184 protein-coding genes, 2 tRNA genes, 1 other RNA gene and 1 pseudogene are annotated in these 175,349 nt (G+C 66.6%); 95 read left to right on the forward strand and 93 right to left on the reverse strand.

Annotation, left to right across the window (positions count from 1 at the left end; genetic code table 11):
* Nucleotides 1–442 precede the first annotated feature (442 nt).
* From TX76_RS06000 to TX76_RS18280, 3 genes are all read right to left on the reverse strand, one after another.
* Complete coding sequence (locus TX76_RS06000; protein ID WP_049900355.1) at nt 443–2,248, reverse strand: ABC transporter ATP-binding protein; 1,806 nt, start codon at nt 2,246–2,248, stop codon at nt 443–445.
* A gap of 265 nt (nt 2,249–2,513) precedes the next feature.
* The gene (locus tag TX76_RS06005) at nt 2,514–5,258 is read right to left on the reverse strand and encodes a hypothetical protein (RefSeq protein WP_049900358.1); all 2,745 of its coding nucleotides are present in this window, start codon (nt 5,256–5,258) and stop codon (nt 2,514–2,516) included.
* Between the two features lie 250 nt (nt 5,259–5,508).
* Nucleotides 5,509–6,312 carry an RNA-guided endonuclease InsQ/TnpB family protein gene (locus TX76_RS18280; protein WP_228842320.1) on the reverse strand — a complete coding sequence of 268 codons (804 nt, stop codon included), beginning with the start codon at nt 6,310–6,312 and terminating at the stop codon, nt 5,509–5,511.
* Between the two features lie 690 nt (nt 6,313–7,002).
* Here TX76_RS18280 and TX76_RS06015 point away from each other — a divergent pair.
* Nucleotides 7,003–8,625: a potassium channel family protein gene (locus tag TX76_RS06015; protein WP_049900817.1), complete on the forward strand. Its 1,623-nt coding sequence runs from the start codon at nt 7,003–7,005 to the stop codon at nt 8,623–8,625.
* Between the two features lie 52 nt (nt 8,626–8,677).
* Here TX76_RS06015 and TX76_RS06020 read toward each other — a convergent pair whose 3' ends face one another.
* Nucleotides 8,678–9,865, reverse strand: coding sequence for a DUF3179 domain-containing protein (locus TX76_RS06020; protein WP_049900361.1), 1,188 nt, complete (start codon nt 9,863–9,865; stop codon nt 8,678–8,680).
* A gap of 99 nt (nt 9,866–9,964) precedes the next feature.
* Between TX76_RS06020 and TX76_RS06025 the strand changes: the two genes are divergently transcribed.
* From TX76_RS06025 to TX76_RS06050, 6 genes are all read left to right on the forward strand, one after another.
* Nucleotides 9,965–10,486, forward strand: coding sequence for a TlpA family protein disulfide reductase (locus tag TX76_RS06025; RefSeq protein ID WP_049900364.1), 522 nt, complete (start codon nt 9,965–9,967; stop codon nt 10,484–10,486).
* Nucleotides 10,483–11,223, forward strand: coding sequence for a cytochrome c biogenesis CcdA family protein (locus tag TX76_RS06030; RefSeq protein WP_049900367.1), 741 nt, complete (start codon nt 10,483–10,485; stop codon nt 11,221–11,223). The genes TX76_RS06025 and TX76_RS06030 overlap by 4 nt, the downstream gene beginning before the upstream one ends.
* Nucleotides 11,224–11,262: 39 nt before the next feature.
* Nucleotides 11,263–11,613, forward strand: coding sequence for a glyoxalase/bleomycin resistance/dioxygenase family protein (locus tag TX76_RS06035; protein WP_049900370.1), 351 nt, complete (start codon nt 11,263–11,265; stop codon nt 11,611–11,613).
* Between the two features lie 110 nt (nt 11,614–11,723).
* Complete coding sequence (locus tag TX76_RS06040) at nt 11,724–12,647, forward strand: DUF4349 domain-containing protein (RefSeq protein ID WP_049900373.1); 924 nt, start codon at nt 11,724–11,726, stop codon at nt 12,645–12,647.
* A 60-nt stretch (nt 12,648–12,707) separates the two neighbouring features.
* Complete coding sequence (locus tag TX76_RS06045; RefSeq protein WP_049900377.1) at nt 12,708–13,217, forward strand: macro domain-containing protein; 510 nt, start codon at nt 12,708–12,710, stop codon at nt 13,215–13,217.
* Nucleotides 13,207–13,509 (forward strand): hypothetical protein, encoded by a 303-nt coding sequence (locus TX76_RS06050; protein WP_049900381.1) that lies wholly within the window; start codon nt 13,207–13,209, stop codon nt 13,507–13,509. The genes TX76_RS06045 and TX76_RS06050 overlap by 11 nt, the downstream gene beginning before the upstream one ends.
* A 27-nt stretch (nt 13,510–13,536) precedes the next feature.
* Here TX76_RS06050 and TX76_RS06055 read toward each other — a convergent pair whose 3' ends face one another.
* Nucleotides 13,537–14,514 (reverse strand): aldo/keto reductase, encoded by a 978-nt coding sequence (locus TX76_RS06055; RefSeq protein WP_049900383.1) that lies wholly within the window; start codon nt 14,512–14,514, stop codon nt 13,537–13,539.
* A gap of 161 nt (nt 14,515–14,675) precedes the next feature.
* Between TX76_RS06055 and TX76_RS06060 the strand changes: the two genes are divergently transcribed.
* Genes TX76_RS06060 through TX76_RS06070 form a run of 3 tightly spaced genes read left to right on the forward strand, consistent with a single transcriptional unit; the run spans nt 14,676 to nt 16,197 of the window.
* Complete coding sequence (locus TX76_RS06060) at nt 14,676–14,918, forward strand: hypothetical protein (protein ID WP_049900385.1); 243 nt, start codon at nt 14,676–14,678, stop codon at nt 14,916–14,918.
* Nucleotides 14,908–15,750, forward strand: a complete 843-nt coding sequence (locus TX76_RS06065) for a BKACE family enzyme (protein ID WP_049900389.1) — start codon at nt 14,908–14,910, stop codon at nt 15,748–15,750. Before TX76_RS06060 ends, TX76_RS06065 begins: the two co-directional genes overlap by 11 nt.
* Nucleotides 15,751–15,762: 12 nt before the next feature.
* A complete protein-coding gene (locus TX76_RS06070) occupies nt 15,763–16,197 on the forward strand; it encodes an SRPBCC family protein (RefSeq protein WP_049900393.1) in 435 nt (144 codons plus the stop codon).
* Between the two features lie 33 nt (nt 16,198–16,230).
* On the opposite strand, the gene TX76_RS06075 is transcribed toward TX76_RS06070, so the two are convergent.
* Nucleotides 16,231–16,467, reverse strand: coding sequence for a hypothetical protein (locus tag TX76_RS06075; protein WP_049900395.1), 237 nt, complete (start codon nt 16,465–16,467; stop codon nt 16,231–16,233).
* A 138-nt stretch (nt 16,468–16,605) separates the two neighbouring features.
* On the opposite strand from TX76_RS06075, the gene TX76_RS06080 reads away from it, so the two are divergent.
* The 5 genes from TX76_RS06080 (at nt 16,606) to TX76_RS06100 (ending at nt 20,549) form a co-directional block, all read left to right on the forward strand.
* Nucleotides 16,606–17,085, forward strand: a complete 480-nt coding sequence (locus tag TX76_RS06080; RefSeq protein WP_049900398.1) for an SRPBCC family protein — start codon at nt 16,606–16,608, stop codon at nt 17,083–17,085.
* A gap of 366 nt (nt 17,086–17,451) precedes the next feature.
* Complete coding sequence (gene thyX, locus TX76_RS06085) at nt 17,452–18,195, forward strand: FAD-dependent thymidylate synthase (protein ID WP_049900401.1); 744 nt, start codon at nt 17,452–17,454, stop codon at nt 18,193–18,195.
* A 134-nt stretch (nt 18,196–18,329) separates the two neighbouring features.
* A complete protein-coding gene (locus TX76_RS06090) occupies nt 18,330–19,484 on the forward strand; it encodes a helix-turn-helix transcriptional regulator (protein WP_049900404.1) in 1,155 nt (384 codons plus the stop codon).
* 74 nt (nt 19,485–19,558) lie between these two features.
* A tRNA-Glu gene (locus TX76_RS06095) sits at nt 19,559–19,633 on the forward strand.
* A gap of 121 nt (nt 19,634–19,754) precedes the next feature.
* Nucleotides 19,755–20,549 (forward strand): BtpA/SgcQ family protein, encoded by a 795-nt coding sequence (locus TX76_RS06100; RefSeq protein ID WP_049900406.1) that lies wholly within the window; start codon nt 19,755–19,757, stop codon nt 20,547–20,549.
* Here the strand turns inward: TX76_RS06100 and TX76_RS06105 are convergent.
* Complete coding sequence (locus TX76_RS06105; RefSeq protein WP_049900409.1) at nt 20,546–21,472, reverse strand: carbohydrate kinase family protein; 927 nt, start codon at nt 21,470–21,472, stop codon at nt 20,546–20,548. The genes TX76_RS06100 and TX76_RS06105 overlap by 4 nt on opposite strands.
* 103 nt (nt 21,473–21,575) lie before the next feature.
* Here TX76_RS06105 and TX76_RS06110 point away from each other — a divergent pair, with 103 nt between their 5' ends.
* Nucleotides 21,576–21,878 carry a hypothetical protein gene (locus TX76_RS06110; protein ID WP_049900412.1) on the forward strand — a complete coding sequence of 101 codons (303 nt, stop codon included), beginning with the start codon at nt 21,576–21,578 and terminating at the stop codon, nt 21,876–21,878.
* 224 nt (nt 21,879–22,102) lie between these two features.
* Here the strand turns inward: TX76_RS06110 and TX76_RS06115 are convergent, their stop codons facing one another.
* The 7 genes from TX76_RS06115 to TX76_RS06145 all read right to left on the reverse strand — a co-directional run bounded on the left by TX76_RS06115 (nt 22,103) and on the right by TX76_RS06145 (nt 36,590).
* The gene (locus TX76_RS06115) at nt 22,103–24,046 is read right to left on the reverse strand and encodes an Ig-like domain-containing protein (RefSeq protein ID WP_049900415.1); all 1,944 of its coding nucleotides are present in this window, start codon (nt 24,044–24,046) and stop codon (nt 22,103–22,105) included.
* 4 nt (nt 24,047–24,050) lie between these two features.
* Nucleotides 24,051–26,096, reverse strand: coding sequence for a type II secretion system F family protein (locus TX76_RS06120; protein WP_049900417.1), 2,046 nt, complete (start codon nt 26,094–26,096; stop codon nt 24,051–24,053).
* The gene (locus TX76_RS06125; protein WP_228842321.1) at nt 26,093–28,309 is read right to left on the reverse strand and encodes a type II/IV secretion system ATPase subunit; all 2,217 of its coding nucleotides are present in this window, start codon (nt 28,307–28,309) and stop codon (nt 26,093–26,095) included. Before TX76_RS06125 ends, TX76_RS06120 begins: the two co-directional genes overlap by 4 nt.
* A gap of 126 nt (nt 28,310–28,435) precedes the next feature.
* Nucleotides 28,436–29,575 carry a pyridoxal phosphate-dependent aminotransferase gene (locus TX76_RS06130; RefSeq protein WP_049900823.1) on the reverse strand — a complete coding sequence of 380 codons (1,140 nt, stop codon included), beginning with the start codon at nt 29,573–29,575 and terminating at the stop codon, nt 28,436–28,438.
* A 55-nt stretch (nt 29,576–29,630) separates the two neighbouring features.
* Nucleotides 29,631–30,122 carry an Lrp/AsnC family transcriptional regulator gene (locus tag TX76_RS06135; protein ID WP_049900420.1) on the reverse strand — a complete coding sequence of 164 codons (492 nt, stop codon included), beginning with the start codon at nt 30,120–30,122 and terminating at the stop codon, nt 29,631–29,633.
* A 64-nt stretch (nt 30,123–30,186) separates the two neighbouring features.
* Entirely contained in the window at nt 30,187–31,842 is a 1,656-nt protein-coding gene (locus tag TX76_RS06140) for a bacterio-opsin activator domain-containing protein (RefSeq protein ID WP_049900422.1), read from the reverse strand.
* A 215-nt stretch (nt 31,843–32,057) separates the two neighbouring features.
* The gene (locus tag TX76_RS06145) at nt 32,058–36,590 is read right to left on the reverse strand and encodes a PAS domain S-box protein (protein WP_049900425.1); all 4,533 of its coding nucleotides are present in this window, start codon (nt 36,588–36,590) and stop codon (nt 32,058–32,060) included.
* Nucleotides 36,591–36,714: 124 nt separating this feature from the next.
* Here TX76_RS06145 and TX76_RS06150 point away from each other — a divergent pair, with 124 nt between their 5' ends.
* Nucleotides 36,715–37,281, forward strand: coding sequence for a thioredoxin family protein (locus tag TX76_RS06150; protein ID WP_049900427.1), 567 nt, complete (start codon nt 36,715–36,717; stop codon nt 37,279–37,281).
* A gap of 298 nt (nt 37,282–37,579) precedes the next feature.
* On the opposite strand, the gene ahbB is transcribed toward TX76_RS06150, so the two are convergent.
* Nucleotides 37,580–38,620: a siroheme decarboxylase subunit beta gene (ahbB, locus tag TX76_RS06155; protein ID WP_049900430.1), complete on the reverse strand. Its 1,041-nt coding sequence runs from the start codon at nt 38,618–38,620 to the stop codon at nt 37,580–37,582.
* Nucleotides 38,621–38,696: 76 nt separating this feature from the next.
* On the opposite strand from ahbB, the gene TX76_RS06160 reads away from it, so the two are divergent.
* Nucleotides 38,697–39,572 (forward strand): SDR family oxidoreductase, encoded by an 876-nt coding sequence (locus TX76_RS06160; protein WP_049900434.1) that lies wholly within the window; start codon nt 38,697–38,699, stop codon nt 39,570–39,572.
* Between the two features lie 121 nt (nt 39,573–39,693).
* Here the strand turns inward: TX76_RS06160 and TX76_RS06165 are convergent, their stop codons facing one another.
* Nucleotides 39,694–41,193 carry a sodium:solute symporter family protein gene (locus TX76_RS06165; protein WP_049900436.1) on the reverse strand — a complete coding sequence of 500 codons (1,500 nt, stop codon included), beginning with the start codon at nt 41,191–41,193 and terminating at the stop codon, nt 39,694–39,696.
* A 290-nt stretch (nt 41,194–41,483) separates the two neighbouring features.
* Here TX76_RS06165 and TX76_RS06170 point away from each other — a divergent pair, with 290 nt between their 5' ends.
* Complete coding sequence (locus TX76_RS06170) at nt 41,484–42,548, forward strand: anthranilate phosphoribosyltransferase (protein WP_049900438.1); 1,065 nt, start codon at nt 41,484–41,486, stop codon at nt 42,546–42,548.
* Between the two features lie 77 nt (nt 42,549–42,625).
* Here TX76_RS06170 and TX76_RS06175 read toward each other — a convergent pair whose 3' ends face one another.
* On the reverse strand, nt 42,626–43,597 hold the full coding sequence (locus tag TX76_RS06175; protein WP_049900440.1) for an ornithine cyclodeaminase family protein: 972 nt from the start codon (nt 43,595–43,597) through the stop codon (nt 42,626–42,628).
* A 303-nt stretch (nt 43,598–43,900) separates the two neighbouring features.
* On the opposite strand from TX76_RS06175, the gene TX76_RS06180 reads away from it, so the two are divergent.
* From TX76_RS06180 to TX76_RS06220, 10 genes are all read left to right on the forward strand, one after another.
* Complete coding sequence (locus tag TX76_RS06180) at nt 43,901–44,143, forward strand: hypothetical protein (protein ID WP_049900443.1); 243 nt, start codon at nt 43,901–43,903, stop codon at nt 44,141–44,143.
* Nucleotides 44,144–44,151: 8 nt separating this feature from the next.
* Nucleotides 44,152–45,864, forward strand: a complete 1,713-nt coding sequence (dgt, locus tag TX76_RS16995; RefSeq protein WP_079890764.1) for a dGTP triphosphohydrolase — start codon at nt 44,152–44,154, stop codon at nt 45,862–45,864.
* Between the two features lie 205 nt (nt 45,865–46,069).
* A complete protein-coding gene (locus TX76_RS06190) occupies nt 46,070–47,218 on the forward strand; it encodes an NAD(P)/FAD-dependent oxidoreductase (protein ID WP_049900448.1) in 1,149 nt (382 codons plus the stop codon).
* A gap of 115 nt (nt 47,219–47,333) precedes the next feature.
* Nucleotides 47,334–47,834 carry a peptidylprolyl isomerase gene (locus TX76_RS06195; RefSeq protein ID WP_049900450.1) on the forward strand — a complete coding sequence of 167 codons (501 nt, stop codon included), beginning with the start codon at nt 47,334–47,336 and terminating at the stop codon, nt 47,832–47,834.
* A gap of 57 nt (nt 47,835–47,891) precedes the next feature.
* Nucleotides 47,892–48,038 carry a hypothetical protein gene (locus TX76_RS18010; RefSeq protein ID WP_195156006.1) on the forward strand — a complete coding sequence of 49 codons (147 nt, stop codon included), beginning with the start codon at nt 47,892–47,894 and terminating at the stop codon, nt 48,036–48,038.
* Nucleotides 48,039–48,129: 91 nt separating this feature from the next.
* Nucleotides 48,130–48,465 carry a ferredoxin gene (locus tag TX76_RS06200; protein ID WP_049900453.1) on the forward strand — a complete coding sequence of 112 codons (336 nt, stop codon included), beginning with the start codon at nt 48,130–48,132 and terminating at the stop codon, nt 48,463–48,465.
* Nucleotides 48,466–48,660: 195 nt separating this feature from the next.
* Nucleotides 48,661–49,041, forward strand: coding sequence for a hypothetical protein (locus TX76_RS06205; RefSeq protein ID WP_049900454.1), 381 nt, complete (start codon nt 48,661–48,663; stop codon nt 49,039–49,041).
* A gap of 202 nt (nt 49,042–49,243) precedes the next feature.
* A tRNA-Leu gene (locus tag TX76_RS06210) sits at nt 49,244–49,328 on the forward strand.
* 60 nt (nt 49,329–49,388) lie between these two features.
* Nucleotides 49,389–49,775 carry a DUF7522 family protein gene (locus tag TX76_RS06215; protein ID WP_228842322.1) on the forward strand — a complete coding sequence of 129 codons (387 nt, stop codon included), beginning with the start codon at nt 49,389–49,391 and terminating at the stop codon, nt 49,773–49,775.
* Nucleotides 49,776–49,825: 50 nt separating this feature from the next.
* Nucleotides 49,826–50,326: a DUF5813 family protein gene (locus TX76_RS06220; RefSeq protein ID WP_049900459.1), complete on the forward strand. Its 501-nt coding sequence runs from the start codon at nt 49,826–49,828 to the stop codon at nt 50,324–50,326.
* Nucleotides 50,327–50,360: 34 nt separating this feature from the next.
* Here the strand turns inward: TX76_RS06220 and TX76_RS06225 are convergent, their stop codons facing one another.
* Together TX76_RS06225 and TX76_RS06230 are read right to left on the reverse strand one after the other, a co-directional pair.
* A complete protein-coding gene (locus tag TX76_RS06225; protein WP_049900462.1) occupies nt 50,361–51,050 on the reverse strand; it encodes a potassium channel family protein in 690 nt (229 codons plus the stop codon).
* Nucleotides 51,051–51,109: 59 nt separating this feature from the next.
* Nucleotides 51,110–52,126 (reverse strand): thiamine pyrophosphate-dependent enzyme, encoded by a 1,017-nt coding sequence (locus TX76_RS06230; RefSeq protein ID WP_049900464.1) that lies wholly within the window; start codon nt 52,124–52,126, stop codon nt 51,110–51,112.
* A 71-nt stretch (nt 52,127–52,197) separates the two neighbouring features.
* On the opposite strand from TX76_RS06230, the gene TX76_RS06235 reads away from it, so the two are divergent.
* The 3 genes from TX76_RS06235 to TX76_RS06245 all read left to right on the forward strand — a co-directional run bounded on the left by TX76_RS06235 (nt 52,198) and on the right by TX76_RS06245 (nt 53,702).
* Nucleotides 52,198–52,524 (forward strand): hypothetical protein, encoded by a 327-nt coding sequence (locus TX76_RS06235; RefSeq protein ID WP_049900468.1) that lies wholly within the window; start codon nt 52,198–52,200, stop codon nt 52,522–52,524.
* Nucleotides 52,525–52,650: 126 nt separating this feature from the next.
* Complete coding sequence (locus TX76_RS06240) at nt 52,651–53,322, forward strand: helix-turn-helix domain-containing protein (RefSeq protein WP_049900471.1); 672 nt, start codon at nt 52,651–52,653, stop codon at nt 53,320–53,322.
* A gap of 98 nt (nt 53,323–53,420) precedes the next feature.
* Complete coding sequence (locus tag TX76_RS06245) at nt 53,421–53,702, forward strand: hypothetical protein (RefSeq protein WP_049900475.1); 282 nt, start codon at nt 53,421–53,423, stop codon at nt 53,700–53,702.
* A 57-nt stretch (nt 53,703–53,759) separates the two neighbouring features.
* Here the strand turns inward: TX76_RS06245 and tmk are convergent, their stop codons facing one another.
* Nucleotides 53,760–54,350: a dTMP kinase gene (gene tmk, locus TX76_RS06250; protein ID WP_049900477.1), complete on the reverse strand. Its 591-nt coding sequence runs from the start codon at nt 54,348–54,350 to the stop codon at nt 53,760–53,762.
* Between the two features lie 102 nt (nt 54,351–54,452).
* Entirely contained in the window at nt 54,453–54,641 is a 189-nt protein-coding gene (locus TX76_RS18015) for a hypothetical protein (RefSeq protein ID WP_195156007.1), read from the reverse strand.
* 103 nt (nt 54,642–54,744) lie between these two features.
* On the opposite strand from TX76_RS18015, the gene TX76_RS06260 reads away from it, so the two are divergent.
* From TX76_RS06260 to cofG, 3 genes are all read left to right on the forward strand, one after another.
* Nucleotides 54,745–55,632 (forward strand): complex I NDUFA9 subunit family protein, encoded by an 888-nt coding sequence (locus tag TX76_RS06260; RefSeq protein ID WP_049900480.1) that lies wholly within the window; start codon nt 54,745–54,747, stop codon nt 55,630–55,632.
* Nucleotides 55,633–55,720: 88 nt separating this feature from the next.
* Nucleotides 55,721–56,374 carry a 2-phospho-L-lactate guanylyltransferase gene (gene cofC, locus TX76_RS06265; protein ID WP_049900482.1) on the forward strand — a complete coding sequence of 218 codons (654 nt, stop codon included), beginning with the start codon at nt 55,721–55,723 and terminating at the stop codon, nt 56,372–56,374.
* A 201-nt stretch (nt 56,375–56,575) separates the two neighbouring features.
* Nucleotides 56,576–57,694 (forward strand): 7,8-didemethyl-8-hydroxy-5-deazariboflavin synthase subunit CofG, encoded by a 1,119-nt coding sequence (cofG, locus tag TX76_RS06270; protein ID WP_049900485.1) that lies wholly within the window; start codon nt 56,576–56,578, stop codon nt 57,692–57,694.
* Nucleotides 57,695–57,716: 22 nt separating this feature from the next.
* On the opposite strand, the gene TX76_RS06275 is transcribed toward cofG, so the two are convergent.
* Nucleotides 57,717–58,490: an MFS transporter gene (locus tag TX76_RS06275; protein WP_049900488.1), complete on the reverse strand. Its 774-nt coding sequence runs from the start codon at nt 58,488–58,490 to the stop codon at nt 57,717–57,719.
* Nucleotides 58,491–58,672: 182 nt separating this feature from the next.
* Between TX76_RS06275 and TX76_RS06280 the strand changes: the two genes are divergently transcribed.
* Nucleotides 58,673–59,740: a hypothetical protein gene (locus TX76_RS06280; protein ID WP_195156008.1), complete on the forward strand. Its 1,068-nt coding sequence runs from the start codon at nt 58,673–58,675 to the stop codon at nt 59,738–59,740.
* A 15-nt stretch (nt 59,741–59,755) separates the two neighbouring features.
* Here the strand turns inward: TX76_RS06280 and TX76_RS06285 are convergent, their stop codons facing one another.
* Entirely contained in the window at nt 59,756–60,007 is a 252-nt protein-coding gene (locus tag TX76_RS06285) for a hypothetical protein (protein WP_049900495.1), read from the reverse strand.
* Between the two features lie 3 nt (nt 60,008–60,010).
* The gene (locus tag TX76_RS17525; RefSeq protein WP_154019021.1) at nt 60,011–60,157 is read right to left on the reverse strand and encodes a hypothetical protein; all 147 of its coding nucleotides are present in this window, start codon (nt 60,155–60,157) and stop codon (nt 60,011–60,013) included.
* A 109-nt stretch (nt 60,158–60,266) separates the two neighbouring features.
* On the opposite strand from TX76_RS17525, the gene TX76_RS06290 reads away from it, so the two are divergent.
* Nucleotides 60,267–61,316, forward strand: coding sequence for a phosphoribosylaminoimidazolesuccinocarboxamide synthase (locus TX76_RS06290; protein WP_049900497.1), 1,050 nt, complete (start codon nt 60,267–60,269; stop codon nt 61,314–61,316).
* Nucleotides 61,317–61,326: 10 nt separating this feature from the next.
* On the opposite strand, the gene TX76_RS06295 is transcribed toward TX76_RS06290, so the two are convergent.
* Nucleotides 61,327–62,289, reverse strand: a complete 963-nt coding sequence (locus tag TX76_RS06295) for a formyltetrahydrofolate deformylase (protein ID WP_049900826.1) — start codon at nt 62,287–62,289, stop codon at nt 61,327–61,329.
* Nucleotides 62,290–62,422: 133 nt separating this feature from the next.
* Between TX76_RS06295 and purS the strand changes: the two genes are divergently transcribed.
* The 4 genes from purS (at nt 62,423) to TX76_RS06310 (ending at nt 64,226) form a co-directional block, all read left to right on the forward strand.
* Nucleotides 62,423–62,674 carry a phosphoribosylformylglycinamidine synthase subunit PurS gene (gene purS / locus TX76_RS06300; protein WP_049900500.1) on the forward strand — a complete coding sequence of 84 codons (252 nt, stop codon included), beginning with the start codon at nt 62,423–62,425 and terminating at the stop codon, nt 62,672–62,674.
* Nucleotides 62,671–63,348 carry a phosphoribosylformylglycinamidine synthase I gene (gene purQ, locus TX76_RS06305; protein ID WP_049900503.1) on the forward strand — a complete coding sequence of 226 codons (678 nt, stop codon included), beginning with the start codon at nt 62,671–62,673 and terminating at the stop codon, nt 63,346–63,348. The genes purS and purQ overlap by 4 nt, the downstream gene beginning before the upstream one ends.
* Before the next feature lie 425 nt (nt 63,349–63,773).
* Complete coding sequence (locus TX76_RS18020; RefSeq protein WP_195156009.1) at nt 63,774–63,920, forward strand: hypothetical protein; 147 nt, start codon at nt 63,774–63,776, stop codon at nt 63,918–63,920.
* 27 nt (nt 63,921–63,947) lie between these two features.
* Nucleotides 63,948–64,226, forward strand: a complete 279-nt coding sequence (locus tag TX76_RS06310) for a hypothetical protein (RefSeq protein WP_049900506.1) — start codon at nt 63,948–63,950, stop codon at nt 64,224–64,226.
* A gap of 17 nt (nt 64,227–64,243) precedes the next feature.
* Here the strand turns inward: TX76_RS06310 and TX76_RS06315 are convergent, their stop codons facing one another.
* Entirely contained in the window at nt 64,244–65,317 is a 1,074-nt protein-coding gene (locus TX76_RS06315; protein ID WP_049900508.1) for an archaeosine biosynthesis radical SAM protein RaSEA, read from the reverse strand.
* 120 nt (nt 65,318–65,437) lie between these two features.
* Here TX76_RS06315 and TX76_RS06320 point away from each other — a divergent pair, with 120 nt between their 5' ends.
* Together TX76_RS06320 and TX76_RS06325 are read left to right on the forward strand one after the other, a co-directional pair.
* Nucleotides 65,438–66,370: a helix-turn-helix domain-containing protein gene (locus tag TX76_RS06320; protein ID WP_228842323.1), complete on the forward strand. Its 933-nt coding sequence runs from the start codon at nt 65,438–65,440 to the stop codon at nt 66,368–66,370.
* Nucleotides 66,371–66,453: 83 nt separating this feature from the next.
* Nucleotides 66,454–67,332: a DUF5694 domain-containing protein gene (locus TX76_RS06325; protein WP_049900511.1), complete on the forward strand. Its 879-nt coding sequence runs from the start codon at nt 66,454–66,456 to the stop codon at nt 67,330–67,332.
* A 54-nt stretch (nt 67,333–67,386) separates the two neighbouring features.
* Here TX76_RS06325 and arcS read toward each other — a convergent pair whose 3' ends face one another.
* The 4 genes from arcS to TX76_RS06345 all read right to left on the reverse strand — a co-directional run bounded on the left by arcS (nt 67,387) and on the right by TX76_RS06345 (nt 72,670).
* Nucleotides 67,387–69,135, reverse strand: coding sequence for an archaeosine synthase subunit alpha (gene arcS, locus TX76_RS06330; protein ID WP_049900515.1), 1,749 nt, complete (start codon nt 69,133–69,135; stop codon nt 67,387–67,389).
* Nucleotides 69,132–70,634, reverse strand: a complete 1,503-nt coding sequence (tgtA, locus tag TX76_RS06335) for a tRNA guanosine(15) transglycosylase TgtA (RefSeq protein WP_049900519.1) — start codon at nt 70,632–70,634, stop codon at nt 69,132–69,134. The genes arcS and tgtA overlap by 4 nt, the downstream gene beginning before the upstream one ends.
* A 345-nt stretch (nt 70,635–70,979) precedes the next feature.
* Nucleotides 70,980–71,528, reverse strand: coding sequence for an NUDIX domain-containing protein (locus TX76_RS06340; RefSeq protein ID WP_049900523.1), 549 nt, complete (start codon nt 71,526–71,528; stop codon nt 70,980–70,982).
* A 47-nt stretch (nt 71,529–71,575) separates the two neighbouring features.
* Nucleotides 71,576–72,670, reverse strand: a complete 1,095-nt coding sequence (locus tag TX76_RS06345; protein WP_049900527.1) for a saccharopine dehydrogenase family protein — start codon at nt 72,668–72,670, stop codon at nt 71,576–71,578.
* A 618-nt stretch (nt 72,671–73,288) separates the two neighbouring features.
* Between TX76_RS06345 and TX76_RS06350 the strand changes: the two genes are divergently transcribed.
* A complete protein-coding gene (locus TX76_RS06350) occupies nt 73,289–74,266 on the forward strand; it encodes a replication factor C small subunit (RefSeq protein ID WP_049900529.1) in 978 nt (325 codons plus the stop codon).
* A gap of 59 nt (nt 74,267–74,325) precedes the next feature.
* Entirely contained in the window at nt 74,326–76,155 is a 1,830-nt protein-coding gene (locus TX76_RS06355; RefSeq protein ID WP_228842324.1) for an SLC13 family permease, read from the forward strand.
* A 37-nt stretch (nt 76,156–76,192) separates the two neighbouring features.
* Here TX76_RS06355 and TX76_RS06360 read toward each other — a convergent pair whose 3' ends face one another.
* On the reverse strand, nt 76,193–76,702 hold the full coding sequence (locus TX76_RS06360) for a TspO/MBR family protein (protein WP_049900532.1): 510 nt from the start codon (nt 76,700–76,702) through the stop codon (nt 76,193–76,195).
* Nucleotides 76,703–76,847: 145 nt separating this feature from the next.
* On the opposite strand from TX76_RS06360, the gene alaS reads away from it, so the two are divergent.
* From alaS to TX76_RS06375, 3 genes are read left to right on the forward strand one after another with little or no spacing between them, the layout of a single operon-like run.
* Nucleotides 76,848–79,628, forward strand: a complete 2,781-nt coding sequence (alaS, locus tag TX76_RS06365) for an alanine--tRNA ligase (protein WP_049900535.1) — start codon at nt 76,848–76,850, stop codon at nt 79,626–79,628.
* A gap of 2 nt (nt 79,629–79,630) precedes the next feature.
* A complete protein-coding gene (locus tag TX76_RS06370; RefSeq protein ID WP_049900550.1) occupies nt 79,631–80,224 on the forward strand; it encodes a hypothetical protein in 594 nt (197 codons plus the stop codon).
* The gene (locus TX76_RS06375; RefSeq protein WP_049900553.1) at nt 80,221–80,859 is read left to right on the forward strand and encodes a hypothetical protein; all 639 of its coding nucleotides are present in this window, start codon (nt 80,221–80,223) and stop codon (nt 80,857–80,859) included. The genes TX76_RS06370 and TX76_RS06375 overlap by 4 nt, the downstream gene beginning before the upstream one ends.
* A gap of 50 nt (nt 80,860–80,909) precedes the next feature.
* On the opposite strand, the pseudogene TX76_RS18025 reads toward TX76_RS06375, so the two are convergent.
* The 3 genes and pseudogenes from TX76_RS18025 to larB all read right to left on the reverse strand — a co-directional run bounded on the left by TX76_RS18025 (nt 80,910) and on the right by larB (nt 82,271).
* Nucleotides 80,910–81,208: pseudogene (locus TX76_RS18025) on the reverse strand (GIY-YIG nuclease family protein).
* A gap of 23 nt (nt 81,209–81,231) precedes the next feature.
* Entirely contained in the window at nt 81,232–81,381 is a 150-nt protein-coding gene (locus TX76_RS18030) for a DUF7563 family protein (RefSeq protein ID WP_195156010.1), read from the reverse strand.
* Nucleotides 81,382–81,503: 122 nt separating this feature from the next.
* The gene (larB, locus tag TX76_RS06385; protein ID WP_049900556.1) at nt 81,504–82,271 is read right to left on the reverse strand and encodes a nickel pincer cofactor biosynthesis protein LarB; all 768 of its coding nucleotides are present in this window, start codon (nt 82,269–82,271) and stop codon (nt 81,504–81,506) included.
* 123 nt (nt 82,272–82,394) lie between these two features.
* On the opposite strand from larB, the gene TX76_RS06390 reads away from it, so the two are divergent.
* The 4 genes from TX76_RS06390 to TX76_RS06405 all read left to right on the forward strand — a co-directional run bounded on the left by TX76_RS06390 (nt 82,395) and on the right by TX76_RS06405 (nt 83,774).
* Entirely contained in the window at nt 82,395–82,562 is a 168-nt protein-coding gene (locus tag TX76_RS06390; RefSeq protein ID WP_049900559.1) for a DNA-binding protein, read from the forward strand.
* A gap of 94 nt (nt 82,563–82,656) precedes the next feature.
* Nucleotides 82,657–82,848, forward strand: a complete 192-nt coding sequence (gene samp2, locus TX76_RS06395) for a ubiquitin-like small modifier protein SAMP2 (RefSeq protein WP_049900562.1) — start codon at nt 82,657–82,659, stop codon at nt 82,846–82,848.
* A gap of 54 nt (nt 82,849–82,902) precedes the next feature.
* Nucleotides 82,903–83,397, forward strand: a complete 495-nt coding sequence (locus TX76_RS06400; RefSeq protein ID WP_049900565.1) for a peroxiredoxin family protein — start codon at nt 82,903–82,905, stop codon at nt 83,395–83,397.
* A 41-nt stretch (nt 83,398–83,438) separates the two neighbouring features.
* Complete coding sequence (locus TX76_RS06405) at nt 83,439–83,774, forward strand: GNAT family N-acetyltransferase (RefSeq protein WP_049900568.1); 336 nt, start codon at nt 83,439–83,441, stop codon at nt 83,772–83,774.
* Nucleotides 83,775–83,806: 32 nt separating this feature from the next.
* Here the strand turns inward: TX76_RS06405 and TX76_RS06410 are convergent, their stop codons facing one another.
* The 6 genes from TX76_RS06410 to TX76_RS06435 form a co-directional block, all read right to left on the reverse strand.
* Nucleotides 83,807–84,673 carry an SDR family oxidoreductase gene (locus tag TX76_RS06410; protein WP_049900570.1) on the reverse strand — a complete coding sequence of 289 codons (867 nt, stop codon included), beginning with the start codon at nt 84,671–84,673 and terminating at the stop codon, nt 83,807–83,809.
* A gap of 142 nt (nt 84,674–84,815) precedes the next feature.
* Complete coding sequence (locus TX76_RS06415; protein ID WP_049900836.1) at nt 84,816–86,009, reverse strand: branched-chain amino acid ABC transporter permease; 1,194 nt, start codon at nt 86,007–86,009, stop codon at nt 84,816–84,818.
* An 88-nt stretch (nt 86,010–86,097) separates the two neighbouring features.
* Nucleotides 86,098–87,126, reverse strand: a complete 1,029-nt coding sequence (locus tag TX76_RS06420; RefSeq protein ID WP_049900572.1) for a branched-chain amino acid ABC transporter permease — start codon at nt 87,124–87,126, stop codon at nt 86,098–86,100.
* A complete protein-coding gene (locus TX76_RS06425) occupies nt 87,123–87,920 on the reverse strand; it encodes an ABC transporter ATP-binding protein (protein ID WP_228842325.1) in 798 nt (265 codons plus the stop codon). Before TX76_RS06425 ends, TX76_RS06420 begins: the two co-directional genes overlap by 4 nt.
* Complete coding sequence (locus TX76_RS06430; RefSeq protein ID WP_049900575.1) at nt 87,917–88,732, reverse strand: ABC transporter ATP-binding protein; 816 nt, start codon at nt 88,730–88,732, stop codon at nt 87,917–87,919. Before TX76_RS06430 ends, TX76_RS06425 begins: the two co-directional genes overlap by 4 nt.
* A 3-nt stretch (nt 88,733–88,735) precedes the next feature.
* The gene (locus TX76_RS06435) at nt 88,736–90,289 is read right to left on the reverse strand and encodes an ABC transporter substrate-binding protein (RefSeq protein WP_049900578.1); all 1,554 of its coding nucleotides are present in this window, start codon (nt 90,287–90,289) and stop codon (nt 88,736–88,738) included.
* A gap of 140 nt (nt 90,290–90,429) precedes the next feature.
* On the opposite strand from TX76_RS06435, the gene TX76_RS06440 reads away from it, so the two are divergent.
* A complete protein-coding gene (locus TX76_RS06440) occupies nt 90,430–91,341 on the forward strand; it encodes an alpha/beta hydrolase (protein WP_049900581.1) in 912 nt (303 codons plus the stop codon).
* A 108-nt stretch (nt 91,342–91,449) separates the two neighbouring features.
* Nucleotides 91,450–91,830: a hypothetical protein gene (locus TX76_RS06445; protein WP_049900583.1), complete on the forward strand. Its 381-nt coding sequence runs from the start codon at nt 91,450–91,452 to the stop codon at nt 91,828–91,830.
* Between the two features lie 45 nt (nt 91,831–91,875).
* Here TX76_RS06445 and TX76_RS06450 read toward each other — a convergent pair whose 3' ends face one another.
* The 3 genes from TX76_RS06450 to TX76_RS06460 form a co-directional block, all read right to left on the reverse strand.
* The gene (locus tag TX76_RS06450) at nt 91,876–92,610 is read right to left on the reverse strand and encodes a helix-turn-helix domain-containing protein (RefSeq protein ID WP_049900589.1); all 735 of its coding nucleotides are present in this window, start codon (nt 92,608–92,610) and stop codon (nt 91,876–91,878) included.
* A gap of 91 nt (nt 92,611–92,701) precedes the next feature.
* Nucleotides 92,702–93,385 carry a carbonic anhydrase gene (locus TX76_RS06455; RefSeq protein WP_049900592.1) on the reverse strand — a complete coding sequence of 228 codons (684 nt, stop codon included), beginning with the start codon at nt 93,383–93,385 and terminating at the stop codon, nt 92,702–92,704.
* Between the two features lie 40 nt (nt 93,386–93,425).
* Complete coding sequence (locus tag TX76_RS06460) at nt 93,426–94,826, reverse strand: phosphoglucomutase/phosphomannomutase family protein (RefSeq protein ID WP_049900595.1); 1,401 nt, start codon at nt 94,824–94,826, stop codon at nt 93,426–93,428.
* Between the two features lie 126 nt (nt 94,827–94,952).
* On the opposite strand from TX76_RS06460, the gene TX76_RS18290 reads away from it, so the two are divergent.
* On the forward strand, nt 94,953–95,399 hold the full coding sequence (locus tag TX76_RS18290; RefSeq protein ID WP_049900597.1) for a hypothetical protein: 447 nt from the start codon (nt 94,953–94,955) through the stop codon (nt 95,397–95,399).
* Nucleotides 95,400–95,513: 114 nt separating this feature from the next.
* Nucleotides 95,514–96,833 (forward strand): phosphoglucosamine mutase, encoded by a 1,320-nt coding sequence (glmM, locus tag TX76_RS06470; RefSeq protein WP_049900600.1) that lies wholly within the window; start codon nt 95,514–95,516, stop codon nt 96,831–96,833.
* Here glmM and TX76_RS18035 read toward each other — a convergent pair.
* The gene (locus TX76_RS18035; protein WP_195156011.1) at nt 96,830–96,988 is read right to left on the reverse strand and encodes a DUF7563 family protein; all 159 of its coding nucleotides are present in this window, start codon (nt 96,986–96,988) and stop codon (nt 96,830–96,832) included. The two genes, glmM and TX76_RS18035, sit on opposite strands and share 4 nt — an antisense overlap.
* A gap of 159 nt (nt 96,989–97,147) precedes the next feature.
* Between TX76_RS18035 and TX76_RS06475 the strand changes: the two genes are divergently transcribed.
* A complete protein-coding gene (locus TX76_RS06475; RefSeq protein ID WP_049900603.1) occupies nt 97,148–97,768 on the forward strand; it encodes a histidine phosphatase family protein in 621 nt (206 codons plus the stop codon).
* Nucleotides 97,769–97,786: 18 nt separating this feature from the next.
* Here the strand turns inward: TX76_RS06475 and larE are convergent, their stop codons facing one another.
* Nucleotides 97,787–98,692 (reverse strand): ATP-dependent sacrificial sulfur transferase LarE, encoded by a 906-nt coding sequence (larE, locus tag TX76_RS06480; protein ID WP_049900606.1) that lies wholly within the window; start codon nt 98,690–98,692, stop codon nt 97,787–97,789.
* 108 nt (nt 98,693–98,800) lie between these two features.
* Here larE and TX76_RS06485 point away from each other — a divergent pair, with 108 nt between their 5' ends.
* Together TX76_RS06485 and TX76_RS17005 are read left to right on the forward strand one after the other, a co-directional pair.
* Nucleotides 98,801–100,792 carry a helix-hairpin-helix domain-containing protein gene (locus tag TX76_RS06485; protein WP_049900609.1) on the forward strand — a complete coding sequence of 664 codons (1,992 nt, stop codon included), beginning with the start codon at nt 98,801–98,803 and terminating at the stop codon, nt 100,790–100,792.
* A gap of 177 nt (nt 100,793–100,969) precedes the next feature.
* Nucleotides 100,970–101,794, forward strand: a complete 825-nt coding sequence (locus tag TX76_RS17005; RefSeq protein ID WP_079890766.1) for a helix-turn-helix transcriptional regulator — start codon at nt 100,970–100,972, stop codon at nt 101,792–101,794.
* 10 nt (nt 101,795–101,804) lie between these two features.
* Here TX76_RS17005 and TX76_RS06490 read toward each other — a convergent pair whose 3' ends face one another.
* Nucleotides 101,805–102,656, reverse strand: coding sequence for a hypothetical protein (locus TX76_RS06490; RefSeq protein ID WP_049900613.1), 852 nt, complete (start codon nt 102,654–102,656; stop codon nt 101,805–101,807).
* A 171-nt stretch (nt 102,657–102,827) separates the two neighbouring features.
* On the opposite strand from TX76_RS06490, the gene TX76_RS17530 reads away from it, so the two are divergent.
* On the forward strand, nt 102,828–103,523 hold the full coding sequence (locus TX76_RS17530; RefSeq protein WP_154019023.1) for a hypothetical protein: 696 nt from the start codon (nt 102,828–102,830) through the stop codon (nt 103,521–103,523).
* A 172-nt stretch (nt 103,524–103,695) separates the two neighbouring features.
* Here the strand turns inward: TX76_RS17530 and TX76_RS18040 are convergent, their stop codons facing one another.
* From TX76_RS18040 to TX76_RS06510, 4 genes are all read right to left on the reverse strand, one after another.
* Nucleotides 103,696–104,139: a hypothetical protein gene (locus TX76_RS18040; RefSeq protein WP_195156012.1), complete on the reverse strand. Its 444-nt coding sequence runs from the start codon at nt 104,137–104,139 to the stop codon at nt 103,696–103,698.
* A 195-nt stretch (nt 104,140–104,334) separates the two neighbouring features.
* Nucleotides 104,335–104,652 carry a DUF7521 family protein gene (locus TX76_RS06500; protein WP_228842326.1) on the reverse strand — a complete coding sequence of 106 codons (318 nt, stop codon included), beginning with the start codon at nt 104,650–104,652 and terminating at the stop codon, nt 104,335–104,337.
* Nucleotides 104,653–104,732: 80 nt separating this feature from the next.
* On the reverse strand, nt 104,733–105,041 hold the full coding sequence (locus tag TX76_RS06505; protein ID WP_154019024.1) for a hypothetical protein: 309 nt from the start codon (nt 105,039–105,041) through the stop codon (nt 104,733–104,735).
* A gap of 10 nt (nt 105,042–105,051) precedes the next feature.
* Nucleotides 105,052–105,399, reverse strand: coding sequence for a winged helix-turn-helix domain-containing protein (locus TX76_RS06510; protein WP_049900624.1), 348 nt, complete (start codon nt 105,397–105,399; stop codon nt 105,052–105,054).
* 349 nt (nt 105,400–105,748) lie between these two features.
* Between TX76_RS06510 and TX76_RS06520 the strand changes: the two genes are divergently transcribed.
* The 4 genes from TX76_RS06520 (at nt 105,749) to TX76_RS06535 (ending at nt 110,798) form a co-directional block, all read left to right on the forward strand.
* Nucleotides 105,749–106,669 (forward strand): ABC transporter ATP-binding protein, encoded by a 921-nt coding sequence (locus TX76_RS06520; protein WP_049900629.1) that lies wholly within the window; start codon nt 105,749–105,751, stop codon nt 106,667–106,669.
* A complete protein-coding gene (locus tag TX76_RS06525; protein WP_049900631.1) occupies nt 106,666–107,493 on the forward strand; it encodes an ABC transporter permease subunit in 828 nt (275 codons plus the stop codon). Before TX76_RS06520 ends, TX76_RS06525 begins: the two co-directional genes overlap by 4 nt.
* 1,030 nt (nt 107,494–108,523) lie before the next feature.
* Nucleotides 108,524–109,207 (forward strand): halocin C8-like domain-containing protein, encoded by a 684-nt coding sequence (locus TX76_RS17010; RefSeq protein ID WP_195156013.1) that lies wholly within the window; start codon nt 108,524–108,526, stop codon nt 109,205–109,207.
* Between the two features lie 472 nt (nt 109,208–109,679).
* Nucleotides 109,680–110,798, forward strand: a complete 1,119-nt coding sequence (locus tag TX76_RS06535) for an ORC1-type DNA replication protein (RefSeq protein WP_049900842.1) — start codon at nt 109,680–109,682, stop codon at nt 110,796–110,798.
* Between the two features lie 25 nt (nt 110,799–110,823).
* On the opposite strand, the gene tatC is transcribed toward TX76_RS06535, so the two are convergent.
* Nucleotides 110,824–111,630, reverse strand: coding sequence for a twin-arginine translocase subunit TatC (tatC, locus tag TX76_RS06540; protein ID WP_049900637.1), 807 nt, complete (start codon nt 111,628–111,630; stop codon nt 110,824–110,826).
* A gap of 116 nt (nt 111,631–111,746) precedes the next feature.
* Here tatC and TX76_RS06545 point away from each other — a divergent pair, with 116 nt between their 5' ends.
* Both TX76_RS06545 and TX76_RS06550 read left to right on the forward strand, forming a co-directional pair.
* Nucleotides 111,747–113,993 carry a twin-arginine translocase subunit TatC gene (locus tag TX76_RS06545; protein ID WP_049900640.1) on the forward strand — a complete coding sequence of 749 codons (2,247 nt, stop codon included), beginning with the start codon at nt 111,747–111,749 and terminating at the stop codon, nt 113,991–113,993.
* Between the two features lie 81 nt (nt 113,994–114,074).
* Nucleotides 114,075–114,788, forward strand: a complete 714-nt coding sequence (locus TX76_RS06550) for a queuosine precursor transporter (protein WP_049900644.1) — start codon at nt 114,075–114,077, stop codon at nt 114,786–114,788.
* Nucleotides 114,789–115,003: 215 nt separating this feature from the next.
* Here the strand turns inward: TX76_RS06550 and TX76_RS06555 are convergent, their stop codons facing one another.
* Nucleotides 115,004–115,759, reverse strand: a complete 756-nt coding sequence (locus TX76_RS06555; protein WP_049900645.1) for a 23S rRNA (uridine(2552)-2'-O)-methyltransferase — start codon at nt 115,757–115,759, stop codon at nt 115,004–115,006.
* A 218-nt stretch (nt 115,760–115,977) separates the two neighbouring features.
* On the opposite strand from TX76_RS06555, the gene TX76_RS06560 reads away from it, so the two are divergent.
* From TX76_RS06560 to TX76_RS06580, 5 genes are all read left to right on the forward strand, one after another.
* A complete protein-coding gene (locus tag TX76_RS06560; RefSeq protein ID WP_049900647.1) occupies nt 115,978–117,225 on the forward strand; it encodes a PstS family phosphate ABC transporter substrate-binding protein in 1,248 nt (415 codons plus the stop codon).
* Between the two features lie 63 nt (nt 117,226–117,288).
* Nucleotides 117,289–118,380, forward strand: a complete 1,092-nt coding sequence (pstC, locus tag TX76_RS06565; RefSeq protein ID WP_049900649.1) for a phosphate ABC transporter permease subunit PstC — start codon at nt 117,289–117,291, stop codon at nt 118,378–118,380.
* Nucleotides 118,377–119,945, forward strand: a complete 1,569-nt coding sequence (gene pstA, locus TX76_RS06570) for a phosphate ABC transporter permease PstA (protein ID WP_049900651.1) — start codon at nt 118,377–118,379, stop codon at nt 119,943–119,945. Before pstC ends, pstA begins: the two co-directional genes overlap by 4 nt.
* Entirely contained in the window at nt 119,938–120,918 is a 981-nt protein-coding gene (gene pstB / locus TX76_RS06575; protein WP_049900654.1) for a phosphate ABC transporter ATP-binding protein PstB, read from the forward strand. Before pstA ends, pstB begins: the two co-directional genes overlap by 8 nt.
* A gap of 66 nt (nt 120,919–120,984) precedes the next feature.
* A complete protein-coding gene (locus TX76_RS06580) occupies nt 120,985–121,728 on the forward strand; it encodes a DNA polymerase sliding clamp (RefSeq protein ID WP_049900656.1) in 744 nt (247 codons plus the stop codon).
* A gap of 158 nt (nt 121,729–121,886) precedes the next feature.
* Here the strand turns inward: TX76_RS06580 and TX76_RS06585 are convergent, their stop codons facing one another.
* Nucleotides 121,887–122,522, reverse strand: a complete 636-nt coding sequence (locus TX76_RS06585; RefSeq protein WP_049900659.1) for a protein sorting system archaetidylserine decarboxylase — start codon at nt 122,520–122,522, stop codon at nt 121,887–121,889.
* A 139-nt stretch (nt 122,523–122,661) separates the two neighbouring features.
* Between TX76_RS06585 and priL the strand changes: the two genes are divergently transcribed.
* A complete protein-coding gene (gene priL, locus TX76_RS06590; RefSeq protein WP_049900661.1) occupies nt 122,662–123,774 on the forward strand; it encodes a DNA primase regulatory subunit PriL in 1,113 nt (370 codons plus the stop codon).
* A 44-nt stretch (nt 123,775–123,818) separates the two neighbouring features.
* Here the strand turns inward: priL and TX76_RS06595 are convergent, their stop codons facing one another.
* A complete protein-coding gene (locus TX76_RS06595; RefSeq protein WP_049900664.1) occupies nt 123,819–124,007 on the reverse strand; it encodes a DUF7472 family protein in 189 nt (62 codons plus the stop codon).
* Between the two features lie 128 nt (nt 124,008–124,135).
* Between TX76_RS06595 and TX76_RS06600 the strand changes: the two genes are divergently transcribed.
* Nucleotides 124,136–124,774 (forward strand): hypothetical protein, encoded by a 639-nt coding sequence (locus TX76_RS06600; RefSeq protein WP_049900666.1) that lies wholly within the window; start codon nt 124,136–124,138, stop codon nt 124,772–124,774.
* Nucleotides 124,775–124,923: 149 nt separating this feature from the next.
* A complete protein-coding gene (locus TX76_RS06605) occupies nt 124,924–125,394 on the forward strand; it encodes a DUF7384 family protein (protein WP_049900671.1) in 471 nt (156 codons plus the stop codon).
* A gap of 3 nt (nt 125,395–125,397) precedes the next feature.
* On the opposite strand, the gene TX76_RS06610 is transcribed toward TX76_RS06605, so the two are convergent.
* The 13 genes from TX76_RS06610 to TX76_RS06670 form a co-directional block, all read right to left on the reverse strand.
* Nucleotides 125,398–125,592, reverse strand: coding sequence for a hypothetical protein (locus tag TX76_RS06610; protein WP_049900674.1), 195 nt, complete (start codon nt 125,590–125,592; stop codon nt 125,398–125,400).
* A gap of 81 nt (nt 125,593–125,673) precedes the next feature.
* A complete protein-coding gene (locus tag TX76_RS06615; RefSeq protein ID WP_049900678.1) occupies nt 125,674–126,132 on the reverse strand; it encodes a GNAT family N-acetyltransferase in 459 nt (152 codons plus the stop codon).
* Nucleotides 126,133–126,526: 394 nt separating this feature from the next.
* On the reverse strand, nt 126,527–127,198 hold the full coding sequence (locus TX76_RS06620; RefSeq protein WP_049900682.1) for a non-canonical purine NTP pyrophosphatase: 672 nt from the start codon (nt 127,196–127,198) through the stop codon (nt 126,527–126,529).
* Nucleotides 127,199–127,236: 38 nt separating this feature from the next.
* Entirely contained in the window at nt 127,237–127,506 is a 270-nt protein-coding gene (locus TX76_RS06625) for a DUF5808 domain-containing protein (RefSeq protein ID WP_049900684.1), read from the reverse strand.
* 31 nt (nt 127,507–127,537) lie between these two features.
* Nucleotides 127,538–129,229 (reverse strand): bifunctional N(6)-L-threonylcarbamoyladenine synthase/serine/threonine protein kinase, encoded by a 1,692-nt coding sequence (locus TX76_RS06630; protein ID WP_049900688.1) that lies wholly within the window; start codon nt 129,227–129,229, stop codon nt 127,538–127,540.
* Between the two features lie 26 nt (nt 129,230–129,255).
* Nucleotides 129,256–129,390, reverse strand: a complete 135-nt coding sequence (locus TX76_RS06635) for a 30S ribosomal protein S27ae (RefSeq protein ID WP_049900691.1) — start codon at nt 129,388–129,390, stop codon at nt 129,256–129,258.
* Complete coding sequence (locus tag TX76_RS06640; RefSeq protein ID WP_049900693.1) at nt 129,391–129,714, reverse strand: 30S ribosomal protein S24e; 324 nt, start codon at nt 129,712–129,714, stop codon at nt 129,391–129,393. It lies immediately after the preceding gene.
* 378 nt (nt 129,715–130,092) lie between these two features.
* Nucleotides 130,093–130,455: a hypothetical protein gene (locus TX76_RS06645; RefSeq protein ID WP_228842327.1), complete on the reverse strand. Its 363-nt coding sequence runs from the start codon at nt 130,453–130,455 to the stop codon at nt 130,093–130,095.
* Between the two features lie 100 nt (nt 130,456–130,555).
* Entirely contained in the window at nt 130,556–131,050 is a 495-nt protein-coding gene (locus TX76_RS06650) for a GTP-dependent dephospho-CoA kinase family protein (RefSeq protein ID WP_079890771.1), read from the reverse strand.
* Nucleotides 131,051–131,189: 139 nt separating this feature from the next.
* Complete coding sequence (gene spt4, locus TX76_RS06655; protein WP_049900696.1) at nt 131,190–131,387, reverse strand: transcription elongation factor subunit Spt4; 198 nt, start codon at nt 131,385–131,387, stop codon at nt 131,190–131,192.
* A 2-nt stretch (nt 131,388–131,389) separates the two neighbouring features.
* A complete protein-coding gene (locus tag TX76_RS06660) occupies nt 131,390–131,962 on the reverse strand; it encodes a DNA-directed RNA polymerase (RefSeq protein WP_049900699.1) in 573 nt (190 codons plus the stop codon).
* Complete coding sequence (locus tag TX76_RS06665) at nt 131,963–132,331, reverse strand: twitching motility protein PilT (protein WP_195156014.1); 369 nt, start codon at nt 132,329–132,331, stop codon at nt 131,963–131,965.
* Nucleotides 132,332–132,345: 14 nt separating this feature from the next.
* Entirely contained in the window at nt 132,346–133,575 is a 1,230-nt protein-coding gene (locus TX76_RS06670) for a translation initiation factor IF-2 subunit gamma (RefSeq protein WP_049900705.1), read from the reverse strand.
* Nucleotides 133,576–133,725: 150 nt separating this feature from the next.
* Between TX76_RS06670 and TX76_RS06675 the strand changes: the two genes are divergently transcribed.
* The 3 genes from TX76_RS06675 to thsA all read left to right on the forward strand — a co-directional run bounded on the left by TX76_RS06675 (nt 133,726) and on the right by thsA (nt 137,301).
* Nucleotides 133,726–134,409 carry a haloacid dehalogenase type II gene (locus TX76_RS06675; RefSeq protein ID WP_049900707.1) on the forward strand — a complete coding sequence of 228 codons (684 nt, stop codon included), beginning with the start codon at nt 133,726–133,728 and terminating at the stop codon, nt 134,407–134,409.
* 96 nt (nt 134,410–134,505) lie between these two features.
* Nucleotides 134,506–135,474 carry a DUF5787 family protein gene (locus tag TX76_RS06680; RefSeq protein WP_049900709.1) on the forward strand — a complete coding sequence of 323 codons (969 nt, stop codon included), beginning with the start codon at nt 134,506–134,508 and terminating at the stop codon, nt 135,472–135,474.
* A 141-nt stretch (nt 135,475–135,615) separates the two neighbouring features.
* Nucleotides 135,616–137,301: a thermosome subunit alpha gene (gene thsA, locus TX76_RS06685; protein WP_049900847.1), complete on the forward strand. Its 1,686-nt coding sequence runs from the start codon at nt 135,616–135,618 to the stop codon at nt 137,299–137,301.
* 156 nt (nt 137,302–137,457) lie between these two features.
* Here the strand turns inward: thsA and TX76_RS18045 are convergent, their stop codons facing one another.
* Both TX76_RS18045 and TX76_RS06695 read right to left on the reverse strand, forming a co-directional pair.
* Nucleotides 137,458–139,095 carry a hypothetical protein gene (locus tag TX76_RS18045; RefSeq protein WP_195156015.1) on the reverse strand — a complete coding sequence of 546 codons (1,638 nt, stop codon included), beginning with the start codon at nt 139,093–139,095 and terminating at the stop codon, nt 137,458–137,460.
* A 36-nt stretch (nt 139,096–139,131) separates the two neighbouring features.
* A complete protein-coding gene (locus TX76_RS06695; protein WP_195156016.1) occupies nt 139,132–140,136 on the reverse strand; it encodes a hypothetical protein in 1,005 nt (334 codons plus the stop codon).
* Between the two features lie 97 nt (nt 140,137–140,233).
* Here TX76_RS06695 and TX76_RS06700 point away from each other — a divergent pair, with 97 nt between their 5' ends.
* The gene (locus TX76_RS06700) at nt 140,234–141,220 is read left to right on the forward strand and encodes an ornithine cyclodeaminase family protein (protein WP_049900713.1); all 987 of its coding nucleotides are present in this window, start codon (nt 140,234–140,236) and stop codon (nt 141,218–141,220) included.
* On the opposite strand, the gene TX76_RS06705 is transcribed toward TX76_RS06700, so the two are convergent.
* The 3 genes from TX76_RS06705 to TX76_RS06715 all read right to left on the reverse strand — a co-directional run bounded on the left by TX76_RS06705 (nt 141,210) and on the right by TX76_RS06715 (nt 142,116).
* Entirely contained in the window at nt 141,210–141,428 is a 219-nt protein-coding gene (locus TX76_RS06705; RefSeq protein ID WP_006076406.1) for a DUF7535 family protein, read from the reverse strand. The two genes, TX76_RS06700 and TX76_RS06705, sit on opposite strands and share 11 nt — an antisense overlap.
* 63 nt (nt 141,429–141,491) lie before the next feature.
* Nucleotides 141,492–141,884 (reverse strand): type II toxin-antitoxin system VapC family toxin, encoded by a 393-nt coding sequence (locus tag TX76_RS06710; protein ID WP_049900716.1) that lies wholly within the window; start codon nt 141,882–141,884, stop codon nt 141,492–141,494.
* Nucleotide 141,885: 1 nt separating this feature from the next.
* On the reverse strand, nt 141,886–142,116 hold the full coding sequence (locus TX76_RS06715; RefSeq protein WP_049900721.1) for an antitoxin VapB family protein: 231 nt from the start codon (nt 142,114–142,116) through the stop codon (nt 141,886–141,888).
* Nucleotides 142,117–142,242: 126 nt separating this feature from the next.
* On the opposite strand from TX76_RS06715, the gene leuS reads away from it, so the two are divergent.
* Nucleotides 142,243–144,933, forward strand: coding sequence for a leucine--tRNA ligase (leuS, locus tag TX76_RS06720; protein ID WP_049900724.1), 2,691 nt, complete (start codon nt 142,243–142,245; stop codon nt 144,931–144,933).
* 215 nt (nt 144,934–145,148) lie between these two features.
* Here leuS and TX76_RS06725 read toward each other — a convergent pair whose 3' ends face one another.
* The 3 genes from TX76_RS06725 to pheA form a co-directional block, all read right to left on the reverse strand.
* On the reverse strand, nt 145,149–145,604 hold the full coding sequence (locus tag TX76_RS06725) for a peroxiredoxin (RefSeq protein WP_049900727.1): 456 nt from the start codon (nt 145,602–145,604) through the stop codon (nt 145,149–145,151).
* Between the two features lie 57 nt (nt 145,605–145,661).
* Nucleotides 145,662–146,081: an Hsp20/alpha crystallin family protein gene (locus tag TX76_RS06730; protein ID WP_049900729.1), complete on the reverse strand. Its 420-nt coding sequence runs from the start codon at nt 146,079–146,081 to the stop codon at nt 145,662–145,664.
* 102 nt (nt 146,082–146,183) lie between these two features.
* Nucleotides 146,184–146,990 (reverse strand): prephenate dehydratase, encoded by an 807-nt coding sequence (gene pheA, locus TX76_RS06735; protein ID WP_049900733.1) that lies wholly within the window; start codon nt 146,988–146,990, stop codon nt 146,184–146,186.
* A 75-nt stretch (nt 146,991–147,065) separates the two neighbouring features.
* Between pheA and TX76_RS06740 the strand changes: the two genes are divergently transcribed.
* Entirely contained in the window at nt 147,066–147,536 is a 471-nt protein-coding gene (locus TX76_RS06740; protein ID WP_049900736.1) for a hypothetical protein, read from the forward strand.
* Between the two features lie 407 nt (nt 147,537–147,943).
* Here TX76_RS06740 and xacF read toward each other — a convergent pair whose 3' ends face one another.
* Nucleotides 147,944–149,407, reverse strand: a complete 1,464-nt coding sequence (gene xacF, locus TX76_RS06745) for a 2,5-dioxovalerate dehydrogenase (RefSeq protein WP_049900738.1) — start codon at nt 149,405–149,407, stop codon at nt 147,944–147,946.
* Between the two features lie 113 nt (nt 149,408–149,520).
* On the opposite strand from xacF, the gene TX76_RS06750 reads away from it, so the two are divergent.
* Together TX76_RS06750 and TX76_RS06755 are read left to right on the forward strand one after the other, a co-directional pair.
* Nucleotides 149,521–150,387 carry a fumarylacetoacetate hydrolase family protein gene (locus tag TX76_RS06750; protein ID WP_049900741.1) on the forward strand — a complete coding sequence of 289 codons (867 nt, stop codon included), beginning with the start codon at nt 149,521–149,523 and terminating at the stop codon, nt 150,385–150,387.
* A gap of 118 nt (nt 150,388–150,505) precedes the next feature.
* On the forward strand, nt 150,506–150,922 hold the full coding sequence (locus TX76_RS06755; protein ID WP_154019025.1) for a DUF7577 domain-containing protein: 417 nt from the start codon (nt 150,506–150,508) through the stop codon (nt 150,920–150,922).
* Nucleotides 150,923–151,047: 125 nt separating this feature from the next.
* On the opposite strand, the gene TX76_RS18050 is transcribed toward TX76_RS06755, so the two are convergent.
* The 6 genes from TX76_RS18050 to TX76_RS06775 form a co-directional block, all read right to left on the reverse strand.
* Nucleotides 151,048–151,221 carry a hypothetical protein gene (locus tag TX76_RS18050; protein WP_195156017.1) on the reverse strand — a complete coding sequence of 58 codons (174 nt, stop codon included), beginning with the start codon at nt 151,219–151,221 and terminating at the stop codon, nt 151,048–151,050.
* Between the two features lie 155 nt (nt 151,222–151,376).
* A complete protein-coding gene (gene rpiA / locus TX76_RS06760) occupies nt 151,377–152,252 on the reverse strand; it encodes a ribose-5-phosphate isomerase RpiA (protein WP_049900746.1) in 876 nt (291 codons plus the stop codon).
* Between the two features lie 15 nt (nt 152,253–152,267).
* A complete protein-coding gene (locus TX76_RS06765; RefSeq protein WP_049900749.1) occupies nt 152,268–153,308 on the reverse strand; it encodes an NADP-dependent phosphogluconate dehydrogenase in 1,041 nt (346 codons plus the stop codon).
* A gap of 219 nt (nt 153,309–153,527) precedes the next feature.
* Nucleotides 153,528–154,003, reverse strand: an RNA gene (gene rnpB, locus TX76_RS06895) — RNase P RNA component.
* Nucleotides 154,004–154,044: 41 nt separating this feature from the next.
* Nucleotides 154,045–155,199 carry a nicotinate phosphoribosyltransferase gene (locus TX76_RS06770; RefSeq protein ID WP_049900751.1) on the reverse strand — a complete coding sequence of 385 codons (1,155 nt, stop codon included), beginning with the start codon at nt 155,197–155,199 and terminating at the stop codon, nt 154,045–154,047.
* Between the two features lie 80 nt (nt 155,200–155,279).
* The gene (locus TX76_RS06775; protein ID WP_049900755.1) at nt 155,280–156,878 is read right to left on the reverse strand and encodes an Hvo_1808 family surface protein; all 1,599 of its coding nucleotides are present in this window, start codon (nt 156,876–156,878) and stop codon (nt 155,280–155,282) included.
* A gap of 77 nt (nt 156,879–156,955) precedes the next feature.
* Here TX76_RS06775 and TX76_RS06780 point away from each other — a divergent pair, with 77 nt between their 5' ends.
* Entirely contained in the window at nt 156,956–157,528 is a 573-nt protein-coding gene (locus tag TX76_RS06780; protein WP_049900758.1) for a cysteine hydrolase family protein, read from the forward strand.
* Complete coding sequence (locus tag TX76_RS06785; RefSeq protein WP_049900762.1) at nt 157,525–158,049, forward strand: GNAT family N-acetyltransferase; 525 nt, start codon at nt 157,525–157,527, stop codon at nt 158,047–158,049. Before TX76_RS06780 ends, TX76_RS06785 begins: the two co-directional genes overlap by 4 nt.
* Here the strand turns inward: TX76_RS06785 and TX76_RS06790 are convergent.
* Nucleotides 158,039–158,497, reverse strand: coding sequence for a PaaI family thioesterase (locus TX76_RS06790; protein ID WP_049900764.1), 459 nt, complete (start codon nt 158,495–158,497; stop codon nt 158,039–158,041). The two genes, TX76_RS06785 and TX76_RS06790, sit on opposite strands and share 11 nt — an antisense overlap.
* A 94-nt stretch (nt 158,498–158,591) precedes the next feature.
* Between TX76_RS06790 and TX76_RS18295 the strand changes: the two genes are divergently transcribed.
* Both TX76_RS18295 and TX76_RS06800 read left to right on the forward strand, forming a co-directional pair.
* Nucleotides 158,592–158,831 carry a hypothetical protein gene (locus tag TX76_RS18295; RefSeq protein ID WP_228842328.1) on the forward strand — a complete coding sequence of 80 codons (240 nt, stop codon included), beginning with the start codon at nt 158,592–158,594 and terminating at the stop codon, nt 158,829–158,831.
* Nucleotides 158,828–159,319, forward strand: a complete 492-nt coding sequence (locus TX76_RS06800; RefSeq protein ID WP_049900850.1) for a DUF4385 family protein — start codon at nt 158,828–158,830, stop codon at nt 159,317–159,319. Before TX76_RS18295 ends, TX76_RS06800 begins: the two co-directional genes overlap by 4 nt.
* A 22-nt stretch (nt 159,320–159,341) precedes the next feature.
* Here TX76_RS06800 and TX76_RS06805 read toward each other — a convergent pair whose 3' ends face one another.
* The 3 genes from TX76_RS06805 to TX76_RS06815 are packed head-to-tail and all read right to left on the reverse strand — an operon-like array spanning nt 159,342 to nt 160,913.
* Entirely contained in the window at nt 159,342–159,671 is a 330-nt protein-coding gene (locus TX76_RS06805; protein ID WP_267462361.1) for a DUF5615 family PIN-like protein, read from the reverse strand.
* An 18-nt stretch (nt 159,672–159,689) separates the two neighbouring features.
* The gene (locus TX76_RS06810; protein ID WP_049900775.1) at nt 159,690–159,983 is read right to left on the reverse strand and encodes a DUF433 domain-containing protein; all 294 of its coding nucleotides are present in this window, start codon (nt 159,981–159,983) and stop codon (nt 159,690–159,692) included.
* A gap of 42 nt (nt 159,984–160,025) precedes the next feature.
* A complete protein-coding gene (locus TX76_RS06815; protein ID WP_049900780.1) occupies nt 160,026–160,913 on the reverse strand; it encodes a hypothetical protein in 888 nt (295 codons plus the stop codon).
* Nucleotides 160,914–160,965: 52 nt separating this feature from the next.
* Between TX76_RS06815 and TX76_RS06820 the strand changes: the two genes are divergently transcribed.
* Nucleotides 160,966–161,664 carry a lipoate--protein ligase family protein gene (locus tag TX76_RS06820; protein ID WP_049900784.1) on the forward strand — a complete coding sequence of 233 codons (699 nt, stop codon included), beginning with the start codon at nt 160,966–160,968 and terminating at the stop codon, nt 161,662–161,664.
* Nucleotides 161,665–161,688: 24 nt separating this feature from the next.
* On the forward strand, nt 161,689–162,975 hold the full coding sequence (locus TX76_RS06825; RefSeq protein ID WP_049900786.1) for a dihydroorotase: 1,287 nt from the start codon (nt 161,689–161,691) through the stop codon (nt 162,973–162,975).
* Here TX76_RS06825 and TX76_RS06830 read toward each other — a convergent pair.
* The 5 genes from TX76_RS06830 to TX76_RS06850 form a co-directional block, all read right to left on the reverse strand.
* On the reverse strand, nt 162,964–163,308 hold the full coding sequence (locus tag TX76_RS06830; protein WP_049900788.1) for a DUF7268 family protein: 345 nt from the start codon (nt 163,306–163,308) through the stop codon (nt 162,964–162,966). The genes TX76_RS06825 and TX76_RS06830 overlap by 12 nt on opposite strands.
* Before the next feature lie 3 nt (nt 163,309–163,311).
* Nucleotides 163,312–164,283, reverse strand: coding sequence for an ABC transporter permease (locus TX76_RS06835; RefSeq protein WP_049900791.1), 972 nt, complete (start codon nt 164,281–164,283; stop codon nt 163,312–163,314).
* 22 nt (nt 164,284–164,305) lie between these two features.
* The gene (locus tag TX76_RS06840) at nt 164,306–165,358 is read right to left on the reverse strand and encodes an ABC transporter permease (protein WP_049900794.1); all 1,053 of its coding nucleotides are present in this window, start codon (nt 165,356–165,358) and stop codon (nt 164,306–164,308) included.
* Between the two features lie 134 nt (nt 165,359–165,492).
* Nucleotides 165,493–167,304, reverse strand: a complete 1,812-nt coding sequence (locus TX76_RS06845; RefSeq protein WP_049900796.1) for an ABC transporter substrate-binding protein — start codon at nt 167,302–167,304, stop codon at nt 165,493–165,495.
* A gap of 60 nt (nt 167,305–167,364) precedes the next feature.
* Complete coding sequence (locus TX76_RS06850) at nt 167,365–169,851, reverse strand: dipeptide ABC transporter ATP-binding protein (protein WP_049900799.1); 2,487 nt, start codon at nt 169,849–169,851, stop codon at nt 167,365–167,367.
* Nucleotides 169,852–169,932: 81 nt separating this feature from the next.
* On the opposite strand from TX76_RS06850, the gene TX76_RS06855 reads away from it, so the two are divergent.
* Nucleotides 169,933–170,394 (forward strand): DUF7529 family protein, encoded by a 462-nt coding sequence (locus tag TX76_RS06855; RefSeq protein WP_049900802.1) that lies wholly within the window; start codon nt 169,933–169,935, stop codon nt 170,392–170,394.
* 4 nt (nt 170,395–170,398) lie between these two features.
* Here the strand turns inward: TX76_RS06855 and TX76_RS18635 are convergent, their stop codons facing one another.
* The gene (locus TX76_RS18635) at nt 170,399–171,358 is read right to left on the reverse strand and encodes a DUF5806 family protein (protein WP_079890768.1); all 960 of its coding nucleotides are present in this window, start codon (nt 171,356–171,358) and stop codon (nt 170,399–170,401) included.
* Nucleotides 171,359–171,457: 99 nt separating this feature from the next.
* On the opposite strand from TX76_RS18635, the gene TX76_RS06865 reads away from it, so the two are divergent.
* The 3 genes from TX76_RS06865 to TX76_RS17540 all read left to right on the forward strand — a co-directional run bounded on the left by TX76_RS06865 (nt 171,458) and on the right by TX76_RS17540 (nt 172,542).
* Complete coding sequence (locus TX76_RS06865) at nt 171,458–171,820, forward strand: universal stress protein (protein ID WP_049900804.1); 363 nt, start codon at nt 171,458–171,460, stop codon at nt 171,818–171,820.
* Nucleotides 171,817–172,335, forward strand: a complete 519-nt coding sequence (locus TX76_RS06870; RefSeq protein WP_049900807.1) for a GNAT family N-acetyltransferase — start codon at nt 171,817–171,819, stop codon at nt 172,333–172,335. The genes TX76_RS06865 and TX76_RS06870 overlap by 4 nt, the downstream gene beginning before the upstream one ends.
* 69 nt (nt 172,336–172,404) lie before the next feature.
* On the forward strand, nt 172,405–172,542 hold the full coding sequence (locus TX76_RS17540) for a hypothetical protein (RefSeq protein ID WP_154019026.1): 138 nt from the start codon (nt 172,405–172,407) through the stop codon (nt 172,540–172,542).
* A gap of 209 nt (nt 172,543–172,751) precedes the next feature.
* On the opposite strand, the gene TX76_RS06875 is transcribed toward TX76_RS17540, so the two are convergent.
* Nucleotides 172,752–173,258: a universal stress protein gene (locus TX76_RS06875; protein WP_079890769.1), complete on the reverse strand. Its 507-nt coding sequence runs from the start codon at nt 173,256–173,258 to the stop codon at nt 172,752–172,754.
* 159 nt (nt 173,259–173,417) lie between these two features.
* On the opposite strand from TX76_RS06875, the gene TX76_RS06880 reads away from it, so the two are divergent.
* From TX76_RS06880 to TX76_RS06890, 3 genes are all read left to right on the forward strand, one after another.
* A complete protein-coding gene (locus tag TX76_RS06880) occupies nt 173,418–173,864 on the forward strand; it encodes a universal stress protein (protein ID WP_049900810.1) in 447 nt (148 codons plus the stop codon).
* Between the two features lie 24 nt (nt 173,865–173,888).
* Nucleotides 173,889–174,317, forward strand: a complete 429-nt coding sequence (locus TX76_RS06885) for a universal stress protein (protein ID WP_049900812.1) — start codon at nt 173,889–173,891, stop codon at nt 174,315–174,317.
* A gap of 77 nt (nt 174,318–174,394) precedes the next feature.
* Nucleotides 174,395–175,349: DHH family phosphoesterase (locus TX76_RS06890; RefSeq protein WP_049900815.1), on the forward strand; the 955-nt coding region annotated here is incomplete at its 3' end.

Genomic DNA, 175,349 nt, shown 5'->3' on the forward strand with positions numbered 1-175,349 from the left:
CAGCAGCTCCAGCACGACCGAGAGTCGCCAGCGCACCCAGTCCACTCACGCTCGTCGCTCCGGTAGCTCGGAGATAATTTCGACGGGTGATGCTGTCTGACTGATGGTTGGTTTTGATAATACCAGCCTCTTTTTCCACGGGCTTATCCTGATTCATCCCTTACATATCTGGCTACAGCAGATTCTGTAATAAGTTTTGTGTGGGCTGCTCTCAGCTCGAAGATCAGCGGCTAATTGTCGAAAAAGGCAGAGAGACTCTAACATCAAGCGCGTCAGAAACGAACTATTTCACCGTCGTGTAACCGAGCGCCCGGCGGTGTTCTGAACGCTCGGTACTACGACGGAAACACGCTGCCCTCGAAACGTGTAGTGGCGACACTACCGGGCGCGTGAAAACAGGACTCACTTAGACAGCGCCACCGGAGATAATTCGTCGTTGTGGTTACCCCTGCGCCTGGATCGCGTACAGTTCCGCGTACTTCCCCTCGTTGCTGACCAGTTCGCCGTGTTTCCCAGCCTCCGAGATCCGTCCGTTCTCAACGGTGTAGATCCGGTCGGCGTTCTTCACCGTCGAGAGACGGTGAGCGATGGTGACGATGATGTACTCGCGCTCCATCGTCTCGATCGCGCTCTGGACCTCCTTTTCCAGGTTCGAGTCAAGGTCGCTCGTCGCCTCGTCCAGAATCAGGAGGTCAGCGTCTTCAAGGAGCGCGCGCGCGAGCGCGACACGTTGTTTCTGCCCGCCTGAAAGCCGAACGCCGTCATCACCAAGGAGCGAGTCATAGCCGTTCGGCAGGTCGTCAAGGAACTCGTCGACCTTCGCGATCTCACAGACGCGTTCGATCTCCGCTTGAGACGCGTCTCGGTCGGCAATCGTGAGATTGTACCTGAGCGTGTCGGCGAAAATGAAGGGGTCCTGACGCACGACTGCGACGTGCTCGCGCCAGTCGTGGATATCCATCTCGCCGACGGGAGCACCGTTCGCGCGGATGTGACCGTCGGTTGGCTCGTACATCCGCGAGAGCAGCGAAACGATCGTAGATTTCCCGGCACCCGACTGGCCCACGAACGCCACGAACTCACCCTCGTCCGCCTCGAAATCGATCCCTCGGAGGACGTCCTCCTTGCCGTCGTAGGAGAACCACACATCGTCGAATTCGATCGAGTCCACGCTCTCGGGTGCGCTCCGACTGGACTCGTTCGGCTCCTCGTGCCGGCCTAACTCTTCGATGAAGGCCTCCGTCCGCACCAGGTGGGGGAGCTGATTCTCGACCTGATACACCAGTTGGTTGGCCGTACTCGCCTTTGGCCCGAGTCGAAACATGGCGAACAGGAACAGTCCGAGCGAACTGAGAGCGAGATTCGCGAAGGTCAATGAGAGATAGATCAGCACGAAAACCGACACCGAAACCGCCATGTTGTAGAAGTTACTGAGTGCGGCTTCGTTGCGTCGCAGCGTGATTCGGGATCGTGTGTACTGTTCGACTGCATCACGAAAGTCAGAGAGGAGTTCCTCGGCAACCCCGAAGATACGGATGTCTCGAATACCCTGTGTTCCAGCCTGTGCCGCCTCCTGCCGCCGCTCGTTCGCATCTGCCACTTCTTCCCCGATATCGTATCCCGGTTCAACGACACTGCGCAGTAAGAACGTCACGCCGCCAAGAACGACCGCTGTGAAAACTGTGAGTGCAGGCGAAACCACGAACGCAAGGAGCACATACGTTAGTGCCAGAAACCCCTGTTCAACAAGCCTGACACTCTTGTTGATGACTTGTCCAGCATAGTACGTCTGCGTGATAATCGCGTTCAGGATGTCGTCGGAGCCCTCCTGATCGAAATACGATACCCGTGCATTGAGTGCGTTGTCGAACGCTCGTATCTGCAAATCTCGGGTGTAATACGTTCTGAGAGCTTCTCGAAACCATGCAACGAGAAAGCTCGACGTGTACCGAACGACCATGACGGCCCCCACGCCGGCTACCGCGGTCCCAAGGGTGAGCGGAACACCGAAGAACTGGTACGCCGACGCGAACGCGCCTGCGAGGCCGCCTTGAGAAGCGGCCCCTCCATCGGATTGAACGAGTTCGACGATCGGGAGAATGAAGCTCAGTCCGATGCCCTCCAGCACAGCGGCAAAGATCCCGAGGCCGATGATCCCGACCGTGAGTTTCGGGTCGTACTTCGCAACGCTAACTATCGCCTGTATTTTCTCCTTTCTCGAAACGTCTGGAGGATCGTCATCAGTCATAGTGGTTAGAGCGAGGCTACAGTTGGAAAATCCATACTAGCCGAGAGGTATAAGTCCACCCATTTTGGACCTGTTCGGTAGACGTCACCGGCCGGACGATGCCTCCCTCGATTACTTCCCGACTGTACCATGAGAGATTCCGTGGAATAGCGTTTCAACACCTTTCGAACATGTGGTAGTCGGTGTAATCGCTTGTTTTGCACGGGCCTCGAGGCTATGCTATCGGTATTAGCGGTGGCTGCGTGGCAGATCAAAGGCGACTGTTCTACGGATTCACTCGGTTACCGTTCCGGTAGACAGTGAGACCGTCGTCCAAACTCACGTCGGTGAGCTCGCCCGCGATGTAGTAACTGTCGGAACCGCTCGCGACCCCACCAGCAACGTGGTCTGTACTGGCATCGATTTCGTCGGCATCGCCGATGTACTTCCGCGGAGCGACACCACCGGTTGCGGTAAACTCGTAGGTGCTCCACGACCCGCTTCCCTCGACGGTGAGGACGTCCGGCAGGTACTCCTCCACATTCAGAGCTTCGCCGTCGAGGTACACCGTGGCGTCGCCGCTCAGGCTGAGGCTCGTGATCTCGCCGGTGATGGTGTACCCATCGGAGCCGTCGATCACCCCGCCGGTCGCGCGCTGCCCATCGGCGCTGATCTCGTCCGCCCCGCCGATGTTGTTCCGCGGGCTGATGCTCCCGTTCACCGAGAACCCGTAGGTGGTCCACGCGCCGTCGTTCTCCGCGATCGTGAGCGAGTGCTTCTCGGCTCCACCTCCACCAACGTCGAGTCGCTCGCCGTTTCGATAGACGTCGGCAGTCCCCTCGACGCTGACGTCGGTGAGCTCGCCCGCGATGTGATAGCTGTCCGAGCCGCCCGCGACTCCCCCGGTCACGTGTCCAGTCTCGGTGTCGATCTCGTCGGCACCACCCAGGCCAGCACGTGGTGCGACGCCACCGCTGGCAGTAAACTCGTAAGTGCTCCACGACCCGCTTCCCTCGATCGTCAGTACGTCGGGCAGGTACTGCTCGGCAGTAGTTACTTCGTTGTTGAGATGAAGAGTGGCGTCACCACTCAGAGCGATGTTACTGATATCGCCGGAGAAGTAGTAACTGTCGTAGCCACTTCTCACTCCTCCCGTCGCACGTCCCCTGTCGGCACTTATCTCATCGGCTCCGCCGACGTTTCGTCTCGGAACGATGTCGCCGCTAACCGAGAACCCGTAGGTGATCCAGGAGCCGCCGTTTTCTTTTATCGTCAGTACGTTACCGAAGTTTCCCGGATCTACTTCTTCGCCATCGAGATAGACCGTTGCATCACCATCGAAGTCGAATGCGACGATGTCGCCCGAGAAGCCGTAACTATCGATACCGCCACCGCCTCCTTGCCCAGTTGCGGTGTTACCGGAAACCACGTCTTTGTCGTCGATCGTCGCATTGTTTGCGGTGCTCTTTCCGAGATCACCGCTCACTATAAACTCATACGAGAACCGTCCACCGTTGCTCTCGATCGACAACTTGTGGGGGAGATAGTCGCCAGCGCCGTACACCGGTGCTGGACAGGATCCGCCCGTGTCGATACTGGAAACCGACACGCCCTCTGTTCCATCTCGGACGACCGGCTCTCCGGTGACGTCGATCGTGGAGTCTCGCACCGTGCAGTTGTCGGATCCATCGAGGTGTACTCCGTTACGACTGTCGCCCTCATGATGAATACAACAAGTGTCAACCACGGATTTGGGCCGGTTCTCGAGCTCGATCGCCGCGTTCCCGTTCGCACTCCCGGTCACGCTCGTGTTCCGGATGGTCGCAGTGTGCGGTTCCGCCGGCGGGGAGTAGTTGCCACCGCCGTCGGGTTCCTTCCCGAGGATCCCGCGGACGCCGTCGGCCTCGATCCCGATCCGCGTGTTCTCCACCCGGAACTCGCTCGCGGTCGACTCCGCCACCACCCCGCCGCCGGAGTGTGGCGTCGACCGGATCGAAATGTTACAGTCCCGAATCGCAACATCGGTCCGATCGTTCATTCGACCCATCTCGATCCGTGCCCCCCGATAGTTCAATGCCTCGTAGGGGTTCGGTGAACCGCTTTCGTCCGCGTCCACACTGAGGATCATTCCTTCGGCGTAGCTGCCGGGACTTCCGATCCGGAGCTGGTTGTTGTCGTTGTTGCGGTGAACGCCGTCCTCGAACTGCACCACCCCGTTCGTTCGGCTGGTGTACGTCCCGTTCGAGCCGAACTCCTCGATCCGACACCGTCGGAACGTGATCGTTCCCTTGTGCTGGATGCCGACCCAGATCCCGCTCCGGCCGTTGCCCGCGTTGTACGTCCCCATCAGCCCGTGGTTGTTCGCTACCACATCCGTCACCAACCCGGTGCCGTCCGCCGAGCGCACGATCGGATAGAAGAAATCCAGCGCGTGGGGGTTGCCGTTCTCGGCTCCCGGCCCCGGCGAGTACCCCGGCTCACCCTTCGGGATCGATTTCGGGTGAATGCCCTGGCCCAGCAGCTCCACGTCGTGCACCCGGAGGTCGTCGTCCGTCCCCAGATGGAGGGCGGGCGTCGCCCCGTCCGCTCGCTGGTCGATGTCGATCCCCTCGAACAGCAGCCCCGTCCCGTCGTCGACCACCAGCGCCTTCTCGTTGAAGTTCGTCGGCACCCTGAATCGTGCATCCCCCTCCCCCAGGAAGCCGAGGTTCGTTTTGTTCTCGATGTAAGTGGTTTTAGTGACCAGGTACTCGCCGGGCGGGAACTTCAGCAGGGTGTAGTCGTCCGCGGCCGCCCGGATCTTCGCGCCGCACGGCTCCTCGCCCGTCGGGTCACACCCCGCGTCCGCCACCATGTCCACCGTCCGCTTGAACCTGATCCCCCGGCGCTCGAACGCCGCTGCCGTCCCCGAAAACAGGCCGGCCGCTCCGGCGGCGGTACCGGCGAGTTTGAGATACGATCGTCGATCGACTGAAAGAGAACCGCGATGCTGTCCGCTGTCACCGGTACTGTCCCCATCGTTGCGCTGCATCGATACATTGGTTTATCCATCACTCCAAAAATCTTGTGGCCGGTATCGGACATGTTCTCCTCTTGTCTTCGGCCTGGTTTTGTCTCAGTAGCTGAACTGGTTACGGGTCATGTGACAGCTTCAAACAATTTTGCCGGCGTGACGTTCGCGTTCGGCGAGCACCGATCGCTGTCGGCGTCGTGATTATATCGGGGGCGTGTCGTGGCCCGACGGAACCGAACCCTCTGTCAACTACTCCACCCTACTTCGCTCAGTCTGACGACTTCGCTCGTGGAGGGTGGGACTTGTCCGTGAACTCGGCCTCGAACCCATTGGGGTAGGCGGTAAATCCGCGCTTCGGCGTCACTGTTCCAGACTTTAGGGCAAGCTGACTGTTGCCCGTCCGCCGAGACGACTGTTGGCCTCGACGGATGTACCGCATACCGATGTTCTTCGCGGCGTTGTAGTCCGCGTTCGCTTCCGATTCACACTTTACGCACCGGAAGTCGTTACGCGACGGGCGATTCTCGTCCGCCGTGAATCCACACTCGGCACATCGTTGGGAGGTGTACGCCGAGCCGACTTGTTCCACTGAGACACTGACGGCTTCAGCCTTGTACTCCACCTGTTCGTACAGCGTCCGAAACGCCCACTTGTGACCCCACGACGCGCCGGTTCGGTCACGGATATGAGTCAGGTTCTCGAACGCGATAACGTCGCAGTCGTAGCGGAGTGCTTCGTCGATCAGTGCGTTCGACGCCCGGTGGAGAACGTCGCGGACGTGGCGAAGCTCCCGACCGCTCGACTGTACGAGCGTCCGGTGGGCGCTTCGCGTTCCGGTCTGTTGCAACCCGGCGCGTACTTTCTCGAACTCTTGGAGACGGTGCGTTAGCTCCCGCCCGCTGAAGAAGTAGGCGGTGCTGGTAACGGCGAGGTTTTCGATACCGAGGTCAACCCCGAGAACCGTTCGTCCTCGGCGGTGTTCCGTTCGGCATCGTTCTTGGGTCGGCGGAAGCCGATATGCAAGAAGAACTCGCCATCGCGGGTGGTGAGTGTACTTTCCGTAACATTCCACTCGTCCGAGTCGAGATACTGGCGCTGGTAGCCGTCATCGGCGTCGGGAAGGGCAAGCGGACACCGGACCCGGCTCTCCGTTGTGGAGAGCGAGACGGTATCGTCATCGAACAGCGTCATCGTCCGCGTGTCGTACTTCACGGTCGGAGCGGTGAACGTCGGCTTGCTCACCGTCTTTCCGTTCGATCGGCGTTCGATACAGCCGGTGATGGCTTGTGCGGCTTGGTGGGTGGCGAGAATCGCGTGCTGACTACCGAGGTCAGTTTGTTCGCGCACAGAGTCATAGGCGAGAGGTTGTACGTCGCTCTTAGCATTGCACCGTCCCCACGCAAGGTCCGTGGCGATTTGGCAACCCCGTTTCCACTCAGAGATGGTGTCTTCGAGCAAGTCGCGTTGCTCGCCGTCAACCGAGAGGCGGGTGATTGCCGTCCGACGCACGTAGCCGTCTGCCACGTGTTCAATGTGAATATGAGGCAATTTATCTGTATTGGAGATACCCAGCTATACGAACGCGCTCCTCCCTTCCCTACCGCTCGCTTCGCTCACGCTTGAGGAAAGGAACTCCGCGCTATCGCTTAGTTGAAACCCAACCGGGAGGAGGGGACGATATGATTCGGCATTGTGGATCGCTCGTCGGCGGACGATCGAGCGGTTCGGGACGACGTCGCCGTTTCGTACGGGGGAGGCGACGATGAACACGTGGCAGCGCCGGACCGTTCATTCCCTCATCGGGCTCGCGGTGTTGATGCTTCTCTACTCGCTCGTCTACGACTACGGGATGAGTGCCTTCGAGAACGAGCCCGAGACGTTTCTCCACTCGCTGCAGGTCGTCGTCGAGACGTTCACCACGACCGGGTTCGGCTCGGACGCGGGGTGGGAGAGCCCGGTGATGAACGTGCTCGTGATCGTGATGGATCTCACCGGCGTGGCGCTGATCTTCCTCGCACTCCCGGTCGTCGTGTTCCCGCTGCTCGACGAGACGCTCTCTCGGAGCGCCCCGACGACGATCGAGGACACCGATCACGTCGTCATCTGTGCGTACACTCCCCGTGGAGCGACCCTGATCGAGGAACTCGACAGTCGGGACGTCTCCTACGTCGTGATCGAACCCGATCGCGACCGCGCGGACGACCTCCACGAGGACGGAGTACGCGTGGTTCACGGCGATCCCGAGTCGCCCGAAGCGCTCGCCGGAGTCGACCTCGGGGCGGCGCGGGCGCTGGTCGCGGACGCCTCCGACGAACAGAACGCCTCGATCGCGCTCGCGGCCGCCGACACCGCCGACACCCGGATCATCACGTTCGTCGAGGACGCCACGGTCGCGGACTATCACCGATATGCGGGTGCGGACGAGGTGTTCTCGCCGCGCCGGCTCGTCGGCGAGAGCCTCGCCGACACGGTCACGACCGCGATCTCCACCGAACTGGGCGACGTGATCGAGATCGACGGCGACTTCGAGATCGCCGAACTCCCGATCCAGGCGGGGAGCGATCTCGACGGAGTCAGGATCGAGGAGAGCGAGATCACCGAACGGACCGGCGCGAACGTCGTCGGTGCGTGGCTCCGCGGCGAGTTCGTCAGCCCACCCGACCCGAACGATCGGATCGACGAGCACTCGATCCTGCTCGTCGCGGGCCACGAGTCACAGCTCGAAGCGTTGAAAGAACTGACCCTCTCGGACACCCGATCACGTCGGCGCGGTCGCGTCGTCGTCGTCGGGCTCGGCGAAGTCGGCACCACGGTGTACGAGGCGGTCTCGCGGGAGGGGATCGAGACGGTCGTGATCGACCACGTGGATGGGCCGGGCGTCGATATCGTCGGTGACGCCACCGAGGAAGCCACGCTCCGCGAGGCGGGGCTCGACGGGGCGAACGCGGTGGTGCTCGCGCTGCCGAACGACACGCTCACCGTGTTCGCCACGCTCGTGATCAGAGAACTCGCGCCCGACGTCGAGATCCTCGCCCGCGCGAAGGAGCCCGCGGGCATCCGGAAGCTCTACCGGGCGGGTGCGGACTACGTGCTCGCACTCGCCACCGTCAGCGGCCGAATGCTGGCGTCGACGATCCTCGACGAGGAGGTGATGAGCTTCGACAAGCAGATCGAGGTCGTCCGAACCCAGTGTCCCAAACTCGCGGGCCAGAGCCTCCGCGAGGCCGACGTCCGTGCGCGCACCGGCTGTACCGTGATCGCGGTCGAGCGCAACGGCGACGTCCGGACCGAGATCGGCCCCGAGTTCGAGCTCCGCGCCGACGACGACCTCGTTCTCGTCGGCACCGACGAGGACGTCAACCGGTTCGCCTCGCTCTACGAGTGATCGATCGGCCTGGCGACCGCGCGGCGAACCCGACGCTTGGGCCGAGCGCGATTCAGGTTCCGTACACATCGGTGTCGGGGTTGAAATCGCGCCACGCGAAGAAGAACATGGGCGAGGCGTCGTTGGCCCGCGGGAGCTGCGTTCCCTCGTGGGGACCGTCGAGGGCCTCGCCGGTGGCGCGCCGCCACCGCGAGCCGCCGGCGCGCATCGCGTCCGCGCCCGCGGGCTCGAACGTCAGTTCGTCTCCATCGACGCGGCGCTCGTAGGCGACGAGCGCGTCGCCCGCATCGACCGTGACGACCACCGGGAGGTCGCCGACGCGGTCGTTGATCACGCCCTCACTCGTGACCGTATCGAACGGGTAGGCGCTCGCCGTCCCGTCGCGAGCGACCCCGATGACCTCGGCCTTCGGGTGGAGCTCCCCCTCGAACTCCTCGCCGCCGATGCCGATGCGCCGCGATTCGTCGTAGCCGGCGTAGGGGTCGCGGGCGTAGTCCCGCGGTCTCGCCCCGCCGATCGCCTCGGAGGCCGGCGGCGGGAGCAGGACCTCCGTGTCGGGGTGCGTCTCGCGCCACGCACTCCACGCCGTCAGCGTCGAGGGGACCAACGAGAGCGTCTCGCCCGTGCTCGGCCCGCGGATGGCGGTCGCGAGGATCTGACTCCAGAGGCTGTCGGTCGCACGGTCGTACATCACGAGATCGCTGTTCCAGAGCAGGCCCGAGACGCCGAACGTTGTCTCCTCACCATCGACCCGGCGTTCGGCGGTGAGCCCGCTACCACACAGCGGACAGTACGTCACCAGAAGAGGGCCGTCGAACTCGTCGTTCACGATCTCGTGCCAGTTCAGGACCGCGAGCGGGTACGCCCGCGCCTCGCCGCCGCGTTCGACGCCGATCACGCGCTCGTTCGGGTCGAGTTCGACCCCGAACTCGCTCCAGTCGGCTCCGAACGCGGGGTCGGTGATCGCCGGGATCGCGTCCTCCGATGCGCCACGGTCGAGCTCGCTTCTGGGGACGGGTAGCTCGACGTCGCCAGCGGACTGGGGCACGCCGGCCGCCGTTCCGCCGGCGGTGGTCGCGTTCCCCGGTTCGCCGGTGGCCGCCGAAGCGTCGGTGGCTGCCGAGGTGCCGGTCTCTCCGTTCGCTCCACGGGAATCGGAGCGGCCGGCGAGGCCCGAACAGCCCGCGAGCCAGACGGCCGTGCCGCCGGCGAGTCCGGACAGATAGCGGCGGCGATCCATACCCACCTTCACTGGTCGGTGGGGTTAACGGACGCGGGGTCGTGCGCCCCGCTCTCACACGCGCTATACGGCTATGTGGCCGTCGCTCCAAGAGGAGGTATGGAGCGGCACACTCGTCGGGCGGTCCTCGGTGCAGGTGGGGCCGGGCTCGCGAGCGCGTTCGCCGGCTGTGCGGGCGTCCTCGGCGGTACGGGCGGGGCGGACGGAACGGACACCCGGGAGATCGACACCGTCGCGGTCGCCGGCTCACCGGGCGAGTCGGTGGCGATCCGTCCCCAGGGACGGGTCGCGCTGCTCGATTTCTTCGGGACGTGGTGTGCGCCCTGCAAACCCCAGATGGCCCACCTCCGGACCGTCGACGAGCGATTCCCCGACCTCCATCTGCTCTCGATCACGTGGGAGGAGGACGAAACGGCAGTGACCGACTTCTGGCGGGAGTACGAGGGGTCGTGGCCGGTCGCGCTCGATCCCGAAGTCCGCACGGGCGAGCGCTACGGCGTCCGGCGGATCCCGACGCTGCTCGTCCTTGCCCCTGACGGCACCGAGACGTGGCGACACGTCGGCCTCGCCGCTGCCGACACGATCGTCACGGAAGTCGAACGCGCGATCGAGACGGGATGATCGACGTCTCGGGGCTGCGCCTCGGCTTCGCGTTCACCGCCGGCGCGGCAACCTTCTTCGCGCCGTGTGCGTACCCGCTGTTGCCTGGCTACGTCGCTTACTACCTCGGCAGCGACGCCGGGAGCGGGAAAAGCGAGGGCGAAAGCGGAGCGTCGGGCGAGTCGGACGGCGTCGGGACGGGAGCGCGGCTGCGTCGTGCGGCGACGGTGGGCGTGCTCGTGAGTGTCGGGTTCGTGCTGGTGTACGGCGTGCTCGCCGGGATCGTGGCGACAGTCGGGACGCGAGTGCTCGCGGACATCGTTCTGCTGGAACTCGTCGTCGGCGCGTTGCTCGTCGTCCTCGGGACCGCGATGGCGCTCGGTCGCGGACCGACCCGCCACGTCACGTTCCCGGAGCGACGGCGCTCGCCCGTCGCGTTCGTGGGGTTCGGGATCGTCTACGCCGCCGCGGCCGCCGGCTGCACCGCACCGGTGTTCGTCGCGGTCGCGCTGACGGCGCTGTCGAGCGGCCCGGCCACCGCGTTCGTCACGCTCGGCGCGTACGCCGCCGGGATGAGCGCCCTGATGATCGCGATTACGGCGCTGTCGGCACTCGGACGCGAGGCCATCCTTCGTCGGTTGCCACGGCCACAGACGGTCTCGCGGGTCGCGGGCGTGCTCCTCGTGGCGGCCGGCCTCGCCCAGGTCTACCTCTTTTCGTTCCGGTTCGGCGGGCTCACGCTGCTCGGCCTGGAGTGAAGCCAGAACGAGTTTGTCGATGGCGCGCGAGGCGGTGACATGGCCGGGATCGTCTTCTTCGAGACGGCGGCGCTCGATCGGATGGTCGAGTTCTATACCGAGCGACTGGACGCGTCGGTGTGGCTCGAACAGGCCGGCTGTACGATCCTCCGCAACGAGAACCTCCTGCTCGGGTTCTGTGGCGGCGATCGCGCCGAAACCGACGGCACGATCACGCTCTTTTTCGACGACCGATCCGCGGTCGACGGGATGTACGACCGGCTCGACGATCGTGCCCACGGGAGTCCGGAACTGAACGAGGAGTACGACATCTACCAGTTCTTCGCCGACGATCCGGAGGGACGAACGCTCGAGTTCCAGACGTTCCTCCATCCGATCGATCCGTACTGAGCGCAGCACTCGACCGACGACACACCGCAACGCCGGCAGTACCGTTACGGCCGATTCGTTCGCTGTGCTTCCCCACAAAACATATGCCACCCGTCGTATCAGGGGTTGGTATGCCCTCCCACACGCGTTCGGTCGCCGCGGTCGCGCTCGCCCTCCTCGTCGTGCTCGCCGGCTGTGGCGGTTTTAGCGCCGGCGGCGGCAGCGATGGCGGCGAGGCCGCGAGCGCCGGCGGCGGTGGCGGCGATCAGAGCGCCGGCAGCAGTGGCGGTGCCGATAGCCTCGCCAACACCGCCGGTGGATCGGCCGCCGACACGGGAGGAAACAACGGCCAGGCGCTCCAGGCGAACCGGGCGATCGTCAAGACCGCCCACGTCCGTCTCGAGGTCGAGAACTTCAGTACGGCACGGGGGAACATCACGAGCGCGACGCGTCGGCTGGGCGGGTACGTGGGCGCGTCGAGCGAGTCGACCCGGGGCGAGAACGGCAACCGGACCGCCGGTCAGGTCGTTCTCCGCGTCCCGAGCCGGAACTTCTCCGCGCTCTACGATCGGGTGCAGGCGACCGGCACGGTGCTGAGTGCGAACACGAACACGAGCGACGTCACCGAACAGTTGGTCGACCTCGAAGCACGCCTCGAAAACCTCCGGGCGCAGCGCCAACGCCTGCGGAACCTCTACGAGAACGCGAGCGACACCGAGGCAGTCCTCAAGGTCCAGGAACGCCTCTCGAACACCCAGTCTGAGATCGAGCGCCTGGAGGCCCAGCTCCAGTCGCTCGAAAACCGGATCACGCTCTCGACGATCACGGTCGAGCTCACCGAACCCGCCGACGATCCGGTCGTCGCGGGAGCGTGGTACGACGTCGGCGTGCTCGACGCCTTCCTCGACTCGATCGGCGGCGTCGTCACGACGCTCCGGGCGGCGGTCGTCGCGGTCGCGTATCTCGCGCCGTACCTCCTCGTCTTCGGCGTGCCCATCCTGCTCGGCTATCTCGCCTACCGGCGGCGGACGGCGGCATCCGCGAGCGCCGAGTGAACCCGGTTCGGGGCAGTGCGGCTCAGTGGCGTTTTTGATCGTGGCGCTCCGCGGTGGGGTATGGAGTTCGAGGTGATTCAGGGCGACATCGCCGCCCAGCAAGCCGACGCGCTCGTGAACGCCGCCGGCACGAGTCTCGAAATGGGCTCCGGCGTGGCGGGGGCGCTCCGGCGCGGCGCGGGCGGCGAGATCAACCGCGAGGCGGTCTCGCAGGGACCGATCGATCTCGGAACGGTGGCGGTCACCGACGCCCACGATCTCGACGCCGAGTACGTGATCCACGCCGCCGCGATGCCCCATTACGGGGACGGCGAGGCCACGGCGGAGAGCATTCGGAACGCGACCCACAACGCGCTCGAACGCGCCGACGAACTGGGGTGTGAATCGCTCGTGCTCCCCGCGTTGGGATGTGGCGTCGCCGGGTTCGCCCTTCGAGAAGGCGCAACGATCATCGCCGATGCCGTTGCCGACTACGCTCCCGAGTCGCTCACGGACGTGCGTTTGATCGGGTACAGCGACGACGAGGTCGCCGTTATCCGTGAGGCCGCGAGCGAGACCCGTGACGGATGAGAGCGATCCGGTCGCCGCGCCGCCTGGCGACCGCGATCGCACGGCGGGTGATTCCGGAGCCTCTCGATCCGGACCACCGCCCGCTCCGGAAGCAGCCGCCGATCCCGAGGTATGTCCGGTCTGTGACGTCGCGTACGACTCGGTGTCGGTCCACGACGCGGGGCTCCTCGTGAACCTGCTCGACAACGAGCGCTACCGGCGAGTGTGTTTCGAGCCGGTCGCCGCGGCCGACGGGACGTCCCTTATTCGGTTCTACCACCACACGCACGACCAGGCGGCGCTCGACGGCTGAGCGCGTCGCCGCGGCCGGCGGATGTCGCTACGTGTGGCCCGAGACTCGCACCGGCTCGTAGGGTTCTTCGAGATACTCGATGTCGCTCTCGGCGAGCGAGATGTCGAGCGCCGCGACCGCCTGTTCGAGGTGTTCGACGCTCGTCGTCCCGACGATCGGTGCGTCGACCCAGTCCTTGTGGAGGAGCCACGAGAGGGCGATCTGGGCCATCGTGGCGTCCTCCTCGGCGGCGAGCTCCGCGACGCGCTCGTTGATCTCCCGACCGCCACCCTCGCGGTAGGGGTGTTCGTAGAGGTACTCCTCGCTCGCGCCGCGTGCGGTGGCGTCGATCTCCTCGTGTGGCCTGGCGAGATAGCCGCGTGCGAGCGGGCTCCACGGCAACACGCCGACGTCTTCCCGCTGGCAGAGCGGCAGCATCTCGCGCTCCTCCTCGCGGTAGACGAGGTTGTAGTGGTTCTGCATCGTGACGAATCGTTCGAGACCCAGAGAGCGGCTGGTGTGGAGCGCGTCGGCGAACTGGTGAGCCCACATCGAGGAGCCACCGATGTAGCGCACCTTCCCGCGGCGCACGGCGTCGTCGAGCGCCCGGAGCGTCCCCTCGATCGGCGCGTCGTCGTCCCAGCGATGAGTCTGGTAGAGGTCGATCGTCTCCATTCCCAACCGGTCGAGGCTGTTTTCGAGCTCCTGTTCGATGGCCTTGCGCGAGAGGCCCCGGGCGTTCGGATTGTCGTCGTCCATCGGGTTGTAGACCTTGGTGGCGACCACCGGCCAGTCGCGGTCGTAGCCTTCGAGGGCGTTGCCGAGCACCCGCTCGCTCTCGCCGCGCGAGTACATGTTCGCGGTGTCGAAGAAGTTGATCCCGAGATCGATCGCGCACTCGATGATCTCCTCGCTTTGCTCCTCGTCGAGCACCCAGTCGCGCCACTCGGGGCTCCCGAAGCTCATGCAGCCGAGACAGATCCGGCTCACCTCCATCCCCGTCGAGCCGAGGGTCGTGTACTCCATGCGACGGAGAGACACCCACTCAGTAAAAATCCCCCCACAACCGGCAGCGATCGCCCCCGAGTCGACCGTGCCGTGCAAAACGGCCGTTCGAGGTCGTGCCAGCGACGCCGGGCGATCGGTCCCGGCCGACAGTATAACACGCGCCAGCGGCAACGGTGTCCATGACCTGTCCACATCTGGAGTACCGAAGGGAAACCGACGAGCACCACGGCGACGAGCGCTTCGCTGAGCCACGGGGGTACTGTACGGTGGCCGAACGGTTCGTCGAGGCGCTGCGCGCGGACGTCTGCAACGACCGCTACGACCTCGATCACGAGCGCCACTGCGAGATCTACCGCGAGCACGCCGGGACGGACGAACGGGCTGGGAACGGCGCGCGCGGAGTGACGACCAATGACCTATGAGGCGTTTCTCGCCGGCGAGCCGGTGATCGTCACCGCGGCGCTGACCGGTGGCGTCCACGGCAAGGAGGCGAACCCGAACCTCCCCGAGACGCCCGCGGAGATCGGTCGCGCGGCGGCCGCGGCGGAGGCAGCGGGCGCGGCGGTCGTCCACCTCCACGCCCGCCAAGACAACGGTGAGCGCTCGTTTGCGACCGAGCGGTTTCAGGAGATCGACGACGCCGTTCGGGAGCACACAGAGAACGTGATCGTCCAGCACTCGACCGGCGGGACGGCCGCCCCGACGGCCGATCGTCACCAACCGCTCCGGACCGATCCACCGCCCGAGATGGCCTCTCTCGACATGGGACCGCTGAATCGCTACGATCACCTGACGAGCGAGAACACCCGCGGGACGGTCGACGCGCTCCACGCGGAGATGGTCGAGCGCGGGATCAAACCCGAACTGGAGGTGTTCAACGACGGCCACCGCAACGAGGTCCACAGTTTGGTGGAGCGCCGCGACCTCGCGGAGCCGGTGTACGCCACGCTCGTCTTCGGTTCGGGCACGCTCACCCGGCCGCGACCGCGGAACTTCCTGACCGCCATCGAGGGTCTCCCCGAGGGCGCGCTGTTCAACACGCTCGGCTTCGGTCGGCACCAGCTGCCGTTCGCGACGATGGGCATCCTCTTCGGCGGGCACGTTCGCGTCGGGCTGGAGGACAACGTCCACTACCGGCGGGGCGAGCTCGCCGAGAGCAACGCCCAGCTCGTCGAGCGCGTCGCCCGGATCGCCGAGGCGCTCGGCCGCGAGGTCGCCACGCCCGACCGGGCGAGGACGATCCTCGGCCTCTGAACCTCAGCACCCGTGAACTGTCCCACGAAGCTCGCCGCCGGTCTTTCGTTCGAGCGCACGCCCGACGGGCCGCGGCTCGTCGTCTCGCGCGAGATCGGCGCGGCCCCCGCCGTCGCCTGGCGGCTGCTCACCGACACCCACCGGTGGCCAGTGTGGGGTCCGTCGGTCGTCGGCGTCGCGTGCGAGGGTCGGTTCGTACAGGCCGGAACGTGCGGTCACGTCCGCACCGTCGGCGGGCTCGAACTCCCCTTCCGGGTGACCGAGTGTGCCGATCGCCGCTGGACGTGGCGGGTCGCGGGCGTGCCGGCGACCGGCCACCGGGTCGAGCCCCTGGAAAGCGGCTGCCGCGTCGCGTTCGAGATCCCGCCCCTCGCGGCCCCGTACGCACTCGTCTGTCGGCGCGGGCTCGCGACCATCGAGCGACTCGCCCGGGACGCGACGGAGTGAGCCACTTCCGGCGAGGACGGCGGGCGTGCGTGACTACTGCTCGACGAGAAGGAGGTCGCTCACCGAGTGGAGGTCCTCCTCCAGTCCCTCGCCGTCGCAGTCGTCGTTCGGGCACGAGAATCGCCACCCGTCCGTGGTCGCCGTTCGTTCCGGAAAGCGCTCGCCGCAGACCTCGCAGAACAGCTGCTCGTCCGAGCAGCCGTCCCGATGGAGTTCGAGTTCGAGCTCGCTCGTGAACGTCCGCTTGCAGTTCCGGCAAGTGTAGGTCATACTTGCCGAATCATCGGCCAGGGATATATCACCACCGCTTTTGGACGATTGGTCGACACGACGGGCGGGACGGCGCGGGGCAACGAGACGGCGTGTGCCGACCATGGGGTTTTGGACCCCGCGGCCCTCGGTGGACGTATGCCGACCTTCGAGCGCGAGACCTACGTGCGCGCACCGTTCGACGAAGTCTGGCGGTTTCACTCGACGCTCGACGGCCTCGAAGCGCTGACGCCTCGCTTCATGAACCTCCGGGTGGAGTCCTCGCGCGGGCCGAACGGCGAGCCCGGTCCCGACGTGCTGGAGGCGGGCGCGGAGGCCGACCTCACCGTGCGGCCAGGCGGCGTCGGTCCGCGCCAAGGCTGGACGACCAGGATCATCGAACGCAGGGAGGAAGAGGGGGCCGGCCTGTTCCGCGACGAGATGATCGACGGGCCGTTCCGGCGCTGGGTCCACACCCACAGTTTCTACGCCGACGGCGGCGGGACGCACGTCCGCGATCGGGTGGAGTACCAACTCCCGTTCGGCGATCTCGGGCGGCTGGCCGGCCCGTTCGCGGTCGTCGGCTTCGAGCCGATGTTCCGGTATCGCCACCGCGAGACAAAACGTCGGCTTGAATGAGATCGGAGACGGCCCCGGCACGTGGTGTCAGTCGGAACCGTCCGAGCAGTTCCGTCACAAAATCCAGTAACGGACGGTCGATCCACCTGAGACGAATCCCGACGCAAATGAGAGACCGCAGCCACACACCTCCCCAGCCGATTCCTTCACTCGGGCTTCGCCCTCGCTCAGTCATCCCTCGCGCGAGTCGCGCTTCGCGCTCACGGGTCGTCCCTCCCCGTTCGCTTAGCGGTGCTCGCTTCGCTCGCACCGCCCACGCGCTCCCGCGCGCCACAGCCCCCAGCAACGGATGGACCGCTGACCGCCCAGCAACGGGTGGACCGCTGACCGACAGGATATTTACGGTGTGCTCGTCTCGGCTTCAGCATGGATGTCCGCCTGCTCGAAGCCACCGACGACCCCGAGCGCGTGATCTGCACAGGGGCGCGAAACGACTACTCCGAACCGTTCGTCGGGAGTCAGTCCTTCGCCGAGACGATGGCGACGATCGACGGCGAGACGATCGAGGCGAAAAAGCGCACCCTGATCGGTCGGCTCCTCGATCACGGTCACTTCGGCCCGTTCGAACACCCACAGGCCACGTTCGCGGTCGAGGGCGTGAGCCGATCGTGCATGGCCCAGCTCACCCGCCATCGCCACGTCTCCTTCGACGTCCAGTCGATGCGCTACGTCGCCTTCGACGAGGTCGATCCCGACGAGGTCCGCGAGGGTGCAATGGTCGTGACGCCACCCTCGGCCACCGACCCCGACTGGGTGGGGCGCAACCAGCGCGGCGGCGGGGTCGACGAGGCGACCGTCGAAAAGCGCGAGACAGTGTTTCGAGAGTCGGTCACGAGCTCGGTCGAGTCCTATCAGGAGCTCCTCGATCTCGGGATGGCTCCCGAGGACGCCCGGTTCGTCCTGCCGATCGGCACGGAGGTCAACATCGTGATGTCGATGAACGCCCGGATGTTGATGCATGTGAGCGATATGCGAGCGGCGGCGGACAGCCAGTGGGAGATCCGCGACCTCACCGAGCGGGTCCTCGATCTCGCCGCCGAGTGGTGTCCGATCACCTTTGCCCACTACGAGGAGCACATGAAGGGCCGGAAGAACCGGCTCGCACCGTGACCGGCGCGGAGGCATTTATGGCTCTTGTGGCCGCTGTCGCCGTCGGTGGGCTCGCGCCCGACGGACGCCGGATTCCGGCGGCCGGCCGTCGGCGGTCGCAGCCTTTTTATTCTCCCTGTGGTCACGTACCATAGATGAGGTGGCTGTCGGCGCTCGGTCTCGCTGTAGTGGTGTTGGCGGGGGCGATGGTCGTCCCCCTCCCAGCGGTGGCCAGCGCGCAGACGGTCAACGGGACGGGACCGTCGGGACCCACGGACGGCCAGAACGCGTTCAACGACACCCAGTTCGTGGTCACGGTGTACGAGAACGGGTCGGCGCGCTGGACCCATCGCTACAAGCAGCCCCTGCAAAACCAAACCGAAGTCGAGCGATTCCGGGCCTACGCCAACCGGTTCACGAGCGAGGAGACGCCGCTGTACGCCGACTTTCGCGATCGGGCGACGGCGTTGACCGAGGTGGGCACGAACGCGACCGGGCGCTCGATGACGGCACGCGGGTTCTCCCGCAGCGCGCGAGTCGTTCCCCAGCCGGCGTCGACGGGCGTCGTGGAGACGTCCTTCCTCTGGACCAACTTCTCGGCCACGACGGGCGGCGAGATCGCCATCGGCGACGTCTTCGAAGGGGGGATTTACCTCTCGTCGGGGGCGTCGGTCGAGATCCGGGCGGGCCCCGATCTGTCGATCGCGTGGGATTCGGTCGAACCAGCGCCCGACGCCTCGACCAACGGCTCGGCCGACGGGAACGACTCGGCAACGTGGTTCGGCGAGCGGCAGTTCGCCACCGGTCAGCCACGGGTCGTGTTCGTCGAGCAGTCGGGCGTCGGGATGAACGGCCCGCCGATGCTCGACGGATCGATGGTGTGGCTCGCGGCCGCGCTCGCGGTCGCCGTGATCCTCGGCACGGTGGTCGTCCAACGGTCCGATCGGTCCCCGTTCGGCGGGTCACAGGCCACGGCCGCCGACGAGCGACCGGCCGAGACCGCCACCGAAGACGCGCCCGAGACGTCCGACGGGCCATCGTCGGCAGCGGCCACCGAACCCACGGTCCCCGACGAGGAACTCGTGAGCGACGAGGAGGTGGTGCGCTCGCTGCTCGACGAGAACGGCGGGCGGATGCGCCAGAGCGAGATCGTCGCCGAAACCGACTGGTCGAAGTCGAAAGTCAGCATGCTGCTCTCGGAGATGGCCGAGACGGGCGACCTCAGCAAACTCCGGGTCGGTCGCGAGAACATCGTGAGCCTCGACGGGCACGAACCCGAGGCTGCGGGATCGCCGTTCGACGAGGAGTGAGTCCGAAAGCGGAACTGTTAAACGCGATTCTGCGCTACCTGAGTTCGCCTGCCGACGAGCGGTTGGCGACCCGCGCTCCGGTGGTGTAGTCCGGCCAATCATATTGCCCTCTCACGGCAATGACCAGGGTTCGAATCCCTGCCGGAGCATTCTGCGACGGTTTCACTCGTGAAGCCTCGTGACGAGCGAAGCGAGAGCACGGAACTCGACGGAGGAACGATGCGCATCACCCACTCGTGGGATTAAGTTCGTCGACGGCCACATCGGTACATGGACATCTTCGATACGGAGACCGCGATCATCGGCATGGTCCACCTCCCGCCGTTGCCTGGCGCGCCCGACTTTGCGGGAGATCGAGGTGCGATCCGCGAGCGAGTGCGGCGGGACGCTGCGGCGCTCGAAGCCGGCGGCGTCGACGGCATCATGCTCGAGAACTTCGGCGACGCCCCCTTCTACCCCGACCGGGTGCCCCGTCACACCGTCGCCGATGTCGCGGCGCTCGCCGCGACTCTCGGAGAATGCGTCTCGATCCCGTTCGGCGTGAACGTCCTCAGAAACGACGTGCGGAGCGCGCTGGGGATCGCGGCCGCCACAGGAGGAACGTTCGTCCGCGTGAACGTCCACACCGGGGCACGGGTGACCGACCAGGGACTGATCGAAGGGACGGCACACGAGACGCTGCGACTCCGCGAGCGACTCGACGCCGACGTCGCCGTTCTTGCGGATCTCGACGTGAAACACTCCGCGCCGCTCGCCGAACGCCCGCTCGAAGAATCGTTGGGAGACCTCGTCGAACGCGGCGGTGCCGACGGCGTCGTCGTGAGCGGGGCAGGGACGGGCGAGAGCGTCGATACCGATCTCCTCGCTCGGGTGGTCGACTGCCGCGACGATCGAGGGTTCGACGTCCCGGTCCTGATCGGGAGCGGCGTCACGCCCGCGACGGCCTCCGACCTCCTTGAACTCGCCGACGGGGCGATCGTCGGCACGGCGCTGAAACAGGGTGAGGAAACGACTTCTCCCGTCGACGAAGCGGCGGTCGAGCGGCTTGTCCGGGCAGTTCCCTAGCGCTCGTCGAGAAACGCCCGAACGTCGGTTTCGGTCGGGAGACGACCGCGTGCGCCCCCGGCGGTGCAGCTGAGCGCAGCCCCGGCAGCCGCAAAGCGTCCCGCTGCCGTCGGCGAGGAGTCGTCGAGCAACCACGCGTGGACCAGCCCCGCGGTGAAGACGTCGCCTGCGCCCGTCGTGTCCTCGACGGCCACCTCGAAGGCGGGAACGTCGATCGTCGTCCCGTCGTCGAGGAGGAGTGCTCCCTCGTCGCCACGGGTCACGGCGGCGCGAGGAACGTCCCGGGCTGCGAGGGCATCGAGGGCCGCTTCGGCCCCACCGCCGAAGTACGAGCGTGCGGCGACCTCGCCGACCACGAACAGGTCCGCGACGGCGAGCACCCGATCGATGGTCGCGGGTGACGTCCCCCGGTGTTCGAGTTCGGCGAGCGGCCCGGCGAGATCGAAGACGAGCGTCGTGATCGCCCCGCGCTCGCGGGCCGCCACGAGGTCGGCGACGACCGGATCGGGGGCGTAGGCGCTCGTGAACACCACCTCGCCGCCGGCGTACGCGAGGTCGGCGTCGTCGAGCCGGAGGTTCGGCACGCTCTGCCCGCCGGCGACCACCATCCGCTCGCCGTCCGGCCCGCGGAGGATCAGCGTGTACGAGGACTCCTCGGGGCCGGTGCGGACCCGCGTGCAGTCGATTCCGCGTTCCCGCAGGTCGGCCTCGATCCGGTCGGCGGCATCCCGCCCGAGCCTGGTGACGATTCCGGTCTCTCGGCCGAGCGCGGCGAGTCCCGACGCGACGTTCGCGGCGACGCCGCCGACGGCGGTGGTGTGCTCGCGGACGAACGCGCCGCCGTCGGGTTCGGGGAGGTTCGAGAGCGTATAGCAGCGGTCGAGAACCGCACTGCCGACCGTGACGACTGCGGGCGACGACATCGACTCGATGGAGGACCGTGTGACCCTTGAACGTGCGGTCCGCGATCGGTGTCAGACGAGCGTCTGACTGAGACTTTTATTGTATCGCCCGGAGTGGCGGATAATGGCTAGCTCCGCCGTCGGGTCGACGAACACGAGGGCGTTCGTGGAGGCACTCTCCTACGAACACTCGCCCCTCGACAAGACACGCGCTCGCGACGACGCCGTGCTCGCGGCGTACAAGTACCTCATCACCTACCGGACCGCCTCGCGGCTGAGCCTCGTGGCGAACGTCTATCCGCAACGCGGCGCGGGGCTCGATCCCGACGACTGGTACGAGGAGCTCGTCGCGCCGCTGTTGGGTGAGCTTCCGGGTGTCTCGCCGCCCGGGCCAGGCACGGCGACGTGGCGGTACGCGCCCGAGTGAGCAGCGACGACGAGGCGATCGCTATGACATATAGTGGAAGTGACCAAACGCTTACTCAACCACCACCGCTACCGCCGAGTATGAGCGCCGAGCAGTGCCGGATCACGCGCACCCGCGAAGACGAGTGGTGGGGTCGCGAAAGACGAAACCGTCGGCGAGCACGAAGACTTGCAAATATATGAATAGTATGTGTGTGCAGCGTTCGGCTAGCGGCACATTTCTTTTTAGCCTCTACCCGGCGGCCCTGTGGTAGCATCGAAGTAGACCGGACGAATGGTCCCATCTGTGAGGATGAACCAGTAGACGATGTCGGCCTCGGAGTACGAACCGACAGCCCCTTCGAGGCGAACACCTCCTTGTGAGTCGAACCGTTCGAGTTGCACACGTGAATCAGTCACCGCTCCTTCTGAGGTGAAGTTGTACACCGTGCCATCCAACTGAAGAGGAGTCTCGGATTCCTTTGAGAGGCCCGTCTGATAGATGAAGAAGTTGTGTGTTTTATCGCTGTGAGGTCTTTCTGTTTCCGTCACTCCCGAGAGAGCCCCCTTTGTCTCAATAGCGAAGGCAGTAATCTCGATCGGGTTGGGGCCGGAATCGGAGTCCGGATCGTTCGGTACCCCTATTTTGAACGATGGATGGGTTCTACTCCGTGCAATTGCGGATGTATTAAGCGATGCCCCATCAACTTCACCAGGGTCGATCTTTTCGCCTTCCCGAGGTCCTTCATCGCTGGGGAACTCTAGATTGTATTCAACGGGGCCGTTTTCCGACCCGTTCGGAAGCGAGATTTCGACTGTTACCGTGCTCCCGCTGTCGGTATCTTCGGGAACATAGGTAAATGAAGTCTCCCCAGACTCGTTCGTAGAACTGCTGGTGAAGTTCAAGCTCCCAGCACCGTCTTCGCTAGCTTCGACATCAACCTTAGAGAGTGGGTTGTCCCCTTCATCTTGCACGCTTACAGCCAGTGTTTCTGGTTCATCGACAGACACCGAGGGAGATTCCGGCGATTCTCTGTAGATGTACCGTTCCGGGTATTCCAACCCGAACGTGACGGAACTGTTCTCACCAGTCACGTTGGGGAGACTCGCAGTGACCCCGACCGTGCTTCCGATATCGCCGGCGTTCGGGTTATAGGAAACTGTCGTGTTGCCGTTCCCGTTCGATGTGGTGCTGGCCGTCGATAATCCTCCAGAACCGTTCGTACTCCACTCCACGTCGACATCGCCGAGATCGCTGCCGAATATGTCCGTCGTGTGGGCAGTGAGTTCGGTATTGCTCTGGATGGACCCCACATCAGGATGGGTCGGGCTGGCGTTCGTGATGCGAGGGTCCAGTCCGAGGTCGTCGTCATCCGGGTCCGGATCGCCGACCGATGCCTTATCGACAGCGAGTTGGGTGCCGTTTTTCAACTCAATCGTGACCTGATTGACGCCGGAGCCGGAGTTCGAATACATCCACCCGTCGACCTGGCTCTTATCCGTGAGTATCTCGTCCCAGCCCGCCTCGGGGAGCGTCGTCGGGAGGGTGAGCTCCCCGTCGCCCGACGTAATGTCGATGGTATGATTGTCGACGTTCGCCGGCGTAATTACCGTCGACATCTCGCTCGCCTGAAGATCGCCGGTCACCAACGGGAGATAGATGCGATCGGAACCCGAGAAGAGGACGCCTGACGAATCGAGGCGGGAGTCGCCCGGTCCCGAGTAATCCCGTATCAACATGCCGTGCTCGATGGAGTACGCCGTTTCTTCGTTCAGGCGGTTGTAGTTCGGCCGGTAGTTGATGAACGAAGTGTTGAGCGTCTCGGACCCATCCTCGCCCGAGATCTCGATGGTGCGTGTTTCGGATGTTTGTATCGTTCCGACCGGCGTTCCTGGATTGATCGCGAGAGCACGGTCGGGATACTGGACGCCGAGCTGGACCGGCACCCCTTGTGGAACGGTATCTGGACCGGTAGAGCCGACCGCAGCACTCAACTGCTCCATATCGCCCGCGACCTCCTGGCTGTGCTTGAACTCGACCTCAGCGTTCTGTGCCGGCACCACGTCGGCCTGGTAGAGCGTGAACACCAGCATGATCAGCGCGAAGATCAACACGAACCCCACGACCGGTGAGACGCCGCGCTCGTCCTCGTGCAGCCGTTCCAACCGCTGTGTGATTTTTTCGAACATTGGCTTAGATCACCGCAAACACCAGCAGCGAGACCGTCGGGAGGACCACCGCGAACTTCGTCCCGGTCAGCAAGTCGCCGCTCCGGATGTAGCCCGCGATGAACCCCGACATGATCCCCTGGATCGTCACCGCGTGGAAAAAGAGCATGCCCATCAGGTCCACGTCGACGTTGCTCCCGAAGCTCGCCGGGCCACCCGCACCTCCGCTCGCCGACCCGCTGCTCGCGCTCGCCTCCTGGCCCGTGCTCGCCATCGCGCCGAGGAAGTTGACCTCCAGCATCGCCATCACCCCGAGCAGCGTGAAAAAGGTCATCACGATGATCGCGACCTGCATCCGGGCGCGCGACCGGCGCTCGCGTTCGAGGTCGTCCTGGTTCTCGCTCGCGCGCGCCGCCGTGGTGAGCACCTCCGTGATCTGGCTGGAGGCCTCCTGGGCGTGACTGATCACGTTGACCGTCCGGGCGAGCCGCGGGATGTGATACTTGTTGTTGAACTCGACCAGCGCCGTGGTCAGGTTCGTCCCGTAGTTCACCTTCGCGTGCATCGTCCGGAACTCGTCGGCGAGCCGACCCGAGGAGGTGTCCGAGACCAATCGAAGGGACTCCAGCAGCGTGAGTCCGGTGCTGTTCGCGCTCGACAGTTTCCGCAGGCTCTCGGAGAGCTTGCCGGTGATCCGCCGGCGCGACCGGACGTTCCACTCGTAGAACACCGCGAGCGGCAGGAGGTTCAGATACAGCGGCACGTACATCCACACGACGGTGGCACTGATCGGTCTCGCGATGAACCCCTCGACCGAGGTCGGCGCGGCACCCGAGGCGAACGCGAACCCGAGCAGCACGATCGTCGCCGGGATCGTGAGCGCGAGCACCGCGAGCGGGTGATCCCGGAAGAACAGGTGGGGTCGTTCGAGCAGCTTCGCCGTCTGATAGGTCCCCTCACGATCCCGGATCCGATCGAACACGGCGTGCGTACCGGCGTAACGCTCGACGACACCGAGATCCGTGATCCGCCCGAGTCCCGATTTCCCGGCCCACTCGCCCTCGACGCCGTCCGGGCGGAGGTAGCCGTCGCCGACCTCGTCCTGCTGGACCGTCGAGACCAGGATCATGAACCCGATCGCGATCAGCGGGATCAGCGCGTAGACGGTGACGTACAGCAGCGTGGTCTGGGAGCCACCGATCATGCTCATCACCACGAGGATGATGATGAGCAGGAGCGGAAACACCGAGAGCGTGATGTACATTTCGCCAAAGAGCTCGAGCGTTTCGAGCACGAGGGACTGCTCCTGTTTGGTGGTCCGGAGATGCTTGTCCTTCTTGTCCTTCAGGAAGTCGGTCATGTCGCCGCCGGAGTCGATGATCGAGAGCATGTCCGTGAGGAACTGCCCCAGCTCCTCGCTCGGCGTCCGCGCGGTCTGCTTTCTGATCGCCGTCCGATAGTCGGTGTCGAAGTACTCGGTTTCGAGATAGATGCTCTCGAACTCCTTTGCGACCTCGCCGTAGGTGTCGTCGGCCTCGGCCATCGCCTCGAAGATCTCGAGCTGGTTCAGCCCGCCGATCGAGAGCGCGTACATAAAGGAGACCGAGTCCGCGAGCAGCATGTTGATCTCGCGTTTCCGAGAGCTCGCCCGGAAGTACGGGATCGCGATCAGCGCGCCGAACCCGAACGCGAAGCCGACGAGTCCGAAGACGAGACCCGAGACCGCGACGAGCAGCGGGATCTTGATCGCCTCGAACACGTCGAGCGCCGTGCCGTAGAAGATCCGGAGATCGGTCAGCTTCGGCGTCTCGGTGACGAACAGCTCCACGACGGCGTAGCCGGCGAGGGTGGCGACGAACCACAGCAGCGCGCCGGTGATGACACCGATCGCGAGCGCGCGCGAGAGGTACATCTCGACGGTGTCGCCCATCCGCGCCTCCGCGATCTTCCGCTCCATGTCGTCGACGAAGTCGCCGTCCTCGTTGAACAGCCGGCGGTAGAGCGGGTAGAACCGATCGCCGAGCGTGCTCGATCCACCCTCGTACCCCGCGTTCGCGGCCTCGTGGCTCACTCCCCGCCCTCCGCGCCGTCGTCGGTTCCGGCGGGTTCGCCGCTCTCGACGCCAGCGCCCGGCTCACGGTCGCCGTCCCGAGTCTCCGACCCTCCGTCGGCGAGCGCGGCGGTGAGCTGCGGCGTCGCCTGCTGTCGGTACTCGTCGAACAGCCGGTCGTCGGCCTCATCCAGGATCGCGCCCGTCAGGCTCCGGAGCTCCTCGTTGGGGTCGGGCCGTGGCACCATCGCCTCCGCAGCCGGATCGGTGTCGATCAGCACGCTCTCCATCCCGCGGAGGTCGTCGAGGCTCTCCTCCAACCGATCGTTCGCGATCAGCCCGAGGATCGTGTCGGGATCGTTGATGAACGCCTGGAGCGTCGCTGCGGCCTCGGTGTAGGTGTTGAGTCCGTTGTCGATCAGGTAGGCGAGGACGACCTTCCGCTGGAACAGTTCAGAGGAGAGGCGCTCCTGATCCCAGCCGCGATCGAACTTGATCTCCTCCAAGGTGGTCGAGCTCCCCATCCGGAGGAACTCGTCGGTCTCGGCCTGCCACTGGAACACGTCCTGGACGTTGATCTCGTCGTTCTCGGCGTCGTAGTAGTTGATCTCGGTCAGTCCCTTGTTCCGGCGGACCTTCTGCCCCCGCACGCGAGTCGCGGTCTGGATGCTCACGAGGTCGAGGGCGGTGAACAGCGTCTTCGAGACGTTGATCGGGTCGGTGGTGAAGCGCTTGATGACCTCGCCGACGTTGTCGGCGTGGAAGGTGGTGAGCGTGGTGTGGCCCGTCGACATGACCTGAAAGAGCGTCCGGCCCTCCTCGCCCCGGACCTCGCCCATCAGGATGTAGTCCGGGCGCTGGCGCAGGCCCGCCTCCAGCAGCTTGAACTCGTCGACGTCGCCCGCGTCGTCCGCGCTGAACGACGGCCGCGTGACCGAGGCGACCCAGTTGCGCTGGGGGATCTCGAGCTCTCTCGTGTCCTCGATCGAGACGATCTTCGCCTTGCTCGGGATGAAGAGTGACACCGCGTTCAGGCTGGTGGTCTTCCCTGACGCCGTGCCGCCCGCAAAGAGCATCGACTTGTTGTTCTCGATGCAGAGCCAGACGTACGCCATCTCCTCCAGACTGAAGGTGCCCCAGTTGATGAGGTCGATCGGCGTAAACGGGACGTCCTTGAACTGTCGGATGGTGTAGTTCGTGCCGTGATCGGAGACCTCGTAGCCGAGCGTGAGCTGGGCGCGCGACCCGTCCGGCAGGGTAGCGTCGACCTGGGGCTGGCGCTTCGAGATCCCCTTGCCCGAGCGCTGGGCGAGCTTGACGACGAAATCGTCCAGCTCGTCCTCGCCGTGGTAGACGTTGGTGATCAGCTGTTCGCGGTCGGAGTGATAGGCGAAGACGGGGCTGTTGTACCCGTCACACGAGATGTCCTCGACGTTGACGTCGTGTTTGATCCCGTCGATCCGGCCGTAGCCGATGAAGTCGCGTTTGAGCCGGTAGAGCAGCTTCTCGACCTGGTACTCCGTGAGCTCCGTCGCGTCCTCTTCGAGCACTACGGCCTCGGGGCGTGCCGCGATCCCGTCGAAATCGCCGACCCGCTCTTCGTCGTCGGTGTCGTCCGCCCCCATCCCGAGCGCGCGCTTCAGCCTGGCGATCACTCCCGACTCGCCAGCGCCGGCGATCGAGCCGTCGTACAGGCCGTAGCGATCGAGCAGCCTGGCGGTCTCGGTCTCGATGACTCCCCCGCGGTCGGCGTCGCTCCCCTCGACGGCGACCTCGTCGCTCGAATACTTGATCGCGGTCTTCAGCTTCCGGGTCAGGAACTCCTCGAGGTCGGCCTCGATTTCCGTGACGTGGGGCTCGACGAGGTAGTACTTCTCCTCGTTCTCCTTCGTGGAGTGGAAGATCACCACGAACGCGTAGGGCTTGTTGACCCAGTAGCGCGTCACTTCCCGAAAGTGCGCGCGCTTTTCGACCGGGACCGCCTTCGCGAGATCGTAGCGGTTGGCGACCGTGGTCCGCCCGTCCGCGGTCGCGAAAAAGGTGTCCTCGTCGACCGCCGGATCGGTGTCCACGGTTCGGGTGTCGACGACCCGAGCGAGCGTGCTCGCGATCTCCACCGCGGCCTCGATCCGCTCGGTCGCCCCCGCCCCACCGCCCCAGCTCTCGACCGGTTTCCCTCGGGCCGCCCCGCCCTCGGTTTCGTCCCCGGAGTCGGTTAACTCACCGCTTCCCATTACTAATGCTTGATCGCTACAGCACAAAAACGTTGTCCCGAGGTGTTCGCACCAGTCAGACCGTCGCGTTCGACCGTCGGCCCGATCTTCGGTCCGTTCACCACTCGCTACGGCCGGAGGCGTGGCCTACTCCAGAAACGCCTCGATCCGGGCCATCGCCTCGCGGAGGTCGTCGAGACCGGTGGCGTACGACACCCGGAGGTGGCCCTCGCCGCCCGCACCGAAGACGTCGCCTGGCACGACCGCCACGCCCGTCTCGTCGAGCAGCGCCTCCGCGAACGCCTCGGCGTCCGGCCACGGGCTCTCGGGGAAGACGTAAAAGGCCCCTTCGGCCTCGAAACACTCGATCCCCAGCTCGGCGAAGCGCGAGAGCACGAACCGGCGGCGGCGGTCGTACTGGGTGCGCATCTCCGTCACCGCGCTGTCCCCGTGTTCGAGCGCGTCAAGCGCGGCGTACTGGGCGGTCGTCGGGGCCGAAAGCAAGGAGTACTGGTGGATCCGGTTCATCGCCCGGATCGTCTCGGGCGGGGCGAGCGCGTAACCGAGCCGGAGGCCGGTCATCGCGTAGGCCTTCGAGAACCCGTTGAACACGACCGTGCGCTCGCGCATGCCCGGCAACGTCGCGATCGAGGTGTGATCGGTCCCATAGGTGAGCTCGGCGTAGATCTCGTCCGAGAGAACGGTGAGGTCGTGCTCGCGGGCGAAGTCGGCGATCGGCGCGAGCTCCTCGCGGGTCATGATCGCGCCGGTCGGGTTGTTCGGGTAACAGAGCACCAGCGCGTCGGCCGCCCCCGCATCGTGTGCGTCGAGAACCTCGGGGGTGAGTTTGAAGTCGTCGGCCTCACGGGTCGGCACGCGAAGCGGCTCGCCGCCGGCGAAGATCACGCCCGGCACGTACGAGATGTACGACGGCTGGGCGACCGCGACGCGATCGCCGGGATCGACCAGCGCGCGAAAGGCGACGTCGATCGCCTCCGACGCGCCCGCGGTCACGACGATCTCCTCGTCGGGGTCGTAATCGAGGGCGTACCGTTCCTCGACGTTCGCGGCGATCGCGTCCCTGAGATCGCTCATCCCGCGGTTCGCGGTGTAGGAGGTCTTCCCGCGCTCCAGGGAGTCGATGGCGGCCTCGCGCGCGCTCCACGGCGCGGTGAAGTCGGGCTCGCCCACCCCGAGCGAGATCACGTCCTCGATCTCCTCGGCGAGTTCGAAAAAGCGCCGGATCCCCGAGGGGGGAACGCGCTGGGTGCGCTCCGACGGTTTCACGTGAGCCACCTCCGGTGGCGAGGGTGAGCTCGAAACGGCTCTGCCGTTTCGGCGATCATGGGGAGACCGACAGCCGGTCGTCGTCGTCGTGGCCGTCGCGGAACTCGACCCCGTTCTCCTTGTAGGTCGCCATCAGGTAGTGGGTCACGGTCTGGGTGATCTCGGGCACCGGCGCGACCTTCTCGGAGACGAACCGCGAGACCTCGCCCATCGAGTCGGCGCGCACCCCCATCGAGAAGTCGTAGTCGCCGCTGACCAGCCGGAGCGACTCGACCTCCGGAAATCTCGCGAGTCGGTCGGCGATGTCGTCGTAGCCCGTCTCGCGATCGAGCGTGACGTTGCACTCGACGAGCGCGCGCACCGGCTCGTCGTCGGTCCGTCGCCAGTCGACGACCGCTCCGTACCCCCGGATCACGCCCTCGGCCTCGAGCTCCTCGATCGCCGTTTCGACCTCGCTCTCGTCGGCGTCGGTCAGTCGCGCGAGGTCGGCGGTCGAGTGGCGGGCGTTCTCACAGAGCAGCGAGAGCACCTCGTCACGAACGCTCATACTACCGAGGCGACCACCCCAACGCAAAAGCGTTCCGCCACGGGTGGCCCACGACCGCCGCGCGCTACGCGTCGGGATCGTCTTCGAGGAACGTCCGCGCGAGCTCGCGCTGGGCCTTCCGGAGGTGGTTGTGGAGGGTCGGCGAGGTGATCCCCATCGAGCTCGCGACCTGCTCGGCGGTCGACCCGCGGGGCCAGTCGTAGTAGCCCGCGAAGTACGCCGCCCGCAGCGCGGAGCGCTGCTTCTGGGTGAGGCGCTCGTCGAGCGCCTGGCGAAAGGTGCCCTCGGTTCGGAGCGGGAGCTCGACGGTCCGTTTCGACAGCAGCACCGAATCCGGATACGCCCGCTCGAACGCGTCGATCACGGTGCGGACGTCGGTGTCGGCCGCGATCTCCGCCACCACCTGCGCCTCGCCGTTCTCGGCCGTGAACTCCCGGACCGTGCTGCCGACCTCGATCAGCGCGCTCACGGGCGAGTCGGTGATGGCGAGTTCGAAGACGCCACCCGCCTCGCGCTCGGTGACGAGTCGCGCCTCGGCGACGAGCGCCGACTCGTCGGCGACTTCGAGCACGCGCTCCGGCGCTGCGCCCTCGACGACGACGTACTGGAGGACCGTCCCCTCGGCACCGGGAACGACGCCGTCGAGGCGATAGCGACAGTCGAGGCGTTCGGTGAGGAGGGTGGCGAACGCCGGGCCGTCGGTCACGCGGATCTCGAGCGCGACCGCGGTGTCCGAGAGCAGGAGCTGGGCGTTCTGGGTGGCGTTGATCGCGAACCCGGCGATCTCGCCGAGCACCGCGAACCCGGACTGCTCGCGCTCACTGAAGGCGTTCCGGCGGTCGGCGTACACCGCGAGCACGCCGTACACCAGGCTCTCGTGGGTCAGCGGGATGGCCGCGACCGATCGATGCTCGTGATCGGTCGCGGCGTGACACCCCTCGGCGAGCGGTTCGTGGGTGGCGTCGAGCACCTCGACACGCCCCGTTTCGAGGGCGCGTTCGGCCGGTGCCGTGGCGGCTCCGCCGTCGGCCGCGACACCCAACTCGTCGAGGTCCGTGTCGCCGACACCGGCCCCGGTCCGCACCGCGAGATCGCCGCCCGCGCCGCGCTCGGCGATCCACGCGAACCCGTAGAGCGTCGAGGCGGCGAGGCGCTCACAGATCGTGCGTTCGATCTCCGCGCGCGTCGCCGCGGCGGCGAGGTCGCCGATGATCCCCTCGATGACCGCGTTGATCCGATCGAGCGTCGCGAGCTCGTCGCGCTGGGCGGCGAGGCGGCGCTCGCGCTCGGCCAGCGCCTGCTCCGCCCGGCGCTGGGCCACCGCGTTCTCGATCCGGTTCGCGAGCACTGCGTACTGGTCGGTGCCGGTGTCCTTCCGGAGGTAGTCGGTGACGCCCGCCGAGATCGCTTCGCTCGCCACCGCCTCCGACCCTTTCCCCGTCGAGAGGACGAACGGAACGTTCGAGTGCTCCTCGCGGACCGCTTCGAGGAACTCCAGCCCATCGATCCTCGGCATCCGGTAGTCGCTCACGATGCAGTCGGGCGGTCCTTCGCGGTCGAGTCTGTCGAGGGCGTCGGCGGCGCTGGTTTCGGTATCGACGACGAACGCCTCCCGGAGGTCCTCGAGGTATCGGGCGGCGAACTCGACGAGGCGCTCCTCGTCGTCCACGAACAGTACGCGGATCGGGTCGGTCACCCCCTCCTCGGCGTCCGATGACATCCAGTCAAATATATTTCGCTCGACGTATTAATATATCGCCTGTCAGCTCGCACCCAGTTCACCGGCGTCGGCCGCCGGCCGGCCGCCGAAACTCCGCCCCTCCGCTCGTCGATGTTTTCGACATCGCCGGGTCGGCGTCGTGGTTGGTCGAGTTCGCGGAGCGCACCCCGCCGACGGGCGTGTGAAAGCCGATGAGACCGCCGGCGTCGGTCGAGTCACGAGTCGCTCTCCTCGGGCGTCCCCGTCCGGATCTCGAAGCGCGCGCCGCCCGCGTCGCTCTCCGTGGCGGTCACCGTCCAGTCGTGGGCCTCGGCGATCGAGCGCACGATCGAGAGCCCCAGCCCGGTGCCGTCGTCGGTCGTGGAGTAGCCGCCCTCGAACACGCTCTCGCGCTCGTCTTCGGGGATGCCCGGTCCGTCGTCCGCGACGAAGAACCCGTCGACGCGGTCGGTCGACGAGACCCGCGTCGACGGGTGCTCCGTCTCGATCGGACCGACCCGCACCGCCACGTCATCGGAGCGGTCGGCGGCGTCGCCGGCCTCGGGCCGACTGCTCGTCGGACCGTGTTCGACGGCGTCCCCCTGGGCTTGCGAAGGGGGGTACGTGGAGCCATGCTCCACGCAATTCCGGAACAGGTTCTCGAACAGCCGGGCGAGCCGGTCGGGGTCGGCGTCGATCTCGCCGAGATCGCCGAGCGTGAGGCTCGCGGCCTCGGTGCCCACGGTGTGCCACGCCGCCTCGGCGATCGGCCCGAGCGAGACGGGCTCGGTTGCGCCGATCACCCGGCCCTGGCGCGCGAGCGTGAGCACGTCCTCGATCAGGTCGTTCATCCGCGTGAGGGCGGCGTCGATCCCGTCGTGGTGCTCGGAGGAGTGCTCCTCGCGGGCGAGTTCGAGCCGGCCGCGCGCGACGCTCAGCGGGTTCCGGAGGTCGTGGCTGATGACGCTCGCGAACTCCTCCAGCAGCTCGTTCTGGCGTTCGAGCTCGCGCTGGCGGCGCTGCTGGTCGGTGATGTCGGTGTAGATCGAGTACCCCTCGGCGTTGCGCTCGTCGAGCTTTATCGGCACCACGTGCAACAGGAAATCACGCACCCCGTCGGCCGTTTGACGGCGTGCAGTCGTCCGGAGGCGCTCGCCGGCCAGCAGTCGCCCGTTGAGGTCGTCGGCCTCGGCGTCGTGCTCGGCCGGGACGATGAACTCGTCGATGTTCTCGCCGGCCACCGTGTCGGCCGCGTACCCGAAGACCTCCTCGAACGCCGTGTTGACGTCCCGAACGATCGGTTCGCCGTCGATCAGGTCGTAGCGGATCGCGGCGTCGGGAACGTTCTCGAACAGCGCCGCGAGCCGGTCGTGCTCGGCGACGAGCTGTCGCTCGCGGTCCGCGCGCGAGAGCGCCGCCTCGGTGTTGGTGGCGAGGAGCTTCGCGAGCGAGACGTCGTCGTCGTCGAACGCCGCCTCCTCGGTCGAACCGATGTTCAACACGCCGTACTCGCCGAGCGGGACGACGATCTCGCTCCGGATCGGCGTCTCGGGATCGTAGACGTCCGTCTCGCGGTCGACGTGGTCGTATCGACGGGTCTCGCCGTCCTCGAACGCCTGCCACGACAGACTCCCGCCACCGGTGTACGTCGGGGCCGATCCGAACAGCTCCTCGCCGTGCTTGGAGATCGCTGCCGGGCGGAGCACTCCCTCGGCTTGCTCGTGGAGCCAGACGCCGCACATCGGCATGTCGAGCACGCGCTCGACCGTCGCGACGGCGATCTCGGCGATCCCGTCGCGGTCGGCCGCGTCGATCATCTCCCGGGTCGCGTCGTGGAGCGTTCCGATCGCCGCCTCGTGGCGCTTCCGGTCGGTGATGTCCCTGATCGTGGCGGTGAAGCGGTGCTCGCCATCGGCGACGTGCTCGCCGAAGGAGACGCCGAGTTCGATCTCGTGGCCGTCCCGGTGTCGGCCGGGCAGCTCGATCCACTCCCAGTCGAGATGCTTGGATCGCTCCCGGAGATACCGGCTGAGCCCCTCGAAGTGGCGATCGTGGAGTCGCTCGGGCATGACCGTCGTGAGCGACTCGCCCTCGAGTTCGGCGGCGTCGTACCCGAACACGTCCTCGACGGCGTCGTTCGCGTACCGCACCGTGCTGTCGGCGTCGATGGTGACGACCGCGAGCGTGGTGTTCTCCGCCAACGCCCGGAAGCGCGACCGTGCCGTCTCGATCTCGCGCTCGCGCTGCTTGCGCTCGGTGACGTCCTCACAGATCATGACGGACCCCTCGAACGCCGTGTCGTAGGGAAGCAACGAGACCCGGATCCGGAGCGTGCGCCGCTCCCCGTCGGGCGGAGTGACGGGGAGTTCGTACGTCCCGGTCGTGTGCTCCGCGTCCGCCGAGAGCAGGTCCCGGACCGTCGCAGTGTACTTCTCGATGCTCTCCGGCGGAACGATCCCGTCCTCGACGAGCGTCCGGAACGGCTTTCCGCGGAGCTCCGTCATGGGGTAGCCCGCCATCGACCCCGCCCGATCGTTCCCCCCGACGACCGTCCCCTCGGCGTCGACCACGAACATCCCGACGGGTGCGGTCTCGACCATCGTCTCGTAGCGCTCCAGCTCCCGCTCGCGCTCCTTGCGCTCGGTGACGTCGCGGATCACGCCGACGGTGCCCCGGAACTCGTCGTCGGGCCTCGGCAGCAGCGTGATCTGGAACTCACACGGGAAGGTGTCGCCGTCGGCGGTGTGGACGGTGGCCCCGAACGAATCGCTGACGTCACCGGACGAGTCACGTGAGAGCAGATCGCGGATCAGCGTCCGGCCGTGCTCGACGTCGCGCTCGTCGAGGAACGTCGAGACGTGCTCGCCGAGCAGCTCCTCGCGCGCGTAGCCGGTCTTCGCGACGATCGTGTCGTTGACGGTGGTGAACCGACCGTCGGTGTCGAGCGCGTAGATGCCGTCGCCGGCGGCGTCGAGCATCCGCTCGTGGCGTCGCAGCTCCGCCTCGCGGCCGACCCGATCGAACGCGACCGCCGCGTTCGCCGCGAGCACCTCGGCGAGCCTGACGTCGACGTCGTCGAACTCGCCGTCGAGCGAGCCGATGCTCAGCGTGCCGTGGTCGCCGATCGGGACGTACATCGCACTCCGGAGCGGGAGGTCGTTCGCGCCGTGCTCGGCGACGCTGCCGGCGGTCAGCACGGGTTCGCTCGATTCGAGCGCGCGCCACGGCAGTGCCTCGCCGCGGTCGAGGGTGGGCCGTTCGCCGAGCACCCGCTTCGTCGCGTCGGGCACCGCCACGGGTTCGAGCGCGTCGGTCTCCGGATCGCGCAGCCGCACCGCCGTGATCGAGAAGTCGAGCACCTCCGCCGCGGCCTCGATGGTGGCCGCCGCGACGCCCGCCTCGTCGTCCCGGCGAACGAGCTCGCGCGTCGACTCGTGGAGCGCCGCGACCGCCGCCTCGCGGCGTCTGCGCTCGGCGATGTCGCGACCGGAACCGATCACCCCGTACACCGATTCGCCGTCGGTGAGCGGCGCGCCGCTGAACTCGTGGGGGATCGCCTCGCCCTCGGCAGTGACGAACGCCGACTCGACAGTGACGGCCTCGCCGCGCTCGACGACCGTCTCGATCTGCTCTTCGATCAGGTCGCGGTCGGCCTCGGGAACGAACTCCAGGGCGTTCATCCCCGCGATCGTCTCGTCGTCGTACCCGACCGTCGCGGCGAACGCGTCGTTCCACCGGAGCATCCGACCGCCGGCGTCGAACGCGTAGATCGCGTCGGGGATCGCGTCGAACACGCCCTCCGCGACCGCGCGCTCCTCGCGGAGTTCGCGCTCCCGGCGTTCGAGTTCGGCACGGGTCTCGGCCGCGTGGATCGCCTGGCCGATCGTGCCCGCGAGCTCCGCGAGCGCGGTCCGCTCCTCCTCGCCGAACGCGTACCGCCGGCTCGAATAGACGGCGAGAACGCCGTACTCGACCTCGTCGTACGAGAGCGGCAGCGCGATCACCGACTCGTGGCCGTGGCGGTCGGCGGTTTCGGCCCACGGCTCGAATGTCTCGTCCTCGGCGAGGTTCCGCGTGGTTTGAACGTCCCCGGAACGGAGCGCCAGCCCGGCGGGACCGCGACCACGAGGCGTGTCGTCGGCCCGGACGGCGATCTCGTCGAGATACGCCGTCCCGGACCCCGCGCGTTCGTGGATCTCGACCCGACTCTCGTCGTTCGGCTCGCCGATCCACGCGAGCGTGTACGGTGTCGACTGAGCCAGACGCGCACAGACCTGCTCCTCGATCGCCTCGCGGGTCGACTCGCGGACGAGTTCGCGCTGGACGTCGCTGATCACGCCGTTGATGCGGGCGAGTTCGTCCGCCCGGCGCTCCGCGCGGTGGGCCTCGACCGCGTTCTCGATCCGGTTGGCGAGCAGCTCGTACCGTTCCGGACCGGTCCCCTTCTGGAGGTAGTCGGTGACGCCCGCCGAGACCGCCTCGCTCGCGATCTCCTCGCTTCCCTTCCCGGTGAACAGCACGAACGGCCGGTCGGCGTCGATCTCGCGCACCGCGGCGAGGAGTTCGAGCCCGTCCAGACCCGGCATCGTGTAGTCGCTCACGATGCAGTCGAACGCCGCCGGGTCGCGCTCGAACGTCGAGAGCGCGACCTCGCCGCGCTCGACGACCGTCACCTCGAATCCGTCGCGCAGCCGTTCGAGATGCGTCGCCGCGAGTTCCGCGATCGCCGGCTCGTCGTCGACCAACAACACCGCGATCCCTTCGTCCATGCTCGTTACTGCCGGGTGCGCCGCCGGTGACAAAAACCTATCTGCGCCGTTCGACGACACGAAACGATGCGATACCCCCGGTCGGTGTCGAGCCATCTTTGGGCCTCGGGCACGTGGGACGGCCGTGACCCTCGAACAGTCCGAACGCGAACTCGAACGTGGCGACGCGGCCCCCGACTTCGAACTCCCCGACACCGATGGTGACACCCGTTCGCTCGCCGACTTCGCCGACCACAAGGCGCTGCTCGTCGTCTTCACCTGCAACCACTGTCCCTACGCCCAGGCGAAGTTCGACACCCTCGATCGGCTCGCCGACGACTACGACGACGTCGCGGTCGTCGGGATCAACCCCAACGACGCCGACGAGTACCCCGACGACTCCTTCGAGACGATGCAGGAACTCGTCGAGAAGGGCACCATCGATTATGACGCCTACCTCCGCGACGAATCCCAGGACGTCGCGCGGGCCTACGGCGCGGTCTGCACCCCTGACCCGTTCCTATTCAAAAGTACCGACGACGGGTTCGAACTCGCCTACCACGGCCGGCTCGACGACGCCCACGGCCCCGACGAACAGCCCTCCGGCGAGCCGGGCTTCGAGATGGCGGGCGCGATCGAGTCGGTGCTCGCGGGCGTCCCGGTCGACCACGAGTTCCGGCCGTCGCGGGGCTGTTCGATCAAGTGGCACTAGAGACACCCACTTTTTTACAAGGGGTCCTCCCTCGCTCCCTGCGGTCGCTCGGTCGAACCCCTTCCAAAAACCTGGACCAAAAACACCCGCTCGTTCGCCTTCGGCTCACTCGCGGTGAACCGCGCTCGCTTCGCTCGCACGGACGCTACACTTCCCGCGGCCGCAACCGCCCCCGCACCGGCCGCCGAAGCCCTCGGCGCGCTTCGCGCACCTCGCCCTTCATCCGCCAGGACCGCACCGACGGCCGCCACTGCACCGCCGACCGCCGCCGCACCGCAACCGCGCCGCAGCCGCAAACTCACCCCTCGCCAACGAGGTCGTCGTAGCGCGCGCCGGTCTGCTTCAGCGTCTCCGTGGAGTACAGCCGCTCGTGGCCGTACGGCAGATACTCGGCGGCGAGTTCGTCGACCTTCGCATCGACCGCGCTGGCCTCGCGGCCGTGGATCATCGTGAAGAGGTTGTACGGCCAGTCCTGATCGGGCCGGCGCGGCCGGTGATAGCACAGGGTGACGTACGGCAGCGCGCCCGCCGCCGTCCCGCGCTCGTCGAGCGCGTCGTCGGGCACGTCCCAGACCACCATGCAGTTCGCGTCGAACCCGGTGACGACGTGGTTCACGATGCAGCCGATCCGCTTGATACAGCCCACCTCGCGCAGTCGGCGGATGGCGTCGAGCACGTCCTCGATCGGGGCGTCGATCTCGCTGGCGATGTCACGGTACGGCGTCGCGGTCAGCGGAAGGCCATCCTGAATCGCGAGCAGTAGGTGTGCGTCGAGCGCAGTGAGATCGCCCGCCGCGTCCTCACCGATCCGAGTGGGAGAGACGTCGGTCTCGTCGATCCCCTCCCGGGCGAACCGATCCGTGTTGACCACCGGGAATTCGAGATCGATGTAGAAATCGGTCAGCATCGGGAGCCGGAGCACCGAAGACCCAGTCCGCGACTCGATCTCGTCGAGGATCGTGTCGCGGGTCTCGCGCGAGCCCGCAGTGACCACGAACCACATGTTCCAGTCGTGATCCCGCCGGTAGTTGTGGTTGACCTGGCGATAGCCGTTGACGATCGCGGCGATCTCCGCGAAGCGCTCTTCGGGGGCCCGGACTGCAGCGAGCGCCGACGACCCGATGACGGGTGGGTTGAGGACCGCACCGAACCGCCGGAAGACGCCTGCCTCTCGCAGCCGCTCGACCCGAGCGAGCGCCTCGGCCTCGCCGATGCCGAGCTCGTCGCCGACGACCTCGAAGGGACGTTCGCGAACCGGGAACCCGCTCTGATAGCCGTCGATGAGCGCGGCGTCGACATCATCGAGATCGGCGCGCCAGTCCTCCGCCAGCGAACTCATTGAGAAGGGGAGGAGTCGTCGACACAACCGTCTATCGGTTCGGCGGAACTATCCCACTCACCCACCCAGTCAGGCCATGACCAACGGCGAGGACATGACGAACCGAGTCGTGCTCGTGACCGGCGCAACCGGCGGCATCGGGCGCGTCGCGGCCAGACGGCTCGGCGGCCGCGGCGCGACCGTCGTCGTGACCGGGCGCTCGCGTGAGCGCGGCCGGGCAGCCGTCGACGAGATCGAGCACGCGGGCGGCGAGGGCGCGTTCGTCCGTGCGGACCTCGCCACGATGGACGCCGTCCGCGGGCTCGCCGACGCGTTCCACGAGCGCTACGACCGCCTCGACGTCCTGCTCCACAACGCCGCCTGCTCGCACGACGAGCGCCGGATCACCGACGACGGGTGCGAGAAAACGCTCGCGGTCAACCATCTCGCTCCGTATCTCCTCGCCCACGAACTGCTCGACGCGCTCCGCACGTCCGCACCAGCCCGTGTCGTCAGCACCTCCTCGACGGTACATCGTCGTGGCGCGATCGATCTCGACGATCTCCAGCTCGAAACGGACTACGACGCGCTCGACGCCTACGCGCGCTCGAAGCTCGCGAACCTGCTGTTCATCCTCGAACTCGCCGCGCGCCTCGACGGGACGGACGTGACCGCGAACGCCGTTCATCCCGGGTTCGTTCCCGGCAGCGGGCTCTACCGCGACGCCTCGCTGCCCGTCCGCGCCGCCACGGCCGTCGCCGCACGGCTCCCGTTCGTTGGGGTCACGACGGAAGACGCCGCCGACGGCCTCGTTCGGCTCGCCGCCGCGTCCGAGGTGTCTGAAACCAACGGCGCGTACTTCGAAGGACGCGAGCGCGTCGATCCCGATCCCCGCACCCACGACAAGCAACTCCGCGAACGTCTCTGGGAGGTGAGTGCCGATCTCGTCGGTGTCGATCCAGCGTGGCCGTGATCGGGGACAGTCGTTCCGTGCTGCCGATCCAGCACACCGTCATAGGGACTGTTGTGAGTCATTCCGGTAGTTCGCCGTCACGGGGTCGGCGAATACCGGTACACAGTCACAACAGTCCTTATCAATCGTCGTCGGTGGCGGGACCCTCCTCACCCAGACCGGTCGCGTCGCCCACCGAGAACCGTTCCATGTCCCGTGCCGCGGTCCGACGGATCTCCTCGATCGAGAAGGACGTGCCGTCGCTCAGGTAACTGACTCCGACGATGGTGACGAGCGCGCTCGCCGTGGCCGGAACCGCGGATTCGAGCGGGCCCTGCCCGAACAGCGCCGGCTCCCCGAGCGCGAAGTGCCAGATAGCAAAGACGACCCCGCCGACGACGAACCCGGGGAGCCCCGCCTCGCGCTTGGTGCCGTCCCAGAACAGCGCGACGACGCCGGCGAACAGCACTGACATGATCCCGAGGCCGATGCTCTCGACGGCGATGATCCTGATCCCGCTGAGCGCGATCGCCGCCGCCCCGATGCCGAAGACGAGGATCGCCGCACGCGTCATCCGCACCAGGTGTGCCGCCGAGACGTTCCCGGTGCCGCCCCGGTACGGCAGGTACAGATCGTTCACGAAGGTGGTCGCTCCCGCGAGGAGGAACGAGTCCGCCCCGCTCATCACCCCGCCGATGGCGGCCGCGAGGAGCAGCCCGGCGAGAACGGGCGGGAGCGTGTTTTCGAGCGTCCACGCGAACGCCAGCGACGAGTCGATGGCCGCACCCTGGGCGTTGGCGATGAGTCCCGCCGTGGCGGTGAGGACGCCGTAGCCGGTGATGACGAGGCCCGAGAGGAAGATCCCGAACCGCGCGACGCGGGCGTTCTTCGCGGCCCAGGTCCGCTGGAGGAGGTGCTGTTGTGCGCCGGCGACGGTGAGATAGAGCAGATACCAGCTCCCGATCTGGACGAGGCCGACGCCGAACCAGTTCGTGCCCGCCGCCGGGAGCTGACTCGTGACCGCCCCCACGCCACCCACGTTCAAGAGAGCGACCGGGATGGCGATGGCCATGCCGACGATGATGATGATGCCGTGGAGGGTGTCCGCCCACGCGACCGAACTCATCCCGCCCCAGACGGTGACGCCGACGAACACGAGAGTGCTCAGCCAAAAGCCGACCTCCAGGGACACGTCGGTCACCGTGGTGATGATCGACGCCATCCCGATGGTCTGGGCCGCGGTCAGCGAGATCTGGCCGATCAGCGTGAAGAGCGCCGCGAAGTACCTGGTTCGGTCGCCGAACGCGCGCCCGAGGAGGTCGGGGACGCTGACGACGTCGAACGAGTAGAGCGCGCCGATGAACAGCGAGATCGTCATCCACGCGAGCCCCTGGGTCATCGCGTACCACTGCGCGCTGATTCCGTCGATGAACGCCTTCTGGGCGATCCCCATCGTGAGCCCGCCGCCGACGAACGTCGCGAAGTACGTCATCGTGAACGGGAGCAAATCGAGGTTCTTCCCCGCGAGGGTGAACTCGACGTATCCCGACCCGGCCCCTCTGCCGAACCACCACGCGATGAGAACGGTCCCCACGAAGTACGCCCCCATCGTGAGGACGATCGGGTCAGCGAGCCGTACCATCGTGTCTGCTCCCGGGATTCGACCACACTATCCGATCCTGGTGCCACGAATCGGTGTTCTCTCCCACGACCACTGGCCGGAAACCGGCTTCGTCTACCCTCATCCGTCCGGAGCGCCTCGTCGCGGGGCGTCGACGGAATCGTATCACACTGTATGATAGATAGTATCTCTCAAAAGCGTTGAGCCGGCACACGCTATCGCTCGACCGATCCGTGTGCGATGGAGCGCAACTCGAAGCCGCGTCCGTCGGAGACCGGACGCTTTTGCCTGCGCATCCGCTATCGACCGCTATGGCTCAAACCACCGAACGACACGGCGAGTGGCCGCTGAAGCGGCTGATGACCGAGGTCGTCGGCTCGGGACACAAGTCCGCCGACGACATGACGCGCGAGCAGGCCAGCGAGGCGATGGCGCGGATTCTCGACCGCGAACCTGACGACACCACCCTCGGCGCGTTCTGGCTCGCCAACCGCTGGAAACGCAACACGCCCGACGAACTCGCGGCGTACATCGACGTGATGGCCGACGAGTCGGTGGAGTTCGCCGCCCCCGACTGTGATCCCGTCGACTGCGGCGCGAACTACGACGGCAAGGGACGCTCCGCGATCCTCGGGGTCGGGGCAGGCGTGGTCGCTGCCGCGGCCGGCACCTCGGTCGTCGCCCACTCGGGCGATCGCGTCCCCACGCAGAAACAGGACGCCTACAAGCACGTGCTCGACGCCTTGGAGATCCGGACCGAGATCGAACCAACGGAGAGCGCCGCGATGGTCGACGAGACCGGGTTCGGATTCTACTACCAGCCGGCGTTCAATCCGGGTATCGACGCGCTCGCCGAGCGCCGGGGCATGATGGGTGTCCGGACGTTCGTCAACACTATCGAAACGCTCGCCAATCCGTCGGGAGCCGACGTCCACCTCGGCAGTTTCTACCATCTTCCCTACGCGAAGCGCATCATCGACACCTTCGAAACGAGCGAGCGCTACGACGTTCCCCGTGTCGTGATGTTCCAGGGGATGGAGGGGTACGACGATATCCGGCCGGGATCGACGACGGTCGCGGTGGGCGAGGACGGCGACCTCGACGATTTCACAATCGAGACTCCCGAGTACGGGATGGACTTCGAAAGCGACGATCTCGGGGTCGACGACGTTGCGAGCGATTCCGCACGGATCACGGAGGCGGTGCTCGCGGGCGAGCGTGATGGAGCGTTCGCCGACGCGATCGCGCTCAACGGCGCGTTCCGGATCTACGCCCGCGAGGACTGTGATTCGCTCGACGAGGGGCTTGCGATGGCCCGCGACGCCATCGCCGACGGGAGCGCCGCAGCGGTCCTCGACGAACTGCGCGCATTCTGAGTCCGTCGAGACGGCGAACGGAACCCGTTCGGCCGACCAGTTCTTCGCCGGTCGACTGCCAGCCTCCTCTGGGTCGATCAGAGCGCAAGGTCCGTGCCGAGCCCCGTTTCCTGCGCCGCCTCGTAAATCGCCGTGGCCGCGGCGACGTCGAACACCGCCGACCCGACGCTCTCGACCACGACGATCTCCTCGGCGGACTCCCGACCCACACCCTCCTCGAACAGCGCCGCCATCGGGACGAAATCGGCAGCGGTCAGCGACGTTGCGGCGATGTCGCCGGTCGTCGCCGCCTCCTCGGGGACATCCCCGAACACGCGCGCCGCGCGATCGAACACCGCGGGTTCGAGCTCCTGCATCCCCGACTCGTACGCTCCGATCGCCACCACGAGCGTGCCGGGTCCGAGCGCGTCGGCCGGGAACACCGGGTCGGTGTTCGTGGTCGCCGTCACGACCACGTCCTTGTCGCGGACGGCGTCGACGGCGGATTCGGCGGCTTTCGCCGGGATTCCTTCCTCGTCGAGAACGTCGACACACTCGTGTTTCGAGTCGCTCGGCGAGTAGACGGCGACGCTCTCGACGTCGCACAGCGCGGCAATGGCCCTGGTCTGCCACCGCGCCTGCGCGCCCGCCCCGACGACGCCGATTCGAACTGGGTCGGTCGCGAGTTCGCGGGCCGCGAGGCCGCCGATGCAGCCGGTTCGCGCGTTGGTGATCCGCGTCCCATCGAGGAAGGCGACGGGCTCGCCGGTGCGTGCGTCGGCGAGCACGATCTGGGCGTGGAGCGTCGACAGCCCGCGCTCGGCGTTGCCCTCGTGGATGCTGGCGAGTTTCGTCGCGAAGTAGTCCTCACCGTGGACGTACGCGGGCATTACGAGGCCCGTTCCGAGGGGGTCGTCGGAGTCGAGTCCTTCGCCGACCGGGTAGTGGGGGCGTTCCGGGCGTTCGACCTCCCCCGCGGCCTGCTTGACGAGCGCGTGCTCGACCTCGCTGGCGAGCGATTCGAGGGCGAGCACCTCGTCGATCTCGGCGTCGGTGAGCACCAGGACCATGCGTTCGCCTCGCCAGCGACCGGGTTATGGGTTTCCCCGTTCTGGTGGGTAGTGTTCAGATAATCCTAAGAAGAATGCCCCGTCTGGAGCGACTAAAATAGTAATTCTTCGCGGGGAAAGTGGCTTCTTCGGTCCGTTTCAACGACGGTGATAATCACATGCTTGTCGACTCATTCGGCCTGCAAAACTCTCGAAAGCCGAATGAACATGAGTTACCGTCACAGTGCCGCCAAAATTGTTATTTAAAGGTCATTTCATTGCGAGCGTGGTTTTATGTCGGAGGAGTATTTAGTGAGTCATGTAATGGCCCCGTCGTTCATGCGTCACAGGGAAAGTGTAGGTGAGCTAGACGAAGACATAGCGGCGGAGCTCATGGATCTGATAGAGGAAAACCCAGCAAAACCCTGGACAATCGTTTCAAGAGTTTCTAATCAGTTAGACCAGAATCCGGACCAAGTTCGCGAAACGCTCCGGCAGCTAACGCTCCAAGGAGAAGTCACTCCCACGGCGGATGGCGACCTCCGAAAAGCTCTCGTCGAAGCGTAGGCCGGTCTATGAATTCTGAGCGCCGATACGGAACACGAATACTGGGTGTTGGAGATAACGACGACTCTGAGAATGAGGATCCGGTTGTAGAAATCGAGAAACCGAATACTACGAGCGACAAGCCACAGTCAGAGGATCAGAGCGGTCGATCACCATTTCAGCGAGACTTAGATCGGATTAAGTATACCAAGGAATTTCGCCGGTTGAAAGATGTCACTCAAGTAGCGCGTGCAGGTGAGTCGTACTTATACCATGATCGACTAAGCCACTCATTAAAAGTAGCTCAGGTTGGTCGCCGATTTGCAGAGTATGTTATCCAACAGGAGGAGGGGACGCATACAATTTCTCGTGAACTTGACCCAGATATGATTGAAGCGGCTTGCATGGCCCATGACCTTGGTCACCCACCATTCGGGCACCTAGCGGAATCAACACTTGATAAGTTGCTTCAAGAGAAAACGAATCCTTATCGGAAAGAGAACGATCTTGACCCTACGCTTGGGGAACTCCCCGAGAATCTTGATGCGACCGATGCTGATAACATCGATGCATATCTACAAGTGAATTCTGACGAACTTGCAGGTATCCGATTTGAAGGAAATGCACAATCATTGCGTATCCTCACCCGACTCGCGACCCATCGCGATGCGTATACAGGACTTGCGCTCACTGTTGGCGTCTTGCTGGGTGTTGGAAAGTACCCATACGGACGTGGAGAATGGTTCAACCCAGACGCTCACAAGAGTCTGGACCCATGGCCAGACGAACCAAAATCGGTTGAGGGATTCTCTAAAGGGAAATTTGGATTCTACGAAGATGATGAGAACATCAACAAGGCGGTAAGGTATGCTGCAGTCGAAGGGGATGAATCGATTTCCGGTCGAGCAGCCGCAGCAGGAATCATGGATTATGCGGATGACCTCACATATGCTATCCACGATCTAACAGATTTCTATATGGACGGGCGACTTCCATTGGACCGGTTGCTCAGGGAAGCGTTCGCAGAACTAGATGAGAAAGATCAGGAAGGCCTTGAAGAAGCAGATTACGAGCAGGCCCCTCGACGTGAACTTGAAGAACTACACAGAGAACTTGAATACGATGAGGAGATCACGACGCCAACCGAAGTCATAACATCACTAGCCACCTCAGCGATAATAACCGGAGAGAATGTATCTCTGCTTAATCCATTTGACGGAACTCCCCAGCAACGGAACGAACTTGAAGCATTCACCTCGTTCCTAATCGAGTATTACCTCAACCGAATCTACTATGATGATGAATCCGATCACGAGCTGGTAGATACAGATGATGCGTATATCTCGCTCCGATTTGGTGAGCAAGAGTGTGAACTCTATCTTTCCGACCGACTCGAGGAACAACTGAGTATCCTCCAACAGATCACAAAGTACTATGTAATTCGCCAGCCCTCATTGATAGCCCAGCAACGCGGGCAGCAGCGAGTTGTCCGTGAAACATTCGAAGCGCTATACGACGAGGCTAGCAAGGATGACCTCAGCTGGTCAGCGGTTCCTACACCTTACCGTAACTGGCTGGAAACCGAACATAGCCATGTAGGTAATCTAGGCAACGATGCGGAGAAGAGAGCACGTGTAGTCGCCGATTTCATTACGTCGATGACCGAACCACAGGTTGTGGCACTCCACAAACGGCTTACTGGGGACAACCCGGGATCACTCCAGAACGAAATTATTCGGTGATCGCACTTTGATAAAGTAGCTGGTCGTTAGCAGGTTCTGGTGACCATATCGGAAATGGTCTCTGTGATCAGCACGCCACTCCTGACAACTGCTGAGGGTTTCGGCGGAACCAACCGGACAACTACCTCGGCAGGGGACTCCCGACGAACACCGTTTCCGGTGTCGCCAGTAGACTTATTCGGTCACGCGGCCCAAATTCGCCAGCATGAACGTGGTCGTCGTCGGGGGCGGTATCGTGGGACTCTCGTCCGCGTACGCACTCGCCGAGGCCGGTGCGGACGTGACCCTCTGTGAGAGCGGCTCGCTCGGAACGGGGAGCACCGCCCGCTCGGCGGGCGGGATCAGAACCCAGTTCTCGACGCCGGTCAACGTCCGTCTCTCGATCGAGAGCCTGCGGGTCTGGGAGGAGTTCGAGACGGAGTTCGGCGTCGACATCGCCCACCGACGGTCAGGCTACCTCTTCCTCGCGCGCACCCCCGAGACGGCCGATCGGTTCCGCGAGAACGTGGCGATGCAGCACGACCTCGGCGTGGACAGCCAGTTCCTCTCGCCCAGCGAGGCCGTCGAGCGCTGTCCGGGCCTCGATCCCGACGAGTTCGTCGGAGCGACCTACAACGCTGCCGACGGGTTCGCCGACCCGAACCTCGCCGTCCAGGGGTACGCGACGAGCGCTCGGGAGGCCGGCGTCGACATCCGAACGGGGACGCCCGTCGTCGATCTCGTCACCGACGGCGACGGGGTCACGGGCGTCGAAACCGACGCCGAACGGATCGACGCCGATTTCGTGGTCAACGCCGCGGGCGCGTGGGCGGCGACCGTCGCCGACCTGGCGGGGGTCGATCTCCCGATCCACCCGCGCCGCCGCCAGGTCGCGGTCGTCGATCCCAGCCGCCCGGTGGCGGCGGACGTGCCCCTGACGATCGATCTCGAACGGGGGTCGTACTTCCGCCCCGAACGGGACGGGGCCGCGCTCGTCGGAGGCCACTTCGCCGAGACCGAGTCCGACGTCGATCCGGACGCCTACTCGGACTCGATGGATCTCGACTGGGCGGCCACGGCGGTCGAACGCGCGGCGGCCTACACGAGCTATTTCGACGGCGACTCGCGCATCCGCCGCGGGTGGGCCGGGCTGTACGCCGTGACGCCGGATCACCACCCGATCGTCGAGGAAACGATGCCCGGCCTGATCACCGCGGCCGGATTCTCGGGCCACGGGTTCCAGCACGCACCAGCCACCGGCCGCCTGGTGGCCGAGCTCTGCACCGACGGCGAGGCGTCGCTGGTCGACATCGAGCCGCTGTCGAGCCGTCGGTTCGAGGACGGCGACGAACCCGTCGAGCGAAACGTCGCGTGACGCCACCGACGGTGCGTCGATCGTCGTTCGGGCTCCGGCGGTCGCACGGCTGCACGAACGGACGGGAGCGGTCGATCACCAGCACCCTTTTCCGCCGGCTCGTCGTTCGAGCGGTATGACGAACGCGACCCTTCATACCAACCGGGGCGATATCGAGGTCGAACTCCACGACGAGCGCGCGCCGCGAACAGTTGAAAACTTCGTCGGGCTCGCCACCGGCGAGCAGGAGTGGGAGGACGACGGCGACACAGTCGAAAAACCGCTGTACGACGACGTGGCCTTCCACCGCGTGATCGAGGGGTTCATGATCCAGGGCGGCGACCCCGACGAATCGGGTCGCGGCGGACCCGGGTACACCTTCGACGACGAGTTCCACGACGAGCTGCGCCACGACTCGGCGGGCACGCTCTCGATGGCGAACTCCGGGCCCGATACGAATGGCTCGCAGTTCTTCATCACGCTCGACTCCCAGTCCCATCTCGACGACCGCCACGCGGTGTTCGGCGAGGTCACCGACGGGATGGATGTCGTCCGCGAGATCGGCTCGGTCCCGACCGACGCGAACGACCAGCCTCAGGAGGAGGTCGTGCTCGAATCGGTCGAGATCCACGACTGAGACCGGAAAGCGAGACGAGCGAAACACTGATACCGAGTCGGGCAGGTACGCGTGCGTATGGTCGACGATACCACGTCGCGCTGTCTGAGCTGTGGGTTCGAAGCCGCGAGCAGGGACAGCTGGGATGCGGTCGACGCACCGCCGCTCGGGACGGTCACGCAGTGTCCGGACTGTGGAAGCACGGACGTCTACACGCGCGGATAGCGCCGGGGCGGCCGGAGTGTGGCGCTACCGGCAGTGCCGACGGTCGCTACGCGAACGGTAAACGGAAAGCGATCGAGGCCGATTTCGGAGTATGGCCGACGAACCCGTCGACCCGAGCGATATCGGCGAGCGCGACGCGCCGCCGATCGCGGAGAAGCCCTACAAGATCGTCTTCGAGGCGAACAAGTGTATCGCGGCGGGCAAGTGCGCCGAGGTATCCGAAAACTGGACGATGAACCTCACGAGCGGGATCGCCCAGCCAGAGTCGTACTTCATCGACGAGGACGACCTCGACGCGAACGTCGAGGCGGCCGAGGTCTGTCCAGCGAAGAAGGACCGCGGCGTGATCCACGTGGTCGATCGCCGGACCGACGAGGAGATCGCACCCGACCCCGAGGGCGACGGCACGCTCTCGGTCGACTGGTAGGTGGAGCGAGGCCAACACGAATCGATCGGCGCGTTCCGTTGCGAGGCGCAGCGACGACATCGGAGGTCCCGTGTTCCGACGATTGCGTCGGACGATCGATCTCCGGAGCCGTACGAAGGAGGACGTTCCTTCGTTGATAGAGACGACCGAAGGATAAGTTTATTCTACGCGGGAGCTCGGTTTTTCGACGCGGCGATGAGGAAAGGACAGCGGTTCGCGTCGGTCGCACTGGGGTTCGCCGTAGTGCTGACTGCCGGCTCGGCAGTCGTGACCGACGTCGCTGCCTCGCGGGACCCGCAGGCGGAACACGCCGGTGGTCATCCGGGTCCACGCTCGCTCGGAGTGACGGTCTCCGCGGACGGTGAGGCGCTCGACAACGTCCCCATCACGGTCGTCAACGACAAGACCAACAACCAGGTCTTCAGCGGCTACACGGACAGCGCCGGACAGATCGACGTCACCCTGCCACAGGGCAAGTACACCGCCGTTGCTCAGGGTCAGTCGAAGAAGGTCAACCTGAACAAGGACCAGAACGTCTCCTTCGAACTCAGCTCCGACGAGCGGCCCAATGGATGACCACCGCCGTTCTCTTCCACCCCCCTCGATCGCTTTTCGAACCCGACTGTCCTGCCGACTCACGGACGCCGGGCGTTTCCTCGAGGACCGACCGCGTCGGGATCGCGACGCCAGGGAGCGACCGGCTCGGACCCGTCGCTAATCAGTGTGCTCTCCCCGTGGATCGAAACCGACTTTTCGGCGAGCGCGTAGGAGCGAACGCGCGAGGGTGGCCGAGTCTGGCCAAAGGCGTCGGGCTTAAGACCCGATCTCTCAGGAGTTCGTGCGTTCAAATCGCATCCCTCGCATTCCACGGCCGATCGCCCCAAGCGACGATTTTATCACGATTCCCCATGAGCACCCGCACGATGGACTCAGACCTCCTCGCCGACGGGCCGGCCGACCGCCTCGTCCGGGTCGCCCGCACCGCGACCGGCGACAGCCTCCGCTCGGTCACCTACTTCACTCGAAGCGACTACGACCAGCTCTACCTCCGGGACGATCTCGAACAGGACGCCGACCTGATGAGCTTCATCGGCCACGAGTGGCACGACTTCAAGAACACTCGCAATGCCTACCAGAACTCCGAGCTCGGCGCGTACCGCCACACGATCCGGGTGTTCGAGAACGGCTATCTCCTCCGGATCACCACCGAGCGAAACGGCGTGTTCGTGACCACCGACGGGCTGACGATGCAGGACTTCGAGGCGGTGGCGAACGCGGTCACCACCGTTCTAGAGGACCGCAGCGAGTGATCGGGCACGGGTGACGACGTGCTTTTGCACGCGAGGGGCGAACCGACCGCATGACCGACCCATCCACCGACGGGTTCGACAGTCATGGGGCGTTCGAGTCACAGGGCGACGGGTTCTCACTCACCACCGTCCCGTTCGACAGTCACGCCGAGGCCACGGACGCCGAGTACCGGATCGTCGTTCGGGTGCCGACGCTCGACGCCACCACCGAAGAATCGGTCGCCGAGGCGGTGCGGGAGGGCTGGTTCGAGACGTTCGAGCGGCGGGTCGCCGACGCGCCTGGCGTGACGCGCGCGGCGATCGACGTGCCGGCACCGACCGTCGAGCGCGACGCCGACACCGTGCGGGTCGCGTTCGCGTTCGAGCACGACGACCCGGCGAGGGCGGCCGACGCCGCGAAGGCGCTCGCGGAGTACGTCGAGGGCACCTACGTCGAGGGGATCGTGCCCGGTTACACCTACGAGCCGCCGGTCGCCGACCTGCTCACGCGGGCGCGTCGACACGGCGACGAGGGCGACGGAGAGGGATCGAGCGGTGCGATGCCGCTTTGAGAGCGAGGAAGGACGAGTCGGACGTCGAACCGAGTCAGGCGTCGCCGGCCGCGCGACTCGCATCGCCCGCGATGATCCGGCGGACGTCGCCGAGCACGCCGAAGTCCGCGAGCGCCACCACCCGGTCGCCCTCCTCCAGGGAATCGTCGGCGTGGGGCAGCCCGAGGGGCGAGCCCTCCTTCCCGAACGCGAGGAGTCGCGCGTCGCCGGGCAGTTCGAGCTCGCTCAGGGTGTACCCGCGGGTCGGCGAGTCGCGCGTGATGGTGAACTCCACGAGCTGGAGATGGTGGGCGATGTCGGCGATCGCGCGGATCGTTCCCCCCAGGAGCGCGTTCTTCGCGCCGATCGCGCCGAGGCGCTCGGGGTAGACCACCTCGTCGACCTCCGCGGCGTACTTCCGGTAGACACCCTCGTACTCGTCGTTGTCGATGCGCATCACGGTGCGACACCCCCGTGATTTGCCGATCAGACACGCCATGACGTTGGTGATCACGTCGCCGGACAGCGCGCCCACCGCGTCGGCCTCCTCGATCCCGGCGTCGACGAGGTCCTCCTCGTTCGCCCCGTCGCCGTCGAGGATGTCGACGATCTCGAGGCGGTCGCCCCAGAGCCGTTCGAGCTGGTCGGGGTCGTTCTCGATCACGGTCGCCTCGTGGCCCTCCTCGGCGAGCACCCGCGCGGTCCGCAGCCCGACCCGGCCGGCACCCACGATGACGAATCGCATACCACCCGTACACCGAGGACCCCCAATAACCTTACTCCGCTCCGGGATCGGCCCGCCGGTCAGTCCTCGCCCGCGAGCGACGCGCGCTGACGGTCGAGTTCGGGCGTCGGCTCGGCATAGACGTGGGCGAACAGCTCGTCACTTCCGGGTTCGGGAACCCCCTCGGCAGTCTCGACAGCGTCGTCGAGTTCGTCGTTCGCCGCCGTCTCGCACTCCTCGACGAACGCCTCGTCGACGACCCCCTGATCGGTGAGGTACTCGACGAAGCGCTCGACCGGATCGTGAGTTCGCCACGCGGGGAGGTCGGGGCCGTCGTCGCGATACCGGCTCGGATCGTCGCTGGTGGTGTGTGCGCCCCGGCGGTAGGTCAGGCTCTCGACGAGCACCGGCTCGCCGTCGCGGGCGCGGTCGAGCGCTTCCTCGATCGCGCCGCGCACCGCGAGCGGGTCCATCCCGTCGACCTGCGCGCCCTCGAACCCGTAGGCCGATGCCTTCTCCGCAATCGTGGGACTCGCGGTCTGGCGCTCCCGCGGGAGGGAGATCGCCCAGCCGTTGTTCTCACACAGGAAGACCACCGGCGCGTCGAACACGCCGGCGAAATTGAGGGCCTCGTGGAAGTCGCCCTCGCTGGTCGCGCCGTCGCCGAAATCACACAGGATCGCGTGGTCGTTTTCCATGTGATCGGCGGCCATCCCCGCGCCGACGGCGTGGGGGAGCTGGGTCGCGATCGGCACCGCTTGCGGGAAGATCGGGAGGTCGTGATCGGAGGTGAACTCCGGATGCCCGCGACGGAAGGCGAGCAGGTCGCTCATCGGCACGCCGCGGGCGAGCTGCATCGCGTTCGAGCGGTAGGTGGGGAACAGCCAGTCGTCGGCCGCGAGGGCGTGGGCCGCCCCGACCTGGGTGGCCTCCTGGCCCGCGAAGGGCGGATAGCCGCTCATCCAGCCGCGGCGCTGGAGCGCCACGGCGCGCTCGTCGAAGCGCCGTGCGCGGATCATGTCTTCGAGAAGGGCGCGTGCGTCGTCGGCGTCGAACGGGGTCGCGTCGAGGGCGCGCTCGCCGATGACCCGGTGCATACCACCTCACGTGCGGGCGCACCCGAAAGCCGTTCCGATACGCGGAAGGCCCGCGAGCCCCGGGACACGATATGGTCTCGATCGCCGACCTCGTCGGGCTCGTCGTGGTCGTCGGCGTCAACGCCACCGTCGCCGCGCTCGCCACGCGCTTCATCCGCGTCCGGCTCGACACCCAGTGGGGCGTCGCGCTCTACGTCGCCCTGCTCGTGCCGACGACGCTGTTCGTGCTGACGCTCGTCACGACCGGCCCCGTCGGGCTGGGACCGGACCTCGGTGGGGCGATCGCGGTGCTCGGAGTCGCGGTCCTCCTGCCGCTCGCGCTCGGCGTCGCGTTCGATTTCTTCTGGATGCCCGCCCCCGAGGAGGTCGAGCTCCCCGACACGCTCCGGGAGTCCTGAACTCGCCCCGCGTCCGCCGGCCGATCGTCAGCGGCGACGAGTCGGCGGTTTCGAGTCGAAACGGACGGGTCGAACGGCGACGGCCCGAAGCGAGTTTTTAACCGATGGCGTCGTTTGGGGACGGGCATGGGGAGTGCTTGCGTCATCAGGGGAGAGATCCCGGCCGAGGAGTTCGCGCTCTACGAGGGGTTGTCGTCGTTGCCAGGCGTCGAGTTCGAGGTCGAACGGATCGTCGAGACCGGGGAGGAGGCCGCGATGCCGCTCGTGTGGGTTCGGGGCGGCGATCACGAGACCGTCGCGGACGCCTTCGAGAACGATCCGAGCGTGCGGGAGATCGAACTCCTCTCGGCGTTCGACGACGAACAGCTCTACCGGATGGAGTGGGTCGCCGACGTCGATCTCGTCCTCCAGATGCTCACCAACTCGGAGGCGACCATCACCGACGCGTACGGCACCGACGGCCGGTGGCATCTCCGGGTGCTCTACCCCGACCGCGAGTCGCTGTCGAAGACGACCGAGTTCCGCGACGAGGAGGGGCTGACCTTCGACATCACCGCGATCCGCGAACTTGAGGGCGAACCGGCGGGTCGGTACGGCCTGACCAAAGAGCAGTTCGAGGCGCTCGAAGCCGCGCTCGAAGCGGGCTACTACGAGGTCCCACGCGACGTCGATCAGAACGAGCTCGCCGAGGAGCTGGGGATCTCCCACCAGGCGCTCTCCGAACGCCTCCGACGGGCGACCGGCGCGCTCGTCGAGGACGCGCTGCTGGTCGGGGCCGTCCCGGACCACGACGCATAATCACCGCCGCTTCGGCCGCTCGCGACGAACGTGCGATGAAACAGAGCTTTCGTCCGCAACCTCAACGACTACAACCGATCACACGAACAGCGACGACAATGAGCCTCGATGGTGCGCTGCCGCCCTCCCCCCTGCACCGAGCGGACGCCGAGGCGATACGGGCCCGCGACGACGTGGACGCGCTCATCGTTCTCGGGGCCACCTCGATGCACGCTCGCCGGAGCCACCGCGACGGCCCCGCGACCGAGGCCGTCGCGCTCGTCGACGGCACCGTCTGCGGACTCTCGTACGACGGAACCGACTGGTCACACGAGGTGTTGCAGCGTGACGCCGACCGTCACGAACACCTCGAAGCCGCGCTCCAGTGGTCGTCGGGCTGACCGCCGAGAAACGGTGTCGGCGCGCTGGAACCGGACGACGAGCGCTCGGCCCGGGAGTCACTCGATGGCCCCGTCGAGCAGGCGCTCGATCGCTGACTCGGCCGCCTCGATCACCGTCTCGGGCGACTGGCTCGCGTCGATCCGCACGAACCGCTCGGGCTCGTACGCGACGAGCTGCTCGTAGTTTTCTCGGACCCTGTCGAGGTAGTCCGCCTGTTCGAACTTGTTCGTCGCACCGCTGCGCGCCGCGCCGCGCTCGGGAGCGAGATCGAGGTAGATCGTCGCGTCGGGCGGGCGCGTCCAGGGCTGGTGGACGCCGCGAACGTACTCCATCGGGCGCTTCACCCGACCGTCGAGCGCCGCGCCCTGGTAGGCGTACCGCGAGTCCGAATACCGATCCGAGATCACGACCTCGCCGGCGTCGAGCGCGGGGCGAACGGTGTTGGAGAGGTGGGCAGCGTGGTCGGCCGTATACAGGAAGAGTTCGGCGAGCGGGTCGGCGTCGGGGTCGGCGATCGAGCGCGCGACCGCCTCGCCGTACCACGAGTCGGTCGGCTCGCGGGTGAAGGTGGCGTCGACGGTGTCGTGCAGCGCCTCCCAGACGGTGGTCTTCCCGCTGCCGTCGATGCCTTCGAGCGTGACGAGCATACCGCGAGTTCGCCCGCCGACGGGTAAGTGTTGAGTTCGGCTGATCTCACTGCTCAGCGGACGAGCCGGCGGGCAGCGCGACTGCGTCGGCCGTGTGCGTCACTACTGATCGCTCTCCGCGTAGTTGTCGTCACGGCGTCGTTGGACCGATTCACCGAGCTCGTCGGCGATTTCCTCGCGTTTCGCGTCGGATGTCGCTTCCGGAACGAGTATTCCGCGGGTCTGGGTCATCGCCACGAACGGCAGTATCAGTCGTACTGTTGTAGTGCTTGCGACGCTTCGCTCCAGCATCGGCGTTCTCCGGCCACCGAACGACCGTGCCTTCATCCGTCGATGGGGACGTATCTCCTGCCGGTGACGGTGGTTTTAGGTCAGTTCCCCGAATAGTCAGGACATGGACGTGCTCGTGACCGGCGGCGACGGCTTCGTTGGACGGAATCTCTGTGACGAACTGGCGGAACGCGGCCACGACGTGACGGCGCTCTCGCGCGATCCCGACCCATCGGTGTTCGAGGCGGACGTCGACACCGCGATCGGCGACGTGACCGCCTACGACTCGATGAAAGAGGCGTTCGCGGGCCGTGATGCGGTCTTCAATCTCGTCGCGCTTTCGGCGCTCTATCAGCCCTCGGGCGGCGAGGAACGTCACTTCGAGGTTCACCTCGGCGGCACCGAGAACGCGGTTCGGGCGGCCGAGGAACACGGTGTGGAACGGTTCGTCCAGATGAGCGCACTCGGAGCCGATCCCCAGGGGCCGACGGCGTACATCCGGGCGAAGGGCGAGGCCGAGGGAGTCGTCAGGGACTCCGCGCTCGACTGGACGATCTTCCGTCCCTCGGTGGTGTTCGGCGACGGCGACGAGTTCGCCTCGTTCACCAAGATGCTCACGACGCCGTACGTGACGGGGCTGCCTGGTGCCGACACGGTGCGATTTCAGCCCATCTGGATCGGCGACTTCGCCCCGATGCTCGTCGACAGCATCGAGGACGGCGGACACGTCGGCGAGACCTACGAGATCGGTGGCCCGGCCGTCCTGACGCTCGGGGACGTGACGAAACTGGTCTACCGCGCCGAGGGGAAGTCGGTGTCGGTGATCCACATCCCGACGTCGCTGGCGAAAGTCGGGGGGACGCTCATCGGTCCCATCCCGCTGATCCCCTTCGGCCCGAATCAGGCGCGCTCGCTCGAAATCGACAACACGGTCGCCGACAACGACGCCACCGTGTTCGGCCGCACCCCGGCCGACCTCCGATCGTTCGCCGACTACCTCGGCGTGACGTGAGTTCCCGGACCGTCGAGAGCATCGCCGATGGCAGCCACCCTTCCCGCCGACCGGCACCCATTTGGCGTCGAGCGGCCGAGCATGGCGTATGCGTGTCGTCGTCCCGTTCGCGGCCGAGCAGCCGAAGACGCGGCTCGCGGACGTGTTCGCACCCGCCGAGCGCCGCGAGCTCGCCCGCGTCATGCTGGACGACGTCCTCCGTGCGCTCCGCGAGACCGGCCACGCACCCGAGGTGCTCGCGACGACCGGGATCGACGTCGATGTACCCACGATCGTCGACGAGCGCCCGCTGAACGCGGCGGTCGATGCGGTGCTGGAGGGCCAGGAGCCGCCGGTCGCGGTGGTGATGGCGGACCTCCCGCTCGCGACCCCCGACGCGCTCGCGCGGCTGTTCGCGCCGGAGGCCGACGTGGTGCTCGCGCCCAGCCGGGGTGGCGGAACGAACGCGTTCGTGACGCGCCACCCCGACTTTCGAGTCGATTACCACGGCGCGTCGTACCGGGATCACCGCGAGCGCGCCCGCGAGGTCGGTGCGAGCGTCGCGACGGTCGACTCCCACCGGCTCGCGACCGACGTCGACGAGCGTGCCGACCTCGCGGAGGTGTTGCTCCACGGGACCGGCGCGACGCGTCGGTGGCTCGAAGAGAGCGGGGTTCGACTCGACACGAGCGGGGACGGGCGGGCGACCGTGCGTCGGGACGATCCGGCCGCACGGCGGGGTGACGGACCCAAAACGAGGTGATTCGGGTGAGAGTTGGGACAATCGTTTAGGAGAAGGGTTCCCGAGTTCCGACTGCGCGAACCCCCTTCCCCGGTTCGCGCACGGGAACGTCGGCTGCGGTATCCCGCTCCCGACCCGGCATCCGTCCCTCCCCTTCCCTGGATGCCGGGTGCGCCCCGCCGAGTGACAGCCTTTTAGCCGCCCGAGTGCCTCGCCGGGGTCATGCAACGGCCCGACGACCGCGGCCGTGACGCGCTCGACGATTTCGACATCACGACGGGTGACGTCGACCGGCTGTGCGCCGTCACCCCCGACGACGTCGCTCCCGCCCCCCACCTCTCGTTCGCGCGCAACGTCTTCCTCCCGCTGACGACGGCATGTCGGTACACCTGCACCTACTGCACGTACTTCGACCCGCCTGGCGAAGCCAGCCTGATGGATCGTGAAGACGTCCGGAACGTGCTCGAAACCGGAGCCGACGCCGGCTGCACCGAGGCGCTGTTCACCTTCGGCGACAAGCCCGACGACCGCTACGAAGCGATCCACGATCAGCTCGACGCGTGGGGTCACGACTCGATCCACGAGTACCTCTACGAGATGTGCGAACTCGCGCTCGACGTCGGGCTTCTCCCCCACAGCAACCCCGGCGACCTCGAACGGGAGGAGATGGCGATGCTCGCCGAGGTGAACGCCTCGATGGGCGTGATGCTCGAAACCACCGCCGATGTCGACGCCCACGCCGGCCCTCGAAAGAAGACCCCCGAGCAGCGTCTCGACACCATCCGTGCGGCCGGCGAGGTCGGGATCCCGTTCACCACCGGCATTCTGGTGGGAATCGGCGAGGACTGGGAGGATCGGGCCGAATCGCTGCTGGCGATCCGCGAACTCGACGAGCGCTACGGCCACATCCAGGAGGTGCTCGTCCAGCCCGTCGTCGAAAACGAGCGGTGGAACAGCCCGACGCCCGACGCGGAGACGCTCCGGCGTGCGGTCGCGATGGCTCGCTCCGCGCTCCCCGAGGAGGTCTCGATCCAGGTGCCGCCGAACCTCGCGCCCGTCCGCGAGGTGCTCGACTGCGGCGTCGACGACCTCGGCGGAGTGTCGCCCGTGACCGACGACCACATCAACCCCGACTACGCGTGGCCGGGCCTCGACGAACTCGAAGCCATCGCGGGAGAGGCCGGCGTCCCGCTCGGCGAGCGCCTGCCGGTGTACGAGCGGTTCGTCGACGACGGCGGCTGGATCGACGAGCGCATCGAGGCGGCGCTCGCCGCCGACACCGTCCACGGCGAGCGCTTCCGATCGGTGCTCGAACACGGCGAGAACCCCGCCGAAGTGTAGCAGTCGGAGCGGACGACGCTCGCTACCGACGTCCTGTCGGCTCGCGTTCGCGCTCCCGATCGGCGTCCGAGTGCGACCGCGAATCGACTGGCTCCGGTGCCGGGCTGTACCGATCGGTCCCGTCGTCGGCCGTCGGTTCGTCGTCGAACTCGATGGTGAGCGGCCGTGCGAGTCGAGCGGCGGCGGTCGTGGCCAGGCCTCGCGCTCGCGCCAGCGTGCTTGGCTCCGGCGGTGATCGAACCCGGAGTTCGCTTCCCTCGCGAACGAGCAGGTCGCGGTCGTCGAGCTCCGCAACCGCACGATCGAGCGCCGCGTCGTCGGGGTCGAGCGCGTCGGACAGCTCTCGACGGGTGAGGGGCTGCTCGCGGAGCGTCCGGTCGACCTTCCTCGTGACGTAGTCGTGGTAGACGTCCCGGCCGTCGGGGTCCTCGTCGCCCTCGTCGATGAAGAGCCCCTCGTGACGCAGCGTCTGGACGGCGTCGAGGGCGAGCCACCCGCCGAGGGCCGCGAAAACCACCGGCAGCCACCACGTACCAGTGCCACCGAGCACGAACAGGGCAACGCCGGAGAGCAGCGCCATGAGACCGAAACCGAGGGTTCTGACGATCTCCCGGAGATCGTACACCTCCGTCAGGAGCTCCGAAAGACCGAAAATCCCCGTCGCCGTGAGACTCGTCGCAGTCTGTGTCACCGATCCGTCGAAAAACCACACTGAGAACGCGACGAGTCCTAACCACGCCAGTATCGCCCGTGGACTCACCCGCTCTCGAACCGCGACACGGACGGAGTCGGCCATCGATCGTCGGTTCCCCCTCGATACAATTAACTCCTCGCCTCGCCGACCGTTTCGGACTGGCGAGCGGATAACGGCTCGCCGGTAGCGCGGATCGGAACACTCCGTGCGAATCGATCGTTCTTCCGGAATATCTCGGTTATTCAACACGCTTCGTCGCGGACGGGAGCGTGGTGAGGACACGAATGCCAGAACACACGCGGCGCGAACTGCTGAAGTTGACCGGCGCGACGGCGGCGGCCGCGGTCGGCGTCCCGAGCGTCGGCCTCGCCCAAGACGACACGCCCGATTCCGAGTGGACGGAGGCGGAGTCGCCGACGAAGAAGACCCTGAATGGTGCGGTCGACACCGCCGAGGGGCCGTTCGCGGTCGGGGCCGGCGGCGACGTGCTCGCCCGACGGAAAGACGGCTGGCAGAAGGTCGTCGAGTACGGTCCCCAGGCGCGGAGTCGGCCGCTGACGGGTGTCGACGTCACCGACGACGGCAAGGCGCTCTGGTTCGTCGGCGGCTCGGGCGTGATCGGCGAGTACCGCGTCGACACCGAGACGCTCACGAACTACTCCGCGCCGAAGGAGAAGACCAGCACGTGGGAGGGCTGTGCGGTGCGGGGCAGCGCGGGCGAGAACGAGCGCCTCTACTTCGTCAACGGCTCGGGCGAACTCCTGATCGGCGTCCGCCAGGAGAGCGGCGCGGTCAAGTACGCGGACGTGACCAAACCCGGCGGCGGGTCGACGATCCCGGCGATCGACTTCCACGCGCGGAAGGAGGGCCACGTCGTCTCGACCAGCCAGTTCGTCGCTGCGACGGGCGACGGCGGCGAGAAGTGGAAGAAGATCGGGATCGACTTCGCCGGCGGGGCCTTCTTCGACGTCGCGAGCGTCGGCCCGAAGGACGTCAACGTGGCTGCCGGCGGCGGGATCGTCTACCGCTACGACGGGTTCCGGTGGACGCCCCACGTGATCGACGACGGTCGCCAGGCGATCCGCGCGATCGACCGCGACGGCACGGCGGGGCTCGCAGCCGGAGCGGGCGGGAAGGTCTACGAACGCCAGTCGGCCGGCCAGTGGCGACGGTTCCAGACGCCGGTCGCGACGAAGTTCAACGGCGTCGCGCGGACCGACACCTACGACGTGGCGGTGGGCGCTGGCGGGGTTATCGTCGAACGGTCGGTCGATCGCGACGCCGAGCCCCCGAGCAGCAACAAGTCGGTGGTTCGGTACGCGGAGGGCGCTGTCGAGACCGCGTGGGACTGAGGAAAGGAGGGGCGGCTACGCCGAGTGGGTCGATCGAGAATCGGACGGCTCGCCGAGTTCGTCGTCGAGCCCCGACCAGCAGTCCTCGCAGACCATCCGGATCGTCTCCTCCTCGGTACCGGAACCGCTCTCGTCGATCAGGACTGCCCGACAGTCGGCGTACTCCCGGGGGCTGAGGTCGGTTCCACAGAGCGCACACTCCGTGCCGGCGGGGGTCGAGTCGGCGGACGTCGCGTCGGCCGTCGTCGGTTCTGGATCGTCGGTCATCGATCAGCCTCCCTCGCCGAACCGGCCGTTGAGTTCGTCCCAGCAGCCCCGACAGAGCCGATACGACTGTTCGTTCGCGTCGCGTTCGAGCCGGATCCGCCACTGCGACTCGGCCTCGGTGTGACACTTCCCGCAGGTGTGTTCGGTCATTGAGAGTGAATCGGTAGCTCGAACGTTCGGGCTGGACCGGTGTTATACCTTTGCTCGGCTCGCGGCGTGAGATGGCAACCGCTTAGTTCCACCGACGGAACGCCCACCCATGACCAGCGTCAAGGAGTTCCGGACCGAGGAGCCCGCCACCGCCGACGCGCCAGGCAGCGGGCGATTCGTCTTCACCGACGCCTACTCGGTGTTCGACTGGGGGCAGATGCCCGATTCCATCCCCGAGAAGGGCCGCTCCCTCTGTGCGATGGGCGCGTACAACTTCGAACTGCTCGAAGCCGAGGGGGTTCCGACCCACTACCGGGGCGTTGTCGATCCGACCGTCGACGAAGCGGGCGGGGAGCCCGAGGCGGTCGAGCTGGACGCCGTCGCGGAACCGCCCCGTGAGATGGCGATCGATCTCGTCCAGGTGCCGGACCTCCCCGCCGAGGACGGAAGCTACGACTACGAGACGTTCCACGCTGCGGCGGGCGAGAACTACCTGATCCCGCTCGAAATCGTCTTCCGGAACAGCGTACCGGTGGGATCGAGCCTGCGCTCGCGCCGCGATCCCGGTGCGGTGGGTCTCGACGCGGCCGAGTGGCCCGACGACCCGGTCAACCTTCCGGAACCGGTCGTCGAGTTCTCGACGAAGTTCGAGGAGCAGGACCGGTATCTCACGCGCGAGGAGGCCGACCGGATCGCAGGACGGGCGACGCTCGACGATCTCGCGGCGGTCGCGCGCGAGGTCAACCGGGTCGTGACCGATCGAGCCGAATCGGTCGGGATGGCCCACGAGGACGGCAAGATCGAGTGCTGTTACGTCGACGGCGAGATCCGGGTCGCGGACGTGGTCGGGACGTTCGACGAGAACCGGTTTTCCTACGACGCACAGGAAATTTCGAAGGAGGTGCTCAGACAGTACCACAAGCGCACCCAACCAGAGTGGGTCGCGGCAGTCGACGCCGCGAAGACCGCAGCCGACGAGCAGGGCGAAACCGACTGGCGCGCGCTGTGCGAGCGCGAACCCGAACCGCTCGGCGCGGGCGTGATCGACGCCGCGAGCGATCTCTACACCGCAGGCACGAACGCCTACCTCGATCGAGAGCTGTTCGACGCACCGACACTCGACGACGCGGTTGCAGCCGTGCGCTCGCTCGGCGACTGACGACAGATCGTCAGTCGTCGCTCGTGCTAGCCGCCTCGCCAGCGGGTGGCGTCGCGTCGTCGACCGGCTGATCCGGGTTCAGTCGCTCGATCTCGTCGGGAAGTCCGAGATCGGCGTTCTCGCCGTTGCGGAGGTGGGTTCGGCCTCGACCGACGACGAGATCGTCTTCGAGGTGGAGGCGCACTGCCTCGACGAGCGCCTCGGCTTCGAGGGGCTGGCCGCGGCGTTCGAGGTCTTCGACGGTGGCGTCGTCGGGCACATTGAACGCGCGCTGGGCGATGATCGGCCCCTGGTCGAGGTCGGTCGTGACGTAGTGGGCGGTGACACCGGCGATCCGGACTCCGGCGTCGAGCGCCTGGCGGTACGGCTCCGCACCGGGGAAGGCAGGCAGCAGCGAGGGATGGATGTTGATGATGCGACTCTCGTAGCGAAACACCACGTTGGGACTCAGGATGCGCATGTAGCGCGCGAGCACCACGAGGTCGATGTCGTGCTCGTCGAGGATGTCGAGCAGCCACTCCTCGTCGGGGACGCCGCCCGCGTCGCCGACGTTATAGAACGGTACGTCGTGGGCCTCGGCGATCGGCGCGAGATCGTCGTGGTTCGCGACCACGACCCCGATCTCGGCGTCGGGATCGCCCGTCTCCCACGCGTCGAACAGCGCGTCGAGGCAGTGCGATTCCTTCGTTGCGAGCACCGCGACCTGCCTGGTCTCGCGGTCCGCAGGAAAACGGACCTGGACGTCCATTTCCAGCTCCTCACAGAGCTCGTCGAGCGCCCGTCGGAGATCGTCCTTCGAGCCGTCCATCTCGCCCGTGTCGACTCGCATCGTCATCCGGAACAGATCCTCTCGAACCGCCTGATCGAGATCTTCGATGTTGACTCCACGCTCGAAGAGAAGGGAGGTGATCCGGGCGATCAGGCCGGTGTCGTCGTCGCCGATCACCGTGATCTCGGTGAGTCGCGGGTTCATCGCCACCACCGCGTGTCGGTCGCGTCCATTGAGAGCGATTCGTCCAACGAGAGCGAAAACCCTTCGTTTGCAGCAGCACTCGCGGCCGAACCGATGCAGAAGGGTTTTCGCCGACGGCTCCTTTCCGCCGCCGATGACCGCCTACACCGCCGTCGTCACCGTTCGATTAAAGCGGGGCGTGCTCGACCCCGAGGCCGAGACCACCGCCCGCGCGCTCGAACGTCTCGGATTCGAGCTGGACGAGCTCCGCGCGGCCGACCGCTTCGAGGTCGATCTCGACGCCGAAAGCGAGGAGGCGGCCGCAGAGCGCGCGGACGCGATGGCCGAACGCCTGCTCGCCAACCCGACCATCCACGACTACACCGTGACGGTCGAACCCCGATGACAGTCTCGGTCATCCAGTTCGGCGGCTCGAACTGCGATCGCGACGCGGTTCGTGCGCTTCGGGATGTGGGGGTCGACGCCGAGCGGACGTGGCACGAGGACGGACTCCCCGAGGACCCTTCGGGAATCGTCCTGCCTGGCGGCTTCTCCTATGGCGACTACCTCCGGGCTGGCGCGATGGCCGGGCGCGCGCCGATCCTCCAGGACGTTCGCGACGCCGTGAACGAAGGCGTGCCGGTGCTCGGGATCTGTAACGGCGCGCAGGTCGGCTGCGAGGCGGGCCTCACGCCTGGCGCGTTCACCACCAACGCGAGCGCGCGCTTCCAGTGCGAGCACGTCCACCTCCGTGTCGAGAACGCCGACACGCCGTGGACGCGATCGTTCGAGCCAGGCGACGTGATCGAACTCCCGATCGCCCACGGCGAGGGCCGGTTCGAGATCGACGAGGAGCGCCTCGCCGACCTCGACGCCGACGATCGAGTGCTCTTTCGGTACTGCGACGCCGACGGGAACGTGCGGCCGGCGGCGAACCCGAACGGCTCGACGGGCGCGGTGGCGGGCGTGTGCGGCGAGCGCGAGCACGTCGCCGTGTTGATGCCCCATCCCGAGCGGGCGACCCTGCCGGAACTCGGCGGGACCGACGGCCGCGGTATCCTGCGCGGGTTCGCGGAGTAGTCCCGACCGCAACCTCCTGACTCGAATACCCGTGACTGGTGGGAGGTTCTGGATCAGAGGGGGAATCGCAGGCCACACCTCACCGATCGATTCGTTCGTCGGAGTCACCTTGATGTGGAGTGAAATGCGGTGTGAGCCACGGATACCGATGCATGTGGGAGACCGCTACCGCTCCGCAGACCGCACTGTGCCACACACCTCCCCAGCCGATTCCTTCGCTTCGCTCAGTCATCCCTCGCACGAGTCGCACGCCTACGGCGTCTGCTCGCGGGTGCTTCGCACCCGCTCGCACGGCCAGCGGGACCGGAGGTCCCGCTCGGCGCTCCCGCGCGCCACCGCTACCAAATAGGCGAGGACTCACGAAATAGGTCCCCGCACTGCCGTGGACCCGCGCTCTTTTGTTCGTCGGTGCGGTACGGACCCACATGGGAGAGCGCGTGTGCTATCTCGCGGCCTGTCCGAACTGCGATCTCCGGGTGTCGATCGCCGACGAGACCTGTCCGGACTGTGGGGCGGCGCTCGATACCGACGAGACGGGGCAGGCCCGAACGCGCGACGACAGACAGAGCTAACACTCGACAGACCGTAGCTTCGCCGGAATGACCGACGACACGGTTCGAGTCTGGCTGGTCGAGCGAACGTATTCGGATGACGAACAGAACCTCATCATCCTGACCTACGCGACGCCCGACGGCGAGCACGACTTCCGGAAGGAGCGCGCCCTGCCCAGCTTTTCGGGGTCGGGCCGCGAGACGACCGCCGCACTCGACGTCGATCCGGGAAACCTCGGCGACGTCGACGACCCCGACGTCCGGGAGCGCTACGCACGCGAGGCGAGTCGGATGGCCGACGAACACGAGCCAGGCGACGCGATCTGATCCGTGTCGCGGGTGAACTACCGCGTCAGTGGCATCCCGTAGCTCTTCTCGCGCTCCACGACCGCCTCCCACGTGGCCTCGCACTCGCAGGACACCTGCTCGAACACCGAAGGGTCCTGTCGCCTGTCGAAGTCCTTGATCGCGGTCTGGACCCGGTCGTCGCACTCGCCGCAGTTGTGGGGGCCGCGATCCGAGCCGTGGCCCACCGGGTCCGAGACCACGATCGCGTCGGCGTCGGCGGTCGATTCGAGCACGTCGGCCACCGACCAGAGCCACGGCGGACGATACCCGCCGTCGTGATACAGGTCCTCGACCATCGTGTGGCGCTGGACGTTACAGGGGTTCATCGAGACGGTGTGGGCGTGCTCGGCACACCGCCGGATCGAGGATTCCATGTCCGCGATCGCCTCGCTCTCGGTGAGGAACGGCGGTTTCATCAGGAGGTAGGCTTTGATCCCCGCGCCCGCCGCGTCGGCCGCCTCGCTCGCCGTGACGAACTCGGCGAAGTCGAAGTATTTGTTCACACAGTCGTGGCGCACCCGGTCGGTGGCGGTTTCGAGACCGACCGCGATGTCGATCGCAAGGCCGCGGTCGGTGAAGTCGACCAGGCGGTCGCGCTCGACGAAATCGGGGAGGGACTCGACCACGATCCGCTCGCGGTCGGCGAACGTCTCGGCGATCGCTTCGCGGGTCTCGGGGGGGATCTCGCGTTCGTCGAGGAAGCTCCCCGAGGTGTAGATCTTGACGAGCGGGCAGGGCTCGTCGGCGTTCTCTGCTTCGTGATCGAGGCAGACGTCGAGCTGGTCCATGAGCGCGTCGTGGGGGACCGTACCGCCCTCGACCGATTCCGCGACGTAGCCACACATGGTGCAGCCGCCGGCCCGCGCCCACCGACAGCCGCCAGCGTTCAGGATGATCGTGAGACTCCGGCGGACGCCGTCGGGGGTGTTGTCCTCGTCGAGCCAGACCCGAGTGGGTTCGTGAGGATCGTAGGTCTGGTCGTTGCGCGCACGGATCCGGCGCATCGCCGCGTTGTGGGCGTCCATGCCCTTGCCCTGCTCGTAGACCTCGGGATCGGGCGTACTGCTCATTGGCAGGCCTACCCGGCCGAACGGTAAATCCCCACCGGCTTCGGACCCAAGAGGGGTCGAAATGGCGGGATCCGGCCAGCGGTCCGTGGAACTATGGATCGTTCGCACCGACGGGCGGACATGGCCGACGACACCAGTTTCTCGGCGGACGAGGACGAACCCGACGCCCCCGGCGAGGTCGTCGTCGAGCGGCTGTCGCCAGGCGAGGCGTTCGGAGTGGTGGCCCACGAGACCCGACTCCGGGTCCTCGAAGTCCTGAACGAGGCCGACGAGCCGCTCGCGTTCGCCGACCTCCGCCGACGGGTCGGTGCGGCCGACCCCGGCGGGTTCAACTACCACCTCGGGGAACTCGCGGGTCGGTTCGTCCGGAACACCGACGATGGCTACGAACTCACCGACCCCGGTCGCCGGATCGTCGGCGCGGTCCTCTCGGGCGGGTACACGAAGGCCCTCGACGCCGATCCCGTCCCGGTCGACGGTACTTGTACCGAATGCGATGGATCGCTAGAAGCACGATTTCACGAGAAGGGCGTCCGGATCGTCTGTACCGACTGTGGGTTCGAGTTCACCGATCCGGAAATCCCGGCCGGCGCACTGGAGGGGGTCGCGCGCGAACAGGTCCCGATGGTCGTCGATCGGTGGCTCAAGCGCGTCCACGCGGCGGCCGAGCACGGGTTCTGTCCGAACTGCGACGGCCGGCTCGACAGGAAGGTGACGCTGCCGTCCGACGACGGCTCCCCCGAGTGGCTCACCGGCGAGAATCTCGACGTGACCGTGATCTACGACTGCCGGCGGTGTGGGACTGCGTGGCAGTCGATCGTCCCGTACGCTGTTCTGACCCATCCAGCGATCGTCGCCTTCCACTACGAGCACGGTATCGACCTTCGGGAGACGCCGGACTGGCATCTCGACTGGCCGAAAGCGGGCGTGGCGACCGTCACGAGCGCGGACCCGCTCCGGATCGAGCTACCGATCACGCTGGACGGCGAGACGCGCGTGTTCACCTTCGACGAGAATCTCGACACCGTGACGGACGGCAGAACTGACACGTAGCGAATAGAAGCGTGGTTCTGCGACCGACGCTACAGAAATGGAGTTCTACAAACAGTTATTCGGGAGGTGAGGGTGGGTCGTCCGTGGAACGATCATCCCAGCCCGAGACTGACGAGCGATCGACCGACAGCACCCCGGAAGCCTGGCCGACGTGCGATCCTGAACAAGTCCAGGTCATGCTGCTCGGCACGTATCACATGGACAACCCCGGACTGGACGAGGTCAACATTGAGGCCGACGACGTGCTCGCGGCCGACCGCCAGGCCGAACTCCAGGGCCTCGCCGAGCGTCTCGAAGCGTGGCAGCCCGACCGGATCGCGGTCGAGCGACCGTACGACAACTTCGAGAGCGTGAACGATCTCTACGGGAAGTATCGCTCGGGCGAGTACGTCTACGGTCACGCGGAGACGTTTCCGGCTCCGCATCCGATGCGGAACGACGACGACAGCGAGTGCCGGAGCGAGGTCGTCCAGATCGGGTTTCGGTTGGCCGATCGGCTCGATCACGACCACGTTGCCCCCATCGACGAACACCCCGAAGAACTCGACGACGATCCGTTCGCGGACCGCGGGATCGACTCGGCACGGAAGACCTCGGTGGGACTTCCGGACCCGGAGGACTGGAAGCGCGAGACGGACGACCACCTCGCATCCTCGCCGATCTCCGAACACCTCGCGTGGATGAATCGGGAATCACAGCTCCGATTCAACCACCGCCTGATGTTCGATCGAGCGATCAGGGCGACAGGCGAGGCGTTCGGCAGCCCGGGCGCACTCGCGTACTGGTACGATCGAAACATCCGGATGGTCCATCATTGCTGGCGATCCATCGAAGCCGGCGACGAACGGCTGCTCCTCGTGGTCGGCTCCGGCCACGTCCGCGCTATGCGATACCTGCTCACGGAAGCGCCGATGTGCTGTCCGGTCAGCCCGCTGCCGTACCTGACGAAGAACGGTGGCTGACGCCGGCATCCGTCATCACCGTTCTCGATCGCGTTCGGCCGCTGCTCGTGGGTACTACGTCTCCTCGACGTGGCGCACCGCGACGGCGACGCCCCTCGTGCTGTCGGCCATCGCGGGGCCGCTCATCTCCGCACGGCCGACCGCGAACGCCTTCGGTCCCTCCACGACCACCTCGTCGCCGACCCGGATCTCGTCGCTCGCGTCGATGATGCCCGGCGCGAGCACGCTACCATGAGGAACGAACCCGTCGATCTCCACCCTCCTCGTCGGCACGTCGCTCTCGACCCATCGACGGGCACCCGCGAGCGTCAGGGCGAGCACGCCGTACTGGGGCACCATCGTGGCGAGATGGGTGTCGCTGTCGTCGTTCACTCGGAGTTTGGGATAGAAACTCCCCGTGGAAATCGATTCGAACAGCGCGTCGCCCGCCCGCGGCCCGAACTGGTAGTCCGCGATCGCGCGGACGGTGTTGTGCTGGCGCTCGCGCTTCGAGTACTTGAGTTCGCCGTCGAGCGCGTCCGAGAGCGCCGCAAGCGAGCCCGTCGTGGTCGGGTGATCCTCGACAGTGTAGGTGAACTCCATGCCGAGCGCATCCTCGACGCGTTCGGTGATCGGCCGATAGTCCTCGGGGACGTGGGCGATCACCCGGGAGTACCCGTTGCGTTCGAGGTAGGCTTCGAGCACGCTCGCCACGAACTCGATCTCGCCCGCGGTCCACTCGCCCGTGACGACCGAATCGTAGTGCTGGGCCGGGTAGGTGCATTCGAGCTCCTGGGGCACCACACCGATCGGCGAGGTCATCGAGACCGTGTGCGCCCGGAACCCGATGGCGCTGTGGAACTGTTCGTGGCTCTGGGACTCGCTGTAGGGTTTCGTCGCCGAGCAGGGGACGAGGACGAGCGGGTTGTCGAACCGGTTGTGGTACCGGGTCGTGACTCGCTCGGCGAAGCGCTGGATCTCGACCCGACGGAGCGTCTCCTCGCTCGCGGCCAGCAGTTCCGATCGGCGGATCACGGGCGTCCGCTGTTCGAGATACGCGTACTCCTGATCGAGTCGCCGGAACGCCGCCGTCAGCCATCCCTCGTGGCGCGCCTGGCCTTCGAGGTAATCCCGAAGTCGACCCTGACGAATCCGCTCGCGTACGGTCGCGAGTTCGGCCCCGAGGACGTTCGCGTTGTGGGTCGCACAGTCCTCGCGATCGAAGTCGTCGATCCCCTCAGCGCAGGCCGGGCACGCACACGGCAGTTCCGCGAGGTCGTCGAGGAAGTGTTCGCCGTCCGGCGTGAGGTATCTTCCTTGTGTGCCTTTCACCACCGCCCGATCGGTGTCGAGGAGATCCACCCCGGAATAGGCGAGCAGCGCGGCGTTCGCGGGCGTCGCCACCCCAGGAAGATAGAGCGCCGTGTCGTCGGGGATCGCGTTCCGCACCGAGACGATCCCCTCCACGAACGCGCTGGCGTGGCCGACGATCCCCTGGGCGTCCGAGAGCACGTAGGCGTCGGTCCCGTGGTCGCTCGCCGTTTCGGTCGAGACGACCGCGGCGCTCGGCGCGTCGACGTCGGAGTGTTCGGGGGCGAACGCCCCCGCGACCTCCTCGGGGGTGCCCGCCGGGAGCGCGCGATGTGGAAGCACGGTGAGACGCTCGGGGTCGCCAGGCGGCGTCTCGCGCTCTTCCGGCCACAGACTGCCCGCGTCCGCGAGCACCTCGTCGCAGAGCGCGGGCGTGGCGAGCGGGTCGGCGAGGCGCACCTCCCCGATCCGGGCCGCCCCGTCGCGGTCGTGAACCTCGAAGAACTCGGTCATTGCTCCGTCTGGTCGTCTCGGTCGTATTCGTCCATCGATTCGAGCGGCACCACCGAAACGCGCTCGGGAACCCGTTCGAGCGCGCTCGCCGGCCACTCCCGGTGGGCGAGCGTGAACTCGACATCGGGGTTCGACTCGACCAGTCGGGAGATCCCGTTGGCAGCCGCCTCGTAGCTCTCGCGATCGATGCGCTCGGGCACCTCGGCGGTGAGCGGGTACGTCTCCGAGAGATGTCGCGGAAACGGACCGAACGGTGGCACGACACGCCACGATTCGTCGTACGAACTGTTCTCGCCACCCTCGGTGAGCAGAACGTTGCCCTCGGGAGCCAGCCGCGCGAGGCGGTCGTGGTGGCGGCGGACCTCGGGCCGACGGGCGCTCTCGGCCGAGAGGTGGAAGAACGCGTCCTTCGAGACCGGATCCGAGCGCTCTAAGCGATCGGCGTGATCGAGTAGCGCGCGATAGCCGTCGAGCATTGCCGGGTGGCCCCGTGCGCGCACCTCGACGAGTTCGAGGAGGTTCCCGCGGCGGATCGCCTGCTTGATCCGACGGAGTTCGCCGAAGCTCACGTGGAGGTTGTGCTCGGCGAGATGTCGTTCCCGCTCGTCGTCGCCGAGATCCCGTAGTTCGTCCGGTGTGTGGCCGACACAGATCGGACACTCGCAGGGCAGGTAGTCGAGCTCTCCAAGCTGTTCGGTGCCGCGCACCGTGAGATAGCGGTCGTCGCGGGCGTAGAGCGCGTACGCCGCCGAGTCGAACAGGTCACAGCCCGCCGCGACCGCGAGCGCGAACATCATCGGGTGGCCCGCGCCGAACAGGTGCACGGGTTTGTCGGCACCGAGCCCGCGCTTCGCCGCGGTGACGATCTCGACCACGTCGTCGTAGCGATAGGCGTTCAACAGCGGGACCGCCGCGCCGACCGGGAACACGTCGAGACCCGTGCCGCGGGCGTGTCGCCCCGCGTCCTCGCGGAGGTCGGGGTACGTCGACCCCTGGACCGGGGCGTTCACGAGCATCTCGCCGGTCTCGACCTCCCGAGCGCGTTCGAGCCGGTCCTGGGTCGTCGAAAGCTCGCGTTCGGCGCGTTCGCGGCCCACGTCGGGCGGTGTCGGGATGTCGATCGGGGTCCCGATGTCGGAGCCGATCTCGTACTGAAAATCGAGGATTTCGGGCGTCGTGACGTCGATCTCGCCGTATTCGGCGAGCTGAAAGGAGCCGGAGTCGGTCACGATCGCGCCCGAAAAATCGAGGAGATCGTGGAGCCCCATCGACAGCGCGGCCTCGCGGAGGTCCTCGCTCTGTGAGAGGATGTAGCCGTTCGTGATCAGGATCTCCGCACCGAACTCCTCCTCTAGGCGAGCGGGCGCGATCGTCTGGACGTGGGGGTTGACGACCGGCATCAGCGCGGGCGTCTCGACCGTGACGCCCGAACGCGGCACGGCGAGTTCGCCGATCCGGCCCGCGGCGTCAGTCGTTCGAAGCTCGAAAACTCCACTCATTCCTGTTCGAAACCGTCGGCTCGCGCCTAAGGATTGCGTTCTCCACACCAGCGGCTGTCGAGATCTTCGCAGTCGCTATCGCTGGTGAGGTCAGTTAGATCGTTATCGTCGTGATCGAGACCGCTACTGATGCCGGCACAAATGAGGGCCGCAGGCCACACCCTCCCCAGCCGATTCCTTCGCGTCGCTCACTCCGTTCGCTCCGCTCAGTCATTCACCGTCAGAGCAACGCTCTAACGAGCCTGCACTCGCTTCGCTCGTGCAGACCTCGCACGAGTCGCACGTCTACCGACGTGCTCCCGCGCGCCGACCGCATCCGTCGGGTGCGTGCTCCCCACTCCCCATTCAGTCTTTCGCAAACCGCTCGTAATAGAGCAGACTGAGTGCGGTGCGGCCGTCACGGAGCTCGCCGGCGGCGAGCCCGTCGAGGAGCGATTCGCGGGTGGTCGTCTCGACGCGGATCGACTCGTCGTCGTCGAGGCGCTGTTCGCCGGTCGGTCGACAGCCGCGGGCGACGAAGTGGTGGTGGACCGAGTTCGCGAGACCGTTGAGCGGCTCGACGGTCGTGAGGTGATCGAGGGCGTCGGCCACGTAGCCCGTCTCCTCTTCGAGTTCGCGCCGTGCAGTGATTTCGAGATCGTCGTCGCCTGGCTCGACGGTCCCCGCGGGGAACCCACGGTTCACGTGCCCGACGGCCTCGCGCCACTCCTCGATCACCACCACCCGGTCGTCGGGCGTCAGCGCGAGCACCACGACCGCCGCGGGCTCGTCGACGTAATCGAAGTCGGTCTCGGTGCCGTCGGGGAGTTCGACGGTCTCGCGCACGATATCGAACCCCGGACACGAGTACGCGACGTCGGCGTCGCGGGTCGCCCACACGAGCGGATCGTCCATGCGCTCTCGACTTCCGAGCCGAGAATAAGCGTTGTCGTCGACTTCGATCAGTCGTCGGCGGTCGCCTCGGACGGCTCACCCATCGCTCCCGCGATGTCCTCGCGCTCAACCCCGTCGAATTCGAGCACGAACTCGGGCCCGAACGCCGACGCCGGCGTCTGGAATCCTGGACTGGTCTCGCCGGCCGCCACCCGCCGCGCGGATTCGACGGCAGTGCGCGCAGTCAGATCGTAGGTGTCGGGGGCTTCGAGCCGCGCGGCGACCCGCTTGCCCTCGTCGTTCTCGACCTCGCCCCACACGCGGGTGGTGCTCCGCGCGCGCTCGGCGGCGGTCGGCCCCGAGACGGTCGCGTCGATCACCGTCTTCAGCGCCCGCTGGACCGCAGACGAGCCGAACAGGGGTGCGAGCGCGCCCGTCCGCCGCATCATCGCGACCGCGAGCCGCGGCACGGTGGCGTAGGTCTCGACGTTCGGGATTCCCGTGGTGTAGTACGCCGTCGCGACGTCGCCCCACGGGATCGTCACCGCGGGTTTCGGCCCCGCGCCGAGGTCGATCCGACGGGTCTTCCACGCTGGCGGCACGGTTCGAATCTCGCCGTCGATCCGCGCCGCGCCCGATCGCGAGAGTCCCTCCACGATGGATTTCATGGTGCCGGGCGAGAACGTCCCCATCCCGTCGATCGCGAGCCGGAGCTGTGTCGAGGAGGGGAGCCGACTCTCGAGATACGCCGCGAGGCAGTCCGTTGGCACCACGTCGAAACCCACCCCCGGCAGGAGGGTCACGTCGGCCTTCTCGGCCTCGCGGTCGCGCTCGGCGAGCGCTTCGAAGGCGTCGATCTCGCCGGTGATGTCGAGGTAGTCGGTGCCGCTCCGGAGACACGCCTCGACCATCGGTGCCGCGGTCGCCGAGAACGGCCCCGCACAGTTCAACACCGCGTCGAACTCCCCGAGGTGGGCCTCGATCACGTCCGGATGGTCGAGACTGAACACACGGTGATCGAGATCACGGTCGGTCGCCTGACGCTCTACCGGCTCCGCACGCCGACCCGCGAGCGTGGGCGAGAGCCCCGCCTCGGTGGCGGTCTCGACGATCAACGCGCCGGTGTAGCCGTACGATCCGTAGATCAGCAGCTCGTCGGTCATGGGTCATCTATCGAACGCTGGCGACAAAAACACCCGTGGCCGCTCGTGGTTCGCTGCTGGCGGAACCGCGTCGCCACGATGTGTCGCGATCCGCGTACCGTCACCAGCAAAGACAGCTCGTAGATACTGACTGTCCTCGACACTGCCCAGCGGAAGAACGCGAGGCGTCGGTCGCAGTTTGTCTATCGCGTCATGTGGTTGATCGGATTACCTGACACCGAAATGCGCCACTGACCCGGACCGGGAGGGCAGCGTCGAGGGACGAGCGTTGGGTGGACGACCGACGTGACCGTCCACGGGCGGAATCGTATTCCACGAGCACGCTCGTCGATGAGTAGTCATCGAAGCGACGTACTCTAGTTGTGGTCCGGTAGTGACGGAGCAACCGGTCAGTAGCGCCAGGCGTCGGCGTGTGGGTCGGACGGATGGAGGTTCCGTCTGACCGGCCGCCGACGTATCGCACGGCTCCGCTGGAAGGGAAACTTCGCCGAGAGAGCAGGTCATAAATCACGGAGCAGTTTAACGAATCGGTAGCAGCCGCGGCGTTTGGATTTCCACGAGCCGTCGCACGGGTCGCCGTCTCGGGTGGCTTAAGAACCGGCCGAACATGGGGAGAGTATGAGCGAAAGCGCGACCGGAGCGGCGGGCCGGGGCGAGATCTGGATCGAGAAGTACCGCCCCGAGACGCTCGCGGAGGTCGTCGGCCACGAGGACATCGTGGGGCGGCTCGAAAGCTACGTCGCCGGGAACGACCTGCCACACCTCCTGTTCTCGGGGCCGGCCGGCGTCGGGAAGACCACGAGCGCGATGGCGATCGCGCGCGAGGTGTACGGCGACGACTGGCGCGAGAACTTCCTCGAACTCAACGCCAGCGACGAGCGCGGGATCGACGTCGTGCGCGATCGGATCAAGGACTTCGCGCGCACCAGCTTCGGCGGCTACGACTACCGAATCATATTTTTGGACGAGGCCGACGCGCTCACGAGCGACGCCCAGTCGGCACTCCGGCGCACGATGGAGCAGTTCGCGAACAACACGCGCTTCATACTCTCGTGTAACTACTCCAGTCAGATCATCGATCCGATCCAGTCGCGCTGTGCGGTGTTCCGGTTCGGCCCGCTCGCCGAGGAGGCAGTGGGCGAGTACGTCAGCGGGGTCGCGGAGCGAGAGGGGATCGAGGTGACCGACGACGGCGTCGACGCGCTCGTCTACGCCGCCGACGGCGACATGCGGAAGGCGCTGAACGGGCTTCAGGCCGCGGCCACGATGGGCGGCGCGGTCGACGAGGAGGCGGTGTACGCGATCACGGCGACCGCGCGCCCCGAGGCGATCGAGGCGATGGTCGAGACCGCACTCTCCGGCGACTTCACCGCGGCGCGTGCGAAGCTCGACGATCTCCTGACCGACGCCGGACTGGGGGGTGGCGACGTCATCGACCAGCTCCACCGTTCCGCCTGGGCGTTCGATCTCGACGACGCGGCCACCGTCCGACTGCTGGAGCGCGTCGGCGAGACCGACTACCGGATCACCCAGGGCGCGAACGAACGCCTCCAGCTGGAGGCGCTGCTCGCGTCGCTCGCGCTCGAAGCCGAATAGTGCTCGGCGACGAGAGCGCCGACGGCAGGAACCATATACCCGCCGCCAGTGGGAGGAGTATGTCGTTCGGCGGCGTCGTGATGCCCGCACAGTTCCCCCCGATCACGGCCGGGATGGCCGTCGTGTTCGCGATCACGCTCCTCGCATTCGGGCTGTTCGCGACCGAGCTCGTTCCAGTGGACGTCACTGCGCTGCTCGTGATGGTCGCGCTGATGGTGCTCGAACCGTGGACCCGGGTCTCGATCGAGGAGGGCGTTTCGGGGTTTTCGAACACCGCAACGATCACCGTGCTCGCGATGTTCATCCTGAGCGCGGGCGTCAGCCGCACGGGCGCGGTCCAGCGGCTCGGCGCGTGGATGGCGAGCTTCGCCGGCGACGACGAGCGACGGCAGCTCCTCTCGGTCGTGGGCGTCGGTGCCCTCCCGTCGGGCGTGCTCAACAACACGCCGATCGTCGCCATGCTGATCCCGGCGGTCTCTGACCTCGCGCGCGAGGGCGGCACGTCGCCCTCGAAGCTCCTCATTCCGCTCTCCTATGCGTCGATGGTCGGTGGCATGCTCACGCTGATCGGCACCTCGACCAACCTCGTCGCGAGCGACGTCTCGGCGCGGCTGCTCGATCGCCCGTTCTCGATGTTCGAGTTCACGGGGCTGGGCGCGATCGTCGCCCTCACCGGTGCGGGCTACATCCTGTTCGTCGGCCACCGCCTCATCCCCGAGCGGGTCGCGCCCGGCGAGGGACTGTTAGCGGAGTACGAGGTGACCGAGTACCTCACCGAGGTGGTCGTCGAGCCCGACTCGCCACTAGTCGGGCGAGCGATGCGGGACGTCCACGAACGCGACGTGTTCGACGCCGAGCTCGTTCAGGTGGTTCGTGACGGGGAGTTCCTCGAACCGTTCACCGAGACCGCGCTTCGAGCGGGCGACGCGCTCGTCGTCCGGGCCGGCGTCGACACCATCCGCGATCTCGCCGCGACCGAGGGGCTCTCGATCGCGAACACCGACGTGACCGCGGGCGTCCTCGGAGCGAGCGAGCCGCGGAGCTTCGTCGAGATCGTCGTTCCCACGGGATCGTCGTTCGTCGGCGAGACGCTCGCCGCGTCGTCGTTCCACCACACGTACGACGCGAACCTCCTCTCGATACGCCGCGGGGCCGACCTCCTGCACCACCGGCTGAACCGGGTGACGATCGATCGCGGGGACACCGTTCTCGTTCAGGCAACCGCCGAAAGCATCGAGCGGATGGCGGTCGATCCGGACGTCATCGTCGTCCGCGAGCTCGACGACCCGGACTACCGGACGGGGAAGATCCCGCTCGCCGTCGGCATCGTGCTCGGGGTGGTGGGTCTCGCCGCGCTCGGCGTGCTCGACATCCTCGTCGCGGCGCTGTGTGGCGTCGTCGCGATGGTGTTCGGCGGCGTGCTCGATCCCGACGAGCTCTACGACGCGGTCGAGTGGGACGTCATCGTCCTGCTCGCCGGGCTCATCCCACTGGGAATCGCGTTCGACCAGACCGGGGCGGCCGCACTGATCGGCGCGCTCGTCGCCGAGAGCGCGGCGTACCTCCCGCCGCTCGGCGTGCTCTGGGTCTTTTACGTGATCACCGCGCTCACGACCGCGGTGGTGAGCAACGCCGGCAGCGTCGTGCTCATGATCCCGGTCGGGGTGGCGACCGCCGGCACCATCGGCGCGAACCCGTTCGCGTTCGTGCTCGCCGTCACCTTCGCGGCGAGCGCCGACTTCATGACGCCGGTCGGCTACCAGACCAACCTGCTCGTGTACGGGCCCGGCGGCTACCGGTTCACCGATTATTTCCGGGTCGGTGCGCCGCTACAGGCCCTGCTCTCGGTCGTGACCGTCCTCGGGATCGCCGTGCTCTGGGGGCTGTGAGACGCCGATTTCCGTGAATCGACGGTCGGGTCGTCGCTCAGTTGAGCGTCCAGATCGCGTAGTTCAACGCCGTGGCGAAGGTGACCCACGCGAGATACGGCACCAGCAGGGCGGCGGCGCGGCGATCGATCCGCGAGAATACGGCCATGGTGGCGACGATCGCGACCCACAGCGGAACGATCACGACGAGACCCAGGATCGGGGATTCGAGCCCGAAGAACGCGGGCGACCACGCGAGATTGAGCACGAACTGGACGGTGAACAGTCCGAGGCCAATCCGTACGGCTCGATCGTCGAGACCCGCCCGCCAGATCAGCCACGCGGCGACGCCCTGGAGGGCGTAGAGCAGTGTCCAGACAGGACCGAACACCCAGCTCGGCGGGGTAAAACCCGGCTTGTCGAGGGTCGCGTACCACGTCTCGATCTGCGGGGCCGTGATCAGCCCGCCCGCCGCACCGAGCACGACGCAGGCCCCGACGACGCCCGCGATCGTGAGGAACGGTCGGCGTTCGGGGAGCGCGAGCCGCCCGTCGTGGGTGGTCGACATGGGTCGTCTACGCGGGCCGAACGGTTAGTGCTACCGTCGGGTTGGGTCACGTCTACACTCGCGAAACCGTTCGGTGAGACGACGAATCGGCGCTCCGTGAACGGTACGCAACTGTTTTAGGCGAACGCGGGTATGACGGGATACCATGAGTACGCTCGAAGCCGAGTACCGCCTGGAGTACTTCGAGGAGGAGGGGTTCACCAGAAGGGAGTGTCCCGAGTGCGGTGATTTCTTCTGGACGCGCGACGAGGATCGCGAGACCTGTGGCGAGCCGCCCTGTGCGGAGTACGCGTTCATCGGAAACCCGAGCCTCGACGAAGAATACAGTCTGGAGGAGATGCGCGAGGCGTTCCTCTCCTTTTTCGAGGACCACGATCACGAACGGATCGAACCGTACCCGGTGGCCGCGAACCGGTGGCGTGACGACGTTTTACTTACTCAGGCGTCGATCTACGACTTCCAGCCGCTGGTGACGAGCGGCGAAACCCCGCCGCCGGCGAACCCGCTCACGATCTCCCAGCCCTGCATCCGGATGCAGGACATCGACAACGTCGGCAAGACCGGCCGCCACACGATGGCGTTCGAGATGATGGCCCACCACGCCTTCAACGCGCGCGAGGAGCTCGACGATCCCGACCAGTACGCCTACGAGGGCGAGGTCTACTGGAAGGATCAGACAGTCAGGTACTGCGACGAGTTCTTCGAGGCGATGGGCGTGGACATCGAGGAGATCACCTACATCGAGGACCCGTGGGTCGGCGGCGGCAACGCCGGCCCCGCGATCGAGGTCATCTATCGGGGCGTCGAACTCGCCACGCTCGTGTTCATGTCGATGGAGCAAGACCCCGACGGCGAGTACGAGCTGAAGGACGGCAACACCTACTCGCCGATGGACACCTACATCGTCGACACGGGCTACGGCCTCGAACGCTGGACGTGGGTCTCCCAGGGCACGCCCACCGTGTACGAGGCGATCTACCCCGACATGATCGAGTTCCTCAAGGAGAACGCCGGGATCGATTATACCGACGACGAGGAGGCAATCGTCACTCGGGCAGCGACCTTGGCCGGTCACATGGATATCGACGAGGCCGAGGACGCCGAGCGCGCCCGCGGGACGATCGCGGCGGAGATCGGGGTCGACGTCGACGAGCTCCGCGAGCTGCTCGAACCGCTCGAAGCCATCTACGCCATCGCGGATCACTGCCGGACGCTGGCGTACATGCTCGGTGACGAGATCGTTCCCTCCAACGTGGGCACCGGCTACCTCGCGCGGATGGTGCTCCGACGCACGAAACGGCTGTGTGATACGGTGGGCGTGGACGCACCGCTCGACGAACTGGTGGACATGCAGGCCGAACGGCTGGACTACGAGAACCGGGATACGGTGCGGGATATCGTCCGGACCGAGATCGAGAAGTACCGCGAGACGCTCGAACGCGGCGGGCGACGGGTCCGCCAGCTCGCCGACGAGTACGCCGAACGCGACGAGGCGATCCCCACCGACGAACTGATCGAGCTGTACGATTCACACGGGATTCAGCCCGACATGGTCGCCGAGATCGCCCGCGAGAAGGGTGCCGAGGTATCGGTGCCCGACGATTTCTACAGCCTCGTGGCCGCGCGCCACGGCGACGAGGGGGTGGACGAGACGGCCGAAACAACGGTCGACGAGCGGATCGCCGACCTCCCCGAGACGGAGCGGCTCTACTACGACGATCAGGAACGCACGGAGTTCGAGGCGATGGTGCTCGACACCACAGAGCGCGACGACGGCGGCTACGACGTGGTGCTCGACCGCACCCTCTTCTACCCGGAGGGCGGCGGTCAGCCCGCCGACACGGGGTCGCTCTCGACCGACGACGTGACCGTGGAAGTCGAGGACGTCCAACGAGAAGGCGACGTGATCGTCCACCACGCCGACGAGGACCCTGGTACTGGTGAGTTCGTCCGCGGTCGGATCGACGGCGGGCGGCGGCGGCAGCTAATGGCCAACCACACCGCGACCCACATCGTGATCCACGCCGCGCGACAGGTGCTCGGCGAGCACATCCGCCAGGCCGGCGCACAGAAAGGTGTCGAGCGCTCGCGGATCGACGTCCGCCACTACGACCGAATCGGTCGCGAGCAGGCGAAGGCGATCGAACATCGCGCCAACGCGATCGTCCGCGAGAACGTCTCGGTCACCCAGGAGTGGCCCGACCGCCACGACGCCGAGGACGAGCACGGGTTCGACCTCTATCAGGGCGGGATCCCACCTGGCGAGCGGATTCGACTCATTCACGTCGCCGAGGACGTCCAGGCCTGCGGGGGGACCCACGTCGCCCGCACCGGGGACATCGGCACGATCAAGCTCCTGAACACCGAGCGTGTGCAGGACGGCGTCGAGCGGCTCGCCTTCGCGGCGGGCGAGGCGGCGATCGAGGCGACCCAGGACATCGAGGACGCGCTCTCGGGGGCGGCCGAAACACTCGACGTCACGCCGAGCGAGGTCCCCGAGACCGCCGACCGCTTCTTCACCGAATGGAAGGAGCGCGGCAAGCGCATCGAGGACCTCGAAGCCCAGCTCGCGGAGGCCCGTGCGGCGGGTGGCGTCGGCGAGGAGGTCGATCTCGGCGACGCGACCGCCGTCATCCAGCGCGTGGACGCCGCGCCAGACGAGCTCCAGGCGACCGCGACCGCGATCGTCGAGGGTGGCGAGGTCGCCGTGGTCGGGAGCGCCGCCGAGGGCGCGCAGTTCGTGGTCGCCGTACCGGAAGGAGTGGCGATCGACGCGGGCGACGTCGTCGGCGAGCTGGCCGCGCGGGTCGGCGGCGGCGGCGGCGGCCCGCCGGACTTCGCCCAGGGCGGCGGACCCCAGGTCGAGGAACTCGACGCGGCGCTCGACGCGGCTCCCGACGTGCTTCGCCAGGTATCGAACGCCTGAGAATGCCGGAGCTGAGTTCGATCATCGAGGACGATCGCCGGAACGCCGCCGTCGGATGGGCGCTCTGTGTCGTCCTCGGGCTCGCGGCGGTCGGGAGCGCGTTCGCCGACCCGCTGTGGACGGGCTTCGCCCTCGCCGGGATCGCCGTTGCGGTCGTCCCCGCCATCGCTTACCGCGATGCGTCGGTGCTGCCGCCGTGGGAGGCGATCGCGGTCGTCGTGATACCCGTCGTGATCGCCTTCCTCGACGTGCCAACCGTGCTCGGGGAGATCACGACCGCTCTCGCGGTCGTCGCGCTCGCGGCGCTCTGTGTGGTCGAACTCCACGTGTTCTCGTCGGTCGCAATGACTCCGCGCGTCGCTGCCGTGCTCGTGGTGCTCGTGACGATGGCGACCGCGGGTCTCTGGACCATTCTCCAATGGGTCGCGGACGTCGCGTTCGGGACGGGGTATCTCACGGACATCCCGGGAGTCATGTGGGATCTCGTGATCGCAACCGCGGTCGCCGTCCTCGGCGGGCCGCTGTTCGGGCTGTACCTGCGCGTGCACGCCTCGACGGGCGATCGCGCGCTCGACATCGGGAGGCGATCGGGGTGACGCTCCGCGAGCGTCTCGCCGACGAGGAGTCGCTGCGACTCCTCACACGGACGCTCCAGCTGGCGCTCGTCGGAATCGTCTGCTACGGGGCGGTCACGCTGAACGTCGGGCTCGTCGTCAACGCCGGCGTCTCGCTCGGGGTCACGTTCCTGCCGGCGGTGCTCGAACGCAAGTACCGGCTGCCGATGAACGCGGGACTCGTGCTCTGGATCACGGGCGCGGTGTCCCTCCACGCGATCGGTGCGCTCGGGCCCTACGAGTGGTTCGGCTGGTACGACTCGGTGACCCACACTCTCTCGGCGAGCGTCGTCGCCGGCGCGGGGTACGCGAGCGCGCGGGCGCTCGACGTTCACTCCGCCGAGATCGAGATCCCATCCCGATACATGCCGGGGTTCATCCTGACGTTCGTGCTCGCGTTCGGGGTGCTCTGGGAGGTCCTCGAGTTCGGGTTGGGCGGAGCGGCGAGCCTCGTCGGCGGCGAGGCGGTGCTCGCGCAGTACGGCGTCGACGACATCGTGTTCGACCTCCTGTTCAACGCCGTCGGGGCGATCCTCGTCGCTGCGCTGGGCACGCAGCGGCTCAGAGGTGTGGCGAGCGCGCTCGCGGATCGGCTCGGCACGCACACTGGGCAGTGAACCGCCAGCGACCCCTCACGCGCTCGTTCGCTCGGCCGCCAGCGAACCGATCAGTCCTCGACGAGCGATGCCTTCGCCGCTCGCGGGAGGCACTTGATCGCGTGTTCGCGCGAGAGCGCCGCACCCTTCTCGTCGAACGTCTCGACGTGACGGAGTTCGACCGGCGTCCGACCGCGGGTGTACTTCGCGCCCTCGCCCGCGTTGTGCTCACTCACCCGGCGTCTTCTCGCGGGCGCAGCCCGCTCGAATGGTCCGAGGCGGCTTCGCCGCCTCGCTAGTCGACATCAGTCGTGTAGCCCGTATAGAGACTGCCGTCGTGACACTCGACGACGTAGACGTGATGGGGCATGCGGTGCCCTCGGAGGACCGCCCTCAAGCGTTTTTCGCCCGTTCCTTGGCCGCCTCGGCGATGCCCGCGTTCGCCGCACAGCCAGGACACGCGAAGATCCGGCCGTGTTCGTCGGCGAAGACGCGCTCGAACCGATCCGAGACGTGCGCGCCGCAGTGGTCACACTCTGACATGGGGACTCGTCGACAGTGACGGCTGTCAACGATTCACGATACGGGTCGGAGCGGTAAATATCCTCCCCGAACGGCCGTCGGCTGCGCATTACCGCCCCGCCGGACGCCGGATCGACTCCGGTCTATCCGTCGCGCGCCGCATCGATCGCCCGCGCCACCAGGCCGGCCTGTGCGCCCGCCACGAACCCCGCATCGACGTTCACGGTCGTGAGGACGGTGCACGACTGGAGAAGGCCCGCGAGCGCGGCCTCGCCGTCGCCGCCGTGGCCGTAGCCCGACGCCACGGGGAGCCCGATCACCGGCACGTCGACGAGCCCCGCCAGAACGGTGGGGAGTGCGCCCTCGCGGCCGGCGGCGACCACGAGCACGTCGGCCCGCCTGAGATCGTCGAGTCGGTCGAGCGCCCGGTGAAGCCCCGCCACGCCGACGTCGTCGATCCGTTCGACCGTCGCCCCCATCTCCGCCACGGCGGCGGCAGCCTCGCCCGCCGGCTTCGTGTCGGCAGTTCCAGCCGTCACCACCCCGACGACCGCGTCGAGGTCGGGCGGGTCGTACTCGGCCGCACGCGCCCGGAATACACCCGTTCGTTCGTCGAATTCCGTGGTCGCATCGGGCCGATCGGCGGCGAGGCGGTCGTGGACCGTGTCGGCGATCGGCTGGTCGACCCGCGTGGCGAGCCCGTGGCCGGTCGTCTCGACGGCGAGTGAAACGAGCTCCGCGACCTCGTCGGCCGATTTGCCGTCGGCGAGCACCGCCTCGGGCACGCCACGTCGGTGTTCGCGGGCGGCGTCGAACCGGCCCGCCTCGCCGGTCGCGTAGCCCGCGAGCCGCGCCTCGGCCGCCGTCACTGACAGTTCGCCCGCCGCGAGGGCTTCGAGCGTCTCGCGCATACCCCCGATCGGTGCCCGACACACTACACCCCATCGACTCGTGGACCACGAACCCCGCCGAGAACCCCGCAATCGAACGATTATGGGAACGTTTATAAAGAACGCTTTGAAACAAGGCTGCGTATGGCAGACCTGATCGTCAAAGCCGCCGTGAAAGAAGAGCTCAACGACATGAACGTCGCGTCGGACTTCTACGACGCACTCGACGAGGAAGTCTCGACCCTGCTCGACGACGCAGCCCGACGCGCCGACGAGAACGACCGGAAGACGGTCCAGCCGCGCGACCTGTAAGTCGGTCGACCCTCCTCAGTATTTTCCGCCGGCCAGCCGTGGCTCCACGGATCGGCGTCGACACGCTCAAGACCACTCGTGGGCTGGCTCGGCTATGGTCACGGTCGAGGTCGTCGGGAGCGACACTCACGAGATCGACGTCGACGGGACGTACGCCGACCTGCTCGACGCCGTCGGGCTGGGGCCCCACGAGGCTACCGTGTTGGTCGACGGCCGGCCCGTTCCCGAGGACCGCGCAATCGACGCCGAGCACGTTCGGGTGCTCCGGCTGATCAAGGGCGGGTGATCGTCGAAGGCGGCTGACCCACACGGCTTTGTCGCGCGACGCCCAAGGGAGTCCATGTCCATCGCGCAACTCGACTTCGAACTCCCGAACGCCGGTTCGGGGCCCGACCCGCTCTCGCTCGGCGCGTTCGCCGCCGATCACGACGCGATCGTGCTCCTCTTCCAGCGCGATTATCACTGTGGCAACTGCAAAGCACAGTTAGAGGACGTCGCCGAACGTTACGACGAGTTCGCCGATCGCAACGCCGCCGTCGTCTCGATCCTGCCCGAGCCGAAGGCCCGCGCCCGCGAGTGGCAGGAGTCGTTCGAGCTTCCCTTCCCGCTGCTCGCGGATCCCGATACTGAGGTCGGCGAGCAGTACGACCAGCCGACGCGGTTCGGCGCGCTCGGCGAACTCCACGACCTCGTCGGCCGGATGCCACAAACTGTCATTCTCGACACCCGCAACGACGCGCTCGACGCCCACTCGATCCACGAGGGCGATTCGCCGTCCGACCGCCCCTCGATCGACGCGGTGCTCGGCGAACTCGACGACCTGCTCGCGGCGTGACGAGGGTTCGCCCGGCCCGTCCCGAGGAGCTTCCGGCAGTGATGGGCGTGCTGGACGGTGCGGCGCTCGCGGTCGAGGCGGACGCGGTTCGCGAAGCGATCGATCGCGGGGCGGTGCTGGTCGCGGTCGCCGACGGCCGAGTGCTCGGTGCGTGCGTTCTCGACGGTCGAGAGATCACGGCGATCGCGGTCCGGCGCGCGCGGCGCGACCAGGCGATCGGCACGCGCCTCGTCGAAGCGGCCGCGGAGCGCTACGTGACGGACGAAGACGAACTGATCGCCGAGTTCGATCGCGGCGTGCGGCCGTTCTACGAATCACTCGGGTTCGCGATCGAGCCGGCCGATGAACCGGGGCGATTTCGGGGCCGTCTCGGTTGAGCGAGCACCGGCGATCCGGCTCCGCTCCTGCACTATTCGTAGGTGTGCGTGTACCCGCCGTCGAACAGTAGATCGCCGCCGTTCAGGTGCTTCGCGTGGCCGGAGAACCCGAAGACGAACAGGTTCGCCACTTCGGCGGGCGTCATCATCTCCTTCGTGCGCGCCTGGCCGAGCATCACGTCCTCGACGACCCTCCGCTCGTCGATCCCTCGCTCGGCGGCGGTGTCCTCGATCTGGTTCACCATCAGCGGCGTCAGGACGTAGCCGACGCTCACCGAGAAGCCGCGCAGGCTGCCCGCTCCCTCGGCGGCGATCGAGCGGGTCAGCCCGTGGAGCGCGTGTTTCGCGGTGATGTACGATGCCTTGTCCTGGGTCGCGTAGTGGCCGTGGACCGAGGACATGTTCGCGATCGCGCCGACGCCGTCCTCGGTTGCCTCGATGTGCGGGATGGCGTGTTTCGCGACCAGGAACGGCGCACGCACCATCACCGACTGCATGACGTCGTAGCGCTCCATCGGGAAGTTCTCGATCGCGGCGATGTGCTGGAGGCCGGCGATGTTGGCGACGTAGCGGAGGTCACCACGGTCGGCGGCCCCGTCGACGGCGCGTTCGACCGCCTCGTCGTCGGTGAGGTCGGCGGGTGTGGCGACGAACTCGCCAGGTACTCCGAGGTCGTCGGCGAGGTTCGCGGTCGCGTCGAGATCCTCCTCGTCGACATCGATGCCGACGGTCGTGAGGCCGTTCGCGGCGAGCGCGAGCGCGGTCGCCTCGCCGATCCCCGAGGCCGCCCCGGTGACGATCGCCACGGTGTCGGGCGTGAAGCGGGGATCGTCGAGCACGAGGAGGTCGTCGGTGGTCAATTCCGGTTCGTCGATCTCGAAGTCGTCGTCGGTGCTCATGTCGTGGTCTCCGTTCGATCGCACGCCGAGGACGGACGGGCCGTGCTCGGCGGCTGGTCGGTGTCGCGATACGTCCGGGGTCGATCGATGGACCCGTCGTGTCGGTTCGTGAGCTGTGGTCGGTTCATCGGTAATGATCCGTTCAGCGGCGGCGTTCGAGCTGGCGTGCGGTCCACGAGGCGACCGTTCCGCCCAGTCGATTCCGAAGCGTGCCCAACAGCCCGTTCGGGACGTAGAGCACGAACAGAACGAACAGCAGGCCGAGATACAGGCTCGCGTGCCCATTGAGAAACGCCTCGATGGCTCCCTGGACCGTGACCCCGCCGACGAGTTCGGTCGCGAGCACGTCCGCCGGCACGTGTTCGCGGAGATAGGGCAACAGGCCGCCGCCAGCGCCGGCGGTCGAGAGGAACTCCCGGACCGACTCATCGAACAGCCGGCCATAGAGCGGCCCCACGAGCGTGCCGAACCCGCCGATGATCGAGGCGAGCAGCGCGTCGCCCGCCACCAGGAAGTAGAAGGTGTCGTCGGGCGTGACCGACCGCTGGAACCCGGCGAACAGCGCGCCCGCGATCCCGGCGAAGAAGCCAGACACCGCGAACGCCGCGAGCTTGTACCGGAAGGTGTCGTAGCCGACGGCACGGGCGCGCTCCTCGTTCTCGCGGATCGCGACCATCACCCGGCCGAACGGCGAGTGGAGGATCCGCTGCATCGCGAGATAGCAGACCACGACGACGCCCCCGATCGCGTAGTACGACACCTCGCCCGCCGACAGCGAGATCGCTCCCAACAACCCCTCGATCTCGTCGCCCGTGAGCTGGCCGATGGCCACGTTGAGCGAGTCGATGAACGGAACGCCGATCTCGAAGCCGCCGCGCTCGCCCGTGACGAACACGCCGTCACGCGGGTTCGAGCCGACGTAGTTCCACCCGCGGACGAACACGTAGAGCACCTGGGAGAAGCCGAGCGTGATCATCGCGAAGTACACCCCCGAGAGCCGGAACGAGACCGCGCCGATGGCGATCGCGAGCACGAGTGCGGCCAGTCCGGCGAGCACGAGCAACAGCATGAACGACGTGCCCGCGGGCACGAGGGGTATCTTCCCGTTGGCCGCGAGCACGACGAAGTACGCGCCCGCACCGTAGAAGGCGGCGTGGCCGAAGGAGAGATAGCCCGTGTAGCCGCTGATGAAGTCGAAGCTCATCGCGAACAGCCCGAAATAGAGGACTGCGGTCATCGTCTCGACGTCGGGCAGCAGCGCCACCGCCTCCGCGCCGACCGGCGAGATCGTGAGCAGCGTGTGGATGCCGGGGTACAGCGCGAAGAGGACGATCACGACGAGATGGGCGACGTGCTCGCGGGCGTACCGCGCGAGCCAGCTGTCGCTCGTCCGCTCGACGGCCACCTCGGTCTCGGTCGGGGTGCTAATGGCCCCCCACCTCCGCGAGGCCGAACAGGCCCTGTGGGCGCACGATCAGGGTGATGACGAGGATCAGGAAGATCGTCATCTCGGGCAGCCCGGTGAACTCGATCGCGTTCTGGAACCACCACGTCATCGTGCTGTCGACGAGGCCGACGAGCAGTCCTGCGACGACCGTACCCCGGAACGTGCCGAGTCCGCCGACGATCACCACGACGAACGCGGGTAGCAGGGTTTCGGAGGCCAGCGGGACGCTCGCGCCCCACGTCGCGTCCCACGCCAGTAGCGTGCCCGCGACGCCCGCGATCCCCACGCCGAGCGCGAACACCACCGTGAAGACGCGCCGGACGTCGATCCCGAGCGCGTCGACCATCTCGCTATCCTCACTGCCTGCGCGTACGACGAGCCCGTACCGCGTTCGAGTGAGGAAGGCGTAGATCGCGAGCACGGTGACGAGGCCGAACCCGATCTGAAACAACGCGAGCCCGCTGACACTCACCGGACCGAGCCCGATCGACTGCGTGAGAATCGGGGGTTTGGTTCCGAGTGCAGCCTGCCAGTCGCTGATGGGTTGAAGTCCGTAGAACGACACCACGATTCTGGCGAGCTCGTCGAGCACGAGCGTCAGACCGAAGGTGAGCAGGATCTGGTAGATCGGCGGGCGATCGTACAGCGGCCGGATGAGACCCACTTCTAAGAGACCGCCGAAGGCCGCGAGCAGCCCGAACACGGCCACCACGGTCACGAAGAAGAGCGCGAGGGTGGTCGGCCCGCCTCCGCCGACCAGCACGACGAGGATCGCACCGCCGAGGTACGCGCCGATCATCGTGAGCGAGCCGTGCGCGAAGTTGAGCACGCCCATCAGCCCGAAGATCAGGGTGAGGCCGGCGGCGATCATGACGTAGAGCGCCGCCTTCGCGAGTCCGTCGACGAACACCCGCGCGAGGGTTCTTGGTTGAAGGAACTGGCCGAGGGCGTCGCCGATCTGGAGCGCGACCGGACCGCCGAGCAATGCGAGGGGGCCGTCGATCATGCCGAGAGATACCCCCGGAGCGCCTCGTCGTCGCTGCTCACGTCGTCGGTGTCGCCGTTCGCGACGACCCGACCGTTGTCGAGCACGTAGAACCGATCGGCGAGATCGAGCGCGAGCGGGAGGTTCTGCTCGACGAGCAGTATGGTGGTGTCGCTCGCGACGTCGGCGATCGCCTCGGCGACCGACGCGACGATCTGGGGAGCGAGCCCCTCGCTCGGCTCGTCCACGAGGAGGAGATCGTTCCCGCCGACGAGACCGCGCGCGATCGCGAGCATCTGCTGTTGGCCGCCCGAAAGCGTTCCCGCCTTCCGGTCCGCGAATCGTTCGAGATCCGGAAACGTCTCGAAAGCGGTGGTGCGGGCGCGTTCGGTCTCGTCGGCCGGTGCGGCGATCCGGACGTTCTCCGCGACGGTGAGTTCGGCGAACATCCGCCGTTCCTCGGGGATCCAGCCGATCCCTGCCTCGGCGACCTCGTGTGTCCGCCGCCCGATCAACTCCATGTCGCGATATCGAATCGATCCCTCGCGCGGCGGGGTGAGCTGGAGGATCGAGCGCAGCGTCGTGGTCTTCCCGACGCCGTTGCGCCCGACCAGCGCCACCACCTCGCCCTCGCGAACGTCGAGCGAGACGCCTTCGAGCACGTGGCTCTCGCCGTAGTAGGTGTGGACGTCGGAGAGAGAGAGCAGCGGTGCCGACCCGGTGTCGGCCTCGCTCGCGGCACTTCCGTCGGTGTCCGTCGCCTCGGCGTCCGTCATCTCGCCGTCAGTCGAGTCCGGCTGTGTGTCGGCGCTCACGCCGCGCTCCCCTCCGGGTCGGTCGTGTCGTTCGGGCCTCGCTCGCCGCCCGACGTGTCGTCCGCGCCCGGTTCGTACCCGCCGAGGTACGCCTCCTGAACGGCGGGGTCGTTTCGGACGGTTTCGGGATCGCCGTCGGCGATGATCGCGCCCTGATGGAGGACGACTACCCGCTCGGAGACGTTCATCACGATGTCCATGTTGTGTTCGACCAGCAACACGGCGTGATCGTCGGCCACGTCGTCGATCAGCGCGATGATCTCGTCGACGCTCTCGCTCGATACACCCGCATTGGGTTCGTCGAGCAGGAGGACGTCGGGATCGCCCGCGAGCGCGATCGCGACCTCGAGCTGGCGCTTCTCGCCGTGGCTCAGCGTCGACGCCACGGTGTCGGCCGCGCCGGCGAGCCCGACGCGTTCGAGGATCGTGTAGGCCTCGTCAACGTACCGATCGAACGATCCGGCGTTGCGCCACAGTTTGAACGAGTCCGATCCGTGGGCCTGGGCCGCGATCCGGACGTTTTCGAGAACGGTGCTCGTCGGAAACACGTTTGTGATCTGGTACGACCGGTGGAGACCGGCCGCCGCGGTCTCGTGTGGAGCTGCCCCGGTCACGTCCTGCGGGTCCTCGCCGCCGAGCTCGATCGTCCCCGCAGTGGGTTCGAGCGCACCGGTCAAGAGGTCGAAGAACGTGGTCTTGCCCGCGCCGTTCGGCCCGATCAGCGAGCAGAGTTCGTCCTCAAGCACGAAATCGACGTCGTCGACCGCGGTCAGTCCCCCGAACCGCTTCGTGAGTCCTCGGGTCCTCAGCATGCCTCAGAGCGAACAGCCCATCTCGGAGCTGTCCTGGGGGATCGTGGTCTGATCGGCTGGCACAGTCGCGATGGGGTCGCTCGGCTTGATCGCGGCGTCCCAGTTGTCGTTGTCGTTCGGGACGCCGTTCGCGAGCGTCATTGCCGAGCGCGCCTGGTTGTTATAGCGCTGGAAGGTGTATGCACCCTCGCCCTTCGGCGTGTCGGTGACGGTCATCCCGCGGAGCGCGCTCGCGATATCCTCGCCGTCGGTCGAGCCGCTCGCCTCGACCGCCTGGACGATCGACGAGGCGGCCGTGAACGTACCCGACGTGAAGAGGTCGGGCACCACGCCGTAGGATTGGGTGTAGCTGTCGACGAACGAGTTGTTGATCTCGTTGTCGTACTGGTTCCAGTGATACCGGGTGGTGAACGGCCCGAGATTGGTCCCTTCGAGTTTCTCTGCCGTGAGCGGTTCGCCGAGCACCTTCTGGAGCGTCTGGCCGATGATCCCCACCGTGATCTGGGTGGCGAACCCGCCGAACACCCGGTAGGAGTAGTCGCCGTTGAGGAACGTGGTGAACAGTTGCGGGAGCGTCGAGACGGTGAACCCGGCGACGATCCCCTCCGCGCCCGCCTCCTCGGCGTTGTCGAGCAGCCCCTGCCACTCGGAGTACCCCTGCGGGACGAACTTCTCGCCGACGATCTCGACGTCGTTGGCTTCGAGCACCGTCCGGTAGTTGTTGACGACCGCTTTCCCGAAGCTGTAGTCCGCACCGAACAGGTACACCTTCGAGACGTCGCTGTTCTGGGCGACGTAGCGCCCACCCGACCGGGCGTCCATCGCGGTGTTCTCGCTCGCCCGGAACAGGTACTCGCCACACGTCTCGCTGCTCGCGGTGATGTCGGCCGAGGCGGCGGGCCCGATCATCGTCGGGACCTGCGCCTGGTTCGTGACCGTGGTGGCGACCTGCGAGGCCGCCCCCGAGGACGAACAGCCGAAGAGCATGTCGACTTCTTCATCTTGGACGAGGCTGGTCGCGAGCGACTGCGCGCGGCTGGCCTGCAGCTGGGTGTCCCGCACGATCAGCTCGTAATCGACGCCACCGACGGTCGCGGTCTTCGTTCCCGTCTTGGCGTCGGCGGTGAACCCCTCGTCGCTCTTGTAGTTGAACCCCTCGTAGAACCCCCAGAGCGACTGCTGGCCGTAGTACTTCAGATCGCCCGTGAGCGGCTGGAGGACGCCGATCTTCACGGTTCCCGACGCTCCACCGCCCCCACCGGTCGTCGTCCCGTCCCCACCGGCCGTCTCCGTCCCCTCGGGACTGTTCGTTTCGGTTCCGCCGTCACCGCTCGTCTCGGTTCCGTCCCCGCTCGCCGTCTCGGTCGCACCGCCGCTCTCGGTCGACGTCTGAGTGTCGTTCCCGCTGCCACCGCCACTACCGCCGCCGTCCGTTCCGTTGCCACCCGAGTCGTTGCTCCCGCTGCCGTTTCCGCCGGCACAGCCCGCAAGGCCGGAGACCCCGGCAGCACCGAGTGCCGCGACCACCTGTCGACGCGTGATGTCGTTCGTGTTCATGACACGTGGTATGAAACACCTGCCACACCCTCAACCCCGATGTTCACATGTTAATCCGGTGCGCCCGCGCTGGCCGGTTCGGGCGAGCGTGCTAACATGTGAACCACACCCTATTCGGTGACTGAAATCGAGATGTCGACATGGCACTTCGGGCTCACGACGTGACGGCGCGCGACGGCCTCTCGCTCAACCTCTGGGAACGATCCCCCGCAGACGACGGCGACGAAGCCGTGCTCTTCGTCCACGGCAGCATCACCTGCGCACGGGCGCTGTTCGCCCCGCCGGTCGCGGGCGACGACTCGTACTCGTGGCTCGCCGCCCCTGGAGAGCGCGGTCGAACGGCGTTCGCGCTCGACATCCGGGGGTACGGCGACAGCGACCGTCCGTCCGAGATGGACGAACCGCCCGAGGAGAACGGCCCGCCAGTCCGGGCGGATCTCGCCGCGAACGACGCTGCCGACGCACTCGAATTCGTCCGCGAGCGTTTCGACACCGTGCATCTCGTCGGTGTCTCGTGGGGCACGAACGTCTGCGGACGGCTCGTCGAACGTGACGCGCCCCCCATAGCTTCCCTCGTCCAGTGCGCGCCGGTCTACCGGACGCCCTACGACGTTGAGGACGGCCTCGCGGCGCTCGGGCTCAACCCCGATCTCGACGCCTACTACTATCAGGACCGCGCAACCGTCGAAAGTCGCCAGGGCGAGGACGCAAACGACGCACTGTTCGAGGCGATCTGGCGAACCCAGATCGAGTCGAACCAGGGCGTCGACGAGAGCCGGTATGTCGCTCAGACGGGTGCGCTCGCGGACTTCGCCGACTGCTGTGCCGACGAGCCGCCGTACGACGCCGCGAACATCGACGCCCCGACGCTCGTGGTTCGCGGCTCCGACGACGCGATCTCGTGGCGCGCGGACGCGACCGCGCTGTACGACGAACTCGGGACCCTCGATGCAGAATACCTCGAACTCGCGGCCGCGGACCACTACGCCATGCATGGCAAGCGCCGCAGTGCGCTCTACGACGCCGTGAACCGCTTCCACGACCGGACGTGAAGTGCCGCTTGAGGGATGCGGTGTGAAGCGGTCGGTACGTTCCGCCGACGCGATACCGTCTCTTTCGACGGGCGAACGCCTTTTTGCGCGTTCCAATGTACGAACGTCATGATCGACCTCCCGTGGAGCAGGGACGACAGGGAGACCGGGGAGGATGGCACCGACTCGGTCGACGACCACGCCGACGCCGCCGTTGTCTGCAAGTTCCAGGACGGAACCCTGACCGTGTACGAAGACCGGGTGGTCATCGAGCGCGTCGGACGTTCGACGTTCGACGACGAGACGATTCCGGCCGCCGAGATCCAGGGGATCGACTATTCCGAGGGCATCACCATCGGCTACCTCCAGGTGGAGCAAACCGGCGTCGAGATCGACGTTGGCGGACTGCTCAGCGATCCGGTCAACGAGAACACGGTTCACTTCGACCGGGGGAATCGCGAGTGTGCGCGGACGGCCCGCGACGAGATACTGTCGCTGGCCCGAACCTGAGCCACGGGTGCGTCGCGGAGCGGTTGTCGACCGACGATCGCTTGGTCAGTCCGGCGACTCCGATCGCTCGTCATCGGGGTCGTCGAGATCGTCGAGCGCGTCGACCACCCGCGAGAGCACGCGTTCCTGGCCGCGCCGGAGCGTGTTCGAGACCGCGGGCTTCGAGACGTCGAACTCGTCGGCGAGCGCTCCGAGGTCGGCGCTGCGCGGCCGGTCGAAGTAGCCACCGTCGACGGCGGCTTCGAGAGTCTCGCGTTCAGTCTCAGAGAGATCGCGACAGCCGTCGACGAGCGTCATCGCCGCACCCACCGACTGAACGTACCCACCCATCTCGGGGAGACCGACCTCCTCGCGCGCCTCGACGGTAAATTCGTTGTCGGTTTCGAGCGCCGCCAGCGCGGCCTCGGCGGCCCCCTCGCCGTCGAACCCCACCTGCCAGCGCTCGCTCCCCGACTCGATGTGGAACGGGCCCGTGACGTAGCCGTCGTGGTCGCGGATCGTGCCCATCGCGTTCGTCGTCGGGATGGTCGAGCGAATCCGGGCGACGCCGTCGCGTTTGGCCACTAGGTCGTACTCGTGGATCTGGTCGTGCTCACGGAGCGTCCCCAGTCCTCTGTCGAGGGTCGCGCGGTCGCCGCCGTCGACCACCATCCTGGTCTCGAGCTTCGCCGCCGTGCGGTCGAACTCCCAGTTGAGCGTCGAGAACGCCACATCGTGATCGTCGGTCGCCGCGATGTATGGACAGTCGTACTGCTCGACGTCGAGGGTGAGATCGATCATGGCCCCGGTGTATCACTCATGATTTTTCGCTCGCCGGCAAAACGCTTTCGCCCCGACGAACGTGAGGTCGTGTGGCGGCTTACGACCGAACTCAGTACTCCCACCGCCGCTCGATCCGTGCGGCGATCTCGGAGTGGGTGTTACGCAGCGCGTCGACCTCCGTCTCGCCGTCGACGTTGACGACGTGAACCTCACCCCGACGCTCGGTGTAGACGTCCTGGAAGTCGTAGACGACCCCGACGACGTCGACGCTATCGGGGACATCCTCGCTCTCGACGAGCGCCGCGACCTGGCGATCGACGTTGTACTCCACGAGCCGGTCGATGGCCTCGGTGCGACGCACGTCCGCGGGGAGCGCCTCGACGCCCGCTTCGAGGTGGGGGGTCAGCAGTCCGATGCAGTGTTCGATCCCGGCGGGCTCGCCAGCCCCGTCGCCGCTGATGGCGTCGTACGCCGCCGTGACGGCCCCACAGCCCGTGTGGCCGACCACGACGGCGGTCTCGGTGTCGGTGTGGGCGATCGGGTACAGGACGTCCCCCGAAACGACTTCCCCGGCGTCGGTCCGCTGGCACACTCGATTCCCGATGTTGGCACACGTGAAGACGTGTCCTGGCTTGTCGTTTTCCCACATCTGGTCCTGAAGCACCCGGGAGTCGGCACAGCAGACCGTGACGACTGCCGGCCGCTGTGAGTCCTGCACGTCGTCGAATCGATCCCCGAACTCCTCGGCGTGATCGGCGTTTCGCTCCAGTAGTTCGACAACCGTCTGGTCCATGGCTATCCGGAACCCACCCGTCGAATATACTTCTTCGGTCCTAGACGAGCGGCGCGACGAGGTCACGGCCGGCGTCGAGCAGTTCGTCGACCCGTTCTTCACTACTTGCTTCGGCGTACACCCGAAGGACGGGTTCGGTCCCACTCGGCCGAACGAGCAGCCACGCCCCGCTCTCCAGCAGGATCTTGAACCCGTCTTTCGTGACCACGTCCGCAACCGCCTCGCCCGCGACCCGCTCGGGAAGCTCCCCCTCCAGATCGTCGAGCACGCGCGTCTTCTCGTCGTCGGGGCAGTCGACGCTGATCTTCGACTGATGGATCGCGCCGTGTTCGTCGAACAGCCGATCCACCCGGTCGTCGAGCGGTTCTTCCTGTGCGGCGGCCGCCGCGAGCAGCGCCAGCAACACGCCGTCCTTTTCGCGGACGTGCCCGCGGATCGAGAACCCGCCCGACTCCTCGCCCCCAATCAGGGCCTCGGCCTCGCCCATCGCCTCCGCGACCCACTTGAATCCGACCGGCGTCTCGACTACGTCCTCACCGTGGGCCTCGGCGATCCGGTCTATCAGGAACGTCGTCGAGACCGTGCGGACAGCCGGGCCGGCGTCCGATTCGAGGAGGGAGTCATAGATCGCGGCGAAAAACAGGTTCTCGTCGAGGTAGCCCCGCTCGGGCGTGACGACCGCGAGCCGATCGGCGTCGCCGTCGTTCGCGATCCCGAGGGCGGCGTCGCCCGTCCGGACGCACTCGGCGAGTTCCGCGAGGTGCTCGGCGCTCGGTTCCGGTGGCGTCCCGCCGAAGTCGTCGCGCTGCTCGCAGTGGAGTCGATCGACGTCAGCACCCGCGCGTTCGAGTAGCGCGTCGGTCACGCCCCGCCCGCTGCCGTACATCGCGTCGTAGGCGACCGTCACGCCGTCGAGAAAGGCGTCGTCGCGCGACACACCCGCTCGATCGGCCACGAGGTCGTGCGCGTGGTCTGCGTGTGAGTCGACGAAATCGATCTCCTCGACGGTGCCCCACTCCGGCTCGGGGAGCGGGTCGGGCTCGGCGAGGTTGGCCTCGATCCGCTCGGTCACGTCGGGGAGTGCGGGCGCGCCGTCGTCGGGGATGAACTTCACGCCGTTGTACTCGGGCGGGTTGTGGGAGGCGGTGACCATCAGTCCGCCCGCGAGATCGCGATCGACGATCATCCACGCGAGCAGCGGTGTCGGGCGGTCGCGTTCGGGGAGGAGAACGTCGAACCCGTTGGCCGCGAGTACACGAGCGAGTTCTTCGGCGAATCCTCGCGAACTCTCGCGGGCGTCGTAGCTCACCGCCACCGGCGCGTCGTGGCCCGCTTCCCGGAGGTGGGTGGCGACCGCCTGACCGACCATTCGCACCCGCGGCGCGGTGAAGGTGTCGAGGGTCGCGCGCCAGCCGTCGGTCCCGAACGAAATGGCGTCCATAGTGTGGCTGTCCGCCCCGCGAACAAAAGTCCCCCGTCAGACGCGGCTGCCTCGCCGCTGTCAAGCAAACGGCCACAGCGGCTTTTGCCAACGACTATTCGATGGGGACTCGCACTCACCCTATCGATGCGGCTCATCAAGCTCATCGTCCCCGACGACGACCGCGAGGCGGTTCTCGACGTGCTCCGCGAGGAGGACATCGATCGCGTCGTCACCCGGGAGGCGAGCGAGCGCGATTCGTCGACGCTGGTGGAGTTTCCCTTGCCGACCCAGGCCGTCGGGTACGTTCTCGACGAACTCCGTGAGGCGGGGTTCGACGACGGGCGCTACAGAGGTGGTCGGTGCGGACGTTCTCGGCGGCCAGCGTTCGGTCTCGGTCACCGTGAGTCGACCCGCCGACCGATCGTATCCGGATCTCCCGCAGGCGCTCGCACGGGCGATCGAGGACCGGACCGGGACGTCGGTGGCAGTCGAGGTGACCATCCACGACCGACGGGAGTTCGAACCCCGCGGGGAGCGTTCGGGCGGTTCGCCGGTGTCGCTGCGTTCGAGCGATGGCGGATCGCCCGGTAGCGCCATCCGTCCGGCGATCGCCCGATAGCGTCGCCGCGGACCGGCACCGATCGCGGTTCGTGGTCCGCCGCCACACCAGTAGGGTCTTGACGCGAACGCCCGCAGGCATCCACCATGTTCGGCACCAGCGGCATCCGCGGTCCGGTCGGGGAGACGGTCACCGCGAGACTCGCGCTCGACGTCGGGCGCGCGGTCGGGATCGACGCCGATCGTGCCGTGGTCGGGCGCGACCCGCGCGAGAGTGGTGTTCTCCTTTGCGACGCGCTGGCCGCCGGCCTCCGCGAGTCCGGCACTGACGTCCGTGATCTGAGTCTCGCCGCTACCCCCACGGTGGCGCGCGCGGTCGACTGGCACGACGCCGACGCCGGCGTCTCGATCACGGCGTCGCACAACCCCGCGCCCGACAACGGGATCAAGCTCTGGCAGCCGGGCGGCCAGGCGTTCGACGAGGCGCGGCGCGACACCATCGCCCGGCGCGTTCGTGAGGGCGAAAGCAATCTCCAGGGATGGGACGACCTCGGCGACCGCACCCGCGTCGACGCGACCGAACGCCACGTCGACGCGCTCCGGGGGGCGGTCGGAATCGACGATCCGCTCTCGATCGCCGTCGATCTCGGCAACGGGGCCGGCGGCGTCACCGTCGACGCGCTTCAGTCCCTCGACTGTACGGTCGAGACGCTCAACGCCCAACCCGACGGCGGGTTTCCGGGCCGACCCTCCGAGCCGACCGCCGAGAACTGCGAGTCGCTCCGAAGACTGGTCGAGGCGACCGATGCCGACTGCGGGATCGCCCACGACGGCGACGCCGACCGGTTACGCGCGGTCACCGGTACGGGCGAGTTCCTCTCCGGCGATGTGTTGCTCGCGCTGTTCGCCCGCGAGGCGGTCGCGCGGAGCGACGTCGACGAACCGCGCGTCGCGGTTCCCGTGGACACCAGTCTGGCGGTCGACGACGCGCTCGCGCCGCTCGAAGCGACGGTCACCCACACGAGAGTCGGCGACGTGTTCGTGGCCGAGCGCGCCACCGAGCCCGACGTGGTGTTCGGCGGCGAACCGAGCGGCGCGTGGATCTGGCCGGACGAGACCCTCTGTCCCGACGGCCCGCTCGCGGCCTGCCGCCTCGCCGCGCTCGCCGCCGATCGCCCGCTCGACGAGCGCGCCACCGAGATCGAGACCTACCCGATCCGGCGCGCGAACGTCGAAACCGACGACAAAGCCGGAGTGATGGATCGCGTCGAGGAACGGGTTCTCGCAGAGTACGACGACGTGCGGACCCTCGACGGCGTTCGTGCGGATCTCGGCGACGCGTGGTTTCTGGTGCGCGCAAGCGGGACCCAGCCGCTCGTCAGGATCACTGCCGAGGCGCGTGACGAAGCGCGCGCTGGGGAGGTCTTCGAGACCGCTCGGGAGATCGTCGCCGACGCCGAGAACTAGCCGCGCCGCGTCGACCGCGCCTGCCTGACTTCCGCGCCGTCGCGGATCTTGTCCTCACACTGCGGGCACACCCGGGGGTCCTCGATCTCGCTCGGTGTGAAAACCCTGGCGTACGCCGCCGTCACGAACGCACCACAGTTCTGGCATTCAGGCATACGCCTTCGATTCCACGTCACCGACCATATACCCCACGATACGTCTTCTCACGCGTTCGAACGTCAACACGACCCACACGACGCCGAAGGACGCCGATCGCTGCGCCGTGACCCGGGATCGATACCAACGCTCATTCGAGCGGCCATCCAAACGTGAGCATGACCGTTCTCCTCGTCCGCCACGGCGAGACCGCGTGGAACGCCGCCCGCCGGGTTCAGGGCTGGGCACCCGTTCCGCTCTCCGAACGGGGACGCGAGCAAGCCACGCGCCTCGGCGAGCATCTCGCCGCAACGTACGATGTCGACCGTTTCGTCGCCTCCGACCTCCGGCGGACCCGCGAGACAGCGGTGCTCGTCCACGAAGCCGGCGTCGACGCCGAGCCGACGTTCGACCGGGCGTGGCGCGAGCGCGATTTCGGTGTCTATCAGGGACTCTCCTACGAGGCGCTGTTCGAGACCTACCCCGAGTTCGCCGTCACCGAGTCCGGCCGACGTGCGCTCGAAGCCGTCCCCGAGCGCGGCGAGAGTCTGCTCGACTGTCGCGAGCGCGTGCTCGATGGATTCGATCGGCTCGTCGCGGACGCGCCGGGTGACGAAACGGTGCTGATCGTCACTCACGGCGGGCCGCTCTACGCGCTGCTCGGCCATCTCAAGGGGATCGACTACGTGACGTCGATCGCCGGCGAGTCCCAGGGAAACTGCGCGGTGAACGAACTTCGTGGCGATCAGGAGAAAGGGTTCGAGATCGTCCGCGAGAACGACACGAGCTACCGGGAGTAGCCGTCCGTATCGTAACGGTCAATCTTCGGCGGTCGGGTACTCCGCGCCGAGATCGAGGTCGCCGGAAACGAGGCTCGACGCGTCGGTTTCCGTCCCGTCTGCCGTCTCGGCTCCCCCATCGTCCGCCGGGCTGACGCTCCCGGTGCGGTAGCCGTGGAGGTCGAGCGTGACGTGCTCGAAGCCGATGTCGGTGAGATGTTCGCGGGCCGCCCGAACGAAGTCGGCATCGAGCGCGCGCTCTAGCTCTTCGGGCGCGACCTCGATGCGCGCGAGGCCGTCGTGATCGCGCACCCGGAACTGCTCGAACCCCCACGTCCGGAGGAGGGTTTCGGCCTTCTCGACCCGCGAGAGCCGCTCCTCGGTCACATCGAGACCGGTGGGAATCCGTGAGGAGAGACACGCCATCGAGGGTTTGTCCGCGACCGAGAGGCCATAGTCGCGTGCGATCTCCCGAACCTCATCTTTCGTGATGTCGTGCTCCAACAGTGGGGAGTAGGCGTTCAGCTCCTCGACCGCGCGGAGGCCCGGCCGGTGGCCCTCGCCGGGATCGGAGGCGTTCGTCCCGTCACACACCGTCGTGATCCCGAGCTCCCGCGCGGCGTCGAACATCGCCGAGAGCCGCATCGTGCGGCAGTGATAGCACCGATCGCCGTCGTTCGCGACGAACTCCTCGCTACTGAGCTCCGAGAACTCCACGATCTCGTGGCGGATCCCGATCTCTTCGGTGACTCGGGTCGTGTCGTCGAGTTCGGCCGCCGGCAGGGTCTCGCTCTTCGCGGTGCAGGCCACGGCGTCGTCCCCGAGCGCGTCGTGGGCGAGTGCCGCGACCACACTCGAATCCACACCACCGGAGAACGCGATCACGACCCCGTCGCGTTCGGCGAGATCGGCACGGACGGCGGCTGCCTTCGCCTCGACGTTCATGGCTCCGATTCGGGGTCGCGGGCCAAAAGCGCGTTGCGTTCGGCGGCGTTGATGACGGCCGATCGCTCCCCGGATGGTTTTTGCCCCCGGCGGGGCTTGACGCGAGCGATGGACCTCGAATCCGTTCCGGGGGTAGGTCCGAAAACCGCCGACCGCCTCGCGGCGCTCGACGAGCCCGAGCGCGCGCTCGCGGCGGGCGACGTGGCGGCGCTCGCCGAGGCTCCCGGGGTCTCGCCGGGACGGGCCGCGACCATCGCGCGAGCGGCGATCAAGGCCGAACACGGCGACACCGGGGAGTTCCTCGCCACCGATCGCGCTCGCGAAGTCTACCGAGACGCACTCGCCCTCCTCCAGGACCGCGCCGTCACCGACTACGCCGCCAAGCGGCTCGAAACCCTCTACCCCGCCGGGAGCGAGTCGCGGATCGAGGAGGTGCGCGAATGGACCACGCAGGCGATGGCGCGCGAGCCCGATCCCGAGGTTCTCGACGCACTCTCCGGGGTCGCGCCGCTTGAATCGCCCACTGGACTTCGGGTCCGCGAGCGGTGTCTCGCCACCGCCGACGCCGAGCGCCACGCCGCGGCCGAGGCTGCCTACCCCGAGATTTCGGTCGAGGTGGTGGAGGACGCGCGCGACATCGCGGACCTCGCGACGGGTTATTCCACCGTGATCGTGCTCGACGAGTCGTTCGCCGGCATCGACATCGCGGGCGACGTCCGGGTCGAACCCGACGCGCTCGAAAAACCCGAGATGGTGGTTCCCGAGCGGCTGCTCGCCTTCTTCGCCGAAAACCGCGATCGGCTCCGCACGGCCGCCGCGGTCGCACGGGCCGCCGACCTCGATACCCCCTGCGATCTCGTGGCGCTCGACGACGCGCTCTCCCGACTCGACGACGAGGGAAGCGTCGTCCCTGACGACGAACTCGCGCGGCTGCGCCAGGCGGTCGACGATCTCGACGCGGCGGTCTCCACGGGTGAAAGCGTGGCGAACGACCGGCTCCGCGAAGCGATCGAGGAGCGCGACGTCACCATCGAAGGATCGGATCTGCTCTCGCTCGTCGAGCAGGGTGCTGGCGTCGACTCGCTGCTTTCGCGGGAGCTCGAAGACGAGCACGCCGCCGCGATCGAGGCCGCGCGCGAACATCTCGTCGACGCGCTCGCGCTCGACGCCGGCGAGGCAGAAATCGCCGCACGGGCGTTCCCCGAGGAGCCCACCTTTCCCGTGGAACACGATGAGGCGGTCGTGAGCCGGCTCCGCGAGGAGCTTACCGCTGCGCGCGACCGTCGAGCGACGCGGCTGAAACGCGACCTCGCGGCGGATCTCGCCGACCTGAGCGAAGACTGCGAGGAACTCGTCCACGCGGCGCTCGAACGCGACGTCGAACTCGCCGTCGCGCGCTTCGCTCGCGAGTTCGACTGCACGCTGCCCGAGTTCGGTGGAAGCGGCGTCGCGATCGAGGCCGGCCGCTCGCCGCTGCTCGACATCGACTTCGAGGCGGTCGAGCCGATCGACTACGCAGTCGCGGGGCCGACGCTGCTCTCGGGGGTCAACAGCGGTGGAAAGACCTCGACGCTCGATCTCCTCGCGCTCGTCACGGTGCTCGCCCACATGGGGCTGCCCGTCCCCGCCGATCGGGCGGTGGTCGAGCGGTACGATTCGCTGCACTACCAGGAGAAGAGCCAGGGCACCCTCGACGCGGGCGCGTTCGAGTCCACACTCCGGGAGTTCGCCGGCCTCGTATCGGGGGCGGGTCACCGGCTGGTGCTGGTCGACGAACTCGAAAGCATCACCGAGCCTGGTGCGTCGGCCCGGATCATCGCGGGCATCCTCGAAGAACTCGCGGGCGGCGAGGCCACCGCCGTCTTCGTCTCGCACCTCGCCGGCGAGATCCGCGAGGCCGCCGGGTTCGAGGTTCCTGTCGATGGCATCGAGGCGGTCGGACTGGAGGGCGGCGAGCTCGTGGTCGAGCGTTCGCCGAAAAAAGACGTGCTCGCGCGCTCGACGCCTGAACTCATCGTCGAGAAGCTCGCCACCCAAGACGGCGAGACCGCAGATGGGGCGGAGCCGTTCTACGAGCGGCTGCTAGAGAAGTTCGAGTGATCTTCATCAGCAGCTACTCGTGATTCTTGTGCGAATCCAGACACTCATCTGCTGATTGCAATCGACGATCCAAAACTCCTGTTTGTCTCACCGATCTCGTAGTAGATGGAGAATTGGGAAGGTATGCTCACACTTCCAAAAGTAATTTTAAGTCAGATGCGGTTTCGATATATACACATGGACGAACGTTGCGCTGCAATGGAATGCCTCTGCAACTCACCGCAACGGCTTCGGATTCTCGACGTCCTCGATGACACACAGATGGACGTTCGTGATTTGATGGAGGCATTGAACAGTCCACGTTCCACCGTCCAGCGTAACCTTACAGTACTGGAAGAACGGGACTGGATCGAAGACAGATGTTCTGGATACACGACAACCACGATTGGAAGACTTCTCCGTGAGGAATTCGTGTCGATGAGTGAGACCACCGATACGATCAAACGCATGGCACCGTTTTTCGAAGTAGTAAATACGCCGCCGAAGATCGATATTAGCCAATTGTCTGACGCGCTCGTGATGACTCCTGATTCGGGTCAGCCGATGTCCCTGATGAATCGGTTGTTCAACAGCTTTGGAGGAGTTGATTGTGTCCGAGGGTTCCTGCCAGTCGTCTCCTCGTTATCGATCGAACTCTCTCGCCGCGTGGGTACGGACGATGGAAGTGTACCTGAGTACGAATACGTTCTCTCATCGGCTGCATTCGACACACTCCGTCAGCAGTATGACAGCGATAGTGCTACTGAGACTGAGATAGATCCGCCACCTCACATCGATATTCGGGTATACGAAGGTGATCTTCCTCATGGACTGTTCGTCTCAGACGAGCAACTCGCGCTCGTGGGCTACAATGAAGTCGGCCGAATACAAGCAGTGGTCGAGTCAACCAATACGGCGGCCATCAAGTGGGGTGGGAAAACGTATGGGACCTACAGAGATCAATCAACACAGCCGCACGAGACGGATACTCCGATCGGAGCATCCGATACAGAATCAGACTAGTTCTGCTTGTTTATGTGGTTGCTTGAGCGGACTGATTCGGTTGTTCTTGCACGCCGTCCGTGTCGGCATCGTCCCATTCCATTTCGAACAGGCGAGAGTCACAGTCCTGACAGGCTGAGGCGATCACATCATACGACCGACAACACGATTCGACGACCTCTTGTTCAACCTGAACGGAGCCGTCGCAGTCAGGGCACTGCTCGATGAAGATACGGAGGCTCATCAGCACACGCGCGATTTCGGCAGGAGCGAAGTCCGACCAATTAGTGGTGCGTTCGCTGAGTTCGGTCGTAGCGGCACTGTCTGCGATAGCGGCGGCCTGTGAACTCCACTGGCCGATGGTAGCATCGTCAGTGTAGGCGACAAACGCCTCGCCGTGTCGGTCGATCGTGATTCGGTCGTCTTCGGACGAGATATCGAGCGCGTCCGCAAGGCGGTCTTCGGCATGGTCGTGCGCGCGGGCGTCGTGAATGCGCTCGCGCCATGCCTGCTGAAAGTCGGATGTGAGGCAGAGGTCGGTGCCTTCCCGGCACGGTTCGACCGCGCCGGCGTTGAGGAGCACCCGTTCGGGATCGATCTCGACGGTCTCGTCGGTCTTCGGCGTCGTGGTGTCCTTGTCGAACCATCGAAGGACACGCTCGGGGAAGTAGCGCTTAGTGAGGGTTGGAGTGCCGGGAACGAGATATCCGCGGAGATAGATGGCCCCAAGCGAGAGCGAGAACACACCGGCTCCGAGGACGGTAGACGTAAGCGCGGCGAATGCGCTCGCGCCAGCAGCGATGGCGACGTTAACAACAGTGCAGGGTGTACAGCGGTTTTTGCCGGTGTATTCGGGTCGACGAAGTCGGTCGATAAATGACATCGGGAATATTACATACGCTGCAGGCTTCACTTTATCTGGTGAGCAGATGCCCACTCGGTAATCATCTGTTTAGGGAGTTGGCACCTACTCTCCCTGTAGGCAGATACTCACTGTGTGGAAAACTTCTCATGAAGTAAGGTGAAAATGTATGTGAGTGTGAATCGAGATGCGATGTTCGACGACAACAACGCAGATGAACTATCCGAACCGGATGGAAACACCAACCCGATCAACCGACGCCGCTTCGTCAAGTCACTCGGTGTGGCGGGCGGCGCAACTGTCGGACTAACGGGCGTGGGCGCAGCCAAAGCACGTTCGGACGAAGGGGAGAACAACAGTCCGAGTATCGAAATACTATCGGTCGATGTCAAAACTGCACAGGAGACACTTAACGAGCGTGCCGAACGCTTGTTGGAAGCACTCGCAGCTGATGGGTATATTCCCAAGGCCTCTGCAAGTGCATTTCCTGCGTATACACTGTCTTCTGACAAACCGGGTGGTATCGGACGTCATCGTACGGAAGGGACTGGTCGTGTCGAAATAGATTTCGAGATACAACTCGATCAGGGCCGACTGGCAGTCACTCTTCCAGAGCAGGGTGAGCCTACTGGTATGTTCAAACCAACGAGCGAGGATTCATGGATTCTGTACACTCCAAGTAATAACTACGAAGGAGAAAAACACGCGTCTACATCGTCAAACGTATCGATGAAGGAAATTTCTGTTGTCGGTTCTGATGCCGGGACCTATGCCTGTGGTGGTTGCATCTGTACAGCGGCACCGCTCTGTGCGTTCCAGTTCAACAAACTAGTCTGCGAGCCGTTCATTAATGGATCGTGTAGATCGTTCTCCGAGTGCAATTGCTAACTCAACAGTCACATAAAACTCATTCTTTTAGATGTGTTGTATGCTTGGAGTGGTAATCCACAAAACGTTGTCCAATAAAATACGGTTCGTTCCATCCCTTTGCAAATTCACCAGAACATCTCCCATCCATCACCATTTGATTTCATGGCACATTTTAAAACACCCTCCATATCTACCGCCCCAAAACAACTACTCGCCGGAGTGCGATGCCGATGAGAAAGCCAATAATCGTGATTGGGATGCCATAGAGGGATGCGCCTGTTAGTGCAAATATGATCGCATCGGAGAGGGGCAGCGGTGTGGGATCGAGTTTCAGAACGGTAGGGTTGCCGGCTCTATTGACGAAAAATCCGAAGATGGGCCCCAACACGAGACCACCAGTCGGCAACAAACCACTGTTCAGGTAAGCGCTCCCAATCGCCCCCAGAAGAAGCACAATCGGTCCTACGGCGAAAAGCAGATGGGCGCGACTGCCAGTGTATGTAGCAACAAACATATCGACTAGTTGAGTGTACGAAGACGCGTGGAGGACGACGGTCTCGGCAGCGGCCGGCCCAGTCGGTGTGTATCGAATCTCCGTTACTGCGACGATTGCAGCAACGACAACAGTGCTCACGAGTGCAGCGAACCAAATCCACGCCGACAACCGGGAATTCTGTCCGAAGAGGACGACCCGCCCGCCAGCTATGATCGGGCGTAATCGACTGGTCCTCCGGTTGGCGGGTTCTCCGCCCTCAGTATCAGTCATTGTTTCGTATCAGCATATCGCCGACGCGTTCGCGTGAAGTGGTGTTCATTGTACTGTCTCTTTTCATGTGCGGGTGAATCCATAAAGGATGAGGACGAGCCCAAGGACGTTGAGGAGTTGGGCGATGAGAATACTCTGTGACGGTGCGAGCGCGTTCGTCACCCGAACCCAACTTTCCACTACGAACGGGATAGTTGTCAAGAGGAGGATGCCAGCGGTGAGGAACAGCAGCGTTCGGTTCCTGTTCCGCACGTATCCACGGTAGCCCTGATACGCGACGAAGATGCCGACACCCGCAAGGAGTCCGGCGATGACGAGTGGCACTGTCTCCGAGTAGGCGGCGAGAGATACTGGGACGGGACCCGCCACGTGCTCACTCATCATGAGTTATCTCGTTCATGTTCCCGACGGTCGTGTCGGTCCTGATGAGTCCGTTCGGTCTAGCCGGCGGCAGAGTGGTGTTACTGGTCATAGATGCTCACGAGGATGGTCACGAGTCCGAAAAGCCGGATGAGAGTGACCGTCGTCTCCACGATCCAATCCGGTATCGTTGTAAACGTCGTGAGAACCACGTTGATGCTGGTGGGTATCCCACTCAAGAGCAGAATGCCTACCACGAGCAAGACGATCCCCCAGTCGTGTGACTCACGATAGCTCCGCATTCCCTTGAGCCCAATAACGAACGACAGGATGACCGACACGAGCAGACTGCTGAACAACACTAACAGGACCCCCGTGCTGCCCGTCCCTGTTTGGAGAGGCAGTACCATCATGATGCAGTCACTTGAGCTCTTCGACGAGGTCGGAGAAGCGGTCGGCCGCTTCCCGTTCCGTCCGGGTTATCTCGACACTATACGTTCCGTCCTCGAGGTCGATGGACACCTGTTCGAGACGGGCTTCGTACGACTTGTAGTGGTGGCCATCGGGGTCGAGTTGCTGTTGCTCTCTGAGGAGATCGTGTTCCTGTAAGCGCTCGATGCGGCGATAGACTGTCGGAAGCGATGCATCGCAGCGGTCGCTCAGCATCTTTGCCGACATCGGTTCGATACTCGTCTTGGCGAGAATCGCGCGTGCATACGGATCGTCGAGCAGCTCGGCGACCTCACTCAGATCACCGTCCGTGGTCATCGGATGATTCCCGGTCTCTCGACAAATTTCCCGCGGTCAGTCCTCGTCGTGGAAGCACGTCGCTTCGGAATGAAGACGGTCGTTTATAAAATCAGGTGGGAGACTTTCAGACTCGGAAACCGTGGTTTTCGTCTTATCATAGCAGGAGTCATAGTGTTCGAGTGGAGAATGAACGTGTTCAATAACTTCTCGGTCAGGAGCCACCTGCAACACTCCTCTCGGATTCCCGACTGTTCCGGTACGGTGGCCCGCTCCCTCAGGAATCAGGACGAATACTACTTGCACGCAGGAGTTATGATGAACGGAACGTCGACAGATAGTCGCTGGATCGGGGTTTTGGGTGAGTGACATGGCGGCACTCGAAACACGTGGCCTCACCAAACGATTCGGAGATACTGTCGCCGTGCATAACCTTGATCTCACTGTCGATGAGGGTGAGGTATTCGGCTTTCTCGGCCCGAACGGCGCAGGCAAATCGACGACGATCAATATGATTCTGGATTTCATGCGGCCAACTGCTGGCAGCGTCGCCGTCCTCGGAACTAACCCTCGACAGAACCCTCGCGCCGTCCGCGAGCGTATCGGTGTTCTTCCGGAGGGTTACGACCTGTACGACCGGCTTACCGCGCGCAAGCACGTCACTTTCGCCATCGAGATGAAACGAAGCAATGACGATCCAGAGACGATCCTCGAACGCATTGGTCTGGCTGCTGACGCTGACAAGGCCATCGGTGGCTACTCCAAGGGGATGCGTCAGCGGCTCGCGCTCGGGATGGCACTCGTCGGCGATCCCGACCTACTGGTGCTTGACGAACCCTCATCGGGACTGGACCCGAACGGTGCCCGCGCGATGCGTGAAATCATCAGTACCGAGCAAGACCGCGGAGCGACGGTGTTCTTTTCGAGCCACATCATGGAGCAGGTCGAGCCAGTCTGTGATCGTGTCGGCATCATGCGTGACGGAGAACTTGTCGCGGTCGATACCGTTGATGGCCTCCGCGAGTCAGCTGGCGCAGAGTCCACTCTGGTTCTTTCGGTCGATACCGTTCCACAACAACACGCGCTCTTCGACATTCCCGGCGTAACAGACGTTCAGTGTATCGACTCGACTATCCATGTCAACTGTTCAGATTCGAGCGTCAAAGCTGATATCATTACTGCAGTCGAGGCGACCGGTACGTCCGTCCAAGACATTACCATCCAGGACCGCTCGCTTGATGACCTCTTCGCCGAGTACACTACTGAGAATGCTGCGGAGGGACAAGCATGAAGACGAATGCGGGCACGATTGCGACGAAAGAAATCGCTGATGCTACCCGGTCACGGCTTGTGTGGTTTCTAGTAGTCGCATTCGTCGTCGTGACGATCCCACAACTCCTTTCGTTTCGAGCACTAAACCCGACGACTGCGCAGGCGTCCAGGAGCATTGCCATTTTTCTCAAACCGTTTATTCCATTGGTGGGGCTGCTGGTTGGCTACAAGGCGATCGTCGGTGAACGCGACTCCGGGAGTCTCCGAATCTTGCTCGGGCTGCCGGGCACTCGCCGTGACATCGTCCTTGGAAAGATACTCGGTCGTTCCGCAGTTTTTCTCATTGCAGCACTCTCTGGTTTTATCGCTATGGCCGTGGTGATTCGTGTCGTCTATGGCGGCATCGACGTTGCGGTTTTCGTCGGTACCGTGGCGTTCATGCTGCTGTATGGGCTATCGTGGGTTGGCATCGCGGTTGGACTCTCGGCGGCTGTAGCTACCCGATTCAGAGCGATGGCTGGCGCGGTGGGACTGTACTCCCTGTGCAACATGTTCTGGAACTCGCTCGTTCTTCCGATTACTACGTTTCTGTTCACCGGTAGTGCGTCAACGGACCACCTCAAGCCGGTCAAAATCGCTGCTGGGCCAGAGTGGTACATCTATTTCCAGCGATTGAATCCAACGAAGGCCTTCGAAGGCAGCTCTTTCGCCGTCTCACAGCTAGTCAGGTCGTCGACGTCCTTGACAGGCGTTGACTTGTTCGGGGTCGGCGTACTGGCAGCATGGTTCGTTCTTCCAGTACTGATCGGATACTGGCGATTCAATCGCGTTGATTTGGGGTGATTCGATCAATGAGTATATTGAAGATCAACGGAGAGGGCCCCTATTCTACGTCCACTCGCCGCACCGTTCTCCGTGGAATCGGAGCAACCGCTACAGGATTGTTCGCAGGGTGCGCTGCCCTCCCGGCCCTCGGCTCTGACGTGAAAGTTGTTGAATGGGATCGCAAGGACGATCTCGCTGGCGAGACCACGTTCGCCGTCGTGGTTAAAAACCGAGGTTCGAAGACATCGATCACCATCACGATCAAACTTCACCCAGAATCCATGGGAGGTGGGAAGACGCTGACTCAAAAGAGTAAGACTGTCACGCTGTCGGGTGGCGAGAAGCGCACGGTTCGGATGACGATGCTGGTTCCTGACGCTACTGAATCTTGGATCGTTCATACTCGTAGCATGTAACGAACATCAACCGTCTCCGTCGCCATGCTAGAGTCAACTCTCCATGGACGCAGCATGTAGTTCTCGTGTGAGTTGAACGGCAGTCACTCTCCTGATTGTCGGACCCAAACGAAAACCGTCTAGAATGGTTCGCCATACCATCTACATCCACGCATCGACGAACGCCTACGAAACACCCACCACCGTGACACCATCGATGAGGGGAAGCGCTGGCGGCTTTTGACTTCTATTCCCAGAACTCGCTCCGCTTGAATCCTGTTGGTTCCAATAGAGGGAAGGGCCGAAGATCCGCTTCTCCTCACAGAGATAGACGTGAAACAGTATCTCAAAAACACTCTTACCATCGCCCAGATCGCTCGATATTCACCACTATCTTTGCTGATCCCGGTCGTGAGTACGTGCCCGCTAGGTAAGCAATTACCCAGGAGATAGGCAGATACCCACCCGGTGATCGTTTGCTTAGAGGGTTAGCAACTCCTAATCTAGTGGTTAGGTGTCCATTGGGCGAGCGATTGTCCACGCGGTAAGGTGAAAATATAGGAAGATGTGGGTGAAATGCGATGTCGAAGAAACCTCGCGCTGATGAGACCGACAGTACAGATGTTCTGAACAGGCGCAAAGTCATTCGTATGATGGGAACCGGTGCCGTTGGTGTTGCTGGTCTCGGTACTGTGTCGGGTGCTTCTCGTCGTTCGGACGGCGATGCCGGTGTCGAGTCGCTAAGCGGGAACGGAAAGCGAGAAGCAGTTGCCATTGCGAGAGATACACCTGAATTCGAACTGCTACGTAACGAACTCGAAGAGGAGTACAGCTACAGACTCGATCAATCAAAAACACAGGTGTTCGAAGGTGACGATGACGACGGAAATCCATATCACGTCGTCTCGTTTCACCCCGTGTCAACCGGCGTCCCAGAAGACAGCAGCGAAGTAGACCTTGCTATTACACTGAAGCACAGCTCGTTCTACGATGCTGGAGCAACTATCACTGAGTACGAGGGTGAATCAGGCACGGTCACATTGCTTACAACTAGCGGGGGCGTCGTCGAGACCGAATCTGCTGCTCTTGGTCGATCTGTATCCAGTGACGCTGTGACTGTCCAGAGTAGCTGTAGTATTTGTCGTGATGTGTCTACTGTAATCTGCAACAGGGGATGTAGTCTCGGCGGGGCCACCCTCTGCGCTATTGCTGGCTTCGGAACGATCGGAAGCATTGCATGTGCTGCTGTAGTCAATGAACTTTGCCGGAGGTATGGAGGCAACATACGACAAACATGCAGACGATCCAATCTCTGTAACCTGTCTGGAATTTGTTAGTCGGTATAGTTAACTATACAGAGCGAACTCGATCAATCCATGGCTAGCGTTCGTGAATCGATTGTCGTCGCCATTGCATTAGGAATGGGTTGGATACTTATCGACGTTCTCGTCAGGGGTGCGACGATCGAGAGCGTTCTCCCCTCAGCAGCTTTCGTAGCAATTGTAGGCTTCGTGGCTGCTCTACTTTTCCGATAGCAGTCTGAACATACCCGACAGCAACGCGTAACAGTTGCTCGCTGCCGCTTTGCTTGTCACGAACCCCGATTTTGTTCGGGTGGTCGGTGCTCATGTGGGGTGTTGGCTTGGTCATGGAGCGAAACTTGGATATGTTTTGACCGATCGCCGTCCAGTTTCAGGTCTTATATCTCGGTTTGTGCAACCGTTGTGGGGCACAGTTGATCGATCTGGCTCGGCTCCACGGACACGAGCCGCCGAAGCCTTGAAGCCGGCGGGGAGCGAGGTGAAAGTGATGGCCGACGACGGCGATATGCTCTCGTGGGACGAGTCGGTCTTCCGGGACGAGTCGGTGTTCGAGGTGGACTACCTCCCGGAGACGTTCCACCACCGCGACGACCAGCTCGACGGCCTCCAGTACGCGCTCCGGCCCGCCGTCCGGGGCTCGCGCCCGCTGAACGCGATGGTTCGCGGGCCACCGGGAACGGGGAAGACCACCGCCGTCCAGAAGCTGTTCGGCGAACTCGACGCGCGGCGCGGGGTCCGCGCAGTGAGGGTGAACTGCCAAGTCGATTCGACCAGGTACGCAGTATTCTCGCGGTTGTTCGAGGCGATCTTCGAGTACGAACCGCCCGCAAGCGGGATCTCGTTCAAGAGCCTGTTCGAGCAGATCACCGACCACCTCACCGACGAGGGCGAGGTCCTGGTGGTCTGTCTCGACGACGTGAACTACCTCTTCTACGAGGGTGAGGCCTCCGAGACCCTCTACTCGCTGCTGCGCGCCCACGAGACCCACGCGGGCGCGAAGGTCGGGGTCATTCTGGTTTCCTCGGATCTTGATCTCGACGTGATCGCCGATCTGGACGGACGGGTCCAGTCGGTGTTCCGGCCAGAGGAGGTGTACTTCCCGGCGTACGACGAGAGCGAGATCGTCGACATCCTCCGCGAGCGGGTCAAGCGCGGCTTTCGGGACGACGTTCTCGGCCCGCGACCGCTCGACCTGGTGGCCGAACTGACAGGCGAAACCGGCGACCTCCGGGTGGGGATCGACCTTCTCCGACGGGCTGGACTCCACGCCGAGACCCGCGGAAGCCGAACCGTCGAAATCGAGGACGTCGAGTCGGCCTACGAGAAGGCCAAACACGTCCATCTCTCGCGCCGGCTCGGCGAACTCACCGAGCCCGAGCGCGGCCTCCTGCGCGTGATCGCCGACCACGACGGCGAGCGCGCCGGCACGGTGTACGAGGCGTTCCACGACGAGACCGACCTCGGCTACACCCGCTACTCCGAGCTCGTCAACAAGCTCGATCGCCTCGACCTGGTCGACGCGACGTACACCAACGTCGAGGGTCGCGGACGCTCGCGGGAACTCTCGCTCGCCCACGACGCAGACGCGATCCTCGACCGGCTCTGAGGTCGCACCGGTTCGGAGTGGGGGTTCAGCCGCGTCCGGTCCACCTGAGCAACAGAAGCGTGCCCTCGAACAGCCCGATCATCGTCGCGCCCACGATGACGGGGGCCATCCCGGTCGGGTCTGGACTGAAGAGGAACGCGATCCCGGCGAACCCACCCCAGAAGTAGAGCCGTCGGCTCGTGAGCCACGCTCTCGTCGTGATCCCCATCATGATCGCGAGCATCACGAACAGCGGGATCTGGAAGACCAGCGCGAAAAAGCCCATCAGCAGCGTCATCAGCCCGAAGGTGTCGCCGAGCCCGAACGCGATCTCCGCGACGGGCCGCGAGTAGCCGAGGAAGTAGTTGAAGATCACGGGCAGCACGAGGAAGAAGGCGAAGGCGACCCCGATCAGCGCGAGCACGAGGCTCGTGGGGACCGCCGCGAGGTAGTACCGGCGCTCGTTCTCGTAGAGTCCGGGACGCATGAACCGGTAGGTCTGGTAGACGAAGAGGGGGAGCGCGACCACGAAGCCCGCGAGCGACGCCGCCTTCAGCCGCGCGAGGATGAGCGAGAGCGGATCGTAGACGTACGGACACGCGGCGCTCGCCTGGTCCGCCGTGACCGGGCAGACCGAGGGCGAGCCGGGGAGGAAGGCGTACCAGATGAAGTTGATGAGGTCGTCGGCAAAGGGGAAGACGACACCGCTCACGACGCCCATCGCCACGAGCACGATCCCGAGACGTTTGACCATCTCCTCGATGTGGTCGGCGAGCGGCATCTCGCTGTCGTCGATCGGCGCGGTGCCGGCGGGCTCGCTGGCGGTCCCACTCGTTTCCGTCGACTCGGCCATCTGGGTGGCGGTTCGCGGGTGAGCGTTGTAAGCTTTCTTCTCGGCACTCGGCAGGGCGGGAGGCCCGGTAGACAAGATTGATAACGAGGAGTCGGTTAATCCCACCGAAGCAACGAATGTCGGGAGCCGTCGACGACGACGTTCGCCGGTCAGTCGATCGCGGTCGGGAGACGCTCGGGGCGGTGCTGTCGGCCGCACAGACCCATCTCCAGAAGGTCGCGATCGCCTTCCTGATCGGCTTCCTCGGCTCGTTTTACGCCCTCTGGCTCTACGTCTGGGAGCGGCTGAAGACCGATCTCTTCGCACAGATCCCGGCCGCCGCCGCCGAGGAGACCTCGGTCATCGGCAAGACCCCATTCGAGGTGCCGCTGTTGCAGGCGAAGATCGCGCTCGCGGTCGGCGGGATCGTGGCGCTCCCGGTTCTCCTGTACTACTCGCGCGAGGCGCTCCGCGAGCGGGGCTACTGGATCACGATCGGCTCGCGCTGGAAGGTGGCCGCCATCGCCCTGGTCGCCGGCCTCCTTTTCCTCGTCGGGGCTTCCTACGGGTACTTCGTGTTCTTCCCGCTGATGTTCGCGTTCCTCGCCGAGAACGCGGTCAAGGTCGGGTTTCAACCTACGTACTCCATCACGCTCTGGGCACAGTTCGTCTTCCTGCTCATGCTCTCGTTCGGGCTCGCGGCCCAGCTCCCGCTCGCGATGACGGGACTCTCGCTCGCCGGGATCGTCCGCTACGAGACCTTCCGCGACAAGTGGAAGTACGCGATCGTCGCCGCGTTCGCCTTCGGCGCGCTGTTCTCGCCGCCGGACCCCTTCACGCAGGTGCTCTGGGCCGTCCCGATCGTCGGGCTCTACGCGATCAGCGTCGGCCTCACCAAGGTCGTCGTCACGCTCCAGCGCGGCGGCAGCGCGGTCGACGTTCGCCGGGTACTCCGCGAGCGCTGGCGCGCGATCCTCGCGGTCCCGACGGTCGTCGCGGGCGCGATCGCCGCCCTGATCGTCGCCGGTTTCGGCGCGTTCTTCAATCAAACTGTCGTGCCGGCGATTCCCTACGTTTCACCGGAGGAGCCGGTGTTCAAGTACATCGGGCCGATGTTGGGCCTGCCGCGCGAGTTCGCGATCGCGGTCGTCGCGGGCGCGGCCTTCCTCGCCGTCCTCGTCCTCGCCTTTGCGTACTACGTTTACCGGGCGATCGAGGCCGCCGCCGCGACGAGGGGCCGGGCCGGCGATCCGACCGCGATCGACTTCGAACGCCTCGACGCGACTGGCGTCCGGGCTGCCCCGCCCGAGGCCTTTCGCGACCTGAGCGAACAGGAGGCGGTCGCTCAGGCCAGCAAGGCGACGAGCGACGGCGAGCCCGAGAAGGCTCGCGCGATCCTCGACCGCTTCGACGAGGCGGAGGCGGCCGCGGAAGCGGAAGGCGACCAAGCGGCCGCGGCCGACACCGCCCTCGACGACGCCGACCATCCCGGCGAGCCTGGCTCGGGGGCCGAGACCGACGCGGACGATTCGAACCCGTTCCTGAGCCGCACGACGGGCGTCGTCGACGCGTTCACGACCGAGGAGACCACCGAGGAGGACGTCGGCGGGTACTACTACGACATCGCGTTCGTGCTCGACAGCCTCCGATCGCGCGCGTTCTTGCTGGTCGGGCTGTTCATGGCGGTGCTCGCCGGGACGTTCCTCTGGCTCTACCAGGGTGGGATCGGGCGGCTCCGTGCGGACTTCCTCGCGCGCCTCCCCGCGGGCGTCAGGGCGGAAGATGTCGGGATCGTCGCGCTCCACCCGACCGAGGCGCTCGTGTTCGAGATCAAGCTCAGCACGCTGTTCGCGGTGCTCGCGGTCCTGCCGCTCGTGCTCTACTACGCGTGGCCGGCGCTGCGCGAGCGCGGGATCGCGGCCGGCGACCGACGAGTGTTGATCGTGTGGGCCGGCGCGCTGTTCGTCAGCCTCGTCGGCGGGGTCGTCGTGGGCTACACCACGATCGCCCCCGCGGTGATCTCGTGGCTCGCCGCCGACGCCATCGGCGCGGGGATGGTGGTGGCCTACCGCATCTCGGCCGCTGGCTGGCTGGTCTTCTTCACCACCGCCGGCATCGGGCTGCTCGCCCTCATCCCGGTGACGATGGTGCTGTTCCATCGCGGCGGCCTCGTGCCCTATCGGGGGATGCGAAACCGCTGGCGCGAGGTCACGGTCGGCGTGTTCGCGATCACCGCCTACGTCTCGCCGCGGGGCGTGTTCATGATGTTCATCCTCGGGATCCCGATCATGCTGTGTTACGGGCTGGGGCTCGGCTTGCTCTGGCTCTACACCGTCGGCGGTCGGCGCACTTGGAGCGAGGAGCCCGGCGAGAGCGCCGACTGATCGAACGGCCTAACTGCGCGCCGGGGAATCTCCGGGTATGATCGACCGCTACGCAACCGCGCGCGATGGGGCTGATCGAGCATGAGCACGTCCCGTGGAGCCTCGACGATCCAAGTCGCGCTGATCGCACTCTTTACGACCGCGCTCGTGACCGCCCAGCTCACCGCCACCAAGATCCTCGGCTTTTCGATTCCGTTTTCGCTCCCGATCACGGGCGAGATGCTGATCCTGCCCGGCGCGTCGCTCGCGTACGCGCTGACGTTCCTCGCTTCGGACTGCTACGCCGAACTCTACGGCCGGCGTGCGGCCCACGTCCTCGTGAACGTCGGCTTCGCGATGAACGTCGTTCTTCTGGGACTGGTCTGGGGGACGATCGCCGCGCCTGCCGCCACGTCGAGCGTCGATCCCGCGGCGTTCGCGACGGTGCTCGGTGCGAGCACCAACGTCGTGCTCGGGAGCCTGCTCGCCTATCTCGTGAGCCAGAACTGGGACGTGTTCGTGTTTCACCAACTTCGCGACTACACCGAAGGACGCGCGCTCTGGCTCCGGAACGTCGGCTCGACCGCGACGAGCCAGGCGCTCGACACCGTGATCTTCGTGAGCGTCGCCTTCTACCTCGCGCCGGAACTCCTCGGCCTCGGCAGCGCGCTGCCGCTCTCGGTCCTGCTCGCACTCGGGGTCGGCCAGTACCTCCTCAAACTCCTGATCGCGCTCCTCGACACCCCTGTGGTCTACGCCATCGTCGGCTACGCGCGCTCGCGAACCGACGCCCGACCGACGGCCAGCGCCGACTGATTTTGGGGATTGGCGCGCGCTCGCGGTCGTGTGCGAGCCAAGCGAGCACCGACCGCGAACACCGTGCGAGGGATGACTGAGCCGAGCGAAGCGAGGCGAAGGAATCGGCTGGGGAGGCGTGTGGCCTGCGGTCTCTCAGTTGTGTCGGGATTCGCGATCGTGATACAAATTCGTGCCCGAATTCAAAACGTATGCGTTGGGAGTCGTAAGTGGATTCAGTCGATCCGTTCGGCGAACCCGAAGCGCGGTTTCACGTCCTCGATCCGAACCTGAACCGTCTCACCTTCCCCTGCATCCGAAACGAACAGCGTGTACTCCTCGACTTTCGCGATCCCGTCACCCTCGTCGCCCGTGTCGGTGATCTCGACGGTCAGTTCGTCGCCGACGCCCACTGGCGCGGTCATCCGGCCCTTCCCCACGAGGAAGAGCTCGGAGGACTCGTCGCGCGAGGCGTCGGGGCGCACGGTTCTGACGTACTCGAATTCGTTCTCGATGTCGGCTTCGAGATCGTCGAGATCCCGTCCGTCGAAGACCTTCACGACGAGATCGCCGCCAGGCGCGAGAATCGCGCGCGCCACATCGAGCGCCTGGCGCGCGAGATGAACGGAACGAGCGTGATCGAGGTCGTACTCGCCGGTCATGTTCGGAGCCATGTCCGACAGAACGAGGTCCGCTTGCCCCACCCGCTCCCCGATCTCCGCCTGGGTGTCGTCCTCGGTGAGGTCCCCGCGAACCGTCTCGACGCCGTCGATCGATTCGATGCGCTGGCGGTCAACGCCTACCACGCGACCGTCGTCCGTGCGTTCGGCGGCGACCTGGAGCCATCCTCCGGGGGCGGCCCCGAGGTCGATCACGGTGTCGCCCGGGGCGATGAGGTCGGCGGTGTCGTCTAGCTGCTGGAGCTTGTACGCCGATCGCGAGCGGTAGCCCTGCTGTTTGGCCTTGTTGTAGTATTCGTCCCGACCCGACATTGCTTGGCCGGCGTAGTTCGTGTGCGCGTAAACGCCCTTCGTTCAGCCGTCGTTCCGTTTCGGTCACGACCGATGCTATCGACAGCCACGGGCGGACGGCGACGTTTCACCGACTGTCCGGACCACGTCGTATCGATATATAGCGGCCTGTCCTGCTCTGTGCTACAATTTATATATATTAGCAGCATCTATGTACTCATCGGCCTCGTTTTCACGTGATGACGCGCAAAGCGACACGACGCCGCGTACTGATGGGGATCGGCACCGGGACCGCGATCGGGGTCGCTGGATGCACAGGCGGGTCGAACGGCGATGGAGGTGGAGACGGCAACAACGGCAGTAGCGGGGAAAGCGGTAGCAGTGGCGGCACTGCAAGCGGCGAGGATACCACGAGCGGGGGGCAGGGGAACAGCAGTGGCGGCAGCGCACAGCAGGCCAGCGGTCCGCTGACCGCCGACGGCTCTTCCACTGTGTACCCGATCACGAGCGACGGCGCGGCGGTCTGGAACTCGAACCCGCCCGCCGACGACGGCGAGTACTGGGGCTCGAACGACGAGGGGACCGCGCCCGGCTACGAGGCGCTCGGCAGCCCCGACATGCCGATGACGGAGTTCTTCGCGAACATCTACGGGCTCGACCCCTACCAGGTCAACGTCGGCCTCAGCCACTCGGGGACGGGCATCGAGAAGCTGATGAACGATCAGGTCGACATCGGTGACTCCAGCGCGCCCGTTCAGGACGAACTCCCCGAGCGCGAGAGCTACGAGAACTTCGTGGATCACGTCGTCGGCGTCGACGGGCAGCCGGTCATCGTCAGCCAGGCGATCTACGACGCGGGCGTGACGAAACTCACCGGCGAGCAGCTCCGTGGCATCTACACGGGCGAGATCACGAACTGGTCCGAGATCGACTCGTACTCCGGCGACGACAAGGAGATCCAGAACATCTGCCGGGCGGAGGGCTCGGGCACCGACACCGCGTTCCGGTCGAACTTCCTCGGCGATCCGAACGCCGAGATCGCCTGTTCGCAGCGGATCGGCCAGAACCAGCAGGTTCGCTCGACGGTGCTCAACGCCGACAACGCGGTCGCGTACATTGCACTCGCATTCACCGGCAACGGCGCACCGGCGGTCGCACTCGAACTCGACGGCACCACCTACGAGCTCGGCAAGAACCTCGGCTCGAAGGACTACCCGCTCTCGCGCGACCTCCACTGCTACACGTGGCAGGACACCTCGAAGCAGGAGTCCGCGTTCATCAACATGCTGCTCACCGAGTTCGGCCAGCAGCAGTTCGTCGCGGCGAACGACTACTTCAAGCTGCCACCCAACCGCCGCGAGGAGGAGCGCAGCAAGCTCGCCGAACCCGAACAGGACATCGAGTACGGCGGCGGCAACGCCTCCTCGGGGAATGCTTCGTCCGGAACCACCATGGGTAGCACCACCTCGGGCAGCTCGAGCAGCTGAGGACGTCGGCCGGTCGACCGACCCTCACACACCGGAAATATCAGATGATACATCAACATTCACATGTCGACCATCCCTGAACGGTGGCTGCCGGGCAGCTCCGGTGACGGAACCACCGATACCGACCGGAGTGTCCTCATCGTCGGCGCGATCGGTGCGCTCTTGCTCGCGGGCGTCGCAGTCGGGTTCCTGGTCCAGTCCAGCCTGACCGCGGTGTTTCTGCTCGGCTTCCTCGTCGTGGTGGGGTTCGGATGGTACGCCCATCAGGCGGAAACGGCGAAGGCGCTGACCTTCCTCGCGACGGCGTTCACGGTCGCCGTGATGGGACTCATCATCGTCTTTCTCTTCGGTGAGGCGTGGCCGGTGTTCGAGCTGATGGGGCTCGATCTCGTCACGCGCGTCGATCCCGGCGAGACCGGGTTGTGGAGCACTGCCGACGCGGTGTACTCCCTGACACCGATGATCTGGGGCACGATCGTGACGACGGTCCTCGCAATGGCCATCGCCGGGCCGCTCGGGATCGCGGGGGCGGTGTTCATCGCGGAGATCGCCCCCGGGTGGCTTCGGGATATCGTGAAACCGGGCGTCGAGATCCTCGCTGGAATCCCCTCGATCGTCTACGGCTGGCTCGGGTTCATCGTCATCAACGGCTACTTCAGCCGGTCGGACACGTTCGATCTCACCTCGAACGGAAGCCTGGTCGTCGCAGGAATGGTGATCGGGCTGATGGCGCTACCCACGGTGGTTTCGGTCGCCGAGGATGCGCTGACGAGTATTCCCGAGTCGATGAAGAGCGGCTCGCTCGCGCTCGGTTCGACCGAGTGGCAGACCACGCTCGGCATCACGATCCCGGCGGCGTTCTCGGGCGTCTCGGCCGCCGTCCTGCTCGGCGTCGGCCGGGCGGTCGGCGAGACCATGGCCGCGACGGTGATCCTCGCGAACGTCACCGAGTTCCCCGGCCCGCTGTTCGACGCCTTCGACAACACCATCACGCTGACCAGCGTGATCGCCAACCAGTACGGCGTTGCCCAGGGACTCCACCTGAGTGCGCTGTTCGGCGCGGGCGTCGTGCTGTTCGTCACTGTGCTCTTCCTCTCGATCGGTTCGCAGTTGATCGAGGTGCGAATGGAGCGCAACCTCGGGGGGAACCGATGAGCGACGCGTACGGAACTGACTCGACGCTCGTCGAGGGCCGCTCGTCCATCTTCGAGCGCGCGAGCGCGCTCGCGGTCGGTCTCGGCTTCCTCGCCTTCCTGTTCTCGTGGACGGCGCTGTTCCGTATCACGCCACCGACGACCGAACTCCTCGGCCTCACCCTCTACGACCTCTTCGGGGCCGGCCTCGTCGTCGTGGGAGGGATCGTGCTCGGCCTCGGCGTCGCCTCGCGAACGGGCGTCGTCACGACGACGCCGAGCGACACCGGCGGACTCACCGCCGCGACCACGTTCGGTCTCACGGCACTGATCGCCACAGGACTAGTCGTCTCGCAGACGCTCGGGCTGGGGACGGTCGCGTGGCTGCCGGCCGCGCTGGTCGCTGGAGCCGCAACGGCAGCCGCCGTAGTGGGCGCACGCGAGGACATCGGCGCGACGATTCCGGCGGGAATCATTGCCGTCGGCGTCGGCCTCGCCTTCCTCACGGACGTCATCGGTCCGGACTGGGTGTGGTCGCCGACAGGGTTCGCGGCGTCGTTCCACGCGCCGGTTGTCGTGCCGTTGCTGACGATCTTCTGTAGCCTGCTCGCGGCGTGGCCGGCCGCGAAGGCGAGCGCGGGCTTCGGTAGCCGAGGACGACAGACCGGTGCGTACCTGCTGATCGGGATCAACACGTTCTCGATTCTCGCGATCCTCGTCTTACTGGTCGCGTTCGTCGCCATACAGGGGCTGCCGAAACTCACCGACGGCCTCGAAATCGGTCTCGGCAGGTTCGCGTGGCCGTTCGTGACGAACGTCTCGCAGGGCATCTACGTCGATGTTCCGGGCGTGCTGCCCGCGATCCTCGGGACCGCGTGGCTCGTCGTCGGCGCAGTGCTCTTCGCGGTGCCGCTCGGTGTCGGTGCGGCGCTCTTTCTCACCGAGTACGCCGACGAGGGTGGGTTCACTCGGATCGTCGAGATCGCGACCAACGGCCTCTGGAGCACGCCGAGCATCGTCTTCGGGCTGTTCGGGTACGCCTTCCTCGTTCCGCGCTTCGGCAACACCACCTCGCTCTTTGCGGGGATGCTCGTGCTCGGGTTCATGCTGCTGCCGCTGGTGCTCATCACGAGCCGGGAGGCGATCATGAGCGTTCCCGACGAGTACCGCGACGCGAGCGCCGCGCTCGGGGTGAGTCAGTGGCAGACCATCCGTAGCGTCGTGTTGCCGGCGTCGGTGCCGGGCATCGTCACGGGCGTCATCCTCGGTGTCGGCCGGATCGCGGGCGAGACCGCACCGATCCTCGTCGTGATGGCGGGGTCGCCGTTCCCGAACTCCACGCCGAACGTGTTGGGTTCGTTCGCGTTCACCGCGACGCCGCCCTTTATCACCAACGACGCGTTGCTGACCTCGGCCAGCGCGCTGCCCTACCAGCTCTACGCGACGATCACTGCGGGTGTCGGCGCGACGGACGTCGAGGCGTTCGGGTGGGGGACGGCGTTGGTCCTGCTGCTCGTCGTGCTGTCGTTTTACGCCATCGGGATCGCGACGCGGGCGTACTTCCGGAGGAAACTACGCTATGAGTGAAACAGAGAACCAACCACGGACCGACACTACGACGACGGGCGAAACCGCCCGAACCGACCGGACTGACCGAAACCGAACGGACAGCACAGCGACGGACACGCGGCCATCGGGACAGCAAACGACGGCCGGTGAGACCGACGAGACGGTCCACGACGAGTGGGTCCAGTACGACTACGCTGGCGCGGCGAAGGTCACCACCACGGATCTCAACGTCCACTACGGCGACGACCACGCGATCGAGGACATCTCGGTCGAGATCCCCGAGCAGAGCGTCACCGCACTGATCGGGCCGTCGGGCTGCGGGAAGTCGACGTTCCTCCGGTGTCTGAATCGGATGAACGACCGAATCCGTGCCGCGACGATCGACGGTTCGGTCGCGGTCGACGGGGAGGAGATCTACCGCGACGGTGCAAACCTCGTCGAGTTGCGAAAGCGCGTCGGGATGGTGTTTCAGCAGCCGAACCCGTTCCCGAAATCGATCCGGGACAACGTCGTCTACGGTCCGCAAAAGCACGGCGAGATCAACACGAGCGTTCTCTCGCGATTGTTCGGCCGGGACACGAGCGGGAAAGAGGATGAACTCGTCGAGCGCTCGCTCCGGCAGGCGGCGATCTGGGACGAGGTGAAGGATCGGCTAGACGACAATGCGCTCGGGCTCTCTGGCGGCCAACAGCAGCGCCTCTGCATCGCCCGGTGTCTCGCGGTCGGCCCCGAAGTCATCCTGATGGACGAGCCCGCGAGCGCGCTCGATCCGATCGCCACCGCGAAGATCGAGGACCTCATCGAGGACCTCGCCGAGGAGTACACGGTGGTGATCGTGACTCACAACATGCAGCAGGCCGCCCGCATCTCCGATCAGACCGCCGTGTTCCTCACCGGCGGCGAACTCGTCGAGTACGGCGACACCGATCAGATCTTCGAGAACCCCGCAAGCCAGCGCGTCGAGGACTACATCACCGGGAAGTTCGGCTGAGCACGACACTCGTCTCCGACCGTCGGAACGCGCATCTTTTATAACCCGGCTGGTCGTACCGCGTCCATGTTCAACGCCATCGTGAGCGCCGGGACGCTCGGGACGGCGCTCGATTCGGTGAGCGTCCTGGTCGAGGAGTGTAAGATCCATCTCAACGACGACGGGATCGCGGTTCGAGCGGTGGACCCCGCGAACGTCGGGATGGTCGACCTCACGCTCTCGGAAGCGGCCTTCGAGTCCTACGAGGCCGACGGTGGCGTGATCGGCGTCAACCTCTCGCGGCTCCAGGACATCGCCGGAATGGCCGGCTCCGACGACCTCGTGCATCTCGAACTCGACGAGGAGACCCGCAAGCTCCACATCTCGATCGACGGCCTCGAATACACGCTCGCGCTGATCGACCCCGACTCCATCCGCCAGGAACCCGACATCCCCGACCTCGACCTGCCCGCGACGATCGTGCTCGAAGGGCGGGACGTCAACCGTGCGGTGACGGCCGCCGACATGGTGAGCGACCACATCGCGCTCGGTGTGAACGAAGAGGACGAGCAGTTCTACGTCGACGCCGAGGGCGACACCGACGACGTCCACTTCGAGCTCGACCGCGACGACCTCATCGATCTCACCGTCGGCCCGGCGCACTCGCTGTACAGCCTCGACTACCTGAAGGACATGAACAAGGCGATCCCGAGCGACGCCGAGGTCACGCTCGATCTCGGCGAGGAGTTCCCCGTGAAGTTCCACTTCGACGTCGCCGAGGCCGAGGGCTCGGTCACGTTCATGCTCGCGCCACGGATCCAGTCGGACTAGCCAGCTCCCACCTTTTTACTTCGGGGAATCGCGCGCTCGCTCTGCTCGCGCGCTCAACCCCTCGCAAAAATCTGGACCAAAAACTCCCGCTCGCTCCCTGCGGTCGCTCGCGGTGGGATTGCTTTCACTCCGCAACCGCCACGCATCCGCATCGCCGCCTACTCCCGAACCACGCGCGGCTGCGCCCGCTGCTCGGAAATTATGCCATCGCTCTCTGTGAGCACCGTTTCGCCGGCGACGACGCGCTCGCCCTTCCGTACGTCGAGGTCCGCGCGTTCGATCCTTTTGGGAAACACGATGTCGACCCGGCTCCCGAAGCTGATGTGGCCGATCCGGTCGCCGCGCGCGATCTCGTCGCCCGGTTCGACCGACGGATGGATTCGTCGTGCGAACGCGCCAGCGATCTGGACGACCGCAAACTCGCCGCAGTCGATCTCGACGTTCTCGTTGCGGTCGGAGTCCTTCGAGAACGCCGGTCGATTCGCGCCCGGCGAGTGGCTTACCTCGCGCACCGTGCCCGCGAGCGGCGCACGGTTCACGTGGACGTCGGTGACGCCCATGTAGATCCCGACGCGGAGCCGCCCGTCCTCCCGGCGCACGACCGACACCCGGCCGTCGGCGGGCGCGACGATCCCCGATGACGGCACTTGCCGCTCGGGATCGCGGTGGAAGACGAGCACGAGACCGGCGAGCGCGAGCGCCGCCACGCCCGCAATGGGCGAGAGCAGGCCCGCGACTGGCGCGAGGACGAGCGCCGGCGCGGCGTACCGCCACGCGTGGGACGCGATCCGCATCGATACTCGCTATTTCCATCGGAAAGGAATGTCTTCCGGTCCGAGCGGGACCCCGCCGAACCATCCCACCTCCCTCCACCATCGCACCCCATCCCATCGACCACCGCACTTATTGAACGCGCCGCGCAACGGACGACGGATGGAACGCCGCCACGCCCGCTACCCGTTTCTCGACGCGGCCCGCGAGGCGGTCGAACGCGCCGACGTCGACCTGCTCGCCATCGCTCGCGACGAGGAGCGGGTGGTCGACCGCGCCACCGAACGTGTCGAGCGCGCTCTCACGGACGGGACGATCGGCGACCCCCGGCGGAGCACGCGCGTCGAACTCCTCTCGTATCCGCTCGCGCGCGTGCTCGTCTCGCTGGTCGACGAGCACGTCCTGATCCGAAAGTACGCCCGCGCCGAGGCCAGCGCCGCCCACGAACGCTTCGAGACGGCCGCCGCCGACGCGGAACTCAAGAGCACCCGCGACGACCGCGTGACCACGACCGAACTCCTCGCCGAGTTCGACCTCGCCCGCCACGTCCACGCCGTCAGCGGCACAGACTCCGTCGGTGATGGGGACGGAGCCGGGACCGGGGAGGACGCGTATCGGGTCGATGTCGGCGCGTATCTCGGTCTCGCCGCCGACATGTGGGGCGACGAATGGCGGCTGGTCAATCGCACGCTCGCCGAGGGCCGCGTCCCGATCACCCACACCGAACTCGGCGATCTCCTCGAAAAAGCGATCGAACGCCGGATCGCCGACGGCCTCCCGCTCACGGTGCCCGAATCGGTCGGCGACCTCCTCGAAGACGCCGAGGCCGGTATCCGGGAAACCCTCTCCGAGCTCGAACTCACCCGCGAGATCGACACCGTGGTGCCCGACCTCTTCCCACCCTGTATGCGCGCACTCCTGGATTCGGTCCGGAAGGGCGAACACCTCGAACACCACTCGCGCTTCGCGATCACGGCGTTCCTGACTTCGATCGGGATGACGACCGACGAGATCGTGGAGTTCTACTCGGTGAACCCGGGTTTCGGCGAGGAGATGACCCGCTACCAGACCGACCACATCCGCGGCGAGACCAGCCCCACGGAGTACTCGCCGCCGTCGTGTGCCACGATGCAGTCCTACGGCGACTGCGTCAACATGGACGACCGGTGTGAGACGATCTCACATCCGATGGCGTACTACGAGGGCGCGCTCGACGACGCCGACGACGACGAGATCGCCGACTGGCGCGAGACCGAAGCCGACGCCGACGCCTGACCGGCGAGCCGTGGCCACCGGTCGCCACGCCGATCGAACCGTCTCTACTGCCTCGAGAGCCAGTAGCCAGTCGCCACCATCACCGCCACGAAGAACACGAGGCTCCCGACCAGCGCGAACCCACCCGCGCCCTCGAGGTTCGGGTACATCAGACCGACGGCCACGATCGCCACGAGAAACAGCACGACCGCAGTGGTAGAGACGGCAGCCTCGACGAACGTCTCCCGTTCCATACGCATGCTTTCGGCGGACGCGAGAAAAGCGCGTCGAAGTCGACGGGCGAGGGGTTTAGGATACTCCAACCCCTATTTCGTTTGTAGACGGAACCAGCGATAGTGGCGATCAAACCGTCGACAGAACCATGACACACACTCGAAACACACCCGTGTCACGAAAGCAGTCACTCGTTCCCGATCTCGATGGGATGGCCGACCGGGCCGCCCGTGCGTGGCGCGAACGCATGGCAGTCGACCCGCTCGGCGGCGGGCGGTACGTCGTCGAGAGCACGAGCGATGCGACCTACGTCGTCTCGCTCCCCGGAAGCCGATGTTCGTGTCCCGACCACACCATCCGCAACGAGCGGTGCAAACACCTCCGACGGGTCGCGATCGAAGTCACCGAGGGCCGGGTCCCACCGCCCGGATTCCGCGCCGCCGACTGTCTCGCCTGCGGTCGTGAGACGTTCGTTCCCGACGCGATCCGGCTCCCACTCTGTCCTACCTGCGGGTTCGAACCCGGTGATCGGGTTCGTGACCGTGAGACCGGCGATCTGCTCACCGTGGTCGCCGTCGCCGATCGCCGGGCCGACGAGGTCGAGATCGAAGCGTTGGATGCGACCGTCGCGGCCCACCCATCGAACCGTGCCTACGATCCTGCCGAGCCGGTCGTCGAAGCCGTCTATCCGGGTAGCGAACAGCGGTACTCGTTCCCTCGATCGCGGCTCGTCCGGCGACCACGGGCCGCGAGCGCCGGTGACGCCTCACCCACCGCGACCGGGTGAGTCACCGACCCAAGCCACGGGTCCGAGCCGTTTTGCCGGTCGCGCTGCGAGCCATCACATGACCGACTCGTGGCAAGGGTTGTTCGATCGCGCGGACGACCACGACGTGACGCTCGACGCCCTCCAAGCCGTGCTTGCGGAGCGCCGGGATGGATGAGCCGAATCCGGCGCGAGTCGTCGCCGATGCCGACGTGCTCGCGGCGGACCTCCTCGTCGGCGGCCCCGCACGTACCGCGCTCGACATCGTTCGGAGCCACTCGTGGGTCGATCTCGTGGCGAGCGATCCGCTGCTCGACGACTGCGAGGCGGTCGTGGCGACACTTGCCGATGTCGACCTCGCGGCCGACCATCGCGACAAGCTCGCCGCCCTCCGGATGCGCGTCACCCATCCCGAGGACGATCATCCCGCGATTGCGTCGGCGGCGGCGGGCGACGCCGCCCACGTCCTCTCGTTCGACAATCGCCTCCAGGGAGCCGCGGCCGGCGTCGAGATCCGCTCACACGTCGCCACCAGCGTCAAGGACCCCGCCGCCTTCGCCCGTCTGTTCGATCCTGAGCGGCTGTGGCCGGTCGTCGGCGACGACAAGTATCCCGGCCCGGACCGTGACCCGCGGGCGTAACCGTCAGTTCGTCTCGGGCAGTTGTGCGCGAACAGCGCTGCGTGTGATCAGATAACACGGTGGCGCGAGGACGACAGCGACGAAGACGACCGCGCCGAGCAGGACGGCATCACCCCGAAACATCCAGAGCCCGACGGCGAGCATCACGAGTGCGTACACGACGGCCGTCGCCGCGGCAACCCCGGTTGCGCGATCCATAGTTCCATACGTCACGGACTGACAATGGATTTTTCGTCGATGGTGCTATCGAGATGTCACACAGCGAGATAGCTCCGTGTCTCACAGTTCTTTGCGCATCTCGACGACCGCCAACCCGCCAGGGCTCTCGCCCTCGCTCACCCGCTCGTAGCCCGCCCGCTCGTAGAACCCGACGGCGTTCAGCGATGACTGGAGGGAGAGCGCCGAATACCCCTGGCCGCGGGCGTATCCCTCCAGCTCGGCGAGCAGCGCGCTGCCGACGCCGTGGCCCGCGTGCTCGGGATGGACGTAGACCGCGTGGACCTCGCCCGCGCCGAGGACGACGTGGCCGAACCCCGCGACCTCGCTCTCGCGAACCGCGATGGTGAAGTGTTCGTCCGCGGTGTCGACGTCGTAATCGTCCGGCGAGCGGTCGTCGGCTTTCGCCCACTTCCGAACCTGGTCGACATCGTAGCCATCGGGACCGAACGCCTCGACGGCGGCCGCGTGGAGGGCGGGCAGTGCGGTGCGGTCCTCACGGGTCGCGGGGCGGACGTACATACCGTGGTTTCCGGTTGAGCGTACTCGTATCGCGCGATCGTGCAGCGGTAGCTGTCGGGTACCTCTCTGTCGGAGGTTCGTCCATCTGTGACGGCGGTGGCGCGCGGGAGCGCATGGAATGCGCGACTCGCGCGAGGGATGACTGAGTGATACGAACGGAGTGAGCAAACGAAGGAATCGGCTGGGGAGGCGTGTGGCTGCGGTCTCTCAGTTGTGTCGTGATTCGTCACAGATGTGTCGGCTGCTGTCGCCGGGTTTCGTATGGTATCCGCGAATGTCCGGCTATCTCTCTGGCATGGCACGTGGCGAACGCTGCGACGTGTCTGATTCGCCTCACTCTCGTTCGGCGAACCACCGCCAAAACGGTCGCTCGCTTCGCTTGCCCGACGAGGTATCACTCGCTTCGCTCGTGATACCACTCACCGAACTTCGCGAGCGCGCGACCGCGGTGTGAGATAGCGTTTTTCTCCGCAGTACTCATCTCCGCCATCGTCTGCCCGTCGTGCTCGAAGATCGGATCGTAGCCGAACCCGCCGTCGCCTCGTGGCTCGACGATCCGGCCGCGGACCACGCCTTCGAACAGTTTGACCGGCGGGCCGCTCGGATTGCTGCCGTCGTCTGCGTCCTCGTCGCCCGCTCTCTCGTCCTCATCGGGTCCCGCCGCAGCCGCAGTCACGCGGTCGCCCCGTTCGACGGGATCGGGACTGGCGGCGAACTCCTCGCCGTCGCAGTACGCGATCACGCACCGGAAGGCCGCCCGGTCGTCCTGATCCTCGTCGCGCTCGCGGGCGGCGAGTCGTCCGACACCCTCGATCCCGACCGTGTCCTCGACGTACGAGGAGTATGGTCCGGGGAATCCCCCGAGCGCGTCGACGAACAGTCCGGCGTCGTCGACGATCACCGGCTCGCCGGCGTGGGCGTGGGCCTCGCGCGCGCCCCTCGCGGCGATGTCGGCGAGGCTGTCGCTCTGGATCTCGGTGTACTCGTACGCGAGCGCCGACACGTCGTCGAGATACTCGCGGGCCTCGGCGACCTTCCCCTCGTTGGTGGTGACGTAGCGGAGCACGTGCGATGGGGGACGCTCGGGGAGAAGTAGCCGTCGGTTCAGTCGACCACGACCTCGACCGGTTCCTCGTCGGCCTCGCCCGCCTCGTCCCCGGAGCGGTTCTCCTGGGCGAGCAGCGCGGCGACGACCGCGAGCACGATCCACGACCGCCAGTTGGCGAGGTTGAGGGTGTAGCCGATCCCGAACGGCTTCTCGACCAGCATCTCCTCACCTGGCTGCCAGTACGCCGAGAGCATCCGGCCGAGGCTCGGCCGCTCGAAGTTGTACGGGACACCGAAGATCTCGCCCGACGATGGTCTGTCGGCCATGTCCCCGCTACGGCGGCCCCCGTTAAGTGATTTACTGGTATCTGCCCCGGCCCTCGATCTCGCGGAGGCGATCGAGCACGTCAGGGTTCCCCGCCTCCTCGTAGCCCTCCTCGAAGGCCGCACGGAGTGGATCGGGCGCAGCGGCCGTCCCGTCGAGACTTCGTTCGAACACGTGGAGATCCATCGCGTAGTCCTCGACGCTGTCGGTGTGATAGCCGAGCCCGAAGTCGATCAGGTAGGTCAGCTCGTCGCCCACGTCGCCATCCCCTTCGTCCCCGCCGCCGGACGCCGACGGAGCACTCACTCGGACGTTCCGCGTCGTGGGATCGCCGTGGACGAACCCTGCGGCGTGAAGTGTTGCGAGGTGTTCGGCCACCATTCGCACTTCCTGCCCACCGCGTGCGGCGGTGGCGTCGGAGTCGTCGTCGCCCGACTCGACGATCTCGCGCAGGTCACACTCGCCAACGCGTTCCAGCGTCAGCGCCGCTTCGTGGGTGTCGACATCGTGGACGACCGGCGTCGGCACGCCTTCGCGCCGCGCCGCGCTCGTGAGACGCGCTTCCTGGACGATTCGGTCGCGGCGCAGCCGTTCGTCGAGCTCCGGATAGCGGTAGGCCTTCGGGCGACGGCGTTTCACGACGTGATTACCCGCGATCTCGACAGTCGCCTCGGCACCCTGGTACGCGTCGACGCTTCCGGTCTCGCGCGCCGTGCCGTTCCGGCGTTCTTCGGTGGTCGCGCGTCCGCCGCTGTCCTCGCGCCACGTCACGGGTACGTCGTCGGGTCTGAATCCCGAATCCACACGCGAGTCGGCAATCGCGATGGTGTCGCCCGCGGCGGCCATTTTCGCGCCGAGCACCGCGATCATCCCGGCGTTGTCCCGAAGGAAGCGTGCTTCGGGCGCGAAGAAGTCCGCACCGCGCGCCTCGCACATCGTCTCCAGCATCTCCTGCAACCGCGCGTTCTGGCCGACTCCCCCACCGAGGACGAGTTCCGAGGATCGAGTCAGCGAGAGCGCGCGCTCGGCGACTTCGGTTAACATCCCGAAGACGGTCTCCTGGAGCGAGAAACAGACGTCTTCGACAGGTATGTCCTCGTCGACGGCCGCCTTGGCTGCGCTCATGATCCCCGAGAAGGAAAAATCCATCCCGGTGACGACGTAGGGGAGATCGACGTACTCGCCCTCGGCCGCCGCGCGCTCGATCTTCGGCCCGCCCGGATGGGACCAGCCGACGTGGCGGGTGAACTTATCGAGCGCGTTCCCCACTCCCGTGTCGGTGGTCTCGCCGAGGATCCGATACCGGCCGTTGGTGTAGCCGAGGACGTGGGCGTTCGCGCCGCTCGCGTTCAGACACACAGGTGAGGCGAACCCCGATCGGTGTCGTCCGATCTCGGCGTGAGCGAGCATGTGGTTCACGCCGACGAGCGGGACGTCGAGCGACCCGGCGAGCGCGCGTGCCGCCGTCCCGGCGATCCGGAGGCAGGGGCCGAGTCCGGGCCCCCGCGAGAACGCGACCGCGTCGATCGGCCCGTCAGCCGCATCGAGCGCCGTTTCGACTACCGAAGGAATCGCCTCGCGCATGTGTTCGGCGGCCTCGCGCGGGTGGATACCGCCGCTTTCGGGAAGGTAGGCGTCAGTCTCGATCGAGACCTCGTCGGTCGCGGTGTCGTGGTACGCCGCGCTCGCGGCCCACGCGGTGCCCTCGATGCCGAGCACGCGCATCGTGTCCCTCGTTCACTCAGCCGGCGTCAGTTCCACTCGGTGTAGTCACACCGACCGCAGTGGAGGCGGTCGCCGTGGGCCGCGAGAAACGCGTCGCCACACCGGGGGCACTGCTCGCGGTCGGTCTCTCCCTCTTCGTCGTAGATCTCGTAGCGCGTCATTCAGGCCTCCCCCGCTTCCGCGTCGGCCTCGTCGTCGCCGTCCTCGCCCGCGATCTTGTTGCGTTCGAGCATGTACGCCTGCTCGACCGCCTTCGCGTCCTCGGAGGTCTCGTACACCTTCGCGTAGCCGAGCGTCTTGCGCAGCCCGAACTTGGTGTCGAGCTCGTGGATCACGACCTCGCCCGCGTCCTTGTTGAGCATCGCGGCGAGGCTGTCCCGCACTGACAGGCGCGAGGGCGTGGCCTCGTCGTGACTGAGTTCGAAGCGGACGTCCGTCCGGTGGAGCATGGGGTTTTCCTCCTCGGCGGTGATTTCGATTTCCATGAGTTCGTTGCCCGCTACTCTTCCTGTCGCGGGCAAAAGGATTTCGAAGCCGTGGTACGGCCGATCAGTGGCCCGTTCGTGATCGGTGGTGGCGCGCGGGAGCAGTGCGGGACCGAAGGTCCCGCAGGCCGTGCGAGCGGTCCGGAGGCCCGCGAGCAGACGCCGAAGACGCGACTCGCGCGAGGGATGAGCGAAACGAGTGGAGCGAATCGGTTGGGGAGGGACGTGGTGCGGTGCGGTCCCTCGTTCGTGCCGTGATCGTCGTAGCTGCGGTGACGTACCTATCGAACGCCAGCCGTGGTTTCGCTCCCAAACAGTCCGGCGAGCCGGGCCGCGAGCGCGAGAAGGACCAGTGCCGGTGATCGGAGCGGGATCCAACTACGCAGACCAGAAAAGGACAAGCAGCATGAACAGGAGCCACAGAACGCCGACCACGGCGAGCGCACCGGCCACGCCGAACTGCCACGCGGGACGCCCGCGATCACCCATCACCGCTCGAAAACCGGTGACGACGGCCGCCCCGACCAGCCCGAGCCCGACGAGATACAGCCCGAACACCAGTTCGAAGTTCGACTGCACGGGCCCGAGAACGCCTTCGAGAACCCCGAACCCCATGACGACGAGGTAGCCCGTCATCCGAAACAGTGGGAACTCGACGTAGGCCAGCCCGTACAGGCCGGCGATGACCGCCGTCCCAATCACGGCGTCGCGGACGAACGAACCAACACGCGTGTGGTTCATGACCGTATGTTGGCACGTCGACCACATAACTGTTCCTACTGCTACAGGGATGGGGTCGTCACGATCACTCATCCGCCGGAACCCGAAGAAGGAACCGAACTCAGCCGCCAGGCTCGACGCCGAGCGCGCTCCACACCCGGTCGTGCTCGCCGTCCATCCGGCGGAGCAGATCGCGCGCCCGCTCGCTCGCCACGTCGTCGACCGTGACGTGAACCATCCCCTCGCCTGGCTGGCCGTAGACCACGCTTGCGCCCGCTGGCGCGGCGACCAACGCCGGCACCGCCGCCAGGTCCTCCTCGCCGTCGACCACGATCACGGTGGTCCCGTCGTGTTCGACGCCCGCCCGAAGCGCGGCGAGGAGGTCGCCGGTGAGCGCCGCTGCGGGGTTCGTCACGTCGATCCTCGCGTCGTAGCCCTCGATCTCGGGCCGGTCGGCCGCCGGGAGCGATTCGCGTTCGGTCACCCAGTCGACGACCGCGAGATCGGGGCGTGCGCCCGCGTCGGTGAGGTGGCGGGTGACGACGTCGCCGACCGCCACGATCGGCGAGCCGACCTCCCCACGCAGCCGGTCCGGATCGGTGTAGACGGGCCCCATCGGGTCCTTGAACGCCGCGCGTAGCTCGTCGGGCAGCGTGAGAACGATGTCGTCCGCTCCGGTCGTCCGATTATCACGCTCGTCGCCGCGTTCGTCGTCTGCGTCGCGGGGTTCATCGCCGTCGCCGTTCGCGGGCACGCTATCGGACCTTCAGCGCGTAGCGACCCGGCTCGGTGACCTGCATCTCCTCGGCGATCTGGCTGGTCTCGGGGTGAGCGATCACCACGTAGCCCGCCCAGTCCTCGGTGAAGCTCGACGAACCGCACGCCGGACAGGTCTGCTGGTCCGGCGAATCGAGCACGCGGTGACACTCGCGGCACACGCGTCTATCGGCCACGCTCACTCACCCGCCGCGGGGGCGCGCTCCTCGCGGAGCCAGCCGTGTTTGCCCAACCCTACTTGTTTCGCGGTCAGCCCGATCTTCGAGTCACGCGGGTTGCGCTCGTCGATGCTCTTGGTCACGATCCGGGCCCGGACCGCGTCGCCCACCCCGAGGGTCTGGTTCGACTCGCGGGAGGCGAGCTGCTGGTTCTCCTCGTCGAAGGCGAGATACTCGTCGGAGATCTGGGAGACGTGGAGCAGCCCGTCGACGGGACCGATCCCGACGAACGCCCCGAAGTTCACGATTTCGACGACCTCGCCGTCGACGACCTCCTGCATCTGGGGGTCAAACGTGACCGCGTCGAACGTCGCCTCGTAGTAGACCGAGCCCTCGTGGCCGCGTCGGCCCGGCAGCACGCGGCCGTCGCCGATGTCCTGAACGTCGATCACGCTGACGACGCTTCCCACATCCTCGTCGAGCCGGCCTTCGAGCTTGTCTTGGAGCAATCGTTTCACCAGGTCGGGCGAGACGTCGCCGAGCAGGGGTGGCGGTACCTCGATCGTGTCCGTGAGTTCGACTCGTTTGTACATTTATGGCTCCGTTATCGCAAGCGTATCCGTCCCCCGCAGCCCGACGACTGGCACGCCGACCTCGAGTATCCGGTCGCGCAGCGGGCGGTCGTTCGTCAACACCAGATCGCACGCACCATCCTCGGCGAGTTCGACGCACGCGTCGTCCGCATCCGCAGCCTCGTGATCGATCGTCCGGCACCGATCGCGCGCGAGATCGGCCCCGACGCTCGCCGCGACTCCCGCCGCACCGCGCCCGCCCGCGAGTCCGTCGAGTTCGTCGATGACGGCCTGCGGCACGAGCCGGTCGTGGGGGCCGAGGACGCGATCCAGCTCCTCGAACACTCGTACATTGGATTCGACCGGCATCATCAGCCCGTTCGCGTCCATGAGTACCCTCGGAGTCATCCCCTGAGCGTGCCGATGCCGATCAGCCGCCACCGCGCGCCGACCCGGCGGTTGATCGCGATCTGGGTCCCGTCGGCCGCACACACCGGCCGCTTGAGTTGCACTTCGCACTCGTCGTCACGCGCGCTCGTCACCGAGCCGACGGTCGTTGCGGTGCCGACGGTGAGCATCAGCGGCTCGCCCGTCGAGATCGGCTCGATCTCGCCGCCGTCCCCCACGACGCGGTCGAGCAGCGAGACGCCCATCGTGAACCCCTCGCGGGTCGGCGGCAGCGTCCCCGGCGGGCCGGCGATCTGGCCCGCGAGCCCGTCGCTCTTCGCGAGGCTCGGGTCGAGGCCCGTGCCGACACCGAGAAGCCCGCCAGGCGTCACCGTCTCGACGGACTCGCCACCGGCCTGGAGCGAGCGCACGTCGGTGGTGATCGGCTGCCACTCGGCCTCGCCGCCGTGTTCGACCTCGCGGCCCGGCCGGAGTTCGATCTCGTCGCCAACGTCGAGGTCGCCCGCGACGAGGCTCCCACCGAGCACGCCCCCGAGGAGTTCGTCGGCCCGTGTCCCGGGCTTGTTGATGTCGAAACTCCGGGCGACGTGCAGCCGGGGGTCGGCCCCGGGATCGCGCTCCGGCGTGGGGATCTCCTCCTCGATCGCCTCGATCAGGAGATCGAGGTTGGCTTCCTGGCCCGCGCTGATCGGAACGACCGGCGCGCCCTCCGCGACGGTCCCCTCGACGAAGGAGGCGATCTCCTCGTAGTTCTGGCGCGCGCGGTCGGCGTCGACGAGATCGATCTTGTTCTGGGCGATCACGATGTTCTCGATCCCGATCGAGTCGAGCGCCATCAGGTGCTCCTGGGTCTGGGCCTGCGGGACGGTCTCGGTCGCGCTCACCACGAGCACCGCGCCGTCCATCAGCGACGCGCCCGAGAGCATGGTCGCCATCAGCGTCTCGTGGCCCGGTGCGTCGACGAACGACACAGTTCTCAGGGGCTCGCTCTCGGAGCCGTCGGGACAGGTCTCGGAGACGGTGTAACACTCGGGGGCGTCCATCCCCGGACACCGCCGGAAGGTGGCGTCGGCGTAGCCGAGCCGGATCGAGATGCCGCGCTTCATCTCCTCGGAGTGCTGGTCGGTCCAGGAGCCACTCAGCGCCTCGACCAGCGTCGTCTTGCCGTGGTCGACGTGGCCCACCAGGCCGATGTTCACCTCCGGGTGTCGGTCGTTCCGTGTCATGTAGTAATACGGTCCGCTAGCCACGAACCGTTCATAAGCCTGCTGTTCCGCGGACGACTCGCTTTCCACCGTTCGGTGGCTGTTCACCGGGCCGCCGCGCTCGGCACACGTCCGGGGAGGGTTGAAGGCCGACCGGCCGCTCCATGGGACATGGCCTTCGACCCCGACCGGATTTCGACGCTGACCTTCGACTCGTACAGCACCATCGTCGACGTCGATGCGGTGGAGGCTGCCCTCGCCGCCCACGTCGACGACCCCGAACCCGTCTCGCGGCTCTGGCGCGCGCGCTCGCTTGAATACACGTTCGTCGCCAACGGGATCGACGCCTACCAGCCGTTTTACGAAATGAACCGCGATGCGCTCTCCCACGCCCTCGCCACCCACGGCGTCGATCTCACAGAGGACGAACGCGAGGCGATCCTCGAAACTTACCACGAACTCGACGTATTCGACGACGTCCGCGACGGAATCGAGCGCCTCCGAGAGGGTGGCTACGACTGCTACGTGGTCTCGAACGGCAATCCCGAAATGCTCGAATCGATGGTCGAGGGAGCCGACATCGGCGATCTCCTCGAAGACACCATCAGCGCCGACGAGATTCATACATTTAAGCCGGATGCCGAAATCTACCGCCACGCCGCCGGGAGAACCGGGACGCCGATCGACGAGATCGCTCACGTCTCCGCGGGCTGGTTCGACATCCAGGGCGCGATGCACGCCGGCATGCAGGGCGTCTGGGTCGACCGGAAAGGATCGCCGTGGGACCCCTTCGATGGCGACCCGAATCTAACGATCGAGACGTTCCACGATCTCGCCGACGAACTCGGAGTCTGAGACCGAGTGGACGTCCACGAAGGCCGAACACGTTCCCGAACCCGACGTTTCGGTGCCTGGCGCGACGCTTTTCCTGCTCGCGGTCCGAACACTGGTGTGCGCGAGTTCGCGTTCGAGTTGGCGCTGTGTGCCCATCTCGAAGCCGGGTTCGATGGGATCGTGAGCCGCCAGCTCGGCGCGAGCAGTAGTCATAACCGGGTGATCGACGTCGCCTGCATCGAGCCGGGTCCCGGCTTCGACGATCGAGCCGAACTCACCCCCGAAACGATCCCCGATACCGCGATCGAGAGCCGTGTCGGCGCTGGCGAGGCGCGCTACTGGAAGGACTGCTTCGACTGTCACTCTGACCACGCGCGCGGCGTGACCGAGTGCGCGGTCGAGATCGGGTTTTTCGAGACCGAGCGCCGTGGCGGTCGGGAGTACGTCCGCCAGGCCGCGCGCTACCCCGACGACTGGTTCGGCCGGATCGTCGGGATCGAGAACAAGCCCGATCTCAGCTCCCCAGGAGATCTCGAAGACCAGCTCCGGACCGACGCGAGCCTCGGGCTGTTCGACGCGGCGATCCTCGCGACCGCCTCTCACGTCACCGGTGCACACCTGAACCGCATCCCCGAGGCGATCGGGGTCTGGCGGTTCGATCCCGAAACCGAAACCCGCGAGATCGTCCGCGAGCCGACGCCGCTCTCGTCCGCGGAACCGGGAATCGAACCCCTCGATCGCGGCGCGACGCAGACCGACGTGCGCGTGGTATCCGTGGCAGAAAAGGCCCGCATCCGCCGCCGGCTCGCCGAGCGCGCCTACGGGAAGGGCTGGCGCACCTACGAGTTCCCGTCGTGCGAGAAGATCGAACCTCGCGCGTACGCGGGCACGAACGGACTCCCGTTCTGCCGCTGGAAGGGCCGATTCGTCCACCCCGCGGCCGAGTGTGGCGTCTCCTGTCCGGGCCACGATCCCGCCGACCCACCCGACGTGGACCTCGAAAGCGAACGCGACCGCCGATCGCCGTGGGTGCGCGATCCCGACGGGCAGCGCCGCCGTCAGGCGGGCCTCGATCGGTTCGGCTGACTCCAGCGTTCAGTATATAAATCAGCGATTGTCACCCGCTATCATACGCTGCTGAACGCCCGCGTGTGTCGATCGGGCCGGACCGTTCCGATGGTTTTATATAGAACTCCATTCAATCGGTAGGTGACTATGGCTCAGCAGATGGGTAACCAGCCCCTCATCGTACTCTCGGACGACTCGCAGCGAACGTCCGGGAAGGACGCACAGTCGATGAACATCACGGCGGGCCAGGCGGTCGCCGAATCGGTCCGTACCACACTCGGCCCGAAAGGGATGGACAAGATGCTCGTCTCCGACGCGGGCGACGTCGTGGTCACGAACGACGGCGTCACCATCCTCTCGGAGATGGACATCGAGCACCCCGCGGCGAACATGATCGTCGAGGTCGCCGAGACCCAGGAGGACGAGGTCGGCGACGGCACCACGACCGCGGTCGTCGAGGCCGGTGAACTCCTCGAAGAGGCCGAGGCGCTCCTCGATCAGGACATCCACGCCACCACGCTCGCGCAGGGCTACCGGGAGGCCGCCGAGGAAGCCAAGTCGATCCTCGAGGACGTCGCCATCGACGTCGACGAGTCCGACACCGAGACGCTCGAACAGATCGCCGCGACCGCGATGACGGGCAAGGGTGCCGAAAGCGCCCGCGACCTCCTCGCGGAGCTCGTCGTCAGCGCGGTCACCGCGGTCAGCGACGACGAGGGCGTCGACACCGACAACGTGAAAGTCGAGAAGGCGGTCGGCGGTTCGGTCGACGAGTCCGAACTCGTCGAGGGCGTCATCATCGACAAGGAGCGCGTCCACGACAACATGCCGTACTTCAAGGAGGACGCCGACGTCGCGCTCCTCGACAGCGCGCTCGAAGTCAAGGAGACCGAGATCGACGCCGAGGTCAACGTCACCGATCCCGACCAGCTCCAGCAGTTCCTCGACCAGGAAGAGGAACAGCTCCAGGAGATGGTCGACCAGCTCGTCGACGCCGGCGCTGACGTCGTGTTCTGTCAGAACGGCATCGACGACATGGCCCAGCACTACCTCGCCGAGAACGGTATTCTGGCCGTGCGCCGGGCCAAATCCAGCGACATGAGCCGGCTCGCTCGCGCGACGGGCGGTCGCGTCGTCTCGAACCTCGACGACATCACCGCGGACGATCTCGGCTACGCCGGGAGCGTCGCGGAACGCGACATCGCCGGTGATCAGCGTATCTTCGTCGAAGAGGTCGAGGACGCGAAAGCCGTGACGCTCATCCTCCGCGGCGGCACCGAGCACGTCGTCGACGAGGTCGAGCGCGCCATCGACGACTCGCTGGGCGTCGTCCGAACGACCCTCGAAGACGGCAAGGTGCTGCCCGGTGGCGGCGCACCCGAGACCGAACTCTCGCTCGGCCTGCGCGACTACGCCGACTCCGTGGGTGGCCGCGAGCAGCTCGCGGTCGAGGCCTTTGCGGACGCGATCGACGTCATCCCGCGCACGCTCGCGGAGAACGCCGGCCTCGATCCGATCGACTCGCTGGTGGATCTCCGCTCGAAGCACGACGGCGGCGAGACCACCACCGGCCTCGACGCCTACACCGGCGAGGTCGTCGACATGGAGGCCGAGGGCGTCGTCGAACCCCTCCGCGTCAAGACCCAGGCGATCGAGTCCGCCACCGAGGCGGCCGTCATGATCCTCCGGATCGACGACGTGATCGCCGCAGGCGACCTCGCGGGCGGCCAGACCGGCGACGACGACGACGGCGGCCCGCCCGCTGGCGGCCCCGGCGGCGGCATGGGTGGCATGGGCGGCATGGGTGGCATGGGCGGTATGGGTGGCATGGGCGGCATGATGTAGGCCCACTTTTTCCCTCGCTCGCGGGCCGAAGGCCCGCTCGCTCGGCAAAAACTTGGGGAAAAAGACCGCACCGCACAGCTACACCGGGTTCGTCCGCTCGGTCGCGAACCCAGTCGCACTCCGGCGACGAACCGTTCGGACTTTTTCATCGAGCCGTCACGCGCCCGCCGACATCGACGTGTTTCGGTCGGTCGTCGTCCCGACTCGGAAAGGAGTCGCCGTCGCGTTCGCTGTCGCGGTCGTCCGATCCGACGGTGAGGGCGTTCGGTTCATCGCTTCGTCGACCCACGACGGACGGTCGGGGACGTCGGTCGCGTCGAACCCGAAGTACCGCGTGTTCGTGACGACCGTCGGCGCGTCGTTCGTCACCGAGGCGTTTCGGACCATCTCGACCTCGTGGACGACGCCACGGGGGTCCACGAGCAGTTCGAGGTCGATGCTCCGCCACTCGTCGCTCCTTGCGGACCCGTCGACGCGGTACAGCCTCGTTCCGTTTCGATCGGATTGCTCCGCTACCGTGGTGTTCGCCGCGCCGAACGAGCTGAGGAGGGAGAGATCCCCCTCCACGAGGAACGCACGGAACGGCTCGGCGTCCGTCTGGAGGCGTCGATGCACCGTCTGCCCGCTCGCGTATCGTTCGTTCGCGAACACTCGCTCGCCGTCCGACCAGTATTCGACGCGTATCGGCCCCTCCTCGGTGTGAACGAACCCATCGGTGCCGTTCTTCTCGATGACGAGCGTGAACCCCTCACCCCGCGGCCCCATCCGGAGCGTGCTCGTCGAACGGGCGAGCACCGACCCGTTCGGGGCGAGGGACGTGTCGTTCGACCGGCGCACGAACGACCGGTTTTCGAGAGCCGACACGTGTGCCGCCGTGAGCGTGCGTGCGTCCACGATGCCGGCCTCGGTGAGACCGGGCGCGAGCCGCGGCACCGACGACGCGTTCGCCGTCGCGGTCGTGCGACTCGACACCGGTGACGTCCGGTTCAGCGCCGTCTCGACCCACGACGGCCGTTCGGGCACGTCGGTCGTTCCGATCCCCGAAAGCCGTCCCTCGCTCACGGTCCGGGAGACGTTCTCGCCGAACGTCGTTCGCAGACTCGTCCGGTACTCGCGGATGAGCCCACTAGTGTCCACGATCAGTCGGACGCTTACGTTCCCACGCTCGGCGTCCCGAGCGCGTCCACGGACGCGGTACAGCGTGGTTCCGTTGCGTTCGAGCTCGGTCACCGACGTGTTTGCAGTCCCGAGCGGTTCGAGGGCGTACCGGAGTCCGGCCCCGGTGACACCGTATCGCTCTCCGGCATTGGGAAATCGGTCGTACGTTGAGGTACCGTTCGCGTACGTCCAGTTCAGTAACAAGCGCCCGTCATTCGACCAGATTTCGGTGTGGACCGGGATCGATCCAGACGATGGATACCCGTCGGTGGCGTTCCGCTCGGCAATAGAGTAAACCCCCTCGCCGGACGGCCCCGCGCGAAGCGTGGTCGTCCCCCGAAGGACGATCGAGCCATTTGCCGCCAGCCCCGTCGTGTTCGATCGTCTGGTGAACGACGTGTTCTGGAGCCGCGACGTGTGAGCGGCCACGAGCGCGCTCGCGTTCTCGATCCCTTCACCCGTGAGGCCTGGCGCGAGCTGTGGCACCGGCGTCGGGGTCGGCTCGTCGGTCGGGACCGCCATCGGCGTCACCGTCGGCGTCGACTCGCCGTCGCCACCGTCACCACCGAACACCGCGCTACAGCCCGCGAGGACGACCAGTGTGGCGACCACGACGGCGACGAGCGCACGCGTCATGGATCCTGTCTGTAAGGCGGGGAGAAATGTGTTGTGCTACGACATGGTGGGCACCGGCGCGATGATCCGTGGCTCGGCGGCAGTCCGGTTTACCGTCGTCGTCGGGCGCTGCGTCGATTCGGTCGCGGGTGGATCGGTCGTCCCGGTTCCGTTCGTGGCCGGCGTGGTCGTCGTGTTCGGCGCGGCAGTCGCGTTCGACTCCGTGGTCGTCACGTCCGGCGTCACGGTCGTGCGGTTCGTCGCCTCGTCGACCCACGACGGCCGGTCGGGCACGACGGTCCCGTCGATCGCCGACAGCCGCGTCACGGTGACGGTTCGGGAACGGTTCTCGGCGGGCGATTCCTGGCGCGTCGTCCGGTGTTCGTGGATCACACCGCGGCTGTCGACGGTCATTCGCAGGCTCACGTTGCCGAACAGCTCGGACCGAGTGGTGCCAGCGACACGGTACCACGTCGACCCGTTTCGCTGGAACCGCTCGACGGTCGTGTTGGCGGGCCCGAACGACCCGAGGAAGTACGGTGCGGTCCCGCGCTGGATGTTGCGCCGGACCTGCTCGGCGGTGTTCGACTGGGACGAGCGCGACGTCGTGCCGTTCGCGTACGTCTGTCTGACGAGGACGTCCTCACCGCCCGACCACCCCTCGAAGCGGATGACCGGGACTTGCGACGAGGAGGCGGAGCCGTTCTGCCGGGCGAGATACTGGAAGCCACGACCGGGAGGTGCCGCGCGGACAACCGTCGTCGAGGCGGAGAGCACCGAGCCGTTCGCGGCCAAGCGTGTCGTGTTCGTCCGCATGACGAACGACTCGTCGTCGAGCACCGACCGGTGGGCGCGCACCAGTGATCCCGGATCCTCGATCCCCCTGCCGGTGAGCCCCGGCGCGAACTGCGGGACCGGCGTCGGTGTCGGCTCGTCGGTCGGCACCGCCATCGGCGTGATCGTCGGCGTCGGTTCGTCGCTCCCACCGCCGTCGAACACCGCGCTACAGCCCGCGAGGACGACCAGTGTGGCGACGACGGTCACGGCGAACACCCGCTGCATGCGCTTCGTTGTCCCCGTTCGGCGATGTATCTTGCGTCGACCGTCGAGCGCGGCGACGGGTGACAGCATTGATGTCGGTCGCGCAGAAATCGCCGGTATGGAAACGCTTCTGTTGGATCAGGCGGCGGTCGACGCGAACGCGCGGATGAAGGAGATCATCCGGGCGGTCGAGGACGCGTTCGCGGCATACGAGCGCGGCGACGCCCAGATGCCCGCGAAGTCATACATCGACCTCCCCGCATACAACGGCGACTTCCGCTCGATGCCCGCCTACCTCGACGCGGGCGAGTGGGACGCCGCCGGCATCAAGTGGGTCAACGTCCACCCCGACAACCCCAAGAACTTCGATCTCCCGACGGTGCTCGGCACGATGATCTACTCCGATCCCGAGACCGCGAGGCCGCTCGCGATCATGGACGGAACAGAGCTCACGATGCAGCGCACCGGCGCGGCGGCCGCGGTCGCGACCGATCACCTCGCCCGCGAGGACGCCCGAAGCCTCGGCCTCGTCGGGGCTGGCGTCCAGTCGTACACCCAGGTCGAGGCGATCGCCGACGTCCGGCCGATCGAGGAGATCGTCGTCGCGGACCTCGACGACGAGGCCGTCGCGGCGTTCGTCGAGTATTTCGACGACCGGTTCGCCGTCCGCGGCGGCTCGATCCCCGAGGCTGCCGCCTGCGACGTGCTCTCGACCGTGACGCCGAGCACCACCCCCCTCGTCTCACGGGACGATCTCGGCGAGCACACCCACGTCAACGCGATGGGAGCCGACGCCGCCGACAAACAGGAGCTCGATCCCGCGATCCTCCGCGACGCCCGCCTCGTGATCGACGACCACGCTCAAACCACTCACTCCGGCGAGATCAGCATCCCGTACGCCGACGGCGTGATCGACGACGGCGACATCGACGGCGCGGTCGGCGAGATCGTCGTCGGTGAAGCGTCGGGCCGCACCCCCGAGGACGGCATCTCGGTGTTCGACAGCACCGGCCTCGCGATCCAGGACGTGGCGACCGCTCACGTGGTCTACGAGCACGCCCGCGAGAACGACAACGGTGAGTCGTTCGCGTTCGTCAGTCAGTAGCTCGATCCGCGCCTCGATCGAAGAGTCTCGTCAGCACCCAGACGATCACGAGCACCGGGAGCAACGGCAGCGCGACGATCAGGAGGCCAACGAGGATCGACCACCCGATGACGTCCATCTCGGTGTCGCGATGGCCCTGAGACGGGGGAGTGACCGTTCGTAGTGCTTTCCGCGGGAGCGATGGATCGTCGGATTCGTCCTGGCTCATGTCGTCGTCTACGCGTCGCGTGATAAAGAACGTCGCGGCCACTCGTGGAACCCTCGGTCGGCGTCAGTACGTCTCGACATCGAGGCCGGGAATGTGTCGGAAGTGACGCGGGTTCCCGGTCAGTACCGGTTCGTCCATCACGACACCTGTAGCACCGATGGCGGCGTCGCCAGCGTCGATCCGTTCGCCGTCACGTCGGAGCCGCCCGTCGATCGTCCCGGCCTTGCGAGCGATCTTCGCGTCGGTATCGACCACCGGACGGGAGTCGACAATCGCTTCGATTTTCCGCCGTTCGTCGTCCGGTGTGTCGGTGTACCCGACACCGATGTAGAGTTCTTGGATGGTCATCGCCGGAATCCGCTGGACGACACCCTCCCGCTCGATCGCGTCGGCTTTCTCCACCGCGGTTCGCTGGCTGTTCATCAGATCGATGAGAAAGGAGGTGTCGAGGATCATCTCACTCGACTCCGTCGAGAAACCGTTCGATCTCCCGGTCGTGCGCGTCGTGACTTTCACGGATCGCCTCCTCGAACGCCGACGCCTCCTCGTCCGTGAGGATTCCGACGAGTTCGAGCAGCGATGGGCCGCCAACGAGGCGTTCGATGACCTCGGAGAACGTCTCGTCGTCGCGTTTCCGCGCGCGCACGAATTCGTACACGTCCTCGTCAAGGCGGACGCTCTTCGACATGCGTATACAGACGTATACGAGGCACATGAGCGTTCCGACCGATTCAGTCGAACGGTTTCGATTGTAGGCGTTCGATGGCAACCTATAGATGGATGCGTCGGTTACGACGGACAACGCGGCGCTCTCATGCAACAACAGGACACCTACGACCACGCCGACGTCGAACAGCAGTGGCAGGCCCGCTGGGAGGAGTCGGACGTCTTCCGGACCCCCGACGACGCCACCGACCCGAGCTACGTCCTCGGGATGTTCCCGTACCCGTCGGGCGATCTCCACATGGGCCACGTCCGCAACTACACGATTCCGGACGCGTACGCCCGATACAAGCGAATGCAGGGCGAGGACGTGCTCCACCCGATGGGGTGGGATGCGTTCGGCCTGCCCGCCGAGAACGCCGCGATCGAGCGCGAGATCCATCCCCGAGAGTGGACGATGGACTGCATCGACACCATGCGCGGCCAGATGAAGGCGATGGGCTTCGGGTACGACTGGGAGCGCGAGGTCACGACCTGCGAGCCCGACTACTACCGCTGGAATCAGTGGCTCTTCAAGCGCTTTTACGAGGAGGGGCTCGCCGAGCGCAAGGGCGGCGACGTCAACTGGTGTCCGTCCTGCGAGACCGTGCTCGCCGACGAGCAGGTCGAGACCGATGCGGGGGGGGCTCCCGAGGACTCCCACGGAGACGGCGGAGCCGTCGAAGTCTGCTGGCGGTGTGATACCCCCGTCGAGACCAGGACGCTCGATCAGTGGTTCCTGAAGATCACCGAGTACGCCGACGACCTGCTCGACGGGATCGACGAGCTGGAGCAGTGGCCCGAGAGCGTCCGCGGGATGCAGCGCAACTGGATCGGGCGTCAGGCGGGCGCAACCGTCGAGTTCGACACCGGCTACGGGCCGGTCGAGGTCTTTACCACGCGGCTCGACACCCTCTACGGTGCAACCTTCTTCGCGCTCGCGCCTGGCCACGAAGTCACTCGGGAGATCGTCGCCGACGACCCCGACCTCGCGGCGCAGGTCGACGAGCTCGATCCCGAGGCCGACACCGACGAGAAGAACGGCGTGTTCACCGGCGAGTACGCGATCAATCCTGCGACGGGCGAGGAGATCCCGATCTACGTCGCCGACTTCGTGCTCGCCGACGTGGGGACGGGCGCGCTGATGGGCGTGCCCGGCCACGACGAGCGCGACCACGAGTTCGCGACGGAGTACGACATCGAGATCCGTCAGGTCGTCGCGCCCGAATCGGAGGAGGTCGACGTTTCGGCGGCAGCGTACACCGACGACGGCGTGCTCGTCGACAGCGGCGAGTACGACGGCGTGACGAGCGCCGAGGCGCGCGAACGGCTGATCGAGGACCTCGAAACGGCAGCCCACCACACCCAGTACCGGCTGCGCGACTGGCTCATCAGTCGGCAGCGCTACTGGGGCACGCCGATCCCGGTGGTTCACTGTGAGGACTGTGGCCCGGTCGTGGTCCCCGACGAGGACCTCCCAGTGGAGCTCCCGGAGTTCGTCCCGACACCCACCGGCAACCCGATCGAGGAGGTCGAGGAGTTCGTCGAAACCGAGTGTCCCGACTGTGGCGCGCCGGCGGAGCGCGAGACCGACACGATGGACACGTTCGTGGACTCGTCGTGGTACTTCCTCCGATTCACCTCGCCGGATCGCGCGGACGCCCCGTTCGACACCGAGCGCGCGAACGACTGGCTGCCCGTCGACGAGTACGTCGGCGGGATCGAGCACGCGGTCATGCACCTGCTGTACTCGCGGTTCGTGACCCGTGCGGTCTCGGACATGGAGCTGCTCGACGTCGACGAGCCGTTCGATCACTACCTCGCCCAGGGGATGGTCCAGCTGGAGGGGACGGCGATGTCCTCGAGCAAGGGCAACGTGGTCTCGCCCGTCGAGATCATGGAGGAGTACGGTGCGGACACGGCCCGGCTGTTCATGATGGGCGCGGCCCGCCCCGCGAAGGACTTCGACTGGACCGAGCGCGGGGTCCGGTCGAGCAACGAGTTCATCCGGCGACTGCTCGGCACGGTCGAGACGTTCGCCGACGGGGACCTGTCGACATCCGACACGGACGGTCGACCGGTCGACGCATACCTCGCCCGCGAGATCGACGCGTCGATCGCCGAGGCGACCGACGGCTACGAGTCGTTCCGGTTCAACGAGGCGCTCCGGGAGGCGCGTGGCCTGGTCTCGCTGCTCGGCCAGTACCGCGAGTACACGACCCCCGACGCCGACACCTTCGAGCGCGGCCTCCGGACGGCGATCAGGCTGCTCGCGCCCGTCGTCCCCCACGCCGCCGAGGAATCCTGGGAGCAACTCGGCAACGAGGGGTTCGTGGCCGAGGCCGCCTGGCCCGATCCCGACGGCGAAATCGAGAACCACGCCGCCGAGCGACGACTCGTCGAGAACACCCGCGAGGACGTCCGGGACATCATCGACGTCGCCGGGATCCAGAGTGCAGAAACGATCGAAATCGCGGTCGCGCCCGAGTGGAAGCACCGTGCGCTCGACCTCGCGATCGCGGCCGACGACGACGTGGTGGGCACGGTGATGGCCGACGAGGAACTCCGCGAGCACGGCGAGGACGCCGCCGACTACGCGAAGGACCTCGCCGCGAGCCACCAGGCGCTCTCCGAATCGCTCGCTCCCGAGCGCGAGTACGACGCACTCCACCGCGCGGCGTGGCTGCTCGACCGGGAGTTCGACGCCGAGATCGTCCTCGAACGCGCCGGTGAAGCCTCCGAGGACCTCGCCGGCAAGGCCCGACCGGGCCGGCCCGCGATCGAGATCCACGAGGACGAGTAGCCGCCGAGGTCCGGCGACCGATTCGCTGCGGAGCGGTTGGCGCGCGGGAGCGCCGGAGGCGCGACTCGCGCGAGGGATGAGTGAGCGACCGTCGGGAGCGAGCGAATCGGCTGGGGAGGCGTGTGGCCTGCGGTTCTCGGTTGTACCGTGATTCGTCGTTGCGAGAATCGCATGAAACGACACCGAAATCGGCCATAGGCCCGAGTTGCTTCGCCTCAGTCGTCGAGCGACGCGAGGCCCGCATCGAGCGCGTCCCCGAGCACCGTCCTGGCGTGGCCGTCGGGGTCGACGCCGGTGTAGACCCGCTGGATCTCGCCGTCGGCGACGACGAACGTCGTCCGTGCGGCCGCCCCGCTTTCCGTGTCGACCCCGAACGCGTCGGCGACCTCGCCGTCGGGGTCGGCGAGCAGATCGAAGTCGAGGCTCTCCTGGTCGGCGAACGCGCGGTGGGAGTCGACGTCGTCGGTCGAGACGCCGTAGACCGTGACGCCGGCCTCGCGGTAGCTCTCGCGTTCCTGTTCGAACTGGTTGGCTTCGACCGTGCAGCCAGGCGTGTCGTCGCGCGGGTAGAAGTAGACCACCGTGGGCTCGTCGAAGGCGGGTGCGACCACCTCGCCGTTCTGGTTGGGTGCCGAAACGTCGGGTGCGGCGTCGCCGGCCGTGAGCGTCATGGCCCGCCTTCGGCGTCGCGGCTCAAATCGACCCCGGTCGGGAACGGAGGAGTCCGCTCAGTCGATGTCGATGCTGCGCGAGTCGTCGTGACCCGTGGCCTTCGGGAGCGTCACGGTGAGGACGCCGTTGGTGTAGCCGGCGCTAGCTTCCTCCTCCTCGACGTCCTCGGGCAGCGAGAGGGTGCGACTGACCGATCGACGGCGACGCTCGCGACGGAGGTAGTTCCCCTCGCCCGCCTCGGTCGACTCGTCACGCTCGGCGGTGATCCGAAGGGTGCGGTCGGCCACCGAGAGATCGATGTCCTCGCGGTCGTAGCCCGGCAGGTCGGCGGTGACCTCGAAGGCGTCGTCGCGGTCGGCGAGGTCGACCGAGAGCTGCTGGGTCCCGGGGACCGGCATGTCGTTGAACTGGCCGAGCTGTTGGTTCATCCGTTCGAACATCTGCTCGATCTCCTCGAAGGGGTTGCGTCGTGACATGGCGCTTCCGTATAGGGCCGCGATAGACTTAACTTTGACAGGTAGCCGAGTGCGCACCCACTGCACGCTCACCGCACACCCACCGCATTCTCACCGCACCTCTCACGCCACGACGTGTTCGGTATCATAGGAGCCGAGGCGGCAGACCCATCCCTCCGCGGCGATGGCCTCGATGGCCTCGACCGCCTCCCGGGTGCGCTCCTCGTAGAGCCCGGCAGCGACGTCGATATGGAAGACGTAATCGCCGAGGCGTTCGCCGCTCGGGCGCGACTCGGCCCGAGTGAGGTTGATCCCGCGATCGGCGAACGGTTCGAGCAGATCGAGCAGCAGCCCGGGATAGTCGTCGTTCGGGTAGACGACGAGCGAAGTCTTCCCGCCGGCCGCCGAGCGTTCGGCGCGCGGCGCGATCGCGACGAACCGGGTAGCGTTCGAGGCCTGGTCCTGGATTCCCTCGGCGAGCACTGAGAGATCGTCGCCGGCGGTATCGGGGTGGGCGATCGCCGCCATCGTCGAGTCCTCGCGGGCGCGCTCGACGCCCCGGGCGGTGGAGGCGACCGCTTCGAGCGCGACGTCTGGATGCTCGACGTCGAGAAACGCCCGGCACTGCGCGAGCGCCTGGGAGTGACTCGCCACGGTGGCGAAGTCGGGTCCCTGCGCGAGCAGCGCGTGGCGAATCGGGGTGACGAGTTCGCGCACGACCGCCACCTCGTACTCGGTGAGCGCGTCGAGGCTCTCGGTCACGGAGCCCTCGATGCTGTTCTCGACCGGGAGCACGCCCCGCGGGGCTGCGCCGTCGGCGACCGCTGCGACGATCCCCGTGACCGACTCACGGAACTCGACCTCGTCGGCGATCGCCCGCGCCGCCCGATGGGAGTAGGTCCCCTCGGGTCCGAGCGTGACTGCCTTCATGCGCTCCCCTACCGTGGGGTGGTGAAAAACGCGTCGTTGGACAACCTATTTATGTTCTGATGGTACACGAGAGATATGCCGCTCGACTCGCGCCGTCTGTTGGAAGAGAGCGTGCCCGTCGGGGGACTGCTGCTCGTCTGGTACACCCTGAGTGCGCTCGCCCTCCCGATCGCGGACGGAGCCATGCTGAATGCCCTCGTGACCGGCTTTCAGACGGTCGGGACCGCCGTGGCGGTGGTTTTCGTCGTCGTCCGTGGTGTCGCCATCGCCCGCGAGACACGTCCGGTCCGGCTATCGAGCGACGTGCGTGAACTCCTCGACGAGAGCACCGTCGTCGCGGTGCCCGTTCTGGCGTGGGCCGGCCTCGCCGCACTCATCGCGCTGCCGTACAGTCTGTTTCAGATATCCGCTGACCTCTCGATCATCGCCGCCGCCTTCGTTCAGACTGCCGTTGCGACCGCCGCGCTGTACGTCGTGATCCGTGTCGTGCCCGTCCTGCGCTCGGGGCTCGGGTCGGGCGGAACCGCTACGCTGGGTGACGACTGACGCGGCCGCCGCGGATGGTTGCGACGGTAGCGGTGCGGTCTGCGGGCCTGGTGGATGAAGGGCGAGCGACCGAAGGGAGCGAGGGCTTCTGCGGTGCTGTGCGGTGGCGGAGATGGTTAGCAACTGTACCGTGAGCGAGCCGCGAAGCGGCGAGCGAACGGCAGTTTTTCGTCCAGATTTTGCGAGTAGCGAGGGACGCGGAGCGTCCCTCGTACCATGCGAACGGGCCATGCGCGGCGCTACGCGCCGCGAGTTCGAGGCGGCGAAGCCGCCTCGCGCCGCCCGTGAGCAGAGAGTGGTGGCCGACCGCAGGGAGGCCACCCGACGTGGTTCGAAAGACGCCGGAGGCGTCTTTCGTCATGCCGAGACGGCTTCGCCGTCTCGTAGCAAAGTAAAAAGGTGGGTTCTCAGTAGTTGTCGTAGACGGTCTTGATGATGGTGAAGTAGTCCATCCCCTCCTCGCCCTGCTCACGGTAGGTCTCGCTCGAAGAAGCGTTCATCCCGCCGAACGGGACGTGGAGTTCGAGGCCGGTGGTGGCCTCGTTGACCTTCACCACCCCGAAGTCCACCTCCTCGACGAAGCGGTTGGCCTCGGTGTGGTCGTCGGTCACGATCCCCGCCGAGAGTCCGAACTCGACGTCGTTCGCCAGCTCGAGCGCCTCGTCGAAGTCGCTCACGGTCATGATCCCGACGAACGGGCCGAACACCTCCTCCTGCATCACGGTCGCGTCCGAATCGAGCCCCGTGAGGATCGTCGGCTCGACGAAGTACCCCGAATCGTACTCGCTGCCCTCGGGCCGGCCGCCGCCGTACTCGACGGTCGCGCCCTCCTCCTTGGCGGTTTCGACGTCCTCGAGGGTGCCTTCGAGTTCGCCCTCGTTCGCCTGCGGACCCATATCCGCCCCGTCGAGCGCGGGGCCGATGTCGATCGACTCGGCGTACTCACAGAGAGCGTCGACGAACTCCCCCTCGATCGACTCGTGGACGATCACCCGCTCGGTCGCGGTGCAGGCCTGTCCGGTGACGCCGAACGCACCGCCGCCGACGATCTGAGCCGCCTCCTCGACGTCGGCGCTCTCGGTCACGACGGTAGGGTTCTTCGAGCCGAGCTCGGTCTGGACGCGCTTGTGGGCGTCGGTGGCCTGCTCGTAGATCATGTCGCCAACCGAGCGACTCCCCGTGAACGAGACGGCGTCGACCGCCTCGTGTTCGACGATCGGCGTTCCCACTTCCTCGCCGCCGCCGGTCAGGACGTTCACCACGCCGTCGGGAGCGTCCACGGCCTCTGCGGCCTCGGCGAGACACTCGGTGACTTTCAGGAACACCGTCGGCGCGTCCCGCGAGAGCTTACAGACGACGGTGTTGCCCGTCGCGAGCGCGGGAGCCATCTTCCACGAAGGGATCGCGATCGGGTAGTTCCACGGCACGATCAGGCCCGCCACCCCCATCGGCTCGCGGACGGTGTAGAGGTTCTGACCCGAGGCGCTCGGATTGCTCGCCTCGCCGGCGTAGTCCATGGCCTTCTCGGCGTAGTAGTAGAAGATGTTGATCGCGCGCCCGACCTCGCCGCCCGCCTCGCCGCGGGCCTTGCCCTCCTCGCGCGCGAGCGTCTCGGTGAGCTCCTCGCGCCGGTCGTCCATCCGTTTGGCGGTCTCGCGCAGCAGCTTGCCGCGGGCGGGGCCTGGCGTGTCCGCCCACGCGTCCTCGGCGGCCGCGGCCGCCTCGATCGCTCCCCGGGCGTCCGCGGCGCTCGAATCCTGACACTCCGCCACCGTCTCGTCGGTATCCGCGGGGTTCACCACCACGAACGTCTCGCCGGTCTCTGATGCGCGCCACTCCCCGTCGACGTAGTTCTCGTAGGTGTCTGCCATCAGCGGACTCACGAGCGCGACGCATACCCTTCTTTCGGCCTGCTATCTCAGGCTCGCGGTGTTCGTGCGTCGATCACCCCGAGGGCTTTGTGCAGGGGGGTCGTACCGTGGCCATGCGCTACTACCGCGTGGCGACCGATCGCGGCACGAAACTCGTCGCCCGCGACGACGAGAAGGCCTACGACCTCACCGGGGCGCGCGACGGCCTCCGCGAGCTTCGCGATCTCGCCCAGGTCGCGGACGTCGTCGACACCGACGTCGACGGCGTGACCGAGCGCCTGACGGCCGACGCACCGCTGCTCGACGCCGAGTCGGTGGCCGAGCGAGCGATCCTGCCGGCGATCCCGGGCGAGGTCTGGGCCGCCGGCGTCACCTACGAGGTCAGCAGCGACGCCCGCGAGGCCGAAAGCGGCCGCGGCGAGATCTACGAGGCCGTCTTCGAGGGCGACCGTCCGGAGGTCTTCTTCAAGGCGTCCCCCTCGCGCACCGTGGGACCGGGCGAGGGCGTCGGGATCCGTGAGGACTCCGAGTGGGACGTCCCCGAACCCGAACTCGGCGTCGTGCTCTACCGCGACGAGATCGTGGGCTACACCGTCGGCAACGACATGAGCAGTCGGTCGATCGAGGGCGAGAACCCCCTCTACCTCCCGCAGGCCAAGGTCTACGACCGATGCTGTGCCATCGGTCCCTGTATCGCCTCGCCCGCGACCGTCGGCGATCCCCGAGATCTGGAGCTCGCGATGACGATCGAGCGCGACGGCGAGACGCTGTTCGACGACAGCACCTCGACCTCACGGATGGTGCGCTCACCGGAAGAACTCGTCTCGTACACCACTCGGCACAACTCACTGCCCGAACTCGCGGTGGTCCTGACCGGGACCTCGCTGGTCCCCGAGGAGTTCACGCTTCGGGCGGACGATCGGATCGCCATCGAGATCGAGAACGTCGGGCGGCTCGAAAACTCGGTCGTCACGGTCTGAACGGATCGACCGGGTCGCTCGTCCGCGTCGCCCCGACCACGCCGCCCGAACACGGGATCGCGTCCCGACGTCCGCTTCGGGACGACCAGTTATGTCGCTCCGGCCCGAGGGATCGGCCATGACGGAGTTGCGATCGCAGGTGCTGTGGGCCGGCGTCGCGGTTCTTTGCTACATCGTGGCCGCGCTCGCGTTTCTGGCGGTCGTGGCCGAGGCCGGAATCGTCGGTCCCGGTCCGGGATCGGTGGGGTCCGTGTCGATCGTGGGGATGATCGTCAGCGTGCTGTTGTTCGTGGCGGGCGGGTACGCGATGAATCGGGCGCGACAGGGGCGAACGCAGACGGCACGGCCCGAGCAATCATCGTTACCCCCGCAGTACCGGAGCGGGTCGCCCGCCGTCGAACCGGACGCCGACGAGTGGAACGCCGATCCTGGGGGAGCGGGTGACGGCGGAGCGATCCGCTGTCCCGAGTGCGGCGGCGATAACGCCGCGGACTACGCCTTCTGTCGACACTGCTCGGCCGAACTCCCCGAGTGAGAGGGCGGCAGCGATCGTCGATCGTCGCAGTCCGAGGAGTTCGCTCGCTTCACTCGTCCGCATCGCTCCGAAACCTCGCCACGCCGATCGAGCGCGGGATCGCCGCCCCGCCGGTTCGGTGCTCGCTACGCCGCCTGTTTCAGCACCTGCGGAACGAGCACGATCTCGAGAACCGCAAAACCGAGCACGAGCCACCGGGCCGTCCCATCGAGAGCGGTGAACGCGACGAATACGAGTATCGCGGCACTACTGAGACCCATCCCGTAGCGGACGGCCGGGTTTGCGAACGGAGAGGCCATGTGTCAAGCCAGCCGAGGCACGGGGTATATCGTTTTACATATCGGACGGGGAAATATGCGCACTCACATCTCGGACGACCCGTTACGCTCATCCCGGAACGACCGGTTGTATGAGCCCGTCGATAATCTCACGTCCGAGGCGGAACCGTCCTCACTCAGAAGGTGATGGTGTCGACGTCCTCCTCGGTGCCGAGATAGACCGCATCGACCATGTCGAGGAAGATGCCGTGATCGAGCACGCCAGGGATCCCGTCGAGTTCCTGGGCCCTGCCTGCCGCATCGTCGAGCCCGCCGAAGTCACAGTCGAGCACGAGGTTGCCGTTCGCGGTGAACACCGGCCCGTCCTTGCGTTCGGCCATCCGGAGGTCGGGCTCGCCGCCGGCCTCGCGCACCCACTCGGCGACGACCTCGCGGGCGTCGGGCATCACTTCCACAGGAACGGGATAGTCCAGTGGATCGGTCGCCTTCTCCTCGTCGGTGGTGATGACGAGCTCGTCGGCCATCGCGTCGATCACCTTCTCGCGGGCGTGTGCGCCGCCGCCGCCCTTTATCACTGTCGGCTCGTTCTCGGAGTACTGGTCCGCGCCGTCGACCGTGATGTCGAGCTCGGTGACCGCGTCGAGCGTGACGAGCGGAATTCCGGTTTCCTTTGCGAGCTCGTGGGACTGGAGCGAGGTCGCCACGCCGCGAACGTCTTCGAGTTCGCCCTCGCGGAGCAGCCGCCCGATCTCGGCGACCGTCCACGCCGTCGTGCTCCCGGTGCCGAGCCCGACGTCCATCCCGTCCTCGATGAGTTCTTGCGCTGCGCGCTCGCCCGCCCGCCGCCGGCGCTCGTCGAAGACGCCCTCCGCGCCGCTCTTGATCCGATTCGGCGACGGAACGATTTCGATATGTTCGCGGATCGCCTCGCTATCGAGATCGATCCCGTGCTCGTCGAGCGCCGTGCGGGCCCGCTCGATCGCCTCGTCTTCGGTTTCCGCCCATTCGCGGATCTGTTCGCCGTCGGCCGTGTAGGTGAACTCCTTTGCCATCGTGGTGTCCTCGGATCAGTCGTCGGATCGATCGACCGGTCGGAGCGGGTCCATATCGTCCTGATCGCGGAGTTCGTGCCGGACGTCGTTCTGGACCCGACCGGTGAACCGCTCTTCTCTGATGTGTTCGTCCTCGCCGAAGGGGTGTTCGCCGAACCCGTGGCGCATCAGCGCGACCGCACGCGGGGCGTGGCGCTGGTTGCCACGGGATTTGAACAGCTCGATCACCGACTGGCTGATCACGGGAATGGGGGTCTCGCCCTTGAACGCCTCCTGGACCAGCCAGTTCACTTCGCCGGTGTCCTCGATGTAGTGGGGGATCTCGTCGAGGTCGGGGGCGTCGGATTGCTGGTCCTCCTTCCGGAGGCCCTTCTCCATGAGTTCGACCAGCCAGCTCTCGATGACCGCGCCGTTCGACCAGTTGTGGAACACGTCGGCGAGATCGACGTCGAAGTCGCCGGCTTCGAGGAGTTCGACCCCCTCCGCGATCGACTGGAGCATCCCGAACTCGATCCCGTTGTGGACGAGCTTAACGAAGTGCCCGCTCCCCGGCCGGCCCGCATAGAGGAGGCCGCCGTCGACCGAGAGCGTGTCGAGGTACGGCTCGGCGATCTCGAAGCCCTCCTCCTTCCCGCCGACCATGAAACAGGCTCCCTCGCTCGCGCGCGGCGGCCCGCCGCTCGTGCCCGTATCGAGGTAGTAGACGCCCTCCTCCCACGCGCGCTCCTCGCGGCGCATCGAGTCGCGCCAGAAGGAGTTGCCGCCGTCCATCACGACGTCGCCCTCGTCGAGATGGTCGAGCAGGGCGTCGAGTTCGCTGTCGATCAGCCCGCCGGCGGGCAAGGAGAGGTAGACGACCCGCGGCGTTTCGAGCTCCTCGACCAGCGTGTCGTACTCGCCGGCGTCGTGGACCTCGACGCCCGCATCGTCGAGATCCGGCCGATCGGCCGTGTCGAACCCGACCACCCGGATGTCCTTCCCGACGGCCTGGCGCGCGAGGTTGCCGCCGATCTTGCCCAGTCCAACGATGCCGAGTTCGCGGTTTTCACCTGACATGATTTGGGGTCCCCGTCGTCCGGCGGTTCGCCGACCCGCCATCCGCAGTACGGCGACCGCCCCGTGAACGTCGCGTCCGAACCCATCTCCCGCGGCGACTCACATAGGCGTGTTGCCTGCGTCGCTGCACGGGGAGCGCGTGGCGGTGCAAGGTGGCCGCAATTGAGGGTGGGGAGTTCCACCACGGGCGATCGAGAAGCGTCTCCGAGGGGTGAGAATGGCTGGGAGGAGTAAGCCCCCTTCCGTTCGTTCCGGCATTCGGCTGAGCGTCCGCACCCCTGCGGGGCTACCGTGCGGCTCGCGCCGCGTGGTGCGGACTTGCACCGGTGAGGATTCGCCGTTCCATCGATCCCCGCTCGTCGCTGCTCGCGGGCTGGAGACGGCACCGCTGCCGTCGCCCGCTCGCACGGATCGCGGTGCCTGCCGGCACCGCACAACCCTCGGTGGGGTCTCCCTCGCCTCGCGGCTCGGTTCGCACGCTTGCGGGTTGCGGGGCGCGATGCGCCCCGTGCCGCTCGCGCCGAAGCGGTGGCGTTGCCACCGTTCGCACCTCATCGGTCGGAGCGGGACGTGTCGTTGCTGTTCCAGTGCCGACGGTCTCCCGTCCCGGGGTTTCCCCGGTCACCTGCCCCGCGGTGGGGGGACTTTCCTCGCGTGCGCGTTGCGCGCGCCGCGGTGGCCGGACTCTCCCTGCCGATCGGAGCTACGCCGTCGACCGACAAATGTCGTTCGAAACTCAGGGCGTCGCGTCGAAATCGACTCGCCTGGCGTCCTCGCCCGCGCGCTCGATCGCCGCGTCGAGATCGAACTCGCGCACGACATCGCCGCCGCGGACCAGCGGTTCGAGCAGCGCGTCGCCCTCGGCCGGCTCCTCCCGATCGGCGAGCGCGACGTGGTGGCCCCCCTCCGTCGTTCGATAGACCTGCTTCGACCCGGAGAGCTTCCCACGCTTCGCGGCGGGCTCGCCGTCGACCTCGACGATGTCGAGCGCGAAGTCGACGGGGTCGGCGTTCGAGACGTGACCGCCGACACCGAACCCCTCGACGACGTCACGGAGCTCGCGGAGGTCCGCGGGACCCAGCCCGCCGCTGACGAACAGGTCGACGTCCTCGCGGCCACGAACGTCGAGCTCCCAGCGCACCTCGCGCAGGATGTGGCGGATGTCGCCCCGGCGCGAGCTGGTGGTGTCGATCCGGACGCTGTCGAGGCGGTCGCCGAGCGCGTCCGCTGCTCGAAGCACCTCATCGACCTCGTCGGAGTAGGTGTCACACAGCGCGATCCGGGGAACCGACTCGGCGACGGCCTCGTCGAACGCGCGCCACGCGTCCTCCTGTGAACCCTTGCCAAAGCAGATCACGAGCGCGTGGGGCATCGTGCCGCTGGCCTCGCGCCCGAGCAGGTCGCCCGCAGCGGTGTGTGAGAAGCCGTCGAACCCACCCAGGAGAGCGTTCCGCTCGACGGTCGCCGCAATCGACGGGTGGACGTGGCGTGCGCCGAAGCTCAGGAGCGAGGCGTCGGGAGCCGCCCGGCGTGCGCGGAGCGCGTCGGTCGCCATCCCCGACGCCTGGGAGAGAAATCCCAGCAGCGCGGTTTCGAGCCGCGCGAATTCGAGATACGGGCCCTCGATCCGCAGGACGGGGCCGCCGTCGAACAGCTGGCCTTCGCGGAGGGCGTCGACGTCGACGTCCCGGCCTGCGAACAGCTGCGCGGCGTCCTCGATCCCGGCGAAGGCCTCGAACTCGCCGGTGGGAAACTGATCGGCCGTCACCTCGGCCGTAACCCGTGGGTTCCGGTCGGCGTGTTCTAAGGTCTCGACCGTGCGTTCGAAGTAGGCGTCGGTCGCCTCACCCTCGCGAATGGTCTCGGGCGACACGATATCGAAGGCAGTCATACCCGGTGGTGTTCGGGAGTGAAGAAAAGGGTTCGTCGTCGGACCGCGCTCGTGGGTCGATTCGCGTCGTTCGTCGACGATCAGCCGTCGGCCGCGCCGTCGTGGACCGCGTCGAGACCGTCGACCGTCGGGGCGTTGACGATCGTCACGGTGTCGCCGTCGCGCTGGATCGAGAACGCGTCGGCGAACGGCGACTCCTCGCGGACCTGCCAGACGTTCCCGTCCTCGCCGACGGGCGAACCGCCCCAGTGAGCGAGGAGTTGTTCGTAGCCTGCCACGAACTCGCGGGCTTCGGCCGGCGAGTCCCACGTCAGTTTCCAGACGTAGCCCGTCCGATTTCGCTGCTGGTAGACGAACATCTTGTCGCCGTCCCAGCCGTCGGTGTAGTTGAGCCCGTAGTTGAACGGGTCGGACTGGTTGACCTGGCCCGGCCCGTCGGTGTTGAGGAACTCCCGTGGCGAGACGGCGGTCGAGCGGTTGTAGTCGTCGTAGAGGGTGTAGGCGAACATCGCCGCGAGCGCCGACTGGCCGAGCACCGCGTAGTCGGGCCGGCCGGGACGTTCCAGTTCGACGCGCGACCACCCCTCGGAACTCGTGTCGTCGATCGAGACGTTCGTGGGGGCGTCCTCGCCGTAGAGGTCGGGACGGATCACCTGCTCCGTGCTCGCGGGCAGGTCGTCGTGGAGCGCGTTCACGCCCTCCCAGCCGCGCTGCTGGTAGATCGCGTCGACGAAGCCCGGACCGTCGGCGTACGGGAAGAAGCTGAGGACGTAGACTCCGAGGTGGAGGCCGTCGCCCGCGCTGGTGTTGGCGGTGCTCCCCGCGTCGAGATCGAGGCACTCCCACTCGCCGCCACACCGGTCGTCGTACCGGCGCTGGACGTAGTTGGCCTCGCCCTCGATCAGCCCGTTCCGGGCGTTGTACGCCTCGCGGGTCGCCGGGTTGCTCGCCGCGAGATCGAACTGCTGGTCCTGGAGCGCGTGGACCAGCTCGTGGGCGAGCGTCGAGCGGTTGAGCCGGGGGGTGGCGCTCTCGGACACCACCACGATCGAGTCCTCGGTCGGGCTGTAGTAGCCGGCGACGCTCTGGCCGCGGTTCGCCTGCTGGACCGCGAGCGAGTTCTCCGCCTCCCCGATCAGGAACAGGCCCTCGAACTTCGCGTTGTCGAACGTCCGAAACGCCGGTGCGGCGTCGCCGCCGGTCCCGGCGCTCGGGCGCTGCTGGAACTCCTCGCGCGAGATCACCTCGACCGGCACCGTCCGATTGAACTCGAGCTCCCGGACGCGCTCGATCCGGGCCATCGTCCGGTTGACGACCGCGCGGCGCTCGGTGGCGTTGAGGCCGTCCGCCGCGGCGACCGGTATCGACTCGTTGTACCAGACGCCGTTCTCCCAACCGAGCACGTCCTCGGGCGGATCGGCGAGGTTCTGCATCGCTCCCTGGGTATCGGTGCGCTCGGTGGACGAGCCGTCGCCAGACGTCGTGCTGGCTCCGTCGGTCGTTCCGGTCGCGGCGTCGGTGTCACCCGCGGCCGCGGGCGTGGCCGTCGCGTCGCCGGACGGGGTCGGCGATGCGCCTTGGGTGGCGTCGTCGGCCGATCCGTTGCCGGCGGTGAAGGGCACGCTACAGCCGGCGAGAACGACGAGGGCGGCGAGCAACAGGGCGGCGAGCGTTCGCATACCCGTGTGAGGGAGGCGACGAACAAAAGTGACCCGACCGGCAAAAGCGGTTTCCGGAGACCGGACCTCCCCCACGCATGGAGTTCGATCCAGATCGAACGGCCGTCGTGGTGGTCGACATGCAGAAGGGGTTCTGTCACCCCGAGGGAAGCCTCCATTCCCCCGAGAGCGAGGCGGTCGTCGAGCCGATCGCGGGGCTGCTCGACGACGCGCGGGCGGCCGGGGCGAGTGCGGTCTTCACGCGGGACGTCCATCCCGAGGGACAGTTCGACGGCAACCACTACTACGACGAGTTCGACCGCTGGGGCGAGCACGTCGTCGAGGGGACGTGGGAGACCGAGATCGTCGACGGGCTCGACGCACGGGACGGAGATCACGTCGTCACGAAACACACCTACGACGCCTTCCACGACACCGAACTGGAGGGGTGGCTCGACGCCCACGGGATCGACGATCTCCTCGTCTGTGGCACGCTCGCCAACGTCTGCGTGCTCCACACCGCCGGCAGCGCCGGGCTCCGGGATTTCCGGCCCGTGCTCGTCGACGACGCGATCGGCTACATCGAGGAAGCCCACCACGAGTACGCGCTCGATCACGCCGACTGGCTGTTCGGCGAGGTTACAGAGCGCGCGGACGTCGACTTCGCATGACCGAGGGGCTGCGAATCAGGCAGTACGAGCCCGCCGATCGCGACGCGGTGCTCGCCCTCCACGAGCGCGCGCTCCGCGACACCGGTGCGTCCGTCGAGGACGTTCCGCCCGAGTTCGAAGCGGACCTCCGCGACATCGCCGACGCGTACCTCGACGGCGAGTTCGTGATCGGCGAGTGCGACGGCGACCTCGTTGCGATGGGCGGCTATCGGCCGGCGAAGGGGAGTCCTGACGCCTTCGAGCGGTCGATCGCCGACCCCGAGCGGACGGCCGAACTGAAGCGGATGCGCGTCGCGCCGGCGTACCAGCGCCACGGGTTCGGGACGGCGGTCCTCGGGAAGCTGGAATCGTCCGCCCGCGAACGCGGGTTCGAGCGGATGGTGCTCGATACGGGCCCCGAGATGACGGCCGCCCGCTCGTTCTACGAGGGCCACGGCTACGGACAGACCGGACGGCAGACGTTCCGCGGCGGCGACATCGGGGTGGTGTTCTACGAGAAAGAACTCGGAATCAGTTCCTGAACAGCCGGTAGGCCCCCTGGCCCGTGGCGACCGGCTTCATCTCGCCGTCGGGAGCCTCGCTCTCGACCGTCACCGTGGAGACGCCGACGCTCGATCCCGAGCGGATCACCTCGGCGGTCGCGGTGAGGTCGCCGGCGGCCGGGCGGAGGTAGTTGACGGTGAGGTTGATCGTCGTCACGCCCTCGTTCACCGGGTCGTCGAGGGTCGGGCGGAGCGCGATCCCGCCGGCGGTGTCGATCAGCGTCGCGGCGATCCCGCCGTGGATGTTCGCGGTCCCGTCGTCGTCGCCGTTCGGCCGCGTGTTCGTGAGCTTCTCGTCGAACGGGATCGTCATGACGAGTCGATCGTGCTCGATCGAGTCGACCTGCGTGCCGAGCCACGAGAGGTAGCCGTGGTCGTCGATGTGCGCCTGAAGGAAGGCCGCCGCGTCGTCCGTCTCGTCGATCATGGGGTCACCGCGAACGCCGAGGGTTAGTAGCCACCGATGCAGGGGGCGTCCGCAAGGGCGACAGCGTGAGGTGTCACGACCGACAACGGACCCCGTGACCGAGGATCCCGAATACGACACCGATTTTCGCGCCCACCCCGAGGAGTACGAGATCGGTCGCGGCGAGGAGGGCGTCTTGCAACCACCTTTTGCTACGCTCGCTCGTCGGCCTCGCCGACTCGCTCGCTGGCAAAAGCGCGGCGCGCTCCCGCTGGTCGCGCTTGCGCCCGCTCGCTCGTTTCACTCGCTCGCGGTGGAGGCGGGTGACGAACCATGGAGGGGAAGCGAGCAATGACGGAGGGTCCCGAGTACGATATCGACTTCCGTGCCCACCCCGAGGAGTACGGGATCGGTCGCGGCGAGGAGGGTGTGTTCAAGATCCAGCCGTACAAGGACGAACTCCTGCCGCTGTGGGGCTATGTGGACCGTGAGGCCGCGGACGAGTCGGGCGAAGCCATCTACGAGCGGTATCGAGAATACCGGGAGAACGAGGAGTTTCCGGGCATGGACATGGCGCGGAAGTACCTCCGGATGGGATACACCCGGTCGATGCGATACGCCCGATATCCTGGCGGGCAGAAGTACGTCGATAGCGAGGCGCGTTGCGCCTCGGATGACGAGCGGGCGAAGCCCGCGAGCAGCGGTGAGGAGCGCGATCCCGAACACTGGGCCGACCACGACAAGCGCGAGGCCGCGCTCGTCTACGAGGTCTGGCAAGAGATAGTGGAAAACGACGACGAATATCAGCGGCTGAAAAACGAACACCGAGAGCAACACCGGTGAACGGAGCGACGACGGAGCGAACTCAGAGCCATTCACGTCCGGTTTTCTGTAATCCGACGACCTCTTCGTGGGGATAGAGTCTCGACATACGGTCGATGATGTCCGCGACCTCCGTTGCGGACACGGTATCGTCCGCGAAGAAAAGTGCTGCTCGATACCGATTCGGTGGCACGTCTTCGACGAAGTCGTCGTGAGTCACGATGGTTCGATCGGCGTCGAGCGAGTAGCGGGCGATCGTCTCGTCGCTGGTTCCCTTTCCGAGCCACGAGACGGTATCGACGTGTTCGACGTCGTGGCCGTCGGCTGTGAGCCGGTGGAGCACTTCGTGTTCGATGTTCTCATCGAGAAGCAGTCAATACCCCATTTCGCGCTACTCGTCCGGCGGTGAGAGGGTCGTCATCTCCTCGGCGTTTTCGATGGCTCGTTCGCGGTCGCGCTCGACGCGACGCATCTCTGCCGGGTTGTTGTGGTAGTACGCGAGCGCCGCGTACACGTCGGCGAGATCGAGGTCGTATCGGTCGGCGACGGTTTCGGGCCGGAGATCGCACTCCTCGACTTGGCTGCGCACGTATCGCACCGTGATCCGACTGCCGTCGATGTGGGGTTCGTCGTGAACGTCGGACTCGTCGCCCGAGACGATCCCGTGCATCGCGACGACGCTCATATCCCACGGTAGGTTCCCACCAGGCAATAAACTCTCGCCCGTTCAGCCCAGCCGAATCGGGTCGTCGCTCGGGCGAAACTCCACCGTGACCTGCTCGCCGCAGGCGAACTCGACGTCAGGACAGACGAGCTTCGCACCGAAATCGGCCTCGCGGCCGCAGAACAGCGAGAGTCCGGAGATTGGCTCGCCGTTGGCGAGCACGTCGAGCGGGCCCCACGTCACGTCGCGACCGGTCGTGCGACCCACCTGATGGTCGAGCAGGGACACCGAGCCGCCGCGTTCGCGGTGCTCCCCAGCGGCCAGCACACCGCCGCCCGCGTAGTGGACGAGGCCGCCATCGAGCACTCCGCCCCCGTCGGCCGCGATCCCGACGTATCGCTCGCCGGGCGCGGGATGCGTCGGCGCATCGAGCACGGCATAAGTCTCGCCCGAGTCGACGACCGTGCCGGTGCCGTTCCAGTCGAGGCCCGCGATCGGGACGTCGACCCCGATCGGGAGCGACCCGTTCGCCCGGTACGGGTTCGCGTCCGGCGAGCGAAATTCGAGGTGGACGTGGTTGTCGACCCACGGCGCGAAAAAGCCCGCGCGGACGAGCCGGCCGAGCGGGTCGCCGACGACGATCGAATCGCCCGTCGAGACGGAAGGCTCGACGTGGAGGAGCCTGGCGACGTGGTCACCGGTGTCGACGAGGACGAGGTGATCGTCGGCCTCGGCGTGGGATTTCGGCGGAGCGCGCACAATCCGAATATCGAGCACCCGCCCCGCGACTGGCGACGGCGCGATCGAGGGGTCGTCGTCGGTCGCGGGCCCGAGCCCCGGATCGGGGTAGAGGTCGATCGCGTGCCCTCGCTCGTGAGCGACGTAGGGAGAGTTGTACAGCGAGAAGCGTCGATACCGGGAGAGGACGTCAGCACCGATCGAGACGGCCATTGAGGAGACGACGAAGCGCGGGCGTTTAGCCCCGTCGGCCCCTTCTACCACTATGCGCGTCTTCGAGGAGCGGGCGGCCGACATCGACGCCGACCGCGAGCGGACCCGCGAACTGTTCGCACACACCGCCGCGACCGGCGAGCCGACGGTGCGCGCGTGGACGCCCCACCGCCAGATCGCGTTCGGGCGGCGCGACACCCGTGCCGACGGGTACGACCGGGCGCGCGAGGCGGCCGAAGCACACGAGTTCCCTCCTGTCGAGCGCGAGGTCGGCGGGCGCGCGGTCGCGTACACCGGATCGACGGTGGCGTTCGCCCGAACCGAACCCGCCGAAGGGCGGAACATCCAGCAGCGATACGCCCGCGCGACGGCCGACCTCCAGGGCGCGTTCGACCGACTCGGAGTCGAGGCGCGCGAGGGCGAACCCCCCGAGTCGTTCTGTCCGGGATCGCACTCGCTCCAGGCCGACGGCAAGATCGCGGGGCTCGCCCAGCGCGTGACGGGCGACGCCGCGCTCGTCGCGGGGATCGTCGTGACCCGCGACGCCGCGGCGATGGCGAGGGTGCTCGAACCGATCTACGACGCGCTCGACGTGGCGTTCGATCCCGACTCGATCGGGAGTGTCTCACGCGCCGACGGCGACGCCGACCCCGAGACCGTCGCCCGCACGATCGAGCAGGCACTCGTCGCAGGCTACCGAGATGGCGACGACGGATCGGCAGCGGACGCGACCGACGACCGGGACGCTTAGGCCCGCGGGCGGTCGAGCCACGCCATGCTCATCGCGAACGCGACGCTCGCCGACGGCCGCCGGCGCGACGTCCGAGTGGAGGGCGAGCGGATCGCCGCCGTCGAGCGCCGACTGTCGGCCGATGGCGACGAAACCACGATCGACGCCGCCGGGAAGCTCCTGCTGCCGGGGATGATCGACGCTCACGTCCACTTCCGTGAGCCAGGCTTCCCGCACAAAGAGACGTGGGCGAGCGGGAGCCGGGCGGCAGCAGCCGGCGGCGTCACCACGGTCGTGGACCAGCCGAACACCCAACCGCCGACAGTCACGGGCGAGGCGTTCGACGAGAAGGCCACCTGTGCGACGGGCTCACTCGTCGATTTCGGCATCAACGGCGGCGTCACATCCGACTGGCGGTCCGACGAACTGTTCGATCGGCCCCTGTTCGCGCTCGGCGAGGTCTTCCTCGCGGACTCCACAGGGAAGTTGGGTATCGACGCCGATCTGTTCGCCGAGAGCGTTGCGGCCGCGACCGGGCACGGCGTTCCCGTCACCGTCCACGCCGAGGACGCGACGCGGTTCGATGCGAGCGCCGAAGACCGGGCGGACGCCGACGCGTGGAGCGCGTTCCGGACCCCGGAGGCCGAGCGAGCGGCGGTCGAGCGCGCCTGCGAGGTCGGCCGCGCAGCCGGCGCACAGCTCCACATCGCCCATACGAGCACGCCGGAGGGCATCGATGTCGCGAGCGAGGCGGGGATGACCTGTGAAGTGACCCCGCACCACCTCCTGCTCTCGCGCGACGATCTCGACGACCTCGGTACTCTCGGTCGGATGAATCCACCGCTGCGGAGCGAGCACAGGAGGGAGGAGGTGTACGAGCGCGTCGTCGATGGGACGGTCGACCTGATCGCGACCGATCACGCGCCCCACACCCGCGAGGAGAAGGACGCGGGGATCTGGGACGCTCCCAGTGGTGTGCCGGGCGTCGAGACCGCGCTGCCGCTGCTGCTCGCGGAAGCCCATGCGGGCCGGCTCGACTACGAGCGAGTGCGCGATCTCACGGCCACGAACCCCGCCGCGGTGTTCGACCTCCCACGGAAGGGACGGGTCGAAGTCGGGAGGGACGCCGATCTCGTGCTCGTCGATCCCGACACGACCCGCGAGATACGCGGCGAGGAGCTGGCGACGGACTGTGGATGGACGCCGTTCGAGGGATGGGGGGGCGTGTTCCCGGAGTGGACGATGGTGCGCGGCGAGACGGTCTACGAGCGTACCGACGGCGAGGAGCGATTCGGTACAGCGATCGGCGAGAACGTCCGGTCACGTCAGTAGCGCCGTCGCGACGCTCACACCGACCATCACGCCCGCGCCGAACCCGACCAGCCGAGCCATCGCGCGCCGTGAATCCTGCTCGGTCCAGTCGGTATCGGTGTCGAGGTGGCTCTGGAGGGTTTCGACGGCGCTGCCGGCGAGCACCGAGCCCGACCAGCCGAGCACCGCGAACCCGAGCACCAGCGCGCCGACCGCGAAGGTCTGCGTGCTGGCGAACTCGGGAGTACGAACGGTAGCGAGAGCGAGGAGGGCGAGCGCGCCCGCGACGACCCCGACCGCGCCCGCCGTAGCGAGCAGTCGGATTCGCGGGCGGAGCCACGCACCGAGTGCCACGGGTCAGTCGATGGCCTCGCGCATCCGCGGGTCGAGCGCGTCGCGCATCCCGTCACCGAGGAGATTGAACCCCAGGACGGTGATCGCGAGAAACAGGCCCGGGAAGAACGACCACCACCACTGGCCGGTCAGGAGGCCCTGTTCGACGCCGTTGGAGAGCATCAGTCCCCACGAGGGGGTGCCGGTTGGCGCACCGAACCCGAGGAACGACAGCGCGGCGAGGTCGATGATCGCGAGCCCGAAGTTCAGCGTGCTCTGGACGGTGATAGGGGCGAGACAGTTCGGAAGGATGTGCCGGACGATCACCCGAGGATCGGTCGCGCCGAGCGCCACCGTCGCGTCGACGTACTCGTCCTCCAGAACCGCGAGCGCCGCTCCGCGGATCACCCGGGCGAACCGGGGCGTGTAGACCAGGGTGAGCGCGGCGACCGCGCGCCAGAGCCCGAGATCGTCGGGGAAGATGGCGACCAGCGCGAGCGCGAGCAGCAGGGAGGGAAAGGCGAGCAGCACGTCCATCGTCCGCATCACGATGTTGTCGGTGACGTCACCGAAGTACGCCGCGACGATTCCGAGCCCGACGCCCGCGACGGTCGAGACCGCGACGGTGATCGTGCCGTAGAGCATGGCGTACCACGCGCCGTAGAGCACCCGCGGGAAGATGTCGCGCGCCTGGCCGTCGGTGCCGAACGGGTAGTCGAGGAAGCCGACCGTCGTGGTCGTCGCTCCGTCGCCGAACAGCTGCACCCACCAGCCCGGGGCTTGCCGCGGCGGGTTCTGGCCGAACTGGGTGAGCGAGATGGTCCCCAGATCGAGGAACAGCCGCGCGTAGATCGCGACCGCCGTCATCCCGAACACGATGACGAGGCCGGCGAGGGCGAGCCGATTCGAGAGGAGATCCGAGAGGAACGGCGACGCCCGGAGGCGATCGAAGATCCCGCGCGTACGGCCGCTGCCCATCTCCGTTTCGGTACTCATCGTCGTGCCTCCGAACTGTGGTTCATTGTTGGATCCTCGGATCGAGCGCCGAGTAGGCGATGTCGACCCCGAGGTTCACCAGGGTGAACAGGAACGCGAACACCAACACCGTGCCCTGAACCACGGGGTAGTCGCGGACGTTGATCGCTTCCACCAGCAGCGTCCCGATCCCACCGATCGCGAAGACGGTCTCCGTGAGGACCGCTCCGCCGAGGAGCGAGCCGAACTGGATGCCGATCACCGTAATGACCGGAATGAGCGCGTTCCGGAGACCGTGTTTCATCAGCGTGATCTTCGCGCCCTGGCCCTTCGCCCGGGCGGTCCGGATGTAGTCCTGGCGGATGACTTCGAGCATCGACGATCGCATCATCCGCGAGATCAGCGCCATCGAGTAGATGCCGATCGTCGCCGCGGGCAGGATCATGTGACTGACCGCCGAGAAGAAGGCGGCGAAGTTGCTCACTGCGAACCCGCTCGCGAGGGTAGCCTGAATTCCCTGAACGAACGTATCGACCGTGATGAGCCCGGTGATCCCTTCGATCGCGAACCGCTGGGCGTCGATCCGACCGCTCGTCGGCAGCCACCCGAGGATCTGGGCGAACAGGAGGATCACGAGCGGGCCGCTCCAGAAGATCGGGATACTGATGCCCGAGAGAGCGCCCACGCGAGTGAGGTGGTCGGTGAGAGTGTCCTGTTTCACCGCGCTGATGATCCCGAAGGGAATGCCGAGCAGGATGCCGATGAGCTGGCCGTAGAGCGCGAGTTCGAGCGTGATCGGCAGCTTGTTCACGAGGATCGTCCGCACCGGCGTGCCGCGCTGGACGGTGTACGAATCCCCGAGATCGAGCTGGACCGTCTCCACGAGAAAGCGGCCGTACTGCACCCAGATCGGATCGTTGAGCCCGAGCTCGCGCTCGATCTGTCGCACGAACTCCTCGGAGGCACGCTGGCCGGCGATCGCGCGCGCCGGGTTGCCGGGCGAGAGCTGGAGGATCGCGAAGACCAGCGTCGCGACCCCAAAGAGTACCGGGACGAGGAGCAACAGCCGCTTCGCGATGAACCGCATCGAGACCATTACGCCGAACCCTGCACGGCAGCCCTAAAAGGCTCTCGTTCACTATCGGCCGATTTCGGTAGTTTGAGACGTTCAGCGTCGCTCATAGCGTGACCGGATGGTGTGACAGTGCGGCGGCGCGGCGGCGGAGCGGGCTACCCGTCGAGCGTGACGAGGTTGAGGTAGGGACCGCCGATCGCCGCGACCGTGTAGTTCGACACCCGACTTGCGACCCCGCGGAGCTCCTGTGCGTGGTCGAGGTACACCCACGGTGCCTCGTCGTGGGCGATCTGCATCGCCTGGGTGTACTTCTCCTTCCGGGTCGCCTCGTCGTAGGTCGCCTGACCCTCCTCAACGAGCGTCATGTACTCGCGGTTCGCCCACGCCGCCCGGTTCGAGGTGTTGTACCCCTCGGTGTCGAAGCTGACCCAGTCCTGACCCTCGGTGAGCTCGCTGTCCTCGACCTGCGGGTGCAGCAGGACGTACGCGAAGTTGTCCGGGTCGGCGTTATCGGTGTACCATCCGAGGAAGCAGGCGTCGTGTTGGCCCTCGGCAGTGTAGGTGAGGAACGGATCGAACGACTGCTGGTTGATCGTGACTTCGATCCCGATCTCCGAGAGGTTCGACTTCACGGTTTGGGCGGTCGGCAGCGGCGAGGGGTTGTACCCGCGCGGGTTCTGGAACGTCGCGAGTTCAAAGGAGAACCCGTCGCCGTAGCCCGCCTCCTCCAGCAGCGACTGGGCCTGCTCGAGGTCGCGGGGGTACGGTTCGAGCTCCTCGTTGTGGCCGAGCACGTTCGGCGGCAGCGGCTGGGCGGCCTGATCGGCAAAGCCGGCGTAGATGTTTTCGACGATCGCCTGGGTGTCGATGGCGTAGCTGATCGCCTGGCGCACCTGCTTGCTCTGGAACTCCTCGACGTTCATGTTGAACGCCATGTACCCGGTGTTGATGCCCTCGACCGACCGGAGTTCGGCGCTGTCGGCGCTCTCGACCTGTTGGGAGGCCTGCGCGCCGAGCCCGTCGGCGATGTCGACTTCGCCGCTGGTGAGCGACTGGGCGCGCGTGGAGTTCTGGCCGATGGTCTCGAAGACAACCTCCGACACCTGTGGTCCCTCGCCCCAGTAGTCGTCGTACGCCGACAGCCGGACGACACCCTGGCCGTCGTTCAGGTTCTCGAGTTGGAACGGTCCCGTTCCGGCGGGCTGGTTGCTGAGGTCGACGTTCTCGTCCTCGATCGCGGCCTTCGAGTGGATCGCCGCCGCAAAGATCGCGAGGTTGCGCAGGAAGGGGGCGTACTTCTGGGTCAGCGAGATCGTCATGCTGTAGTCGCCGTCGGTCGAGATCTCGTCGATCCAGCTGCCGAAGGTGAACGGCCCGTACGCCGACACGTAGTCGTCGCCCGCGTAGTACTGGTACTCGGCGTCGGTGAAGCGGCGGAACGTGGCGACGAAGTCCTCGGCGGTGAACTCCTCGCCGTTGTGGAAGGTCACGCCCTCGCGGAGCGTCAGCGTGGCCTCCTGGCCTTCGAGGCTGTAGTCGGTCGCCAGCTCCTCGGTCAGCGTGGCCTCGCCCGGCACGAACCCGATCAGCGAGTCGTACATCTGCTCGGTGACCTTCGCGACCTCGCCGCTGGTCGAGTTCTGGAAGTCGAGCGTCGAGGAGTGGCTGCCGCGGGCGTAAACGAGCGTCCCGCCGCTGCCGCCACCGCTCTCGTTGCCGGCGGACTCGTTGCCGCCGGATTCGTTGCCACCGCCGCTGGTCTCGGTGTCGGCACCACCGGTCTCGGTGCCGCCGTCGGAGCCGTTGGCCCCACCGCCCCCGCTATCGCCACCGCCGGTGTCGCCGCCGGAATCGTTTCCACCACTGCCGTCGCCGCCACCGAGACAGCCCGCGACCGCCGCCGCGGCCGCCGCGCCGCCGGCGGCCTTCAGGAAGGAGCGCCTGTCAGCATCATCATCGAATGACATAGACGGTACTGACGAGACGAGGACAATAAGGCTACCGGAAAAATTTGCGCGGGACCGGTGCTACGTGCCCGGGTCGTCGGGCTGGTCGTAGAGGTGACACGCCGCCGGGTGCGCCTCGTCCTGGAGCGCGGGGCGCTGACGTTCACAGACGCTCTCGAAGCGCTCGCGGAGGACGTCCGCGGCCTCGTCGAACTCCTCGTCGACGACGTACTCGAAGGAGGTCTCGACGGTCGCGCGCGATTCGGCGTCGAGCCCGTCGTCGTGGTCGAAGAAGTGGGTCCATAGTGTGCGCTTCGCGTCGTCCATCCCGCCGTCGGTCGCCACCGCCTCGGCCGTCCGGGTGTCGGCCTCCGCCCGGATCGACTCGACGGAGATCGCGCGGTCCTCGACGCGCTCGCGGTAGTCCATCACCTCGCGGTACGCCTCCTGGGAGACGTCGATGCCATCGGGCGGGATCACCGACGGACATCGGGTCCGGAACCGACAGCCCGAGGGCGGATCGATCGGGCTCGGGACGTCGCCTTCGAGCGCAACGCGGTCGCTCGCGGCCGCCGGATCGGGTTCGGGGATCGCCGAGAGTAGGGCCCTGGTGTAGGGGTGTTTGGGATCGGCGAACAGCTCTTCGGTCCCGGCGACCTCGACGATCTCGCCGAGGTACATCACCGCGACGCGATCGCAGATGTGGCGGACGACCGAGAGGTCGTGCGCGATGAAGAGGAACGTGAGCCCGAACTCCTCCTGGAGGTCTTCGAGGAGATTGAGGATCTGGGCCTGCACGGAGACGTCGAGCGCGCTCACGGGCTCGTCGCAGACGATGAACTCGGGATCGACCGCGAGCGCGCGCGCGATCCCGACGCGCTGGCGCTGGCCGCCCGAGAGCTCGTGGGGGTATCGGTCGTACTGGCCGACTTCGAGCCCGACCGCCTCGATGAGCTCCTCGACCCGGTCGCGGCGTCGCTGTCTGTCCGAGCGGTCGTCGTCCGACTCGGCTGCGGGGAGGTCGTGGATCGTGAGGGGCTCGGCGATGGTCGCGCCCACCGTCATCCGGGGATCGAGGCTGCTCATCGGGTCCTGGAAGATCATCTGCATGTCGCGGCGCTTCGCTCGGAGCCCGTCCTTGTCGAGGTCGCCGAGATCCTCGCCCGCGAACACCACTCGGCCGTCGGTGGGTTCGAGCAGCCGGAGGAGCGTCCGTCCCGTCGTCGACTTGCCACAGCCCGACTCGCCGACGAGGCCGAGGGTCTCGCCCTCGTACACCTCGAAGTCGACGCCGTCGACCGCGCGTACCGGTTTCTGCTCGCGCGCGAGCCACGAATCGAGCAGGTCGTCGGCCTGCGAGAAGTGCTTTTTGAGGCCGTCGACAGCCAGCAGCGGCTCCTCGGTCGTTCCCTGGGTGGAAACGGGCTCGCTCGTGGCCACCGCCCCCTCTTCGTCGCCGTACTCGCTCGTATCGAAGTCCTCCAGGATACATTTCGAACGGTGGTCGACGTCGTCGGGACCGTGCTGGAGATACGGGATCTCGCCCTCGCGGCACTCGGGCTGGGCCCACGGGCATCGTGGCGCGAAGTGACAGCCGTCGGGGAGGTCGACGAGGTCGGGAACGTTGCCCTCGATCGGGGTCAGCCGGTCGGTGTCCTCGCGGGGGATGGATTCGAGCAGGGTGTAGGTGTACGGATGCGAGGGGTTGGCGAAGATCTCCTCGACGGGGCCCTCCTCGACGATCTCGCCAGCGTACATCACCGCGACCCGATCCGCAGTTTCGGCGATCACGCCGAGGTCGTGGGTGATGAAGAGGACGGACATCCCGTACTCGTCCTGGAGGTCGTTGATGAGATCCAAAATTTGAGCCTGGATCGTGACGTCGAGTGCGGTGGTGGGCTCGTCCGCGATCAGGAGCTGAGGGCGACAGGCGAGCGCGATCGCGATCAACACTCGTTGACGCATCCCGCCCGAGAACTCGTGGGGGTACTCGTCGACCCGCGCGGCGGGTTCGGGGATGCCGACCTCCGCGAGCATCTCGATCGTGTCCTCCAGGATCGCGTCGTCGATATCGGATCCGGTCTTGGGGAGAATTTCGCGGACCGCGTTGAGCCACGAGTCCTTCTTCCGGCCGCCGTACTGGTGGAGCCGCAGGCTCTCCGCGACCTGCTCGCCCACGGGGACGGCGGGGTTGAGCGAGGTCATCGGATCCTGGAAGATCATGCTCATCTCGCCGCCTCGTACGGTTCGCATGGCGTCCTCCGGCGCGCGGGTCAGATCGACGGTCCCCGCCTCGGGGTCCGCGAACTCGCCCCGGTACTCGTCGGCGAACGAGCGTGCGAGGTCCTCGTCGTGAAACTCGACCGTCCCGTCGGCCACGCGACCGGGATCGTCGACGAGGCCCATCGCCGAGAGCGCCGTCACCGACTTGCCCGACCCCGACTCGCCGACGAGGCCCACGGTCTCGCCCGGTTCGATGGTGAGATCGAGTCCGTCGACCGCCTTCACCGCCCCCCGCTCGGTGGCGAACTCGGTCCGCAGGCCCGCAATCGAGAGTAGATCGCTCACGCCGGGGGTTCGGAATCGTGGTATAAAGGTTTGCCGCAACCGAAAGGAACCCTTTTGCCGCTCACCGCCCCGACACGGGGTATGTCCGAGCACAACCCGTTCGATCGGGTCGTCGAACCGTGGGAGGCGGTCATGGAAGACATGGAAGCCACGGCCACGGAGTACCGCGAGGCGGGCTGGGAGGTCCTCGAACTCCATCCCGGCGACGTCACCGTTCTGGACGACGAGCGCTACGGGCTCGACGTCCTGGTGCCCGGCGACGAGTACGAGCGCCTCACCGACCTCGCCGCGGCGGGGACGTTCGATTCCTACGAGGTGTACCGCGCCGACGAGTCGGGGATCGCCTTCGTGCTCGCGGTGCTCGAAGACCCGGACAGCGAGCAGGCGGTGTGCTGTCCGGCGTACTACGAGGAGAGCGAGGCCGACGGGATGGCACGCCGGGCGCACGAGGAGGGTCGGATGTACACCCACATCCGCCCGCTCGCGAACGACGAGGCCGTGACGTTCGCCTACGAGGACCCCGATCTGTTCTTCACCGACTGAACCGTCACCCGGACGGGCTCGGGTCGGCCTCGGTCTCGTCCATTTCGACCCCGTCCGCGGTCGACTCGTCGGCGTCGCCCGGCTCGAACGACTCCCCGCAGTGGGGACAGGTGAGGTCGTCGTGGCGCAGCGCCGCACTCTGGATGCGGACCTCGCGCATCGTGCTCGAAATCCGCTCTTCGGCCGCCAGCTCGTCCTCGACAGCGAGATCGACGCCCTCCACTTCGAGGAGGAACTTCGCCACCTCGGTCGCCTCGTACATCACGTCGTCGAGCCCCTCGGCGGTGAAGAAATCGCTCATCGCGCCGTAGAGGAAGGTCGCACCGGCCATCCGGACCTTCTCCTCGAAGGCGGCCCGGGCCTGGTTCACCGCCTGGGGCGTGTAGGTGTCGGTCATGAACGGGACGAGCTCGGGGAGATGCTCGCCGATCTTGGTCATCTCGACGCCGGTCTCGGTGCGGAAGTCGGCACACAGCCGCGCGATCGCCCACTCGCGCGCGGTGATGTACGTCCGGTCGCGCAGGAACTCGTTGGCGCGATCGTAGCGCGCGCCGTCCATCTTCGCGAACCGCTCGTACTTCCGAACATCCGCCGGGATCGACGGCTCCGCCGACCGGGAGGGGTCGTCGCCGGCGGTCGCCGCGTCGGTGGCCGGTTCGTCGGTCGCTGTGTCGGCAGTCGATTCGCCGGCCGCTGTGTCGGTGGTCGGTTCGTCGGTCGTCAGTTCGTCGGTGGTCGATTCGTCCGTGACCGATTCGTCGGTGGTCGCACCGCGAGACTCGCCGTCGGGCGATCCGTCGGCAGGCTCGTCGTCGGAGGGATCGCCGTTCGCCGGATCGTCGTTCGAGGAGTGCTCGTCGATCCGCTCGGCGGACCGGTCGTCGGCTCCGTCGACGTCGGGGGGATCGTCCGCGCGCTCGCCGTCGTCGCGCGAGCGATCGGGAGAAGCGGAGTCGTCGGTCATCGCCGGGAGTGCGGCCGGGGCGCGAAAAAGCGTGTCGGCGGCGGCGCGCGCTGCGGAGGCGGGCGCAACGGTTTTGCCCCGAGGCCGCCACGCGCGGGTATGAACGTCCTGGTGGGGATCGACGGGAGCGAGCACGCGTTCGCGGCGTTCGAGCGCATCCTCGCGCGGATCGGAGAGACCGGCGACGAACTCACCGCGGCGGTCGTCGCTGGCGAGACCGATCATCCAGAAAGGGTCGAGCGCCGCGTGCGCGAGACGCTCGACGGTGCGGGGATCGAGGCCCCGATCCGCCGGATCGAGGGCCACGCCGGCGGGGGGTTGGTCGACCTCGCGGACGACGAGGGGTTCGATCGGCTCGTCGTCGGCGGCGGCGAGCGCACGCCGACGGGGAAAATTCGGTTGGGGCCCACCGCGGAGTTCGTCGTCCTGAACGCGGAGACCTCGGTCACGCTCGCGCGATGAGCCGGCCGTACCCCGACGAGCCCGTCGGCCCGTTCGAGCGCCCACCCGTGAGCTTCACCGACGCTCACGGCCGCGAGATCGAGATCTCGGTGTGTGACGAGGGCGAGTTCGCGGCGCTTGCCGAGATGTACGTCGCGTTCGATCCCGCCGACCGCGCTCAGGGCATCCCGCCGGCGAGCGAGGAGGCGATCGGCGAGTGGCTCGACGTCGTTCTCGGGTCGGGCCACGACGTGGTCGCGTACCACGGCGACGCGTGCGTGGGACACGCGACGCTCGTGGCCGACGGCGAAGGCACGTTCGAACTCGCCATCTTCGTGCTCGACACCCACCAGGCGGCCGGCATCGGCTCGCGACTGCTCTCGGCGCTCCTCGGTCACGCCGGCCGCGAGGGGGTCGAGCGGGTCTGGCTTACCGTCGAGCGGTGGAACCACGCCGCGATCGCGCTCTACCGGAAGGTGGGGTTCGAGACCGCAGACACCGAGAGCTTCGAGACCGAAATGGCGATCCGGCTGTAGACGCACACCGATAGTATGGTATGTGGGCACATTCCGAGGATTCAATAGCCGTCGGTCAACAGTTTCGTCATGGGGCCGTACCAGCAGTGTCCGTTCTGCGAGACGGTCGTCGAACTCGACTCCGACGACAAGGCCGCGCTTCGCAGACACATCCGGGTCGCCCATCCCGACGAGGACGAACGAACGACGGTACATCACGCGGCGTGAGCCGCGGGGGAGGAGCTCGACTTCGACCGGCATCGCTCATCGGCACACGACGGGGAACGCTGTCCTCGTCACAGGCCGAAACGTCGGTTCGAGCCGCCCACCGAGCGTTGAGCCGCTGCTGCGTCACGCCGTTCGTGGGTTCGATCGTCGCGTCGAGGGGGCGTTCGGCGCGGTGAGACGAGCGGTCACCGCGGACGTCCAACAGTCGTTCAGACGGAGAGGACGGGTTCGGTGGCGTACTGGAGGACGTACTCCGCCGCGCGGCCGAGGAGATCGTTCGCCTCGCCACCTGGCTCGCGCGCGATCACGACGAAGTCCACCTCGGCGTCCGCGGCGGCGTCGAGCACCACGCTCCCCGGGTGGCGGGACTTCATCGTCGGCGAGAACCCGTACGCAGAAGAGTGGGTCAGATCGACGCGGTCGGCCGCGACGTCGCGGGCGGCGTCCATGAACCCCTCGCTCGTGGCGGCGATCGCGGCGTCGTCGGGGTCGTCGGCCGTCGTGCCGCGGACGGTCTCGGGGTCGAGCACGTACAGCGCGTGAACGCGGGCTTGGTAGCGCTCGGCGACCGCGACCGCGTACTCGACGGCGTGCATCGACTCGTCGCTGCCGTCGACCGGGACGAGCACGGTCGTCACGTCGAACGGATCGGTGTCGTGCGGCGCGTCGGCGACCGAGCCATCCGAACCGCGCTCGCGGTCGGCTGCGGCGTCCATACGCGGACGTCGCGGGCCCGGCCCAAAAACGCTCCCCTCGGGTCGGCGGTCGGCTTCGAGACCGACGACGGGACGACGCGCTCGCCGAACGCCCGGACCGATGTCGACGGCGACGGAAGTACCGGGGGATTTACCATGACACACGACGGGTGGTGTGGCATGGAGTGCGCGCTCGCCGTCGTCGAGGGAACCGAGGAGACGAAACGGCTCGTTCGGGAGGCCGGCGAACTGGCTGCGGGCGTCGGGGCCGAGCTGGTGCTGTTGCACGTCACCACCGAGGAGGAGTTCAGCGATCGCGCGAACACGCTCGCGAGCATCCCGAACTACGACGCGGAGTACAGCGTGGACCAGGCGCGCGAGGGCGCGCGCCAGTTCGCCGACGACATCGGCCGCGAGGTCTTCGAGGGGCTCGACGTCGAGTACGAGGCCCTCGGCGCGCTCGGCGACAAGCGCGAAACCATCCTCGACATCGCCGAAGAGCGCGGCTGCGATCACCTCTTCATCAGCGGGCGGAAGCGCTCGCCCACCGGGAAGGCGCTGTTCGGCGACCTCACCCAGTCGGTGATCCTGGAGTTCGACGGCGCGGTGACGGTCACCACCGTTTAAGCCCCGCGGCCGGATAGCCGACATATGATCGACACCGTCGTGCTCGCCACGGACGGCTCGGCGAGCGTCGCCAGGGCGACCGCCGTCGCGCTCGACCTCGCGCGCCGGTTCGGGGCCGAGGTCCACGCGCTGTACGTCGTCGAGGAGAGCGACGTCGCCGCCGCGCCCGACGACGTCCGCGAACGCCTCCGCGAAGCGCTCGAAGCCGACGGCGAGACCGCGCTCGAAGACGTCCGCGGGGCGAGCGGCCGGGCGATCACGACCGCGGTCCGCGAGGGCCGACCCGCGAGCGAGATCGGGACGTACGCGCGCGAACACGACGCCGACCTCGTGGCGACCGGGACACGCGGCCGCCACGGCGAACACCGGTTCGTCCTCGGGAGCGTCGCCGAGGCCGTCGTCCGGAGCTGTCCAGTCCCCGTCCTCACCGTGCGCCAGCTCGACGCCACATAGCGCGGTCGCTGGCGGGGTGGTACATCCGTCGCCCGGCGGACCGAGGGGTTCTTCGGCCACCGTAGCGTGAGGCGGGCATGAACGACCGACTCATCGACGACGACCGTCTCGACCTCGCCCGGAAATCCGTCCTCCCCGGCGAGGGCTTTTTCTACCCCGACTCGCTCGACGCCGAGCGGGCCGATCGGGAGGTACAGGAAGCGCTCGCGGGGGCCGACACCGTCGTGCTCGCCGATCCCGACGCGGACGGACTGGCCTGTGTCGCGCTACTCCGCGAGGCGTTCGGCGCTGGGGCGCTGGTACCGACCAGCCCCCACGACCTGAGCGACACGCTCGATCGGGTGGCCGATCACGTCGAGCCCGGCGCGCGGGTGTTCGTCTGTGATCTCTGTCCCGACGAGTACCGCTACATCGCCGGCCAGTTCGAGCGTCTGGTCGGGCGCGCGTCGAGCGTGCGCTGGTTCGATCACCACCAGTGGGCCGACGAGACCACAGAACGGGTTCGTGCGGCGGGAGCCGAACTCGTCGTTGGTGACTCGGACGAGGAGTGCTCGGCCGACGTGACGCTGGCCGCGCTCGATCACGAGTTCGATCCCCACTACGCGGAGCTCGCGGCCGTGACCCGCGATCACGACCTCTGGCTCCGCGAGGATCCTCGGAGTGATGACCTCGCCGACTTCGCGTACTGGAGCGATCCCGAGGAGTACGTGGAGATCGTCCGTGAGCACGGTCCCGATCTCCCGCCCGAGGTCGAGGAGTACCTCGCCGAGCAGCGCGTCGAGAAGGAGGCGTTGATCGAGCGCGCTGTCGAGCGGGCCGAAACCCACGAGATCGGCCCGTGGACGGTCGGCGTGACGTACGGCCGGTGCTCGCAGAACGAGGTCGCGGAGGCACTCCGTGGAGCCGGCACCGACGCCGCCGTGATCGTCAAACCATCGGGATCGGCGAGTATCCGCGGCACCGAGACCTTCGAGCGGTGTCACGAGGTCGCGGGCCAGGTCAACGGCGGCGGCCGATCCGAAGGCCGCGGGC

The sequence above is a fragment of the Halococcus agarilyticus genome, assembly GCF_000334895.1.
Taxonomy (GTDB): domain Archaea; phylum Halobacteriota; class Halobacteria; order Halobacteriales; family Halococcaceae; genus Halococcus; species Halococcus agarilyticus.

Bases quoted from the DNA above. Each gene is read 5' to 3' on its own strand.
- TX76_RS06000 (WP_049900355.1), bottom strand. From the start codon at position 2,248: ATGACTGATGACGATCCTCCAGACGTTTCGAGAAAGGAGAAAATACAG.
- TX76_RS06005 (WP_049900358.1), bottom strand. From the start codon at position 5,258: ATGCAGCGCAACGATGGGGACAGTACCGGTGACAGCGGACAGCATCGC.
- TX76_RS06015 (WP_049900817.1), top strand. From the start codon at position 7,003: ATGAACACGTGGCAGCGCCGGACCGTTCATTCCCTCATCGGGCTCGCG.
- TX76_RS06020 (WP_049900361.1), bottom strand. From the start codon at position 9,865: ATGGATCGCCGCCGCTATCTGTCCGGACTCGCCGGCGGCACGGCCGTC.
- TX76_RS06025 (WP_049900364.1), top strand. From the start codon at position 9,965: ATGGAGCGGCACACTCGTCGGGCGGTCCTCGGTGCAGGTGGGGCCGGG.
- TX76_RS06030 (WP_049900367.1), top strand. From the start codon at position 10,483: ATGATCGACGTCTCGGGGCTGCGCCTCGGCTTCGCGTTCACCGCCGGC.
- TX76_RS06035 (WP_049900370.1), top strand. From the start codon at position 11,263: ATGGCCGGGATCGTCTTCTTCGAGACGGCGGCGCTCGATCGGATGGTC.
- TX76_RS06040 (WP_049900373.1), top strand. From the start codon at position 11,724: ATGCCCTCCCACACGCGTTCGGTCGCCGCGGTCGCGCTCGCCCTCCTC.
- TX76_RS06045 (WP_049900377.1), top strand. From the start codon at position 12,708: ATGGAGTTCGAGGTGATTCAGGGCGACATCGCCGCCCAGCAAGCCGAC.
- TX76_RS06055 (WP_049900383.1), bottom strand. From the start codon at position 14,514: ATGGAGTACACGACCCTCGGCTCGACGGGGATGGAGGTGAGCCGGATC.
- TX76_RS06060 (WP_049900385.1), top strand. From the start codon at position 14,676: ATGACCTGTCCACATCTGGAGTACCGAAGGGAAACCGACGAGCACCAC.
- TX76_RS06065 (WP_049900389.1), top strand. From the start codon at position 14,908: ATGACCTATGAGGCGTTTCTCGCCGGCGAGCCGGTGATCGTCACCGCG.
- TX76_RS06075 (WP_049900395.1), bottom strand. From the start codon at position 16,467: ATGACCTACACTTGCCGGAACTGCAAGCGGACGTTCACGAGCGAGCTC.
- TX76_RS06080 (WP_049900398.1), top strand. From the start codon at position 16,606: ATGCCGACCTTCGAGCGCGAGACCTACGTGCGCGCACCGTTCGACGAA.
- thyX (WP_049900401.1), top strand. From the start codon at position 17,452: ATGGATGTCCGCCTGCTCGAAGCCACCGACGACCCCGAGCGCGTGATC.
- TX76_RS06090 (WP_049900404.1), top strand. From the start codon at position 18,330: ATGAGGTGGCTGTCGGCGCTCGGTCTCGCTGTAGTGGTGTTGGCGGGG.
- TX76_RS06100 (WP_049900406.1), top strand. From the start codon at position 19,755: ATGGACATCTTCGATACGGAGACCGCGATCATCGGCATGGTCCACCTC.
- TX76_RS06105 (WP_049900409.1), bottom strand. From the start codon at position 21,472: ATGTCGTCGCCCGCAGTCGTCACGGTCGGCAGTGCGGTTCTCGACCGC.
- TX76_RS06110 (WP_049900412.1), top strand. From the start codon at position 21,576: ATGGCTAGCTCCGCCGTCGGGTCGACGAACACGAGGGCGTTCGTGGAG.
- TX76_RS06115 (WP_049900415.1), bottom strand. From the start codon at position 24,046: ATGTTCGAAAAAATCACACAGCGGTTGGAACGGCTGCACGAGGACGAG.
- TX76_RS06125 (WP_228842321.1), bottom strand. From the start codon at position 28,309: ATGGGAAGCGGTGAGTTAACCGACTCCGGGGACGAAACCGAGGGCGGG.
- TX76_RS06135 (WP_049900420.1), bottom strand. From the start codon at position 30,122: ATGAGCGTTCGTGACGAGGTGCTCTCGCTGCTCTGTGAGAACGCCCGC.
- TX76_RS06140 (WP_049900422.1), bottom strand. From the start codon at position 31,842: ATGTCATCGGACGCCGAGGAGGGGGTGACCGACCCGATCCGCGTACTG.
- TX76_RS06145 (WP_049900425.1), bottom strand. From the start codon at position 36,590: ATGGACGAAGGGATCGCGGTGTTGTTGGTCGACGACGAGCCGGCGATC.
- ahbB (WP_049900430.1), bottom strand. From the start codon at position 38,620: ATGAGTTCGCTGGCGGAGGACTGGCGCGCCGATCTCGATGATGTCGAC.
- TX76_RS06160 (WP_049900434.1), top strand. From the start codon at position 38,697: ATGACCAACGGCGAGGACATGACGAACCGAGTCGTGCTCGTGACCGGC.
- TX76_RS06165 (WP_049900436.1), bottom strand. From the start codon at position 41,193: ATGGTACGGCTCGCTGACCCGATCGTCCTCACGATGGGGGCGTACTTC.
- TX76_RS06170 (WP_049900438.1), top strand. From the start codon at position 41,484: ATGGCTCAAACCACCGAACGACACGGCGAGTGGCCGCTGAAGCGGCTG.
- TX76_RS06175 (WP_049900440.1), bottom strand. From the start codon at position 43,597: ATGGTCCTGGTGCTCACCGACGCCGAGATCGACGAGGTGCTCGCCCTC.
- TX76_RS06180 (WP_049900443.1), top strand. From the start codon at position 43,901: ATGGCCCCGTCGTTCATGCGTCACAGGGAAAGTGTAGGTGAGCTAGAC.
- dgt (WP_079890764.1), top strand. From the start codon at position 44,152: ATGAATTCTGAGCGCCGATACGGAACACGAATACTGGGTGTTGGAGAT.
- TX76_RS06190 (WP_049900448.1), top strand. From the start codon at position 46,070: ATGAACGTGGTCGTCGTCGGGGGCGGTATCGTGGGACTCTCGTCCGCG.
- TX76_RS06195 (WP_049900450.1), top strand. From the start codon at position 47,334: ATGACGAACGCGACCCTTCATACCAACCGGGGCGATATCGAGGTCGAA.
- TX76_RS18010 (WP_195156006.1), top strand. From the start codon at position 47,892: ATGGTCGACGATACCACGTCGCGCTGTCTGAGCTGTGGGTTCGAAGCC.
- TX76_RS06200 (WP_049900453.1), top strand. From the start codon at position 48,130: ATGGCCGACGAACCCGTCGACCCGAGCGATATCGGCGAGCGCGACGCG.
- TX76_RS06205 (WP_049900454.1), top strand. From the start codon at position 48,661: ATGAGGAAAGGACAGCGGTTCGCGTCGGTCGCACTGGGGTTCGCCGTA.
- TX76_RS06215 (WP_228842322.1), top strand. From the start codon at position 49,389: ATGGACTCAGACCTCCTCGCCGACGGGCCGGCCGACCGCCTCGTCCGG.
- TX76_RS06220 (WP_049900459.1), top strand. From the start codon at position 49,826: ATGACCGACCCATCCACCGACGGGTTCGACAGTCATGGGGCGTTCGAG.
- TX76_RS06225 (WP_049900462.1), bottom strand. From the start codon at position 51,050: ATGCGATTCGTCATCGTGGGTGCCGGCCGGGTCGGGCTGCGGACCGCG.
- TX76_RS06230 (WP_049900464.1), bottom strand. From the start codon at position 52,126: ATGCACCGGGTCATCGGCGAGCGCGCCCTCGACGCGACCCCGTTCGAC.
- TX76_RS06235 (WP_049900468.1), top strand. From the start codon at position 52,198: ATGGTCTCGATCGCCGACCTCGTCGGGCTCGTCGTGGTCGTCGGCGTC.
- TX76_RS06240 (WP_049900471.1), top strand. From the start codon at position 52,651: ATGGGGAGTGCTTGCGTCATCAGGGGAGAGATCCCGGCCGAGGAGTTC.
- TX76_RS06245 (WP_049900475.1), top strand. From the start codon at position 53,421: ATGAGCCTCGATGGTGCGCTGCCGCCCTCCCCCCTGCACCGAGCGGAC.
- tmk (WP_049900477.1), bottom strand. From the start codon at position 54,350: ATGCTCGTCACGCTCGAAGGCATCGACGGCAGCGGGAAGACCACCGTC.
- TX76_RS18015 (WP_195156007.1), bottom strand. From the start codon at position 54,641: ATGCTGGAGCGAAGCGTCGCAAGCACTACAACAGTACGACTGATACTG.
- TX76_RS06260 (WP_049900480.1), top strand. From the start codon at position 54,745: ATGGACGTGCTCGTGACCGGCGGCGACGGCTTCGTTGGACGGAATCTC.
- cofC (WP_049900482.1), top strand. From the start codon at position 55,721: ATGCGTGTCGTCGTCCCGTTCGCGGCCGAGCAGCCGAAGACGCGGCTC.
- cofG (WP_049900485.1), top strand. From the start codon at position 56,576: ATGCAACGGCCCGACGACCGCGGCCGTGACGCGCTCGACGATTTCGAC.
- TX76_RS06275 (WP_049900488.1), bottom strand. From the start codon at position 58,490: ATGGCCGACTCCGTCCGTGTCGCGGTTCGAGAGCGGGTGAGTCCACGG.
- TX76_RS06280 (WP_195156008.1), top strand. From the start codon at position 58,673: ATGCCAGAACACACGCGGCGCGAACTGCTGAAGTTGACCGGCGCGACG.
- TX76_RS06285 (WP_049900495.1), bottom strand. From the start codon at position 60,007: ATGACCGACGATCCAGAACCGACGACGGCCGACGCGACGTCCGCCGAC.
- TX76_RS17525 (WP_154019021.1), bottom strand. From the start codon at position 60,157: ATGACCGAACACACCTGCGGGAAGTGTCACACCGAGGCCGAGTCGCAG.
- TX76_RS06290 (WP_049900497.1), top strand. From the start codon at position 60,267: ATGACCAGCGTCAAGGAGTTCCGGACCGAGGAGCCCGCCACCGCCGAC.
- TX76_RS06295 (WP_049900826.1), bottom strand. From the start codon at position 62,289: ATGAACCCGCGACTCACCGAGATCACGGTGATCGGCGACGACGACACC.
- purS (WP_049900500.1), top strand. From the start codon at position 62,423: ATGACCGCCTACACCGCCGTCGTCACCGTTCGATTAAAGCGGGGCGTG.
- purQ (WP_049900503.1), top strand. From the start codon at position 62,671: ATGACAGTCTCGGTCATCCAGTTCGGCGGCTCGAACTGCGATCGCGAC.
- TX76_RS18020 (WP_195156009.1), top strand. From the start codon at position 63,774: ATGGGAGAGCGCGTGTGCTATCTCGCGGCCTGTCCGAACTGCGATCTC.
- TX76_RS06310 (WP_049900506.1), top strand. From the start codon at position 63,948: ATGACCGACGACACGGTTCGAGTCTGGCTGGTCGAGCGAACGTATTCG.
- TX76_RS06315 (WP_049900508.1), bottom strand. From the start codon at position 65,317: ATGAGCAGTACGCCCGATCCCGAGGTCTACGAGCAGGGCAAGGGCATG.
- TX76_RS06320 (WP_228842323.1), top strand. From the start codon at position 65,438: ATGGCCGACGACACCAGTTTCTCGGCGGACGAGGACGAACCCGACGCC.
- arcS (WP_049900515.1), bottom strand. From the start codon at position 69,135: ATGACCGAGTTCTTCGAGGTTCACGACCGCGACGGGGCGGCCCGGATC.
- tgtA (WP_049900519.1), bottom strand. From the start codon at position 70,634: ATGAGTGGAGTTTTCGAGCTTCGAACGACTGACGCCGCGGGCCGGATC.
- TX76_RS06340 (WP_049900523.1), bottom strand. From the start codon at position 71,528: ATGGACGATCCGCTCGTGTGGGCGACCCGCGACGCCGACGTCGCGTAC.
- TX76_RS06345 (WP_049900527.1), bottom strand. From the start codon at position 72,670: ATGACCGACGAGCTGCTGATCTACGGATCGTACGGCTACACCGGCGCG.
- TX76_RS06350 (WP_049900529.1), top strand. From the start codon at position 73,289: ATGAGCGAAAGCGCGACCGGAGCGGCGGGCCGGGGCGAGATCTGGATC.
- TX76_RS06355 (WP_228842324.1), top strand. From the start codon at position 74,326: ATGTCGTTCGGCGGCGTCGTGATGCCCGCACAGTTCCCCCCGATCACG.
- TX76_RS06360 (WP_049900532.1), bottom strand. From the start codon at position 76,702: ATGTCGACCACCCACGACGGGCGGCTCGCGCTCCCCGAACGCCGACCG.
- alaS (WP_049900535.1), top strand. From the start codon at position 76,848: ATGAGTACGCTCGAAGCCGAGTACCGCCTGGAGTACTTCGAGGAGGAG.
- TX76_RS06370 (WP_049900550.1), top strand. From the start codon at position 79,631: ATGCCGGAGCTGAGTTCGATCATCGAGGACGATCGCCGGAACGCCGCC.
- TX76_RS18030 (WP_195156010.1), bottom strand. From the start codon at position 81,381: ATGTCAGAGTGTGACCACTGCGGCGCGCACGTCTCGGATCGGTTCGAG.
- larB (WP_049900556.1), bottom strand. From the start codon at position 82,271: ATGCGCGAGACGCTCGAAGCCCTCGCGGCGGGCGAACTGTCAGTGACG.
- TX76_RS06390 (WP_049900559.1), top strand. From the start codon at position 82,395: ATGGCAGACCTGATCGTCAAAGCCGCCGTGAAAGAAGAGCTCAACGAC.
- samp2 (WP_049900562.1), top strand. From the start codon at position 82,657: ATGGTCACGGTCGAGGTCGTCGGGAGCGACACTCACGAGATCGACGTC.
- TX76_RS06400 (WP_049900565.1), top strand. From the start codon at position 82,903: ATGTCCATCGCGCAACTCGACTTCGAACTCCCGAACGCCGGTTCGGGG.
- TX76_RS06405 (WP_049900568.1), top strand. From the start codon at position 83,439: ATGGGCGTGCTGGACGGTGCGGCGCTCGCGGTCGAGGCGGACGCGGTT.
- TX76_RS06410 (WP_049900570.1), bottom strand. From the start codon at position 84,673: ATGAGCACCGACGACGACTTCGAGATCGACGAACCGGAATTGACCACC.
- TX76_RS06420 (WP_049900572.1), bottom strand. From the start codon at position 87,126: ATGATCGACGGCCCCCTCGCATTGCTCGGCGGTCCGGTCGCGCTCCAG.
- TX76_RS06430 (WP_049900575.1), bottom strand. From the start codon at position 88,732: ATGCTGAGGACCCGAGGACTCACGAAGCGGTTCGGGGGACTGACCGCG.
- TX76_RS06435 (WP_049900578.1), bottom strand. From the start codon at position 90,289: ATGAACACGAACGACATCACGCGTCGACAGGTGGTCGCGGCACTCGGT.
- TX76_RS06440 (WP_049900581.1), top strand. From the start codon at position 90,430: ATGGCACTTCGGGCTCACGACGTGACGGCGCGCGACGGCCTCTCGCTC.
- TX76_RS06445 (WP_049900583.1), top strand. From the start codon at position 91,450: ATGATCGACCTCCCGTGGAGCAGGGACGACAGGGAGACCGGGGAGGAT.
- TX76_RS06450 (WP_049900589.1), bottom strand. From the start codon at position 92,610: ATGATCGATCTCACCCTCGACGTCGAGCAGTACGACTGTCCATACATC.
- TX76_RS06455 (WP_049900592.1), bottom strand. From the start codon at position 93,385: ATGGACCAGACGGTTGTCGAACTACTGGAGCGAAACGCCGATCACGCC.
- TX76_RS06460 (WP_049900595.1), bottom strand. From the start codon at position 94,826: ATGGACGCCATTTCGTTCGGGACCGACGGCTGGCGCGCGACCCTCGAC.
- TX76_RS18290 (WP_049900597.1), top strand. From the start codon at position 94,953: ATGCGGCTCATCAAGCTCATCGTCCCCGACGACGACCGCGAGGCGGTT.
- glmM (WP_049900600.1), top strand. From the start codon at position 95,514: ATGTTCGGCACCAGCGGCATCCGCGGTCCGGTCGGGGAGACGGTCACC.
- TX76_RS18035 (WP_195156011.1), bottom strand. From the start codon at position 96,988: ATGCCTGAATGCCAGAACTGTGGTGCGTTCGTGACGGCGGCGTACGCC.
- TX76_RS06475 (WP_049900603.1), top strand. From the start codon at position 97,148: ATGACCGTTCTCCTCGTCCGCCACGGCGAGACCGCGTGGAACGCCGCC.
- larE (WP_049900606.1), bottom strand. From the start codon at position 98,692: ATGAACGTCGAGGCGAAGGCAGCCGCCGTCCGTGCCGATCTCGCCGAA.
- TX76_RS06485 (WP_049900609.1), top strand. From the start codon at position 98,801: ATGGACCTCGAATCCGTTCCGGGGGTAGGTCCGAAAACCGCCGACCGC.
- TX76_RS17005 (WP_079890766.1), top strand. From the start codon at position 100,970: ATGGACGAACGTTGCGCTGCAATGGAATGCCTCTGCAACTCACCGCAA.
- TX76_RS06490 (WP_049900613.1), bottom strand. From the start codon at position 102,656: ATGTCATTTATCGACCGACTTCGTCGACCCGAATACACCGGCAAAAAC.
- TX76_RS17530 (WP_154019023.1), top strand. From the start codon at position 102,828: ATGTTCGACGACAACAACGCAGATGAACTATCCGAACCGGATGGAAAC.
- TX76_RS06500 (WP_228842326.1), bottom strand. From the start codon at position 104,652: ATGAGTGAGCACGTGGCGGGTCCCGTCCCAGTATCTCTCGCCGCCTAC.
- TX76_RS06505 (WP_154019024.1), bottom strand. From the start codon at position 105,041: ATGGTACTGCCTCTCCAAACAGGGACGGGCAGCACGGGGGTCCTGTTA.
- TX76_RS06510 (WP_049900624.1), bottom strand. From the start codon at position 105,399: ATGACCACGGACGGTGATCTGAGTGAGGTCGCCGAGCTGCTCGACGAT.
- TX76_RS06520 (WP_049900629.1), top strand. From the start codon at position 105,749: ATGGCGGCACTCGAAACACGTGGCCTCACCAAACGATTCGGAGATACT.
- TX76_RS06525 (WP_049900631.1), top strand. From the start codon at position 106,666: ATGAAGACGAATGCGGGCACGATTGCGACGAAAGAAATCGCTGATGCT.
- TX76_RS17010 (WP_195156013.1), top strand. From the start codon at position 108,524: ATGGGAACCGGTGCCGTTGGTGTTGCTGGTCTCGGTACTGTGTCGGGT.
- TX76_RS06535 (WP_049900842.1), top strand. From the start codon at position 109,680: ATGGCCGACGACGGCGATATGCTCTCGTGGGACGAGTCGGTCTTCCGG.
- tatC (WP_049900637.1), bottom strand. From the start codon at position 111,630: ATGGCCGAGTCGACGGAAACGAGTGGGACCGCCAGCGAGCCCGCCGGC.
- TX76_RS06545 (WP_049900640.1), top strand. From the start codon at position 111,747: ATGTCGGGAGCCGTCGACGACGACGTTCGCCGGTCAGTCGATCGCGGT.
- TX76_RS06550 (WP_049900644.1), top strand. From the start codon at position 114,075: ATGAGCACGTCCCGTGGAGCCTCGACGATCCAAGTCGCGCTGATCGCA.
- TX76_RS06555 (WP_049900645.1), bottom strand. From the start codon at position 115,759: ATGTCGGGTCGGGACGAATACTACAACAAGGCCAAACAGCAGGGCTAC.
- TX76_RS06560 (WP_049900647.1), top strand. From the start codon at position 115,978: ATGACGCGCAAAGCGACACGACGCCGCGTACTGATGGGGATCGGCACC.
- pstC (WP_049900649.1), top strand. From the start codon at position 117,289: ATGTCGACCATCCCTGAACGGTGGCTGCCGGGCAGCTCCGGTGACGGA.
- pstA (WP_049900651.1), top strand. From the start codon at position 118,377: ATGAGCGACGCGTACGGAACTGACTCGACGCTCGTCGAGGGCCGCTCG.
- pstB (WP_049900654.1), top strand. From the start codon at position 119,938: ATGAGTGAAACAGAGAACCAACCACGGACCGACACTACGACGACGGGC.
- TX76_RS06580 (WP_049900656.1), top strand. From the start codon at position 120,985: ATGTTCAACGCCATCGTGAGCGCCGGGACGCTCGGGACGGCGCTCGAT.
- TX76_RS06585 (WP_049900659.1), bottom strand. From the start codon at position 122,522: ATGCGGATCGCGTCCCACGCGTGGCGGTACGCCGCGCCGGCGCTCGTC.
- priL (WP_049900661.1), top strand. From the start codon at position 122,662: ATGGAACGCCGCCACGCCCGCTACCCGTTTCTCGACGCGGCCCGCGAG.
- TX76_RS06595 (WP_049900664.1), bottom strand. From the start codon at position 124,007: ATGGAACGGGAGACGTTCGTCGAGGCTGCCGTCTCTACCACTGCGGTC.
- TX76_RS06600 (WP_049900666.1), top strand. From the start codon at position 124,136: ATGACACACACTCGAAACACACCCGTGTCACGAAAGCAGTCACTCGTT.
- TX76_RS06605 (WP_049900671.1), top strand. From the start codon at position 124,924: ATGGATGAGCCGAATCCGGCGCGAGTCGTCGCCGATGCCGACGTGCTC.
- TX76_RS06610 (WP_049900674.1), bottom strand. From the start codon at position 125,592: ATGGATCGCGCAACCGGGGTTGCCGCGGCGACGGCCGTCGTGTACGCA.
- TX76_RS06615 (WP_049900678.1), bottom strand. From the start codon at position 126,132: ATGTACGTCCGCCCCGCGACCCGTGAGGACCGCACCGCACTGCCCGCC.
- TX76_RS06625 (WP_049900684.1), bottom strand. From the start codon at position 127,506: ATGGCCGACAGACCATCGTCGGGCGAGATCTTCGGTGTCCCGTACAAC.
- TX76_RS06630 (WP_049900688.1), bottom strand. From the start codon at position 129,229: ATGCGCGTGCTCGGCATCGAGGGCACCGCGTGGGCCGCGAGCGCGGCG.
- TX76_RS06635 (WP_049900691.1), bottom strand. From the start codon at position 129,390: ATGACGCGCTACGAGATCTACGACGAAGAGGGAGAGACCGACCGCGAG.
- TX76_RS06640 (WP_049900693.1), bottom strand. From the start codon at position 129,714: ATGGAAATCGAAATCACCGCCGAGGAGGAAAACCCCATGCTCCACCGG.
- TX76_RS06645 (WP_228842327.1), bottom strand. From the start codon at position 130,455: ATGAACCACACGCGTGTTGGTTCGTTCGTCCGCGACGCCGTGATTGGG.
- TX76_RS06650 (WP_079890771.1), bottom strand. From the start codon at position 131,050: ATGGGGCCCGTCTACACCGATCCGGACCGGCTGCGTGGGGAGGTCGGC.
- TX76_RS06660 (WP_049900699.1), bottom strand. From the start codon at position 131,962: ATGTACAAACGAGTCGAACTCACGGACACGATCGAGGTACCGCCACCC.
- TX76_RS06665 (WP_195156014.1), bottom strand. From the start codon at position 132,331: ATGGACGCGAACGGGCTGATGATGCCGGTCGAATCCAATGTACGAGTG.
- TX76_RS06670 (WP_049900705.1), bottom strand. From the start codon at position 133,575: ATGACACGGAACGACCGACACCCGGAGGTGAACATCGGCCTGGTGGGC.
- TX76_RS06675 (WP_049900707.1), top strand. From the start codon at position 133,726: ATGGCCTTCGACCCCGACCGGATTTCGACGCTGACCTTCGACTCGTAC.
- thsA (WP_049900847.1), top strand. From the start codon at position 135,616: ATGGGTAACCAGCCCCTCATCGTACTCTCGGACGACTCGCAGCGAACG.
- TX76_RS18045 (WP_195156015.1), bottom strand. From the start codon at position 139,095: ATGACGCGTGCGCTCGTCGCCGTCGTGGTCGCCACACTGGTCGTCCTC.
- TX76_RS06695 (WP_195156016.1), bottom strand. From the start codon at position 140,136: ATGCAGCGGGTGTTCGCCGTGACCGTCGTCGCCACACTGGTCGTCCTC.
- TX76_RS06700 (WP_049900713.1), top strand. From the start codon at position 140,234: ATGGAAACGCTTCTGTTGGATCAGGCGGCGGTCGACGCGAACGCGCGG.
- TX76_RS06705 (WP_006076406.1), bottom strand. From the start codon at position 141,428: ATGAGCCAGGACGAATCCGACGATCCATCGCTCCCGCGGAAAGCACTA.
- TX76_RS06710 (WP_049900716.1), bottom strand. From the start codon at position 141,884: ATGATCCTCGACACCTCCTTTCTCATCGATCTGATGAACAGCCAGCGA.
- TX76_RS06715 (WP_049900721.1), bottom strand. From the start codon at position 142,116: ATGTCGAAGAGCGTCCGCCTTGACGAGGACGTGTACGAATTCGTGCGC.
- leuS (WP_049900724.1), top strand. From the start codon at position 142,243: ATGCAACAACAGGACACCTACGACCACGCCGACGTCGAACAGCAGTGG.
- TX76_RS06725 (WP_049900727.1), bottom strand. From the start codon at position 145,604: ATGACGCTCACGGCCGGCGACGCCGCACCCGACGTTTCGGCACCCAAC.
- TX76_RS06730 (WP_049900729.1), bottom strand. From the start codon at position 146,081: ATGTCACGACGCAACCCCTTCGAGGAGATCGAGCAGATGTTCGAACGG.
- pheA (WP_049900733.1), bottom strand. From the start codon at position 146,990: ATGAAGGCAGTCACGCTCGGACCCGAGGGGACCTACTCCCATCGGGCG.
- TX76_RS06740 (WP_049900736.1), top strand. From the start codon at position 147,066: ATGCCGCTCGACTCGCGCCGTCTGTTGGAAGAGAGCGTGCCCGTCGGG.
- xacF (WP_049900738.1), bottom strand. From the start codon at position 149,407: ATGGCAGACACCTACGAGAACTACGTCGACGGGGAGTGGCGCGCATCA.
- TX76_RS06750 (WP_049900741.1), top strand. From the start codon at position 149,521: ATGCGCTACTACCGCGTGGCGACCGATCGCGGCACGAAACTCGTCGCC.
- TX76_RS06755 (WP_154019025.1), top strand. From the start codon at position 150,506: ATGACGGAGTTGCGATCGCAGGTGCTGTGGGCCGGCGTCGCGGTTCTT.
- TX76_RS18050 (WP_195156017.1), bottom strand. From the start codon at position 151,221: ATGGCCTCTCCGTTCGCAAACCCGGCCGTCCGCTACGGGATGGGTCTC.
- rpiA (WP_049900746.1), bottom strand. From the start codon at position 152,252: ATGGCAAAGGAGTTCACCTACACGGCCGACGGCGAACAGATCCGCGAA.
- TX76_RS06765 (WP_049900749.1), bottom strand. From the start codon at position 153,308: ATGTCAGGTGAAAACCGCGAACTCGGCATCGTTGGACTGGGCAAGATC.
- TX76_RS06770 (WP_049900751.1), bottom strand. From the start codon at position 155,199: ATGACTGCCTTCGATATCGTGTCGCCCGAGACCATTCGCGAGGGTGAG.
- TX76_RS06775 (WP_049900755.1), bottom strand. From the start codon at position 156,878: ATGCGAACGCTCGCCGCCCTGTTGCTCGCCGCCCTCGTCGTTCTCGCC.
- TX76_RS06780 (WP_049900758.1), top strand. From the start codon at position 156,956: ATGGAGTTCGATCCAGATCGAACGGCCGTCGTGGTGGTCGACATGCAG.
- TX76_RS06785 (WP_049900762.1), top strand. From the start codon at position 157,525: ATGACCGAGGGGCTGCGAATCAGGCAGTACGAGCCCGCCGATCGCGAC.
- TX76_RS06790 (WP_049900764.1), bottom strand. From the start codon at position 158,497: ATGATCGACGAGACGGACGACGCGGCGGCCTTCCTTCAGGCGCACATC.
- TX76_RS06800 (WP_049900850.1), top strand. From the start codon at position 158,828: ATGACGGAGGGTCCCGAGTACGATATCGACTTCCGTGCCCACCCCGAG.
- TX76_RS06810 (WP_049900775.1), bottom strand. From the start codon at position 159,983: ATGAGCGTCGTCGCGATGCACGGGATCGTCTCGGGCGACGAGTCCGAC.
- TX76_RS06815 (WP_049900780.1), bottom strand. From the start codon at position 160,913: ATGGCCGTCTCGATCGGTGCTGACGTCCTCTCCCGGTATCGACGCTTC.
- TX76_RS06820 (WP_049900784.1), top strand. From the start codon at position 160,966: ATGCGCGTCTTCGAGGAGCGGGCGGCCGACATCGACGCCGACCGCGAG.
- TX76_RS06825 (WP_049900786.1), top strand. From the start codon at position 161,689: ATGCTCATCGCGAACGCGACGCTCGCCGACGGCCGCCGGCGCGACGTC.
- TX76_RS06835 (WP_049900791.1), bottom strand. From the start codon at position 164,283: ATGAGTACCGAAACGGAGATGGGCAGCGGCCGTACGCGCGGGATCTTC.
- TX76_RS06840 (WP_049900794.1), bottom strand. From the start codon at position 165,358: ATGGTCTCGATGCGGTTCATCGCGAAGCGGCTGTTGCTCCTCGTCCCG.
- TX76_RS06845 (WP_049900796.1), bottom strand. From the start codon at position 167,304: ATGTCATTCGATGATGATGCTGACAGGCGCTCCTTCCTGAAGGCCGCC.
- TX76_RS06855 (WP_049900802.1), top strand. From the start codon at position 169,933: ATGTCCGAGCACAACCCGTTCGATCGGGTCGTCGAACCGTGGGAGGCG.
- TX76_RS18635 (WP_079890768.1), bottom strand. From the start codon at position 171,358: ATGACCGACGACTCCGCTTCTCCCGATCGCTCGCGCGACGACGGCGAG.
- TX76_RS06865 (WP_049900804.1), top strand. From the start codon at position 171,458: ATGAACGTCCTGGTGGGGATCGACGGGAGCGAGCACGCGTTCGCGGCG.
- TX76_RS06870 (WP_049900807.1), top strand. From the start codon at position 171,817: ATGAGCCGGCCGTACCCCGACGAGCCCGTCGGCCCGTTCGAGCGCCCA.
- TX76_RS17540 (WP_154019026.1), top strand. From the start codon at position 172,405: ATGGGGCCGTACCAGCAGTGTCCGTTCTGCGAGACGGTCGTCGAACTC.
- TX76_RS06875 (WP_079890769.1), bottom strand. From the start codon at position 173,258: ATGGACGCCGCAGCCGACCGCGAGCGCGGTTCGGATGGCTCGGTCGCC.
- TX76_RS06880 (WP_049900810.1), top strand. From the start codon at position 173,418: ATGGAGTGCGCGCTCGCCGTCGTCGAGGGAACCGAGGAGACGAAACGG.
- TX76_RS06885 (WP_049900812.1), top strand. From the start codon at position 173,889: ATGATCGACACCGTCGTGCTCGCCACGGACGGCTCGGCGAGCGTCGCC.